Origin of the sequence: Latilactobacillus parasakei (assembly GCF_049674265.1) — a bacterium.
Lineage (GTDB): Bacteria > Bacillota > Bacilli > Lactobacillales > Lactobacillaceae > Latilactobacillus > Latilactobacillus sakei.
In genome coordinates this window covers 516,607-747,292 of the sequence record NZ_CP186861.1, presented here as the reverse complement: position 1 = coordinate 747,292, position 230,686 = coordinate 516,607, and the positions used below count along the sequence as shown (strand labels likewise).

General features: G+C 40.4%; 244 protein-coding genes, 2 tRNA genes and 2 other annotated features (1 of these 248 cut by a window edge). Of the genes, 201 read left to right on the top strand and 45 right to left on the bottom strand.

Going from position 1 to position 230,686, the window contains the following annotated elements:
* From ACPBEH_RS03875 to ACPBEH_RS03795, 17 genes are all read left to right on the top strand, one after another.
* Positions 1-1,006 carry the 3' portion of a serine hydrolase domain-containing protein gene (locus ACPBEH_RS03875; protein ID WP_424349790.1) on the top strand. Its footprint begins 176 nt before the window's first position, so 1,006 of the gene's 1,182 nt are visible here — the last part of the coding sequence; its start codon lies beyond the left edge, outside the window; the stop codon is at positions 1,004-1,006.
* A gap of 172 nt (positions 1,007-1,178) precedes the next feature.
* Positions 1,179-2,696 carry a glycerol kinase GlpK gene (gene glpK, locus ACPBEH_RS03870; protein ID WP_104963696.1) on the top strand — a complete coding sequence of 506 codons (1,518 nt, stop codon included), beginning with the start codon at positions 1,179-1,181 and terminating at the stop codon, positions 2,694-2,696.
* Between the two features lie 11 nt (positions 2,697-2,707).
* A complete protein-coding gene (gene glpO / locus ACPBEH_RS03865; RefSeq protein ID WP_424349789.1) occupies positions 2,708-4,534 on the top strand; it encodes a type 1 glycerol-3-phosphate oxidase in 1,827 nt (608 codons plus the stop codon).
* A 24-nt stretch (positions 4,535-4,558) separates the two neighbouring features.
* Positions 4,559-5,278 (top strand): MIP/aquaporin family protein, encoded by a 720-nt coding sequence (locus tag ACPBEH_RS03860; RefSeq protein WP_011374360.1) that lies wholly within the window; start codon positions 4,559-4,561, stop codon positions 5,276-5,278.
* Positions 5,279-5,499: 221 nt separating this feature from the next.
* A complete protein-coding gene (gene purE, locus ACPBEH_RS03855; protein ID WP_424349788.1) occupies positions 5,500-5,985 on the top strand; it encodes a 5-(carboxyamino)imidazole ribonucleotide mutase in 486 nt (161 codons plus the stop codon).
* Positions 5,969-7,120: a 5-(carboxyamino)imidazole ribonucleotide synthase gene (purK, locus tag ACPBEH_RS03850; RefSeq protein ID WP_424349787.1), complete on the top strand. Its 1,152-nt coding sequence runs from the start codon at positions 5,969-5,971 to the stop codon at positions 7,118-7,120. Before purE ends, purK begins: the two co-directional genes overlap by 17 nt.
* Positions 7,117-8,412, top strand: coding sequence for an adenylosuccinate lyase (gene purB / locus ACPBEH_RS03845; RefSeq protein ID WP_424349786.1), 1,296 nt, complete (start codon positions 7,117-7,119; stop codon positions 8,410-8,412). Before purK ends, purB begins: the two co-directional genes overlap by 4 nt.
* A 112-nt stretch (positions 8,413-8,524) precedes the next feature.
* Positions 8,525-9,250 (top strand): phosphoribosylaminoimidazolesuccinocarboxamide synthase, encoded by a 726-nt coding sequence (gene purC / locus ACPBEH_RS03840; RefSeq protein WP_424350048.1) that lies wholly within the window; start codon positions 8,525-8,527, stop codon positions 9,248-9,250.
* The gene (purS, locus tag ACPBEH_RS03835; RefSeq protein ID WP_025015883.1) at positions 9,243-9,503 is read left to right on the top strand and encodes a phosphoribosylformylglycinamidine synthase subunit PurS; all 261 of its coding nucleotides are present in this window, start codon (positions 9,243-9,245) and stop codon (positions 9,501-9,503) included. The genes purC and purS overlap by 8 nt, the downstream gene beginning before the upstream one ends.
* Positions 9,500-10,186 carry a phosphoribosylformylglycinamidine synthase subunit PurQ gene (purQ, locus tag ACPBEH_RS03830; RefSeq protein ID WP_424349785.1) on the top strand — a complete coding sequence of 229 codons (687 nt, stop codon included), beginning with the start codon at positions 9,500-9,502 and terminating at the stop codon, positions 10,184-10,186. The genes purS and purQ overlap by 4 nt, the downstream gene beginning before the upstream one ends.
* A complete protein-coding gene (gene purL, locus ACPBEH_RS03825) occupies positions 10,176-12,401 on the top strand; it encodes a phosphoribosylformylglycinamidine synthase subunit PurL (RefSeq protein ID WP_424349784.1) in 2,226 nt (741 codons plus the stop codon). The genes purQ and purL overlap by 11 nt, the downstream gene beginning before the upstream one ends.
* Positions 12,377-13,810 carry an amidophosphoribosyltransferase gene (purF, locus tag ACPBEH_RS03820; protein WP_424349783.1) on the top strand — a complete coding sequence of 478 codons (1,434 nt, stop codon included), beginning with the start codon at positions 12,377-12,379 and terminating at the stop codon, positions 13,808-13,810. The genes purL and purF overlap by 25 nt, the downstream gene beginning before the upstream one ends.
* A 5-nt stretch (positions 13,811-13,815) precedes the next feature.
* Entirely contained in the window at positions 13,816-14,844 is a 1,029-nt protein-coding gene (gene purM, locus ACPBEH_RS03815) for a phosphoribosylformylglycinamidine cyclo-ligase (RefSeq protein ID WP_424349782.1), read from the top strand.
* Positions 14,841-15,410, top strand: a complete 570-nt coding sequence (purN, locus tag ACPBEH_RS03810) for a phosphoribosylglycinamide formyltransferase (protein ID WP_424349781.1) — start codon at positions 14,841-14,843, stop codon at positions 15,408-15,410. Before purM ends, purN begins: the two co-directional genes overlap by 4 nt.
* Positions 15,411-15,426: 16 nt before the next feature.
* A complete protein-coding gene (gene purH / locus ACPBEH_RS03805) occupies positions 15,427-16,959 on the top strand; it encodes a bifunctional phosphoribosylaminoimidazolecarboxamide formyltransferase/IMP cyclohydrolase (protein WP_424349780.1) in 1,533 nt (510 codons plus the stop codon).
* A gap of 14 nt (positions 16,960-16,973) precedes the next feature.
* Positions 16,974-18,224 (top strand): phosphoribosylamine--glycine ligase, encoded by a 1,251-nt coding sequence (gene purD / locus ACPBEH_RS03800; protein WP_424349779.1) that lies wholly within the window; start codon positions 16,974-16,976, stop codon positions 18,222-18,224.
* Between the two features lie 80 nt (positions 18,225-18,304).
* The gene (locus tag ACPBEH_RS03795; RefSeq protein ID WP_424349778.1) at positions 18,305-19,393 is read left to right on the top strand and encodes a lactate oxidase; all 1,089 of its coding nucleotides are present in this window, start codon (positions 18,305-18,307) and stop codon (positions 19,391-19,393) included.
* 227 nt (positions 19,394-19,620) lie between these two features.
* Here ACPBEH_RS03795 and ACPBEH_RS03790 read toward each other — a convergent pair whose 3' ends face one another.
* Positions 19,621-19,863, bottom strand: a complete 243-nt coding sequence (locus ACPBEH_RS03790; RefSeq protein ID WP_011374377.1) for a hypothetical protein — start codon at positions 19,861-19,863, stop codon at positions 19,621-19,623.
* 205 nt (positions 19,864-20,068) lie between these two features.
* Here ACPBEH_RS03790 and ACPBEH_RS03785 point away from each other — a divergent pair, with 205 nt between their 5' ends.
* The 14 genes from ACPBEH_RS03785 to recN all read left to right on the top strand — a co-directional run bounded on the left by ACPBEH_RS03785 (position 20,069) and on the right by recN (position 30,208).
* Entirely contained in the window at positions 20,069-20,689 is a 621-nt protein-coding gene (locus tag ACPBEH_RS03785) for a TetR/AcrR family transcriptional regulator C-terminal domain-containing protein (RefSeq protein WP_424349777.1), read from the top strand.
* A 58-nt stretch (positions 20,690-20,747) separates the two neighbouring features.
* Positions 20,748-20,823 (top strand) — a sequence feature (ribosomal protein L21 leader region).
* A 13-nt stretch (positions 20,824-20,836) separates the two neighbouring features.
* The gene (gene rplU, locus ACPBEH_RS03780; RefSeq protein WP_004265609.1) at positions 20,837-21,145 is read left to right on the top strand and encodes a 50S ribosomal protein L21; all 309 of its coding nucleotides are present in this window, start codon (positions 20,837-20,839) and stop codon (positions 21,143-21,145) included.
* A gap of 14 nt (positions 21,146-21,159) precedes the next feature.
* Positions 21,160-21,501 (top strand): ribosomal-processing cysteine protease Prp, encoded by a 342-nt coding sequence (locus ACPBEH_RS03775; RefSeq protein ID WP_011374380.1) that lies wholly within the window; start codon positions 21,160-21,162, stop codon positions 21,499-21,501.
* 28 nt (positions 21,502-21,529) lie between these two features.
* The gene (gene rpmA, locus ACPBEH_RS03770; RefSeq protein WP_011374381.1) at positions 21,530-21,817 is read left to right on the top strand and encodes a 50S ribosomal protein L27; all 288 of its coding nucleotides are present in this window, start codon (positions 21,530-21,532) and stop codon (positions 21,815-21,817) included.
* Positions 21,818-22,118: 301 nt separating this feature from the next.
* A complete protein-coding gene (gene efp / locus ACPBEH_RS03765) occupies positions 22,119-22,676 on the top strand; it encodes an elongation factor P (RefSeq protein WP_424349776.1) in 558 nt (185 codons plus the stop codon).
* Between the two features lie 45 nt (positions 22,677-22,721).
* On the top strand, positions 22,722-23,165 hold the full coding sequence (locus tag ACPBEH_RS03760; RefSeq protein ID WP_011374383.1) for an Asp23/Gls24 family envelope stress response protein: 444 nt from the start codon (positions 22,722-22,724) through the stop codon (positions 23,163-23,165).
* Complete coding sequence (gene nusB / locus ACPBEH_RS03755; RefSeq protein ID WP_011374384.1) at positions 23,165-23,593, top strand: transcription antitermination factor NusB; 429 nt, start codon at positions 23,165-23,167, stop codon at positions 23,591-23,593. Before ACPBEH_RS03760 ends, nusB begins: the two co-directional genes overlap by 1 nt.
* A 193-nt stretch (positions 23,594-23,786) precedes the next feature.
* A complete protein-coding gene (folD, locus tag ACPBEH_RS03750; protein WP_424349775.1) occupies positions 23,787-24,638 on the top strand; it encodes a bifunctional methylenetetrahydrofolate dehydrogenase/methenyltetrahydrofolate cyclohydrolase FolD in 852 nt (283 codons plus the stop codon).
* Entirely contained in the window at positions 24,631-25,980 is a 1,350-nt protein-coding gene (gene xseA / locus ACPBEH_RS03745) for an exodeoxyribonuclease VII large subunit (protein WP_424349774.1), read from the top strand. The genes folD and xseA overlap by 8 nt, the downstream gene beginning before the upstream one ends.
* Before the next feature lies 1 nt (position 25,981).
* Positions 25,982-26,212 carry an exodeoxyribonuclease VII small subunit gene (locus ACPBEH_RS03740; RefSeq protein WP_011374387.1) on the top strand — a complete coding sequence of 77 codons (231 nt, stop codon included), beginning with the start codon at positions 25,982-25,984 and terminating at the stop codon, positions 26,210-26,212.
* Positions 26,212-27,084 (top strand): polyprenyl synthetase family protein, encoded by an 873-nt coding sequence (locus ACPBEH_RS03735; protein ID WP_424349773.1) that lies wholly within the window; start codon positions 26,212-26,214, stop codon positions 27,082-27,084. Before ACPBEH_RS03740 ends, ACPBEH_RS03735 begins: the two co-directional genes overlap by 1 nt.
* Before the next feature lie 8 nt (positions 27,085-27,092).
* Complete coding sequence (locus ACPBEH_RS03730; RefSeq protein ID WP_424349772.1) at positions 27,093-27,923, top strand: TlyA family RNA methyltransferase; 831 nt, start codon at positions 27,093-27,095, stop codon at positions 27,921-27,923.
* A gap of 79 nt (positions 27,924-28,002) precedes the next feature.
* Positions 28,003-28,455 carry an arginine repressor gene (gene argR / locus ACPBEH_RS03725; RefSeq protein WP_424349771.1) on the top strand — a complete coding sequence of 151 codons (453 nt, stop codon included), beginning with the start codon at positions 28,003-28,005 and terminating at the stop codon, positions 28,453-28,455.
* A gap of 49 nt (positions 28,456-28,504) precedes the next feature.
* Complete coding sequence (gene recN, locus ACPBEH_RS03720) at positions 28,505-30,208, top strand: DNA repair protein RecN (RefSeq protein ID WP_424349770.1); 1,704 nt, start codon at positions 28,505-28,507, stop codon at positions 30,206-30,208.
* A 58-nt stretch (positions 30,209-30,266) separates the two neighbouring features.
* Here the strand turns inward: recN and ACPBEH_RS03715 are convergent, their stop codons facing one another.
* Entirely contained in the window at positions 30,267-30,590 is a 324-nt protein-coding gene (locus tag ACPBEH_RS03715; RefSeq protein ID WP_424349769.1) for a hypothetical protein, read from the bottom strand.
* 122 nt (positions 30,591-30,712) lie between these two features.
* Here ACPBEH_RS03715 and ACPBEH_RS03710 point away from each other — a divergent pair, with 122 nt between their 5' ends.
* The 12 genes from ACPBEH_RS03710 (at position 30,713) to ACPBEH_RS03655 (ending at position 42,887) form a co-directional block, all read left to right on the top strand.
* On the top strand, positions 30,713-30,937 hold the full coding sequence (locus tag ACPBEH_RS03710) for a YdbC family protein (protein ID WP_016264859.1): 225 nt from the start codon (positions 30,713-30,715) through the stop codon (positions 30,935-30,937).
* Between the two features lie 72 nt (positions 30,938-31,009).
* Positions 31,010-31,621: a guanylate kinase gene (gmk, locus tag ACPBEH_RS03705; protein ID WP_011374394.1), complete on the top strand. Its 612-nt coding sequence runs from the start codon at positions 31,010-31,012 to the stop codon at positions 31,619-31,621.
* A gap of 4 nt (positions 31,622-31,625) precedes the next feature.
* Complete coding sequence (gene rpoZ, locus ACPBEH_RS03700; RefSeq protein WP_011374395.1) at positions 31,626-31,883, top strand: DNA-directed RNA polymerase subunit omega; 258 nt, start codon at positions 31,626-31,628, stop codon at positions 31,881-31,883.
* 88 nt (positions 31,884-31,971) lie between these two features.
* Entirely contained in the window at positions 31,972-33,189 is a 1,218-nt protein-coding gene (coaBC, locus tag ACPBEH_RS03695) for a bifunctional phosphopantothenoylcysteine decarboxylase/phosphopantothenate--cysteine ligase CoaBC (RefSeq protein WP_424349768.1), read from the top strand.
* 1 nt (position 33,190) lies between these two features.
* Positions 33,191-35,608 (top strand): primosomal protein N', encoded by a 2,418-nt coding sequence (priA, locus tag ACPBEH_RS03690; protein ID WP_424349767.1) that lies wholly within the window; start codon positions 33,191-33,193, stop codon positions 35,606-35,608.
* A 19-nt stretch (positions 35,609-35,627) separates the two neighbouring features.
* Positions 35,628-36,584 carry a methionyl-tRNA formyltransferase gene (fmt, locus tag ACPBEH_RS03685; protein ID WP_424349766.1) on the top strand — a complete coding sequence of 319 codons (957 nt, stop codon included), beginning with the start codon at positions 35,628-35,630 and terminating at the stop codon, positions 36,582-36,584.
* The gene (rsmB, locus tag ACPBEH_RS03680) at positions 36,574-37,917 is read left to right on the top strand and encodes a 16S rRNA (cytosine(967)-C(5))-methyltransferase RsmB (RefSeq protein ID WP_424349765.1); all 1,344 of its coding nucleotides are present in this window, start codon (positions 36,574-36,576) and stop codon (positions 37,915-37,917) included. The genes fmt and rsmB overlap by 11 nt, the downstream gene beginning before the upstream one ends.
* 21 nt (positions 37,918-37,938) lie before the next feature.
* A complete protein-coding gene (locus ACPBEH_RS03675) occupies positions 37,939-38,685 on the top strand; it encodes a Stp1/IreP family PP2C-type Ser/Thr phosphatase (protein ID WP_025015868.1) in 747 nt (248 codons plus the stop codon).
* Positions 38,682-40,565, top strand: coding sequence for a Stk1 family PASTA domain-containing Ser/Thr kinase (pknB, locus tag ACPBEH_RS03670; protein WP_424349764.1), 1,884 nt, complete (start codon positions 38,682-38,684; stop codon positions 40,563-40,565). Before ACPBEH_RS03675 ends, pknB begins: the two co-directional genes overlap by 4 nt.
* Positions 40,566-40,664: 99 nt before the next feature.
* Positions 40,665-41,564 carry a ribosome small subunit-dependent GTPase A gene (rsgA, locus tag ACPBEH_RS03665; RefSeq protein ID WP_424349763.1) on the top strand — a complete coding sequence of 300 codons (900 nt, stop codon included), beginning with the start codon at positions 40,665-40,667 and terminating at the stop codon, positions 41,562-41,564.
* Positions 41,565-41,587: 23 nt separating this feature from the next.
* A complete protein-coding gene (gene rpe / locus ACPBEH_RS03660) occupies positions 41,588-42,250 on the top strand; it encodes a ribulose-phosphate 3-epimerase (protein ID WP_011374403.1) in 663 nt (220 codons plus the stop codon).
* Positions 42,237-42,887, top strand: coding sequence for a thiamine diphosphokinase (locus ACPBEH_RS03655; protein WP_424349762.1), 651 nt, complete (start codon positions 42,237-42,239; stop codon positions 42,885-42,887). Before rpe ends, ACPBEH_RS03655 begins: the two co-directional genes overlap by 14 nt.
* Positions 42,888-43,235: 348 nt before the next feature.
* On the opposite strand, the gene rpmB is transcribed toward ACPBEH_RS03655, so the two are convergent.
* A complete protein-coding gene (gene rpmB, locus ACPBEH_RS03650; protein ID WP_004265581.1) occupies positions 43,236-43,421 on the bottom strand; it encodes a 50S ribosomal protein L28 in 186 nt (61 codons plus the stop codon).
* 302 nt (positions 43,422-43,723) lie between these two features.
* Here rpmB and ACPBEH_RS03645 point away from each other — a divergent pair, with 302 nt between their 5' ends.
* From ACPBEH_RS03645 to ACPBEH_RS03580, 14 genes are all read left to right on the top strand, one after another.
* Positions 43,724-44,086 (top strand): Asp23/Gls24 family envelope stress response protein, encoded by a 363-nt coding sequence (locus ACPBEH_RS03645; RefSeq protein WP_016264868.1) that lies wholly within the window; start codon positions 43,724-43,726, stop codon positions 44,084-44,086.
* A gap of 63 nt (positions 44,087-44,149) precedes the next feature.
* Positions 44,150-45,820, top strand: coding sequence for a DAK2 domain-containing protein (locus ACPBEH_RS03640; RefSeq protein WP_424349761.1), 1,671 nt, complete (start codon positions 44,150-44,152; stop codon positions 45,818-45,820).
* 281 nt (positions 45,821-46,101) lie between these two features.
* Positions 46,102-48,144 carry an ATP-dependent DNA helicase RecG gene (gene recG, locus ACPBEH_RS03635; RefSeq protein WP_424349760.1) on the top strand — a complete coding sequence of 681 codons (2,043 nt, stop codon included), beginning with the start codon at positions 46,102-46,104 and terminating at the stop codon, positions 48,142-48,144.
* Positions 48,145-48,163: 19 nt separating this feature from the next.
* A complete protein-coding gene (plsX, locus tag ACPBEH_RS03630) occupies positions 48,164-49,177 on the top strand; it encodes a phosphate acyltransferase PlsX (protein ID WP_424349759.1) in 1,014 nt (337 codons plus the stop codon).
* 146 nt (positions 49,178-49,323) lie between these two features.
* Positions 49,324-49,566, top strand: a complete 243-nt coding sequence (acpP, locus tag ACPBEH_RS03625; RefSeq protein ID WP_011374409.1) for an acyl carrier protein — start codon at positions 49,324-49,326, stop codon at positions 49,564-49,566.
* A 302-nt stretch (positions 49,567-49,868) separates the two neighbouring features.
* Positions 49,869-51,515: a peptide ABC transporter substrate-binding protein gene (locus tag ACPBEH_RS03620; RefSeq protein WP_424349758.1), complete on the top strand. Its 1,647-nt coding sequence runs from the start codon at positions 49,869-49,871 to the stop codon at positions 51,513-51,515.
* Positions 51,516-51,584: 69 nt separating this feature from the next.
* Positions 51,585-52,520: an oligopeptide ABC transporter permease gene (gene opp3b, locus ACPBEH_RS03615; protein WP_011374411.1), complete on the top strand. Its 936-nt coding sequence runs from the start codon at positions 51,585-51,587 to the stop codon at positions 52,518-52,520.
* Positions 52,521-53,534 (top strand): ABC transporter permease, encoded by a 1,014-nt coding sequence (locus ACPBEH_RS03610; protein ID WP_056936396.1) that lies wholly within the window; start codon positions 52,521-52,523, stop codon positions 53,532-53,534.
* Between the two features lie 164 nt (positions 53,535-53,698).
* Positions 53,699-54,724 (top strand): ABC transporter ATP-binding protein, encoded by a 1,026-nt coding sequence (locus ACPBEH_RS03605; protein WP_016264874.1) that lies wholly within the window; start codon positions 53,699-53,701, stop codon positions 54,722-54,724.
* Positions 54,725-54,752: 28 nt separating this feature from the next.
* A complete protein-coding gene (locus ACPBEH_RS03600; RefSeq protein WP_251933728.1) occupies positions 54,753-55,715 on the top strand; it encodes an ABC transporter ATP-binding protein in 963 nt (320 codons plus the stop codon).
* 155 nt (positions 55,716-55,870) lie between these two features.
* Complete coding sequence (gene rnc / locus ACPBEH_RS03595; protein WP_016264875.1) at positions 55,871-56,578, top strand: ribonuclease III; 708 nt, start codon at positions 55,871-55,873, stop codon at positions 56,576-56,578.
* Between the two features lie 35 nt (positions 56,579-56,613).
* Positions 56,614-60,174, top strand: coding sequence for a chromosome segregation protein SMC (gene smc / locus ACPBEH_RS03590; RefSeq protein ID WP_424349757.1), 3,561 nt, complete (start codon positions 56,614-56,616; stop codon positions 60,172-60,174).
* Between the two features lie 10 nt (positions 60,175-60,184).
* The gene (gene ftsY / locus ACPBEH_RS03585; RefSeq protein ID WP_424349756.1) at positions 60,185-61,711 is read left to right on the top strand and encodes a signal recognition particle-docking protein FtsY; all 1,527 of its coding nucleotides are present in this window, start codon (positions 60,185-60,187) and stop codon (positions 61,709-61,711) included.
* Positions 61,708-62,487, top strand: coding sequence for an alpha/beta fold hydrolase (locus ACPBEH_RS03580; RefSeq protein ID WP_424349755.1), 780 nt, complete (start codon positions 61,708-61,710; stop codon positions 62,485-62,487). Before ftsY ends, ACPBEH_RS03580 begins: the two co-directional genes overlap by 4 nt.
* 51 nt (positions 62,488-62,538) lie before the next feature.
* On the opposite strand, the gene ACPBEH_RS03575 is transcribed toward ACPBEH_RS03580, so the two are convergent.
* On the bottom strand, positions 62,539-63,486 hold the full coding sequence (locus ACPBEH_RS03575; RefSeq protein ID WP_424349754.1) for a sugar-binding transcriptional regulator: 948 nt from the start codon (positions 63,484-63,486) through the stop codon (positions 62,539-62,541).
* Between the two features lie 164 nt (positions 63,487-63,650).
* Between ACPBEH_RS03575 and ACPBEH_RS03570 the strand changes: the two genes are divergently transcribed.
* From ACPBEH_RS03570 to ACPBEH_RS03490, 17 genes are all read left to right on the top strand, one after another.
* A complete protein-coding gene (locus ACPBEH_RS03570) occupies positions 63,651-64,790 on the top strand; it encodes an NAD(P)-dependent malic enzyme (protein ID WP_424349753.1) in 1,140 nt (379 codons plus the stop codon).
* 24 nt (positions 64,791-64,814) lie between these two features.
* Positions 64,815-66,134, top strand: coding sequence for a 2-hydroxycarboxylate transporter family protein (locus ACPBEH_RS03565; RefSeq protein WP_069468301.1), 1,320 nt, complete (start codon positions 64,815-64,817; stop codon positions 66,132-66,134).
* 12 nt (positions 66,135-66,146) lie between these two features.
* Positions 66,147-67,199 carry a [citrate (pro-3S)-lyase] ligase gene (gene citC, locus ACPBEH_RS03560; protein ID WP_424349752.1) on the top strand — a complete coding sequence of 351 codons (1,053 nt, stop codon included), beginning with the start codon at positions 66,147-66,149 and terminating at the stop codon, positions 67,197-67,199.
* The gene (citD, locus tag ACPBEH_RS03555) at positions 67,189-67,485 is read left to right on the top strand and encodes a citrate lyase acyl carrier protein (protein WP_234057608.1); all 297 of its coding nucleotides are present in this window, start codon (positions 67,189-67,191) and stop codon (positions 67,483-67,485) included. Before citC ends, citD begins: the two co-directional genes overlap by 11 nt.
* Positions 67,485-68,387, top strand: a complete 903-nt coding sequence (gene citE / locus ACPBEH_RS03550) for a citrate (pro-3S)-lyase subunit beta (RefSeq protein WP_016264884.1) — start codon at positions 67,485-67,487, stop codon at positions 68,385-68,387. The genes citD and citE overlap by 1 nt, the downstream gene beginning before the upstream one ends.
* Positions 68,377-69,918, top strand: a complete 1,542-nt coding sequence (gene citF / locus ACPBEH_RS03545) for a citrate lyase subunit alpha (RefSeq protein WP_424349751.1) — start codon at positions 68,377-68,379, stop codon at positions 69,916-69,918. Before citE ends, citF begins: the two co-directional genes overlap by 11 nt.
* A gap of 4 nt (positions 69,919-69,922) precedes the next feature.
* Positions 69,923-70,468 carry a citrate lyase holo-[acyl-carrier protein] synthase gene (citX, locus tag ACPBEH_RS03540; protein WP_424349750.1) on the top strand — a complete coding sequence of 182 codons (546 nt, stop codon included), beginning with the start codon at positions 69,923-69,925 and terminating at the stop codon, positions 70,466-70,468.
* The gene (gene citG, locus ACPBEH_RS03535) at positions 70,469-71,314 is read left to right on the top strand and encodes a triphosphoribosyl-dephospho-CoA synthase CitG (RefSeq protein WP_424349749.1); all 846 of its coding nucleotides are present in this window, start codon (positions 70,469-70,471) and stop codon (positions 71,312-71,314) included. It abuts the gene before it with no gap.
* 93 nt (positions 71,315-71,407) lie between these two features.
* On the top strand, positions 71,408-72,553 hold the full coding sequence (locus tag ACPBEH_RS03530; RefSeq protein WP_424349748.1) for a glycerate kinase: 1,146 nt from the start codon (positions 71,408-71,410) through the stop codon (positions 72,551-72,553).
* Positions 72,554-72,677: 124 nt separating this feature from the next.
* Positions 72,678-73,019, top strand: a complete 342-nt coding sequence (locus tag ACPBEH_RS03525; RefSeq protein ID WP_011374421.1) for a putative DNA-binding protein — start codon at positions 72,678-72,680, stop codon at positions 73,017-73,019.
* Positions 73,020-73,043: 24 nt separating this feature from the next.
* Entirely contained in the window at positions 73,044-74,480 is a 1,437-nt protein-coding gene (gene ffh / locus ACPBEH_RS03520) for a signal recognition particle protein (RefSeq protein WP_016264889.1), read from the top strand.
* 92 nt (positions 74,481-74,572) lie between these two features.
* Complete coding sequence (gene rpsP, locus ACPBEH_RS03515; RefSeq protein ID WP_011374423.1) at positions 74,573-74,848, top strand: 30S ribosomal protein S16; 276 nt, start codon at positions 74,573-74,575, stop codon at positions 74,846-74,848.
* A 9-nt stretch (positions 74,849-74,857) separates the two neighbouring features.
* Positions 74,858-75,100, top strand: a complete 243-nt coding sequence (locus tag ACPBEH_RS03510) for a KH domain-containing protein (RefSeq protein ID WP_011374424.1) — start codon at positions 74,858-74,860, stop codon at positions 75,098-75,100.
* A gap of 65 nt (positions 75,101-75,165) precedes the next feature.
* The gene (gene rimM, locus ACPBEH_RS03505) at positions 75,166-75,696 is read left to right on the top strand and encodes a ribosome maturation factor RimM (RefSeq protein WP_104963746.1); all 531 of its coding nucleotides are present in this window, start codon (positions 75,166-75,168) and stop codon (positions 75,694-75,696) included.
* A complete protein-coding gene (gene trmD / locus ACPBEH_RS03500; RefSeq protein WP_016264890.1) occupies positions 75,686-76,426 on the top strand; it encodes a tRNA (guanosine(37)-N1)-methyltransferase TrmD in 741 nt (246 codons plus the stop codon). The genes rimM and trmD overlap by 11 nt, the downstream gene beginning before the upstream one ends.
* A gap of 118 nt (positions 76,427-76,544) precedes the next feature.
* Complete coding sequence (gene rplS / locus ACPBEH_RS03495; protein WP_011374427.1) at positions 76,545-76,892, top strand: 50S ribosomal protein L19; 348 nt, start codon at positions 76,545-76,547, stop codon at positions 76,890-76,892.
* Between the two features lie 77 nt (positions 76,893-76,969).
* Positions 76,970-77,158, top strand: a complete 189-nt coding sequence (locus ACPBEH_RS03490) for a hypothetical protein (RefSeq protein WP_011374428.1) — start codon at positions 76,970-76,972, stop codon at positions 77,156-77,158.
* Here the strand turns inward: ACPBEH_RS03490 and ACPBEH_RS03485 are convergent.
* Complete coding sequence (locus tag ACPBEH_RS03485; protein ID WP_424349747.1) at positions 77,155-77,559, bottom strand: hypothetical protein; 405 nt, start codon at positions 77,557-77,559, stop codon at positions 77,155-77,157. The two genes, ACPBEH_RS03490 and ACPBEH_RS03485, sit on opposite strands and share 4 nt — an antisense overlap.
* 144 nt (positions 77,560-77,703) lie before the next feature.
* Complete coding sequence (locus ACPBEH_RS03480) at positions 77,704-78,051, bottom strand: hypothetical protein (protein ID WP_424349746.1); 348 nt, start codon at positions 78,049-78,051, stop codon at positions 77,704-77,706.
* Positions 78,052-78,239: 188 nt separating this feature from the next.
* On the opposite strand from ACPBEH_RS03480, the gene ACPBEH_RS03475 reads away from it, so the two are divergent.
* Positions 78,240-78,440 (top strand): hypothetical protein, encoded by a 201-nt coding sequence (locus ACPBEH_RS03475; RefSeq protein WP_424349745.1) that lies wholly within the window; start codon positions 78,240-78,242, stop codon positions 78,438-78,440.
* A gap of 156 nt (positions 78,441-78,596) precedes the next feature.
* Positions 78,597-78,684 (top strand) — tRNA-Ser (locus tag ACPBEH_RS03470).
* Positions 78,685-79,128: 444 nt separating this feature from the next.
* Here the strand turns inward: ACPBEH_RS03470 and ACPBEH_RS03465 are convergent.
* The 8 genes from ACPBEH_RS03465 to ACPBEH_RS03430 all read right to left on the bottom strand — a co-directional run bounded on the left by ACPBEH_RS03465 (position 79,129) and on the right by ACPBEH_RS03430 (position 85,336).
* Positions 79,129-80,427 (bottom strand): hypothetical protein, encoded by a 1,299-nt coding sequence (locus ACPBEH_RS03465; protein WP_424349744.1) that lies wholly within the window; start codon positions 80,425-80,427, stop codon positions 79,129-79,131.
* Positions 80,428-80,442: 15 nt separating this feature from the next.
* Positions 80,443-80,970 (bottom strand): hypothetical protein, encoded by a 528-nt coding sequence (locus ACPBEH_RS03460; RefSeq protein WP_424349743.1) that lies wholly within the window; start codon positions 80,968-80,970, stop codon positions 80,443-80,445.
* A 397-nt stretch (positions 80,971-81,367) separates the two neighbouring features.
* The gene (locus ACPBEH_RS03455; protein ID WP_424349742.1) at positions 81,368-81,877 is read right to left on the bottom strand and encodes a helix-turn-helix domain-containing protein; all 510 of its coding nucleotides are present in this window, start codon (positions 81,875-81,877) and stop codon (positions 81,368-81,370) included.
* Positions 81,878-81,946: 69 nt separating this feature from the next.
* A complete protein-coding gene (locus ACPBEH_RS03450) occupies positions 81,947-82,774 on the bottom strand; it encodes a hypothetical protein (RefSeq protein WP_424349741.1) in 828 nt (275 codons plus the stop codon).
* A 108-nt stretch (positions 82,775-82,882) separates the two neighbouring features.
* A complete protein-coding gene (locus tag ACPBEH_RS03445) occupies positions 82,883-83,305 on the bottom strand; it encodes a hypothetical protein (protein WP_424349740.1) in 423 nt (140 codons plus the stop codon).
* Between the two features lie 98 nt (positions 83,306-83,403).
* Complete coding sequence (locus tag ACPBEH_RS03440) at positions 83,404-83,817, bottom strand: hypothetical protein (protein WP_424349739.1); 414 nt, start codon at positions 83,815-83,817, stop codon at positions 83,404-83,406.
* Between the two features lie 186 nt (positions 83,818-84,003).
* Positions 84,004-84,687 (bottom strand): hypothetical protein, encoded by a 684-nt coding sequence (locus tag ACPBEH_RS03435; RefSeq protein WP_424349738.1) that lies wholly within the window; start codon positions 84,685-84,687, stop codon positions 84,004-84,006.
* Positions 84,688-84,754: 67 nt separating this feature from the next.
* Positions 84,755-85,336, bottom strand: a complete 582-nt coding sequence (locus tag ACPBEH_RS03430) for an SHOCT domain-containing protein (RefSeq protein WP_424349737.1) — start codon at positions 85,334-85,336, stop codon at positions 84,755-84,757.
* Positions 85,337-85,619: 283 nt separating this feature from the next.
* Between ACPBEH_RS03430 and ACPBEH_RS03425 the strand changes: the two genes are divergently transcribed.
* Positions 85,620-85,862 carry a hypothetical protein gene (locus tag ACPBEH_RS03425; RefSeq protein WP_096585122.1) on the top strand — a complete coding sequence of 81 codons (243 nt, stop codon included), beginning with the start codon at positions 85,620-85,622 and terminating at the stop codon, positions 85,860-85,862.
* A gap of 77 nt (positions 85,863-85,939) precedes the next feature.
* Here ACPBEH_RS03425 and ybaK read toward each other — a convergent pair whose 3' ends face one another.
* Positions 85,940-86,446 (bottom strand): Cys-tRNA(Pro) deacylase, encoded by a 507-nt coding sequence (ybaK, locus tag ACPBEH_RS03420; RefSeq protein WP_424349736.1) that lies wholly within the window; start codon positions 86,444-86,446, stop codon positions 85,940-85,942.
* Between the two features lie 122 nt (positions 86,447-86,568).
* Between ybaK and ACPBEH_RS03415 the strand changes: the two genes are divergently transcribed.
* From ACPBEH_RS03415 to ACPBEH_RS03370, 10 genes are all read left to right on the top strand, one after another.
* Positions 86,569-86,733 (top strand): hypothetical protein, encoded by a 165-nt coding sequence (locus ACPBEH_RS03415; RefSeq protein WP_424349735.1) that lies wholly within the window; start codon positions 86,569-86,571, stop codon positions 86,731-86,733.
* A gap of 100 nt (positions 86,734-86,833) precedes the next feature.
* Positions 86,834-87,280 (top strand): hypothetical protein, encoded by a 447-nt coding sequence (locus ACPBEH_RS03410; protein ID WP_096585117.1) that lies wholly within the window; start codon positions 86,834-86,836, stop codon positions 87,278-87,280.
* A 32-nt stretch (positions 87,281-87,312) separates the two neighbouring features.
* A complete protein-coding gene (locus tag ACPBEH_RS03405) occupies positions 87,313-87,699 on the top strand; it encodes a hypothetical protein (RefSeq protein WP_011374439.1) in 387 nt (128 codons plus the stop codon).
* Positions 87,700-87,842: 143 nt separating this feature from the next.
* Positions 87,843-88,367, top strand: a complete 525-nt coding sequence (locus ACPBEH_RS03400; RefSeq protein WP_011374440.1) for a DUF3013 family protein — start codon at positions 87,843-87,845, stop codon at positions 88,365-88,367.
* Positions 88,368-88,430: 63 nt separating this feature from the next.
* Positions 88,431-89,333, top strand: coding sequence for a 50S ribosomal protein L11 methyltransferase (prmA, locus tag ACPBEH_RS03395; protein ID WP_112206430.1), 903 nt, complete (start codon positions 88,431-88,433; stop codon positions 89,331-89,333).
* Positions 89,334-89,344: 11 nt separating this feature from the next.
* Positions 89,345-90,100 carry a 16S rRNA (uracil(1498)-N(3))-methyltransferase gene (locus ACPBEH_RS03390; protein ID WP_424349734.1) on the top strand — a complete coding sequence of 252 codons (756 nt, stop codon included), beginning with the start codon at positions 89,345-89,347 and terminating at the stop codon, positions 90,098-90,100.
* A gap of 39 nt (positions 90,101-90,139) precedes the next feature.
* Complete coding sequence (locus ACPBEH_RS03385) at positions 90,140-90,484, top strand: hypothetical protein (protein WP_011374443.1); 345 nt, start codon at positions 90,140-90,142, stop codon at positions 90,482-90,484.
* A gap of 80 nt (positions 90,485-90,564) precedes the next feature.
* Positions 90,565-92,796 (top strand): RelA/SpoT family protein, encoded by a 2,232-nt coding sequence (locus ACPBEH_RS03380; protein WP_011374444.1) that lies wholly within the window; start codon positions 90,565-90,567, stop codon positions 92,794-92,796.
* Between the two features lie 12 nt (positions 92,797-92,808).
* Entirely contained in the window at positions 92,809-93,255 is a 447-nt protein-coding gene (gene dtd, locus ACPBEH_RS03375) for a D-aminoacyl-tRNA deacylase (protein ID WP_424349733.1), read from the top strand.
* Positions 93,255-93,881 carry an HAD-IA family hydrolase gene (locus tag ACPBEH_RS03370; RefSeq protein ID WP_424349732.1) on the top strand — a complete coding sequence of 209 codons (627 nt, stop codon included), beginning with the start codon at positions 93,255-93,257 and terminating at the stop codon, positions 93,879-93,881. The genes dtd and ACPBEH_RS03370 overlap by 1 nt, the downstream gene beginning before the upstream one ends.
* A 37-nt stretch (positions 93,882-93,918) precedes the next feature.
* Here the strand turns inward: ACPBEH_RS03370 and ACPBEH_RS03365 are convergent, their stop codons facing one another.
* Positions 93,919-94,275 carry a DUF3397 domain-containing protein gene (locus ACPBEH_RS03365; protein WP_424349731.1) on the bottom strand — a complete coding sequence of 119 codons (357 nt, stop codon included), beginning with the start codon at positions 94,273-94,275 and terminating at the stop codon, positions 93,919-93,921.
* Positions 94,276-94,402: 127 nt separating this feature from the next.
* Here ACPBEH_RS03365 and ACPBEH_RS03360 point away from each other — a divergent pair, with 127 nt between their 5' ends.
* From ACPBEH_RS03360 to ACPBEH_RS03275, 18 genes are all read left to right on the top strand, one after another.
* Positions 94,403-94,525, top strand: coding sequence for a DUF4044 domain-containing protein (locus ACPBEH_RS03360; protein WP_011374448.1), 123 nt, complete (start codon positions 94,403-94,405; stop codon positions 94,523-94,525).
* A gap of 252 nt (positions 94,526-94,777) precedes the next feature.
* Positions 94,778-95,209: a division/cell wall cluster transcriptional repressor MraZ gene (mraZ, locus tag ACPBEH_RS03355; RefSeq protein ID WP_011374449.1), complete on the top strand. Its 432-nt coding sequence runs from the start codon at positions 94,778-94,780 to the stop codon at positions 95,207-95,209.
* A gap of 14 nt (positions 95,210-95,223) precedes the next feature.
* The gene (gene rsmH, locus ACPBEH_RS03350) at positions 95,224-96,180 is read left to right on the top strand and encodes a 16S rRNA (cytosine(1402)-N(4))-methyltransferase RsmH (RefSeq protein ID WP_424349730.1); all 957 of its coding nucleotides are present in this window, start codon (positions 95,224-95,226) and stop codon (positions 96,178-96,180) included.
* An 11-nt stretch (positions 96,181-96,191) separates the two neighbouring features.
* Complete coding sequence (gene ftsL, locus ACPBEH_RS03345) at positions 96,192-96,566, top strand: cell division protein FtsL (RefSeq protein ID WP_424349729.1); 375 nt, start codon at positions 96,192-96,194, stop codon at positions 96,564-96,566.
* Positions 96,563-98,701, top strand: coding sequence for a penicillin-binding transpeptidase domain-containing protein (locus ACPBEH_RS03340; RefSeq protein ID WP_424349728.1), 2,139 nt, complete (start codon positions 96,563-96,565; stop codon positions 98,699-98,701). Before ftsL ends, ACPBEH_RS03340 begins: the two co-directional genes overlap by 4 nt.
* A 32-nt stretch (positions 98,702-98,733) precedes the next feature.
* The gene (gene mraY / locus ACPBEH_RS03335) at positions 98,734-99,696 is read left to right on the top strand and encodes a phospho-N-acetylmuramoyl-pentapeptide-transferase (protein ID WP_424349727.1); all 963 of its coding nucleotides are present in this window, start codon (positions 98,734-98,736) and stop codon (positions 99,694-99,696) included.
* 15 nt (positions 99,697-99,711) lie between these two features.
* Positions 99,712-101,076 (top strand): UDP-N-acetylmuramoyl-L-alanine--D-glutamate ligase, encoded by a 1,365-nt coding sequence (gene murD, locus ACPBEH_RS03330; protein WP_424349726.1) that lies wholly within the window; start codon positions 99,712-99,714, stop codon positions 101,074-101,076.
* A gap of 15 nt (positions 101,077-101,091) precedes the next feature.
* Positions 101,092-102,192, top strand: coding sequence for an undecaprenyldiphospho-muramoylpentapeptide beta-N-acetylglucosaminyltransferase (gene murG / locus ACPBEH_RS03325; RefSeq protein ID WP_016264912.1), 1,101 nt, complete (start codon positions 101,092-101,094; stop codon positions 102,190-102,192).
* A 21-nt stretch (positions 102,193-102,213) separates the two neighbouring features.
* Positions 102,214-103,074: a cell division protein FtsQ/DivIB gene (locus ACPBEH_RS03320; protein ID WP_424349725.1), complete on the top strand. Its 861-nt coding sequence runs from the start codon at positions 102,214-102,216 to the stop codon at positions 103,072-103,074.
* 129 nt (positions 103,075-103,203) lie between these two features.
* Positions 103,204-104,514, top strand: coding sequence for a cell division protein FtsA (gene ftsA, locus ACPBEH_RS03315; protein ID WP_424349724.1), 1,311 nt, complete (start codon positions 103,204-103,206; stop codon positions 104,512-104,514).
* Between the two features lie 27 nt (positions 104,515-104,541).
* Entirely contained in the window at positions 104,542-105,783 is a 1,242-nt protein-coding gene (ftsZ, locus tag ACPBEH_RS03310) for a cell division protein FtsZ (protein ID WP_424349723.1), read from the top strand.
* Positions 105,784-105,798: 15 nt separating this feature from the next.
* Positions 105,799-106,233, top strand: a complete 435-nt coding sequence (locus ACPBEH_RS03305) for a cell division protein SepF (protein WP_424349722.1) — start codon at positions 105,799-105,801, stop codon at positions 106,231-106,233.
* Positions 106,234-106,518 (top strand): YggT family protein, encoded by a 285-nt coding sequence (locus tag ACPBEH_RS03300; RefSeq protein WP_233993430.1) that lies wholly within the window; start codon positions 106,234-106,236, stop codon positions 106,516-106,518.
* 1 nt (position 106,519) lies between these two features.
* Positions 106,520-107,308: an RNA-binding protein gene (locus ACPBEH_RS03295; protein WP_424349721.1), complete on the top strand. Its 789-nt coding sequence runs from the start codon at positions 106,520-106,522 to the stop codon at positions 107,306-107,308.
* Between the two features lie 33 nt (positions 107,309-107,341).
* A complete protein-coding gene (locus tag ACPBEH_RS03290; RefSeq protein WP_424349720.1) occupies positions 107,342-108,166 on the top strand; it encodes a DivIVA domain-containing protein in 825 nt (274 codons plus the stop codon).
* Positions 108,144-108,354 (top strand) — a binding site (T-box leader). (Overlaps the previous gene by 23 nt.)
* A gap of 44 nt (positions 108,355-108,398) precedes the next feature.
* Positions 108,399-111,185, top strand: coding sequence for an isoleucine--tRNA ligase (ileS, locus tag ACPBEH_RS03285; protein ID WP_424349719.1), 2,787 nt, complete (start codon positions 108,399-108,401; stop codon positions 111,183-111,185).
* A 170-nt stretch (positions 111,186-111,355) separates the two neighbouring features.
* Complete coding sequence (locus ACPBEH_RS03280; protein ID WP_424349718.1) at positions 111,356-111,898, top strand: TetR/AcrR family transcriptional regulator; 543 nt, start codon at positions 111,356-111,358, stop codon at positions 111,896-111,898.
* Positions 111,899-112,218: 320 nt separating this feature from the next.
* Positions 112,219-114,279 carry a MucBP domain-containing protein gene (locus tag ACPBEH_RS03275; protein ID WP_424349717.1) on the top strand — a complete coding sequence of 687 codons (2,061 nt, stop codon included), beginning with the start codon at positions 112,219-112,221 and terminating at the stop codon, positions 114,277-114,279.
* Positions 114,280-114,324: 45 nt separating this feature from the next.
* On the opposite strand, the gene ACPBEH_RS03270 is transcribed toward ACPBEH_RS03275, so the two are convergent.
* Complete coding sequence (locus tag ACPBEH_RS03270) at positions 114,325-115,005, bottom strand: GntR family transcriptional regulator (protein WP_424349716.1); 681 nt, start codon at positions 115,003-115,005, stop codon at positions 114,325-114,327.
* A 194-nt stretch (positions 115,006-115,199) separates the two neighbouring features.
* On the opposite strand from ACPBEH_RS03270, the gene ACPBEH_RS03265 reads away from it, so the two are divergent.
* The 16 genes from ACPBEH_RS03265 (at position 115,200) to ACPBEH_RS03190 (ending at position 130,567) form a co-directional block, all read left to right on the top strand.
* Positions 115,200-116,711: an MFS transporter gene (locus ACPBEH_RS03265; protein WP_424349715.1), complete on the top strand. Its 1,512-nt coding sequence runs from the start codon at positions 115,200-115,202 to the stop codon at positions 116,709-116,711.
* A 21-nt stretch (positions 116,712-116,732) separates the two neighbouring features.
* Positions 116,733-118,361, top strand: a complete 1,629-nt coding sequence (locus tag ACPBEH_RS03260) for a mannitol dehydrogenase family protein (RefSeq protein WP_424349714.1) — start codon at positions 116,733-116,735, stop codon at positions 118,359-118,361.
* Position 118,362: 1 nt separating this feature from the next.
* A complete protein-coding gene (gene uxuA, locus ACPBEH_RS03255; RefSeq protein WP_202922246.1) occupies positions 118,363-119,436 on the top strand; it encodes a mannonate dehydratase in 1,074 nt (357 codons plus the stop codon).
* A 16-nt stretch (positions 119,437-119,452) separates the two neighbouring features.
* Positions 119,453-120,874 carry a glucuronate isomerase gene (gene uxaC / locus ACPBEH_RS03250; protein ID WP_424349713.1) on the top strand — a complete coding sequence of 474 codons (1,422 nt, stop codon included), beginning with the start codon at positions 119,453-119,455 and terminating at the stop codon, positions 120,872-120,874.
* 136 nt (positions 120,875-121,010) lie between these two features.
* Positions 121,011-121,889: an aldose 1-epimerase family protein gene (locus tag ACPBEH_RS03245; protein WP_424349712.1), complete on the top strand. Its 879-nt coding sequence runs from the start codon at positions 121,011-121,013 to the stop codon at positions 121,887-121,889.
* A gap of 205 nt (positions 121,890-122,094) precedes the next feature.
* Entirely contained in the window at positions 122,095-123,444 is a 1,350-nt protein-coding gene (locus ACPBEH_RS03240; protein WP_424349711.1) for a PTS galactitol transporter subunit IIC, read from the top strand.
* Positions 123,445-123,583: 139 nt separating this feature from the next.
* Entirely contained in the window at positions 123,584-124,288 is a 705-nt protein-coding gene (locus ACPBEH_RS03235) for a GntR family transcriptional regulator (protein WP_424349710.1), read from the top strand.
* 67 nt (positions 124,289-124,355) lie between these two features.
* A complete protein-coding gene (locus ACPBEH_RS03230; protein ID WP_424349709.1) occupies positions 124,356-125,498 on the top strand; it encodes an amidohydrolase/deacetylase family metallohydrolase in 1,143 nt (380 codons plus the stop codon).
* A complete protein-coding gene (locus ACPBEH_RS03225; protein WP_424349708.1) occupies positions 125,482-126,582 on the top strand; it encodes a DgaE family pyridoxal phosphate-dependent ammonia lyase in 1,101 nt (366 codons plus the stop codon). The genes ACPBEH_RS03230 and ACPBEH_RS03225 overlap by 17 nt, the downstream gene beginning before the upstream one ends.
* A 9-nt stretch (positions 126,583-126,591) precedes the next feature.
* A complete protein-coding gene (locus ACPBEH_RS03220; protein WP_424349707.1) occupies positions 126,592-126,936 on the top strand; it encodes a transcriptional regulator in 345 nt (114 codons plus the stop codon).
* On the top strand, positions 126,929-127,282 hold the full coding sequence (locus ACPBEH_RS03215) for an SFCGS family glycine-rich protein (RefSeq protein ID WP_424349706.1): 354 nt from the start codon (positions 126,929-126,931) through the stop codon (positions 127,280-127,282). Before ACPBEH_RS03220 ends, ACPBEH_RS03215 begins: the two co-directional genes overlap by 8 nt.
* Before the next feature lie 12 nt (positions 127,283-127,294).
* Entirely contained in the window at positions 127,295-127,651 is a 357-nt protein-coding gene (locus tag ACPBEH_RS03210; protein WP_424349705.1) for a DUF4312 family protein, read from the top strand.
* A gap of 11 nt (positions 127,652-127,662) precedes the next feature.
* Positions 127,663-128,442 (top strand): DUF4311 domain-containing protein, encoded by a 780-nt coding sequence (locus tag ACPBEH_RS03205; protein ID WP_424349704.1) that lies wholly within the window; start codon positions 127,663-127,665, stop codon positions 128,440-128,442.
* Between the two features lie 10 nt (positions 128,443-128,452).
* On the top strand, positions 128,453-129,109 hold the full coding sequence (locus tag ACPBEH_RS03200) for a DUF4310 family protein (RefSeq protein WP_424349703.1): 657 nt from the start codon (positions 128,453-128,455) through the stop codon (positions 129,107-129,109).
* A gap of 18 nt (positions 129,110-129,127) precedes the next feature.
* Entirely contained in the window at positions 129,128-129,871 is a 744-nt protein-coding gene (gene dagF, locus ACPBEH_RS03195) for a 2-dehydro-3-deoxy-phosphogluconate aldolase (protein WP_424349702.1), read from the top strand.
* 54 nt (positions 129,872-129,925) lie between these two features.
* The gene (locus tag ACPBEH_RS03190) at positions 129,926-130,567 is read left to right on the top strand and encodes a histidine phosphatase family protein (RefSeq protein ID WP_424349701.1); all 642 of its coding nucleotides are present in this window, start codon (positions 129,926-129,928) and stop codon (positions 130,565-130,567) included.
* A 61-nt stretch (positions 130,568-130,628) separates the two neighbouring features.
* Here the strand turns inward: ACPBEH_RS03190 and ACPBEH_RS03185 are convergent, their stop codons facing one another.
* Positions 130,629-131,276: a bifunctional 4-hydroxy-2-oxoglutarate aldolase/2-dehydro-3-deoxy-phosphogluconate aldolase gene (locus ACPBEH_RS03185; protein ID WP_016264925.1), complete on the bottom strand. Its 648-nt coding sequence runs from the start codon at positions 131,274-131,276 to the stop codon at positions 130,629-130,631.
* Positions 131,277-131,384: 108 nt separating this feature from the next.
* On the opposite strand from ACPBEH_RS03185, the gene ACPBEH_RS03180 reads away from it, so the two are divergent.
* From ACPBEH_RS03180 to ACPBEH_RS03165, 4 genes are all read left to right on the top strand, one after another.
* Positions 131,385-132,140, top strand: a complete 756-nt coding sequence (locus ACPBEH_RS03180) for an IclR family transcriptional regulator (protein ID WP_424349700.1) — start codon at positions 131,385-131,387, stop codon at positions 132,138-132,140.
* A 175-nt stretch (positions 132,141-132,315) separates the two neighbouring features.
* Positions 132,316-133,740 carry a tagaturonate reductase gene (locus ACPBEH_RS03175; protein WP_424349699.1) on the top strand — a complete coding sequence of 475 codons (1,425 nt, stop codon included), beginning with the start codon at positions 132,316-132,318 and terminating at the stop codon, positions 133,738-133,740.
* A complete protein-coding gene (locus tag ACPBEH_RS03170) occupies positions 133,737-135,236 on the top strand; it encodes a UxaA family hydrolase (protein ID WP_424349698.1) in 1,500 nt (499 codons plus the stop codon). Before ACPBEH_RS03175 ends, ACPBEH_RS03170 begins: the two co-directional genes overlap by 4 nt.
* A gap of 92 nt (positions 135,237-135,328) precedes the next feature.
* A complete protein-coding gene (locus tag ACPBEH_RS03165; RefSeq protein WP_424349697.1) occupies positions 135,329-136,759 on the top strand; it encodes a glycoside-pentoside-hexuronide (GPH):cation symporter in 1,431 nt (476 codons plus the stop codon).
* Positions 136,760-136,809: 50 nt separating this feature from the next.
* On the opposite strand, the gene ACPBEH_RS03160 is transcribed toward ACPBEH_RS03165, so the two are convergent.
* A complete protein-coding gene (locus tag ACPBEH_RS03160; protein WP_424349696.1) occupies positions 136,810-137,793 on the bottom strand; it encodes an AraC family transcriptional regulator in 984 nt (327 codons plus the stop codon).
* 115 nt (positions 137,794-137,908) lie between these two features.
* Entirely contained in the window at positions 137,909-139,357 is a 1,449-nt protein-coding gene (locus ACPBEH_RS03155) for an MFS transporter (protein ID WP_424349695.1), read from the bottom strand.
* 206 nt (positions 139,358-139,563) lie between these two features.
* On the opposite strand from ACPBEH_RS03155, the gene ACPBEH_RS03150 reads away from it, so the two are divergent.
* The 34 genes from ACPBEH_RS03150 to ACPBEH_RS02985 all read left to right on the top strand — a co-directional run bounded on the left by ACPBEH_RS03150 (position 139,564) and on the right by ACPBEH_RS02985 (position 171,016).
* Positions 139,564-140,238 (top strand): hypothetical protein, encoded by a 675-nt coding sequence (locus tag ACPBEH_RS03150; protein WP_424349694.1) that lies wholly within the window; start codon positions 139,564-139,566, stop codon positions 140,236-140,238.
* A gap of 115 nt (positions 140,239-140,353) precedes the next feature.
* Complete coding sequence (locus ACPBEH_RS03145; RefSeq protein ID WP_016264933.1) at positions 140,354-141,451, top strand: glycoside hydrolase family 88/105 protein; 1,098 nt, start codon at positions 140,354-140,356, stop codon at positions 141,449-141,451.
* 22 nt (positions 141,452-141,473) lie between these two features.
* Positions 141,474-142,772 (top strand): glycoside hydrolase family 28 protein, encoded by a 1,299-nt coding sequence (locus ACPBEH_RS03140; protein WP_424349693.1) that lies wholly within the window; start codon positions 141,474-141,476, stop codon positions 142,770-142,772.
* 79 nt (positions 142,773-142,851) lie between these two features.
* On the top strand, positions 142,852-143,694 hold the full coding sequence (locus ACPBEH_RS03135; RefSeq protein ID WP_424349692.1) for a sugar phosphate isomerase/epimerase family protein: 843 nt from the start codon (positions 142,852-142,854) through the stop codon (positions 143,692-143,694).
* 901 nt (positions 143,695-144,595) lie between these two features.
* Complete coding sequence (rhaB, locus tag ACPBEH_RS03130; protein WP_424349691.1) at positions 144,596-146,065, top strand: rhamnulokinase; 1,470 nt, start codon at positions 144,596-144,598, stop codon at positions 146,063-146,065.
* On the top strand, positions 146,062-146,391 hold the full coding sequence (rhaM, locus tag ACPBEH_RS03125) for an L-rhamnose mutarotase (RefSeq protein ID WP_424349690.1): 330 nt from the start codon (positions 146,062-146,064) through the stop codon (positions 146,389-146,391). The genes rhaB and rhaM overlap by 4 nt, the downstream gene beginning before the upstream one ends.
* Positions 146,384-147,637, top strand: coding sequence for an L-rhamnose isomerase (locus ACPBEH_RS03120; protein WP_424349689.1), 1,254 nt, complete (start codon positions 146,384-146,386; stop codon positions 147,635-147,637). Before rhaM ends, ACPBEH_RS03120 begins: the two co-directional genes overlap by 8 nt.
* 20 nt (positions 147,638-147,657) lie before the next feature.
* Entirely contained in the window at positions 147,658-148,473 is an 816-nt protein-coding gene (rhaD, locus tag ACPBEH_RS03115) for a rhamnulose-1-phosphate aldolase (protein WP_104963824.1), read from the top strand.
* A 108-nt stretch (positions 148,474-148,581) separates the two neighbouring features.
* Positions 148,582-149,427, top strand: coding sequence for a 5-dehydro-4-deoxy-D-glucuronate isomerase (kduI, locus tag ACPBEH_RS03110; RefSeq protein WP_104963825.1), 846 nt, complete (start codon positions 148,582-148,584; stop codon positions 149,425-149,427).
* A gap of 33 nt (positions 149,428-149,460) precedes the next feature.
* A complete protein-coding gene (gene kduD, locus ACPBEH_RS03105; RefSeq protein ID WP_016264944.1) occupies positions 149,461-150,276 on the top strand; it encodes a 2-dehydro-3-deoxy-D-gluconate 5-dehydrogenase KduD in 816 nt (271 codons plus the stop codon).
* 51 nt (positions 150,277-150,327) lie between these two features.
* Entirely contained in the window at positions 150,328-151,284 is a 957-nt protein-coding gene (locus ACPBEH_RS03100) for a sugar kinase (RefSeq protein WP_424349688.1), read from the top strand.
* A complete protein-coding gene (locus ACPBEH_RS03095; protein WP_424349687.1) occupies positions 151,281-152,078 on the top strand; it encodes a hypothetical protein in 798 nt (265 codons plus the stop codon). Before ACPBEH_RS03100 ends, ACPBEH_RS03095 begins: the two co-directional genes overlap by 4 nt.
* A gap of 101 nt (positions 152,079-152,179) precedes the next feature.
* On the top strand, positions 152,180-152,413 hold the full coding sequence (locus tag ACPBEH_RS03090; protein ID WP_016264947.1) for a hypothetical protein: 234 nt from the start codon (positions 152,180-152,182) through the stop codon (positions 152,411-152,413).
* A 192-nt stretch (positions 152,414-152,605) separates the two neighbouring features.
* Positions 152,606-152,842: a hypothetical protein gene (locus ACPBEH_RS03085; RefSeq protein ID WP_016264948.1), complete on the top strand. Its 237-nt coding sequence runs from the start codon at positions 152,606-152,608 to the stop codon at positions 152,840-152,842.
* A 211-nt stretch (positions 152,843-153,053) separates the two neighbouring features.
* Entirely contained in the window at positions 153,054-153,806 is a 753-nt protein-coding gene (locus tag ACPBEH_RS03080; RefSeq protein ID WP_424349686.1) for an IclR family transcriptional regulator, read from the top strand.
* A gap of 230 nt (positions 153,807-154,036) precedes the next feature.
* Positions 154,037-155,215 carry a glycoside hydrolase family 88 protein gene (locus ACPBEH_RS03075; RefSeq protein ID WP_424349685.1) on the top strand — a complete coding sequence of 393 codons (1,179 nt, stop codon included), beginning with the start codon at positions 154,037-154,039 and terminating at the stop codon, positions 155,213-155,215.
* Between the two features lie 12 nt (positions 155,216-155,227).
* Positions 155,228-155,737: a PTS sugar transporter subunit IIB gene (locus tag ACPBEH_RS03070; RefSeq protein WP_424349684.1), complete on the top strand. Its 510-nt coding sequence runs from the start codon at positions 155,228-155,230 to the stop codon at positions 155,735-155,737.
* Position 155,738: 1 nt separating this feature from the next.
* Entirely contained in the window at positions 155,739-156,524 is a 786-nt protein-coding gene (locus tag ACPBEH_RS03065) for a PTS mannose/fructose/sorbose/N-acetylgalactosamine transporter subunit IIC (protein ID WP_280103261.1), read from the top strand.
* Positions 156,514-157,323: a PTS system mannose/fructose/sorbose family transporter subunit IID gene (locus ACPBEH_RS03060; protein ID WP_280103262.1), complete on the top strand. Its 810-nt coding sequence runs from the start codon at positions 156,514-156,516 to the stop codon at positions 157,321-157,323. Before ACPBEH_RS03065 ends, ACPBEH_RS03060 begins: the two co-directional genes overlap by 11 nt.
* 11 nt (positions 157,324-157,334) lie before the next feature.
* The gene (locus ACPBEH_RS03055) at positions 157,335-157,787 is read left to right on the top strand and encodes a PTS fructose transporter subunit IIA (protein WP_424349683.1); all 453 of its coding nucleotides are present in this window, start codon (positions 157,335-157,337) and stop codon (positions 157,785-157,787) included.
* On the top strand, positions 157,787-158,050 hold the full coding sequence (locus tag ACPBEH_RS03050; protein ID WP_424349682.1) for a preprotein translocase subunit YajC: 264 nt from the start codon (positions 157,787-157,789) through the stop codon (positions 158,048-158,050). The genes ACPBEH_RS03055 and ACPBEH_RS03050 overlap by 1 nt, the downstream gene beginning before the upstream one ends.
* A 15-nt stretch (positions 158,051-158,065) precedes the next feature.
* Positions 158,066-159,952: a heparinase II/III domain-containing protein gene (locus ACPBEH_RS03045; protein WP_424349681.1), complete on the top strand. Its 1,887-nt coding sequence runs from the start codon at positions 158,066-158,068 to the stop codon at positions 159,950-159,952.
* Between the two features lie 28 nt (positions 159,953-159,980).
* A complete protein-coding gene (gene lacA, locus ACPBEH_RS03040; RefSeq protein ID WP_424349680.1) occupies positions 159,981-160,409 on the top strand; it encodes a galactose-6-phosphate isomerase subunit LacA in 429 nt (142 codons plus the stop codon).
* A gap of 16 nt (positions 160,410-160,425) precedes the next feature.
* Complete coding sequence (gene lacB, locus ACPBEH_RS03035) at positions 160,426-160,944, top strand: galactose-6-phosphate isomerase subunit LacB (protein ID WP_424349679.1); 519 nt, start codon at positions 160,426-160,428, stop codon at positions 160,942-160,944.
* Between the two features lie 233 nt (positions 160,945-161,177).
* Complete coding sequence (locus tag ACPBEH_RS03030) at positions 161,178-162,185, top strand: 2-keto-3-deoxygluconate permease (RefSeq protein ID WP_035144787.1); 1,008 nt, start codon at positions 161,178-161,180, stop codon at positions 162,183-162,185.
* Positions 162,186-162,201: 16 nt separating this feature from the next.
* Positions 162,202-162,462: a hypothetical protein gene (locus ACPBEH_RS03025; protein ID WP_016264950.1), complete on the top strand. Its 261-nt coding sequence runs from the start codon at positions 162,202-162,204 to the stop codon at positions 162,460-162,462.
* A 171-nt stretch (positions 162,463-162,633) separates the two neighbouring features.
* Complete coding sequence (locus tag ACPBEH_RS03020) at positions 162,634-163,338, top strand: GntR family transcriptional regulator (protein WP_424349678.1); 705 nt, start codon at positions 162,634-162,636, stop codon at positions 163,336-163,338.
* A gap of 11 nt (positions 163,339-163,349) precedes the next feature.
* Entirely contained in the window at positions 163,350-164,138 is a 789-nt protein-coding gene (locus tag ACPBEH_RS03015; RefSeq protein WP_105299958.1) for a PTS mannose/fructose/sorbose/N-acetylgalactosamine transporter subunit IIC, read from the top strand.
* Complete coding sequence (locus ACPBEH_RS03010; protein WP_424349677.1) at positions 164,131-164,931, top strand: PTS system mannose/fructose/sorbose family transporter subunit IID; 801 nt, start codon at positions 164,131-164,133, stop codon at positions 164,929-164,931. The genes ACPBEH_RS03015 and ACPBEH_RS03010 overlap by 8 nt, the downstream gene beginning before the upstream one ends.
* A gap of 12 nt (positions 164,932-164,943) precedes the next feature.
* Entirely contained in the window at positions 164,944-165,423 is a 480-nt protein-coding gene (locus ACPBEH_RS03005) for a PTS sugar transporter subunit IIB (protein ID WP_424349676.1), read from the top strand.
* A gap of 19 nt (positions 165,424-165,442) precedes the next feature.
* Positions 165,443-166,585, top strand: coding sequence for a glycoside hydrolase family 88 protein (locus tag ACPBEH_RS03000; RefSeq protein WP_424349675.1), 1,143 nt, complete (start codon positions 165,443-165,445; stop codon positions 166,583-166,585).
* A gap of 12 nt (positions 166,586-166,597) precedes the next feature.
* Complete coding sequence (locus tag ACPBEH_RS02995; protein WP_424349674.1) at positions 166,598-168,364, top strand: glycoside hydrolase family 35 protein; 1,767 nt, start codon at positions 166,598-166,600, stop codon at positions 168,362-168,364.
* A complete protein-coding gene (locus ACPBEH_RS02990; protein WP_424349673.1) occupies positions 168,361-168,768 on the top strand; it encodes a PTS sugar transporter subunit IIA in 408 nt (135 codons plus the stop codon). The genes ACPBEH_RS02995 and ACPBEH_RS02990 overlap by 4 nt, the downstream gene beginning before the upstream one ends.
* 175 nt (positions 168,769-168,943) lie before the next feature.
* Positions 168,944-171,016: a DNA topoisomerase 3 gene (locus ACPBEH_RS02985; protein WP_424349672.1), complete on the top strand. Its 2,073-nt coding sequence runs from the start codon at positions 168,944-168,946 to the stop codon at positions 171,014-171,016.
* A gap of 126 nt (positions 171,017-171,142) precedes the next feature.
* Here ACPBEH_RS02985 and ACPBEH_RS02980 read toward each other — a convergent pair whose 3' ends face one another.
* Complete coding sequence (locus ACPBEH_RS02980) at positions 171,143-171,997, bottom strand: DNA/RNA non-specific endonuclease (protein ID WP_424349671.1); 855 nt, start codon at positions 171,995-171,997, stop codon at positions 171,143-171,145.
* A 109-nt stretch (positions 171,998-172,106) separates the two neighbouring features.
* Positions 172,107-173,099 (bottom strand): LacI family DNA-binding transcriptional regulator, encoded by a 993-nt coding sequence (locus ACPBEH_RS02975; protein ID WP_424349670.1) that lies wholly within the window; start codon positions 173,097-173,099, stop codon positions 172,107-172,109.
* A gap of 138 nt (positions 173,100-173,237) precedes the next feature.
* On the opposite strand from ACPBEH_RS02975, the gene ACPBEH_RS02970 reads away from it, so the two are divergent.
* From ACPBEH_RS02970 to ACPBEH_RS02930, 9 genes are all read left to right on the top strand, one after another.
* Positions 173,238-174,404 carry a galactokinase gene (locus ACPBEH_RS02970; RefSeq protein WP_016264959.1) on the top strand — a complete coding sequence of 389 codons (1,167 nt, stop codon included), beginning with the start codon at positions 173,238-173,240 and terminating at the stop codon, positions 174,402-174,404.
* A gap of 25 nt (positions 174,405-174,429) precedes the next feature.
* A complete protein-coding gene (gene galE, locus ACPBEH_RS02965) occupies positions 174,430-175,422 on the top strand; it encodes a UDP-glucose 4-epimerase GalE (protein ID WP_424349669.1) in 993 nt (330 codons plus the stop codon).
* A 10-nt stretch (positions 175,423-175,432) separates the two neighbouring features.
* Complete coding sequence (gene galT / locus ACPBEH_RS02960; RefSeq protein WP_424349668.1) at positions 175,433-176,929, top strand: UDP-glucose--hexose-1-phosphate uridylyltransferase; 1,497 nt, start codon at positions 175,433-175,435, stop codon at positions 176,927-176,929.
* A gap of 45 nt (positions 176,930-176,974) precedes the next feature.
* Complete coding sequence (locus ACPBEH_RS02955) at positions 176,975-178,015, top strand: aldose epimerase family protein (RefSeq protein WP_424349667.1); 1,041 nt, start codon at positions 176,975-176,977, stop codon at positions 178,013-178,015.
* Positions 178,016-178,121: 106 nt separating this feature from the next.
* Positions 178,122-178,322: a cold-shock protein gene (locus ACPBEH_RS02950; protein WP_011374475.1), complete on the top strand. Its 201-nt coding sequence runs from the start codon at positions 178,122-178,124 to the stop codon at positions 178,320-178,322.
* A 448-nt stretch (positions 178,323-178,770) separates the two neighbouring features.
* Positions 178,771-181,350, top strand: coding sequence for an isopeptide-forming domain-containing fimbrial protein (locus tag ACPBEH_RS02945; protein WP_424349666.1), 2,580 nt, complete (start codon positions 178,771-178,773; stop codon positions 181,348-181,350).
* An 84-nt stretch (positions 181,351-181,434) separates the two neighbouring features.
* Positions 181,435-181,680, top strand: coding sequence for a WxL domain-containing protein (locus ACPBEH_RS02940; RefSeq protein WP_424349665.1), 246 nt, complete (start codon positions 181,435-181,437; stop codon positions 181,678-181,680).
* Between the two features lie 305 nt (positions 181,681-181,985).
* Entirely contained in the window at positions 181,986-183,245 is a 1,260-nt protein-coding gene (tyrS, locus tag ACPBEH_RS02935) for a tyrosine--tRNA ligase (RefSeq protein WP_424349664.1), read from the top strand.
* A gap of 359 nt (positions 183,246-183,604) precedes the next feature.
* A complete protein-coding gene (locus ACPBEH_RS02930) occupies positions 183,605-185,032 on the top strand; it encodes an MFS transporter (protein WP_424349663.1) in 1,428 nt (475 codons plus the stop codon).
* A gap of 20 nt (positions 185,033-185,052) precedes the next feature.
* Here ACPBEH_RS02930 and ACPBEH_RS02925 read toward each other — a convergent pair whose 3' ends face one another.
* The 4 genes from ACPBEH_RS02925 to ACPBEH_RS02910 all read right to left on the bottom strand — a co-directional run bounded on the left by ACPBEH_RS02925 (position 185,053) and on the right by ACPBEH_RS02910 (position 188,612).
* The gene (locus ACPBEH_RS02925; protein ID WP_424349662.1) at positions 185,053-185,925 is read right to left on the bottom strand and encodes a hypothetical protein; all 873 of its coding nucleotides are present in this window, start codon (positions 185,923-185,925) and stop codon (positions 185,053-185,055) included.
* Between the two features lie 187 nt (positions 185,926-186,112).
* Positions 186,113-186,580, bottom strand: coding sequence for a hypothetical protein (locus tag ACPBEH_RS02920; RefSeq protein ID WP_424349661.1), 468 nt, complete (start codon positions 186,578-186,580; stop codon positions 186,113-186,115).
* Positions 186,581-186,735: 155 nt separating this feature from the next.
* Positions 186,736-187,932 (bottom strand): toxic anion resistance protein, encoded by a 1,197-nt coding sequence (locus tag ACPBEH_RS02915; RefSeq protein WP_424349660.1) that lies wholly within the window; start codon positions 187,930-187,932, stop codon positions 186,736-186,738.
* Positions 187,932-188,612 (bottom strand): 5-bromo-4-chloroindolyl phosphate hydrolysis family protein, encoded by a 681-nt coding sequence (locus ACPBEH_RS02910; RefSeq protein WP_061827303.1) that lies wholly within the window; start codon positions 188,610-188,612, stop codon positions 187,932-187,934. Before ACPBEH_RS02910 ends, ACPBEH_RS02915 begins: the two co-directional genes overlap by 1 nt.
* A 190-nt stretch (positions 188,613-188,802) precedes the next feature.
* Here ACPBEH_RS02910 and ACPBEH_RS02905 point away from each other — a divergent pair, with 190 nt between their 5' ends.
* The 6 genes from ACPBEH_RS02905 to ACPBEH_RS02880 all read left to right on the top strand — a co-directional run bounded on the left by ACPBEH_RS02905 (position 188,803) and on the right by ACPBEH_RS02880 (position 192,264).
* The gene (locus ACPBEH_RS02905; protein WP_424349659.1) at positions 188,803-189,345 is read left to right on the top strand and encodes an NUDIX hydrolase; all 543 of its coding nucleotides are present in this window, start codon (positions 188,803-188,805) and stop codon (positions 189,343-189,345) included.
* 11 nt (positions 189,346-189,356) lie between these two features.
* Entirely contained in the window at positions 189,357-189,647 is a 291-nt protein-coding gene (locus ACPBEH_RS02900; RefSeq protein WP_011374482.1) for a hypothetical protein, read from the top strand.
* Between the two features lie 42 nt (positions 189,648-189,689).
* Positions 189,690-190,382 (top strand): 5'-methylthioadenosine/adenosylhomocysteine nucleosidase, encoded by a 693-nt coding sequence (locus ACPBEH_RS02895; protein ID WP_112206371.1) that lies wholly within the window; start codon positions 189,690-189,692, stop codon positions 190,380-190,382.
* An 82-nt stretch (positions 190,383-190,464) separates the two neighbouring features.
* Complete coding sequence (locus tag ACPBEH_RS02890) at positions 190,465-190,725, top strand: zinc ribbon domain-containing protein (protein ID WP_424349658.1); 261 nt, start codon at positions 190,465-190,467, stop codon at positions 190,723-190,725.
* A 105-nt stretch (positions 190,726-190,830) separates the two neighbouring features.
* Positions 190,831-191,286 (top strand): ASCH domain-containing protein, encoded by a 456-nt coding sequence (locus ACPBEH_RS02885; protein ID WP_061827299.1) that lies wholly within the window; start codon positions 190,831-190,833, stop codon positions 191,284-191,286.
* A gap of 15 nt (positions 191,287-191,301) precedes the next feature.
* Complete coding sequence (locus ACPBEH_RS02880; protein ID WP_424349657.1) at positions 191,302-192,264, top strand: S66 family peptidase; 963 nt, start codon at positions 191,302-191,304, stop codon at positions 192,262-192,264.
* Between the two features lie 798 nt (positions 192,265-193,062).
* Here the strand turns inward: ACPBEH_RS02880 and ACPBEH_RS02875 are convergent.
* A complete protein-coding gene (locus tag ACPBEH_RS02875) occupies positions 193,063-193,932 on the bottom strand; it encodes a helix-turn-helix domain-containing protein (RefSeq protein WP_424349656.1) in 870 nt (289 codons plus the stop codon).
* A 118-nt stretch (positions 193,933-194,050) separates the two neighbouring features.
* Here ACPBEH_RS02875 and ACPBEH_RS02870 point away from each other — a divergent pair, with 118 nt between their 5' ends.
* Together ACPBEH_RS02870 and ACPBEH_RS02865 are read left to right on the top strand one after the other, a co-directional pair.
* Positions 194,051-195,247: an MFS transporter gene (locus ACPBEH_RS02870; RefSeq protein WP_424349655.1), complete on the top strand. Its 1,197-nt coding sequence runs from the start codon at positions 194,051-194,053 to the stop codon at positions 195,245-195,247.
* A gap of 2 nt (positions 195,248-195,249) precedes the next feature.
* Positions 195,250-196,476: an ATP-grasp domain-containing protein gene (locus ACPBEH_RS02865; protein WP_424349654.1), complete on the top strand. Its 1,227-nt coding sequence runs from the start codon at positions 195,250-195,252 to the stop codon at positions 196,474-196,476.
* A 233-nt stretch (positions 196,477-196,709) separates the two neighbouring features.
* Here ACPBEH_RS02865 and ACPBEH_RS02860 read toward each other — a convergent pair whose 3' ends face one another.
* The 4 genes from ACPBEH_RS02860 to ACPBEH_RS02845 all read right to left on the bottom strand — a co-directional run bounded on the left by ACPBEH_RS02860 (position 196,710) and on the right by ACPBEH_RS02845 (position 200,011).
* Complete coding sequence (locus ACPBEH_RS02860) at positions 196,710-197,435, bottom strand: energy-coupling factor ABC transporter ATP-binding protein (RefSeq protein ID WP_424349653.1); 726 nt, start codon at positions 197,433-197,435, stop codon at positions 196,710-196,712.
* Positions 197,436-197,440: 5 nt separating this feature from the next.
* Entirely contained in the window at positions 197,441-198,256 is an 816-nt protein-coding gene (locus ACPBEH_RS02855) for an energy-coupling factor transporter transmembrane component T (RefSeq protein WP_104963871.1), read from the bottom strand.
* A complete protein-coding gene (gene cbiM, locus ACPBEH_RS02850) occupies positions 198,240-199,247 on the bottom strand; it encodes a cobalt transporter CbiM (RefSeq protein ID WP_424349652.1) in 1,008 nt (335 codons plus the stop codon). The genes ACPBEH_RS02855 and cbiM overlap by 17 nt, the downstream gene beginning before the upstream one ends.
* Before the next feature lie 98 nt (positions 199,248-199,345).
* Entirely contained in the window at positions 199,346-200,011 is a 666-nt protein-coding gene (locus ACPBEH_RS02845; RefSeq protein WP_011374490.1) for a Crp/Fnr family transcriptional regulator, read from the bottom strand.
* Between the two features lie 233 nt (positions 200,012-200,244).
* Here ACPBEH_RS02845 and larA point away from each other — a divergent pair, with 233 nt between their 5' ends.
* The 22 genes from larA (at position 200,245) to ACPBEH_RS02735 (ending at position 223,073) form a co-directional block, all read left to right on the top strand.
* On the top strand, positions 200,245-201,519 hold the full coding sequence (gene larA, locus ACPBEH_RS02840; protein ID WP_424349651.1) for a nickel-dependent lactate racemase: 1,275 nt from the start codon (positions 200,245-200,247) through the stop codon (positions 201,517-201,519).
* Between the two features lie 11 nt (positions 201,520-201,530).
* Positions 201,531-202,313 (top strand): nickel pincer cofactor biosynthesis protein LarB, encoded by a 783-nt coding sequence (gene larB, locus ACPBEH_RS02835; RefSeq protein ID WP_424349650.1) that lies wholly within the window; start codon positions 201,531-201,533, stop codon positions 202,311-202,313.
* Positions 202,310-203,149 carry a LarC family nickel insertion protein gene (locus ACPBEH_RS02830; protein WP_424349649.1) on the top strand — a complete coding sequence of 280 codons (840 nt, stop codon included), beginning with the start codon at positions 202,310-202,312 and terminating at the stop codon, positions 203,147-203,149. Before larB ends, ACPBEH_RS02830 begins: the two co-directional genes overlap by 4 nt.
* Positions 203,150-203,171: 22 nt before the next feature.
* Positions 203,172-203,585 (top strand): nickel insertion protein, encoded by a 414-nt coding sequence (larC, locus tag ACPBEH_RS02825; protein ID WP_424349648.1) that lies wholly within the window; start codon positions 203,172-203,174, stop codon positions 203,583-203,585.
* A gap of 146 nt (positions 203,586-203,731) precedes the next feature.
* The gene (gene larD, locus ACPBEH_RS02820) at positions 203,732-204,445 is read left to right on the top strand and encodes a D/L-lactic acid transporter LarD (RefSeq protein WP_016264975.1); all 714 of its coding nucleotides are present in this window, start codon (positions 203,732-203,734) and stop codon (positions 204,443-204,445) included.
* A gap of 20 nt (positions 204,446-204,465) precedes the next feature.
* A complete protein-coding gene (locus ACPBEH_RS02815; RefSeq protein WP_011374496.1) occupies positions 204,466-204,771 on the top strand; it encodes a hypothetical protein in 306 nt (101 codons plus the stop codon).
* 24 nt (positions 204,772-204,795) lie between these two features.
* Positions 204,796-205,632, top strand: coding sequence for an ATP-dependent sacrificial sulfur transferase LarE (gene larE, locus ACPBEH_RS02810; RefSeq protein ID WP_424349647.1), 837 nt, complete (start codon positions 204,796-204,798; stop codon positions 205,630-205,632).
* Positions 205,633-205,759: 127 nt separating this feature from the next.
* A complete protein-coding gene (locus ACPBEH_RS02805) occupies positions 205,760-206,926 on the top strand; it encodes a cysteine desulfurase family protein (RefSeq protein WP_424349646.1) in 1,167 nt (388 codons plus the stop codon).
* A gap of 59 nt (positions 206,927-206,985) precedes the next feature.
* Positions 206,986-207,333: a DUF1831 domain-containing protein gene (locus tag ACPBEH_RS02800; protein WP_011374499.1), complete on the top strand. Its 348-nt coding sequence runs from the start codon at positions 206,986-206,988 to the stop codon at positions 207,331-207,333.
* 186 nt (positions 207,334-207,519) lie between these two features.
* Positions 207,520-208,659 (top strand): tRNA 2-thiouridine(34) synthase MnmA, encoded by a 1,140-nt coding sequence (mnmA, locus tag ACPBEH_RS02795; protein ID WP_076631886.1) that lies wholly within the window; start codon positions 207,520-207,522, stop codon positions 208,657-208,659.
* Positions 208,660-208,818: 159 nt separating this feature from the next.
* Positions 208,819-209,469 carry a deoxyribose-phosphate aldolase gene (deoC, locus tag ACPBEH_RS02790; RefSeq protein WP_424349645.1) on the top strand — a complete coding sequence of 217 codons (651 nt, stop codon included), beginning with the start codon at positions 208,819-208,821 and terminating at the stop codon, positions 209,467-209,469.
* A 15-nt stretch (positions 209,470-209,484) separates the two neighbouring features.
* Entirely contained in the window at positions 209,485-210,675 is a 1,191-nt protein-coding gene (locus tag ACPBEH_RS02785; RefSeq protein ID WP_424349644.1) for a phosphopentomutase, read from the top strand.
* Positions 210,676-210,691: 16 nt separating this feature from the next.
* Positions 210,692-211,396, top strand: a complete 705-nt coding sequence (gene deoD, locus ACPBEH_RS02780) for a purine-nucleoside phosphorylase (protein ID WP_424349643.1) — start codon at positions 210,692-210,694, stop codon at positions 211,394-211,396.
* A 21-nt stretch (positions 211,397-211,417) separates the two neighbouring features.
* A complete protein-coding gene (locus tag ACPBEH_RS02775) occupies positions 211,418-212,647 on the top strand; it encodes a NupC/NupG family nucleoside CNT transporter (protein WP_016264983.1) in 1,230 nt (409 codons plus the stop codon).
* A gap of 23 nt (positions 212,648-212,670) precedes the next feature.
* Complete coding sequence (locus tag ACPBEH_RS02770; RefSeq protein ID WP_076787359.1) at positions 212,671-213,945, top strand: NCS2 family permease; 1,275 nt, start codon at positions 212,671-212,673, stop codon at positions 213,943-213,945.
* A 27-nt stretch (positions 213,946-213,972) separates the two neighbouring features.
* On the top strand, positions 213,973-214,926 hold the full coding sequence (locus ACPBEH_RS02765) for a sugar-binding transcriptional regulator (RefSeq protein ID WP_424349642.1): 954 nt from the start codon (positions 213,973-213,975) through the stop codon (positions 214,924-214,926).
* Positions 214,927-214,944: 18 nt separating this feature from the next.
* Entirely contained in the window at positions 214,945-216,243 is a 1,299-nt protein-coding gene (locus ACPBEH_RS02760; protein WP_424349641.1) for a pyrimidine-nucleoside phosphorylase, read from the top strand.
* A gap of 236 nt (positions 216,244-216,479) precedes the next feature.
* Positions 216,480-217,814 (top strand): FAD-dependent oxidoreductase, encoded by a 1,335-nt coding sequence (locus tag ACPBEH_RS02755; protein WP_025015827.1) that lies wholly within the window; start codon positions 216,480-216,482, stop codon positions 217,812-217,814.
* A gap of 152 nt (positions 217,815-217,966) precedes the next feature.
* Positions 217,967-218,626, top strand: a complete 660-nt coding sequence (locus ACPBEH_RS02750) for a histidine phosphatase family protein (RefSeq protein ID WP_141265918.1) — start codon at positions 217,967-217,969, stop codon at positions 218,624-218,626.
* A gap of 11 nt (positions 218,627-218,637) precedes the next feature.
* Positions 218,638-219,297 (top strand): tetratricopeptide repeat protein, encoded by a 660-nt coding sequence (locus ACPBEH_RS02745; RefSeq protein WP_424349640.1) that lies wholly within the window; start codon positions 218,638-218,640, stop codon positions 219,295-219,297.
* 5 nt (positions 219,298-219,302) lie between these two features.
* Complete coding sequence (locus ACPBEH_RS02740) at positions 219,303-221,819, top strand: ATP-dependent RecD-like DNA helicase (RefSeq protein ID WP_424349639.1); 2,517 nt, start codon at positions 219,303-219,305, stop codon at positions 221,817-221,819.
* 42 nt (positions 221,820-221,861) lie between these two features.
* On the top strand, positions 221,862-223,073 hold the full coding sequence (locus tag ACPBEH_RS02735; RefSeq protein ID WP_424349638.1) for a GNAT family N-acetyltransferase: 1,212 nt from the start codon (positions 221,862-221,864) through the stop codon (positions 223,071-223,073).
* A gap of 60 nt (positions 223,074-223,133) precedes the next feature.
* Here the strand turns inward: ACPBEH_RS02735 and ACPBEH_RS02730 are convergent, their stop codons facing one another.
* From ACPBEH_RS02730 to ACPBEH_RS02670, 13 genes are all read right to left on the bottom strand, one after another.
* Complete coding sequence (locus tag ACPBEH_RS02730; protein WP_011374513.1) at positions 223,134-223,373, bottom strand: hypothetical protein; 240 nt, start codon at positions 223,371-223,373, stop codon at positions 223,134-223,136.
* 2 nt (positions 223,374-223,375) lie between these two features.
* Positions 223,376-224,470 carry a site-specific integrase gene (locus ACPBEH_RS02725; protein ID WP_424349637.1) on the bottom strand — a complete coding sequence of 365 codons (1,095 nt, stop codon included), beginning with the start codon at positions 224,468-224,470 and terminating at the stop codon, positions 223,376-223,378.
* A gap of 148 nt (positions 224,471-224,618) precedes the next feature.
* On the bottom strand, positions 224,619-224,774 hold the full coding sequence (locus ACPBEH_RS02720) for a hypothetical protein (RefSeq protein ID WP_424349636.1): 156 nt from the start codon (positions 224,772-224,774) through the stop codon (positions 224,619-224,621).
* An 81-nt stretch (positions 224,775-224,855) separates the two neighbouring features.
* A complete protein-coding gene (locus ACPBEH_RS02715) occupies positions 224,856-225,140 on the bottom strand; it encodes a putative quinol monooxygenase (protein ID WP_424349635.1) in 285 nt (94 codons plus the stop codon).
* 116 nt (positions 225,141-225,256) lie between these two features.
* Entirely contained in the window at positions 225,257-225,469 is a 213-nt protein-coding gene (locus tag ACPBEH_RS02710; protein WP_424349634.1) for a hypothetical protein, read from the bottom strand.
* 30 nt (positions 225,470-225,499) lie between these two features.
* Positions 225,500-225,573: transfer RNA gene (locus ACPBEH_RS02705), tRNA-Ile, on the bottom strand.
* A gap of 137 nt (positions 225,574-225,710) precedes the next feature.
* Positions 225,711-226,400, bottom strand: a complete 690-nt coding sequence (locus ACPBEH_RS02700) for a type II toxin-antitoxin system PemK/MazF family toxin (RefSeq protein WP_424349633.1) — start codon at positions 226,398-226,400, stop codon at positions 225,711-225,713.
* A 103-nt stretch (positions 226,401-226,503) separates the two neighbouring features.
* Positions 226,504-226,746, bottom strand: a complete 243-nt coding sequence (locus tag ACPBEH_RS02695) for a hypothetical protein (RefSeq protein WP_424349632.1) — start codon at positions 226,744-226,746, stop codon at positions 226,504-226,506.
* Between the two features lie 82 nt (positions 226,747-226,828).
* Positions 226,829-227,296: a TM2 domain-containing protein gene (locus ACPBEH_RS02690; protein ID WP_424349631.1), complete on the bottom strand. Its 468-nt coding sequence runs from the start codon at positions 227,294-227,296 to the stop codon at positions 226,829-226,831.
* A 122-nt stretch (positions 227,297-227,418) separates the two neighbouring features.
* Positions 227,419-228,135 carry a hypothetical protein gene (locus ACPBEH_RS02685; protein WP_424349630.1) on the bottom strand — a complete coding sequence of 239 codons (717 nt, stop codon included), beginning with the start codon at positions 228,133-228,135 and terminating at the stop codon, positions 227,419-227,421.
* Between the two features lie 18 nt (positions 228,136-228,153).
* Complete coding sequence (locus ACPBEH_RS02680; RefSeq protein ID WP_424349629.1) at positions 228,154-228,546, bottom strand: DUF4064 domain-containing protein; 393 nt, start codon at positions 228,544-228,546, stop codon at positions 228,154-228,156.
* Positions 228,547-228,627: 81 nt separating this feature from the next.
* The gene (locus ACPBEH_RS02675) at positions 228,628-229,038 is read right to left on the bottom strand and encodes an ImmA/IrrE family metallo-endopeptidase (RefSeq protein WP_424349628.1); all 411 of its coding nucleotides are present in this window, start codon (positions 229,036-229,038) and stop codon (positions 228,628-228,630) included.
* A complete protein-coding gene (locus ACPBEH_RS02670; protein ID WP_424349627.1) occupies positions 229,025-229,363 on the bottom strand; it encodes a helix-turn-helix domain-containing protein in 339 nt (112 codons plus the stop codon). Before ACPBEH_RS02670 ends, ACPBEH_RS02675 begins: the two co-directional genes overlap by 14 nt.
* A gap of 243 nt (positions 229,364-229,606) precedes the next feature.
* Here ACPBEH_RS02670 and ACPBEH_RS02665 point away from each other — a divergent pair, with 243 nt between their 5' ends.
* Entirely contained in the window at positions 229,607-229,795 is a 189-nt protein-coding gene (locus ACPBEH_RS02665) for a hypothetical protein (protein ID WP_424349626.1), read from the top strand.
* Here ACPBEH_RS02665 and ACPBEH_RS02660 read toward each other — a convergent pair.
* Positions 229,780-230,025, bottom strand: a complete 246-nt coding sequence (locus tag ACPBEH_RS02660) for a DUF1883 domain-containing protein (RefSeq protein WP_424349625.1) — start codon at positions 230,023-230,025, stop codon at positions 229,780-229,782. The genes ACPBEH_RS02665 and ACPBEH_RS02660 overlap by 16 nt on opposite strands.
* Positions 230,026-230,086: 61 nt before the next feature.
* Here ACPBEH_RS02660 and ACPBEH_RS02655 point away from each other — a divergent pair, with 61 nt between their 5' ends.
* Positions 230,087-230,296 carry a transcriptional regulator gene (locus ACPBEH_RS02655; protein ID WP_424349624.1) on the top strand — a complete coding sequence of 70 codons (210 nt, stop codon included), beginning with the start codon at positions 230,087-230,089 and terminating at the stop codon, positions 230,294-230,296.
* 12 nt (positions 230,297-230,308) lie between these two features.
* Positions 230,309-230,668: a hypothetical protein gene (locus ACPBEH_RS02650; RefSeq protein WP_424349623.1), complete on the top strand. Its 360-nt coding sequence runs from the start codon at positions 230,309-230,311 to the stop codon at positions 230,666-230,668.
* Positions 230,669-230,686: the final 18 nt, after the last annotated feature.

Genomic DNA, 230,686 nt, shown 5'->3' with positions numbered 1-230,686 from the left:
TGAAAGTATTCAAAAACAAAAAGCGCGTGAAAAAGAAGCGACTAAGCCGATACCAACGGTGGTTGCTGATAATGCATTAGATCAATATTTTAAGCAAGTTAACTTCTCGGGAACGGCATTGATCGTTAAAGATAACAAGATTATGCTTAATAAAGGGTATGGCACTGCTAATGAAGCGGCAAAACGGGTGAATACACCAGATACACTGTACCCAATCGCGTCAACTGAAAAGGCGTTGATTGCTACTGGTATTTTACAATTAAATCAGCAAGGTAAATTGAAAGTGACTGATCCAGTGGCGAAATATTTACCAAAATTTCCTAACGGTCAGCGGATCAAATTGACTGATTTACTGCATCATACTTCCGGTATTGTGGGGCGTGATCAGGATAATCAGGAAAAGTCGAGTGACCAATTATTAACTGAAATTATTGAAAACGGGACTAAAGGGCAACCAGGAACATGGCATTACTTGGATGCTAACTATATTGTGCTTGTTAAGATTCTAGAAAAAGTCAGTCATCAAAATTACCAAGATTATTTGCAAAATAAGATTATCAAACCAAGTAAGATGGCGCATACGGGCTTTATGTCAGCGCAATATTCGCAATTAGCCAATGCATCTGTGGGGTATCAAATCAAAGGCGGTGTGAAAAAAGCCGAGATGTTACCGAACTTTAGTCAACTTTATGGTGTTGGCGATATGTATATGACGGCCATGGACATGTATCGTTTTGATAAGGCGCTCTGGACGCATAAATTAATTAACCAACAACAGACTGATTTGATGTTTAAGCCAGGGAGTGATTCTCATTATGGGATGGGCATGTATAACGATCCGGCGTTAATTGTCAATCGTGGCTATCTTTCAGGCTGGAGTGTTTCAAACGGTTTCAGTCATGGTGGTCGAATTTATATCGTATTATTTTCAAATGTTAAGAACGATAAAACATCATTAAGCAAGATGAATAGTGATTTATACAGTCAGTTAGTGGCCAATATATGAGAAGAAAGACGGTGAGCAAAGGGCTTGACCGTCTTTTTTTGCAATTTTTAACCCCCTAGAAAGATTGTGCGAAATTTAATTTAGGCAAAACGCTTCCATTTTGGATACCGATAATCTATAATAAAAAACAAGGAAACGTTTTCCAAAGAAATTTTGTTAAAGGAGGATTAAAATGACTGAAAAATACATTCTTGCGATTGATGAGGGGACGACGAGTACTCGCTCAATCATTTTTAACCACGATGGTCAAAAAGTCGCGGATGCGCAACGTGAGTTTCCACAGTACTTTCCGGAACCCGGTTGGGTAGAGCATAACGCGAATGAAATTTGGAACGCCGTTTTATCGACTATTGCAAACGCTTTTATCAAATCTGGCATTCAACCAAACCAAATTGCGGGGATTGGGATTACCAATCAACGTGAAACAACGGTTATCTGGGATAAGGCAACCGGCCTACCAATTTACAATGCGGTGGTTTGGCAATCGCGGCAAACTAACGACATTGCTGAAAAACTTAAGACAGATGGCTACGAAGATTTAATCCATAAAAAGACAGGCTTGATTGTTGATGCTTACTTTTCAGCAACTAAGATTCGTTGGATCTTAGATCAAGTGCCAGGTGCACAAGAACGTGCTGAAAAGGGCGAATTGCTCTTTGGGACAATTGATACTTGGATTACTTGGAAATTAACCGGGGGCGCAACACACGTCACTGATTACACTAATGCCAGTCGGACAATGATTTTTAACATTCACGATTTGGATTGGGATGATGATATTTTAAATATCCTCAATATTCCGCGGGCAATGTTACCTGATGTACGGCCAAATTCTGAAGTTTATGGCGAAACGGCGCCTTATCATTTTTATGGTAGTAGCGTGCCAATTTCAGGGATGGCTGGCGATCAACAAGCAGCCTTGTTTGGTCAATTAGCCTTACAACCTGGGATGGTTAAGAACACCTATGGGACAGGCTCATTTATCGTGATGAATACGGGCGAAAAACCAACGATGTCTGAAAATAACTTATTGACGACAATCGGGTATTCAATCAACGGTAAAGTGAACTATGCGTTGGAAGGCTCAGTCTTTGTTGCTGGATCAGCCATTCAATGGTTAAGAGATAGCATGCAATTAGTTGAGAAGTCTTCAGATTCTGAAGCTGCTGCTAAAGCTTCAACGAGTTTAAATGAAGTTTACGTTGTACCAGCCTTTACTGGCTTAGGCGCACCATATTGGGACGCTGAAGCACGTGGATCAATTCTTGGTATCACGCGTGGGACGAACCGTCAGGATATTATTAAAGCAACACTGCAATCATTAGCTTATCAAACACGTGACGTTGTTCAAACCATGCAAAGAGATACTGGCATTGATATCAAGATGCTTCGGGTTGACGGTGGTGCCGCAAACAACAACTACCTCATGCAATTCCAAGCTGACATTTTAAATAGTGCTATTGAAAAAGCCGCTAACCTAGAAACAACGGCTATGGGTGCTGCCTTCTTGGCTGGTTTAGCTGTTGGTTTCTGGCAAGATACAGACGAATTAGCACAAATCTTCTCTGTCGGGCAACGTTTTGAACCTAACATGCCAGAAGAAGAACGTGAAGATCTATATGCTGGTTGGCAACAAGCAATTGAAGCAACAAAAATTTTCAAACATCGTCCATATAAGATGAACGAATAAGGAGGATTATTATGACATTTTCATTAGATAGCCGTCAACAAACCATTCAAAACTTAAAGAACGAACAACTTGATCTATTAATCATTGGTGGTGGGATCACTGGGGCAGGGGTTGCCATTCAATCTGCTGCATCGGGTATTAAAACCGGTTTAATTGAAATGCAAGATTTTGCTGAAGGGACATCATCACGTTCAACGAAATTAGTGCATGGTGGGATTCGTTACTTGAAGACTTTCGACGTAGGGGTCGTTGCCGATACTGTTAGCGAACGTGCGGTTGTTCAAGGCATCGCACCTCACATTCCACGGCCTACGCCAATGCTTTTACCAATCTATGATGAACCAGAAGCAACTTATGATATGTTTAGTGTTAAAATTGCGATGGATTTATACGATAAATTGGCAGGGGTGACAGGGACACAATATGCCAACTACACAATTGATCGTAAAGAAGTCCTTCAACGCGAACCTGGTTTGAAATCAGATCGTTTGATGGGTGCCGGTGTCTATTTGGACTTTGTGAATAACGATGCCCGTTTAGTAATCGAAAACATCAAAGAAGCTGACGAATTGGGTGCATTAGTTGCTAGCCACGTTAAGGCTGTGGGCATGACTTATGATGCTAATGGCCGCGTTAATGGCTTGAAAGCACATGATGAATTGACAGATGAAACATTCGATATTCATGCCAAATTAGTTATCAATACAGCTGGTCCTTGGGTTGATAAAGTTAACGCTTTGAATACTGAAGTGAAAGCCCAAGAAACACTTCGTCCAACTAAAGGGATTCATTTAGTTGTTGATAGCAGCCGCTTATCAGTGCCACAACCCACTTATTTTGACTCAGGTCTCCATGATGGGCGCATGATTTTCGTTGTGCCACGCGAAGGTAAGACGTACTTCGGGACAACTGATACAGACTACACAGGTGATTACAAACATCCACGTGTTGAACAAGCAGATGTTGACTATCTATTGAAAGCCGTCAATAACCGTTATCCTAGCGTTGATATCGCATTAAACGATATTGAAGCAAGCTGGGCAGGTTTACGACCATTAATCTCTAACAATGGTAGTTCTGATTATAATGGTGGTGGCGCTAATAGCGGTAAGGTTTCAGAAGAATCATTCAATAACTTAATTAAGACTGTTGATGATTATGAAAACAAAACTGCTGCCCGTGCTGATGTTGAAAAAGCAATCAGCCAATTAAGAACAGCCCATGCAGAAGAAACAGTTAACCCTTCACAAGTCTCACGTGGGAGTTCACTTAAAGTGGCTGAAAACGGCTTGATGACTTTATCAGGTGGTAAGATTACGGATTATCGTAAGATGGCTGCTGGCGCATTAGAAATGATTCGTGATATCTTGAAGAAAGACTTCAATGAAACCGTTCGTGAAATCGATTCTAAGAAGTTACAAGTATCAGGTGGTCATTTTGACCCTAATAACGTTGAAGATACATTGAAATTCTACGCAAAAGTGGCAATGAGTAAAGGTATCTCAGAAGATGATGCCACTGACTTAGCTAACCGCTTTGGTTCAAACGTTAGCCGTGTTGTTTCATATGCAGATCAAGGGACAGCTGAAGGTTTGAATTTGAAAGAAACAATTAGTTTAAGATACTCAGTTAACGAAGAAATGACCTTAACACCAGTTGATTACTTATTACGTCGGACAAACTTCGTCTTATTCCACAATGATCAATTGGCAGCCATCAAACAACCAGTTATCAATGAAATGGCACGTCTTTTGAACTGGGATGCTGCTGAAAAAGAACGTCAAACAGCACAATTAGATGCCGCAATCGCTGAAGCACAACTCGACTATTTAAAATAGTGAGTTGAATAAGGAGGAAACCTTATGGATAATTCAATCATGGTCCAAGCGCTCGGCGAATTGGTCGGGACATTCATCTTAGTCCTCTTAGGGGACGGGGTCGTTGCTGGTGTTAGTTTGGCAAAGACTAAAGCCAATGGTGCTGGTTGGATTGCAATTACGTTAGGTTGGGGGTTTGCCGTAACGCTAGGTGTTTACGCATCAGCATTTATGGGCCCCGCACACTTAAACCCGGCGGTCACACTCGCCTTTGCAATCATTGGTAAAGTATCATGGTCTGTTGTACTACCATTTATCATCGCTCAAATGATCGGGGCTTTCTTGGGGGCAGTCGTTGTTTGGATTCAGTACTACCCACATTGGCAAGCGACAGATGATCAATCGGCAATTTTAGGAACTTTTGCAACTGGTCCTGCAATTAGAAGCCCATTTGCCAACTTAATGAGTGAAATTATTGGGACATTTGTCTTGGTATTCGCATTATTAGCATTGACACGGGGCCAATTTACCGAAGGGTTAAATCCACTTGTAGTAGGTGTTATTATCACTGCAATCGGGTTATCACTCGGTGGGACAACTGGTTATGCCATTAATCCGGCCCGGGATTTAGGCCCACGGATTGCGCATGCGGTATTACCAATTGCCAATAAAGGTGATTCTGACTGGCAATACAGTTGGATTCCAGTTATCGGCCCGTTCGTTGGTGGGATTTTAGGGGCATTATTGTTTGTCCTTTTACCATAATAAACGTCTTTAAAAAGAGTGATTCATTATTTAATGAATCACTCTTTTTTTGTTCGTCTTTTTAAATAACTAATATTCGATTAAAGCTGTTAGTTAATTATTTTGTTCATAACACGTATAATTTATAAATATATAATAAAATAATACGGATTTGCCTTTGACTTATGCCGTTGTGGTTGTTAAAATCAAACCATAATCAATTAAGAAAGTAGGCTAATTGAATGACTGATGTAGCGATTGTGATGGGATCGATTTCTGATTGGGAAACAATGCAGGAAACGGCTCAGGTTTTAACGGATTTGAATGTGAGTTATACCAAAAAAGTCATTTCGGCACACCGGATGCCAATTGAAATGATTGCTTTTGCGCAAAGTGCGGCAGAAGAAGGTTATCAAGTCGTAATTGCAGGAGCCGGTGGTGCGGCACATCTACCGGGAATGCTGGCAGCCAATACTGTTTTGCCAGTCATCGGAGTGCCAATTCAAAGTAAAGCACTCAATGGGATGGATTCGCTGCTGTCGATTGTCCAGATGCCAAGTGGTGTACCGGTGGCAACGGTAGCGATTGGTAAGGCGGGGGCGATTAACGCTGGTTTGTTGGCGACCCAAATCTGTGGACTTAAAACGCCAACTTATCAAAAAGCATTAGAACAATATCGACAAGCGCTCCATCAAAAGGCGGTGGCAAGTAATGATCAACTTAACTAAGCAAATTCTTCCAGGTCAGGTCATCGGGATTATTGGGGGCGGGCAATTAGGGCAGATGATGACCTTGGCAGCTAAGTCGATGGGGTTTAAAGTCATTGTTCTTGATCCACAAGTTGATTGTCCGGCCGGTCAAGTGGCTGATGACCAAATTATTGCGGCTTACGACGATGAGGAGCAAATCATTGAATTGGCGAAACGTTCGGATGTTGTGACTTATGAATTTGAAAACGTTGATGCAACGACGATTGAAAAAGCGCAACAATTAACACAAATTCCGCAAGGGACCAAGGCGTTACGAATTGCCCAAGACCGGGTTTTGGAAAAACAATTTTTAGCAACCGAGAAATTACCGCACGCCGCTTTTAAAGTGGTGACTTCGATTAGTGACTTAACTAAGGCAGTCGCTGAGATTGGCTTACCCTGTCTCTTGAAAACGGCCCGAGGTGGGTACGATGGTAAAGGGCAGTTCGTCTTAAGACGGGCCAGTGATATTGAAGCCGCTAGAGCGCTCTTGGATTTTGGCATCTGCGTGCTAGAAGAAATGGTGACTTTTGCTCGAGAGGTTTCAGTCATGATTAGCCAAAACTGGGCAGGGCAGCAGGCACTTTTTCCAGTAATTGAAAACCAACACCGGCATAACATATTACATATTAGTATTTGCCCAGCGCGGGTCCCGGCGGCGGTTGCACAAGAAGCTCAGAAAATTGCCCAGAAAATTGCGACGGAAATAGAATTGGTGGGGACGCTTGGTGTGGAGTTCTTCGTAACGCCAGCTGGCCAGCTGTTTGTGAACGAAATCGCACCAAGACCGCATAATTCGGGTCATTTAACGATTGAAGCCTGTGATATATCGCAATTTATGGCGCATATCCGCGGGGTTTGCAATTGGCCACTCCAAACGCCGCGCCTTTGGCAATCGGCGATAATGGTCAATGTCTTGGGCCAAGATGTGCCAGGTGCACTGGCCAAGAGTCGCCAATCAACTGATTGGTCTTATCACGATTATGGCAAGGCTGAGCGCAAAGAAAATCGGAAGATGGGGCATATCACCTTGTTGACTGATGCTTTAAGTAAAACACTCACTGAAATTGAAGCAACACAAATTTGGGCATTACCAAAGGAGCAGACAAAATGATTGAACGTTATACAAATCCTGAAATGGGTGCCATTTGGACCGATCACAACAAGTATGAAGCATGGTTGGCAGTTGAAATTTTAGCGGATGAGGCGTGGTCTAAATTAGGGCATATTCCGGAAGAAGATGTCGCTAAGATTAAAGCTAACGCGCAATTTTCAATTCCTCGCATTCTAGAAATTGAACAGGAAACAAGACATGATGTGGTGGCGTTCACCCGGGCCGTTTCGGAATCACTAGGTGCTGAACGGAAATGGGTTCATTATGGATTAACGTCTACTGACGTCGTTGACACGGCTTACGGCTATTTATTGAAACAAGCGAACGCCATTTTACGAGCTGATATCGACGCTTTGTTAGAAGTGATTGGTAAGCAAGCCAAACGTTATCAAGACACGGTTATGATGGGGCGGACGCATGGTGTACACGCTGAACCAACAACTTTTGGCTTGAAACTGGCACTTTGGTATTCCGAATTAAAACGCCATAAAGAACGTTTTGAAGCAGCAGCTGAAGGTGTTGAAGCAGGTAAAATTAGTGGAGCAGTGGGAACTTTTGCGAATATTCCACCGTTTGTTGAAAGTTATGTTTGTGATCAATTGGGGATTCGGGCCCAAGAAATTTCAACCCAAGTGCTCCCGAGAGATTTACACGCAGCTTACGTTGCTGAAATGGCGTTATTAGCGACATCTATCGAGAAATTCGCGACTGAAATTCGTGGTTTACAAAAATCAGAAACGCGTGAAGTGGAAGAATACTTTGCTAAAGGGCAAAAGGGGTCTTCAGCAATGCCCCATAAACGCAATCCGATTGGTTCTGAAAATATCACTGGTTTAACACGGGTTATTCGGGGGCATATGGTGACGGCTTATGAAGATGTGGCACTGTGGCATGAACGCGATATTTCACATAGCTCTGCTGAACGGATTATTTTACCGGATACAACTATTTTATTAGATTATATTCTCAAACGGTTTACAAAAATTATGACGAACTTGACGGTCTTCCCAGAAAACATGAAACGCAATATGGGCCGGACTTTTGGTTTGATTTACAGTCAACGTGTGTTATTGAAGTTGATTGATCACGGGCTTTCAAGAGAAGCAGCCTATGATTTGATTCAACCGAAGACGGCCCGTTCTTGGGATGAACAAATTGATTTCAGACCATTATTAGAAGCTGACGAACAGGTAATGAGTATTCTAACACTAGCCGATTTGGATGATGCGTTTGACTATCATTATCATATTCGCCATGTGGCCGAAATTTTTGAGCGTGTCGGTTTGGCTTAAAAATAAACGAACTTTGAAATAGTAATCATTTCAAAGTTTTTTTATGGCAAAACCAAAAACGAACGATAATAAATTATTTTATAAAATAATATGTCTATTGGAGGAAGAAATGATGAGTGAAACGTTACTTTATTCAGGGAAAGCCAAGGACTTATTTTCAACTGACGACCCCGAAGTCTTAAAAATGATTTATAAGGATCAGGCAACTGCCTTAAACGGTAAGCGTAAAGAACAGATTGCTGGTAAGGGGGCCGTTAATTATGAAATTTCAAAATTAATTTTTGCCTACTTAGATCAACAAGGCATCGAAACCCATTCAATTAAAAATGTCTCTGAAACCGAACAATTAGTCAAAAAAGTCACCATTATCCCATTGGAAGTAGTCTTGAGAAATGTGGTCGCCGGAAGCTTTGCACGGAAGTTTGGTCAACCGTTGGGACAACGATTAGAACAACCGATTATTGAATATTATTACAAAAATGATGCTTTGGACGATCCGGCTATTAATATCTCGCAAGCAACGGCTTTGAAACTGGTGACACCTACGGAAGTGGCTACGATTGAAGCGATGACGAAACAGATTAATACTTTGTTGATTAAGTTATTCAATGAAATTGGTATTGATTTAATTGATTTTAAGTTGGAATTTGGTCGCTATCAAGGACGCTTAATTTTAGCGGATGAATTTTCACCAGATAATTGTCGACTTTGGGATCAGCAAACACATTCGTCATTAGATAAGGATGTGTTCCGCCAGAATAAGGGCGACTTAGTCACGGTCTACGAGACGGTTTTACAACGCTTAACAAAAACGATTGGGGGGTTTGCAAATGTATAACGTGCAAGTTTATGTCACCTATAAAGATTCAGTTCTAGATCCACAAGGTCAAGCGGTTCAAGGTGCGATTCAACGCTTAGGTTTTGAAGGGATCAGTCAAATGCGAATTGGTAAGTTTTTCGAAATGCAAGTGACTGGTACGGATCAAGCCGCTGTGATTGATAAAGTTGAAGCGATTTGCGATCGACTATTGGCTAATCCGAATATGGAACAATACCGCTACGACTTACAATTGGTGGAGGACGCAAAATGAAATTCGCAGTGCTTGTTTTCCCAGGATCGAATTGTGATGCCGATTTATACCACGCAATTGTCGATGTCTGCCATGAAGAAGCGGCTTATGTCTCTTACACAGCAACCAGCTTAGCCGGTTTTGATGCGGTGCTAATTCCAGGTGGCTTTTCATACGGTGATTATTTACGCAGCGGCGCGATTGCTAAATTGGCACCGATTATGACGGCGGTGGTGGCTTTTGCTAAAGCGGGCAAACCGGTTTTAGGAATCTGCAACGGTTTCCAGATTTTGACGGAAGCGGGCTTATTACCAGGGGCGCTGTTGCCCAATCGCCAAACGCATTTCATTTGCGAAACGGTAACTTTGCAGGTTGAAAATAGCGACACACGTTTTACAAATCAATATACAAAAGGGGCCACAATTGCGCTACCGATTGCCCATGGTGAAGGTAATTATTATTGTGATCCAGAAACATTGGCCCAATTGCACGCTAAACATCAAATCGCATTTACTTATACAACCGATGTTAATGGTAGTTTAGACAATATCGCGGGTATTACGAATGAAGCGGGGAATGTTTTAGGGATGATGCCACACCCTGAACGTGCAGTCGAAGCCTTATTGGGCAGTGCGGATGGGCTGGGTGTCTTCCAATCGATTTTGACAACTTTGAAAAGCGGGGTAGTAACTCATGGTGAATAATCCAACGGCAACTGAGATTCAACAAACCAAGTTGTACCAACAATGGGGCTTAACCGATAGTGAATACGAATTGATTTGCACTAAAATTTTAAAACGATTGCCAAATTACACAGAGACGGGTCTTTTCTCGGTTATGTGGAGTGAACATTGTTCGTATAAAAACTCCAAACCGATCCTTAAAAAATTTCCAACGAATGGCCCCCACGTGCTACAAGGACCAGGTGAGGGGGCCGGTATTTTAGATATTGGTGATGGTCAAGCTGTTGTTTTCAAGGCTGAAAGTCATAATCATCCCTCTGCTGTTGAACCCTATGAGGGGGCAGCTACTGGTGTCGGTGGGATTATCCGCGATATTTTTTCAATGGGTGCAACGCCGATTGCGATTTTAGACAGCTTGCGGTTTGGGGAACTCAATGATAACCAAACCAAGTATTTGGTCCAGGAAGTGGTCGCTGGGATTGGCGGTTATGGTAATTGTATTGGGATTCCAACAGTTGGCGGTGAAATCAGTTTTGATCCGTGCTATCAAGCCAATCCATTGGTGAATGCGATGTGTGTCGGTTTGATTGAACAAAAGGATATTCAACAAGGTAAAGCACGAGGGGCTGGCAACAGCGTGTTGTATGTTGGCGCCAAAACGGGACGTGATGGGATTCACGGGGCCACCTTTGCATCTGACGAATTTGCAGAAGGTAAAGCAACCCAACGCTCAGCCGTTCAAGTCGGCGATCCATTCATGGAAAAATTATTGATGGATGCTTGCTTAGAATTAATTTTGCAACATTCAGATTGGTTGGTCGGGATTCAAGATATGGGGGCAGCTGGATTGGTTTCATCAACTGCTGAAATGGCGGCTAAAGCGGGAACCGGGATGATTTTAGACCTTGATCAAGTGCCGCAACGCGAAACCGACATGTCCGCTTATGAAATCATGTTATCCGAATCACAAGAACGAATGGCTTTATGTGTTAAGGCGGGTTATGAAGACCAAGTGATTACCTTATTTAAAGGCTACGACTTAGATGCCGTTCGGATTGGCGAAGTGACAGCCGAAGAACAATACCAACTATGGCACCAAGGCCAATTGGTTGCTGATTTACCAGTGGCGGCCTTAACGGATGCCGCACCGGTTTATCATAAGGAACAAGCAAAACCAGAACGCCTAGCAACCTTTGCCGCTCAAGCGCCTTATGTGCCTACCGTGACGGACACTCAGGCAACTTGGTTGGCACTATTAAAACAACCAACAATCGCGGATAAAAGTTCGTTCTACCGCCACTACGATGCCCAAGTGAAAACCAATACCGTCGTTTTACCTGGTAGTGATGCAGCCGTAGTGCGTATTCGCGGTACTCAAAAGGCCCTTGCGATGACGACCGACTGTAACGGTCGCTATCTTTATCTAGATCCCCACGTGGGTGGCCAAATTGCAGTCGCTGAAGCAGCTCGAAATATTGTCGCTGCTGGTGGGCAACCATTAGGGATTACGGATTGTTTAAACTACGGTAATCCGGAAAAACCAGCTGTTTTCTGGGAATTTGATCAGAGCGCGCAGGGAATTGCCGCTGCTTGCGAGACTTTTGGGACCCCAGTGATTTCGGGAAACGTCTCACTGTACAACGAATTTAACGGAGAAGCGATTTACCCCACACCAATGATTGGGATGGTTGGTTTAATTCGAGATATCAAAGACATTACCACGCAAGACTTCAAACAAGCCGATGATTTAATTTATTTGATTGGTGAAACTGACGATAACTATGCTGGTAGTGAATTACAAAAGATGCAACAAGGCACTATTTCAGGTCAACTGGGCCATTTCTCATTAGCAACGGAAAAGGCTAATCAAGATCTTGTTTTAAAAGCCATTCAACAAGGCTTGATTGCTAGTGCGCATGATCTATCAGAAGGGGGCTTAGCCGTCGCGCTTTCTGAAGCAACCTTCAAACAAGGTTTGGGGTATCACGTACAAGTAGATCTGGCTAGTCGCCAATTATTTGCCGAAACACAATCGCGGTTTATTGTGACGGTTAAAGCGGCCGACCAAGTTGCTTTTGAACAGATTAGCCACCAATCAGCCCAATTGATTGGTCGGGTAACGGCTGAACCAGTAATGCATATTCAAACGAAAGATGAAACGATTGACTTGACCATTGAAGCGGCCAAGGATGCTTGGGAGGCGGCTTTACCATGCTTAATGAAATCAGAAGCTTAAATGAAGAATGTGGTGTCTTTGGGGTTTGGGGTCATCCAGATGCCAATCAATTAGCTTATTTTGGTCTTCATAGTCTCCAACACCGGGGGCAAGAAGGGGCGGGAATCGTCACCAATGACCATGGTCAGTTACTGGGGTATCGCGATCGAGGCCTACTAGCGGATGTTTTTCGGAAACAGGAAAATTTAGCCCAATTAACAAGTGAAGCGGCTATCGGTCATGTTCGATACGCAACAGCCGGCAGTCATGGCCTCGAAAATATTCAACCCTTCTTGTTTGATTTTGCCGATGGTCAATTTGCGTTAGCGCATAACGGCAATTTAACGAACGCGGTCACGTTACGGCGTCAATTGGAAGATGATGGCGCCATTTTAAAATCTAGTTCTGATTCAGAAATTTTAATGCATCTGATTCGGCGAGCGGCTGGTCCGGATTTACACACTAAAATTAAAACGGCCCTCAACCATATTCACGGGGGTTTTGCTTACGTTTTATTAACACAGGATTCCTTGATTGCGATGCTTGATCCTAATGGTTTCCGGCCATTATCGATTGGGCAAATGGCCAATGGGGCGTATGTCGTTGCCAGTGAAACGTGTGCGCTGAATGCGGTCGAAGCGACTTTTATTCGGGACGTGCAGCCTGGTGAAATCGTGACAATTGATCGCGATGGCTTGCATTCGGATTTCTTCACGACCGAAACGACCCATTCGATTTGTTCGATGGAATATATCTATTTTGCCCGACCAGATTCTGATATATGCGGGATTAACGTCCACGCGGCGCGAAAGCGAATGGGTAAACGATTGGCGGCGGAAACGGGCGTTGAGGCTGATATGGTGATTGGGGTACCTAACTCATCACTCTCCGCGGCGAGTGGGTACGCGGAAGCTAGCGGCCTACCATATGAAATGGGTTTGGTTAAAAATCAATACGTCGGCCGAACCTTTATTCAACCGACACAAGCACTGCGTGAGCAAGGTGTTAACCGTAAGTTAGCAGTTGTTAAAAGTGTTGTAGCAGGTAAACGAATTGTGTTAGTTGATGATTCAATTGTTCGCGGCACCACTAGCAAGCATATTGTTAAACGTTTAAAAGAGGCTGGGGCGCTAGAAGTACATTTACGAGTTGCTTCACCGCCGTTGAAATACCCGTGTTTTTACGGCATTGACATTCAAACCCGCGAAGAATTAATCGCTGCGCGCCAAAGTGTCGCTCAAATGTGTGAAACAATCGGTGCCGATTCGTTGGCCTTTTTGAGTCAAGAGGGTTTGATTGATGCGATTGGTTTACACCAAGATGCACCGTATTCGGGGTTATGTATGGCGTATTTTAATGGCGATTATCCAACACCGCTATACGATTATGAAGCAGATTATCAAGCGAGTTTAAAACAAGATAAGGAGTAATCGAGATGACAGATGCTTACCAAAAAGCGGGCGTTGATGTGACGGCTGGTTACGAAGTCGTTGCCCGCATCCAAAAAAAAGTAGGGGCTGATAATCACAATATTGGCAGCTTTGGCGGACAATACGCGCTAGAAATGGCCCAGTATCAAAAGCCAGTATTGGTCTCGAGTACGGATGGTGTCGGTACGAAATTGATGGTTGCTTTTGCAGCTGATCAACATGCGACTATCGGGATTGATTGTGTGGCGATGTGTGTCAACGACATTGTTGCGCAAGGTGCGCAACCGTTATACTTCTTAGACTATTTAGCAACTGGTAAAACTGATCCGGATAAGATTGAAGACATCGTCGCTGGTGTGCTTGAAGGTTGCAAGCAAGCCAATATGGCTTTAATTGGCGGTGAAACGGCCGAAATGCCTGGTATGTATGCGGCTAAGCATTATGACGTTGCCGGTTTTGCGGTGGGGATTGCTGAACAAGATGCGCTTGTGACCGGTAAAACGATTCAGGCCGGTGACGTTTTGATTGGGGTGGCGTCTAGTGGCATTCACTCTAATGGTTATTCATTGGTTCGCAAAATCTTTTTTGAACAAAATGATTTGACGGTCGCCAGCCAATTACCTGAGTTACCGGGTAAGCCACTGGGTGATTGGTTATTAACGCCGACTAAGATTTACGTTGAAGATTTACAGCCGCTACTGCAACAACGGGTGATTAAAGGCGCTGCGCATATTACAGGTGGCGGTTTTATTGAAAACGTCCCGCGGATGTTACCGACTGATTTGGCTGCCTACTTAACGTTAGGCAGCTGGCCAATCTTACCGATTTTTAAGGCCTTACAACAATATGGTCAACTTGCTGAGATGGAAATGTATAACATCTTTAATATGGGGATTGGAATGGTCTTGGCGGTTGCGCCAGAAGCAGCACCAGCTGTTTTAGCGCAATTGAATGCCAAGCAGGAACAAGCTTATCAGATTGGGACCGTTCAAAAACGTCAACAAGCGACGGTTGAATTGGTGACAGCCAAATGAGAGTGGCAATTTTTGCATCTGGCACAGGCAGTAACTTCGAAGCAATTGCTGATAATCAACGCTTACAACAAGCGGGTCTTGAAATTGTCCAACTGGTTTGCGATCGCCCGCAAGCAGCTGTGATTGAAAAGGCGCACCGGCGGGAGGTGCCGGTGACGGTGTTGGCACCACGTCAGTTTGAAAATCGTCAAGCTTACGAGCAAGCAGTCGTTGCCCAGTTGGCACCTTTGGCAATCGATTATATTATCTTGGCGGGGTATATGCGAATTATCACGCCCGTTTTACTGGGGGCTTATCCTCAGCGGATTATCAATATCCACCCGGCACTGCTACCGGCTTTTCCAGGGATTCACGGGATTGAAGAGGCGTATCACGCTAAGGTGACTGAAACCGGCGTGACGGTCCACTATATCGATGAAGGGGTGGACACAGGCCCAATCATCGCCCAAGCAACCGTTCCGGTGAAACCAAATGATACGTTAGCAATGCTAGAAGCCCGCGTTCACACGGTCGAACATCAATTGTATCCAGCTGTGATTTATGATTTGATTCAAAAAAATAATTAAAGGGAGCTTTTAACACATGAAAAGAGCATTGATTAGCGTTTCAGACAAAACGGGTATTGTGGCATTTGCCCAAGGATTAGTAGCGGCAGATTTTGAAATTATTTCAACCGGTGGCACTTTTAGCGCCTTGGAAAAAGCGGGTGTGCCAGTGACACCCATTGATGAAGTGACTCATTTTCCTGAAATGCTGGACGGACGGGTTAAAACCCTCCATCCCAATATTCACGGTGGCTTATTGGCTAAGCGCGATGAACCAACGCATATGGCAGCACTTGCTGAACACGAGATTACACCGATTGATCTTGTCTGTGTTAACCTCTATCCCTTTAAAGAAACGATTCAAAAACCAGCGATTACCCAAGCGCAAGCGATTGAACAAATTGATATTGGTGGCCCATCAATGTTACGTTCAGCCGCTAAAAACTTTAAGTCAGTGTACGTCGTGGTGGATCAAGCCGACTATGACGAAACATTGACACAATTGCAACAAGATGATGTCACTTACCGCCGTCATTTAGCCGCTAAAGCATTCCGGCATACGGCTGCCTATGATAGCTTGATTGCCGGGTATCTATCAGATGCCGATGCGGTTGAATTCCCTGAAAAACTTTCCTTAACATACGACTTCAAACAAGCGTTACGTTACGGCGAAAACGCCCATCAAAAAGCTGCCTTTTACCAAAGTGCTTTACCAAGCGACTTTTCGATTGCCTCTGCCCACCAATTACACGGGAAAGAATTGTCTTACAACAATATTAAGGATGCGGATGCAGCGATTAAAGTCGCCGCAGAATTCAGCGAACCATGCGTAGTGGCGATGAAACACATGAATCCTTGTGGCGTTGGTTTGGGGACAACTATCTACGATGCTTGGCAAAAAGCTTTTGCAGCTGATTCCGTCTCAATTTTTGGCGGTATCATTGCCTTGAATCGCGAAGTAGACGTCCAAACAGCCAATGCTTTACATGAATTATTCTTGGAAATTGTTATTGCCCCCAGTTTTGCACCAGAAGCATTGGCGATTCTTGAAAAGAAAAAGAATATCCGGTTGATGACGCTTGATTTTGAACAAGCCGCTAAAGCGGACCGGTTCGAAACAGTTTCGGTCTTAGGTGGTCTATTGGTTCAAGAAAGAGATTGCTTAACGGATCAAGCATCCGAATTGAAGACAGTCACCACTAAAGCCCCAACTAAGGATGAAAAAGAAGCGCTCCTATTTGCACAACGCGTGGTGAAACACGTCAAGAGTAACGCGATTGTTGTTGCAACCAAAGATCAAACGTTGGGCGTTGGCGCCGGTCAGATGAACCGGGTTGGCTCCGTTAAAATTGCGTTGGAACAAGCATTAGCTAACGGCATGCAAGCGCCATTCGTGTTAGCGTCAGATGCCTTTTTCCCAATGGACGATAGTGTGGCCTACGCTGCTGAACATGGTATTACAGCGATTATTCAACCTGGTGGATCAATTAAAGATCAAGATTCAATCGACATGGCGAACCAAAAAGGGGTCAGCATGGTCTTTACAAATCGACGTCATTTTAAACATTAAGAGGTGGCAATTAAATGGATATCTTGGTGATTGGCAGTGGTGCGCGTGAGCATACACTGGCACGTGAACTACTAAAAAGTGAACAAGTTGAACAGGTTTATTGCTTACCTGGGAATCCGGGGATGCAATTGGACCAGATAAAAACGGCTGCAATTGACGTCGATGATTTTGAGCAGTTAATTGCGTTTGCTAAAAAACAGGCGGTGGCTTACACCGTCGTTGGCCCAGAACAACCGTTAGTCGCTGGGATTGTGGATGCTTTTCAAGCCGCGGGTTTAGCAATTTTTGGCCCGACGAAGCAGGCTGCGGCATTGGAGGGCTCAAAAACATTTGCCAAAGAAATGATGGCTCAGGCCCAAGTGCCCACCGCACAATATCAAACGGTGACTAACGAATCAGAGGCGTTATCCGCGTTGCAAGGGCGTTCGTTGCCGATAGTGATTAAGGCCGATGGTTTAGCGGCTGGTAAAGGGGTGGTCATCGCTGAAACATTGGCGGATGGCTTAGCGGCCGTTCGGCGGTTCTTTAAACAAGGGCGCCACCAGATCCTGATTGAGGATTACCTAGTTGGTGAAGAATTCTCGTTAATGGCATTAGTGGCTGATAATCAAGTTTATCCGTTGCCGATTGCCCAAGATCATAAGCGGGCTTTTGAAGGTGACCGGGGGCCGAATACCGGTGGGATGGGTGCTTATTGCCCAGTCCCGCAAATTAGTGACCAAATGGTGCAAAAAGCGGTTGAAACGATTATTAAACCGATGGTCGCGACGATGGCCGCTAACGGCACACCGTTTACTGGTGTTTTATACGCAGGGCTAATTGCGACCGCGACGGGCATCAGAGTGATTGAATTCAACGTGCGCTTTGGCGATCCGGAAACTCAAGTGGTGCTACCGCGTTTGCAGGGTGATTTAGCGCAAGTCTTTCAGCAATTATTAACCCACCAGCAACCGACTTTGGATTGGCAAACAGGCGGTGTGACACTGGGGGTTGTGGTAGCCGCTAAAGGTTATCCAAATCAAGCGCCAGCCGTTTTTCAGCTGGCACCCAGCGCTCGTTTTAAAGCGGCTAATAGTCAGTTTAGCTTTGCCGGTGTGGCAGCGACCACTGGGGGCTTAATGAGTAGTGGGGGTCGTTTATATACAGCAGTTTATACGGCGCCCACTATGGCACAGGCGCGGGTTCAGATCGAAGCGGACTTACAATCGGTGGCCAATCCGCAAAGTTTTTTTCGGCGGGATATTGGTTTCAAAAGTCAAAAGTAGGAAGCGAGTACAAATGTTTGCTAATCACTATGTAAGTGCTATATCATGATCATATTGACAAAAAGAAAGAGGCAATTATTATGACATATCATACAAGTGACGCAGAAACACCAATTGATGTTTTAAACTTAGCATCGTTAGAAGGTCGTGTGAAAGAACGAATGGAAGCCGGCGCTTTTGGCTATATTCGTGGCGGTTCAGAAGATGAATGGACAATGGCTGAAAATACCAGTGCCTTCAATCAAAAGAAGATTATGCCCCGCGTTTTACAAGGGGTTGAACATGCTGATTTGCACACAAAATTGTGGGATATTGATTTGAAGACGCCGATTATTCAAGCCCCTTCAGCCGCACAAGGCTTAGCCCACGAAAAGGGTGAAGTGGATACCGCTAAAGGGATGGCCGCAGCTGGTTCAATTTTCTCAATTAGTACGTATGCGAATACACTCGTTGAAGATGCAGCCGCAGCTGCGCCTGATGCACCACAATTCTTCCAACTTTATATGAGCAAAGATGATCAATTTAATGAATTCTTACTACAAAAGGCCGTTAAAGCCGGGGTTAAAGGCATTATTTTGACGGTTGATTCAACGTTAGGTGGTTATCGTGAAACGGATATCGAAACAAAATTCCAATTCCCACTACCAATGCCTAACTTAGCAGCTTATAGCAACTCAGATGGTGCTGGCAAAGGCATTTCAGAAATCTATGCGGCTGCTAAACAAGGGATTGTTCCAGAAGATATTCAAAAGATTAAAGAAATCACGCACTTACCCGTCATTGTCAAAGGGATTCAATCACCCGTTGATGCTGAATTAGCCATCCAAGCAGGTGCTGATGGTATTTGGGTGTCAAATCATGGCGGCCGTCAATTAGACGGTGGGCCTGCTTCTTTTGAAGTGTTACCATTAGTGGCACAACAAGTTGCCAAACGGGTACCAATCATCTTTGATAGCGGCGTTCGTCGTGGTGAGCACGTCTTTAAGGCGCTTGCTAGTGGTGCTGATTTGGTCGCAATTGGTCGCCCAATTATTTACGGGTTAAACTTAGGGGGCGCACAAGGCGTTACCTCTGTGATTGATCATTTGAACCATGAATTGTCAATCACAATGCAATTGGCAGGCACCAAGACAATCGATGCCGTCAAAGAAACCACACTACTTGATTAATTTGGATTCAAAAGCGCTAGGACTTTTGTCTGGGCGCTTTTTTTGTCAGGAAATCTTCTCTTTTCTTTTGAAAAACTGTCAATCAACGGCGGATGCAACAACGGTTTAATCCAGTGGTCATTAATGATATACTAAAAGTCCTTGGCAGGGGCACAAACAGCACAAAAAGAGGCGGACTTCAGGACAAATGTAAATTTGCCTGAAAGTCCGCCTTTTGTTGTTTAAAATTAATGCCGGTTGACAGTCGGTAAGTCCGCTAAGAATAGTTCGCTTGCGACTAAGCCGATTAAACTTAAAATAAAGTAAATCCAGTGGGCACCGCTCCCCCAACCAAAGAGGCTAGCGTCAATGCCGACTAAAATAATGAAAATAAGACAATTAAGCACTAGTCCGATTCGAAATGTTAATTGGCTAGCAACTACAGCGAATAATACGATTGAAAGAAAAATAGTAAAGAATGCAGAAATCAAAATAACGACCACCTAACACTGTCCGATTTAAGATACTTGTTTCATTCTACTATAAGAAATAGCCGACGACAATTAAATTTAGGTGTGAGTTATTGAATCTAAAGAGGTCCGATTAAAAAAACGGACTTTAAAAGCAAATGCTAGACAGTTATCGAAAAAACAGGCTATACTAGACGCGAAGTAGCCAAAGAATGGGGGAACCAAAATGGTTCGTGAAAGCAATCCTGAAACGACCGACCCACGTGTTCAGCGAACAAAGCAACAGTTACGCCGAGCACTAGTTGAACTATTAAAAACAGCAACCACTAAAGAAATTTCAATTCAAGCGATTACCAAACAAGCACAGATTACTAGGGGCACGTTTTACCTTCATTATGAAGATAAAACGGATTTTATTCAAAAAGCAGTCCAGGATTTAGTTCAGGATTTATACCAAACCGTAACGATTCAAAAAGATAAATTGGCGCAACCTTATCAGCAAATCAATTTATTAGCGTTATTTGAGTACGTTGAACGGCGTCAAGATGCCTTTAAAGTATTCCATAAAAATGATACGAGTCTGGCCTTTAAACAGCAACTAACGACCGAAATGCGACGGCTAATTGAAAACTATCTCACTAATTTGTTTCAAGAAGCAACCCAAGCTGATCAGATTGAATTGAGTATCACAGCCGATTATCTTGCTGGCGCAAGTTTAGTGCTCGTATTCAAGTGGATTGAAGATGGGTTAGTCTATTCACCACGCTATATGGCCAAGATGCTTTATCAACTTGTTCAGATGCCAAACATGGCTTTTAATGTCGCTGGCTTCTTCGTTGAAGCGTAAATAGCTATTGACTCGGTCGCGAATATTTGATATCATATGAACGTTGTAATTGTGAGCTCCACAGCTGCAACCGCGCATACTAAGGCATTAAGTACTATTATTAGTCACCTTAGTTGGCGAGTCTAAGAAAAAATAGGAGGTGCACACATGTACGCAATTATCAAAACAGGTGGCAAACAATATAAGGTAGAAGCTGGTCAAGCAATCTACGTTGAAAAGTTAGCCGCAGAAGCTGGCGAAAAAGTAACTTTTGATCAAGTTATTTTAGTTGGTGGTGAAACAACTAAGGTTGGTACACCAAACATTGATGGTGTTACTGTTGATGGTACTGTTGAAAAACAAGGGCGCGAAAAGAAAGTTGTTACTTTCAAATACAAACCTAAGAAACACAGTCATCAAAAGAAGGGTCATCGTCAACCATATACTAAAGTGATGATCGACGCTATCAACGCTTAATTGAGGGAAATAAGATGATTAAGGCTGACTTTATCGTCAATGCGGATTCGCAAATTATTTCTTTTCAAATTACGGGTCATGCTGACTCGGGTCCTTACGGGAGTGATATCGTTTGTGCAGCTGTTTCAGCCGTCTCAATTGGGACGATTAACAGTTTGCAAAAGCTCGCTGGTTTTGAACCAGAGGTAGAAGCAGATAACCTAAATGGTGGTTTGTTAACCTGTCAAGTGCCGGCAACGGTTACGGGACAAGCTTTGGCAACGGCGCAAATTCTCTTGCAGAATTTGCAACTGACGCTCGAAGATATTACGCAACAATACGGGCAGTACATTCAAGTACAAACAAAACGTAAATAGACAGTTAATAAACAGGAGGTGCATTTAGATGTTACAAATGAATTTACAATTCTTCTCTCACCATAAGGGTGGCGGTTCAACAACTAACGGCCGTAACTCTGCAGGTCGTCGTTTAGGTTCTAAACGTGCTGATGGCCAAACTGTTACAGCTGGTTCAATCCTTTACCGTCAACGCGGTACAAAGATTCACCCAGGTGAAAATGTTGGTCGCGGTGGCGATGACACATTATTTGCTCTTGTCGAAGGTGTCGTTCGTTTCGAACGTTTCGGTAAAAACAAGAAGAAAGTTTCTGTTTATACAGCAGAAGCTAAATAATGCTTTAAAAACACTCACGTTTCGTGGGTGTTTTTTATTTGCTTAAGATTTACCAGGCTGATTTGTATAAATCGGTGATAACTGGTATACTTGTAACTCAAGCAACAAACCATTGACAATCTAACTGTGAGTGCGAATCGCTATTAAAAAGCGATCTTGCATAACTAAAGGGATTGGCTTTGGCCAATCCCTTTTTTACATACAATCAGTTTAAACGACTGGAAAGACTTGCTTTTAAACCTGATTTCTTGCTATGATTAAGGCAATGGCATACTTTTAAAAAAGTACGGAGGAAATATTAATGTTATCAGTTAATGATTTTAAAAACGGCTTAACAATCGAATTTGACAACAACCTATGGCGAGTGGTTGAATTCCAACATGTTAAACCAGGTAAGGGTGGCGCTTTTGTCCGCTCAAAACTTAAGAATTTAAGAACCGGCGCTAACCAAGAAAAAACATTCCGTTCAACTGAAAAAGTTGAAAAGGCAATTATTGATACAAAATCAATGCAATATCTTTATGCAGATGGCGACAACCATGTCTTTATGGATACAGATACTTATGAACAATTAGAATTACCAGCAGCACAAATTCAAGATGAATTAAAATTCTTGAAGGAAAACATGCAAGTTTCAATCATGATGTTTGGAAGCGAAACCTTAGGGGTTGAACTACCTAAGACAGTTGATTTAGCAGTTGCCGCAACAGAACCTGGTGTGCGTGGCGATACTTCTTCGGGTGGTACCAAACCAGCAACACTAGAAACAGGCTTAGTGGTTCAAGTACCATTCTTCATTAACGAAGGCGATGTATTGACAATTAATACATCAGATAGTACTTACATTTCGCGTGCCTAACAGCAGCGTTTAACTGCTGGTAAGAATTTGTTAGGAGGGTTATTGATGGCTGAAGAAACAAATATTGTACTAGATACGCAAGAAAATTCATTGGGTAAGATCCAAATGGCACCTGAAGTGGTGGAAGTCATTTTAGGCATTGCCGCAAGCCAAATTGAAGGCGTTCATCAGATGCGTGGGACAATCTCATCATCGATTAATGAATTATTTGGTCGTTCAAATCATGGTAAGGGCGTTACTTTAAAAGTGATTGATGGCAAAGTTAATGCGGACGTTTATGTCTACCTTAATTATGGCGTTTCTGTCCCTAAGGTGGCCCTTGCCATGCAAGAAGCCTTGAAGGAACAGTTATTATTTATGACTGACTTAGAATTAGCGGAAGTCAACGTACATGTTGTTGGCGTCGTAACCGAAAAAACACAAAATATTATTGATCCAGATGATTTATTTAACGATGAAACACCTGATCTAAATGGAGACCAATCTTAATGCCTAATTTTAATCGACACCAAATTCGACAAGCAGCTTTCCAAGTGCTATTTACACTCAATGCGAATCAATCTTTAGAATTAGAGGACGCTTATCAAGCCGTCTTAACGATGGATCAGTTTGATGCTGAAGAAGTCACACCAGTTGAAGTACCTGCTTATTTGGCTTTCTTAGTGTCAGGTGTAACTGAAAATCAAGCCGCGCTTGATGCAGCATTAACCCCTTATTTGAAAAAAGGTTGGCAACTTTCTCGGTTGGCAAAACCAGACCTTATTATTTTGCGATTAGGTTTGTTTGAAATGCAAAACTCAACCGAAGCACCTGCCAAAGTCGCTTTGAATGAAGCGCTTGAACTTGCAAAACAATTTACAGATGATCAAGCAAAAGGATTTATCAACGGCGTGTTATCTAAATTCGTTGAAGCTTAGTCATAAAATGACAAAATAAAAGTAAATTGATTAACTAGTAAAATACGAACGAAATTCCTTAAAACACGTTAAAAGTATTTTTTTAGCGTGTTTTTTTAGGTTTAATGATAATTTATCAACCCGAAACGCTAAAAAAATGACTGCTTATGTTAAAATGGAATCATCAAATATCGATATATAGGGGTTGTTAATTTTGGAATTACTAGATGGGCGAGCACTTGCCAATGAACTGACACAAGCGCAACAATTAGCAGTTGAAACACTTAAACAACAAGGGGTAACACCTAAATTGGTGGTCATCATGGTCGGCGATGATCCAGCAAGTGCGATTTATACGCAAAGTAAACAAAAAAGAGCCACTAAGATTGGTATGGCATCAGAGTTAAAACGTCTCCCAGCTGAAACGACCGAAGCTGAATTGTTGGCCTTGGTAAAAACGCTGAATGACGATCGCACCGTTGATGGTATTTTGGTGCAATTGCCATTGCCAAAACAAATTAATGAAGATCATGTCATCCAAGCAATCGATGCCAAAAAAGACGTTGATGGGTTTAGTCCCGTTAATATTGGACAATTATGGCTTAACCAACCAGGCTTAGTGGCCTGCACCCCTAATGGGATTATGCGCTTATTGGCGGCCCATAAGATTGATGTGGCTGGTAAAAACGTTGTGATTGTCGGTCGGAGTAATATTGTCGGCCGTCCTTTAGCAGCGTTGATGCTCAATGCCAATGCGACCGTGACAATTGCGCACAGTCGGACAGCGGATTTAAAAACCCTCACTAAAACAGCCGATATTTTGGTAGCCGCCATTGGTAAACCGCACTTTTTCGGTGTTGATGCGGTCAAAGAAGGGGCAGTGGTCATCGACGTCGGTATTAACCGCCTTGAAGACGGTTCAGTCACTGGCGATGTTGATTTTGAAGCCCTTCAAACGCACGTCAGCGCGATGACCCCAGTGCCACGAGGTGTTGGGCCAATGACGATTACAATGTTAATGGAACAAACGATTGAAATTGCAAAGGAACGTGTCAAACGTGGTTAAACCAACTGATTATTTAACAGTCACCGCTTTAACGCAATATTTGAAAGCTAAATTTGAACGTGATCCGTATTTGGATCGGGTTTATTTGACTGGTGAAATTTCCAACTTCCGCTTGCGGCCTAATGCGCATCAATATTTTAGCTTGAAGGATAATAAGGCTAAAATTAGTGCCATTATGTTTAAGTCCGCCTTTGAAAAGGTGAAGTTTACGCCGGAAGAAGGGATGAAAGTCCTTATTGTTGGCCGAATCTCGCTATACGAAGCTTCCGGTAACTATCAAATTTACGTTGAACGTATGGAACCCGATGGCCTAGGTGCGCTGTATCAAGCCTATGAGCAATTAAAGGCGAAATTAGCAACGGAGGGTTTGTTTGATGCGCCTAAGCAACCCCTAGTCCGTTTCCCTAAACGAATTGCGGTGATTACGAGTCCTTCTGGGGCAGTGATTCGCGACATTATTACGACTACCCAACGGCGCTATCCAATTGCACAGTTAGTGTTGTTCCCAGCAGTTGTTCAAGGTGACGGTGCGGCTGATGTTTTAGTTGAGCGACTCAAACAGGTCAATGAATGTGGCGACTTCGATACGATTATTATCGGTCGGGGTGGTGGCTCAATTGAAGATTTGTGGCCGTTTAATGAAGAACGCGTTGCACGGGCGATTGTGGCCAGTCAGATTCCGGTCATTTCATCAGTGGGTCATGAAACCGATACGACGATTGCTGATTTGGTTGCGGATGTTCGAGCGGCAACGCCGACAGCGGCGGCCGAATTAGCAACGCCCGTTTTAACGGATGAAATTTTAAAATTACAACAACAGCGTTTGCGGTTATACCAAGCCTTTTCAAAAACCGTTGCGCTTAATAAAAAACAACTCGATCATTTACAAAATAGTTATGTTCTGAAACAACCTAAACGCTTGTATGATGGCTATCTCCAAAATGTTGATCAACTGCAACGGCGCTTATTGACCGCACAACAGCAATTGTTAAAAGACCGGCGCCAGCAGGTTCAATTGTTGCAACAACGGTTAACAGCACAATCACCACTAATGGCGGTCCAACAAGCGCAAAAAGACGTTACTGAACAACAACGGCGTTTAAACCAAGCGATGAACCGGTTAATGGCTGATCGCCGGCAAAAGGCCGCACAAGCCATTGCAGCACTCGATTTAGTTAGTCCGTTGAAGATTTTAGGCCGCGGTTTCGCCTATGTGACGGATGATCAGCAACAAATGTTGAAAAAAGTGGCTGATTTTAAGGCCCAACAACCGATTGAATTACACGTTCAAGATGGGTTAGTAACAGCTGAAGTTGTCGCAACCCATAAAGGAGAAGAATAAAATGGCAGAAAAAAAATTAACGTTTGAAGAAAATTTAGCGCAATTAGAAGTGATCGTCAATGAATTGGAAACGGGCGATGTGCCACTTGAAAAAGCAATGACGGCCTTTCAAGAAGGTGTTAAGCTCAGTCAAACGCTCGAAGAAACATTGAGCCAAGCTGAAAAGACAATGGCTAAAGTAATGGCCGACAACGGTGAAGAAGTGCCATTAGATGCTGAGGAGCAACAGTAATGGCTAATTTTAAACAATTAGCAGCACGTGAATTGCCGCAGTTTGATGCTTATTTAAAAAATGAATTGTCCAAAATTCAAGAACCAACGCTGCAAAAAGCGATGACGTATTCGGTCATGGCAGGTGGTAAACGATTGCGGCCACTCTTATTATTTGCGGTCTTAGAAAGTGCCGGTCAAAGCATTGATGAGACAGCTTTTAGAGCTGCTGGTGCGCTTGAATTAATCCATAGTTACTCGTTAATTCACGATGACTTACCTGCAATGGACAATGACGATTTACGGCGTGGTCAACCGACGAACCATAAGGTCTTTGGTGAAGCTGAGGCTATTTTGGCTGGTGATGGGTTATTAACACTTGCGTTTGAATGGTTAGCGACATTAAACGTGACCGCAGAACAACGCATCACACTTATTCGGTTGTTGGCACAAGCAGCCGGTGCTAATGGCATGGTTGCTGGTCAAATCGAAGATATCGAAGGCGAGCAAAAAACGTTGACGTTAGCCCAATTACAACAGGTTCATCGTCTTAAAACGGGCTGTTTGATTGAGGTTGCGGTGACCATGGGCGCTGTCTTAGCCCAACTTAATGCCGCTGAAACAGATGCTTTATGCGGTTTTGCGCAACAATTTGGGTTGGCCTTTCAAATTCAAGATGATATCTTAGATGTTACCAGTACCACTGCGGAAATGGGCAAGGCTGTCCATAAAGATGCCGCAGAACAAAAAAATACCTTCCCCATTTTATTGGGGTTGCCCGGTGCTCAAGCAGCGCTTCAAACGACTTGTCAACAAGCACAACAACAACTAGCGCAAGTCACGACTTTTGACCGGACTTTATTAAATAGTTTTTTGGACTATTTCAACGAATAGGAGAACAGATGAAAAAAGAACGGGTAGACGTACTATTAGTACAACAAGGTTTATTTGAATCACGGGAACAAGGTAAGCGGGCAATTATGGCTGGTGAAGTTTATGGGAAAAATGATGAACGAATTGACAAGCCCGGCGAAAAAATCGACGCCGAAACCGTATTAAGAGTTAAAGGCCATAAAATCCCATACGTTGGTCGGGGTGCTTTGAAATTGGCGAAGGCCATCGACGTTTTTGATATCGATCTGAAAGATAAATTGACGTTGGATATCGGGTCATCAACAGGTGGGTTCACCGATGTTGCGTTGCGCAATGGCGCACGGCGCTGTTACGCACTTGATGTGGGTTATAACCAATTGGCTTGGAAGTTGCGTGAAGATCCCCGCGTGGTGGTCATGGAACGGGTTAATTTCCGTTACAGCCAACCAGAGGACTTTACCGATGGCTTACCAGACTTTGCGATGACCGATGTTTCTTTTATTTCGTTGCACAAGATTTTGATACCTTTAAAGCCAATTCTTAAACCTAATTGTGATGCGGTTGCTTTGATTAAGCCCCAATTTGAAGCGGGTCCAGCCAACGTTGGTAAAAACGGCATTGTCCGCGATCCTAAGGTTCATAAAAATGTTGTGACTGATATCGTCAACTTTAGTTTAGCAACAGGCTACGATGTTTTAGGTCTTGATTTTTCACCGATTAAAGGCGGCGAAGGGAACATTGAGTTCTTGATTCATCTACGGAATACAGAAGCAGAAACGGGTACACTTGCTGAAACCGTGAATATTGATGCGGTTTTAGAACGAGCTTATGCAGAATTAAAACGACCTTCCGGAAAATAATGCATAAATCTTTGTGTTTTATGTATAAATACGCTATCATGTGAGTTAGAATTGTTATTCACAAGAAGAGGTGTTTTTGATGCGTAAAGTAGACCGACAACGACTGTTGAGAAATTTAATTCAAACTCATGAAATTGAACGCCAAGAGGATTTTGTTAAACTCTTGCAGGCGGAACAAATTGAGGTCACGCAGGCCACGATTTCGCGTGATATCAAAGAAATGCAGCTGGTAAAAGTCCCTAATGCGGATGAAGGTTATCACTATAGCTTACCGCTTGAAAAAAAATTAGACGTTAAAGAAAAATTGCGACGGACATTACGAGATGCCTATGTAACCCATAATCAACAGGATTATTTTGTGGTGATTAAGGCGCATCCTGGTAATGCACCAGCAATTGCAAGTTTATTAGATCAATTACAATCCGAAGATGTTTTTGGGACAATTGGTGGCGATGACACGGTCCTGATTATTTGTAAATCTGAGGAACAAGCAAAACAGTTCAGATTATTTATCGAAGACTTGCTAAAGTAATTTAGCAAGTTTTTTTAAGATTAGGACCAGATGAAAGGGGCATTTTCAAATGCTACAAGAATTAGTCATTCACGACTTTGCAATTATAGATCAATTAGCCATTAGTTTCGATGAAGGGATGACGGTTCTTTCTGGTGAAACAGGGGCCGGGAAATCGATTATTATCGATGCGGTTGGCTTGTTAGCCGGGGGTCGAGGGTCACAGGATTTCATCCGAACCGGTGCGAAAAAAGCGACGTTAGAGGGCTTGTTTACATTACCCGAAAACGGCACGACTGCCGCGCTTTTAGCTGAATATGGGATTGAACATGATGATCAAACCGTTTTATTACAACGTGATCTGGCGTTAAACGGGCATAACGTTTGCCGCGTTAATGGTCATCTGGTCAATACCACGACGCTTAAAAAAATTGGGGAAACGTTAGTTGATATTCACGGTCAAAATGAACATCAAGAATTAATGTATCCTGATCGCCACCTAGGCCTGTTGGATGAGTTTGCCCATACAACCTTGGCGAGCGCTAAAGCGGCCTATCAAGAAACGTATCAGGCTTACCGGCAAACGGAAAAAGCGTTGAAAAAGAAACAACAAAATGAGCAAGAATGGGCCCAACGCCTCGATATGCTTAAGTTTCAAACTAACGAAATCGATGCGGCGCAATTACAACCTGATGAAGAAAGTAAGCTAATCGAAGAACGTGCGAAACTCAGCAATTTCCAACGGATTAATCAGGCCTTGCAAGCTAGTCGGGCCATTTTATCTGGGGAAGAGGGTAACGCGCTAGATCAAATTGCGATTGCAATGAATCAGATGCAAGAAATTGCGGAATTAGATCCTGAATTCAAAAGAATTGCCGATAATCTACAAACAGGCTACTATACACTACAAGATAGTGGTAGTGATATTAGTCGGGAAGTTGATAATCTTGAATGGGACGAAGCGCGCTTGGATGAAATTGAACAGCGCTTGGAAACAATCAATAATCTCGAACATAAATATGGCGATTCAATTCCTGAAATTTTGGCTTATGGGGCGCAAATTACCAAAGAATTGCAAGATATGCAGGCCACTGAAGCCAACGCAAGCGAATTAGAGCAACAATTTGAACAACAACAGGCCCAATTGCTGCAAGAAGCAGCCGTTCTTTCTGAGAAACGACAAGCAGCCGCTCAACAATTGGAAAAGGCTGTTCATCAACAACTCAAAGCGCTCTACATGGCTAAAACGGTCTTCAAAGTTGAATTTGCAACGGTTGATGACCAACAATTTATGCGTAGTGGTCGGGATAAAGTTGAGTTTTATATTCAACCTAATCCGGGTGAGAAGCTACGACCGCTTGCCAAGACTGCTTCTGGTGGGGAATTATCACGATTAATGTTGGCCCTTAAAACGATTTTTTCAGAATCGCAAGGCGTCACCAGCATCATTTTCGATGAAGTTGATACCGGGGTCAGTGGGCGTGTTGCACAGGCAATCGCCAATAAGATTAGCGAAATAGCCCAACACTCACAAGTCCTCTGTATTACGCATTTGCCACAAGTAGCGGCAATGAGTGATCATCAATACCAAATTCAAAAACAAATTAAACAAAACCGCACAGAAACATCAATTCAAAAGGTAACCGGTAAAAAACGCGTTGCTGAATTGGCCCGCATGTTGGCGGGGACAGAAGTGACAGAATTAACGCTTGAACATGCCCAAGAATTAGTGGACCTCGCAGAAACTGCTAAAGCACAGATTAGACAAGCTTAATAAAGAAGGGGTTAGGACTTGTTGTCCTAACCCCTTCTTTGACGGTCATCGTTTATTATTAGTTATTCTTTGAGATGTAGCGGATTTGATTTAAAGTAACGATTTTATAAAGATTAGAGTGATTTTCCTTTAACAGGTAAGTTTGTTCGTCGAGTTGTTTAATTAAGTGCCCATTGACTTGTTCGATGTGCTCGGCCACGTTAAATTGGATAGCCAAACGGTAATGGCGATCAAAAGCTTGCATCATATAAAGTTGAATTTGGCTAGGTTGCATCTGGGGTTGTTCGATTAATTCTTGGGCATCATCGAGTTCGAAAAAACGTTGATACCGTTTCACCAATTCATGACTAAAGCCGACTACTGCTGATTGTTTGATTTCCATAACGTGTTGTCCTCCGAACGTTCGTTTGTATTTCTATTATACGAACAAACGTTCTAATCTGCAAGCGCAAATTTAAATTTTTTTCGTGTATAATAGATTAAACGATGAGAAAGGGTGATTTGATGAGTGATATCAACTACGAAATTATGGCCGAAATTGGGGTCATTAGTGAAAATAAGGCGGGCTGGAAAAAGGAATTGAACTTAATCGCTTGGAACGGTCGCGCACCTAAGTTTGATTTACGGGATTGGGCACCTGATCATGCGAAGATGGGTAAGGGCATCACCCTCACTAACGAAGAAGTTGCACAATTACAAACAATATTAAATGAGATGAACCTAAAGTAGACTTGTAATTGGCAGTCATCTAGTGATAAAATAGGACTTAACTATTTTATAAAAGAAGAGGGAATTACGTAGATGTCCAATCGAGGAATGTTGATCGTTTTATCTGGCCCATCAGGGGTTGGTAAAGGAACTGTCCGTCAAGCAATGTTAGAAGATGAATTTCGTGATTTTCACTATTCAGTTTCGATGACGACTAGAAAGCCAAGACCAGGCGAACAAGATGGTGTTGACTACTATTTTGTGAGCAAAGAAGAATTCGAGCAAGAAATTGCAAATGATGGTATGCTAGAGTATGCACAGTATGTTGATAATTATTACGGCACACCGATGAAGTATGTCAATCAAACCTTAGAATCAGGTCGCGATGTCTTATTAGAAATCGAAGTCCAAGGTGCTATGCAGGTTCGTGAGAAGTGTCCAGATGGCGTGTTTATCTTTTTAACACCGCCTGATTTATTGGAATTACGCAATCGAATCCAAAAACGTGGTACTGACGATCAAGCAACGATTGATAAGCGCATGCAAAAAGCAGCCGATGAAATTCGGATGATGGAAAATTATGATTACGCTGTTGTTAATGATGAAATTCCAAACGCCGTTCAACGGATTGAAAAGATTATTGAGAGTGAACACTTACGAGTACCACGTGTGATTGATCAATATAAGAAAATGATAGGGGAATAATAAAATGATTGTATATCCTTCAATTGATAAGTTACTAGAAAATGTTAACTCACGCTATTCATTAGCCGTTTTAGCAAGCAAGCGAGCACATCAAATCGAAGCTGGCGATTTGAAAATGTTATCAGAATACAAATCACCTAAAACCGTAGGGATGGCAATGGAAGAAATTGCTGCTGGCAATGTAACCATTGATCCTGATTCATTGATGCTTGAAAAAGATGCTGAAAAAATGGATAAGCTTTCTCAAAAAGATGGCGAATAAGAATAATTAGCGAACCGCATTTTTAGTTTATTCATCGTGGGATGTCTAAATTAAGAGGCGGTTTTTTTATTTAAAGGAGGTTTTTAAAATGGTGAGTTTAGAAAACAAACACGTTACGGTTTACGTAACCGGTGGGATTGCGGTGTATAAGGTCGCCAGTTTAGTGCGCCAGCTGATTAAAAATGGGGCAATTGTCCGCGTGGCAATGACGCAGGCTGCCACCGAATTTGTGACACCATTGACCTTTGCGACATTAACACGCCAAGAAGTGTTAACCGATTTAATGACAATGAATCATCCAGAACAAGTCGCCCACATTCACTTAGCTGACTGGACCGAATTGGCAATTGTTGCACCTGCGACGGCCAATATTGTTGGCAAGTTAGCGAACGGGATTGCGGACGATTTTGTGACGACGGCACTTTTGGCAACCACGGCGCCTAAATTATTGGTGCCCGCTATGAATGAACATATGTGGTTAAATCCTGCAACGCAACGTAATTTAACGCAATTAAAAGCAGATGGGATTGCGATTGTGCAACCCGCTACTGGTTTTTTAGCGGAAGGCTATGAAGGTCAAGGACGTTTCCCTGAAGAAGACGTGATTATGAGCAATGTTTATCGGCAGCTAACACCTAATCGGTTGCAGGATAAGGTGGTTTTAGTGACTGCTGGTGGCACGCAGGAACCTTTGGATCCGGTCCGCTATATTGGTAACCGGTCATCTGGTAAAATGGGGTATGCGATTGCTGAAATGGCGGCTCAAATGGGTGCGAAGGTCACTTTGATTAGTACACGGCCAGAATTGGCTGTCCCTGCTAATCTAGCACAAGTTATCTATGTCCGAACGGCAGCCGAACTGCAAGGGGCCGTTGCTAGTTTATACAATGAAGCGGATGTCGTGATTATGGCAGCCGCTGTCGCTGATTTTAAACCGGCGCAATATGTTTCACAAAAAATTAAAAAACAAGTGGGTCAAACTGATATGATGCTTGAACTCAATCGGACGCCGGATATTTTAGCAACATTGGGTCAAGAAAAGAAAAAGCAATATTTAGTGGGCTTTGCAGCTGAAACCAATGATTTGATGGCGCATGCGCAAGTTAAGTTAACGGCTAAACAGGTCGATTTATTAGTGGCCAATGATGTCAGTCAAACTGACCGGGGGTTTGGCGCTGACCAAAATGCGGTCACCCTTTTACGACCTAATCAGGCACCAGAAGCATTACCATTGGCTTCTAAAAAAGTGATTGCCACTCAAATTTTAGAACGGATTAGTACAGCGCTTAGCTCAAAGGAGGAATAGCATGCCACAGATTGCTAAAGTAATCGTTGATGTGCCGACAATGCAAACTAATCGGCCGTACGATTATCAGGTACCGGCCACTTTAGTTGATGTCATTCAACCTGGAATGCGGGTTATTATTCCGTTTGGAAATGGCGATCGTAAGATTCAGGGCTTTGTCTTGCAAGTTTTAGACCAGCCAAGCTTTACGGGCCAATTAAAGGCAATCGAAGCAGTTGTTGATTTAACGCCAGCGGTTAACCCTGAATTGCTATCACTTTCGGATTGGTTAGCACAACAGACGTATGCTTTTCAGATCACGTGTCTGCAGACGATGTTACCCAGTGTGATGCGGGCTAAATATACGAAAACTGCGACGTTAACTGATGAAATTCCAGCGGACTTACAGGCCAGTCTGTTCAATGGCAATGACGAGTTGACTTTTGATCAGAATCTGGCGCCTGATAAGTTAAAACAACTCATGCAATTGCAACGCCAAGGTAAAATTAGCGTCACTTATCACGTTGACAACCGGGCACAAGTTAAGCAATTAACGGCGATTGAGCCGGCACTGAGTTTTGAACAATTGGAAGAAGCACGGATGGGCTTGCGAAAATCAGCCCAGAAGCAAAGCCAATTAATCAGTTATCTGCAAACGCTGATTGATCAAGAGGCACCAACTTTATTAAAGACGATTTTAGAAAAAACAACCTTCACGCGGGAAAATATTCGAATCGGTGCAGAAAAAGGCTGGCTACGTCAAGTGAAGGTCGAAGCTTACCGAAATCCATACACTAATACTGTTCAACCAACTCACAAAATGACGCTAACGAGTGAACAAGAAACCGCAGTTGATGCGGTCGTTCAATCCGCATCAACGGATGCCTCAGAAGTATTCTTAATTGAAGGTGTCACTGGCAGTGGGAAGACCGAAGTTTATTTACAAACGATTGATGCCGTCTTGCAACAAGAGAAGACGGCACTGATGCTAGTCCCTGAAATTGCTTTGACCCCGCAGATGGTGCAACGTGTGAAGGGGCGCTTTGGTGATTTAGTCGCTGTGTTACATAGTGGCTTGTCTGAAGGCGAGAAGTACGACGAATGGCGGCGCATTGAACGCAAAGAAGCACGCGTGGTCGTCGGTGCCCGGTCAGCCGTTTTTGCACCACTTGAAAATATCGGTGTGATTATTATGGATGAAGAACACGAAGCCAGTTATAAACAAGACGAAAGTCCGCGGTATCATGCCCGCGATGTTGCGATTTGGCGGAGTCAGTATCATCACTGCCCGGTCATTTTAGGCAGCGCCACACCATCGTTAGAATCCCGGGCTCGGGCGCAAAAAGATGTCTACCATCTGATTCGCCTGACGCAACGGGTGAACCAACAAGCCTTACCAGCTGTTGAACTAGTTGATATGCGCGAAGCGATGAAGGTTCAAAAAGCTAGCAATTTTTCGCCAGCATTATTGGCCGGCATTAAAGAGCGGATGCAAAAAGGCGAACAAAGTGTGTTACTCCTAAATCGCCGTGGTTTTTCATCATTTATCATGTGTCGCGATTGCGGGTTTGTCTTGCAGTGTCCTAACTGTGATATTTCGTTAACGCTGCATATGGATACACACTCAATGAAATGCCATTATTGTGGGCACGAAGAAGCGATTCCTAAGATTTGTCCTAGCTGTCAGAGTCGTCAAATTCGTTATTTTGGGACCGGCACGCAAAAAGTCGAAGCTGAATTACAAGAATTAATGCCTGAAGCACGGATCTTGCGGATGGATGTTGATACGACTCGCAAAAAGGGCGCACATGCTAAATTATTGAAAAAATTCGGTGATCACGAAGCTGATATTCTATTAGGGACGCAGATGATTGCCAAAGGCTTAGATTTCCCGGACGTAACGTTAGTCGGGGTGATCAACGCTGATACGGCTTTGGGCTTGCCAGATTTTCGGGCGAGTGAACGGACTTTCCAATTATTAACGCAGGTTAGTGGTCGTGCGGGTCGTGCGGATAAGGTGGGGCAAGTGATTGTTCAATCTTATAATCCCGAGAATTACGCGATTCAATTTGCTAAACAGCACGATTATGAAGGCTTTTATCAATATGAAATGGCGGTGCGCCACCGTGGCGGCTATCCGCCTTATTACTTTACGGTGAAGGTGACGGTTAGCCACCCTGAAGAAGCACTTGCCGCAAAGAAGAGTTTTCAAATTGCCAAACAGATGCGACCGATTTTATCCGACCAAGCACTGATTCTCGGGCCCACCCCGAAATCAATTGCTCGGATTAATAATCGTTATTTTTACCAAATTGTGATTAAATATAAACAGGAACCACAACTTCAGGCTAAATTAGCCGAAATACTAGAGACCACCCAAATCGATACTCGTCACGGGTTTAAGATTGGGCTGGATAATGAACCTCTACAATTTACTTAAAAGTGAGCGTGATTGATTAATGACATCCATCGTATTTATGGGAACACCCCAATTTTCAGTACCAATTTTAGAAGCCCTTGTGGCAAACGACTACCAAATCTTGGCAGTTGTGACGCAACCGGATCGGAAAGTCGGTCGTAAACAAGTGTTGCAACAAACACCTGTTAAAGAAGCAGCGGTTCGACTAGACTTGCCAGTATTCCAACCAGAAAAATTGAGCGGCAGTCCTGAACTTGCTGACGTAATTGCCTTACAACCGGATTTAATTGTGACGGCAGCTTACGGTCAATTTTTACCAACGAAATTATTAGAAGCCGCTAAAATCGCTGCGATTAATGTCCATGGCTCATTATTGCCTAAGTATCGTGGTGGCGCCCCAATTCAATACGCCGTTTTAAATGGCGATTCAGAAATCGGGATTACCATCATGCACATGGCTAAGAAAATGGATGCCGGCGATATGATTGAGCAAGCAAGCATTCCAATTGAAGCCTCAGACGACACAGGTAGTTTATTCGATAAGTTAAGCTATGTCGGTCGGGATCTCTTATTGAAGACCTTACCAGGGATTATTGCACAAACAGCACCCCGGACACCGCAAGATGAAGCGCAAGTTACCTTTGCTTATAACATTACCAAGGAACAAGAACAATTAGACATCAACCAACCTGCTGAACAGTTGGTTAACCAAATTCGCGCTTTACGGCCACAACCAGGGGCTTGGCTAGCGGTTAATGGGCAACGGACTAAGATTTGGCAAGCAACAGTTGCAGAAACAACAACTGATCAAGCAGCTGGTGTAGTTGTCGCATTAAATAAAAAAGATTTCGAATTAGCTGCCGGTAACGGAACTGTTTTAAAAATTACTGAAATTCAACCGGCTGGTAAAGCTAAGATGCCAGTGCAATCTTATTTAAATGGGGTTGGCAAGCAATTAGCAGTCGGTCAACAAGTGGTGGTGCAAGATGCCGAATAAGACACCGCGCTACTTAGCTGTTGAAATATTGACGGCAATTGCCAAACAAAATAGTTATTCAAACTTGGCATTAGACCAAGTGATCAATAAGAACCGATTAAACCCACAAGATGCGGGCTTTTTAACGCAGCTTGTTTATGGTGTTATTCAGCATGAATACACATTGGATTACTATTTAGCACCTTTTATTCAAAAACCAAAGAAAATGGATAACTGGGTTCGCCAAGTTCTTAGAACAGCGGTTTATCAACAAGTTTATTTGGATCGCGTGCCAGAACATGCTATTTTTTACGAAGCAACTGAAATTGCTAAAAAAATGGGGCATGCGGGGGTCGCTAAGCTCGTGACCGCGATTTTGCGGCAGTTACAACGCAGTGGTTTACCAGACCTCAATGCGATTGCTGATCCAATTGAACGTCTTAGCATGCAATACAGCGTGCCGCAATGGTTGGTGGCAAAACTGCAAGCTGATTTAGGGGATGATAAACTCGAATCATTGCTCGCAACAATTAATCAACCAGCCAACGCTTCATTGCGTGTTAACACTCGAGTCAATACGGTTGATGCCGTATTGGCTGAATTACAACCGCAGTTTAATGACCTCCAACCAAGTCAGATTGCCAAGGTTGGCTTAGTCGCACAAGGCGGTCATTTGGCCAGTGGTGCGTTATTTGAAGCGGGCGATTATACGATTCAAGATGAAAGTTCAATGTTAGTCGCACCTAGTTTAGACATTCAACCAGGCGATCAAGTGTTGGATGCTTGTGCTGCACCTGGTGGCAAGACAACGCATATGGCAACTTATTTGGACGCGCAACAAGGCGGTCAAATCACGGCCTTAGATATTCATGATCATAAAGTGCGCTTGATTGAACAAAATGCGAAGCGGCTTCATGTTGAAGATGTTGTTAGCGCCCAAGCACTAGACGCACGTAAAGTCGGCGAACAATTTGGTGAGGCGCATTTCGATAAAATTTTAGTCGATGCTCCTTGTTCTGGTTTAGGGTTAATGCGCCGGAAACCAGAAATTAAATATAGCCGCCAACCAGCGGACTTATTGAATCTACAACGAATCCAATTAGCAATTCTAGAAGCTGTTGCGCCTACTTTGAAAGTCGGCGGACGCCTAACTTATAGTACGTGCACCATCGTTCCAGAAGAAAATCAACAAGTGGTAGCAGCCTTTATCGCTAACCATCCTGAATTTGAAATTGAACCAGTCCCACTTGAATTACCATTAGCGCAAAATCAAGCAAGTCCTTTTGTCCAAATCTATCCAGATGATTACCAAACAGACGGCTTTTTCATCGCTTGTTTGAAACGACGGGCATAACTACAATTGAGGTGATTTTTTATGGAAGTTGCATATCAAACAGATGTCGGCCAACAGCGACAGAATAATCAAGATTACGTTGGATTTTATACTAATCAACGCGGTGTTCAATTTGCAATTGTCGCCGACGGTATGGGCGGTCATTTAGGGGGCGATGTGGCCTCTGAAATGGCAGTTTCCCATATCGGACATGAATTTGAAAAAACAGATGATACTGATATTGAAGCGATGGTTAAATGGTTGATTTTTGAATTACAAAGAGAAAATCAACATATCTTAGCCAAAGCGAATCAATATGACGATTTATCGGGGATGGGCACGACCTTAGTGGCAGTCTTAATTTCCGGGACGCACTATTTAGTCGCTAATATCGGCGATAGCCGCGTTTACCGTCTCAGACGCAATACATTACGTCAATTAACGGAAGACCACTCATTGGTCAATGAACTCGTTAAACAAGGGGAGCTAACGGCAGAAGCCGCTAAGCATCATCCTCAAAAAAATATCATTACGCGCACACTGGGTGTTTCTCAAGAAGTTGATGCAGATGTGACGATTTATGAATTCGAACCAGATGACTACTTACTTTTATGTACAGATGGGCTGACCAATATGGTTGATGACGATCAATTGCAACAAACCTTGATGGCAGAGATGACGCTGGAAGAAAAATGTGCCGCCTTAATCCAAAAAGCAAACGAAGCTGGCGGCATGGACAATATTACGGCACTCATCTTACATCACGAAGGTGAGGTGCCTACGCCATGATGGAAACAGGGTACGCTGTAGCGGGGCGTTATAAGATTATTCGTCCCATCGGTGAAGGCGGCATGGCTAATGTTTATTTGGCACAGGATTTAATTTTAGATCGGCAAGTGGCGGTTAAAGTTTTACGATTGGATCTCCGAAATGATCCGGATACAGTTCGGCGCTTTACGCGAGAAGCATTGGCAACGACGGAATTGAATCATCCGAATATTGTTAGTATTTACGATGTTGGTGAAGAAAACAGTATGCAATACATCATCATGGAATATATTAAGGGCACCGATCTTAAGAAATATATCGTAGAACACTTTCCAATTCCTTATCAACGGGTGATTGATATTATGACGCAGATTTTATCTGCGGTTCAAAACGCGCATGCGCATAATATTATTCATCGGGATTTAAAACCGCAAAATATTTTGGTTGATGAAGACGGCAACGTTAAGATTAGTGATTTTGGGATTGCGATTGCACTCAGTGAAACAGCGATGACTCAAACGAACACCTTATTAGGTTCTGTACACTACTTATCGCCCGAACAAGCTAGAGGCGCAATGGCTACGAAGCGTTCCGATATTTATTCATTGGGGATTGTTTTATACGAATTATTGACGGGGATGGTACCTTTTGAAGGTGAGTCCGCGGTTTCAATTGCGATTAAGCATTTCCAAGATGAAGTCCCACCAGTGCGCAACTACGATCCGCGTATTCCGCAAGCCTTGGAAAATGTCGTCTTAAAAGCGACTGCCAAGGATCCGGATGAACGCTATAGCGGTGTTGATGCAATGATGGCTGACTTAGCAACTTCGTTATCAGCTAGTCGTGCGCATGAACCTAAATTTGTACCGTCAAAAGCGGATGATTTGAGCGAGACTAAGGTGATTCCCGCGCTAGATCCAGAAGGCATTACGCAAACCAACAACGATGAGCAACAAGTTAAGGCGGCAGAACCAACTCAGAAAAAGGCGAAAAAGCCAGTTAACCCTAAACGTAAGTGGTGGCTACTAGGTGGCGGTGTTGTTTTATTGATGTTGTTAGGAACGATGGTTGCTTTTGCAGTTCAGGGAAGTGAAGTAACTGTCCCTGATTTAACGGACATGACGCAACAAAATGCGGAATCTGCTTTGACCGATAAAAAACTAAAGGTCGGCACGGTCCAAAAAACGACGAGTCAAAAATATAGCAAGGGCCATGTCATTCGAACGACCCCTAAAGCAGGTTTGAGCGTTAAATCAAGAAGTACAGTTAATTTAATTGTTAGCTCTGGCCGTCAGAAGTTTGAGATTAAAGATTATACAAATCAAGGGTATAGCGAAGTTCGGGATGCCCTGAAGGATAAGGGCTTGACCGTTAAAAGGAAATACCAAAGCTCAACTGAAGTCAGTCCTGGCCTAATTATCGATCAAAGTATTGCGGCTGGTAAAAAGGTAGTGCCAAGCAAAACGACAATTACCTTGACAGTCAGCAGCGGCAAACCAGGTTTTGCGTTGCATAATCTAAGCAATTATACAAAACAAGGGATTCAAGAATATGCTGCTCAAAACGGATTAACAGTTATCTTTTCTGAAGAATATTCATCCAGTATTTCTGAAGGAATGGTAATCAGTCAGTCGCCTGCAAGTGGTACAATGGTTCAAGAAGGTGATAGCGTAAGCGTTATCCTTTCAAAAGGTGAAAGGCCTGTCGAACACAACTCTAACGAGATGTCGAGTTCAAATTCGGTTGTCGAATCGAGTGCGCCTGAATCAAGTCAATCGAGTGAAAGCAGTGCGAGTGAGTCGGAGAGCGAGTCAGAGAGCGAATCGGCAAGCGAATCAGCAAGTGAGTCGATCGGTAGTTCAGCTAGTCAAAGTAGTCAATCGAGCGTTCAATCAAAGTAACAGTTAGTTATAATAGCTTGTGACCGTTGTTTACGGGATGATTAAGTAATTTTAGTGGATAACCACAGAACAGGTTAAAAAATAATGGGAGGTGACCTATTGCAGACCGGACAGATTATTCGTGCCCTCAGTGGGTTTTATGATGTACAAAGTGAACACAAAATTTATCGAACACGGGCTCGAGGTAATTTTAGAAAACGTAAAATTACGCCATTGGTCGGCGATTTCGTTGAATTTGAAAGTGAAAGTCAAACGGAAAGTGGCTATATCTTAGAGATTTTAGAACGTAAAAATGAAATGATTCGGCCACCAGTAGCAAATATCGATCAGGCCGTCGTCATTGTTTCGGCAGTCGAACCTGATTTTTCGTTAAACTTATTAGATCGGTTCTTGATTTATTTAGAAAGTTTGAATATTCAAGGGCTCGTTTATTTGACGAAAACCGATATGATCTCTGACGAAAAATATCAAGCAATTAAGCAATCTTTGGATTACTATGAAAAAGTGGGTTACCCAATTTTTGCACCCAGAACGGCGTTTACACCAGAGATTATTCAAGCGATTGAAGACACATTCCCTGATAAAACGACCGTCTTTACGGGGCAAACAGGGGCTGGTAAATCAACGCTGCTTAATCACATTGATCCTAAATTGAACTTAGCAACGGCTGAAATTTCGCAAAGTTTAAACCGTGGGAAGCATACGACGCGTCATATCGAACTAATTCCATTGAACGATGGGTTGGTTGGTGATACACCGGGCTTTTCATCACTGGGCATTTTAAATGTGACGAGTGAAACTTTAGTGAGTCGCTATCCTGAATTTAGAGAAATCGGACAAGATTGTAAGTTTAGAACCTGCCAACATGTGATGGAACCTAAGTGTGCTGTTAAAGCGGCCGTTGATGCTGGTGAAATTATGCAAAGTCGCTATACGAACTATTTGCAATTCCGGGCTGAATTAAAGGATATCCGGCCTGTTTATAAGAAATCAAAATAATAAATTGGATGGGAGTTTTTAAAATGACACAAATCGCACCTTCGATTTTAAGCGCAGATTTTATGAATTTACAACGGGATGTTCAAAACCTTGAGGCAGCAGGTGCCGACCTATTGCATATCGATATTATGGATGGCATGTTTGTGCCTAACATGTCTTTTGGCGCCCAAGTGGTCAGCGGTATTCGTCCGCTAACACAACTAGGATTAGATGTTCATTTGATGGTTGAACAACCAGAACGCTACATTGAACAATTCATAACAGCTGGTTCAGATTTGATCATGATTCACGCAGAAGCAACAGAACATCTTTATCGTGGTCTTCAAATGATTAAAGATGCTGGTGTTAAAGCCGGGGTTGTTATCAACCCAGGGACACCAGTGAGCTACATCGAATCCGTTTTACCATTGGTTGATCAAGTTTTAGTAATGACGGTCAATCCCGGTTTTGGTGGTCAAAAATTCATTCCAGCAATGTTAACGAAGGTTGCTGAATTAGCGGCTTATCGTGAAGCACACGCTGATGCTGATTTTACAATCGAAGTTGACGGTGGTGTTAACGACCAAACAATCGCAGCCTGTGCCAAAGCGGGCGCTGATGTTTTTGTAGCGGGTTCATACACATTTGCTGGTGATTTAGCAACACGGATTGAAACCCTTAAGAAGGCTGCTAATGAAGCGCGTTAATTTATTGGCGGGTGGTCCAGTTGATCAGTGGGCATCGGAATTAGCGACAATCACAACGGTCCCAGGACAATGGATTACGGCCGATCGTGGGACGTTACGCTTATTACAACAAGGTGTGACACCTACGATTGCGGTCGGTGATTTTGATTCCATTACCCCGGCTGAAAAAAAACAGGTGCTAGCGGCAGTCAGAGATATTCGTTCGGTTCAGGCCGAAAAAGACGAAACAGATACACAATTAGCGTTATCGATTGCCTTTGAAGAACTACAGGCTGACCGTGTGGTGGTCTACGGTGCGACTGGGGGCCGAATTGACCATTTCTTAGCCAATCTCTTTATGCCGGTTGAGGAACGCTTTAGAACGGTCCTCAATCGCATTGAGATGCGTGATCGGCAAAATACGATTCAATTCTATGCGCCGGGGACGTACGAGCTGACAAAAGAGGCTGATAAAAAGTACCTCGCGTTTATCCCACTCGTGCCAACGACGGATTTGAATTTAGTAGATGAGAAATATCCACTCACCCATTTTGATACGACGGTTCCAATTTCGTGGGCAAGCAACGAATTCATCGGCGAAAAAGCGCATTTTAATTTTAAAACGGGTATCGTAGCGGTGATTCAAAGTAAGGATTAAAAGAGTGTGTTTGAAACGGTTTGACTTTGAGCATTAGCACAGCTCGGCGAATAACTGCTGCAAGCAGTTATTTGACGAGTGACGCTAAGCACAGAAGTCAGTTTCAAAAAGCACGTTTAAGCCATTAAAATTCGAATATAAAAAGGCTCGACAAATTTATTTTGTCGAGCCTTTTTTGATGGAAACGTGCTTTTGCCAGTAACTTTCTGCGCTTTGCTACACTTGTCAAACCGGCGATTTCGTCGCCAATTCGCCAAGTTAGGCAAATGCTCAAAAGCTAATCACTGGCAACGCACTCTGTTTTTGCGCAAAAAAATAGATTGTCCGAAGACAATCTAAGAAACGAAATTAAACACGAGTAACTTTGCCTGATTTCAAAGCACGAGCAGAAACCCAAACACGTTTAGGTTTGCCATCAACTAAGATACGTACTTTTTGTAAATTTGGCTTCCAAGAACGACGAGATGCGTTCAAAGCGTGTGAACGCTTGTTGCCAAATGATGTTTTACGGCCGGTAATAACGTCTTTTGCCATGGTCTATTCCTCCTTTTAGTAAAGCCGGTAGAAGAATTAACGAGAAACATAATATGATTCAGTTAGTCTTAATAGTTGCATGCATGCACACCGGCTTACACAATTCACTTAAACAATTTACCATAATAGTTGAGCTAATGCAAGAACTCTTACAAGGAAAATTACTTGACAGGTCATTTTTTAAGGGTAGTATCTAATAAAAGCATGCGTTATACTAAGCAATACAGGTTCGTTAAAGTACTTTGAAAGTTATCGGAGCTATGCTAAAATAACATTAAGTATGTCACAAGGAGGCTATTTTAATGGCTGTTAAAATTAAGACCCAATACGGCGATATCGATATTACGAATAATGTGATTGCCACTGTCGTTGGCGGTGCTGCAACTGATATTTATGGCATCGTTGGTATGGCAAGCAAGAATCAAATTCGTGACAATTTAAATGAAATTTTAAATCGTGAAAATTACAATCGGGGCGTTGTTGTTCGTCAAGAAGAAAATGGCGTGGCAATCGACGTTTATATTATTTGTGGTTATGGCATTAAGATCTCAGAAGTTTGCCGTAATGTTCAAAGTAAAGTGAAATATAATCTTGAAACAATGTTGGGTGTTAGTGCAAACTCAGTTAATGTTTATGTTCAAGGTGTACGTGTATTAGAAGACTAAAATAATGAGCGGAGCTGGTGGTTAAAGCCAGTTCTATTTGTTTTCGTTCGAGGAGGAACATTCGTGAAAGTTACTGAAATTACAGCAACCGAGTTTCAAGCAATGATGCGGGTTGCTGCACATCGCTTAACTAAAAATGCAGAATTTGTGAATTCATTAAACGTTTTCCCAGTACCTGATGGGGATACAGGAACTAATATGAGTTTAACTTTTCAAAGTGGTGCTAAGGCGGTTAATGAAAATAATGCGCAAGCAGTTGGTGAATTATCAAAGAGTTTAGCAAAGGGCCTATTAATGGGTGCCCGCGGTAATTCTGGTGTGATTAGTTCACAAATCTTCCGTGGCTTTTCAAAGAGTATGGAAGAAAAAACAAGTTTAACGGCCCAAGATTTAGCAGATGCTTTTACAAGTGGCGTTCAAACAGCGTACAAAGCGGTTATGAAACCCGTTGAAGGGACGATTTTAACAGTTGCGCGTGAAGGTGCTAAAGCGGGTGCCAAAGTTGCTGCACAAACAGATGATATTGGTGCAGTTGTTGAAGCGGTCGTTGAAGGTTCTAAGAAGGCTTTATTGAAGACCCCTGAACTATTGCCCGTCTTAAAAGAAGTCGGCGTTGTCGATTCTGGTGGTCAAGGCTTAGTTTTCATTTATGAAGGTTTCTTAGAAGGCTTAACAGGTCAAGCACCTGCCAAGGACCTTTACACACCCGATGAAGCTGAAATGGATGAAATGGTTAACGCTAACCATCACCAAACAGCACAAATGGGAACTGAAGAAATCGAAAATGGTTACTGTACAGAAATCATGGTCGCACTTGGCGACGGCACCACTGTTGATCGCGAATTTGACTATGATGAATTCAGAAACCATTTAGACGGTATTGGCGACTCATTATTAGTCGTTGCCGACGATGAAGTGGTTAAAGTCCATGTCCATACAGAACATCCAGGAACAGTGATGGCTTATGGCCAACATTTTGGTTCATTGATGAAGATTAAAGTGGATAACATGCGTTTGCAACATGATACAATTGTTGAAAATGATCAACAAGCAGCAGCCCCCGTTCAAGCAGAACCAGTTGATACTGGGATTATTGCGATTTCAGCTGGTGCTGGTGTGGCAGAACTCTTTAGAAGTTTAGGGGCTACTTATATTCTAAGTGGTGGTCAAACAATGAATCCAAGTACACAAGATATTTTGGATGCCATTCAAGCAGCTAACGCGAAGAAAGTTATTTTATTACCAAATAATAAAAACATCTTCTTAGCGGCTGAACAAGCTGCCGAAGTTGCTGAAATTCCGGTTGAAATTGTTCAAAGTCGGACAATCGCACAAGGGATGACAGCTCTCTTGTCATTTGACCCTTCTGCAGAATTGCAAGCTAACCAAGCAGCAATGACTGAAGCACTTGATACGGTGATTAGTGGTCAAGTGACACAAGCCATTCGCGATACAACGCTTGATGGTCTTGAAATTAAAAAAGACGATTACATGGGGATTATCGACGGTAAGATTAAGGTCTCAACTGCTGATCGTCAAACGGCTGCTATCGAAATGGTTCAAACTATGTTGGATGAAGACAGTGAAATTGTCACAATTATCGTTGGTGAAGACGGTGATATGACAGAAGCTGAAGCCATTAGTGATGCCATTATGGCCCAAGACGATGAATTGGAAGTTGAAATTCACGAAGGTGACCAACCTGTTTATCCATATTTAATTTCAGTTGAATAATTAATCAAATAAAACAGGAATGGGGCTATTAAAAATACCTGATTCCTGTTTTTTAGTAGAAGTGTGTTTGAAACGGTTTGACTCTGAGCATTAACTTAATTTGGCGAATTGGCGATGCAATCGCTGATTTGAAAAATGTTGTTAAGCGCAAGAGTCAGTTTCAAAAAGCACGTTAAAAAAGAAGTGCGTTCAAACCGGTTATTCTTTGAGGACTAGCTACGTCCCGCAAAAGGATGGTTTGAAAAGCACGTTAAATTCATCAAAAAAAGGAGGTGCTGTCAGTGTTAAGTTTAACGGATTCTGTGACTGTTTTAACGGGTGTTGGCCCGAAGCGTTTGACAGCCCTCAATCAATTAGGAATCGCAACAATCAGTGATCTATTGTATTATTTTCCGTTTCGTTACGAGGATTTGAAGGTTAAGGATCTCTCGGAAGCGGTCGATCAGGAAAAGGTCACCTTAAAAGGAACAGTCGTTGCTGATCCAGTCGTCAGTCGTTGGGGACCGGGTAAGACACGGCTAAACGTCCGGTTATTGATTAATCATGATGTCATTATGGTGACTTTTTTTAATCAACCCTACTTGAAGGATAAATTTGAAGCCGGTGTTGATATTGCTGTTTATGGTAAATGGGATGCTAGACGGAATAGTTTAACGGGGATGAAGGTTTTAGCGGTTCAATCGGCTGATAATCCTTCGTTTGCGGCGATTTATTCAACCAATAAAAACGTGCGTCAAGGCACGCTCGTGAAATTAATCCGCGAAGCATTTGATAATTATCGCAATGTCATTCCGGATTTGATTCCGACTGATATCCGCGAGCGGTATAAATTAGTTTCTGAAGTGGAACTGATTGCTGGCATGCATTTTCCGGAAAGCTATCCAGAAGCAAAGCAGGCGCGACGCACCGCTATTTTCCATGAATTCTTCTTGTACCAGCTGCAGTTGCAGGCGATTAAACAAGCAGATCGGCATGTTGAAAATGGGTTAGCATTACCTTATCAAAACGCAGCCCTCAAGGAATTTATCAAGACGTTACCGTTTGATTTAACGGATGCCCAAAAGCGGGTGGTCAACGAAATTTGTTTAGACCTCAAGGCACCGGCGCATATGAACCGTCTTTTACAAGGGGATGTTGGGTCTGGGAAAACGATTGTCGCGGCGATTGCAATGTTTGCTGCAGTGACGGCCGGTTTCCAAGCGGCCTTGATGGTCCCCACTGAAATTTTGGCGGAACAACATTATCAGAGCCTACAAAAGCTTTATGCACCAATGAATGTGACGGTTGGGTTACTAACTGGTTCGACAACGGCCAAGGAGAGACGGACGTTGTTGGCGGATATTGAATCCGGTCGGATCAATATCATTGTCGGCACGCACGCACTTATTCAAGATGCCGTGGTTTACCACAAGTTAGGCTTTGCCGTCATCGATGAACAACATCGATTTGGGGTCAATCAACGGCGCGTGCTACGTGAAAAAGGTTTGCAGCCTGATATGCTGGCAATGACAGCGACACCGATTCCGCGGACCTTGGCAATTACCGCCTATGGTGAAATGGACGTTTCGACTATCGATGAATTACCTAAAGGTCGGATTCCGATTGAAACCAGTTGGGTGCGTAGTAATCAAGTTGAACAAGCGCTCTCGTTTGTCCAAAAACAATTGGCTGACAACTCGCAAGTTTTTGCGATTACGCCGTTAATTGCAGAATCGGAACAAATGGATCTCAAAAATGCGGAAGAAATCTACGCAACTTTGGCGGAGCGGTTTGAGCCGCAGTACCATGTGGCGCTATTACACGGTAAGTTGAAGGATGACGAGAAAAACCGGATTATGACGGCTTTTTCAAATAACGAGATTCAACTACTGGTTTCAACGACCGTTGTTGAAGTCGGGGTCGATGTGCCTAATGCGACCGTGATGATGATTTTTGATGCTGACCGGTTTGGGTTAGCCCAACTTCATCAATTGCGTGGTCGAGTTGGTCGGGGCAAGAAAAAGGCCTATTGTCTATTGATTGCTGATCCTAAGAATCAACAAGGTGTAGATCGAATGACGATCATGACCGAAACGACCAATGGCTTTGTCGTCGCGCAAAAAGATTTAGAATTACGAGGCCCTGGTGAGGTCTTTGGCGATCGGCAATCGGGATTGCCAGTCTTCAAGGTGGGTGATCCAGTTGCTGATTTTGCCAGTTTACAGGTCGCACAGCAAGAAGTACAAAAAATCTTCACGGTTGATCCTACTTTTAGCCAACCGTTATATGCGCCTTTAAAAGCGTATCTCGCACAACAAAAACAAAACTATCAAACATTAGATTAACGAAAGAAGAGGAAATAGCATGAAAGTAGCAGTTGATGCAATGGGCGGCGATTTCGCGCCTCAATCAGTAATCGAAGGGGTTTTACAAGCCCGTTCAGAATTTACGGACTTAGATTTTATTCTATACGGTGATCGAGCACAGATTGAACCCTTAATCGATGATATGACGCGTTTAACAATCGTGCATACCACAGAAAAAATTGCGAGTGATGATGAACCAGTCCGCGCTATTCGCCGTAAGAAGCAGGCCTCAATGGTTTTAGCGGCTCAAGCAGTTAAAGATGGCCAAGCAGATGCACTCTTCTCATTAGGGAATACAGGGGCCTTGTTAGCAGCCGGTTTATTTATTATTGGTCGGGTAAAAGGAATTGATCGCCCAGGTTTAATGCCAACTTTACCATCGATTAATTCTGATGAAGGGTTCAATATGTTAGACGTTGGCGCTAATGCCGAAGCTAAGCCAGAACACTTGCATCAATACGGTTTAATGGGTAATTTCTATGCGAAAGACGTTCGAGGCATTGAAAATCCACGAATTGCTTTGTTAAATAATGGGACAGAAGCGACCAAGGGTGATGAATTGCATAAGGCAACGTATCAACTCTTAGCGGATGATGCAGATTTGAACTTTGTCGGGAACGTTGAAGCTAATGATTTGTTAAAAGGTGTTGCCGACGTTGTTGTGACGGATGGCTTTACTGGCAATGCAACGTTAAAAGCAATCGAAGGCACTGCCACAATCGTCATGTCACAAGTGAAACATGCGATTATGGATGCTGGGGTTAAAGAAAAAATTGGTGGGCTATTATTAAAAAGTAGTGTCGGTGGTATCAAGGAAAAATTTGATACATCTGTTTATGGCGGTGCTGTTTTACTTGGCTTAAAAGCACCAGTTATCAAGGCACACGGGGCTGCCGATGCACGCACGGTTTACTATACGGTTAAACAAATTCATGCGATGTTAGCTAATCAAACGGTTCAAAAAGTCATTGATTATTTTAGTGACCAAGCTGCGCAAAAGAATTCTAATTAAATAGCTAGACAATGTCTTTCAAAGGCGTTACAATGACTTTCGCAGGCATAAAATCGATTGCTTGAAAGAAACGTGGAAGTTATGTATAATCACTGGATACCCAAAATAATTAGGTGCGAAAGTGTTTCAATTTGGAGGTTTTTAACATGAGTGAACAAGAAATCTTTGATAAGATTGCAGCAATTATTGCTGACCGATTTGAATTGACCCAAGACCAGGTCACAAATGAATTGAACTTTAAGGCAGATCTTGATGCTGATTCAATTGATATTGTTGAGTTCGTCTTAGAATTGGAAGACACGTTTGGTGCCGAGATTCCAGATGAAGAAGCTGAAAAAATCGCAACAGTGGCAGATGCCGTTGCATACATTAAAGCGAAGACCAAATAAAGTAGTCAATTGGACCGTGATAATTCACGGTCTATTTTTTTATCCAAAAATAAGGCGGATAACTTTTCGAAGCTCCAAAAGAGCGCTATGATTAAAGGCGTGAATTCTTTAGGTGTTAAAAATGGCTGGTTAAAAATGAGTGTTTTCACATAATAATCGTTATTATTTATGAGAGATTCTAATTTTATAATCACGGACGTTGATAATTCAACTAAATTAAATTAGAATATTTTAATCTTTATTATTTACTTTTCATTTTCAATCAGGTATGATTATTTTTAACAACTGAAGGGAGTGTCCACATGAGACGAGAAAAGGGTTTAGTATTAGGTGTAACGACGGTGGCGATAACATTATTATTGGCAGCGTGTGGTTCCTCAGGTAGCAAGAATGCAGGTTCAACAGATACGGTTAGTTTTTCAACAACCGATGTGATTTCAACGATGGATCCTGCATTGAACACCGACGTGATTGGGGCGCAGGCGTTAACGGACACAATGGAAGGTCTTTACCGTTATGAAGGTAAGACTATTAAACCAGCGATTGCGACGAAAGTGGTTAAACCAACTAATAATGGGTTAACATATACTTTCCCATTACGTAAAGATGCAAAATGGAGTAACGGCAAGGCCGTGACAGCGGAAGATTTCGTCTATGCATGGCGCCGAGTTGTCGATCCAAAAGTTGGCTCACAATATGCTTACATTTATGAAGGTATTGAAAATGCAGCAGCCATCACTTCAGGTAAACAACCCGTTAGTTCATTAGGGGTAGTTGCCAAAGATAAACACACATTACAAGTTACTTTAGAAAAACCAATTCCATACTTCAGTCAATTAATGACCAGTTCAACATTCTTCCCAGTTTATCCAGATGCTGTTAAGAAAGCCGGTAAGAGTTATGGGACAAATGCTAAGACATTAGTCTTCAACGGCCCTTACAAGTTATCTGGTTGGAACGGCCCAGATAGTGCTTGGAAAGAAGTTAAAAATACTAACTACTGGAATGCTAAAGCTGTTAAAGTGAAAACTTTGAAATACCAAGTGGTTAAAGATCCTTCAACTGCTTTGAACTTATTCCAAAGTAATAAGCTTGATCGCACAAATATCAGTGGCGATACTGCTAAACAAATGAAGAATGATTCTCATTATTCAACACAACAACAAGCTGCTACATTCTATATGCAAGTTAACCAAGCTAAGAACCCAATCTTCAAGAATGCCAAGATCAGACAGGCAATCTCAATGACGATTAACCGTAAAGAGTTGGTTAACCAAGTGTTAGGTGACGGTTCTGCACCAGTAGCTTCATTAACGCCAAAAGGCATGAGTTTTGACCCAACGACTAAAAAAGATTTCACGAGTGAATTAAGCGCTGAGGGTAAAAAACATGCAACATATAATCCTAAAGAAGCAACGAAGCTTTGGAAGGAAGGATTAGCTGAAACCGGTCAAACGGGTAAGACGTTTAACTACACATTATTAGGTGATGATACGGATACTGCTAAGAAACAAGCAGAATATCTTCAAGATACGCTTGAAAAGAACTTACCTGGTTTGAAGGTGACACTTGCCAACGTACCATTTAAGACACGTTTAACACGTTCGGATAACGGTGATTTCGACATGGTTGTCAGTGCTTGGAATGCTGATTTCCCAGACCCAATTACATTCTTAGACTTATTCGTGACTGGTGGTGACAACAATAACGGTAAGTGGAGTAATCCTGAATTCGATGCTCAAATCAAAGCAAGTAAAACAGAAAATGCCAATAACGACAAAGCAAGATGGCAAAATCTCATCAAAGCCCAAGATATTATGAATAAAGAATCTGGTGTCATTCCATTGTATCAAGCAGGACGTGCGTACCTCACTAACTCAAGCGTCAAAGGGTTAGATTACGGCCCTTCTGGAAGTTACAATAATGTCTCACTTTATTTAAAAAAATAAACTGACTTTATAAAAGATGGGTTTCGGCGTTGAAAAACAATGAAGCCCGTTTTTGTTAGGAGCGAACTTATGAGTAAATATTTGATTAAACGGATTTTTTACCTAGTATTAACGCTATTCATTGTCGCTTCTGTGACGTTCTTCATGATGAAACTGATGCCTGGGACGCCATATACGAATCAACAAAAGATGAGCGCTGATCAATTAAGAATTATGAACGAACAATACGGTTTGAATAAGCCGCTGTTCCAGCAATATATTATTTATCTAGGTGGTTTGTTGCACGGTGATTTTGGGACGTCTTTCCAATTTAATAATCAACCGGTTGCCAACCTCATCATGACGCGTTTAGGACCCTCACTTCAAATCGGGGCCCAAGCCATGCTTTTAGGGTCCGTTTTAGGGGTCTTATTAGGGGCAGTCGCGGCAATTCGCAAGAATACTTGGGTGGATGGCGTGGCGACGTTCTTTTCAATCCTAGGAATTTCGATTCCCAACTTCGTCTTAGCCGTTTTACTCCAATTCTTCTTAGCCTTCAAATTACAAATGTTCCCAATCGCCTTATGGGATGGCTGGTCATCTAGTATCCTACCGTCGTTAGCGCTAGCAGTAGCGCCATTAGCTAATACAGCCCGCTTCATGCGGACTGAAATGGTCGATGTCTTAAGTAGTGATTACATCGAATTGGCTAAGGCCAAGGGGAACTCTAAATGGCAAACGGTTGCCAAACATGCGCTTCGTAATTCGATGATTCCGGTTGTGACAATCATCGGTCCAATGGCGGTCAACTTAATGACTGGTTCATTGGTTGTTGAAAATATCTTCTCAATTCCCGGTATTGGGGAACAATTTGTTAAATCAATCATGACCAATGATTATCCAACCATCATGGGCTTGACGATTTTCTACTCATTCTTATTAACCGTTATTATTTTAGTCGTTGATATTTTATACGGGATTATCGATCCTCGTATTCGATTAAGCGACGGTCAGGGGGCACGTTAAATGGCAGATGCGAAGCTAACAGCAGGATCTTTTAAACCACTTAATAAAGATACACATGAAGAACAAGAAAAAATTAGTGCACCCTCATTAACGTTTATGCAAGACGCAATTCGGCGCTTGAAGCAAAATAAGGTGGCGGTGGTCTCACTATTCGTATTGTTGATCATCATCATCGCGGCTGCATTGGCGCCCGTGATTGCACCGCACAATCCCAATACGCAAAACGTAGCGTATGCCAACCTCCCACCTAAAATTGGTGACGGTCAAATCCCGGGATTTAAGGGTGAGATGGACGTTTCCGGTGTTAAAGTTGATAAATATCAACAAGCTGGTGTTCCTAAAGGCAAGTATTTCATTTTAGGGACTGATTACCTCGGCCGGGATTTATTCTCACGAATTCTTTATGGGACCCGTTTATCATTATTAATCGGGGTCCTAGCGACGCTCGTTGATTTGTTGATCGGGATTCCATACGGGATTATTTCCGGTTGGCGGGGCGGTCGGATTGATACGTTCATGCAACGGTTTATTGAAATTATCTCATCAATTCCCAACTTAATTGTTGTGGTGCTGATGATGTTAATTCTACGACCAGGACTTTTATCAATCGTCATTGCGATCGGTTTTACTGGCTGGATTACGATGGCCCGACTGATTCGGGCGCAGACCTTCCAACTAAAGGAGCAAGAATTTGTGCTCGCTGCTAGAACGTTAGGGGAGACACCGTTCAAGATTGCGATGAAACATTTAGTACCTAACTTATCGTCAACGATTATTATTCAAACGATGTTTACCATTCCGAGTGCGATCTTCTTCGAAGCATTCTTAAGTTTTATTGGGATTGGGATTCCCGCACCTAATGCATCGCTAGGGACTTTATTATCTGATGGGCAAAAAGCCTTCCGGTTCTTACCCTATCAAATGTGGTACCCAGCAGCAGTCTTATGTGTCATCATGATTGCCGTCAACTTACTAGCAGATGGCCTAAGAGACGCATTTGATCCAAAATCATAAAGTGTGTCAAAAGCGATTATATTCTGAGAATCAGCATAGCGAGACGAATGATTGCTGCAAGCAATCGTTTGACTTGTGTCGCTAACCGCAGGAATATGCTTTTGAAAGCACGTTTCAAATTACGAAAAAAGACCGTTCGCGGTCTCATAGTTGGAGGTCGTCAAATGGCAAATATTTTAGAAGTTAATCATTTAAGTATTGATTTTAAGACCTATGCAGGTGACGTCCACGCAATTCGGGATGTTAGTTTTAACCTTAAAAAAGGGGAAACGCTAGCGATTGTTGGCGAATCTGGTTCAGGTAAATCGGTAACCGTGCGCAGTGTTATGGGGTTGCTGGCCAGTAACGCCCACGTTAAAGCCGGGACCGTCATGTATCATGGCGATGATTTATTGAAAAAACCAGAACGTGAAATGGATGCGATTCGCGGGAGCGATATCTCGATGATCTTCCAAGATCCGATGACGTCGCTTGACCCAACCATGACAATCGGCAAGCAAGTGGCGGAACCCTTATTGGTTCACAAAACGATGAACAAAGAAGATGCGATGAAACGGGCACAAACCGTGTTAGAATTAGTCGGTATTCCGAACGCCAAAGAACGGATGAAAGATTATCCGCACCAATTTTCTGGTGGGCAGCGGCAACGGATTGTGATTGCGATTGCGATTGTTGATTATCCGCAAATTTTGATTGCGGATGAACCAACAACTGCCTTAGATGTAACGGTGCAAGCGCAAATCATCGACTTGATGAAGGAACTACAACGCAAAATTGAAACGTCAATCATCTTTATCACCCATGATTTAGGCGTTGTGGCCGGGATTGCGGATCGAGTAGCGGTGATGTATGCCGGCAAGATTATCGAATACGGTTTGGTGGACGAAGTCTTTTATGAACCCAAACATCCATATACTTGGGGCTTATTAAATTCGATGCCCACACTCGAAACGGCGGGCAAGTTAGAGGCGATTCCGGGGACACCACCAGATTTGTTGGACCCACCTAAAGGTGATGCTTTTGCACCTCGGAATCCGTACGCACTGCAAATCGATGTGGAAGAAGAACCGCCATTCTTTGAAGTTTCCAAAACGCATTTTGCGGCAACTTGGTTATTGCATCCAGATGCACCAGCGGTTGAACCGCCAGCAGCAATCCAAGCTTTGATGAAAAAACATAACGTTCTTTAAATTATAAACAAGAAAGTAGGCCTGTCAGATGGATAAACAGCAACGTAAAGTCTTAGTTGAAGTCAAACATTTAAAACAATACTTTAACCCGGGCAAAAAATCCGAAGTGAAGGCCATCGATGATATTTCCTTCGAGATTTACGAAGGTGAAACATTCGGGTTAGTTGGCGAGTCTGGTTCGGGTAAAAGTACGACTGGTCGCAGTATTATCCGGCTTTACAGCCCAACTAGTGGTGAAATTAATTTTGATGGGCAAGATATCAGTAAAATCAAGGAACACAGTCGCCAGATGAAGGAATTCCGCAAAGAAATTCAAATGATTTTCCAAGATCCATACGCGTCACTTAATCCGCGGATGAAGGTCAAAGATATCATTGCTGAAGGATTGCACATTCATCATTTGGTCAAAAATGAAGCCGAAAGTGATGCGCGCGTCAATGAATTGCTCGATTTAGTCGGACTCAATAAGGATCACGCAACGCGTTACCCACATGAATTCTCTGGTGGGCAACGGCAACGGATTGGAATTGCCCGCGCTTTAGCCGTTAAACCCAAATTTATCATTGCTGATGAACCAATCTCAGCTTTGGATGTGTCGATTCAGGCGCAAGTTGTCAACTTGATGAAAGAGATTCAGGAACAACAAAACCTCACGTATCTCTTTATCGCCCATGATTTATCGATGGTGAAATACATTAGTGATCGCATCGCAGTCATGCATAACGGTAAGATTATGGAATTGGCATCAGCGGACGATATTTATGATCGCCCACTCCATCCGTATACGCAAAGCCTATTATCGGCTGTGCCGTTGCCTGATCCTAAGGTTGAACGCCAACGTCGCCGGATGCCTTACGATAGTTCAATTGAAAGTGACGATGGTGATCGCCAATTACGAGAAGTCGCTCCTGAACACTATGTTTATGCGACTGAAGCAGAAGTTGCGTCTTACCAATCAGCTTTAGCGACACTTGTGCAACAAGCTAATTAAATGAGAAACGTCTATTTTGAAATATTTGTTTGCGTGTTAAAATAAATATTTCAGAACAGACGTTTTTTTATGCGCCTTTAATTCGGAATACCGGCGTTCGGCGCTGTTTTTTTAGCCGTATAAACGGTATAATAGTGAAAGATTAATCAGTTGAAATGGGGTATTTAATTTTGGATGCAGCACTAGTCAGCGAGCTTCGCGCCCGTTATGGTATTGAATTTAATAATTTAGCACTTTTGGACGAAGCGTTCACACATTCGTCTTACGTTAATGAACATCGCGAGTTAGGCTTGCGGGACAATGAACGATTGGAATTTCTTGGCGATGCCGTTATGGAAATTACGGTCTCAGAATACCTCTACAAAAAGTATCCTGACTGGCCAGAAGGTAAGTTAACACGTTTACGAGCAGCAATTGTCTGCACGAAGAGTTTCAGTAGCTTTTCAAAAGAAGCTCATTTTGACCGTTATATTCGCTTAGGGAAAGGTGAAGAGAAAAATGGGGCCCGCGCCCGGGCAACGCTTTTGGAAGATTTATTTGAAGCCTTCAATGGCGCTTTGTTCTTAGACCAAGGTCGCGGCGCTGTCGTTGATTTTGTTTCACAAGTCATTTTTCCCAAGATTGAAGCCGGTGAATTCTCAGATCAAACAGATTACAAAACGAACTTACAAGAATTCTTACAACAAGATGGCGAAATCGAAATCGACTATCAATTGTTAGCGGAAGTTGGCCCTTCACATGACCGTCAATTTGAAGTGGATGTGTTAGTTGGCGATCGGGTATTAGGCTCTGGTGTGGGTCGCAATAAGAAAGCTGCCGAACAAGCAGCGGCTAAAAAAGCGTTAGAACAACTTAAAGCATAATTGCGATTATCAAGTTAGTGTAGGGAGTTTAGTGCATGCAGTTAAAATCATTAGTCTTATCAGGCTTTAAATCATTTGCTGATAAGACAGAAATTAATTTTTCAGACGGCTTAACCGGCATTGTCGGCCCGAACGGGAGCGGTAAGAGTAATATCACAGAAGCAATTCGTTGGGCGATGGGCGAACAATCGGCCAAGAGCTTGCGTGGCGAAAAGATGCCCGATATTATTTTTGCCGGTACTGATTTACGGCCTCAGATGAACCGCGCCGAAGTCACGTTGAATTTCGATAATAGTGACCACTATTTAAATCAAGAACTAGATAATGTGACGTTAACGCGTCGCCTATTTCGTAACGGTGATAGTGAGTTTTATTTAAATCAAAAAAGTTGTCGATTAAAGGATATCGTCAACTTATTTATGGATTCTGGCTTAGGGCGAGAATCTTTTTCAATTATTTCGCAAGGTCGGGTTGAAGCCATCTTTAACAGTAAACCTGAGGATCGGCGCAATATTATTGAAGAAGCTGCCGGTGTTTTAAAATATAAACAACAAAAGAAAAAGGCCCAAGCAGAATTAGATCAAACCGATGAAAATTTAAGTCGGATTGCCGATATTGTTTACGAATTAAAGGGGCAAGTTGAACCGCTTAAAGAACAAAGCAGTATCGCGCAAGATTATTTGGAACAAAAAGCGCAATTTAACGCCTTACATCAGCAATTGTTGGTCGTTGAAATTGATCAATTAGCAGCAGATCAAACCCAATATCAAGCGCAAGCTAAGACACTCGCTAAGGCACTAGGCGAGATTGAAAGTGAGATTCAAGAAACTAATACGGCGTTGGCCGATAACCAACAGGAAGTCGCAACGTTAGATCAAGAAATTGAAACGGCCAATGAAACCTTGTTGGTTAAGAGTCGCTTGGCTGAAAATTTACAGGGTCAAGAAAATGTTTCTAAGGAACGGGCTAGCTATACTGACGCTAATCGCCAAAACTTGGTTGATCGAATCGCGCAGTTAGAAACGCAGTCGACAACGGCTAAGCAGCAACAAATTGCACTCAAGGCAACATACACAGAAAAAGTGGCGACATTAACTGACTTGAAAAATGAGTTAGCAACCTTGAAACGACAAGCATCAGGGAGTGAGGCCGAATTAAAGGCGAAGATTGAACAAATCCGCCAAGACTATATCGACCAGATGCAAGCCCAAACAACCAACCGCAACGAACAACAATATCTAGAAAAAGCGTTGCTCCAAACGAAGACGCAATTGACACGTCAAGATAGCTCAATCAGTGAAACGAGTGCGCAATTGGCACAAATGCAAGCTGACAAAGCGGCTAAAGAAGCACAAGTTGCCCAATTAGCAACAGACTACGCGGCTTTAGAAACGCAACTAAGTCAATTACAACAACAAATCAGTGCGACACAAAAGCAATATCAAACGGAACAAAATAATTGGTTCCAAGCCTCAGGTATTTTACAAAAGGCAAAAGCTAAACAAGCCAGTTTAGCTGAATTAAACGATGATTACGCCGGCTTTTACCAAGGCGTCAAAGCAGTCTTGAAGCAAAAACAACAATTGCCCGGTTTACTGGGTGCGGTTGCTGAATTAATGACAGTGCCTAACGACTATCAACAAGCGATTGAATTAGCATTAGGGGCCCAATTGCAACAAATCGTTACGACAGATGAAAAGACGGCGCAACAAGCAATCGATTATTTGAAACGTAATCGACTAGGTCGGGCCACCTTTTTACCAAATAATGTCGTGAAACCCCGGACTTTACCAAGCAGTTTGGTGAACCAACTGCAAACAGAACCCGGTTTTATCGGGATCGCGAGCGATTTAATTCAGTTCGACGATGCTGTTAGCCCGGTCATGATGCATTTGATGGGGAATTTAATTATCGCCACTGAATTGACAGAAGCAATTAAGATTGGCCGCCTGACAGGGCATCGGTACCGAATCGTCACTTTAGCGGGTGATATTTTAAGTCCAGGGGGCTCAATGACTGGTGGCCATAATAATCGCCAAAATAATGGTGGTTTATTGGCACGGAAGCAAACATTAACAGATTTGGAACAACAAATTAGTAAAATGCAATTGGCCTTGGATCAAAAGCAAACCAAGGTACAAGCTTTACACCAAGATTTGGCAGAGCAACAGGCGCAACTTGAACAACAACAAGGTGCCTTTGAAACAGCTAAGACGCATTACCAAACACAAAAAAATGAGTTGACGTTATTAAACGAACGTCTTACGCAATTCGAACGCCAACAACAAGCGACTGATTATCAAGTCCAACAACAACAACAAAGTTACGACGCAGATTTGAAACGCCAAGGCGAATTACAGGTAGCAGCTACCGAGATTGAAGCACAACTCACGCAGTTAAAAGCGGACTTGGATGCGGCCAACGAACAATTGCAACATTTTGACCAGAGCCAAGAACAGATTCGCCAACAACAAACCGCTTTGGAAACGAAGTTGGCAGTCGCGCAATCTGAACAAAAAAATGTACAAGAAAAACTTACTGATGCCACGCAATTGGCTAACGATTTAACGCAACAACTTGAAACGAGTCAACAAGCACTCGCAGCGTTAAAACAGGCTGATTCTGAAGATGCGATGACGCAAAAAGAACGGCGGACGCAACTGAAGACTACTAAAGCACTGATCCAAAAACTTACTGCAGAATTGGCAACAAAACGGACGGCACGAGAAATGCTTAAGGCCACGCAACAAACGTTACAAGCTAACGCAACGCGTGTTTATCAATTGCAGCGGAATTCTTTAGCTGAGCAAGAACAAAACGCGGTTGCTTTAAACCGTGTTAAGATTAATATTGACCAACGCTTAACGACATTGCGCGAAGATTATCAGTTGAGTTATGAAGCGGCTAAATCGGCTTTACAAGCTTCCGATTTAACGAATGACCAATTGAAATCAAAACTCAAACTTTTGAAATTAGGCTTAGCTGATTTAGGGACTGTCAATTTAGCGGCTATTGAGGATTATCAACGGGTTAAGGAACGTTACGATTTCTTAATGCAACAAGATGCCGATTTATTGGATGCCAAGTCACAATTATTAGCGTCAATGGCTGAAATGGATGCGGAAGTTGAAAAGCGTTTCAAGCAAACGTTCGACCAAACTGCAGCGGCCTTTGAAGAAATCTTCCCAATGATGTTTGGTGGTGGGCACGCGTCATTAACCTTGACGGACCCATCCGCTTTATTAACCAGTGGGATTGATATCATTGCACAACCACCTGGCAAAAAACTACAACGCCTTAGCCTGTTATCAGGTGGCGAGCGCGCATTAACGGCGATTACGTTGTTATTTGCCATTTTAAAAGTGCGGCCCGTACCGTTTTGTATTTTGGACGAAGTGGAAGCGTCATTGGATGAAGCCAATGTCGATCGCTTCGGTCGTTTTATGAAGCGTTATGAGAGTGAGACGCAGTTTATCGTTATTACGCATCGTAAGGGCACCATGACCCAAGCCAACCGGTTATACGGGGTAACAATGGCAGAATCAGGCATCTCGAAGATCGTATCCGTCTCGTTAGAAGAACACGAAACCGCCTAGGAGGTAAGACATGGGATTATTTGATCGCATTAAAAAAGCATTCACGCTAGAACCAGAAAAAGAACCGGAAAAAGTCGACGAACAAGCAACGACTGCTGAAAAGGAAGCTGACGATCCAGCTGAAAAATCGACAGAAAAGCTTGACGATTCAACCGGCGAGGCCGATTCTGGAGAAACACCAGAAACACCAGAAACACCAGAAACACCAGAAACACCAGAAACACCAGAAACACCAGAAACACCAGAAACACCAGAAACACCAGAAACACCAGAAACACCAGAAACACCAGAAACACCAGAAACACCAGAAACACCAGAAACACCAGAAACACCAGAAACACCAGAAACACCAGAAGTGCCAGTCGAAGAAGAACCAACTGAACCAGTGATCGCAGAGACACCAACACCAGTTGAAGCAGAGCCAGAACCGGAAGTTGTTGAACATGAAGTAACAGCTGCGCCTGAAGAGGCAGTTGTTGCTACTGATGAATCAACAGCTATGGAAGAAACAACGGTGGCAGATGATGTAGAAGCTGAACCCGTTCAAGCAGCTCAAACTGAAAAATATGATCAAGGTTTAGAAAAATCACGGAAGACTTTTGGACAACGGTTGAACGCCTTGTTCGCTAACTTCAGAAGTGTCGATGAATCTTTCTTTGACGACGTTGAAGAAATGTTAATCGAAGCCGATGTTGGTTATGAAACAGCAATGAAAATTGCAGACGAATTACGTGAAGAAGTGAAGTTACGCAACGTTAAGAAACCAGAAGCCGTTTCACAAGCGATTGTTGAAAAATTAGTCGATCTATACGGTCAAGAAGGACAACAAGAAGATAATGAATTACATTTTGCCCCAGAAGGTGAATTGACAGTCTTTCTTTTCGTTGGCGTCAATGGTGCCGGCAAGACAACTTCAATCGGGAAGTTTGCTCACCAACTAGAAAAAGCCGGTAAGAAGGTCTTGCTTGCCGCTGGTGATACATTTAGAGCGGGTGCAATCGAACAATTACAAGAATGGGGCCGCCGCGTTTCTGTACCAGTGGTCGCTAATAAAGCAGGCAGTGATCCAGCCGCCGTTGCTTTTGATGCCGTTAAGCGGGCTAAAGAAGAAAACTTCGACGTCTTATTAGTTGATACTGCTGGTCGTTTGCAAAATAACGTCAACTTGATGAAGGAACTTGAAAAGGTGAAACGCGTGATTACGCGTGAAATCCCAAGCGCCCCTCAAGAGGTCTTGTTAGTATTAGATGCAACGACTGGGCAAAATGCCTTGGTTCAAGCTAAACAATTTAAATCAACCACTGACGTCACCGGAATTGTGTTAACCAAACTGGACGGCTCCGCTAAAGGTGGGATTGTCCTTGCTGTTCGGACCGAGTTACACTTACCAGTTAAGATGGTTGGTCTAGGTGAACAAATGAATGACTTACAATTATTCGATCCTAACCGCTTTGTTTACGGTTTATTCAAAGACATTATTGTCGGGGATGGCCCACAAAGTGAGATTGATACGGATGTTAGTCAGGCGATTAAATGAAATTTATGACTTCTGATAAAGTATCACTTGATTATTCAGATGTTGGTGTAGGGCAACCAATCGTTTTCCTAGCGGGTTTTGGCGCTTCCAAAGAAATTTGGCATGCACAAGCAAATTTTTTTGAAGCTCGTCAATTTCGAGTTATTCAGCTAGACGTCCGTAATCAAGGTTTAGCACAGCATACGGTAAAGGGATTAAGAATGTCACGAATGGCAAAAGATATTGCCGAATTAATTGCAACGCTTGGGTTAGACAAACCAATTTTAGTGGGTAATTCAATGGGGGCTGCTTGTATCTGGGCTTATATGTCACTTTATTCTGATCAGCAACTGGCTAAAGTGGTTGTTGTCGATCAGTCACCTAAGATGATTGCTGATGAAACTTGGCATTATGGTTTTAAGGACTTAGATTGGTCTAATTTTCCAATACAACTCAGATTAGACTTTGGTCGTGCAACCTATCGGAGGATTGATACAGCGACTAATGAATTAGTAACTGCCGTTAAACAGCAACAACCATTTGATAGAGAACTTGATTTACCGTTATTAGTGGATCATGCGTTTCAGGATTGGCGAGATGTTATTCGACAGAGTACGCGGCCATATTTGGTAATCGCAGGTAAAAAAAGTCCTTATTTTAATCCAGAATTTGCCGAAGCAGTGGCTCAAATGGGTGCCGATGGTCACTTTGAGATAATCGAAGAAGCCGGACATATTGTGATGGCTGAACAATCTGGCTTGTTTAATCAGGTACTATTAACGTTTATTAAAGCTTAAAAAAGGCATCAGGACAAGGATTAACTTGTCTTGATGCCTTTTTGGTTATCATTAAACGTTTGACGCTAAAATTTTAGTTGCTGTAGGTTCATCGAGAATAACATCTGTTAAGAAATTACCACGTAATGCGGCAGCAACAGCGTAGCTCTTGAACTTATTATTAACAACGGCAATTCGGATAGGGACTTGGAGAATATCATCGGTTGAAATACCGAAAGTTTTATCAGCACTAGAATCGATTAAGAAGTGACCATATTGATCGAATGGTCGGCCATAAAGTAACCCGACAACCTGTTTTGCATTGATATTAGGGAATAAAGCGGCTAGACTATCATGCCAACTAGGAATCGATTCTAAGGACTCCATTGTTCCTAAAGTAGTTAGAATGAGGTCCATTTGATGTGCTGTTGTTAAGGTTGGTTGGATTGCAGGTTCAAGTGCTAGTAATTGGCGAACTTGATCATTAAGAATGTAGAGGGGGGCGTTTAATGTTGAGTATTGACTATTATATTTATTGGCCGCTTTTTGAACCATCCGCATTGAGCCGGCAAGTGAGTTGTATTTACCGTTTTCACCCATGAATTGCGTGAAAATAAGTTGTTCCTTGGTTGTTGGTTTAAACCGTTCGATAACGTTATAAACAGTGTCTCCCCAACTTAGCCCAATAATTTTTAAGGGTTCGATGAGACTTTGGACATTTTGGGCTGCGAAGGCGTAAAAGCGGTCGGCATCATTGCTATTTTTTTCAGTGTTGGCAAGTACGTAAAAGTGGTGGCCGGGATAGCTAACCCCAAGTTGTTTTTCAAGCTCCTGATTGCGAGCAAAAGGTGACCTAATTGTAATTGAAACAATGTTTTTAGTTAATGCTTCATCTAAATATTTTGAAATTTTGTAACGACTAACTTGATATTTAGTTGAAATGTCAGCAATTGTTAATTGATTGATGTAGAAATCTTGCGCAATATTGATCAATAAATCAGTATTTGTTTGTTCAGCCATAGTAATCTCCTTGAATTAGTTTGTTAAAAAAGATAGATGAAAAATATTACATATTAAATATAACGCTTTCTATTTACAAAATGAACAAATAGAAGTATTATTAATTTAAAATATTTTAAAAATATATTATTTTTTTAAAATATTTTAAATTGGAGGTTATGCAAATGGCTCTTGATGAGATAAAAGCGTTGCACGAGAAGCATACAGGCGTTTTAAGTATTCATGGTGAACTGCCTGTGAAAAACAGAACAGATTTAGGCAAAGCATATACACCAGGTGTCGCTGGATTGAGTAAATTAATTCAACAAGATACCTCACTTGCCCGCCAATATACGGTTAGTGGCAAATTAATTGCAATTATTACGGATGGTTCCGCTGTACTTGGATTGGGCGATATTGGTCCCCAAGGTGGGCTTCCAGTTGTTGAAGGAAAAGCACTATTATATAAGGAATTAGCGGGTGTCGATGCGATTCCACTTGCATTGGATCAAACATCGGTTCCAGAATTCGTTCAAACGATTAAGAATATCAGTAAAAGTTTCGCTGGTATTCATTTGGAAGATATCAAGGCACCTAGATGTTTTGATATTGAGGATCAATTGAATCAAGTGCTCGATATTCCAGTATATCATGATGATCAAGAGGGAACAGCGATTGTTGTATTGGCAGGCTTAATTAACGCTGCTAAAGTTGTAGGTAAATCATTGACTGATTTAAAGGTCGTTGTTAATGGCGCGGGTGCTTCAGGATTAGCAACAGCGAAGTTATTGGCTAATGTAGGCATTCAAAACATTACACTAGTTGATCAAAAAGGTGTGGTTCGTGACCAAAGTACTAGTCTAAATGATTATCAATTGAAGTTTGTTCAATCAGTTCAACCGAACACAGATGCGCATACGCTAGCAGAAGCGTTAGTTGATCAAGATGCATTGATTGGGTTATCAGTTGGGGAAATCGTAACTGAAACAATGGTTAAATCAATGGCGACTGCCCCCATTATTTTTGCATTAGCTAATCCAATTCCTGAAATTGATCCGGCATTAGCTCAAAAAGCGGGCGCTGCAGTGATTGCAACCGGGAGCTCAGCCTATCCAAATCAAGTTAATAATATTCTAGCATTCCCAGGACTCTTTAGGGGCTTACTTGAGAACCATGTAACCCACTTTGAAACTGGTATGGAAGCCGAGATTGCAAAAGCATTAGCCAATATGATTAAAGCACCAACTAATGAAAAGATAGTGCCTGGTGTCTTTGATGATGGTGTCGTTGAAACGGTAGTTGAAGCAGTAAAGCAGTATAAATAATGATTTTAGAATGGAGTCTTTGATATGGAAGCAAAGAAAACTGTAAACAATCAGAATTTATTTCAAAAATTTATTGCATTACACATTGGTATTATTCCGATGCCACTCTATTTAATCTTAACACTTGGCTACGTCCTATTAACAATGGGGAATCAAATGCCAGATGATATGTTAGGTGCTTTAGGCATCATGACTTTATTTTCATTTATTCTGGAAGAAGTTGGTAAACATATTCCGGTCTTGAAATCATTAGGCGGTAAAGTGTTGGTGGTTACCTTCTTACCATCATATTTAGTTTATCAGAATTGGTTACCTAAGAGTACTGTTCATGTTGTAACGAATTTTATGACGCGTAATAATTTCTTAGCATTTTTTATTGCTTTATTAATTGTCGGTAGTATCAGTGCGATGAACCGTAAGACTTTGATTAAGGCCAGTACCAGAATTATTGTCGTTTTATTAATTTGTGAACTTGTAGGTCCGATTTTGGGAATCGCCGTTGGAACATTATTGGGCCTTTCTGCATGGAAGAGTTATTTCTATGTTGTTGCACCAATTATGGCCGGTGGCGTTGGTGAAGGTGCCTTGCCATTATCATTAGGTTATGCAGCCATTATTTCAATGACGCAACCTAAGATTTTTGCCATGATTTTACCTTGTGTCATGTTGGGGAGTTTAGTAGCAGTTATCTTAGCTGGTATTTTGAAAAAAATCGGTGATGTGCACCCAGAATTAACTGGGAATGGCCGTCTTGTTGAATCGGATGAAGCTGAATCAGGGCTTGATAATTTAACACAAAAATCAAACGGTGCTGATATTGAAAAAATGTTAGTATCAGGTATTTTAGCAATTGCACTCTATTTGCTAGGGGTTTGGGTCAATAGTGTTATTCATTTACCAGCACCAATTGTTTTATTAATTGTTGTGATGGCTGCTAAAATGTTGGGGTGGATTCCAGAAAGCTTACAAGCTGGTGGGAGTTCATTGTACAGTTTAACGGTTAAAGGCATCACACCACCATTACTATTTGGTGTCGGGGTTGCAATGACACCTTGGAAATCATTGATTACGGTTTTTACGAACGTACCGATGTTGATCACAATTGTTGTAACAGTTACGGGAATTGTCGCTGCTGCTTTCTTTAGCGCTAAGTTCTTGGGAATGTACCCTGTTGATACAGCAATCGCGGTATCATGTTGTAGTGGACAAGGCGGAACCGGTGCTTTAGCGATTTTGGCAGCTGGTGATCGGATGGTCTTAATGCCATTTGCACAAGTAGCTGTTCGTTTAGGCGGTGCCATTACCGTAACATTATCAATATTCTTGATGCGATTATTTGCTTAAAAGGAGCTTTTAATGAATTACTCTCAACAACTTAAACAATTGAACTTGAAAGAGCCGCATTACTATAAACAATGGGCCGCGTTACTCACACAAGAGGGTATCGAAGGCTTACCACAAGCACCTGTTGATGTCGACGGCTGCCTTGGTATTTTTGAAGACCAACGACTGATTGCTACTGGTGCGTATCAAAAAAATGTTTTAAAATATATTGCTGTTGATGCGAACTATCAAGACGGTAAGTTGTTCAATGACATTATTTCGGCGCTGATCAATTTATTAACACAGCAAGGGATTTTTCATTTCTTTGTTTTTACGAAGCCAATTTATCGACAAAGCTTTGAATTTGTGGGCTTTAAACTTTTGGCTCAAACTTCCTTAGCTGTATTATTGGAAGCTGGGGATGCCTCTTTACAACAATTTATTGCACAGGTACCGCGTCTTGAAAACCAATCTACTGCAACCATTAGTGCGATTGTGATGAATGCCAATCCATTTACGTTGGGGCATCGCTATTTGGTTACACAGGCCGCTCAAAAGAGTGATTTCGTCTACGTTTTCGTCGTTAGTCAGGATGTGTCACTTTTTACAACTGAAGAACGGTTTAAATTGGTTCAACAGGGTCTCTCCGATTTACCAAATGTTATCGTAGTACCAAGTAGTGATTATATGGTTAGTTACGCGACATTCCCCTCATATTTTTTACCAGAGTCACAAGATGTAATTGAATATCAAACTGCTTTGGATGCGCAGTTGTTTAAAAAAATTGCCACACAGCTGAATATTCAACAACGGTTTTTAGGGGAGGAACCATTCTCTAAAACAACGGCACTTTACAATCAGGCGTTGCAAGTTAATTTACCGCCAGAGGTAACGGTTGAAGTAATTTCAAGACTGAAAATAGCAACACAAACTATTTCAGCAACGCAAGTTAGAAAAGCCATTCAAAATGGCACAATTGAAACAATCCATACGTTTGTACCAGAAACGACGTATCAATTCATTAAACAAAATCAGGCTATTTTACAAGCCAGAATTCAGAAAGGGATGCAAGTTGATGGAAATTAAACATACAGCAATTGCAGGCACACTAGAATCAAGCGATATTCAAATCATGCTTTCTAAAATTGAAGGACCCACTGAAATTGAATTAGAAAGTGCTGTTGAAAAACAATTTGGAGCACAAATTCGAACTTTAATGCAAACAATCCTAGATCAATATGGACTTACAAACGTTAAGATTAAAGCAGTCGATAAAGGGGCTTTAGATTGTACGATTAAAGCGCGCTTAATCACAGTTATTCAACGAGCAACCGACAAACAAAATGATCCAGATTGGGAGGTATTAGGCTAATGGAACGTTTACGACGGACAATGATGTTTGTACCGGGTAATAACCCTGGTATGTTGAAGGATGCAGGGATTTATGGCGCCGATTCAGTCATGTTTGATTTAGAAGACTCAGTATCGCTTGCTGAAAAAGACGCCGCTAGAATGCTAGTGATGCAAGCTTTGCAAACAGTTGATTATGGTGATACAGAATTAGTTGTCAGAATTAATGGCTTGGAAACACCATTTGGCCGACCTGATATCTTCGCAATGGTTAAAGCTGGCGTGAACGTTATTCGTTTACCAAAAACTGAAACAGTGGATGATGTCTTGGAAACAGAAGCAGTGATTGCAGAAGCTGAAGCTTATTTTAATATCCCAATTAAAACAACTAAGATGATGGCAGCCATTGAAAGTGCTGAAGGTGTTTTAAATGCACCCGCAATTGCGAAAGCCTCAGATCGTTTAATCGGTATTGCGATTGGTGCTGAAGATTATGTTACAAATATGAAGACACACCGTTATCCTGATGGGGCAGAATTATCATTTGCTCGGAATATGATTTTACATGGCGCTAGAGCTGCCGGTATTGCCGCTTTTGATACTGTTTATTCAGATGTCGACAACGAAGCCGGTTTTAATCACGAAGTTGAGTTAATTCATGAACTTGGTTTTGATGGTAAGTCAGTTATTAATCCGCGCCAAATTCCATTAGTTAATGCAATTTATGCACCAACTGAAAAAGATGTCCAAAATGCAAAAGATGTTTTAAATGCTATTGAAGAAGCACGGATTAAGGGGTCAGGTGTTATCGCCTTGAACGGTAAGATGGTTGATAAACCGGTTGTTGCTCGCGCACAACGGACGATGATGTTAGCAGAAGCATCACACTTAGTTGATCAGGAGGGAAATTGGCATGCTGAATAATGTACAACGAGAATTACCAGATGAATTAATGAAGAAAACGGGTTATCAACCATTTGAAACTGTTGAAATTGGGCATCCCGAAATTCAACGTGTGGCGCCTAAAGTAACGGTTGATCAAGGTCACGCTAAATTAGTGTCGTCAATTGAAGACGTCATTAAAAAGGTTGGTCTCAAAGATGGTATGACTATTTCATTCCATCATCATTTCCGTGAAGGGGACTATGTCTTTAATGCAGTTATGCAAATCTTGATTGATCAAGGGTTTAAAGACTTAACTCTAGCACCAAGTTCATTGACAAATGTGATGAATAAGATGGTCGTTAAAGCGATTAAGTCGGGTGTTGTAACACATATTACATCATCTGGGATGCGTGGCGAATTAGGTGACTTAGTCTCACATGGTGGCTTAGAAAATCCTGTTATTTTACGTTCACATGGTAACCGTGCACGAGCCATCGAAAGTGGTGATATCAAAATCGATGTTGCTTTCTTAGGTGTTCCTAATTCTGATGAAGTCGGTAATGCAAATGCGATTAAAGGCGATGCTGTTTTTGGTTCATTAGGTTATGCTTTAATGGATGCACAGTATGCAGATAAGGTCATTTTATTAACTGACACGATTATGCCATATCCCAACACACCAGCTAGCATCAAACAAACGCAAGTTGATTACGTGGTAAAAGTCGACAAGGTTGGCGATCCGGAGAAAATTGGTTCAGGCGCAACACGCTTTACTAAAGATCCTAAGGAATTAAAAATCGCTGAAATGGTAAATGCTGTTATTACACATTCACCTTATTTCAAACAAGGTTTCTCATTCCAAACAGGTTCAGGCGGTGCTGCATTAGCTGTTACACGTTATTTACGTGAATCAATGTTGAAAAAATCAATCACAGCTTCATTTGCTTTAGGTGGCATTACCAAACCTACTGTTGATTTATTAAACGAAGGCCTAGTTGACAAAATTTTAGATGTTCAAGATTTTGATAAGGGTGCTGCTGATAGTATGGCTACTACCGAAAATCAACAAGAAATTGATGCTTCTTGGTATGCAGATCCTAACAACAAGGGTGCAGCGGTGAACCAACTAGATGTCTGCATTTTATCAGCGCTTGAAATCGATACGAAATATAACGTTAATGTTATGACTGGCTCAGACGGTGTTTTACGTGGGGCAATCGGTGGTCATCAAGATGCTGCTAATGCTAAGTTAACGATTATTTCAGCGCCAATTGTCAGAGGTCGGATAGCAACAGTTGTTGATGATGTGACGACAGTTGTTACACCAGGTGATTCAATTGATGTTTTAGTGACAGAATTGGGGATTGCGATTAATCCTAAACGGAAGGATTTACTTGAAGCGCTAGCTAACATTCCTGGTGTACCAGTATTTACGATTGAAGAACTTCGTCAAAAAGCTGCTAAAATTGTCGGTCAAGCGGCGCCATTAGCATTCACAGATAAGCCAGTTGCTTTGATTGAATATCGTGATGGCACTTTAATGGATGTCGTTTACCAAGTGAAGGACTAGTAAAATGCTTAATCTATTTGCAACAGGAATCCCGCAAGAGATTACCGCAGTATTAAATAATCGAGATCAACGAGTTGAATTACAAAATCAATTAGTTGCAGATGCTAGTCAAACGCAGAGTGTTGTTGCTTTAAAACTCAATATTCCAGGACCTATTAAGAATAATGCTGACTTAACACGTTTATTCTTGGCAGGACTAGCTGCTTTTAAACAAAAGCTAGTTGTTGTTCGACAAATAGATTGGTCGAAATCAACTGGCCCAGAGACCTTTTTGATTGTAGAAGGGTCGTCCTTGGACATTAAAAAGCACGCTACAATGTTTGAAGATCAACATGCTTTAGGGCGATTGTTTGATGTCGATGTTTTGATTTGGCAATCAGATTTACAACAAGTGCAGCCGATAAGTCGACAAGCATTAGGACAGCCAACAAGGCGCTGTTTATTATGTGAACAACCTGCTAAGGTTTGTGCTAGAAGTCGCCGTCATTCGGTGGCGGAATTGCAAGCCGCGATTAACCAACAATATCAATTATTTATGGAGACTAATTAGATGAAAACACCCCAAGAAATCGCGCAACTTGCGCAACGCGCTCTTTTATACGAAGTGAGTTGTTATCCTAAACCAGGGTTGGTAGATCCAATCGATCATAAAACACATATGGATATGGATTTCTTTACGTTCATTGATAGTAGCGTCGTATTATTACCTTTTTTTGAACAATTTGTTCGCGTAGGCGCAACATTTAATCAGGCTGATTTAACTTCCTTGATGACACAAATTCGACCATTAGGGATTCAGGCTGAAGAAGAGATGCGCCAAGCGACTAAAGGGGTTAACACGCATAAAGGCGCGATTTTCTCACTGGGGATTTTATTGAGTGCAACAGGCTATCTGCAACAAAAGGACGCATTATCCGCAACAGCACTCAGCCAAACGGTTCAAAAGATGTTGGCTGGATTAGTGAAGAATGATTTCAAAACACTTCACCAAAAATCGCCAGCACAACTTACCAATGGTGAAAAAATGTATCTTAAGTACGGTCTAGTTGGCATTCGTGGTGAAGCACAAGCTGGCTATCCAACGATTTTTGAAGCAGCCTACCCTTATTTGCGAAAACAAACTGGTGATTGGAATACACGCTTATTGAATACATTGATGAAAATCATCAGTGTTTCGGAAGATTCCAACTTAGTGAAGCGAAGTGGTCGTTTACAGACGCTAAAAGATGTTCAGGCACAAGCAGCTGCGATTGTTGCAGTTGGGGGTGTCAAAACATCAATAGGGCAAGAAGGTCTGCTAAAGTTGGATCAGGAGGCGACTCAAGGGCATTATAGCCTTGGTGGCAGTGCTGATTTACTAATTATTACGGTTTACGTTACATTGTTATTACAATAAATATTAAGAATAGCGATTATCGTCAGGCAACTGAGGGTAGTCGCTATTTTTTGAACGTTATTGTAAAATGGCGTTACTGACGAGGTGAATAAAATGAAAATTGTATTAGCACCAGATTCATTCAAAAATTCAGTGACGGCGATCGAAGCGAGTCATGCGCTGCGGGCCGGGTTTGAAAAAGTTTTTCCAAAAGCGACTTATGTTGAAGTCCCCATGGCAGATGGCGGTGAAGGAACTGTTCAATCGATGGTTGATGCCACAGGCGGTCGTTTTCTGACGGCTGAAGTTCTGAATCCTTTAGGGCAAAAAGTCACTGCGCAATATGGGATTCTAGGCGATCAAGAAACAGCGGTCATTGAAATGGCCGCTGCCAGTGGGATTCAATTCATCAATGAACAAACACGTAATCCGTTAGTAACGACGACATATGGCACGGGTCAGTTGATTGAAGCGGCCGTTAAACAAGGTGTTAAAACGATTATTATCGGTCTTGGCGGTAGTGCCACCAATGATGGTGGTGCCGGAATGGCGCAAGCACTCGGCGTTCAATTGTTGAATGCCGACCAGCAAGCCTTAGCGTTTGGTGGCGGTGCTTTGGCTGACTTAGCAAGTATCGATTTGTCTGGGATGTTACCAGCCTTAGAGGACGTTGAAATTGCCATTGCATCGGATGTTACTAATCCCTTAGTCGGCGAAAGAGGCGCTTCAGCCGTCTTTGGTCCGCAAAAAGGGGCGACACCTGAAATGGTCGCGCAGTTGGATCAAAACTTAGCGCACTATGCGGCCATTATCGAACGTGATTTAGGCATCGGTGTTGCGCAAACACCAGGTGCCGGTGCGGCTGGTGGCTTAGGGGCTGGCTTGTTGGCCTTTACGAAGGCGCAATTACAGCCAGGCGTTGAAATTGTGATTGAAAAAACGCAACTCAAAACGGCCGTCGCAGACGCCGATATCGTCGTCACTGGCGAAGGCGGAATTGATTTCCAAACGCAATACGGCAAAACCCCGATTGGTGTTGCAAAAGCGGTCAAAGCGGTTAATCAGCAAGCGATCGTGATTGCGATTGCCGGTAATATAGGTGAAGGAACTGATGTCCTCTATGATTTAGGGATTGATAGTATCTTTTGTTCAACACCGGGGGTCATGTCGTTGGAAAAGGCATTGGCCAATACCAAGGCTAATTTAACCCAAACAAGTATGAATATCGCACGCTTAATTCAAAAAACAAAGACGCGCTAGATTAATTTAAAACACACTCAATTTAGAGTGTGTTTTTTAGTGCGCTAATCCGAATAAAAGTTGACTAACCCCGTTAAAATCGGTACTCTAGTACTTAGGTCAATCTACTATTTGGAGGCGTCAAATGGAACTCGCACAAAACGCACGAATGAATTCACTATTTGAATTTTATGGCGCACTTTTAACGGCGAAACAACATAGTTATCTCTCATTATATTATGGCGATGATTTCTCATTAGGCGAAATTGCCGAAGAGTATCAAGTCAGTCGACAAGCAGTCTACGATAATATCCGCCGGACTGAAAAAATTCTTGAGGGCTATGAAGCTAAGTTGCATCTGTTTCAAAACTACGAACAGCAAAACGCTAGTGCAGACGCGCTCCAGAAGTATATTCAAGCTCAGTATCCAAATGATCAGCAATTAGCCAAACTCTTGGCAGACTTGTTGAATCTCACTGAACAATAAATCAATTTAAAGGAATGATCATTAATGGCATTTGAAGGACTAACAGAAAGATTACAAGGTGCATTAAGTAAATTACGTCGTAAAGGGAAGGTTACTGAAGCTGACGTCAACCAAGCAATGCGTGAAATTCGCTTAGCTTTGTTAGAAGCCGATGTTAACTTTAAAGTGGTTAAAGACTTCATTAAAGTCGTTAAAGAAAAGGCCATCGGAACGGAAGTGTTGGAGAGTCTCTCACCAGCACAACAAATCGTTAAGATTGTTGATGAAGAATTAACCAAGATGATGGGTGAAACGGCCGTGCCGTTGAACAAATCACCAAAAATTCCAACGATTATTATGATGGTCGGGCTTCAAGGGGCCGGGAAAACCACAACTGCTGGGAAATTAGCCACTTATTTAATTAAGAATGAAAAAGCACGGCCGTTGATGATTGCGGCCGATATTTATCGTCCAGCCGCTATCGATCAATTGAAGACGGTTGGGGAACAAGTTGGGGCCCCAGTCTTTGAAATGGGTACGGATGTTAATCCGGTTGAAATCGTACGTCAAGGATTAGCGCAAGCTGCTTTACAAAAGAACGACTACGTCTTAATTGATACGGCTGGTCGTTTACAAATTGACGAAGCCTTAATGCAAGAATTGGCTGATATCAACGATTTAGCTCATCCTAATGAAATCCTGTTAACAGTTGATGCGATGACTGGGCAAGCTGCGGTCGACGTTGCTGAAGGCTTTAACAGCCGCTTAGACATCACAGGGGTTGTCTTAACTAAATTAGACGGTGACACTCGTGGTGGGGCTGCCCTTTCAATTCGTGCAGTAACTGGTAAGCCAATTAAATTCACTGGTCAAGGTGAAAAATTAAACCAATTAGATGTGTTCTATCCTGATCGGATGAGTAGCCGAATCTTAGGGATGGGCGACATGTTGAGCTTGATTGAAAAGGCTCAAGAAGATTACGATGAACAAAAAGCGGTTGATATGGCCGAAAAAATCAAAGAAAATAGCTTTGATTTTAACGATTTCCTCGATCAAATGGATCAATTGCAAAATATGGGACCATTGGAAGATATCATGAAGATGATTCCAGGGATGGCTAATAACCCCCAACTTAAAAATATCAAGATGGATCCTAAGGATATGACCCACATGAAGGCGATTGTGCAATCAATGACACCGCAAGAACGGGAAAATCCAGACTTATTGAACCCAAGTCGTCGTCGTCGTTTAGCCGCTGGTGCTGGCCGGCCAATCGTTGAAGTTAATCGGATGATCAAACAGTTTAATCAATCCAAGAAGATGATGAACCAAATGTCAAAAGGCAACTTTAACGGCATGGAAGGCTTAATGGGCAACGGCATCAAGGGTAAGATGGGTAAGATGGCCATGAACTCAATGATGAAGAAGCAAAAGAAGAACAAGAAAAAACGGCTTAAGAACGCACGTCGCTTTAAATCTTAAAAAAATTCGCCCTGTAAAGAAAAAACACTTTACACGGCCTTTAAAATTTGGTATATTATGACATGTTAAAGAATTAATAGGAGGTGGCATTAATGTCAGTTAAAATTCGTATGAAACGTATGGGTTCTAAAAAACGCCCATTCTACCGTATCGTTGTTGCAGATTCACGTTCACCACGTGATGGTCGCTTTATCCAACAAGTAGGTTACTACAATCCATTAACAGAACCTGTTGACTTGAAGTTAGAAGAAGAAGTTATCATGGACTGGTTACAAAAAGGCGCACAACCTTCTGATACAGTACGTAATCTTTTATCAAAACAAGGGATTATGCAAAAATATCACGAAGCTCGCTTCGCTAAAAAGTAGGGATTTGTTATGACAGACGTGAAAGAACTAATTATTGCAATTGTTCAGCCACTTGTCGAACATCCCGATGATGTCAAATTGACTGAACATGAGACGGAACGTTTTATGGAATTTGACTTACAGGTTAATCCATCAGATATCGGACGTATTATTGGTAAGCAAGGCCGGGTAGCGCAGTCAATCCGGACCATTGTCTATAGTGTGAAAACACCTTATCAAAAACGCGTTCGCTTAAATATTGTAGATGCCTAATCAAACGTTTAAATGAAGCAGAGATGTTTTGTTTAAGCGTTTTTTGTTGAATAAGGAGAAATTAAATGCCAGAAAAATACTATCAAGTCGGTAAAATTGTGAATACGCATGGTATTCGTGGTGAAGTTCGCGTCATTGCGACAACCGATTTTACAGAAGAACGGTTTAAAAAGGGAACGCACTTGGCGGTTGAAATGCCAAATGGCTTAACACCAGTGACGGTTTCTGCAATGCGTCAACACAAGCAATTTTACCTATTACAATTCGAAGGCTTAGGAAACATTAACGACGTCGAATTATTTAAGGGACACAACCTCAAAATTGCGGCAAGTGAACGTGATGATCAACTTGAAGACGATGAATATTACTACGGTGATATCATTGGTTTAGAAGTGGTCGAAGAATCTGATGGGACAAGCTATGGTAAGGTCTCAGAAATCATCGATCCCGGTCCTAATGACGTGTGGGTCATCAAACGTCGCGGGCGTTCTGATTTATTACTACCATTTTTGAAGTCAGTCATTAAAAAAATTGATATTGAAGCGGGTAAGGCCTACGTCGAAGTACCAGAAGGATTGATTGATAATGAAGATTGATGTTTTAAGTTTATTCCCAGATATGGTTCAAAATGGTTTATCGCAATCAATTATCGGTAAGGCCATCGATCGAGATTTAATTGACCTAGAAGTCACCGACTTCCGTGATTTTTCAGTCAATAAACATAATTCGGTTGATGATGCGCCTTATGGTGGTGGTGCGGGGATGTTACTCCGGCCACAACCTATTTTTGAAGCGATGGACCAAGTGAACGCTAAAAATCCCGGCCATAAACGCGTTATTTTATTAGATCCCGCTGGTGTTACTTTTAATCAGAAGGTTGCCGAAGAATTTGCACAAGAAGACCACCTCGTATTCATTTGTGGCCATTATGAGGGCTATGATGAACGTATTCGGACTTTGGTGACCGATGAAGTCTCATTAGGCGATTTCGTTGTCACAGGGGGCGAATTAGGCGCTATGGTGATGATTGATGCCATTTCACGACTAGTGCCTGGTGTTTTAGGTAACGAACAATCAGCCGTCACCGATTCGTTCTCAACTGGTCTATTGGAACACCCACAATACACACGACCACCAGAATATCGCGGCTTAAAAGTACCAGAAGTATTGATGAACGGTAACCATAAACTCATCAATGAATGGCGGGACAAAATGTCTTTGAAACGGACTTATGAACGCCGGCCGGATTTATTAGAAAACTTTGATCTAACCGCAGACCAACAAAAATGGTTACGTGAAATTAAACAAGAGGCTGATGAAAAATAAGCCTTTTAATTAAGTTTGATTTATGCTAAAATTGATAGCTGTGATGATAAGTCACAAAACAACGGTATTCCGCTGGCGCAAGACGTTAATGAATATCTGTGAAAAAGGAGAGATTCAGATGAATCCATTAATTCAAGAAATTACTAAGTCACAATTACGTTCAGATATTCCTAGCTTCCGTCCTGGTGACAGCGTACGTGTTCACGTGCGTGTTGTTGAAGGTACTCGCGAACGTATCCAATTATTCGAAGGTGTTGTTATCAAACGTCACGGTGTTGGCGTTAGTGAAACTTATACTGTTCGTAAGATCAGTAGCGGTGTTGGTGTGGAAAGAACTTTCCCATTACACTCACCTCGTGTTGCTAAATTAGAAGTTACTCGTCATGGCCGTGTACGTCGTGCTAAGTTATACTACTTACGCGCATTACGTGGTAAGGCAGCTCGTATCAAAGAAGCTCGTCGTTAAGATGACATTTAAAAAGGCCGACTCATTACGAGGCGGCCTTTCTTTATGTGGTTATTTTGTAAGTTAGGTGATGAAAAATGAACCATTGGATTTATATTGTCATGTATCAAGCAAACCCACTCTATTATGAGAAGAGTAAGATGATCCGCGCGTTTAGCTCGGAACAACGGGCTAAGGAATACGTTTCACTATTAAATGAAACGCCCTATGCCAACCAATCTTTAAAAGAAGGCCATTACACCTATCAGAAATTGAGTCTCAATTAACTTAATAAATGGCGCTTATAAGACGCAATCTGTGGTTTCTTCGGAACTGCTGGTTGCGTTTTTTTGATGGGCTCTGGTTTAGAGGTTGCCATCAAAGCGATTATTGGCTGACACAGTAGGGTGATAATTGAAAGTCCAAGGATGATGAGTAATGCATGCAGCGCACCAGGTGATTGTTTTAATTTGTCGAAGTAGGCCTCGAAACGGTTGTTGAAGTTGTTGAGCTTTTGTTCGGCATTATCGCTAGGAGTCGCATGATGAGCCTTAGGACTACGGTGTGTTTCAAAACTAACCCGGCTTTGAGTCTGATTACTCGCGACGCCTCTATCGAATAAGTAAGGGCTTACAAACGGGAGCGCAAATAAACAAATGAGATTTAAAATAACAAAATACCGTTTCATGATGAGACCTCCCAATAGTTTTATATTCAAACTAATTATATCACAAAATAATGTTTAATAGGGTTTTGATTTGGGGAATGACACGTTTATAACGATAAAAAAGGGGTTGAGACAAAAGTATCTTTTGCCTCAACCCCTTTCTGGTTAATTACGAGCGATATATGATTTGAGTGCCAGTACTAAACCGGCGAATAAGAAAATAATAGCGAGTAATAAATAATTAGGAATGATAATTAACGTTAAATAACCTAAGATCGCCAGTAAGTTAGTGAAAAGCGCGATATTTTGTTCTAGTGACAACAAGTAGGCGATGACATGCAAAACAATCGCCACCAAGGCTAACCACCAAACTTTACCGATAGCGTCCATATAAGTCGGTAAGAAATTAGAAAGTGGTGGATTCAGGATCAAAATTAAAGCCGATTGGACCAGCGTCACGACTAAAAAAATAAAATCAAAGAAGAAAGGAAACTTGTAAGGTGATATTTTCATCTGAGAGAACCTCTATCGTCAAAGTATAGTATTAGTATAGCGGAGTTGAAGGGAAAAGGGAATAGGGGAACCAGGCAACTTTAATAGAAGATAAAATGTTGCTTATTTTTAGTAAGTGATGTATCATGAATTTGTCAAAGATGAGTAAATCATCTTTGGTTTTAAAAGTTGAAATGGAGATGAAGGCAATGTTAGTCATTAAATACGTAAATGGTCAAAATAGTGCCGAAAAAATTTATCAAAAAGCCGCTGAGTTTGTGGCAAATCAACAACTAGAAGTGCCAGATTTTGAAGACTACGTTCAAATTACGGAAGTCACATTGGATGGTAAACCATTGACGCTAGCCGATGCAACCATGCGGGGGCTATATAATTATTTAAACCAATAAAATGAGAGAATAAAAAACGTCGCTTGGAAAAAGCGGCGTTTTTGGGTGTTTGTTAGACGATCAGAGAGTGAGTGGCATAAATATGTTCTAGTGAATGATAGGTTCGAATAATGCCTTTTCAGTTTGGTATAAATCTGGTATAATAAGGACTGTTATGGAGAGTTGGCAGAGTGGTAATGCAACGGACTCGAAATCCGTCGAACCGGCTTATACCGGCGCGCAGGTTCAAATCCTGTACTCTCCTTTTAGCACCAATTCTAGAGTAGTTTAAAATCTTACAGTAAGTCGGATAAACGTTGATTTAATAACGTTTATCCGACTTTTTTAGTTAATCAAAAAAGTTAAAACGTCTAAGAAAATGATACTTCATCACACAGAAATCACACAAACGTACACTCTGGAACGCTTGGTACGAAAGGGCTAGGGAATTATTTCTAAAATCAATCACAATTCTACTAATGCTTTTAAGGTTTTGTCCGCTTCATTTTCAGCCTCACGTTTTAAATCAAATTCTGAACGACTAATTGATTTACGATTACCATGCATATCAAGATAATTAACCCGATACTACCATTTATTGCGTTTATAAATTTGTGCCATTGTTAAAACCTCTATTTTGCGTTATTTCTGTTGAAGCACATCCACTAGCTTACCGGCGGGGGATGTGCTTTTTTATATAAAAGATAAATTACCCCGTAAAATTATATTGCATAAATTCTTGATTACGTTTTTCAACATCAATTTTTTCTTTTTGAGAATCTATGAAGTATAGTTTAGGGAAAATTATTGTATCAGTATTCTTAGAATTTATAATTCTAGAACCAATCAGTGGTGTAAAAGAATTTTTAAGAGTATCTGTGCTTGATTCATATTGAGGGAATCTTTGTTGTTTAGTAGCATCACTAGGTACAAGATAGTAATTTTTATAATAATTGAAATCAAAATCTGGAAAATTTTTCATATCTAAGGAATTATATTTGATAAAATCAAGAGCTTGTTTTCTTTTTAAATATGATTTCCGATATATTGAAGTTATTTTATAAGTTGAATAAGGGATATTTCCGGTTGGTGTGGTTGGGGAAAATTTTTTGATTTCATTGTATATTCTGTTGATTTGGTTAAAATTATTGTTCAATTCCTGTTTGTTAAACTTATAGAATTTTTTATTCTTATATTCTTTGTTGGAAGAAATTTCATATTTTTCAGGAAATTTCGAATTATTGAAATATTCAGCATCAAATTTGTTGTTGTATTCATCAGCAACTTCATAATTACTCAATGCTAAATCTCTAAACGAAACATAGTGATAGTTTGCTGTTCTTGCGGGGCTATCAATATTCCAAAACCAAACACCAGTACCGGTACAAGATAGAACAATTAACGTCCATAGGGTTAAATATTTTTGATAATCTACTTTCGAAGATTCAATTATACGAAGACTAACAATTAACTTAGTAATGATTACTAGAGCCGAAATGACAGCTAAGCTGAATAGAAAAAAGGATATTGAGAAAGATATTCTTTTAAAATTATAAAAAAAGGCAATTAAATACCCCAATCCTCTAGGGTGCAGTAAACAAAAATTAGTAACAAAGTTAACACTCATGAATGTAACGAATAAAATTAAATATATAATACAAGTGGTAATAATTACTATGTCCTTAGACTTATCCCTAAGTTGCTGCAAAAACGTATAGTAATTTAAGATAAAGAACACTATAAAGATTCGCGCTATAATTATTGATGCGAATAAAAGGGGAATGTACGAGAAAGGTAATTTAGAGTTTACCCTGTAAAGCATTGTATAGTAGTAAACAGCTACTACTAAAAAAAGAATTAATAAAATAATTTTTTTAGATTTTGTTAAACCATTTCTGCGACTATACTGTGATAAAAAGTAAAGAAGTGCAGTGCTTATTACGGGAAACATGATTAGTAACCCGCCGAAACCTAAAAGCCAATTATTGATACTTTGAAAGAATGCCATAGTAGTATCTTCTCCTTATTCATTTGAGCTGTTTTTAAGCAAAATTACTTTATTATTAATATATTTTCCGTCAATTCTAACATTAATCTGGGTCTGATTAACAGCACGGTAGCCAGTAATTGTACCTTTTATCGAAATCGTTGATTCGACTCTTATCTTTTGTTTAGCTTCTCCAACAGCGAGAAACTCGTGTTGTGAATTCTCGGTAGGCGTTAATAGTAGGTGGTATTCTCCCATCTTATCCGCACCGATATCTTTAACGTAAAAATTAGGTAAGATGACGTTAGAAGCAAATAGATCATCATCAGAATACTTGGACATGTCATTTACATCAAAAAGTGAATTTATATCTTTATATTGATTATCATTTGATGACTCAGAGTGACTAGTAGAATTTACTGATTTCGTTTCTTTTTTTGAATTCGATGATTCAATTCTTTTAGAAAGAGCGGCAGATTCTTTAATTGATTCTGAGTGATCCTTCTTTGACTCGATACTTTCTGAATGTTCTTTTTCAGCTGTAATTTCATGCTTTGATTGCATATTGGAAAGTGGACTACCAACAGCAGTGCCGATAAGAATTATATCTTCTACGAATCTTATAAATGAGGTATACCCCAAAAGTTAAAGTAAATATTTAGTTGTCTTTTCTAGGCGGCATGTTATCGATATTTTATCGGCGATGTGCCGCCTAGTTTCATTTGGATTCGTTTTGTATTGTCGTAAATCGTCTATTTCAACCTTCAGCTTAGTAAAGAAGCTTTCAATCCAGACATTATCTAGGCAAGTGCTCGATGAGACATACTTGGTGTTATGTGGGCTTTTTTAAGTTTGAATTGCCAAGCATTATGTCGATATTGCCAACCTTGATCAGTATGCAGGAATTGCTTATAAGTTGTTTAAAAATCGGCTAATTTGAATCGGGCCTCGAGTTGGCAAATTACTTGGGCGATTTCTTTGTTTGTTGCTTCATCGAGGCCAATAATTTTAACGATTCGTTTTTAATACGTAATTCAAGATTCTCAGCTTCTAACTGCTTTAGTCGATTTTCTGTGGGAGATAGTACTTTTTTATTATTAGTTTTATTTTTATTCGTCACGGTCGATTTCCGCCCTTTTTGTATTAAGCATAAACCATTCGGACCCTCAGTACGATATATTTCTTTCCATTGTTGGATTTGACGTTTATTGATATAGCCAAATTTTTTAGCAACTTGCACATATGACGCATTATTTTGAATCGCCCAACTGGCGATTTTGATTCTAAAGGTACCCGTAATTTTAGGTGGTTTTAGTAGGAAGTCAGTCCCAAATGACTCGTACGCTGCACACATTACTCGAAATGGAAATTGATTTAATCCATATTTTTTACTAATTTGATTCTTGCTCAATTCGCCCTGATTATATTCAAGCAATGCCTTTATTTTGGTCTGTTTCGAATGTTTAGTCATAAAAAATACCCCAATCATTAAAGTTTTTACTTTAACAATTGGGGTATAGGTCACTTACCAGAGTGGGGGTTAGTTCTTTTTAAATACATTGCCGCAATCCAAACAATGGTATTGCTTAGATTTATTACTTTTTAAACCGCCAGTGACTGCCATAGAAGTACCACCGGTCATAACGGCAGCAGCTATCTTTGCGCCAGATTTCTTTTTCTTAACTTTGGTTTTCGTTTTCACATTAGCCATTGTGAGAGGGTGGAGAGGGTTTAAATTAGTTGTTAATTTTGTTGTTACTTTAGTTGACTTAATATTTGCATGATCATCAAGCAATTGGACGCTAGAAGATTTACAACGTGGACAATATAAGTCACCCAGATGATGTTTTACTTTAGGTTCAGAACTGTACTGCTTTGAAGATACTGCTGTGTGTCTTTTTTCGCGCGTGCTGGATTTCGAATCAGTGCTAAGCCATTTTGACATAGCAGCTCCAGCGCTGGAATTGGTACCGACGAAAAGCCAAATACATATAAAGAGTATGCTACCCATAAAGGGGATGTGAATAAAAATCATATTAACCAAACCAACAATTACACCGACAAAAAGGCCAAGTGTAAAACCGGAAGTGGAATCACCTTTCCAAAATTTATTTGGGGCCTTTTGGTATTTGAATTCAGCTAGGTCATCTTGTTCATTCTCTGGATAACGCATAAATATATTTGAATTATTTTCTTTATATTTATTCTTTAGGTAGAGAAAAGCAAGGTCATTTATTTCATTTCTTTTTATGTTTAAGTCATTAGAAATGTCCTGAGTGCAATTTTGGCAAATTAAAATATCATCGACCAATCTTGTTTTATCTTTTGGTGTTAAGTCGTTACGGCAGATGGCGCATTTGTTAATCACTTTGAGAACTCCTTTATGTACATCTACGGCTTTTAAAGTCATCAGTATTTGGACATTAATCCCCAGACACGAGTTAAACGCGGCTAGCTCACCAGAGTGGGGAGATGTTTATATTTTATCGCTGATAGGACCCTGGACAGATGCGTAGGTTTCTTGAGACGATAGCTCGTTTTCAGTACTGTCGGAAAGTATCATTTTGATTCTATATGTTCCAGGTCCTACAATAGTGAAATTAGGGGTCTTGATGGCGATAAGAGAACTTGCTTGAGTGTGTTCAGGATTAGTAAATTTATCAGAACTTAGCTGAGTTGGATCAAGCGTGAAAGGATTACTGGTCCTAACAATAGCTTCATCTCTATCATTGTAGGCAAGAGTTGTTATAGTATATTCTTTTTCAATTTTAAGATTAAAGAAGAGTGATTGTAATGTGAATGCGTAGGGAAGTGGAAATTCATCAAAATCAAATGACGAAACCGGGCTACCATTATTACTACAATATAAAAAATTAATTTTTTCGATATATTCTGTCAAGATTAATACCAACTTTCTTATTTAGAAGTGCTACTCTTACAGCAATAAAAGTATATTTACTTATAGTAGGCTTAACTTAATATTTAAAAGGTGTTGCTCTAGGTAACTTGATTTAAATTGGGAGTTTGAGGAAGCTCTTGAATTTGGGATTTACTTTTATTTTTAGCTAAAGTACTAGATTTATTTAAATTGTCATTTTTTTCAATTGATACATTTTGTGAAATATTATCAGGGACCAGTTTGAAGTCACCGGACAACTGCGTTACCCAAGAATCAAATTTGTTAGCCTTAGTAGTAGTTTGAGCTTGTAGGCTAGATCTTAAATCTGTAATTACATCTTCGTGTTTACTAAGCTTACTTTTATAATCTTGTAAATCATCGTTGAGTCTTTTATTTTCTCTTTCTAGGTTATCCGTATGATTACGAAGACGATAACAAACATAAAACGTATTTGCATAGCAAGCTATTGCCCAAAATAAAAATGCTACAAGCACGAATATAATATTTTCCAAGAGATTAAGTTCTAGTTTTATTATAATTGGAACGAAACAGGCGATGGTAGGAACTATTATTCCTACTAAAGACCACGGCTTTTCATTGATAAAAATCACCTCGTAGTTAGAGTGGCTTATTGAATATAATAATTAAAATCCCCAGCCACGAATCGAACGCGACTAGCTCACCAGAGTGGGGGAGGATTAGTTATCCGTTAAATTGCTATATTCATCAGACATAGATTGATCGAGCTCTTGGAAAGTTGATCCAAAAGAGTTGTAGCTGCCACTTAATGATGTTACAAAATCAGTAGTTTTTCTTGCTGATTTATAAGCTTTTTCGTAGGCTGCGTAATCGTATGTGCCAGTATCGCTTTCTTCCATCTTGTTTAAGTCATTTTTCAAAGATGATAAATGTGATAATAGGCCATCTATTGTTGACTTATTATCATTTTCTATTTTTTCTAATGCACCGTCGATATCAAAGTCATCGCCGCTATTGTCGATTGCATCGGACCAAGCGGATTGTTCTTTCTGAGCTAAGTTTTCTGCTGATGACCACAGCACAAGGTATTCACTTGTAAATTCGGTGCTAGCTTTATCGAAGCTTTTGTCCATTTGGCTAGCTTCTATGGCTTTTTTCTTTTGTTCAGCCTTAGCAATACGCGCTTTATTAGCTGCTGTATTTTTTACATATGAATTAGTACCCAACACACATACTAGGCTGATAAAGAGTAGAGGTGCTGAGACGATAATGCCTAGTTTACCAACTTTCTTTGTACTAATTGATTTTGTACTCAATCCAACAATTAAAACGATTAAAAAACCAAGTACAACAAATGCCAAGATCCCCGAAATAATGGCAAATATCATTAAAAATAAATTCATGAAGCTCCTCCAAAGTGCAGACAGCTTTTAGTGTCATCAGTGTTTGGACATTTTTAATAATCAAATGTTACAGATTTAGAATTTGTTTCTTTTTAGCATCGAATTCTTCTTGAGTTAAAACACCGTCATCCAACAAAGCTTTAAGTTCACGTAAATCCTGAATGGAATTAGTGTTGTTACCACTAGAGGATGTATTCTTTTGAGCTAATTTAGGATAAGATGCTGCAATTTCATGTACTTTATCCTTAGCTCCTTTTATCCAATCTGTTCCTGCGTAGTAGAAGGAATAGATATAATCAGACGTGGTGCCATGAGTATCAGTAATGGACATTTTTTCAGCGTTGAACAAGAGACGTCCTGCAATTAGTTTACTTTTTTTGAAAGTTACAGTTGAGAAATCGCTGATAGGGAGGAGATAATCATTCCCTGTAAAGTTTCCTGAAACTGAGTTGTACCCCATGAACAAAATCCCATTAGGTTCAAAGCTACTCAAAAGATACTTATCTTTGGATATCATAGAAGCCATTGGACCAAATAATGTACTTGAAGTTGATATTTTTTCAAGAAGAGCTAGATTGTCAACACGGTCTGAAAAACCTAAAGAACGTTTATGTTCAGCAATAGATGCTGCTTTATATACTTCACGCATACCTGATTACTTCCTTTAATATGTACGGCTTTTAGAGTCATCAGTATTTGGACCTAACAATAATGGTTGATAAAGTTACTTTTTCACATTGTTAATTAGTATATCAAAACTTGTTATAAAAATCATTTAATCATACAGAAGAAATATTGTGATTAAAAATAGAATCCAAATATAGGGTTGTATGTAATCGTTCTCCTTTCACATAGCTCCACCTTATTGTACAATTAGTAATTTGTATAAAATGATTAATTATGTTATCCTTTTTACAAGGAGATGAGTGACCGTGAATAAACATTTTTATGGGAAATACGAGATTACCGAAGCGCAAGATGAAGGACAATATGTCGCAACGATCAAACTACGTCAGTCGATTAAGAAGGTAGTGGTAAAATCCGATGCACTAACAACTTTAGCGCAAGCGGGTGTGACCCCACAAACGGTCATTCACAATATTGTGAAGACGCCAAGCTTAATGAAGGACAAGGTGATTGTTTCTAATCACAATTTGGCAGGCTATTTAGATTAAGATAACTAAAAAAAGACATCGTTTCGCAATGTTAAACCACTACTACTAGTGATTGCATTGGCGAATCGATGTCTTTTTTAGTCTTCGCTAATATCTGCGAAAGTGCCTGAGACCACCCGGCCTAAATCTTGGGGGTTAATCTGGATTGAGCGACCAATTTTACCTGATGAAACAAAGATTAAAGGTTCTTTTTCGGCTTGTTGGTCAATATAGATTGGAAAATGTGCTTTTTCCCAAATACCAACGGGCGTATTGGCGCCATGTTCGTACCCGGTTGTTGCCACGAGGTCCTTTAAAGGGACCATCGCGATTTTTTTGTTGCCGGAAATTTTACTGAGTTTCTTTTCGTCTAAATGACAATCGATTGGAACGACACCGACAATCGGACCGGTTTGTTTGCCCGAAAGTACGAGTGTTTTATAGATGAGGTGTTCATCGATATCCAAGTGATCGACTTGCATTTGTGCGACATGATGTTCTTCGTGTGTTGGAAACTCAAATTGTGTATAGGCGACCTTTTGTTTGTCTAATATTTTTTCGACAAGGGTCTTTGCGAGTTGTCCTTGTTTTTTCTTTTTACCCAAAATAGATGCCACTCCTTTAGTGATTATAGTTAGTTTACGGCAATTTGTTAAAAATGTAAATTTAAGGACCGCCATTAATGTTGAATAGGGGTATAATGACTTTAAATAAGGAGTTGATTGTGATGAAATGGTTTAGAAAACGGCAAGAAACAGTAAGAGGCGTTCAAGCACATGATTTTACGCAATTAGTTAGTCAAGCAAGGGATGACGATGCGCATTATCAGAAGATTCGGGTGGCCTTTTCGGGGCTAACCAAACCATATCAGCAGCCAATTCACAAAAAATAGTGATTCGTATGAGCTTATTCTTTAATAAATTTCAATTATTTTGATAATCTATACTTAAGTCAATTATTGACTAATTGAAAAATTAAAGGAGCGAATATCGATGACAACCAAGACAATACCGGCTGTAAGCTATGTGGTTCAGGTGAACCAACTGCTCGAAAGATTCGTTGTATTCGAAACGGTGTTTTTCGAATGTACGCAAACTTGTAGGAATATTATTTTAGGAAGATGCACAGTCGGTGAAACGCTAGCGACCCTGGATCATTATGTTGACCAGAATTTAACGGTCCTGCGGGCATTTGTTACCCAAGTCGCTGCGGTGCAACCACCAACTGCGTTTGTCACGATTAATCAGCAATTAATTACGGCACTTGAACACTACGTTGATGCGACAGAAACAATGGTGCATTCTTTTGAAGGACCCTCTAAAGAAGTTTATGCGCAAGTTTTAGCGGCACGCCATGATCAAGAAGCACAACGTGAAGAAATTAACACAGTTTTACATGCGATTTCTAAGGTTAGTTTTTCAACCGCTGATATGGCATAATAAAGGTAATTTAAATTTGAGCAGGTGACATTATGAATAGACAGACTTGGCATTTTCTTTTTTATAAATCAGGCTTTACCAAAGAACAGATTGATCAGTTACTAGCCTATTTAGGACAGCGGCAGAATTTCGGCGGGTTTCCACTTGTTTCACTCACACAAGATGGTGATAGCAACGAGATTCGGTTTGTAACGATGGTCTTTGATCCGTTGTCAGAAATCATCCCATCGGTTCAAGAAGAAATGGCGAAGTTTATTTTAATGCACGCGATTCGACCAGCAGATAATACGGAAGAAGCTGATATGCGTTTATACGGGCGGGTTATGAGTCACTCGCTTGAAGATTTAGGCATTGAATTTCACCGCTATGATGCTAATACAATGGATATTAATTATTGGGGCCAAAAAAAGGCCGACTAAAATATAGTGTTTCAATCAGAAATTGATTAAGCCGAAGACAATTGTCACGGCTTTTTTTGTATTTCAGATGATAAGTGCTTTAGATTCATTGCGTAATCAGGTATGATATTAGCAGGTGTTCGGCTGTTATGGATAGCCGATGAATGAACAAATTAAAGGATACGGTGACAATAATGGTCGAAAAAAACATGTTAGAATTTTTTGAAGCAGAATTAGATGATTTACAATTTAGCGGTGATATCAACATCAACTGGGATAAACAATCACGGGCGATTGAATTAGAATTCACGTTAAATGTGACGAAGAGCCAAGAATTGGCTGTTGAAGATCAAAACGGTGAATTAAACGAATCAGACGAAATTAGTTATGAAGATGCAATTTTATTCTTCGATGAAAGCAAAATCGACGGTTTTGAATATGCTGATAACTATTTAGCTGTCATTCCGTTTTCTGGCCGCCAAGGTTTGAATGCCCAAGTCGGGCGTGGTGTTTTCAATTATCTCCAAGATCTATTAGATGACGGCGAAGACCGCTTAGCTGCCTTTGTAAACGATGAATCAGATGACGAGACATTTATCTTGGACTGGGATGACACGGTTTTCCAAGCAACCGTTGCCCAAGCCAGTGATGACTTAGCTAAAAAATACTACACTTACCCTAAATACTAAGAATAGATTTCAACGACAGGTCAAATTCTTTTGGCCTGTTTTAATCATTAAGGAGCAGAATACATGGAATGGACGAAAGTCACAGTTGCAACTGTTAATGAAGCAGTTGAAGCAATCGCAAATATTTTAACCGAAGCTGGCGCCGAGGGTATCCAAATCGAAGACGCCTCAATTAACGATACTTTAGTCGGAGATGTGGCAGCAGTTAGTGCCTTTTTCCCAGAAACGGTTTTTGTCCCTGAAAAGTTACCGTTGATTCGTCAACGCGTGTTACAACTCACGGAATTTGGCTTAGCAATTGGTGAAGGCAGTGTTAATCTACAGCAAGTGGCCGATGATGATTGGGCAACTGCATGGAAAAAGTATTACCAACCAACCCGTTTAACGCGTTTCTTAACGGTTGTGCCCAGTTGGACGGATTATCAACCAACAGATGAACGAGAAGCTTTAATTCGAATGGACCCAGGGATGGCTTTTGGTACTGGGACGCATCCTACGACGCATCTTTCAGTACAAATGTTAGAAATGGTTTTACGCGGCGGTGAACAATTGATCGACGTTGGGACAGGTTCTGGTGTTTTGAGTATTGCGGCAGCTCATTTAGGTGTTCAAGATATTCGCGCGTACGATGTAGATCAAGTCGCAGTGGACGCTGCGGTGGCTAATTTCGATTTGAACCCCGTTACAAAAGGCATTATTGCAAAGCCAAACGATTTATTACACGGGATTACTGGGGCGGCTGACGTAATTGTCGCTAACATGTTACCAGTGGTCTTAGTGCCCCTGATTCCACAAGTGCCGGCCTTATTAAAAGAAGGCGGACACTTATTATTGGCTGGGATTATCACTGAAAAAGAAGCGGTCATTCGCGAAACATTGAGCGCTAACGGTTTAATGGTTGAAGAAAGCCTTCATATGGGTGATTGGGTCGGTTTAATTACGCGGCTAAAGACGGACGAAGATTAGAGGTCAAATGAATGCAACGGTATTTTATTGAAGAAACAGTGACGGTTGGTCAATCATTGCAATTAACCGGTGAGACGGCGCACCATATGCTCAAGGTGATGCGGATGCAAGTTGGCGATCAGATTGAAATCGTAACGCCAGAGGAATTAGCTTTTATCGCACAACTACAAGCGGCGGATGCAACGCAAAAGCAAGCGACTGTGACAGTTGAATCAGCTTTGGAAACGAATGTTGAGCTGCCGATTGAAACGACGGTTGTTTGTGGCCTGTCTAAAGGTGATAAGACCGATTGGATCGTTCAAAAGGGGACGCAATTAGGCGCACATCGCTTTATCTTTTGTAATAGTCAATTTTCAGTAGCGCGTTGGGATGCTAAAAAGCAAGCGAAGAAACTAGCACGTCTGCAAAAGATTGCCCAAGAAGCGGCTGAACAAGCGCACAGAACCCATGTGCCGGTGATTGAATGGCGTGCGAGTTTAACGGCAATTGCTGAAGAATCAGCGGACATTAAATTAGTGGCGTACGAAGAATCAGCCAAGGCTGGTGAACACGGCCAATTGGTTCAAAGTTTACAAGCGGCGCAATCAGGACAAAGTTTAATCTGTGTTTTTGGGCCAGAAGGTGGCATTGCACCAAAGGAAATTGAAGCCTTACAAGCAGCGGGTTTCTTGTTGGCTGGTTTAGGACCACGAATTTTACGGGCCGAAACAGCACCGCTATATCTGCTAAGCGCAATTTCATATGTGACAGAATTGAGTACTTTATAGTATGATAGGTAATAATAATTTTTATAGAGGGGCTTCACAATGGATAAAATTAAAAATAATCGCTTTTTAAAGCAAGTTTGGGTCCGTTACTTCTTAGTAGCGCTACTCCTTGCCGTTGTATTGCCACTCGTTTTCGGTTGGTTATCAATTAGTAAAACGTGGCGCATTGGGTTGTTGTTTATGGCAATTAATGGCTGCGCGGCCTTTTTCATCGGCTATCGCATTCAGAAAACACACGCCCCTTGGTATAATATTTTTTATCTGCCAGTTTTATTTGCCTTAATGGTTGTTGTCCGCTTCGCAGATTATAATTATTGGTTTGTCCCAATCTACTTCCTATTAAGTTACTTGGGTATTAATACTGCGTACGAACGTCGCAAATAGAACTGACTCGACAAACTGTTGAGTCAGTTTTGTTGTTTAAAAAACAAATTTTAGTAGAGTCGGAATTGGAGTTGGGCAAGATGTCAGAAGAAAAAGTAATTTCACAGCAAGAAGTGATCCAGCTATGTCAGAAATACATGAATGCTGAGCATCTTGCTTTCGTGCAAAAGGCATATGATTTTGCGGCGTATGTGCATAAGGAACAGGCGCGGCAATCAGGTGAACCGTACATTATTCATCCGATTCAAGTCGCAGGTATTTTAGCAGAATTGAAGATGGATCCGGCGACAGTTGCGTCGGGCTATTTGCATGACGTCGTTGAAGATACCAATATTACCTTAGGTGATGTGCAAGAGATGTTTGGCCAAGATGTGGCAGTCATCGTTGATGGTGTGACGAAATTAGGGAAAATTAAGTATAAATCGCATCAAGAACAACTCGCTGAAAATCATCGGAAGATGTTGTTAGCGATGGCCAAGGATTTACGGGTCATTATGGTAAAACTAGCCGATCGTCTGCATAATATGCGCACGTTAAAGCATTTGAAACCCGAAAAACAACGGCGAATTGCTAATGAAACGTTGGAAATTTATGCGCCATTAGCTGATCGTTTAGGGATTAGTAAGATTAAGTGGGAACTAGAAGATATTTCGCTACGCTATCTTAACCCACAACAATACTATCGGATTGTTCATTTGATGAATTCTAAGCGGACACAACGTGAAGCTTATATTCAAGAAGCGATTGAAGACATTAAGGATTCGGTTGCCGATTTGGACATGAACTATGAAATTTACGGTCGCCCTAAACATTTATATTCGATTTACCGCAAGATGCGCGATCAACACAAGCAATTCGAAGAACTCTATGACTTACTCGCAATTCGGGTGGTAGTTGACTCGATTAAGGATTGTTACGCTGTTTTAGGCGCCATCCATACTAAATGGAAACCAATGCCAGGTCGTTTTAAAGACTATATTGCAATGCCTAAAGCGAATATGTATCAATCGATTCATACCACGGTGATTGGTCCTAAAGGCAAACCGCTTGAAGTGCAAATCCGGACCCAAGAAATGCATAACGTTGCTGAATATGGGGTTGCAGCACATTGGGCTTATAAAGAAGGCGTTAAGGAACAAATTAAGATTGATGAATCAGGTCGTAAGTTAGATTTATTCCGTGAAATTCTAGAAATTCAAGATGCCTCAGATGATGCCTCGGAATTTATGGAAAGTGTCAAAGGTGATATCTTTAGCGACCGCGTCTACGTCTTTACCCCTCGAGGCGATGTTTACGAGTTACCAAAAGGCTCGGTGCCAATTGATTTTGCTTACCTCGTGCATACGGAAGTGGGTAATCACGCAGTCGGTGCCAAAATTAACGGCAAAATCGTCCCCTTAAATTACCAGTTGCGTAACGGTGATATTGTCGAAATGCTAACATCAACCAGTGCGACACCAAGTCGAGATTGGATTAAGCTAGCTTTCACAGCCCGTGCTCGTAATAAAGTGAAACGGTACTTTAAAAAAGAAGATCGTGACGAAAATGTTGAAAAAGGCCGGACGGCAATTGAACATTTATTGTTGGAACAAGGTCATACTGTGAAGACCCATCTGAATAAGGACAGCTTGGCGGTCATTTTGCCACACTTTAACTTTAATTCAGAAGAAGAATTATTCGCAGCCGTTGGTTTTGGTGAAATCTCAGCACAAGCGGTCTTGAACCGATTAACGCTCAAGGAACGTCGTGAAAAAGAAGAGAATGAACAAAAAGCATTAGAAGCTGAGATTTTATCGGCTAAGGATTCTCAAAAACCAGGTCAAAAGGCCGCTGGCAGTCACATTACGATTAAACACGAAGATGGTGTTATTATCGAAGGTGTCGATAATGTGTTGGTGCGCTTAAGTAAGTGCTGTAATCCAGTGCCTGGCGATGATATTGTTGGTTACGTAACAAAAGGGCGTGGTGTTTCAGTCCATCGTCGTGATTGTCCAAATATCGTCGATCGTGCCGATATGAACAGTCGACTAACGGAAGTCAGCTGGGAAAATACGTCCGCTAAACACGATCAACTCTACGATGCCAACTTAGAAGTTTACGGTTACAATCGTGGCGGGTTATTAAACGATGTCTTACAAGTGTTGAATGCGCATAGCAAACAGCTCAACAATGTCATGGGGCGGATTGACCATGATAAAATGGCCGATATTCATGTCACTGTTGGGATTCGCAATATTGACCATCTTGAGCGGATTATGGATGCGGTAAAGAACATTCCAGATGTTTACGAAGTTAAACGAGTGCAAGGATAGGAGTCGTTAATCATGAAAGTAGTTTTACAACGTGTCAGCCAAGCAAGTGTCACAATTGAAGAACAAGTCGTCGGTCAAATTAACAGGGGCTTTTTATTATTAGTTGGGATTTGTGATGACGATACAGAGGCCGATTTAGATTACCTCGTCAAAAAAATTAGCCAATTGCGGGTTTTTGAAGATGAAGCAGGGAAAATGAATTTAGCATTGGGTCAAGTTAATGGCGCTATTTTATCAGTGTCACAATTTACGTTATATGCCTCAACCAAGAAGGGGAACCGGCCTAGTTTTACAGACGCGGGGCAACCGGACTATGCGCAAAAAATGTACAACTTATTTAATCAAAAATTAGCGGCTACCGGCATCGCTGTTGAAACAGGCGAATTTGGTGCGGATATGCAAGTTGCTCTCGTCAACGACGGACCGGTGACGATTTTATTCGATACGAGGGATAATTAATGGCCTATCAAAATGCGATTTGGGACTTTGATGGGACACTCTATGATACCTATCCAGTAATGTTAAAAGCGCTCGTTGCGGTTTATCAGCAACAACGAGTACCAGTTGATCAGGATGCTTTGTACAAGGCGATTAAACAAACGTCGATAAAAAAAGTATTACAAGCATTAGCCAATCAAACAGGGACTGCATTTGCGACATTAGACCAACAATATCATCAACTCGAAGCGAAAACGCAAATTGCACCGCAACCTTATCCGGGTGCAGCGGCTATTTTAGAACGGGTTAGTCAGACTGGACGTAACTTTTTGATGACGCATCGTGATACGGCGGCTCAAAAATATTTAGCTGAACATCATCTTGACCAGTATTTTACGGAGATTGTCACCAGCCAAAATGGGTTTGCACGTAAACCGGCACCAGATAGTTTGAATTATCTCTGTGATCGTTATCAACTAGATAAAGCAAAGACGGTCATGATTGGTGATCGGGCATTGGACATTGAAGCGGGGATTAACGCTGGGCTTCAAACGGTCTATTTTGATGTCGACCGCTTGCCAATTGCGGTCCAACCAACAGTCACGATTACTGATTTATCGATGCTGATTGATTATTTTAATAAATGATATCAAAAAAGTCGCATGCCAATTTGGCGTGCGACTTTTATTTTACAATTAATGCGATAACGAGAAAGGCGAGGTACCAAGCGCCTGACATTAATAAGACGTAACGCCACCAGCTTTTGAAAAATTTGCGGGGATAAAGGGCATGGTCGTAATAAAACCGCGTTAGACTCCAAATGATGCCCCATACGCAGATGACCAAGCAGAAATACCAACCAGCTTTGTTAAAGAATGGTTGGCTAAGCGCGATGGCACTTATTAAAAATGGCACGGGTAGCCAGTCGATAACGTGAAGTTGTTTTTTGAAAAAGCGTTGCAATGCAAGATTTAAGCCGTAACCGATGGCTAGGCAAATTAGCGGTAGTAGGATAAAAAATAACGTAGCCGTAAATGGCATTTAAATCACCTCGAAAGTTAATATCCCCATTGTACCGTCTTTCTGAAAAGATAAAAAGGACTAAGTTGCACTTTGCATTGATTCGGTGTAAACTGCTGATAAGAAAAAAGACTAGGTGGTGGAATCGTTGAAGAAACAAACAAGTACTTTTAGTCGGATAACCAAGATTTTTGTTTGGGTTATGTTAATCGCCACAGTAGGCTCTGTTATTTTTGGCTCATTGGCAGCAACTGGCGTCTTAAACTTCTAAAATTAATTAAATGATTGGTCTAGGGTATTTTGCCCTAGGCCTTTTTTGTTGTACCGGATTAATGATTGTTCATTAATGAGCGAAAGGTCGTTAATGGCCGGTGCCATTAAGGTGCAAAATGGTTATGGCTAGTGGGTTAGTGGGAATAAATCCTAAAAGATAAGATTTTGGTTTTTTTTAGTCAAAATGTGGTAGAAAGTGGGGGATTATGGTAGACTAAAATGAGTTGAGGTGGGTAAAGGGGTGAAGTATATGTTCATGGGTGAATTTCATCACACAATCGACACGAAGAACCGATTGATTGTACCAGCCAAGTTCCGCGAAGCATTAGGAACCGAATTCGTGTTGACCCGTGGTATGGACAATTGTATCTTCGGTTACCCACTCAGCGAATGGGAACAGTTGGAAGAGAAATTAAAACAACTGCCACTCGCTAAAAAAGATGCACGTGCTTTTGTGCGTTTTTTCTACTCAGCTGCGGTGCAATGTACCCCGGATAAACAGGGCCGCATTATGATTCCCCAAGCATTATCAACCCACGCTTCTTTAGAAAAGGAATGTGTGCTGATTGGGGTTTCCAATCGAATCGAAATTTGGAGCCAAGAAAAATGGGCGAGCTTTAGTGAAGAAGCTGAAGAAAATTTTGATGACATTGCTGAAAATATGTTAGATTTTGATTTTTAAAGGATGGTAACAATATGACAGAAACATTTAAACATCAAAGTGTTTTATTAAAAGAAACGGTTGATGCCTTAAATGTTCAGCCAGATGGGATTTACGTTGATGCAACACTAGGTGGTGGTGGTCATAGTGAATACTTATTGTCACAATTAACAACCGGACATCTTTATTCATTTGACCAAGACGACCACGCACTTGAAAGTAGTCGTCAACGGTTAGCGAAGTATGCGGATGCAGGCCAAGTGACATTTATTAAGAGTAATTTTCGATTTCTGAAAACGGCACTCGCTGAACAAGGTATTACTAAGATTGATGGTATTTTATATGATTTGGGTGTTTCATCACCACAGTTTGACGATGCTCAACGCGGCTTCAGTTATAAAAAAGAAGCGCCACTCGATATGCGCATGGATCAAGGCGCCGAGTTAACAGCGTATACAGTCGTTAACGAATGGTCTTACCAACAATTAATTAAGATTTTCTTCAGATATGGCGAAGAAAAATTTTCAAAACAAGTCGCACGTAAAATTGAACAACAAAGAGAAATTGCACCGATTGAAACAACAATCCAATTAGCAGATTTAATTAAAGAAGCAATCCCGGCACCGGCAAGACGGACGGGGGGCCATCCAGCTAAACGGATTTTCCAAGCGATCCGAATTGCGGTTAATGATGAATTAGGCGCCATTGAAGATTCAGTCGAACAAGCCATTCCATTGGTTAAAGTGGGTGGTCGAATTAGCATCATTACGTTCCAATCATTGGAAGACCGCTTAGTCAAAACAATGTTTAAGGAACAAGCGACATTACCAGATATTCCTAAGGGATTACCGATTATGCCGGGCACTGAAAAAACCGTTTTAAAACTGGTTAATCGTAAACCAATCCTACCAACAGAAGACGAGTTAGAGGTTAACCACCGGGCACACAGTGCTAAGTTAAGAGTAGCTGAAAAACAAAAAGAAATAGACTAGAAGGAATGATTATGATGGCAACCAATGCAGCTCGCCAACTAACGACCCCAGAAAGTATTCCGAGCCAGGTTCAAGAACCTGCTCGTCAATCAGCGCAACAAACAACTCAAAAAGTAGCTTATTCAACACTTGAAAAATTAGCCGTCACCGTAATCGGGATTGCTTTTTTTGTAATGTTAGTGAGCTTACTCTCGACTAAAATCGCGGTAGTTAATGCGCAACGCACATTAGAAAACACTACCCAAGATATGAGTCAAACACGTGCTAAAAATAATGATTTAAAACAAGAAATCGGGGAATTAACAAGCTCCGACCGTTTAGATGCCTTTGCTAAGAAAAATAATCTGAAATTAAACGAAAACAATATTCGGAATGTGGCTAAATGAGAAATTTATTTAGGACACATAGGAGTCCACGACAGAATCGACGCATATTTGGCGAAGTTTTATTGCTGATTATCGCGGCGATTTTTCTGATTTTCATGGGTCGTTTTGCTTACATCGCCGCAACCGGGCATATTGCGGGTGTCGATTTAACCAAACGATCGAACAAGAAATACGAAGGCGACTCCGTGATTCGGGCACAACGCGGTACAATCTATGATTCATCGGGCAATGTTTTAGCACAAGATACCAACGCCTATTCTGTTTACGCCGTTTTGAGTCATGATTATGTGACTGCGGACAAAAAACCGTTATACGTAGCAGATAAGAAGAAGACAGCAAAGGCGCTCAGCAAGTATCTCCCAATGAGTGAAGCTAATATTTATAAGCAATTGACGCCTAAGAATAAGGCAGTCTATCAAGTTGAATTTGGGAGTGCTGGGCAGAATCTATCACTCAGCATTAAACGGAAAATTGAAAAACAAAATTTAACGGGGATTTACTTTAAAGAATCACCAACACGCTTGTATCCTAATGGGACTTTTGCATCGCACGTTGTAGGGATTGCACAAACCCCTAAGGGCTCAGAAGATAGTGGTAGTCAAGATTTAGTGGGCGTCATGGGGGTTGAGAAGTATTTCAACGAACAATTAACGGGTCAAGATGGCTATAAGAATTTGACGAAGGATTCGTATGGCTATTCGATTAATCAGAACAAAAACAAAGTCAAAGCCGCTAAGAACGGCCAAGATGTGTATTTAACACTAGATTCACGGATGCAATCCTATCTAGAAAGTCTGTTGAGTAAAGTTAATAAGAAATATCAACCAGCTAGCATGAACGCCGTTTTAATGAACGCTAAGACCGGTGAAATTTTAGCGGCTTCACAACGACCAACTTTTAATGCAAGTACTAAAAAAGGCATCGGCGATGTTTGGCGCGATACCTTAGTTGAAGATGGTTATGAACCGGGTTCTGTTTTGAAGATTGCGACACTGTCAGCTGCGATTGATTCAGGTCACTATAATCCAGATCAATACTATAAATCTGGTTCTGTGTTGGTCAGTGGTAAGAAGATTAGTGATTGGGAAACAGCTGGTTGGGGGATGATTCCGCTCAACCAAGCGTTTGCCCGCTCAAGTAATGTTGGGATGGTCAAATTAGAACAGGAAATGGGTGCCAAGACTTGGAAGTCCTATATTGAAAAGTTTGGTTTCCTCAAAAAAACGGGTATCGAATTACCAGGTGAGACGGCCGGAACCTTGCAATACGAACGACCACTTGATCAGGCGACGACTTCGTTTGGGCAAGGGATTAACGTCAATGTCATGCAGATGTTGCAGATGACAAGTGCCATTGCCAACAACGGGACCATGATTAAACCGCAAATTTTGGCAGGCGTTGGTCAGGAACACCAAATCACACCGATTAAAGCCGGTAAACCAATCAAAGCTAGCACGGCTAAGAAAGTCATGCAAAATATGGAAGACGTGGTTTATAAAGACTATGGGACAGGTCAGGTTTACCAGATTCCGGGCTATAAAATCGCGGCTAAAACCGGGACGGCGCAAATTACGGATCCTAACGGTGGCTATTTAACCGGTGCAAGCAACTATATCTTCTCAGTATCGGGGATTGCACCGGCAGATGATCCTAAATATATTTTATATATTACAATGAAGCAACCGGGCAATATGACGGATAGTGCGGAAACCATTTTATCGCAAGTCTTTAATCCAATGATGAAACGGGCGCTAGAGTATACGAAGGAAGCCGAAAAAGATAAACAACAACAAGTTAAAGTGGCTTCGGTCTTGAGTCAATCAACAAAAGATGCGCAAAAGAAATTAGAAGCGCAAAACCTAAAGACAACATTGGTAGGTAGTGGGAACCTTGTCGTGCAACAATTACCAAAAGCCGGTAGTGTCATTTTACCGAACCAACGGGTCTTATTGATGACCAACGGGGCCATGACGATGCCAGATGTTAATGGCTGGTCAAAAAACGATTTATTAAAACTAGCACAGTTAACGGGGATCGATGTTGATATCAAGGGCAGTGGTTATGCTTATCATCAGAGTCTAGCGGTTAATAGTTTGTTAGACGGCGTCAAGCAAATTAAGGTACAATTAAAATAGTCAAATAAGAGTGGATTAAAGGAGTTTATATCATGTTAACGGGACAATTTTTAATACCCCTAATGAGTGGGTTTGTGATCACGGTGATTTTTATGCCGTTGTTCATCGGTTATTTACGGTTTAAAAAAGAGGGACAAACAATTCGTGATGAAGGTCCTAAGTGGCACGCTAAGAAAAACGGTACACCAACGATGGGTGGGTTGGTGTTCATCGTTGCAGCAGTAATTTCTAGTATCTGGGTCGCTATTTGGTTGAAACAATTGACTAATAGCTTATGGATTGCGTTATTCATCCTAGTACTATATGGCTTACTTGGTTTTTCAGATGACTTTATCAAAGTTTTCAAAAAACAAAACCTTGGTTTGCGGGCTTGGCAAAAATTAGCTGGTCAAATCTTGGGTGGCGCGGTTTTCTTAGCGGTTTATTTCCACGAAGGTTTCAGTCATGCACTGAACATACCGTTAATCGGTACAATTTCTAGCAGTTGGTTCTTTAGTTTATTCGTCATCGTGTGGTTGGTTGGATTTTCAAACGCAGTTAATTTAGCGGATGGGATTGATGGCCTGGTTGCTGGTTTGGCAATCGTGTCATTTGCAACTTATACGATTATTGCTTTTAGACAAAATCAAATCGATGTTGCGATTTTTGGCTTAACAATTATTGGGGGCTTGATTGGCTTCTTAATCTTTAATCATAAGCCAGCTCAAATTTTCATGGGTGATGTTGGTTCATTAGCCCTTGGAGGGGCGTTGGCAGCCATGTCAATTCTCTTACACCGTGAATTCTCACTATTATTAATTGGCCTTGTTTATGTCATTGAAACGGCCAGTGTGATGCTCCAAGTTGCTTCATTCAAACTATTCCATAAACGTATCTTTAAAATGAGTCCCATCCACCATCACTTTGAAATGTCTGGTTGGAGCGAATGGCGTATTGATATTAGTTTCTGGGTATTCAGCATTATCTGTTCAGCAATTTATCTGTTAATTTTTTAGAAGAGGGCGAATTCGATGAGAACCATCGCAACATATCAAAATCAATCTGTTTTAGTATTAGGACTAGGTAAAAGTGGCGTCAACGCTGCTAAACTATTATTACAATTAGGCGCAAAAGTTACTGTTAACGACGGCCAAGATCAAGAGGGGACACCAGCAGTCGCTGAATTACGGGCGCTTGGTGCAACTGTTATTACGGGGAGTCATCCAGTTGCTTTATTTGAAGAAGGGTTCCATTACCTCTTTAAAAACCCAGGGATTCGTTATGATAATCCAATGGTAGCAGAAGCGATTAAACGTGAAATTCCGGTCTTAACGGAACCTGAATTGGCTTATGAAGTTTCTGAAGCTGACTGGGTGAGTGTGACTGGCTCAAACGGTAAAACAACCACGACGACTTTAATCGCCTTAATGTTGAATTATCAACGCGCACAAGGACATGCTTATGCTGCTGGCAACATTGGGATTCCGTTGAGTGAGGTCGCTCAAAAAGCAACGGCTCAAGATACAATGGTGACTGAGTTATCAAGTTTTCAATTGATGGGTACAACAACGGTTAAACCCAAGGTAGCGGTCTTAACCAATATCTACGAGGCACATCTCGATTATCACGGTTCACGTGAAAATTACGTGCAAGCCAAGATGCGAATTGTCCAAAACCAAACAGCTACTGATTACTTTGTTGTGAACTGGGACTTACCAGAATTAAGAACTTTAAGCCAACAAACTAAAGCGCAAGTGGTGCCATTTTCTAGATTAGGCGCTTCTGAAGAAGGGGCTTACGTCAAAGATGGTCAACTATGTTTTAAAGGTGAAGTCATCATGCCGGTCGCAGATATTAATGTACCTGGCGATCACAATGTTGAAAATGCCTTAGCAGCACTTGCAGCAGCTAAGTTAATGGGCCAATCAAACGAAGCGATTATTGAAGTTCTAACGACCTTTACAGGTGTTAAACACCGGATGCAATTCGTTAAAGAATTCGCAGGCCGTCGTTTCTATAACGATTCAAAAGCCACAAATATGGAAGCGACAGAGGTTGCCTTGAAGAGTTTCAAACAACCCATCGTTCTCATTGCTGGGGGCCTTGATCGCGGCTTTACGTTTGAACCATTAACTGCTTTATTGAAAGCCCATGTCAAGGCGATTATCCTTTATGGTGAAACAAAGCAATTGTTGGCACAAACGGCCAAAGAAGCCGGAATTGAAACGATTGAAATTGTCGATCAACTAACCGAAGCGGTACCCGCAGCTTATGCGGCAAGTCAAGAGGGTGATGTGATTTTATTATCACCTGCTTGTGCCAGTTGGGATCAATTCAAAACGTTTGAAGAACGCGGCGATGTCTACATTGATGCGGTTGAACAAATTACAGAATAAATTGGAGATTTAATAATGAGAGTAATGATATCTGGCGGTGGCACAGGTGGCCACATTTACCCAGCACTAGCCTTAATTGAACGTCTAAAACAACGTGGTTTGTTAGATGCCGTATTATATGTCGGAACAGAACGTGGTTTAGAAAGTAAAATCGTGCCTGATCAGGGCATTGATTTTAAAACACTTGAGATTCAAGGGTTTAAACGCTCAATGAATCTTAATGGGATTAAAACTAACCTTAAAACAATCGAATTATTCATGAGCAGTATTAAGTCCGCTAAAAAAATGATTAAAGAATTCAAACCAGATGTTGTCATTGGGACCGGTGGTTATGTATCAGGGTCACTTTTATACGCCGCAAGTCGTTTAAAAGTACCAACGATTATTCATGAACAAAATTCAGCAGCCGGTGTGACGAATAAATTCTTAGCGCGGTTTGTTGATAAAGTGGCGATTTCTTTTGAATCTGTTAGCGACCAATTTCCAATGCACAAAGTCGTTTTAACAGGGAATCCTCGGGCCCAACAAGTGGCCGGAATGGTCCCAAATGAACGTCTAAGCGAATTTGGTTTAAAAACGGATAGTCCAACTGTTATGATTTTTGGTGGTAGCCGGGGCGCTCCAAGTATCAATAAGGCGTTTATTGATGCGGTGCCACTTTTAAACGAACGTGACTATCAAGTCCTATTCGTTTCTGGTCAAGTCCATTACGAAAATGTACAAGCAGCTTTAGCCAATACTACTTTAAATAGTAATTTGGCGTTCGTGCCTTACATTAGCAATATGCCAGAAGTTTTACCTGACTTGAAGGCAATTGTCGGCCGGGCTGGTGCCACTAGTCTTGCTGAAATTACGGCATTAGGGATTCCATCTATTTTAATTCCTAGTCCATACGTGACAAATGACCATCAAACTAAAAATGCGCAAAGTTTAGTGAAAGAAGACGCCGCTATTTTAATTCCGGAATCAGAATTGACGGGTGATAGTCTTGTCAAAGCACTAGATACATTATTTGAAACACCAGAAAAACAACATGCAATGGCTAAAGCCGCTAAGAAGAGTGGTATTCCGGATGCATCAGACCGGATTATTGAGGTCATTGAAACGATTATTTAATTGTAGAAAGAAGCGTGTGACTTGAAAAATAATAAAAAGCAGCTCGGGTCACATGATCCGCTACAGTTATTAAAGGTGTGGCGCGCCTATCAGATTAAGCGGTGGAAACGACAGCGTCGACAACGTTTAAAACCAGGGCGCCCAACAATTACCAATCAACTACCACAGCTCAAAAAACAACGTGGTAAAAAGATTAGATGGCAACTAGTAGTCATTCTAGGGATTTTTACTTTAGGGAGTTTGACTGCAACTTATTTCATTTCAACAAAAAGTGATATTCAACAGTTAGCCGTTAACGGCACAAAGTCGGTACCCGATCAACAGGTCATTAATGCAAGTGGGATTCAGCTTGGCGATAATGTGTTGTGGCAATTAATGCACCACACGAAAGCTAAGAATAATATTCAAACGAAATTACCTAAGATTAAACAGGTTAGCTTGCAAGTGAGCCAAATGAATCACGTTGCAATCAATGTTTCAGAGTATAAGACAGTGGGGTATATGTTTAAGCATAAGCAGTATTACCCAATTTTAGAAAACGGCACTATTTTGAAAACGAAAATGACTCAGTCATTAGGGAATAGTCCGGTTTATAGCCATTTTAAAAATGATCGTTATTTGAAACTGGGTCTTAAACTCTATAATGATATTCCTGATAGCATTCAAAGTGCGGTTTCCGAGATTCGTTTAACGGCACAAAACGATAATCCTTATCAAGTTCACTTATATATGAATGATGGTAACGAAGTAATTGGCGATTTAAGAACGTTAGCCAAAAAGATTAAATATTATCCTGTATTGGTGAAACAAATGGATGGCAAGGGTAAAATTGACCTTGAAGTGGGTGCGTATTCAAAATTATTTAAGCAATCGAAGTCGTAATCGCTTAAATAATTAGTTAACGGGCTTCAAATAACATTCTAAGGCTTTCTAAACCTAGTCGAAATGTGGTACTATTTAGCATAGGAATCATTTTATTCTAATTGAATGCAAGGAGGTTCCACATATTTAATGGAGAATTCAAAAATATATGTTGGGCTTGATGTTGGAACTACTTCAATTAAAGTTATTGTTGCAGAATCAATGAATAAACAATTAAACGTGATCGGTGTTGGGTCGGCAAGATCTAATGGGTTGAGTCGCGGCACAATTGTCGATATTGATCAAGCAGTTTCCGCTATTCAACAAGCCGTTCAACAAGCAGAGCAAAAAGCAAATATTGAAATTACACAAGTTGTCGCAGGCATTCCAGCCAATTTATTACAGATTGAAGAATGTCAAGGCATGATTGCCGTTTCTGACCAATCAAAAGAAATAACAAGTCAAGATGTGCAAGATGTTGCCAGTGCCGCTTTAGTGCGGAACTTACCCCCAGAACGTGAAATCTTAACAGTGCTACCAATGCAATTTACGGTAGATGGTTTTGACGGGATTAAAGATCCTCGCGGGATGATGGGTGTCCGTCTTGAAATGTCAGGGATTTTATTCACAGCGCCTAAGACGATGATTCATAACTTAAAGAAATGTATTGAAAAAGCAGGACTTGAACTCTCACAACTGGTCGTTAATCCATTAGCATTAGGTAAATTAGCGTTATCAGATGGGGAACAAGATTTTGGCGCAATTATTGTTGATCTAGGTGGTGGTCAAAGTACCGCTGCAGTTATTCATGATCATCAATTAAAATTTACTGCAATTGACCAAGAAGGTGGCGACCACATCACCAAAGATATTTCAGTGGTCTTAAATACATCAATTGAGAATGCAGAAAAAGCCAAACGTGATTATGGGAATGCTGATTCACTAGTCGCTTCAGAGGAAGAACAAATTCCAATCGAAGTCGTGGGTCAAACAGCGCCCATTCAAATCACTGAGAAGAAACTAGCTGAAATTATCGAAGCACGCATGATGCAAATCTTTGATCGTCTTAAGACGGCCTTGGATAAAGTCAATGCGTTCGATATGCCGGGCGGAATTGTCATGACCGGCGGTGTGACAGCTTTACCTGGAATTGTTGATTTAGCACAGGAAGTTTTCAATTGTCCTGTTAAACTCTACATTCCAGATCAAATGGGATTACGTCATCCTTCGTTTGCGCAAGGGTTAAGTTTAATTAACTACATAGCTAACTTGACGGAAGTGGATTGGCTGGTTCAAAGTGCGCTTGGCAATGTCGAGCAATTTGAAGCACGTCAAACAGTAACGAAGTCAACTGCTAAGACTCAAGCGACACCTAAAGAAGCACCACAAAAGAAACATAAAACTGAATCAAAGCATACATTCGAAGGCCTAAAAAGTTTCTTTAGTAACTTTTTTGAATAGGGCTAGTCGTTACAGGAGGAAAAGCATATGGAATATTCATTAGATGCGGAACAAGAAAACAATGGCGCAGTGATTAAAGTAATTGGTGTCGGCGGTGCTGGTGGCAATGCCGTTAACCGAATGATCGATGAAGGCGTAAAAGGCGTTCATTTTATCGCGGCTAATACTGATGTACAAGCGCTTGAAGATTCAAAAGCAGAAACAAAAATCCAATTAGGACCTAAATTAACACGCGGTTTAGGGGCAGGTTCAACACCTGATATTGGTCAAAAAGCTGCCGAAGAAAGTGAAGAAGTTTTGGCAGAAGCCTTAAAAGGCGCTGATTTAATCTTCGTTACTGGCGGTATGGGTGGCGGTACTGGTACCGGTGCAGCCCCAGTTGTTGCTAAAGTCGCTAAAGACTTAGGCGCATTAACGGTTGGTGTTGTGACACGTCCGTTTACATTCGAAGGTCCTAAACGTGGCAAAAATGCTGCTTCAGGGATTGCTGAATTAAAACAACACGTTGATACATTAGTCATTATTGCTAATAACCGTTTACTTGAAATTGTTGATAAGAAGACACCAATGTTAGAAGCTTTCCATGAAGCTGATAATGTTTTACGTCAAGGGGTTCAAGGGATTTCAGACTTAATCACATCACCTGGTTATGTCAACTTGGATTTTGCTGATGTTAAAACAGTAATGGCAAACCAAGGTTCTGCCTTGATGGGGATTGGTTCAGCTACTGGTGAAAACCGGACAGCAGAAGCAACGAAGAAGGCTATTTCATCACCATTATTGGAAGTTTCAATCGATGGCGCAGAACAAGTCCTCTTAAACATCACTGGTGGCCCAGACTTGTCATTATTTGAAGCACAAGATGCTGCTGGTATCGTTCAACAAGCTGCAACAAGTGAAGTCAACTTAATCTTTGGGACATCAATCAATGAAAACCTTGGGGACGAAGTTGTCGTAACTGTCATTGCAACCGGGATTGATAACGATGGTAAAACACCAAAACGTCCAGAAGCTGCTCAAACAACAACTAGTCAACCTGCACAACCTAGTACACCTAAACAAACGACTAATGACGATCCTTTCGGCAATTGGGACATGCGTCGGGAACCTAATCCACGCGAACAAGCGAAAGCAACTGAAAAATTTGATGAAGTTGAAAAGAAAGATTTCGACATCTTCAAACGGACAGCGCAAGTAGACAACGATGCTGTGGATACAAAACAAGATAACAATGATGTACCCCCATTTTTTAAACGACGTCGTAAATAATTAGGAGGATGACTGATGGCTGGTAAATTTAGTTTCAGTAATTTTTTCGGCATGACAGAAGATGATGATTATTCGACTGATCTGCAAGGAACCAATACAACTGATGAAGTCAGTCCAACATCACGTCCGGATAATATTATTTCAATGACCGCCGCAGGCAATGCTAAGATGAATAAAATCGTACTTTGCGAACCACGTATTTACTCCGATGCTAAAAAAGTCGGTAAGCATTTACTCGAAAATAAGGCTGTTATCGTTAATTTTACGAGAATTGAGGGTGCACAAGCGTCACGCATAATCGACTTTCTGACCGGGACCGTTTTCGCAATTAATGGCGAAATCCAACGGGTCGGTGAACAAATCTTTTTATGCACACCACCAAACTATGAAATTGATGGTAACTTATCGGATATTATCGATCAAAATGATTTTGATTCTGAGGTGAACTAAGTGCAATTTGTAATCTATTTATTAATGTTCTTAATGCAAGCGACAAGGATTTATGTGGGCATCATCTTTATTTATTGTCTATTAACTTGGATTCCAGGTGCGATGGACTCTAAATTAGGTCAGTTACTCGCGAGATTAGTTGAGCCTTTCTTAGGCGTTTTTGATCGGATCATACCAGCAATTGGTGGTATTGGTTTTTCTGCCATCATTGCTGGCTTTGTCTTGTATTTAGTTGAACGCGGCTTAGGAACGATTATTCAATTGTTAGTCACGGGGTATTACTAAGATGGCTGATAGCGAAGCTGTTTATCAGCATTTTAGAAAAAGTGAAGCCCCATTTGTTGCACAAGTCCTTGATTGGATTGAACAAGCAACAACTGAATACCGTGCAATATTAACGGATTTTTTAGACCCTAGACAGGCTTACATCTTGCAAACCTTAATTGGCGAAAAGGGTGAGCTTAAATACCATTTTAACGGTGGCTACAATGCTGCTGAACGACAACGTGCCTTGATTGCACCAACTTATTTTGAACCTGAGGAAGCCGATTTTGAAATCCAACTCTTTGAAATTCGTTACCCAATTAAATTTGCACAGCTCTCGCATGGTAAAATTTTAGGGACATTGGTCAACGCTGGTATTGATCGGAACGTGTTTGGCGATATCATGACGGATGGTCAACGGTGGCAATTTTTTGTCACAACTAAGATGGCTGACTATGTGGTAAGCCAGATTACGAAAATCGGGAAGGTCACTGTTCATCTTGAAGAACAGGCTTATACTGAGTTGATTATCCCTAAGGATGCTTGGCAGTTTGAACAACTTTTAGTTAGTTCATTCCGATTAGATACGATTATTGCGGCGGTCTATAACATGTCGCGACAACGTGCTAAGGAACTGGTTCAAGGCAATAAAGTGAAATTGAATTGGCAAGCCTTTGATAAGCCTGATTTTGAATTGGACTTATTAGACATTATCTCTGTACGCGGCTATGGTCGGATTCAGCTTAAATCAATTGATGGTCAAACACGTAAAGAAAAGTACCGTGTCACACTAGGTATTCTGAGAAAATAATAGAAATGTTGAAAATGACGGAGGGATTTCAGAATGGTTTTAACACCTTTAGATATTCATAACAAAGAGTTCGGCAATAAGATGCGGGGTTACAATCCTGATCAAGTTAATGACTTTTTAGATCAAGTGATTAAGGATTACGAATCAGTTTTAAATGAAAATGATGCTTTAAAAGCAGAACTAAAATCAAGTGATGAAAAGGTCACTTACTTTAACGAATTAAAAGATGCCTTGAACCAATCAATCATTGTGGCCCAAGAAGCAGCCGATAAAGTTAAAGAAAATGCTAAAAGAGAAGCAGAAATTATTCAAACTGAAACAGAAAAGAATTCTAAATCAATCTTGAATGATGCGACTGAAAAAGCCAACCACATTATTGAAGATGCAACGGAACGTGCTAAACAAATCGCCATCGAAACTGATGATTTGAAGAAACAAACACGTATTTTCCGTCAAAGATTACAAGTGATGCTTGAATCACAATTGGAAGTTGTTAAGAGCCCTGAATGGACAGATCTATTATCTAAAGATGATTTAGCTGGTCATGAAACATTATCTGCAGAAATTGACCTCACAGACCTTGACAGCAAGAAGCATAATCTAGTAGACTCAGAGACAGTAGTTAAACCATGGGATGATATTACGACGGATGACTTTTCTGATCAAACAACCCACACGATTGTTTTCCCTGATGACAAGTTACCAGAAGTAGCTGAAGAAGAAACACCCGAAGCACCAGAAGTTAAAGCTGATACTTTGGATGATGAAATTCATTCAGAAGAAACTCATAATGACTATGGCTATAATCCAATTGAACAAGATGATAGCGAACCATTAACAGACAATAACAAGAATTAACAAATTAAATAACATTTAAGCGAGCCAACGACTGGTGGAAGGTTGGTAATGCTCTATTTAGTGTGTATCACCTTGTTGTTTTTCAGATGAAATCAAGTAGTTTGAAACGGTCAATGCCCGTTAACGCATCTTAAGGAGGGTCTTGGACTCTCAAAATTAGGTGGTACCACGAAGATTTCGTCCTATAGCGGGCGGGGTCTTTTTTTGTTTTAAAAAATTGAGGAGTGATTTAATGCGTATCAAAGAAACATTAAACTTGGGTAAGACAGCTTTCCCAATGCGAGCAGGTTTGCCTAATCGTGAAATCGACTGGCAAAAGGGTTGGGCCGATAATAACCTTTATCAACAACGGCAAAAATTAAATGAAGGCAAACCATCATTCGTGCTTCATGATGGTCCTCCATTTGCGAATGGCAATATCCACATGGGTCACGCCTTAAATAAAACAAGTAAAGATATCATCGTTCGTTACAAATCAATGAACGGTTTTCGCGCACCTTTTGTCCCTGGTTGGGATACACATGGCTTACCAATCGAACAAGCCTTGGCCAAAAAAGGTATCAAGCGAAAGGAAATGAGCCTTGTTGACTATCGTAAACTTTGTTATGACTATGCTATGGAACAAGTCAACAAGCAACGCCAAGATTTCAAACGCCTTGGCATTTCTGCTGATTGGGATAACCCATACATCACTTTAACAGCTGATTTCGAAGCTGAAGAAATTCGCGTCTTCGGTGAAATGGCTAAAAAAGGCTATATCTATAAAGGTAAGAAGCCAGTTTACTGGTCACCTTCATCAGAATCAACATTAGCTGAAGCTGAAATTGAATACAAAGACATCAAGTCACCATCAATGTATGTTGCGTTTAACGTTGTTGATGGTAAAGATTTATTAGATGCTGACACAAAATTTATCATCTGGACAACAACACCATGGACAATTCCTGCTAACTTAGGGATTGCTGTTAACCCAGCTTTCGATTACGTACAAGTATTAGCTGACGGTCAAAAATACGTGGTTGCTGCAGAACGCTTGAACAAGATGACTGATCTTCTTGGTTGGGAATCAGTTGAAATCTTGAAGACTTTCAAGGGTGCTGACATGGAATTAATGACAGCTCGCCACCCATTATATGACCGTGAATCATTGGTGATCTTAGGGAACCACGTGACATTAGAAACTGGGACTGGTTTAGTGCATACGGCACCAGGTCACGGTGAAGATGATTACAACGCTGGGACCAAATACAAGTTACCAGTGCTTTCAGTCGTTGACAGCAAAGGGATCATGACTGAAGACGCTCCTGGCTTTGAGGGTGTTTATTACGATAAAGCCAACCCAATGGTGACAGAAGCGCTTGAAAAGAACGGTTCATTATTGAAACTCGACTTCTTCACGCATAGTTACCCACATGACTGGCGGACAAAGAAACCAGTTATCTTCCGGGCAACAGCACAATGGTTCGCTTCAATCGATGCATTCAGAGATCAAATCTTAGCACAAATCGAAAAAGTTGAATTCATGCCAGAATGGGGTAAGACGCGTCTTTACAACATGATCCGTGATCGTGGCGATTGGGTTATCTCTCGTCAACGGGCATGGGGTGTGCCATTACCAATCTTCTACGCTGAAGACGGTACGGAAATCATCACACCAGAAACAATCGAACGTGTAGCACAACTCTTTGCAGAACACGGTTCAAACGTTTGGTTTGAATGGGATGCTAAAGACTTATTACCAGCTGGCTTTACACATCCTGGTAGCCCAAATGGTGAATTTACAAAAGAAAAAGATATTATGGATGTTTGGTTTGATTCAGGTTCATCACATCAAGCTGTTTTAGCTGCTCGTGATGAATTAACTTATCCAGCAGACTTAATCTTAGAAGGTTCAGATCAATATCGTGGTTGGTTTAACTCAAGTTTAATCACGAGTGTTGCGGTTGGCGAAGTGAGCCCTTATAAAGCTGTTATCTCACAAGGCTTCGTCTTAGACGGTAATGGTCGTAAGATGAGTAAATCACTTGGGAACACAATCCTACCTGAAAAGATCATCAAACAAATGGGTGCAGATATTGTCCGCCTCTGGGTAGCCTCAGTCGATGCTAGTTCAGATGTGAAAGTGACAATAGAAAACTTCCAACAAGTCAGTGAAGCTTACCGGAAGATCCGGAACACAATGCGCTTTATGATTGCTAACACAACCGACTTTGATCCTGCCAAAGATACAGTTGATTACGCAGAATTAGGCTCAGTTGATAAGTTCATGTTGGTCCGCTTAAACGCAATCATTGCAAGTTGTAAAGCAGCTTACGATGCTTACGATTTTGCCACAGTTTATAAGACAATCAATATGTTCTTAACGAACGAATTATCAGCCTTCTACTTAGACTTCGCTAAAGACGTTGTTTATATTGATGGCCAAAATGATGCACCTCGTCGTAACATGCAAACTGTTTTCTATGCAGTAGCCGTTGCCTTGACGAAGTTATTGACACCAATCTTGCCACATACAGCTGAAGAAATCTGGAGCTACTTACATGAACCAGAAGAATTCGTTCAATTAGCTGAAATGCCAGAAGTTGAACACTTTGCCGGTGAAGAAGACTTAGTCGCAACATGGAACGCCTTCATGGGGATTCGCGACGATGTCTTAAAAGCCCTTGAAACAGCCCGGATGGACAAGGTCATCGGTAAGTCATTAGAAGCTGCTGTAACACTTTATCCAAACGAAGCCAATGCTGCTTTATTAGCTTCATTGGATGCTGATGTTAAACAATTATTGATTGTCTCACAATTAACGATTGCAGATCAAAACTCAGAAGTCCCAGCAGAAGCCACACAATTTGACGGCGTTGCTGTTAGTGTTGCGCATGCTGAGGGTGACGTTTGTGATCGTTGTCGGATGATTAAAACCGACGTCGGTTCAGACGACAAGTTCCCAATGCTTTGTGCGCGTTGTGCTGCGATTGTCACAGCCAACTACCCAGAAGCAGTTGCTGAAGGTTTAGAAAAATAAACATAATGCTTAAAAAAGCTCAGATATACCGCGTTATTGCGGCAATCTGAGCTTTTTTGTGCGAAAAATTTGATAACGATTACATTAATCTTAGTCTTTGTTAATGTTTAAACATGACTTATCATTTTTTTGATAAACTAGAAGAGGAAAAATTAAGAAGGGGTGGGTAAATGGGGCAAGGACAAGTTATGAAGCAACATATGGCATTAATTTTAATGCAATTATTATCAAAGAAACGGCAACGAAAATTAACCGTCGCTGAGTTTTTAGAACAGGCAGAGGTCTCACGAACGACCTTTTATTATCATTTTCCAAATGGGATGTGTGGTCTGTTTAGATGGACATTAGAGCAAGAGGTACTAGCGCTGGTGAGGCAGGCGATTTGCGCCGGCCACTGGGAAGAGGGCTGTCATGAGATGGTCCAATTCATTATGCGTTATCCTGAATTTTGTTTAAATCTCTATCGTTTCTCGGATGAAATGCTGCGTTGTGCTTTCTTTGAATCCTTCACAACGACTGTCTTTAAACAAGTACTTGAAAAATATCGACCACACTATACTGATTCGGAGTTGAAAGACTTTGAGATCTTTTACAGTGGGGCACTCATTAACCAAATTGATCGTTGGTTTGAAGGTAATTTAAAAGAATCTGGCGAGGCCGTTGATGTGCGCGTCTGTTTTAATTTACGTCAAATCGAACGGCTGATGAAATAACAACTGTACAAATGAAGCGTTTTGTTCGGGATTAGAACAAGACGGCGTGTTTGTCAGTGGTGATGAAATCATGATTTGGTAAACTAAGAGTGTACCAAAATAAAGGGAAACGCAACAACCATTATGGAAAGCTCGACCAATTGGTCGGGCTTTTTATGATAGTTACGTTGCAATATGATTGAACGAAAAATCGATTTATAGTCGTTTGATTGACTGTTATTAGGCTGACTCTTTTACCTATGTAACGGCCTCTGTTAAGCATTTTTGAATGCTATAATAAAAAAATCTTGAGTATTGAGATAACAATGGAGGAGTAAATTATGAAAGCCTATCAGACAATTTTATTATCGAGTATAGTTTTAAGCACACTAAACACGGGGACCGTATTAGCCGATACAGCGAATCAAAAAACAACTACGGATCAAACAGAACAGACCAAGGCCGTTGCCAATAGTAGTCGTGTCACTTCAACGAGTCAATCTAATGGCGCTACTACAAGCTCAGCAACATCAGTGAGCGCTGTTGCACCCAAAACAGCAGTTCAACAACCAACCAGTCAAACAATAAGTGCTAAAGAAGTCACACCTGTTGCCACACAACAAACGCAACAATCAGTTAGTCAAACAAAAGCAACACCAACTGCAACACAACAAGCTGGCAGTGTTGTCTTGACGGCTGCCAATTTTCCAGACGCTGGATTGCGAAAAAAGGTCAGTCAATTTGATTCAGACAAAGACGGTGTTTTATCACCGACTGAATTAACAAAGATAACATCACTTAACTTGTATAATACCGGTGTGAAAGATATAACGGGAATTAAATTATTGACCCATCTATCAAACTTAGATGCTAGTTTTTCGGAGCTCACCAAATTAGATCTACGGGGAATGACGTCATTAACTAAGCTCGATTATAGTGAAAGCCCCAATTTGACAGAAATTGATATTAGAGAGTGTCCTAATTTAATTTCAGCCTTTCATTCAGTGAAAAACGAAACGGTTTATATCTCAGCGGGAATGACGCAATACATTGGTTGTCCGTACGTTGATGAGCATACTGGACACATCGTCATTGATTTGGGCGGGGTTGCTCAAACCCAACCAAATGGTTCAAAAACGGTTGATTTAAGTCGTGTGATTTCACCTGATTTATTGGCAGTATTTAAAAAACACCAACAACCTGGTTTTGATGTTAATACGAATATTCTGACAATTCCAGCTAATCAGACAAGTTCAACCTATATTGCGGGTAAAGATCATATGTATAAAGATACAAACTGGTTATTCTACACCAATTATGATAAACAAGCCTTACCTGTAACAGCGAAATATGTTGACGAACAGGGGCAAGAATTAGCAAAATCAGAAACCTTTAAAGGCGATTTAGGCGAACAATATAAGACTGTCCAAAAAGATATTGCTGGTTATACATTAAAAGAAGTCCAAGGCCAAGCGACTGGAACGTATGCTAAGCAAGCTCAAACGGTGACGTATGTCTATGTGAAAAAGACAGCGGTCGTTACTGAAAAAGGGACGGTCACAGCGAAATACGTTGACGAAAAAGGGCAAGAGATTGCGAAGTCAGAAATCTTGAGTGGCAAAGTGGGTGACCAATATACCACTAATCAAAAAGCTATCGACGGCTATACATTCAAAAAGGTAGAAGGTACGACAACTGGCAAGTACACAAAGGCTAGCCAAACGGTAACCTATGTTTATACGAAAAAAGCCGCAGTCGTTACTGAAAAAGGAACGGTCACAGCGAAATACGTTGACGAAAAAGGGCAAGAGATTGCGAAGTCAGAAATCTTGAGTGGCAAAGTGGGTGACCAATATACCACTAATCAAAAAGCTATCGACGGCTATACATTCAAAAAGGTAGAAGGTACGACAACTGGCAAGTACACAAAGGCTAGCCAAACGGTAACCTATGTTTATACGAAAAAAGCCGCAGTCGTTACTGAAAAAGGAACGGTCACAGCGAAATACGTTGACGAAAAAGGCCAAGAGATTGCGAAATCAGAAATTTTGAGTGGTAAAGTGGGTGACCAATACACCACTAATCAAAAAGCTATCGACGGCTATACATTCAAAAAGGTAGAAGGTACGACAACTGGCAAGTACACAAAAGCCAGCCAAATGGTAACCTATGTCTATGCTAAGAAGACTGTTGTAACAGAAACGCGCCCAACAACACCTAATAAACCAAATAATCACGTTAACAAGACGCCAAATATCAATCAACAAACAACCATTAAAGAGACAGGTAAAAAGAAACTACCACAAACTGGCACTAATAATGTTTTAGGTGTAACAGTTGCTGGTTTACTATTAACCGCAGCAGCTGGCTTCAAATTGATTTTAGGACGTAAACAAAATTAGACTAATTAAAAAGGTGACCTTATAAAGGTCACCTTTTTGTGTGTGCTAATCAATATTAATAAAGTAATCGGGAAAGGCATCGATCAAGGTTTGCTGTTCTTCAAGCATCAAGTGTAAGTGATTGACCACTAGTTTAGTAGCTAGCGGTGTATCGTTGGCCTTGACCGCTTTGAGAATCGCTAGATGTTGATCAATCAATTTCTGCCATTTAAGATTTGTAATCTTTAAGCGGAGCCAACGGAAACGTGTCAGTTGGCTGTTGAGAATTTGAAGCCACTCCCAGATTTGCGCCTTATCAGCAGCAATGTAAAAAGCTTTATGGAATTCATCATCCATTGCAAAAAAGCCCTGCGCATCGTTTTGTTGATAGTAATATTCTTGTAATTTAATGATTCGTTCTAGTTCTGGTGTGATAGTATCAGTACTCTTAGCAATCGCTTCTTTAACAATTTCCTTTTCGATATTTTCACGAACAAAACGTGCATTTTTAGCACTCTCTAAATCAATTTTAGCGACATAGGAACCACTTTGGGGGACAACATCAATTAAGTTATCTTTTTTTAGATGGATTAACGCTTCTCTAACTGGTGTTCGACCTAAATCGATATCGCTGGTAATCATGTTTTCTGAAATCTTTTGGCCCGGAATGTAATCGGCTAATAAGATTTTTTGTTTAATCAGTTCATAAGCGGTCCGTTGCATGTTGGTTGTATTCATCGTTAACATTTTCAAGCCTCACTCTCGTAATCATTTTACTTGTTTTTTGATAGCATGGCAATGAAAGCGATTCAAAAAACTATTGACACATGTCCTCCTTTGGATTATATTGTAAGCGTAAACAAACATACTAGTATATCAGTTTATTAATTTTTTTTTAGCGGTTAATGTGTGCTATTGAGCAAACAACTAGGAGGATTCCGATGGAAAAGAAAAAAAGAATTTATACGCCTAAAGAAGTGACGATTGGTCGGTCACTTGCGTATGGTTTAACGGATGTCATGGGCGGTGCCGCGTTTACGATTGTAGGTGCCTTTTTACTTTATTTCTTTACCACTTTTGCCGGCTTAACTGCGGTTGAAGGGGCTGCTATTATTGGGATTGCAAGAATTGTAGACGCTATCACAAGTTTAGTGATGGGAAGTTTGACCGATAACTTTTATAAAACAAAATTGGGGAAGCGCTTTGGGCGTCGCCATTTCTGGCTTTTAATCGGTTCACCATTGATGTTGGAATATGTTTTGATGTGGGTTACAGGGATGAACTTCTGGTATTATCTAATTGTTTATCTATTATTTGAAATTATTGCTGCTTCAGTTTTAATTCCTTGGGAAACCTTACCAACTGAAATGACGACCGACTATAAGGCACGGACAAAGATGTCAACTTGTCGGATGTTCATTTCAGCAACAGGGACCTTTTTAGCAACGTTTGTGCCAGGACAAATTATTAATATGATGGGGCAACATAATGCGTATGCGTACTTTGTTAATGCCTTAGTTTTTGCTTTGATCTTTGCTGCTTGTATCATGGCCGCTAACTTAGCAACTTGGGAACGTGAAATTACCCCTGAGATGGAAGCAGAATTTGCTAAGGCACCTAAATTAGGCCTCTGGGGCGGTTTGAAAAAACAAGTTAAAGATTATTTCTCAACACTCAAAATTAAGAGTTTTAGAAAGCATTTATTGATCTACCTGTTCTCATTCACTGGTAAAGATGTCTATAACACGATTTTCGTTTACTTCGGTGTTTCTTGTTTAGGTATTTCCGCAACTAATTCAGCTAACATCCTATCATTATCATTTGTTGGGATTTTGGTAACAGTTATTGCTGGTTTCTTAATGGTTAAAAAGGGTCCCCGGTTCTTATTCTTATCAGGTTATTCAATCATGTTCCTGATGTTGGGTGCCTTTTACATGATCTATCGGGTTAAACCAGACAACATTATGATGTGGTTGATAATTGTCGGCTTAATTTACCAAGTCGGCCGGGCAACATTAGAGTTTACGCCATGGAACGTCTTTCCATTTATTCCGGACTTAGATGAAATTGTTACTAAACAACATCGTGAAGGGATTTATGCAGCTGTGATGACTTTTGTACGTAAATCAACAGTTGCGATTGCGACTTTCGTTGTTGGGTTAGTCTTACAATCAGGTGGCTATAAAGAAGGCCAAACCGTTCAAAGTGTTGGGACGCAAGATACAATCGTCAGCATCTTAATCATCGGAACGGGTGGTTTAATCTTAATTGCTTTTTGTGTGGCTTTAACCTTTAAGTTAAATCGGGATACGCATGATATTTTAGTTGACGAAATGAATCGTCTAAAAGAAGGTGGTTCAAAAGCTGATGTCACACCTGAAGCTAAAGAAGTTGTCGAAGAATTAACCGGCTTTAAGTACGATCAAGTTTGGAATGAAGACAATGCTAAATAAGAGATTGAGAGGGGATTTACAATGGTTCATTTAACAGATGATTATCGGTTCCACAAAGAAGCTTTTGAAGCAGGTGCGATTAACGTACCGCAATATTCACAAATGGCAATCGATGAAGAAACGAATAACGCACCGGTTTGGGTTCATTTTGGTGGTGGGAATCTCTTCAGATGTTTCCACGCTGCGATTGCGCAATCCTTATTAAATCAAAGCGAATTGAAAAGCGGTGTAGTCGTTGCGGAAACTTATGATGACGAAGTGGTCAGCCGTATTTATCGGCCATATAACAATCGTATTTTACAAGTGATTACCAAAGCGGATGGTCAATTTGAAAAGCATTTATTGGCAAGTGTCGCGGAAAGTTATTTCTTTAACCAAAGTAATCAAACGGATTGGCAAGCAATGATGGCCATTTTTGCAAAACCAAGTCTCCAATTTGCCACTTTCTCAATCACTGAAAAAGGGTATAACTTATGGCAAAGTAACGGCGACTTATTAGAGATGGTCGCCCAAGATATTGAAAATGGCCCCAAAGCGCCATTAAATAATATGGCCGGTGTGACGGCACTGCTTTACCATCGCTATCAAAATGGCGCAACACCAATTGCGATGATCAGTACGGATAACTTCTCCCAAAATGGCGATCGTTTAAAGAAGAGTGTTTTGACGATTGCTAAAGGTTGGGTGGCTAAAGGGCACGTACCAGCTGAATTTATCGATTATTTAACGGATACCAAGCAAGTTAGCTTCCCATTATCGATGATTGATCGAATTACGCCGAACCCTTCACAAACGGTTGCTGATCAATTGGCTGCAGCGGTGTTTGAAGATACGACCATTTTGCATACAACCAAAGGGACGAATATCGCACCATTTGGGAATACTGAAGAAACCCATTATTTGGTGATTGAAGATGCCTTTCCAAACGGCCGACCAGATTTAACCAAGGCTGGTGTTTACTTAGTCTCACGGGATGTTGTGAACGATGTCGATGAGATGAAAGTAACCACTTGTTTGAACCCGTTACACACATCACTAGCAGTCTTTGGTTGCCTGTTAGGTTATCAATCAATTTCAGCAGAAATGCAAAATCCAGATTTAGTCCAATTAATTAAGCAAATTGGTTATCACGAAGGCCTACCAGTTGTGAAGGATCCGGGCATCATTAATCCTAAACAATTTATTGATGAAGTCGTTAATAAGCGGTTGCCAAATCCATTTATTCCGGATACCCCACAACGAATTGCCAGCGATACGTCACAAAAGATGGCGATTCGCTACGGTGTTACCTTGCAACATTACGTTGACCGTTCCGATTTAACACCAACACAACTTCATTTTATTCCGTTGACGATTGCTGCTTGGTGTCGTTACTTAGTTGGTCTAGATGACAATGGGGCTGCTTTTGACCTGAGTCCTGATCCATTGCTAAGTGAACTACAAGCTGATTTGAAGGATCTCCAATTAGGACAAGTAATTGATGCACATGCATTGTTACAACCAATCTTAAGTAATAAAACAATCTTTGGCCTTGATTTATATCAAATCGAACTTGGGACACGGATTGAAACACTCTTCAGTCAAATGATGGCTGAAAAAGGCGCAATTGCAGCCACATTACACACTTTAATTGAAAAGGAAGCTGAATAATATGCAAAACATGGGTTTTAGATGGTATGGCTCAAATGATGATCCAATTAAACTACAAGCGATCAAACAAATTCCAGGCACAACACAAGTCGTTGGGGCACTCTTTGATATTCCAGTTGGAGAAGTTTGGCCTAAAGAAAAAATTGCGGCTTTAAAAGCAGAAGTCGAAGCTGCCGGATTAAAATTAGAAGTCATCGAATCTGTTAATATTCATGACGATATTAAAATCGGCTTACCAAGTCGAGATCAATATATCGAAAACTATAAGACAACTATTCGTAATTTAGCAGAATACGGGATTAAAGTAATTTGTTACAATTTCATGCCAATTTTCGACTGGGTACGGACAAACTTGGCTTATGAATTACCTGATGGGTCAACTGATTTGGCCTTCGAACATCGTTTTGTTGAAGGTGATCCAGAAGACATTATCAAATCAGTTGAAAAAGATTCAAATGGCTATGTTTTACCAGGTTGGGAACCAGAACGTTTGGCCGAAGTAAAACACCTATTCAAGGCTTATCAATCAGTCGATGAACAAAAGCTAGCTGAAAACTTAGATTATTTCTTAAATGCCATCTTACCAACTTGTGAAGAGGTCGGAATTAAAATGGCGATTCATCCCGATGATCCACCACGCCCATTATTCGGCTTACCACGGATTATGAAAAACAGAGATGATATGTTACGGATTGAAAAAATGTACGAAAGCCCTAATAACGGCTTTACCCTATGTACAGGTTCGTTAGGTGAAAACCCAGATAATGATGTGCCAGCGATTATCCGCGAATTTGTCGGGCGTAATAAGGTGCCATTCGTTCACGCACGGAACATTAAGTTCATGACAGACGGTGATTTCCACGAATCAGCTCACTTATCATCAGAAGGTTCATTGGATATGTTTGAAATCATGAAGGCTTTACACGACAGTCATTTTGATGGCTATATTCGTCCTGATCACGGGCGAATGATCTGGGGTGAAGTCGGTCGTCCTGGTTACGGGTTATACGATCGTGCGCTAGGCATCACTTATTTAAACGGCTTATGGGAAGCAATTGATAAAATGGATCGTTAAAAAAGGGGACGGCACAATGACACTTTTAAATGAATATTTTCTCTTAACTAATGAGATGGGTAAGAAACTTTATCACGATCACGCAGCAAAGATGCCAATTATTGATTTTCACTGCCATCTCAATCCAAAAGAAATCTATGAGAATCATAATTATCCAAATCTAACACGGATTTGGTTGAACGATGGCTTGTTCGGTGATCACTATAAGTGGCGCTTAATGCGGACTAACGGGGTGCCAGAAAACTTAATTACAGGCGACGGCGATGAATATCAAAAATTCATGGCGTGGACCAAAACCATTGAAAAAGCAATTGGCAATCCACTATATGAATGGGCTCATTTGGAACTCAAACGCTACTTTGGGATTGATGAACCTTTAACGAGTGAATCAGCTCCTCGTATTTGGGAAAAAGCTAATGCCTTACTAGCAACGGATGACTTTTCACCCCGCGGTTTAATCAAAAATTCAAATGTCAAAGTCGTATGCACAACGGACGATCCTGCTTCTGATTTGCAGTATCACAAATTATTGCAAGCACAAGAAGCTGAAAATGGCTTTAAGGTATTACCAGCGATGCGTCCAGACAAAGCATTCAATATTGCTGCAACAGATTTTAACGACTATTTAGCTGAATTGGGGCAGGCTGCAGGGATTACAATTAACAACTTCACAGATTTGATTCAGGCATTCGAACAACGCTTTGATTATTTTGAAGCCTTAGGCGGGCGCCTTTCTGATCACGGGTTGAATACATTCCATTATGTACCTGTTTCAAAAGAACAAGTGGACCAAATCTTGCAAAAAGGTCGGGACAACGCACCATTAACGGAAACGGATATTGATGCTTACTTAACCGCATTATTAACGCAATTAATGCGAATCAATCAAGCACACGATTGGACAATGCAATTCCATATGAATGCAATCCGTAATGCTAATAAACCGATGTTTGCTAAGATTGGTGCTGATACAGGTTTTGATTCAATGGGAACCCAAGCAGATATTGCAGCCGAATTTATGAAGCTCTTAACGGCCGTTCAAATTGATGACCATCTTCCTAAGATGATTTTATATTCATTAAATCCTAATGACTGGTTACAATTGGCAACCGGAATGGGTTCTTTCCAAGAAGGCCCTGTTCAAAAGATTCAATTGGGCTGTGCTTGGTGGTTTAACGATACACGGGAAGGGATGCAAGAGCAATTGACGATTATGGCGCACCAAAGCTTAATCGCTAACTTTGTTGGTATGTTGACCGATTCACGGAGCTTCCTCTCTTATCCACGTCATGAGTACTTTAGACGAGTGCTATGCAACTTAGTGGGTGAATGGGCTGCTCGCGGTCAGGTCCCTGACGATGAGGACTTCTTAGGCAAGATTGTCGAAGACATTGCCTATAATAACGCACACGAATATTTTGGTTTCTTTAAAAATTAGGCAAACAGTAGTGTACAGTAACTAACGACGAAAAGGGCGCCACTACAAAACATTGTTTTGGAAGTGGCGTCTTTTTTTAGTTTTAAGATTGAAATGGATTTAAATAGTGTACTTTAATTCAAGGAGGAGAAAAGTTATGTATCGTATTGAAAATGAACAATTAAGTGTCACGATTAATCCAGTGGGGGCTGAAATCACTAGTATTTATAATAAACAAGCAGATTTTGAGTATATTTGGCAAGGTGTTCAATGGCCTAAGCATGCGCCCGTTTTATTTCCAGCTATTGGGCGTTCCAATGAAGACGCTTACTTAATTGATGGTAAGATGTATGAAATGCCGCAACATGGTTTTGTAGCGGATCAGCATTTCACACTAGAGGCGCAAACAACAACTAGTTTAAGCCTGAAGTTAGTTGCTAATGAGACGACTTTACAGTATTATCCATATCACTTTGAGTTAATAATTGGCCTACAATTGGCGGCTGATCAAGTGCACTTCACAGCGACGGTCAATAATCTTGAGAATCAAGACTTGTCATTTTCATTTGGGTCTCATCCAGCTTTTAATGTGCCCATCAACGATGAGGGGTATTTTGATGACTATCAAATCACTTTTGAAACGCCAGAAGATGAAGTTCGTTATTTTGAGATTGTTAAAACACCTAATCCTTATCGTTCAGGGAAGCTATGCACCTTGAAGCACGTTGAAAATAAAACGGTTCCCCTAACACATAAAATATTTGAAAAAGGATTATTGATTATTGAAAACCAGTTAGCAGGGATTAAACTCACCTCAGAAAAGAGTGCACATAGTATTGGGCTTGATTTAGGCGATTTCAAGTATCTAACGTTGTGGACGAAAGAGGGAGCAGATGCGCCATTTTTATGCTTAGAACCATTCTATGGGCTACCAGATGTTGCTGGCGACAAACGGGAACTGTCGACTAAGGAAGCTAACTATCATTTAGCAGCAAAAGAAACAGCGTCAATTGGCTATACAATGACATTTAAATAACAAATTTCATGAGGACTAGCTCGGTGAATAACTGGGGCTAGTCCTTTTTAATGCATCTACAATAACTAATAATTGCATAATAAATTTAAGAAAACGATTGCAAGATAACGTTTGCAGTGCTATTATTTCTTTATAAAGAAAACGGTTTCTGAATTAGAAACTTCATTACTAATCAGTCAACCGGGTAAAGAAGGGCGTTTGAGAAATGGGATTTATTAATTATATTTTATCGTTGGGTGCGAGTGTCATGATGCCGATTATTTTCTTAATTGTCGGTTTGATTTTGGGAATGGGTTTGGGGAAATCATTAAAATCCGGCCTTTCTGTCGGGGTTGGTTTTGTAGGGCTTAGTACATTGACGCAACTATTGGCTGATAATTTAGGGCCCGCAGTGACGCGAATGGTTAAAATTTACAGTTTGCATTTACATACACTGGATATTGGTTGGCCAGCAGCTTCCGCAGTCGCATTTGGGACGCAAGTTGGCGCGATTATTATTCCTTTAGGGTTAGTTGTTAATATTTTGATGTTATTGACTAAGACAACGAAAACGTTGAACATTGATTTATGGAATTACTGGCATTTTGCTTTTATCGGTTCAATCGTTTCAATTGCGACCAAGAGTTTCTTATGGGGAAGTTTTGCTGCCATTATCGTCTTTATTATCACAATGGTTGGTGCTGATTTATCGCAAGAACGTGTCGCGCGCTTTTACGGTAAGAAACTAGACGGGATTTCTTTGCCACACGCATTTTGTGTCAGCTTCATTCCGTTAGCAGTTGTCGTTAATTGGTTAATCGATAAAATACCAGGTCTAAACAAAATTGATTTTGATGCCGAAAAATTACAAAAGCGCTTTGGGATTTTAGGCGATCCGATTTTCTTAGGGGTGATTATCGGGATTTTAATCGGTGTCTTAGCTAAATATAGCCTGGCCAAAACACTTCAATTGGGGATAATTTTAAGCGCTGTCATGGTCTTAATTCCACGAATTACGTCACTCTTTATTGAAGGATTAGCACCAATTTCTAAACGTTCACAAGCTTTGATTAGCCGTAAGTTTGAAGGTCGCTCATTCAATATTGGGATGACACCAGCATTAGTGATCGGTCATCCTACAACATTAGTGGTTTCATTGGTATTAGTGCCTACAATTTTATTCTTATCAATTGTCATTCCAGGTAACGAATTTTTACCACTTGCGAGCTTGTCAGGCTTGATTTATATCTTCCCAATGGTTTTGCCATATACGAATGGGAACGTGTTCAGGACCTTTATCACGGGCTTATTGGCATTAATTATTGGTGTCTTATCAGCCACGAGCTTAGCCCACATCTTCACCTATGCCGTTAGAATGGTCCAAGCGAGCTTGATTCCTGCCGGTACACCATCCGTGGCCAGCATCGACTTTGCAGCTAGCCCGTTAGCATGGTTAGCCTACGAACTAGTCGCTAAGATCAGCATTATCGGTCCTGCTATTTTGATCATCTTCACATTATGGTTAATGATCTATAATCGCCGTCAAATTCAAAAAGAAGAACAAGCAGCACGCTAACGAATAGGCAGCTAATCCCGGAAGAGAGATTAGCTGCCTATTATTGTGCTATTAAATAATTATTTGGCAATAAGCTTGTTTAAAAGCTTCAGCGTCGTATATACTCTAATTAATGAATAAAATGAACGGAGAAAAAGTTATGAGTAGAAAAATATTGTATCAAGATATTTCAGACGATTTAAAAAAGAAAATTTTTCAAAACCAGTATCCTGTAGGAACATTGATGCCAACTGAAAATGAATTGGAAGCGCTGTATAACGTCAGTAAAATTACAATCCGCAACGCTATTAATTTATTAGTCAGTGAGGGTTATGTCGAAAAACAAAGTGGTAAAGGTACGACCGTTATCAGTAATCGACTGTTTAATAAGTTGTCACGTGCGGAATCATTTTCGAGCATCTTGGAAAAACGTGGTTTAAAATTAGAAAAAAAAATCATCGACATTACGGAGATTCCAGCTGATGAAGCTGAAATTAAATTTGAAATTGGTAAATTGACTAATCGTGTTTCCAAAATTTCAAAACAATATCTGTTAGACGGTGCACCCTATATTTTATTTACACATTACTTACCATTTCAAATGAATGCTCACTTGCGTAATGAACTTAATGTTTCTTCTTTATATCAAGTTTTAAAAGAAGTTGGTGAGATTGCAAGTTCGTTTGACGATACTTTTGAAGGGCATTTGTTAACAAATGCAGAGCAAGCAACCTTAAATACGAATCAGGCAGTTGGTATTAAACGCATTAGAAAAGCCTACAATGAAAAAAATCAATTAATTGAATATTCAATCGCTATCTATAATACAACGATGAATCCTTACGAAATTAAATATGAATTGTGAGGTTCTGTATTTACAGTTAAACATTATAATGTTATGATGAATTCATAATCTTGAGGGAGGCATCGTGATGATTGATTTATACGTAAAGAACGGTCGGTCTATTTCCGGCGAGCCAATTGAGATTCTAATTGAGTGCGGTAAAATAAAAGCGGTTTCAAAAAAATTCGATAATATCACGGCACGTAAAATATTGGATTTAAAGCATTCTGCTTATGTTAGTGCTGGTTGGATTGATGATCATGTTCATTGTTATGAGAAGTTAGCGTTGTATTCTGATCAACCTGATTTAGATGGTGTGACTGCAGGGGTTACAACAGTGATTGATGCCGGTTCAACAGGCGCCGATAATCTAGCTGATTTTTATCAGTTAGCGTCCAAGGCTAAAACTAATGTCTATGCAATGTGCAATATTTCGAAAACAGGGATTATTGCTCAAGACGAATTAGGTGATTTAAATCGGATCCAGCCACAATTAGTCAGTGAAACATTAGCGCAATATCAAAAACAATTTGTCGTTGGTATCAAAGCTCGTATGAGCAAATCGGTAGTTGCGGGGAATGGCATTATACCTCTTGAACGTGCTAAAGCGATTCAAAGACAGAATGCTGGCATTCCACTAATGGTTCATATTGGAACAAACCCACCTGAACTTTCGGAAATTATGGCAATGCTTGATCCTGGTGATATTATTACGCACTGCTATAACGGTAAACCCAATGGTATTTTGGACCATGAGCTTGGACAGATTAAGCAATTTGCAATTGAAGCTTATCAACGTGGTATTATCTTCGACGTTGGACACGGAACTGAAAGCTTTAGTTTTGAAGTTGCTCAAAAAGCAAAAGAAATCGGATTAGCACCACAAACGATTAGTAGTGATCTATATCACCGTAATCGGGAGAATGGGCCAGTTTATAATTTAGCAACTTGTCTGGATAAAATGCATTATTTAGGTTATTCATTAGCCGAATTGATGCCGATGGTCACTAGTCATCCAGCTGCTAATTTTAAGTTGATGCACAAAGGTCAGCTAGCGACCGGATTTGATGGGGATTTAACTATTTTTAGTATTGAAAATCAGGAAAAAAAATTAACTGATTCAAATGGGTATCAAGTCACCACACACCGCGTCTTTACCCCACATTATTCAGTGGTCGGCGGAACGGTTTATCAAACAAATATGGAGGTGCAACATGGCGAATTTGTATGAAAAATATGATTTAAAGCAGGTTGTTAATGCTAGTGGTAAGATGACCATCTTAGGAGTTTCTAAAGTAGGTGCTAATAGTATCCAAGCACAGCAGTTTGGTGATGAAAATTTCTTTGAGATGAGCGATTTGGTAACAAAAACAGGTCAATATTTAGCACAGTTATTAGATGCTGAAGCTGCAGTAATTGTCTCATCAGCATCCGCAGCAATCGCACAGGCAATCGCAGGGATTATTGGAGAAGGCAGTCAATACCATCTTTATCATCCGTATACCGATAAGATTAGCAAACGAGAAATTATCATTCCAAAAGGTCAAAACGTCGATTATGGGACACCTGAAGAAGTTATGATTGAACTAGGTGGTGGTCGGATGGTGGAAGCCGGCTACGCTAATATGTGTTCAGCGGATCATGTTGAGATGATGATTAACGATCAAACCGCCGCCATTTTATATGTTAAGAGCCACCACGCTGTTCAAAAGAGTATGCTGACGATTGAAAGTGCCATTGAAGTGGCCCATCGGCATAATCTACCCCTTATCTTGGATGCTGCTGCCGAAGAAGATTTAAAGAAGTATATTAAAATGGGTGCCGATATTGTGATTTATAGTGGTGCTAAGGCATTTTCAGGACCATCATCATGTTTAGTATTAGGTAACAAACAGTATATTGATTGGTTGGGATTGCAGTCTAAAGGTATCGGCCGAGCAATGAAAATTGGTAAGGATAACATTCTTGGTTTGACTCAAGCGATTGAAGATTATGTTCAATTTGGACCAGAAACTGGACAAAGTATGATTGAACGGTTAACACCTTTTGTAGCACAAATTAATCAGATTGAAGGTCTTGAATGTGAAATCGTGCAAGACTCTGCCGGGCGCGATATTTACCGGGCTAGCGTCAAAGTTGCTAAAACGGCTCGGATGAATGCGCAACAATTGATTACGGCATTAAAAAAGGATAGTCCAGCTATCTATACACGGGAATATCGGGCAAACATGGGAATTATCGAATTTGATATTCGGGCAGTTTTTGAACCAGAAATGAAACTTATTCTAGATAAGCTCAATAAAATAATGAAGTAGGTGATCATAATGAACACAGCAACCCAAGCAATGATTGTGGCAAGTATTAATCCTATTAAATGTGAGGCCATATTGAAAAGTGCATTGGCTAAAATGAAAGCGGTTAATGCCACCCCAGATGAGACCCAGATTGAGGTATTAGCCAATCATTTAATCGAGATGGTTACGCGTTCAGAAAATAATGAACCACTAATGACGATTGATCCAACTGTTTTTAGTGAATTATCAGAAGATAGTTTAGCAGCAGCTGCACAAATTGTTGAGGAAATTGGTCATCTGAACATTGATGAAAAGTATGTTTTAGCAGTGCATTTTGAAGTTGCCAAAAATAAGGAGGAAATTAATCATGGTTAAAATTATAATTGCGGATCGAATGGGTAAAGGACAAAAAATTGCAGAAGGGATTAAAAAGGCAGGTGGTGAGGCAGTGGTGGTGCCTGGTATGGGTGCCGATATGCGTTTGGGTGATATCATGCAAAAAGAAAATGCAGACTTAGGACTCTCATTTTGTGGGAGTGGTGGTGCTGGCGCAATCACTGCCAAAAATAAGTATGGTTATACAGAACGTCACGGTATGCGTTCGGTTCAAGAAGGAATCACAGCAATTCAAGATGGTATCCAAGCACTTGGGTTTGGGTTTATGGATACGGAAGAATTAGGCCAAGGCCTTACGGAAGCTTATTTAAAACTACACAGTTAAAAGGAGAACGCGATGGCTAATTATCAGGTGCAGCAACAGATGACAGTAACGGTCAGTGGTAGTGGTGAAAGTGTAGAAGCAGCGACAGCCGCTGCTTTAGCTCAGATTTCCAAGCAAGTTGGTCAACCCGACGAACTTGTCTTTCAGATTACACCGCAATCAATTACAGTGACTAAGGCTAAAAAGCAAGTATATACTGAACGATTCTTATGGGTTTTCTTGCCACGAGAACGAACAATTTATCAGATGACATTAGCAGTAGATGTTGCAGTCAAGTTACTCGATCTTCAAGCAATTCCATTTCATGAGCAACGTGTGCAGGCGCCCGATAATATGCCACTGCCAAAACTTAAATTTAAAAGGGAATAGGAGGCCGTAAAATGACAATCATCATAATTTTAATGAAATCTATTCTAATTGGTGGCTTGGTTGGTTTTGCTGCCGGAATGGGTGCCGCACGAATGTTCAATGCACCAACAGTACAAGCCTTGGGTGCTTTTAGAACGTTAGGCGAAATGAATGCTTGTGAAGGTGATCCTGCGTCACATTTCTCATTTGGACTAGGTTTTTTCTTCAATGCTTGGGCGTCAACGGTTGGCGCTGGGGCATTCACGCAAGATGTGACGCATCGGGTTATTCCCAATTGGGCGGCTGCTTCATTATTGATTAGGAATAAGAAACTAGAAGAAACGGTGCATAATCCACGGAAAATGGCCATTTCAGGTGGTTTGATTGGGATTGTTGTCGTATCCTTCTTAAATACAACTGCTTCGGCAATTCCTAAGTCATTGCAAGTGACTGCTGTGAAAGTTTTAGTGCCGGCGGCTGATTTATTGATTAATATCGTCATGCCGATTATTTTCTTATTGGCAGCAATTGATGCGGGTAAACGTTCTGGCCTTTGGTCAATCATTTTTGGTGGTTTATCAGCGATGATTATGGGAAATGCCGTACCAGGAATTGTTTTAGGTATTTTAATTGGTAAAGGTGTTGATGAATTAGGTTGGACTAAAACAACCAAAATGATGTTAGGCGCTATTATTTTACTGTTTATCCTTAGTGGTTTCTTTAGAGGATTTGATGTTGAAATGATCCAGAGTTTTAAACTATCAGTACCAGATTGGTTAACAAATATGCATGGTGTATTCAAAGTTAAATAGGAGGTTGGCAATGGACACAATTGAGATTAATAAAAAAAGCTTTTGGTATTCCGAATGGTCATTCCCAATTCTAGTTGGCTTAATGTCCGCCGGTGTTTTCGCCGGAACACATATGTATTACCAATATGGTGTTGGGGCGTTTAATGAAGTTGCTATTGTTGCGATGTTAAAAGCGGGGATGGATGGTGGTTCTTACGGTGCTGCCGCAGCGTTTGGGGCTAGTTTCTTATTCGCGAGAATTCTAGAAGGGTCACTTGTTGGGATCTTAGATTTAGGTGGTTCAATTCTGACGGGTGTCGGAATTGGGATTCCTGCAATTTTATTGAGTATTGGTTGGAAGGCACCGATTGAGAATTTTGCTTTTGCAATTGTTATGGGCCTTTTCTTGGGGATTGTGATTGGGATCATCATTACAACCGTACGTAAATACACAATTAATCAATCGAATGCCACTTTTGGTGCTGATGTGATGATGGGGGCTGGGAATTCATCAGGACGATTTTTAGGGCCATTAATTATCTTGAGTGCAGCCGGTGCTTCAATTCCGATTGGGATTGGGGCCACAATCGGAGCGGTGATCTTCTATCTATGGAAGAAACCAATTGCAGGTGGCGCAATTTTAGGGGCGATGATCCTAGGCGCGTTTTTCCCAATTGCTTTAAAATAGATGAAAAGAGGAAAAATAATGACTTTACAACCACAATTTTACAAGGACCGCGTTTGTTTAAACGTATTAGCTAATTCTGTTGAGAATGCACAAGATTGTTATGAAGCAGCAAAAGAGAATATTGTTTTAGGGGTACTCTCTAAAAATTATGAAACAGATGAAGCTGCCATTACGGATATGAAACGTTATCAGGCAGCAACCAATAATGCGCTATCGGTTGGTTTGGGGGCAGGAGATCCTAATCAAAGTACGATGGTCACGCGCTTAGTCGGTACGTTACAACCACAACATGTTAATCAAGTTTTTACAGGTGTTGGGGCTTCAAGACAAGCACTAGGTCAGACAGAAACGTTCATTAACGGTTTGGTATCACCAACTGGTCGGGTTGGTTTCGTCAATATTGCAACGGGTCCTTTAAGTAGTCGCAGCACACAGGCAGTAGTTCCAATTGAAACGGCAATCGCACTTCTGAAAGATATGGGCGGGAGTTCAATTAAATTTTTCCCTATGAAAGGCTTAGCTTGCAAGGCAGAATATAAAGCAGTTGCTAAAGCATGTGCTGATAATGATTTTAGTCTAGAACCTACTGGTGGAATTGATTTAGATAACTTTGAAGAAATTCTACAGATTGCGTTAGACGCAGGCGTGAAAAAGGTGATTCCACACATTTACAGTTCGATCATCGATCAAACGACAGGGGATACACGACCATCTGATGTGGCACGCTTATTTGAAATCGTTCAACGCTTAGTAACAGCATAAAAAAGAAGTACGCCTAAAATTTTTTAGGCGTACTTTATTCATAGTGGAGGGAAAATGAAAACAGTAGATGTTTATTTTGTACGACATGGGCAAACATACTTTAATTTAATGCATAAAATGCAAGGTTGGTCAGATTCACCCTTAACGGCAGAAGGAGTTGATTGTGTAATCACTACAGGGCAGTCTTTAAAAACGATTGATTTTGATGCTGTATATAGTTCAGATTTGAAACGGGCTCTGGATACAGCAACTATTATTTGTCAGCAAAGTCAGTATGCATTACCTAAGATTCAGCAGTTATCAACTCTTCGGGAAGTATTTTTCGGCGGCTTTGAGGGTTTAAATAACTTAGAAACTTGGGCGATTGTTGGAAAATCACTGGGATGTCAAACTCAGGCTGAGATTATTCACCGTTATTCAATCGATATTGCCCGAGATGCAATGCATCAAGCAGATCCGTTTGGTTATGCAGAAGATGCAATCGCATTTTGGTTACGTTTTGAAAGTGCTCGGCAAACATTACTGAGTGAAAATAGGAATCATGCTAAAATATTAGTGGTCACGCACGGTACATTTTTAAAAATGCTGCTATTGAAATATTTTGGCGATATTATTTCAAGCGAATCGGCTTTTCCAGAAAATGGCAGTGTGACGAAAATCAGAATTAGTTATGAAAAGATGGTATTATTAAAATAACCCAAAAAAGGCGCTACAGACAAAGATTCATTTGTCCGTAGCGCCTCATGTTGTTTAATTTTTAAGCATTCATAATTCTTTCGAATTCTGCGTGGTAAGCTTTGGCATTTTCAGTTACTTTGGCAAAATCACCTTTTTCAGCAGGGCCGACAAGGTTACCACCAGCACCAACGACGACAACGCCCTTAGCAAACCAGTCTTTCATATTTTCTAAGTTAACACCGCCAGTTGGCATGATGTTGACATATGGGAATGGGGCTTTAACAGCTGAGATGAAGCCTTGGCCAACAACACTACCAGGGAAGACTTTCACGATATCAGAACCAAATGACATTGCTGTTTGGATTTCAGTAATTGTCATGCAGCCTGGCATATAAGGAATTTGGTAGAGATTACACATCTTAGCAACTTCTTCGTTGAAGGAAGGGCTTACAATGAATTCCGCACCAGCCATGATTGCGATCCGAGCTGTGATTGGTTCTAAAACAGTACCGGCACCGATACAAACTTCAGGATCATCCTTGAATTCTTGTTTCAATTCAGCGATAATTTTATCAGCTTCTGGGGCAGTGAATGTTAATTCGATACCTTTAACGCCACCGACGATACATGCCTTGGCTGCTTGATAGGCTTCGTCCTTAGAAGCACCACGAACAACAGCTACCACACCAGTGTTTTTAACCTTTTGAAGAATATCCATTTTTTGCAAAAAAATCAGCTCCATTTCCATATAATAAATTTACTTTTTGATAAAGAAACTATATAATAGTTATATTATAACGCTTTCATTCTAGAAAACAAGTAGGAGATTGTAAAAATGACAGAAACAAAATCGTATGGCACCGTCTTAATTAAGGCCAAACAAATTCTAGATTATTTAATGGATCAGCCGGCAGGGCAGACATTAAAAGAAATTAGTGATGGCTTACAAAGTACTAAATCAACCACTTTAAAAGTGCTCGCAACAATGTGTGAGTTGAATTTGTTGTGGCGTTCAGAAAATGATAAACGTTATTTTTTGGGATCGGAATTGATTGGTTACGGGCAAAAAGCATTGTCTGAGTTTGATATTAAGAATGTTGCGGTCCCATACCTACAAGAATTGCGGGATGAAACAGGTGAAACAGTCCATCTGGGCATTCATGCCGGTGATTTTGTTGTTTTCTTGGAAAAACTAGAAAGCCCCCGCAGCGTTAACTTGAAATCAAAAGTTGGTGGGAAGCTAAACCTCTTTAGTTCGGCCATGGGCAAGGCTTTCTTAGCGACAATGCCTGATGAACAAGTAACGGCCTATTTGAACCGGGTGGCGTTAACCGCACTCACAACGCATACGATTACCGATCCAAACGAGCTCCAAAAGCAGATTAACCAGGTTAGAGAACGCCATTATTCAATTGACGATCGTGAAAATGAAGAAGAAGTTTTCTGTGTGGGTGCCGTTTTAGAAAAGCACAACCGCGTTTTTGGGGCATTTAGTGTCAGTACACCAGATTATCGGTTGGATGCCAAACGGAAGAAGGCGATTACCGCAGCGGTTTTGAAAACAAAAGAAATGATTGAAAGACATCTTTAAAATAGTGAACGGAGATTATTCGTAATGGGAATAGTCTCTTTTTTTTGAAAAAAATTAAAAAAGGGATTGCTAAAAATCGTAGTTGTGATAACATGAACTTGAAAATGTTAACGATACCATTTTTATTTTTACATATTTTGTTACCGGTATCATAAAATTGAAAGGATTGATTGTCATGCAAAATATTAAAGCGGTTATTAAACGTAAAAAAGAATTACCAACTAAAGTGCTTCAATTTGGTGAAGGTAACTTTCTAAGAGCCTTCGTTGATTGGCAAATTCAACAGATGAACAATCAAGGTTTATTTAACGGTGGGGTGAAGGTCATTCAACCGATCGAACATGGCATGGTTGATCGACTAGCGGATCAAGATAATCTCTATACGGTTTTACTAGAAGGTTTGTTAGCAGGGGAAAAAATTCAATCTTCGGAAGTTATCACTGCTATTAATGGGACCGTTAATCCGTATGCTGATTTTGCAGCTTATCTCGATTTGGCACAAGATGATAATCTTGCGTTTATTTTCTCAAATACGACTGAAGCCGGTATTCAATTTGATCCAACAGACCAATTGACGACTAGCACACCAAATACTTATCCGGGCAAATTGACAGCGCTATTATACGAACGCTTTAAGTTACAAAAGCCCGGGTTTGACATCATCCCTTGCGAATTGATTAACCATAATGGTGATCAATTGAAAGATTGTGTTTTGAAATACGCCGATCTTTGGGCACTCGGAGCTGCTTTCAAGCAATGGGTCAACACGGAAAATCGGTTCTATTCAACATTGGTCGACCGGATTGTACCCGGTTATCCTAAGGAACGGGCTGCTGAATTATGTGAACAATTTGGTTATCAAGATGATTTAATCGTTAAGGCTGAACCATTTTTAATTTTTGTCATTGAAGGGGACGCCAGCCTAGCAGAACGATTACCATTAAAAGCGGCCGGCATTAATGTTGTGATCACAGACAATATGCAACCTTATCGTGAACGCAAAGTACGCTTGCTAAACGGCCCGCATAGTACGATGGCCCCTATTGCGCGCTTAGCTGGCTTAGAAACGGTGGGTCAGGTGATGGCTGATCCCGATTTTAGCCAATTTATTAACGATGAAATGTATACCGAAATTATGCCAGTCATCGACTTGCCACATCAAGAATTGGCTGATTATGCGGAAGGCATTAAGGAACGTTTTGCTAATCCATATGTTAAACACGAGTTGGCATCAATCGCTTTAAATAGTATTTCTAAATTCAAAGCGCGCCTATTACCTAGCTTACAACAAAATATTGAACAACAGCATCAAGTTCCCGTTCGAATGGCACTTGCCTTAGCCGCATTATTAGTCATTTATGGTGACTATCCTGATATTGCAATTGAACCTAACGATACACCGGAAACAATCGCGTTTTTCAAAACCATTCAACAGCAACCAGATTATATCGAAAAGGCATTGGCTACTGAAGCCTTATGGGGAATGGATTTAACGCAATTACCTGGCTTAGAGGCAACTGTTAAAGCAGATATGGCACAAATTTTGAATCAACAAACACGACAATTGGTACGTGCGATTAATAAAGGAGAAACACTATGAATCAATACGTCATTTTAAACGCGAATGATAATGTTGCAGTGGCGTTGCAAGATCTAACGGCTGGAACAGTCATATCAGATCTTGAAACACCGGTTACACTAAATGAGGACGTCAAACGTGGGCATAAATTCACATTACAAGCACTTTCAAAAAACGCCGATGTCATTAAATACGGTTATCCAATTGGCCATGTAACTGAAGATGTCGTGGCAGGGCAATGGGTGCATACGCATAATCTCGCCACTAACTTGAAGGACCAACTGGCTTATGATTATCAACCAATGACAATTCCCAACCACTATCAAAAAGAACCAGAACGGTATTTTATGGGGTATAAGCGGGATAATGGGAAAGTTGGGATTCGAAATAACCTCTACATTATTCCTACGGTAGGCTGTATTAATCCGTTATTAGACATTTTTGTTCAACAATTCAAGGCGCTCCATCCAGATAATGGCTCATTTGATAATATCATCGTTTTGAAACACCCTTATGGTTGTTCACAATTGGGGGACGATTTTGAAATGACACGCCGAATTTTAGTAGATGCTGCGCTTCAACCAAATGCAGGCGGGGTCCTAGTCTTTGGCCTTGGTTGTGAAAATAACCAGATGGACGGTATGAAGGCGGCAATTGAAGTCTACGAACCGATTAATCCTGATCGTATGAAATTTATCATTTCGCAAGAAGTGAAGGATGAATTAGGCGATGCACTAGATTTATTGGAAGAACTAAATGAAGCCGCTAAGGACGATCATCGCGTGAAATGTCCACTAAGTGATTTAAAGATTGGTTTGAAATGTGGCGGTTCAGATGGGTTATCAGGGGTCACTGCCAACCCATTATTAGGACGCTTATCAGATTATATTGTGGCCCAAGGTGGCTCAACGGTTTTAACGGAAGTCCCAGAAATGTTTGGTGCTGAACAAATCTTAATGTCACGGGCTAAGGATCAACCGACTTTTGAAAAAATTGTCGCATTGATTAATGAGTTTAAAGCTTACTTCGAATCTTATCATCAACCGATTTATGAAAATCCATCACCAGGTAACAAAGAAGGTGGTATTTCAACTTTAGAGGATAAGTCGCTCGGCTGTACGCAAAAATCAGGGACTTCACCAGTATGTGATGTTTTACAATACGGTGATAAATTGAAGACTAACGGTTTGTCACTATTACAAGCACCTGGGAATGATTTAGTCTCATCATCAGCATTAGCTTCTGCTGATTGTCAGATGGTGCTCTTTACAACTGGTCGGGGAACACCATTTGCCACTTATGTCCCAACTGTTAAAGTGGCGTCAAATTCCTACATTGCAGATAAGAAACCACGTTGGATTGACTTTGATGCTGGGCAATTAATGAACAAATCAATGGACGATTTAGCGGATCAATTTATCGATTTTATTATTGAAACAGCGAGTGGCCGTCCAACGAATAACGAACAATTTGGGATTCACGGGATTGCTATCTTTAAAAATGGTGTCACGGAATAAAATGATTTTGAGTTAGTAAAATAAGTCTGTCGAAAAGGCAGACTTATTTAATGATGTTATTTGTGAATATAATCACTCTTGGAGGAGATCGTATGGCTGATATACATGTTAATGCAAACCTAGTACCGCATAAAGCACCACGTAAGGACCACAGAACACTATCTTGGCAGGAAAAGGGGGCCTACGGGTTCGGCGATTTTGGTAATGGCTTCATGTTTGATTTAGGCCAAGCCTATCTGACCAAGTTCTTTATTGATACCTGTGGGATTGGGTCTGGCGTCGTTGCACTTATTTTTTCCGTAACTAAAATTTTTGATGCTTTTATGGATCCAATCGCGGGTTCTGTGATTGATGGTCGGACTAAAATTGGTAAAAATGGCAAATTTAGACCGGTGATGATGATTTCAGCTATTATTTTAGGTATTTTGACGGTTTTGACATTTACCATGCCAGACGTTGCGATGCCGATTAAAATTGTTTATGCTTACGCGACCTATATGGCTTGGGGCCTTTGTTATAGTTTTACCAACGTTCCTTATGGGTCACTTGCCTCAGTAATGACCCGAGATGTTGAAGAAAGAACGCAACTGGCAACAACGCGCCAAGCAGGTTCGTTGGGCGCACAATTGATTACTGGTGTCGCATTTATTCCAATTGTAACGATGTTCAGTAGTCAAAAGCACGGGTATGCGGTTGCCGCAGCTGTCATGGCCGTGATTGGTGTCGCTGGCTTTTATATTTGTTATAAGGGCACGCGCGAAAATATTGCGGTTCATCGTGATCCAAATGCAAAACGGGAAAACTTTAAAGATTATGCCAAAGTTGTGTTTACCAATAAACCATTGGCTTGTTTAATTCTCATGACAATTTTTACAATTTCAGCAATGAATACAAATAATCAAATGATGGTTTTCTTCTGTGAATATAACTTAGGTAATATTGGCTTACAACCAATTGTAAACGGTATCATGATTGGCTGTTCCGTCGTTGCTATTTTATTAATTCCTAAGTTAGTAAAACTATTCGGTAAGAAACAAACTGTTATCTGGAGTTTTACGATTGGTGCGATTGCGAACGGTTTAAACTTTGTGTTACCAACTAATATCTACACCTTTATTGGATTAGTCACAATCGGCTACGTTGCTTTAGCAATTCCTAACGGGATTACTTGGGCCTTTGTTTCAGATGTGATTGATTATGGGGAATGGCATACTGGCATTCGTAAAGAAGGGATTACCTATGCAGCCTTCAACTTCTCACGAAAATTAGCGCAATCATTAGCAGCACTTGTTAGTTCTGGTATCTTAGCGTTAACCGGTTATGTGGCAAATGCGCATCAAACAGAACGGACATTACTTGGGATTAAAGGTGCTATGACCCTTTATCCAGCAATTGCCTTATTATCAGCAGCGGTTATCATTGGTCTTTTATACCAATTATCAGACGATCACTATCGTGAAATTGCAGCTGACCTTGAAGCAGGCAAATGGGAAAAAGGAACAATTGGGGATCAAGATAATTAAAAAAAGGAAGCTGAGACAAAAGTATATTTTGTCCCAGCTTCCTTTTTTATTTACAGTAAAGTGTCGTCTGCCTTATGTTTACGTGTTTCCGAGGGTAATTCATGGTAGGCCTTCTTATATTCCTTGTAGAAGTAGTTCTTGTTCGTATAGCCGATTTCAGCGATGATATCGTCGATTGTCCGCTGCGTCGAGCTGATCAAAAGGTGAGCCTTCAGTAGTTTTTGCTTGTTGAGTAGCTCTGTAAAGGTAACGTGTGTTTCGGCCTTAATGAAGTTACTGAGGTAGTTCTTGGTGTAGCTTAGCTTCTCTGCTAAGGCAGTGAGGGTTAGTGTTGTGTAGTCCTTTTCAATAATCGCAAAAATCCGGTTTAAGAGGTCGTTGGGAATCTGATTGGTGTCACGGACCATACTAGGATCGTAGTTGCGCATTAATTCAGTCAGCAAAATGATTAAATAATGGCTGATAATCACATCCGAAAAGTCGGCTGGAAAATAATATTCTGTCAGCAGTTGTTCAATGACATTACTAATTTTAGGGAGGTTATCTTGGAAGAGTAAGAAGTTCTTCTGTGCCTCGGTATGGTTGTTGATTAAGAAATCAAATAAAATACTGCGGTTTGATTTCATCTGTTCGAGCCAGTGGAGATTGATATTTTGATTTTGAAAAAGAATGTTGATTAAGATATCATTCTCGCCTAATGGTTCAATTGAATGTTCACTACCGATATCAATTAAGAGAATATCATGTTGCTTTAAATGCACTTTTTGCCCATCAATAATTTCGGTACACTCACCGGAATAGATATAGTTAAGTTCCATGAAATCGTGAGAGTGTTTTGGATAGGCAGCATAGCGGTTGTGTTTATTGATGTAAATATCTTTATTTTTGAAGAAGTACTGACTTTCTAATTTAAATTCGGCTGGCGATTCAGGGACTGTAGCCGTAGGGAAGTCGGGGACAAAGCGGTGGCTGGTTCGTTGTAGTGTCTCAATCGGTGTTTCTTGTTTTAAAAAAGTGGCTAAAGTTTGTTCCATTTAGAGGTCTCCTAAAACAAATTATCAGTAATGTAACTGATTACATCGTAGCATAAGATTAAAAAAAACGCTAAGTAAAATGAGATTTACTTAGCGTCTTAAAGATTATTCGAGATTAATCTTGGTTGTTAATTTCTTTAAGTTTAGCATCAACATCATCAATTGTTTTCTTGTTAAGTGGGTATAAGAAGGCAAGGATTAATGCAGCGATTAATAATAATGCGGCTGGTAATAAGTTCGCTAAACCATAAATCCGGTTTTCAACGGCGATACTTTGAACGGCACCACCATTTGTTGATGATTGGTAGCCGATTAATTGAAGCATGAAACCACCGATCCCACCAGCTAAGGCTTGGCCAACTTTACGAGCGAATGAGTTCACACCGTAAACGGTACCGTCTTCACGGTAGCCAGTCACGTATTGATGGTAATCAATAACGTCAGTGATGAAAGCCCAAACCATTAAGTTGAAAAGTGAAAAACCTAAAGTTGCGATGAACATGAATACAAGGTAAACCCAAGCGTTGTGAATGTGCATGAAGTACATGATGAAATATAAAGCAGATGAGAAAACTAAGGTCACAACACTGGCTTCTTTCTTACCAAACCGTTTGATAACCCAAGTTGCAAAAGGTGCAAGCAAGATAACTGTCCCGTAAGTGAAGAGAAGGGCGATTGACATCGCTTGTTTGTTGTGGAAATAGTCATTGAAAAGATAAGTAGTGGTTGTACCTGATAAGATTTGGTTGATAACGATGAATAAATCGACAGCAACAAGGGCAAGTAACGCCTTGTTTTTAGCCATCCCTTTTAATAAATCTTTAGCGCTTACTTTTTCATGTTTTTGAATTTGAACCCGTTCAGTTGTTAGCTTGTATGTCATATTGTATGACAAGAAGGCAAGTAATGAACAAACGATTGCGATAATGAAGAAACGCATGTTTGAAACAACTTGGCGACCATCAGCAGCTTGTGCGTACATGAAGATGGGGATTAAGAACCCAGTTGAAGCACCACCGATAGCTGAACCTAAACTTCTGAAAGTTGATAATGAGGCACGGTGATCGGGGTCAGCACTAATTGCTGAAGCCATTGAACCGTAAGGGATATTGATTGCTGATAAGAAAATCCCATAAACAAGATATGAAATGAAGATGTAGACAATCTTAAGACTCATTGGTAATGAGTGCATGAATGGTAAGAACATGATGATTGTGATTAAGCAGAAAGGATATTTCATCCGACGAATCCAAGGACGGAAACGACCTTCACTGGTTAATGCTGTTGTGTCGGCAATCCGGCCAACTGTGACATCAGCAAAAGCATCGATGATTCTAGCTGTTAAGAATAAGATCCCAACAACCCCACCGGCAATCCCAAGGACGTTCGTGTAATAAATCATTAGGAAACTATTCACAAGACCGAGTATAAAGCAATTCCCTAAATCCCCAAACATGTAGCCGATTTTGTCGCGAAGACCAAATGGTTTGGCGTTAGTTTTCACAGCTTGATGTTGTGCTGTGGTTGATTGAGTACCTGGATGAGTCGCTGTAGGTGCTTTCATATTATGCATCTCCTTAAAAAAATTATGAATGATTTCTGGTAAACGCTTACAGTCTTATTGAACAATATCCTTCGTTCCGTCGCAATATGTTTTTTTATGGTTGTTTGTATCACTTATACATATTAGGCGTTTTTAAGCAGAAAATAAAGCGCTAACATTGTACAATCAAGGCATAGCCAATTTTTAATTGTGAGGAGGAGAATATTGTGTACGCTGAAAATGGGGCATTAAGGAAACTAACTGTGTTTGAAACGTTATTTTATTTTATTATTTCGATCTTATTAAATGGATTGGCGAATGCCTTAACAGTTGCCACTAATCTAGGCAGTGCAATCTGGACAGCTTCGGCAGCTAATTTAGCGAGTTACTTACACAGCGGATTGGGATTGATTTTATTCTTATATGGGATTATTGTTATTTTTGTAAATATCATCTTGTTGCGACGAGTCGATATGCACCGGATTATTGGCAACTTGATTTTCATTATGCCGTTTAGTTATCTCGTTCAGCAATTTACTAAGATGTTTGTTGAACTTGGCGTAGGACGCTTGTCTTTTGGTCCCAGAATCGCCTTGGACTTAGTCGGTGTCGTATTGATTGGCGTTGCGGTGTCAATCTATCAACGTGTTCGGATTGTGTTACATCCCAATGATGACTTATCGTATATTCTGCGATTCAGTTTCTTCCATGGGAATGCAGCCATTGGGCAATATGTTAGCTACACATTACCGTTGTTAGTTGTTTTATTCTGTTGGCTGCAAACTAAAAGTCTAGTCGCAATCAATATTGGTACTGCGATTTCATTAGTTATTCAAGGACCAATTACCGGCTGGTCGGATAAGCACGTCTTTACACACTTGAAACACCGGCCAACGATTTAGTTATCTGTATATTTGTTAATGCCATCTTAATAATCTGTATTGTGGCTTCCTTGTGAAGTTTGTATGATAATCAGTGAAAGCGGTTGCTAAAGGCCGTAAGCTAGGAGGAAAAATTATGACACAATTAATTTCAAAAAAGAATCTTGAAGGTAAAATTGATTTATTAATCGACAACTTAGTTCATTTAAGCGATCCGACTGGTGAATTTTCAATCAAAGTCGCTGACGGGTCAATCATTGATAACAAGAGTTTTAACTACTGGGAATGGACATCAGGCATTGGTTTATACGGGATGACGAAATACTATGAATTAACCCGTAAACCAGAAATCTTAGCGCAAATGATCAAATGGTTTGATGATCAATTCGAAAAAGAACCAGTTGAAAAAAATATCAATACCATGGTTCAAATGCAAACACTCGCATTCTTATACGAAGAAACTGGCGACAAAAAATACCTACCCTATCTTAAATCATGGGGCAAATGGTTATACGAAGACCTTCCAAGAACAGAACGCGGTGGCTTCCAACACGTTACTTTCGGTGATTTAAACGAAAATGAAATGTGGGATGATACCTTAATGATGAGTGTCTTAACACTTGCTAAATTAGGGAAGCTTTTCAAAAATGATGATTATATCGAAGAAGCTAAGAAACAATTCTTATTACACATTCAATTCTTAGCAGACAAGAAAACAGGCCTTTGGTATCACGGTTGGAACTTCAACGAACGCAATAACTTCTCAGGTGCCTTCTGGGGCCGTGGTAACTCATGGATTACAATTGCAATTCCTGAATTCTTAGAATTAGTTGATTTCAAAGAAAACGATGCGGTTAAATCATTCTTAGAAATGAACCTCCAATATCAAATCGATACATTGGCAAAATACCAAGCTGATAATGGTTTCTGGCACACCTTAGTGGATGATCCAGATTCATACATTGAAGGTTCAGCAACTGCTGGCTTTGCGTATGGGATTTTGAAATCAATCCATAATCACTACATCAGCGAAGACTATCGTGAAATGGGCATAAAAGCTGTGAAAGCTGTGCTTGATAATATTGATGAAACGGGCGCTTTAGCTTATGTTTCAGCTGGGACACCAATGGGCGAAACCAAAGACTTCTATAAGAATATCAAGATTTCAGTAATGCCTTATGGTCAATCAATGGCGACCCTTTGCCTCTGCGAATACTTGAGTGAATTCTATTAATCATCATTAAGAAGGTGAGTCGATGCGCGTTCAACTGACAGATTATGAAACTTATGCGGATGGTCAAACATTGAGTACGGTTTTCTTGCAACAAGCTATTGATGCTTGTGAGCCATTTGATACGCTGGTCATTCCGGCAGGGCGTTACTTAGTGGGGTCACTCTTTTTAAAAAGCCATCTAACGCTTTATTTCGAAAAGGGTGCAACCTTAATTGGTTCAACTGACTTACAGGATTATCCTGAAATTCAGACGCGTGTCGCCGGCGTTGAAATGCAATGGCCCGCTGCGATTTTGAATTTAATCAACGTGACTGATGTAACACTCAAAGGACCTGGCTTGATCGACGGTCAAGGACCCGTTTGGTGGGACCATTATTGGGGTGCTGATCAAAAAGGTGGTGCCCGTGCCGATTATGATGCGCGTCAATTGCGCTGGATTGTCGATTACGAAGTGCGCCGGCCCCGCGAAATTTTGGTTTATGAATCACAGCGGATTAGTATCAATGATTTAACGCTGCGGCAGTCTGGTTTCTGGAACCTGCAGATTACCTATTCTCAGCATGTGCATGTGGCAGGTATTACTATTCGGGATAACAACGGTCCTAGTACGGATGGAATTGATATTGATTCATCGCAATTTATTTTGGTTGAAGATTGTCAACTGGCTTGTGGGGATGATTGTATTGTCATTAAGTCTGGTCGAGATGGTGACGGATTGCGCGTCAATCGTCCGTCTGAACATATCGAAATCAAGAACTGTCAAATCAACGGTGGTTATGGGATTGTGATTGGGAGCGAAATTTCAGCAGGTGTCCAACACGTCCACATTCATGATATTGTTTATCAAAACAGTGGTTGTGGATTTCGCATGAAATCATCGGCTGCTCGGGGTGGCTTCATCCGCGATGTCCGCGTCGAACGCCTAACAATGACTAATGTTCAATTCCCATTCTCATGGTTATTAAACTGGCACCCAAGTTATAATCAAAAAGAATTCGATCGACCAGTTAGCGAGATGCCGGTCGCCTGGCAGGCAGTCGCTGCTCAAATTCCAGAAAATCAGCAAAAAAGTTTGGTTGAAGACATCGTCGTTCAAGATGTGCAGGCGACTCTGACGCCAGATTATCAATTGCCATCACGGGCCTTTGATATTGGGGCTTATCCTGATAAACCGATGACCAATATCACTTTCCGGCACGTGGCAATTGAGGCCAAGGAATTTGGAAAAATCATTGCTGTTAAACAATTACAGTTTGATGATGTCGTTGTTTCGGTTGAAAATGCCAATAATGATGCCAATGATCACTACGATAATCGTTAAAAATAAACACAAATGAGGAGGTACTGAAATCTGCAGTTGGGTTTTAGTACCTTTTTTTATTGAAAAGGAGTTATAGAAGATGTTAACACTTGGATTAAGAGCACATGATTTTATGATTAGTGATGATTTAGAGCAATTAACACAAACAATTGCCGATAACGGCGTGCGCGTCGTCCAATTTGCCAATGGGATTTCATTACCCCACTTGAGTCAAAATGGGCGCGGTATTTCAGCAGGATTAGGATTGCAAGTTAATCAAATGATGCAAGCCAAAAAGATTCAAATTGGCGTTTTGAGTAGCTATATTAATCTCATTGATCCTGATGAAACCAAACAAGCAGCCAATATTGCGCAATTCAAACAATATTTAACGTTAGCTGGGACTTATGGGGCCCATTTAGTCGCCACTGAACCGGGCAGCTTAGATCCTGAATTTAAACCCACAACACGCAACTACACACCAGAAGTGGTTCAAAAGACAATCGCCAATGTCCAAACCTTAGTGACGACTGCCGAAAAGGTGGGCCAATTAGTCGGGATTGAAGCCGGCATTAATCATCCGATTCATTCTTTAGAGACAATCGACCAATTGTTAAAGACGGTTGATTCACCCAACCTGAAGATCATTTTAGATCCCGTCAATTTATTGAATGAAGATAATAAAGGCGATCTTTATCAAATTTTGGAAGAGGGCTTGGCCCGCTTTGGCGATGCGATTTATGCGGTTCATGTGAAGGATTATCAATTTGAAACGACTAAAGATATTATGGCACCTGGGACCGGCGTCATGGATTTTGAACGTTTCTTTAAAATCATGGCACACTATCAATCTGCAGGACTTGTTATTTTAGACGAAGCCCCAAGAGAAGGCTTGGAAGCAGGGATTCAATTGTTGCAACAAACGATTGAACGCATAGCTTAAGCTAATAAGGGAACTGAAAGAATGAAATACGAGTAGGTACAGTTTTAATAATATATAAAAGGCAATATTTACTTCTCTCATTGAGGTGTAAAATATTGCCTTTTTATAATAATATTAGTCTAGTTAAGAATTAAAATAAAACTGAGTCGTAAAAATTTGGTTCAACCAAATTTTTACGACTCAGAAATCTATGTAAAGCAGTATTTAATATGCTAAATTCGCTTTATTCAATTTTTTAATTCTCTTAGATGAATCTTATATCTACATCCACCCTGTGTGAGGAACCTGCCGAAACTAAAGAAACACCTAAAAGAATAATGATAGTTTGTAATGCGGTTAAGTTAATACTCATTGTACCTACCTTATTTAATTGATCGTAAAGATAATTTGAAATCAATGATAAAGTAATTGTAGTTAGTGCTGTAAGAAGCCCGTTTGAAATAGTATGGCAGGTATGGGGTTCGAACCCAATAAACGGGCTTCTTATAACAACATAATTATACAATGTATGGTGCATTTGTCAATTAGCCTGATTTATTAACCAAGTTCTGTAGGTTTAAGTATAACTTGTTCATACTTTCTCGATGATAGTTTGAAATATATTGGACTAGTAATAAGTAACATATCGTATTTCAAGATACTAATATATAAAAATGTCCTCATATCACCTAATATTAATGAGGATTAAAAGGTATTACGGAGACATAAATTTGGAACATAAACTTTATCAAGATTTTTTTACAAAAGTGTTTTGATTGATAATCCAGAGAACGATTTTAAAGCCAGAATTGCGATAATCTGTATATATGATATTTTTACGATTTTAAGTGTTATTGAAAGCGGTTGCCGTAAGCGGTTTAATAAGACTATGAGCTAAGCAATAAGATAGAAGGTGACGATTTTGGGAAAGAAATACATTGCGATTGATATCGGTGCTTCAAGTGGCCGATTAATGCTAGGTTACTTACAAAATGAACAATTAAAAATTCAAGAACTGCATCGCTTCAAAAATGATTTTCATAAAGAAAATGAACGTGATTGTTGGGATATTGATTATTTAGTCCAACAAATTCTATTAGGTTTAGAAAAAGCCAAAGCGCAAGGTATCGATTCAGCAACGCTTGGTATTGATACTTGGGGTGTTGATTATATCTTGGTCGGCGACGACGGTCAGAAACTGGCAGATCCAGTAAGCTATCGTGATCACCGGACACAAAGCGCCTTTAACGAGTTAACAGCGCAATATTCAAAAGATTATATTTACGAAAAAACAGGGATTCAATTCTTAAACTTTAATACGTTGTATCAACTCTATTCTGAAAACCAAAAGATGTTGCAAGCGACGGATAAAATTTTGATGGTACCAGATTACCTAGGTTATGTTTTAACCGGGAATTCGGTAACCGAGGTCACAAACGCATCAACGACGCAAATGTTGAACTTGCGAGAAGGGCTTTTCGATAATCATTTATTGGAAAAACTAAAGGTTTCGGCCCATCAATTCCCACATTTAGTTGAGGCTGGCACCTATCTGGGTAAGATTACGAATAAATGGCACCGCCAATATGCCATTCCAGAATGCGACGTGATTACAGTAGCGACGCACGACACAGCTTCGGCGGTTGTTGGGACACCAGGTGTTGGCGACAAATGGGCTTTTCTAAGCTCAGGCACTTGGTCGTTGATTGGCCGTGAATTGAACGTTCCGGAAAATGGGCAAGCGGCCTTTGAACAAAACTACACCAATGAATGGGGCGCATATGGCACTTACCGTTTCTTGAAGAACATCATGGGTTTGTGGATGGTCCAACGAATCAAAGCAGAGCTTAAGAATAAATACAGTTTTGCAGAGATGGCGGCATTAGCGGCTAAGGAGAAACCATTCCAGCAATTTATGGACGTCAACGACGACTGTTTTATTAACCCTGAGAGCATGATTCAAGCTATTCAAGACTATTGTCAAAGAACGGGGCAAAAGATTCCTCATTCAGTTGGCGAACTCGTCAACGCAGTTTATTCCAACTTAGCACTTGATTATGCGACCCAATTAGGGGTTCTAGCAGAGATCACCGCTAAACCCGTTGAGCAACTCAATATCGTCGGTGGTGGCAGCAATGTCGCTTACCTCAATCAATTAACCAGTGACTTGGCACAAATGCCAGTCGTCGCTGGACCGGGTGAAGCAACTGCCATCGGGAATTTAATCGTCCAGATGATTAGTACCCACGAACTCCAAGATGTCGCAGCGGGTCGAAAAGTTATTCAAGCCTCATTTGATCTGAAGACCTTCACGCCCCAAACCACTTACAGTGATGTCTTAACCAATTACCAACAATTTCTTAAAACACTTAAAGAGGTGGCCAGCAATTGAAACGAATCGCACAAATTATGTATTTAAAACCAGATCAGGCGGCCGAATATGAAAAACGGCACGCACAGTTATGGCCAGAAATGCAACAAGCACTTAACCAATATGGTGCCCGCAATTATTCAATCTTTTTAGAACATGCAACCGGCCATTTATTCGCCTATTTAGAAGTAAAAGACGAGACGCAATATCAAAAAATCGCCGATACCGACATCTGTCGAAAATGGTGGCACTATATGGCACCACTCATGAAAACCAACACCGACGAAAGTCCGGTAGCAGTTGACCTACAAGAAGTATTTCATTTAGAGGAGGAGCATCATGAATAAAGTCGCATCAGCATATGAAATCGCAAAAGAACGCTACGCAGCAATTGGCGTTGATACCGAAGCCGTTTTAAAGGCACTGGGACAAGTTAAATTATCAATCCATAGTTGGCAAGGGGATGACGTTCATGGGTTCCTATTCCCCAACCAAGAACTAACCGGTGGGATCGGTGTTAGTGGTAATTACCCTGGGGTTGCGACCACACCTGATCAATTGAGCAGTGATTTATCAAAAGCACTCTCATTGATTCCCGGCCAACATAAAGTCCAATTACACGCCATTTACGCGGTAACTGATCAAAAGAAAGATTTAGACGAATTAGAACCAGAAGATTTCAAATATTGGGTGGATTGGGCTAAAAAAGAAGGCGTAGGCCTTGATATGAACGGCACATTCTTCTCACATCCCATGTTAAAAGATGGCTTTACATTAGCTAGTCCTGACAAAGATGTTCGCGATTTCTGGATTGAACATGGTAAACGGAGCCGTAAAATTGCTAACTATTTTGGTAAAGAATTAGGCCAACAATCCGTTAATAATTTCTGGATTCCAGATGGTTACAAAGATAATCCAATTGATAAATTAACACCACGTTTACGTTTGATTGATTCATTGGATGAAATTATTAAAGACCCATTACCAGAACAAAATACGATTGAAACTTTCGAAGGTAAATTATTCGGAACAGGTGTCGAATCTTACACAGTTGGCTCACATGAATTCTATGCCAACTACGCCTTAACGCGTCAAAAACTCTGGACAATCGATGCTGGTCATTTCCACCCAACTGAAGATGTTTCTGATAAGTTCTCAGCCTTCTTGCCATTTGGTAAAGGCTTGATGCTTCACGTTTCACGCCCAGTACGTTGGGATAGTGATCACGTTGTTATTATGGATGATGCTTTGATTCGTATGATGCGCTCATTGGTCCGCGATGATTTATTAAGCAAAACAAATATCGGTTTAGATTTCTTCGATGCAACAATCAATCGAATTGCTGGTTGGGTAATCGGCGCGCGTGCAACACAAAAGGCCGTTCTAATGGGCATGTTAGCCCCAATCGACACGCTTAAAGCAATGGAAATTGATGGCGATTTAACGAAACGCCTTGCAATTACCGAAGAATTGAAATCATATCCATTTGGCGCTGTTTGGGATGAATTCTGTGCACGTCAAAACGTACCAGTTGGCACAGATTGGCTTGCTGATGTTGATCAATATGAAAAAGATGTTTTATTAAAACGCTAAGCGAAAGAGGAATGAGAGAAATGACAAAATTTATTAATTCACCACTTGTAAAAGAAGTTGCTAAAATTACCTTTAGATTATACGATCACGGTTGGGATGAACGAAATGGTGGTAACGTCAGCTACCGAATCCTCCCTGAAGAATTAACAGACTATGATGACATCCAAACGGTTAAAAGAACAATTCCAATTAACTTTGATGGCCGCGATTTGGCCGGTATGTACTTCCTAGTCTCAGCAACTGGTCGTTATTTCAAAAACATCATCGATTTCCCAGAACGTGATTTAGGCTTAGTACGTATTACAGAAGACGGTAAAGCAGTAGACTTGTTATGGGGCTATTCAGACGGTGCAGCACCTACTAGTGAATTCCCAACGCATTTGATGGGTCATCAAGCTCGTTTGGCAGAACACAGCGACCAACGAGTAGTCATGCATTGTCACCCAACAAACTTAATTGCCATGACATTTACGCAAAAATTAGACGAAAAAATCTTCAGCCGGATTTTATGGAAGATGCAAACTGAATCATTAGTGGTCTTCCCAGAAGGCATCGGCATCATTCCTTGGATGGTACCGGGTACGAACCAAATTGGTGAAGCAACAGCTGCTAAATTGAAAGATTTCCGGGCTGTTATCTGGCCACAGCACGGTTTATTCGGCACTGGTGCAACGATTGACGAAGCTTTTGGCTTAATCGAAACAATTGAAAAAGCAGCTCAAATCTGGACTGTCATTCAACAACAAGGTGGCAAGATTGAACAAACCATTACTGATCAAGATCTCTTAGACCTTGCTAAAGTCTTCAATGTTCAACCAAATCGCGCATTTATTTAATCCGACTGAAAACGCTTGTATTTTTCGAACAAATGCGTTATATTTACAATATAATTTATTTATAGAGAATTAGGTTTCTCTATAAGAAATATTTTGAGGAGGATTATCATGACTTTTTCAATGCAAACAAACTACTCACACAGCCCGGAAGATATTCGCCACTATTCAACAGAAAAACTACGGGAACAATTCTTAGTTGAAAAATTATTCAACGCAGGCGACATTCTCTTAACTTATACTTACAACGATCGGATGATCTTTGGTGGGGTAACACCTGCTGCTGAACCACTTGAAATCAAATTAGACAAAGACTTAGGTGTTGATTATTTCTTACAACGTCGTGAATTAGGCATTATCAACATTGGTGGTGCTGGTTCAATCACAATCGATGGTCAAAAAGAATCAATGGTTCAACACGATGGTTACTACGTCGGTATGGGGATCAAACATGTGGTCTTTGAATCAGACGACATTAACAACCCTGCTAAATTCTACGTGGTTTCAACACCAGCCCACAAAAACTATCCTAACAAGAAATTACCATTTGCCAATGCTTTAGCTAAACCAATTGGCGATCAAGCACATATGAACAAACGGACAATTTACAAGTATATTGATGCAACGCAAATGGATACTTGTCAATTACAAATGGGCTACACAGTCTTAGAACCAGGTTCATCATGGAATACAATGCCAGCGCACACCCATGCACGTCGGATGGAAACATACATGTACTTCGAATTCTCAGAACCTGATACAAAAGTTTTCCATTACATGGGTGCCCCTGAAGAATCAAAACATATCGTGATGGGCAATGAGCAAGCTGTTGTTAACCCAAGTTGGTCAATTCACTGTGGTGTTGGGACAACCAACTATTCATTCATCTGGGCAATGTGTGGCGAAAACCAAACATATGATGATATGGATGCCGTTTCAATGGACGACTTAAAATAAAAATTAACCATATATAAAGGAGTTTACCTAATCATGGCACAATCAATTGAAGAAATTAAAGCAAACGAAGCAGCATTAGACCAATTCAAAATGAACTTTTTCGACTTAACTGGTAAAGTTGCCGTTATTACTGGCGGTAACACTGGTTTAGGCCAAGGCTATGCCGTTGCATTAGCTGAAGCTGGCGCAGACATTTTTATCCCAACATTCGGGACTGCAGAATGGGATGAAACACGCGCAATGATCGAAAAACGTGGCCGCAAGGTTGAATTTATGGATGTTGATTTAACAAAAGAAGGCGTTGCTGAAGAAGTTGTTAAAACAGTTATCGAAAAATTCGGTCACATTGATATCTTAGTTAATAACGCTGGTATGATTCGTCGTAATCCATTACTTGAATCATCAGATAAAGATTGGGATATGGTGATTAACATCAACTTGAACGCTGTTTACCACATGTCAATGGCCGCTGCTAAAGAAATGGCTAAACAAAAATCAGGTAAGATTATCAACATTGGTTCAATGTTATCATTCCAAGGTGGGAAGTTCATTCCTTCATACACTGCTTCAAAACATGGTGTTGCTGGTTTAACAAAATCATTTGCAAGTGAACTTGGCGAATACAACATCCAAGTAAACGCGATTGCACCTGGTTACATCAAGACTGCTAACACAGCACCAATTCGTGCCGACAAAGCACGTAATAAAGAAATTCTTGATCGGATTCCTGCTGGACACTGGGCAGAACCACATGAATTAATGGGCGTTGCTGTCTTCTTAGCAAGCAAAGCATCAGATTACGTTACTGGACATATCTTAGCCGTAGATGGTGGCTACTTAGTACGTTAAAAACTTAGAAGGCGGCCAGTTGGTCGCCTTTTTTTATGGTGGGTGAGAACAATGACAAAAAGCTTTTTAACAATCGGTGAACCAATGGCGGTTTTTAGTGCAGACGAACCAGATGTTAGTTTAGAATCAGCCAAACATTTTACACGTTACATCGCTGGCGCAGAATTGAACGTTGCGATTGGTTTAGCACGTCTAAAACATCAAGCCACTTATCTAACCGCTTTAGGCGAAGATCCATTTGGGGTTTCAATTAAACAAGAAATTAAAGATAATCAAATCGATACGCAATATATCGAAACAATGACGGATTATTGGACGGGCTTTTATTTGAAACAACGTGTTACAACTGGCGATCCTGCGGTTTATTTCTACCGGAAGAATTCGGCCGCTGCTCATTTTAATCAACAGATTATTGAGCAGGTTGATTTCAGTCAGGTAGGATTAATTCATCTCTCAGGGATTATGGCTGGTATTTCGGAAAACGGCCTTGTGGCGGTTCAAAAACTTTTTGAAAAAGCACAAGCCAACCAGATTACCACAACTTTCGATCCGAATATCCGCAAACCACTTTGGTCTTCTGAAGAAAAAATGATTACCACTCTTAATGCGCTTGCTAAGGAAGCGACTATCATTTTGCCAGGCATCAATGAAGGTGAATTATTGATGGGCTCGCGCGATCCTAAAGCAATTGCTGATTTTTATTTGAACCAAAGTGACATCACACAGACCGTGATTGTCAAATTAGGCCCAGCCGGTGCTTACATTCAAACCAAAGCAGGCGAAGCAACAACGGTTAGTGGCTATCACGTTGCCCACGTCGTTGATACTGTCGGGGCCGGTGATGGCTTTGCAGTTGGTTTAATATCCGGACTATTGGAAGGGCTATCATTGCCTGATGCCGCCAAACGGGCTTGTGCGATTGGGGCGTTGGCCGTGCAAAGTGCGGGGGATAGCGAAGGCTACCCAACTAACGATCAATTAAAACAATTCATGGAGGCGCAAAAATGACAGTTACGCTACAATTATTAGATGCCAATCAAAAGGTAGTTAAAGAACGCAGCGGGCAAACCGAAACGTATCTTGATTATCATTCACAATATACTTTTGGGGATGCTTATCAAGTGATTTGTGACCAAGCACCTTGTCACTTAGTAGTGCAATTAGACCCTAGTTTGCAACCCGCATTAATCTATGTTGCTGGGGCACACTGGCGGTATCAAGTCCCTTTTAATTTGCAACGTGAATGGCCTTACCCTGACGGTGCCTTTTTAGGGAAGAACCACTACGCAACTGTCCGCCTAGCAACTGACGCCGAAATTCAGGCTGACAGAAATGTGGCGCAAAATAGTCATGATCAACACGATGATTCAGGTGCCTACCCACACGCGTCAGCAAACGCAGAAACACGCGGCGAAACAGTTTTTTACGCTAAAAATGCAGTTGATGGTCTTGTGGCTAATGAAAGTCATGGCAATTATCCATACCAATCATGGGGAATTGATCAACGAGATGATGCTGAATTAACACTTGAATTTGGCCGCCCAGTCGTGCTTAATCGTGTGGGCATCGTTTTACGAGCTGATTATCCGCACGATAGTTATTGGACCGCAATGACAATTGTCTTTTCGGATGGTAGCCAAGAAGTGCTCGCACCACAAAAAGTCAGTGAGATGCAAAACTTTAGCTTTCCTGAACGAACCGTTACAAGTCTTAAATTAACAAACTTACAAAAGGATCAAGACTCATCAACTTTCCCAGCCTTAACCGAAATTGCTTGTTTTGGTCACGACGTTTTAGATTAATAATCTGTATATCTGTTAAATCGTTCTTAAAATAGGGTATTGCTAAATCAATCGATAATCTGTAACATATTTCTTTATTCGGCAAAGTGGGGTAATGAATTGTGAATAAGAAGATGAAGATTGATCCAAACGAGTTTGCGCTTGCCGTGATTGGTGGCTCACCAATTACTGCTAGTGATGACACACGTGCCAGTAAAGACGCGTTGAAGCGCTACTTAACAGCCTATTATTTAATTGAACAGTTTAATGAATTGGAAGCAAATCAATTTACGCTTGCTAAAAATCCTGATTTTAAGTTATTGATGAAGGCTTTTGAGACGTTAAAATTTGACTAGCACGCACTAAAAAGCGCTGAGAATCGTAAAATGAATCGCAGCGCTTTTTGGTGTGACTACCGTGGTAAAAGTGAATAACAGTATATTTGATACTTAAATCATAAAATGGATGATTGGGAAAGTCGGTCAAAGGGGCTATATTAAACCTGTAAACGCTTACTTGAATTATCTTATTTAAAAGGGGATTACGTCATGATTGATAAAAAAATGAAGATTGATCCAAATGAATTTGCACTCGCTGTTGTTGGCGGAACAACATTACCAGAAGGTGACGATACAAGAGCTAGCAAAACAGCTTTGAAGCGTTATTTATCAGCTTATATGTTGATTGAAGAATTCAACGATTTAGAAGCAAGCCAATTCAGTATGCTAAAAAAAGCCGACAGAGAATTGTTGGCAAAAGCGTTGGATGGAATGAAGTTTGATTAATTAATGGATTGTACTGGCATTAATATTGGGACTGGCACAAAAGTAATTTTTTTGGGTCAGTCTTTTTTTGGTTTTATTTTATCACTTATTAGAAATGAATGACGATGGTGTTCACAATCTTCTTTACGAAGTATGATATTATATTGTAGTTTACTGCGGTTAGATAAAATGATAGGCTTCAAGTAGATGAGTAAATGAAGAGGTGAGAGGTATGCCCAATCAATTGTATGGGGGAGTTCTACTAAAAGTAAAAGCAATTATGGATCTTTTATCAGAAAAAAACGATGGTTTAACCCTTAAAGAAATTTGTGAAGGGGTAGACATATCTAAGTCGACCACCCTCAAAATCTTAACAACACTACAACATATTGGTTTTGTTAGAAGACTAGAAGAAGAAAAGAAATATTATTTAGGGACAGATTTAATTTCATATGGTCAAAATGCGTTAAGCGGTTTTGATATTACGGATGTTGCTGGTATTTATCTAAAGGAATTACGTAATGTCACTGGTGAAACTGTGAATTTAGGAATCGAGAGTAATGATAAAATTATTTTGTTACAAAAGTTTGAAAGCTTACAAAGTATCAAATTGAATTCAAAGGTCGGTAGTAAACTAGATTTGTACAGTTCTGCCATGGGTAAAGCGATGTTATCAACCATGAGTGATGAAATGATTGTAGATTATTTTTCTAGGGAACAGCTCATCCAATTAACGGAGCAAACAATCATCAATCCTCAAATACTGATGAAACAAGTTAAAGAAGTGCAACAGAATGGTTTTGCGATTGACTATAAAGAAAGTCAAGATGAGGTCGTCTGTGTCGGCGCTAATTTAGAAAAGTATAATCATGTATTTGGTGTATTCAGTGTTAGTATTCCGGAGTATCGTCTAGATAGCGAATTATTAGAAGACATCCGCAGACTTGTATTAACGACAAAACAACAAATAGAAGCAGTATTATAGTGAAGTCGATTCTCAGAAATGAGGTCGATTTTTTTTATTAGACAGTGTTGGTTCTTTTCCGCAAGCCAGTTGCAAAAAAGCGACAAGCTAAATCATGACTAACTGGTATTAACCTCTATTATAAAAATCCTAAAAAAAGACTTGATAAAGCGCTTACAATAATATATATTTAAATTGTTGATTAATTAAGAAATCTAGTTTCCTGACAGGAAACTTAAGAGGGGGATTTTATGGTTGTTACAAGCATGCAGCACTCTGATAGATTTAAAGATATTCAGCATTTATCACAACAGCAAGTGAAAGCCGCACTAGATCAGGCGATTATTCAAATTGACAGTAATATTGATTACTTTAATGAAACTTTTCCAACACCTGCTACTAAGCATAATATTTATGAAAAAATGTCTAATACAGAGTGGACAACCGGTTTTTGGACGGGAATTTTATGGTTAGCTTATGAATATACACATGATGAGAAGTACCAAAAACTTGCACTGAGACAAGTTGATTCCTTTTTAAAACGAATTGTTGCTAAAGATCATGTTGATCATCATGATTTAGGTTTTCTTTACACACCATCGTGTGTTAGTGCCTATAAGTTACTAGGTAGCCAGAAAGCATATGCGGCTTCAATATTAGCTGCTGAACAACTCGCAAGTCGCTTTCAAGAAAAAGGTGGTTTTATTCAAGCTTGGGGTGGTACGGGGGCAGAAGATAATTATCGCTTGATTATTGACGCACTTTTGAATATCCCATTGTTGTATTGGGCTGGGAATGAGCAGCATAACAAGACTTATCTTGAGATGGCTGATCGCCATTACAAAGCCGCTAAAGAAACGGTGATAAGAGCGGATGGTTCAACCTATCATACTTACTATTTTGACAAATTAACGGGTAACCCTGAAAAAGGTGTGACACGTCAGGGTTACTCAGACGATTCCAGCTGGGCAAGAGGACAGGCATGGGCTATCTATGGTGTGCCACTTCATTACAGATATAGTCATTCAGAAGATGATATCGCATTGTTTGAAAAAGTTACAAATTACTTTATTGACAAGCTGCCAGATGATTATGTACCATACTGGGATTTAATTTTTTCAGAACAAGACAAACAACCACGGGATTCATCGGCAGGCGCGATTGCAGTTTGTGGGCTTGCAGAGATGATGAAGCATTTACCGGAATCGAATGCTAACAAACAAACTTATACGAATGTCATGCACGCCTTATTATCAGAGTTGATAGCTAATTATGCAGCCGATGATAACGTCCCTGGTGAAACTTTGTTGAAACATGGTGTTTATTCATGGCATTCAGGGAAAGGCGTCGATGAAGGTAATTTATGGGGCGACTACTTTTACATGGAAGCATTGATGAGATTTTATAAAGATTGGCAATTATATTGGTAGGGGGAATTAACAATGACAGAACCAAATATTGTAGCAATTCGATTAGATGAAAGATTGATTCATGGACAGGGCCGATTATGGATTTCAAATTTGGGTGTTAACTTAGTGATTGTTGCTAACGATGAAGTCGCCAACAGTCAAATTCAACAAACTTTGATGAAGTCGCTTATGCCAAGTTCAATTGGTGTTCGCTTTTTCTCAATTGCTGAAACATGTGACAAAATCTTTAAGGCATCGCCTAAACAATCAATCTTTATTATCGTTAAAACAGCAGCAGATGTTTTACGATTAGCTGAAGGTGGCGTACCAATTAAAAAATTAAATGTTGGTAATGTTCACTTTAAAGAAGGTAAAACGAAACTAACGAACTTTATTTCGATCGATGATACTGATTTAAAAGCTTTATCAGATTTACAAACAAAATATCATGTAGATTTTAATACAAGAACCACACCTATCGGAAATGAAGTTGGCTCTGATTATGATCTGAATGGCTATATAGCGAAAAACGGAGGACAATAAAATGACTTTTACAATTTGGCAAGCATTATTAGTTGGTTTGTGGGCCGCATTTTGTTTTGCCGGTCAAATCTGGGGGAATTATACTAACCGAGCTTTATTTATTTCGTTTGGTGTTGGATTAATTTTAGGAGATTTGAAAACCGCTGTCATTTTTGGTGCAACAGCAGAATTAGCCTTTATGGGATTTGGTGTTGGCCCCGGCGGTTCAACACCACCTAACCCACTTGGCCCTGGGATTGTTGGGACAATTATGGCGGTTTCGATGGATAAGTTATCACCAAGCGCTGCTTTAACCCTGTCATATCCATTTGCGATTATTGTACCTTTTGTTATTACATTTATCTTTACGATTAACTCAAGTTCAATGGAAATGGCAAAAAAAGCTATTTTAGAAGGTAAATATCGAAAGTTTAATCTCTTATCAAACTTCACGTTATGGGGCTTTATGTTATTTGCCTTCATCTTTGGGATCGTTGCCACACTAAGTACGTCTGCTTTACAAGCATTTGTTAACGCAATTCCAGTTTGGTTAATGAACGGGTTAACTGTAGCGGGCGGCTTACTACCAGCTGTCGGATTTGCACTGATTTTAAGTACAATGATTAAAAAAGAATACATCCCAGCCATTATCTTAGGTTATGTCTGTGTTGCTTATCTCAAAATGCCAGTAATTGGCTTAGCTTTCGTGGGCGCTGTTTTAGCATTCAATAACTACTTCAATGGTGGCAAAAAAACAAGCGATGCAGATCAAAATAATGACGATGGAGGAATTGAAGATGGTATCTAAGAAGCTAACTAAACGAGATTATCAAAAATCAATTTTAAGATCTTATTACTTACAAAATGCACAGAATTACGGCAATATGCAAGGCACTGGGATGCTAAAAACAATATGGCCCCAGTTACGTAAGATTTATCAAGATGATGAAATGGAATTTAGACGGGTGGCTGTTTCCAACTTGGAATTTTACAATACTAATCCGCAACCGTATCCCTTTGTTTCTAGTTTGATGCTTGCAATGTATGATAGTGGGCAAAATGAAGACGATGTCCGAGCTGTCAAAATGGCTTTAATGGGCCCATTAGCGGGTATCGGGGATGCCTTATCGCAATTTGCGTTAGCACCGTTATTTTCAACTATTTTTGCATCTCTCGCATTACAGGGGATTGTGTCTGCACCAATTATGTTTATTGTTTGTCTGGTATCGATTACCTTCGGCGTGCGTTGTTTAATGGGGTATTTAGGCTGGAAAGTCGGGACCAGCATTATTGATACATTAAGTGATAAAATGGCAGCGCTATCAGACGTTGCTAGTAACATTGGATTAACGGTTATTGCTGGTTTATCCGTTTCGTTTGTGAAGGTCAACTTGGCTTGGCAATATTCAACAGAAGTTAAGGGGAAAACGCAGGTGGTTGCAATCCAAACGATTTTAGATAAAATTATGCCATTTATGTTACCAGTATTATTAGTCTATTTTGTTTATTGGCTAATTACGAAGAAGAAATGGACAGTTTATAAAATTATTTTATTATTACTAGTATTGGGAGTAGCACTCTCGGCATTAGGCGTATTAAAACCATAAAGGGACGATGAATGATGAAATATGATGTATGTATAGTAGGTCATGGAGAATTTCCTGACGGGGTCAAATCTGCAATAGATGTATTGGTTGGTAACAATGACGATGTGACTTGTTTTAATTTAAATGGTCAGATGACACATGCACAGTTTACAACTTATATGAAAGAATACTTGGCACAACATCCTCAAGCTTTGGTTTTTGCTGATATGACGGGAGGCGCACCTTATCAATTAGCAGCGGAAATTATTTTAGAATCGCAACATCCAAATCAATATATCGTTTCTAGCATCTCAATGAATGCGATTTTAGATTTGTATCTTAAAAATAGTATGGATCAGTTGAACCCAGATAATATCGAAGCTAATTTTAGTCATGTCTTACAAGAATCACGCAAATTGATGAAGGTGACACCAGATATGCAAGAAGTTGCACAAGAAGAAGTCATCTTAGAGGATGGTATTTAATGAATACGGTCATAGTCGTACTTTTAGTAGTGATTTGTTTGCTCTACTTTGTGGCATTACCAGTATTAAAACGACGCAATATGCAGAATAAACAAAAGGCATTGACTACATTTTTGGCGTCATTAAAAATTCATGACGCTGTTATGCTATCAGACGGTATTTTAGGAGAAATAATCGCTTTTGATAAGGATATCGTTCAATTAAAAATAGCGGATAATGTTGTGATTAAGGTGCATAAATATGCAATTGCTTCTAAAGACTAGTGAGGTAGCTGTGAAATGACAAATTTGAGACAGTTTATTGAAAACCATTCAATTGCAGATAGTGATCAGTATCGAAATAATGCTGAACGATTATTGTCACGAACATTTATTTTTGAACACGCACTGGATATGGAGCCATGTTCGACTTTATATTTGCTTGAAGATTGGTTTAAGTCACCGAATGGTGATCCTGAATGGCTTTATATGCTCAAGCGTCAGGAGTATTTACAAGACTTAATCTTAGGGTATTACGAAACTCAAAACAAGTTGTATTTGAAGATAATTAAGGCTTACATCATGGAATGGATTCAGATGAATTATATAGATGAACAGGCTCGGTATAGTTCTTGGCGAACAATTGATACGGGTATCCGGCTCTTAAACTGGGCGCCAGCAATCCAACTCTTGATGCAAGAAAAACAATTGTCTGATAGTGAGATTAATGATTTAGGTGGAATTATTAATGATCAGGTGAACTATTTAGAGCAACATTATATTTCGAAGTATGATTTAAGCAATTGGGGGATATTAATTACCACGGGCATACTTGTTTATGATGCGATTAACCCTAACACTATTGATCAAACACGAGTTGATTGGGCAATGACACGATTAGAACAGCAAATGAACTTACAGGTCGATTTGGAAGGTGTTCATTGGGAACAATCACCGTTATACTTTATCGAAGTTTTCCGAAGTGTCTTATGTGTTTGGACGGCCTATCAATCAAATGGTTTAATAATATCTACTGAAATTACAGAGGTATTGGAGCGGATGTTGAAGATATTACCGTATTATGTACGCCCCTCTGGTAAATTATTGCAACAAGGTGATACAGATGCCGTTAATATCTTGGGGTTCCAGCAGACAGCGCAGTGGCTTTTAGGAAAGCGCCGCGAAGATAAGGTTGAGCAATACGATTTATTATTATTGACAATGATGATTAATCATCCCATTGAGATTGCTTACCATGAGGACTTAAAAATACCAGACTATTTTGAAGCCGTTAGTTCTGGCAATTACTTTTATCAATTAAAAGGAGATTACTGGCACTTTTATAATGGCCGAATCGGTAGTGGTCACGGTCATGCTGCTTCGAATCATTTGGATTTAACAATTAACAATCAGGATATTCTAATTGATCCTGGTCGGTATACCTATGTGGATTCAAAGGAGCGGCGTCAATTGAAAGCGGCCGATTCACATAATACTGTCATTATAGATAATCAATTTCCAACGCAAATTAAGGATTCTTGGAAATTTGGACAAGCGCTTAAGTTAGGTGGTATCGTCAGTGTTCAACGAAATCGTGATGTGATTGTAAAAAGTCATTTTAGCGGACAGCAAAATGAACAATATACACGGTATTGTGTCTGGTTAGCGGAAATATCTGTAATGGTTATTTTCGATGTGGTTGAAGCCGCTGGAGAACATACTAAACAGACGAACTGGATTTTAGCCCCCAATTTAGAAGTAGCATTAAAAACAAAATATGTTCAGGTTGCAGAATTAAATACCACAGGCGCTATCTATACGTCTGAACCAGGCATTTCAGTTCAAGATCAGCTTTATTCTGAGAAGTATAATCAGCTAGCGCAGACTAAAAAAATAGTATGTGAGCAGTCTTTTGAAGATTATGTGGTCAGTTATACGGTTATTGGAGATAATGCGTTAATTGAAACGGTTCATTTAGCATCAATTAAACAATCTGGTTCGAATCAGTCTGTTGCACCGCAATATTGCTACGGCGTAACGATCCGGTTAAAAAATCAAACGACATATACAATTGCCATCCAACACGAAAATACAATTGTGGGGGATAAATTATATACAGTTGATGGGCACTTAATGTATGGTACAGTTTCGCTCGCCGAGAATAACCAAGTGATGACACTATTGTAACGCTAGTAGATAGAAGCGGAGGAGTACAATGAAAATAGCAATTGCTTCTGATAAGTTAGGTTTTGGGTTAAAAACACATCTCAAAACTTACTTAACAGAAAAAGGCGCTGAGATTATTGACTTAACGCCAGAACCCGCCATTGATTTTGTCGATTCAGCTGTTTTAGTGAGTGAATCGGTTTTATCAGGACAGGCAGATAGAGGGATTATGGTTGATCAATTCGGAGTAGGCTCAGCAATAGCCGGTAATAAAATCCATGGCATGGTGGTCGCTAATGTGACTGAAGAAAACACGGCCCATATGACAACTGAACATAATGGCGCTAAAGCTATTGCTATTGGTTCAGGCATAGTTGGTCATCAATTAGCGGAGGCGCTTGTTGACCACTATCTGAGTGTTAATTACGCTGCAGGGCGGCATCAAATACGATTAGATATGCTAGAGAAGCTTATTTAATCTTGGGGGTTAAAAGATGAAAATTGCGATAGGTAATGATCATATTGTGACAGCAGTTAAGATGCGGATTGCCGATTTTTTAAAAGCTAATGGTCATGAGGTCGTTGACGTAGGAACACACGATAATACAAGAACCCACTACCCAATATACGGGCTTAGAGTAGCTGACCTGGTGCGTGAGCATCAAGTTGACTTGGGAGTTGTTATTTGCGGGACAGGGGTTGGTATCTCAACTGCAGCTAATAAAAATCAAGGCATCCGGGCGGCATTAGTAGCCGATCCAATAGTTGCACGTTATGCCCGAGAACATCTAGATGCAAATGTTATTAGTTTTGGTGGTGCGGTTATAGGGGAACACTTGGCCGAAGAAATTGTTGAATCGTTCATTGATGCTCATTATTTAGAACAGCCGGAGGATAACGCAATTGTGGCTAAAATTGATGCATTAGAGCCAAGCAATCCAGAACAGTATGATAACCCGCACTTTTTTGATCATGAGATGGCGCTTTGGAAACAGGGACATTATCATGACTAAATAATTAGAAGATAAAATGGACCAAACTGACAGTGGTTTGGTCTATTTTTGTGTATTAAAAATCATTATTGAAAGCGTTTGCAAAACTGGTTTATGAGGTGTATATTAAAGATATAATTTTTATATCAGCAAATCAGTTTCTTATAAAGAAACTGATTTAGAAGGGTGGTGCCAACAATCAAATTAGTGTTTTTTGTTTTTGAAATTCAAAATAATATGTTGGGGGCATCATGATGGAGATTAAAAAAACGATTGAAAAGATACCTGGTGGGATGATGGTTGTACCACTATTTTTAGGAACCCTTGTTAATACAATTTGGCCGGGTGTTGATAAATTTTACGGTGGTTTTACTGGCAATTATTTAGTTGGCACTTCTGTTATTTTATTCATGTTTTTCTTCAGTGTCGGTACCACAATTGATCTTAAATCAACAGGTTATATCGCAAAAAAAGGCTTATCATTATTAATCTTTAAAGTATTGTTAGCGGGGTTACTAGGTGTTATTATTAATCATTTCCTACCGCGTTCAGGTGTCCAGGGGGGCCTCTTTGCCGGATTTTCAGTTTTAGCGGTGATTGCATCGTTTAATGAAACCAATGGAGGCCTTTATATGGCTTTGATGACGACGTTAGGGCGTGAGGAAGATGCTGCGGGGTTCCCATTCATCAGTATTGAATCTGGGCCATTTATGACGATGGTGACCATGGGGGTTGCCGGAATTGCAGCTTTCCCATGGCAATCATTAGTGTCGACGTTGATTCCATTTGTACTAGGGATTACATTAGGCTCACTCGATCATGAATTCAGAAAAATGTTTAAACCAATTGTTCCTGCGATGGTCCCATTTTTCGCATTCACATTGGGTTATAGCTTAAACTTTGGTATGATCTTCAAGTCAGGTTTCATGGGAATTTTCATGGGCTTTGCAGTCGTTTTAGTTTCAGGAACGGTTTTATCATTTGTCGATCGGGTCTTTACACATTCAGATGGTGTGGCTGGTTGGGCAGCTTCATCAACAGCTGGGGCAGCGGTTGCCGTTCCATATGCAATTGCTGAAACGAATCCAAGCTTTGCATCAACCGCAAGTTCAGCAACAGCGATTGTGGCAACCAGTGTATTGGTGACATCAATCTTAACACCAATCGTGACGATGTACTTTGAGAAACGGGCGCGTGCAAAAGGCTTGCCAATCGTACCTGAAAAGTACAAGAATCAGTTCCAAGAAGCTAAAAATAGATAATTAGAAAGTGGGGACGATGATGAATAATAAAAAGATAAATATTGATCCCGAAAAATTTGCTTATCATTTCATTGATTCAATCGCGGTACCAAATGAAAAGGATCAAATGGAAAAGAATGCTAAAAATAAACTCGTTGGTTTTTTAACCGCTTATTACTTAATCAATAATTTCAATCAAATGGAAAACGGCATGTTTGACCAGGTGAAGGCTAAGAAAGTTGAAAACATGAGTTATAAGGAACTATTGGAAGAAGTATCGAAGTTGACGTATTTCTAGGGAAGATGATTTATAAAACATATTCAGACTATAAAAGAGGTGTTAAGGCAAAATTAATTTTTGCCCTAACGCCTCTTTTTTTATTTTATTATAAATAAACCGTTTACAAAGTGGCTGGTATGCGTTATATTCTACTTATAAGGTTAACCGGTTAAGTGGAGGAGATTGATAATGAAACCTAAATATCAGCAAGTTGAACAGTTTTTATTGTATCAATTGAAAAATGGCGAATTTAAGGAAGGCGATAAGTTCTATTCCGAAGCGGAATTGAAAGAAAAATTTTCGGTTAGTTCTGCAACCGTTATCAAGGCGATTAACGAATTGGTGACAAAAGGCTTACTGGTTCGTCAACAGGGAAAAGGCACTTTTGTTTCAAAGGCTAGACAAGGTAAGCTTGTTAAATTCTTTGATCATGAAAAAGTAACCGATGCGGATGAAGAAGTTCAAGTTTATTCAATTGAAAAAGAGAATGACCCGCGAATTTTAAAGGAATTACATTTAGAAAATGGTCAGGATTATTATCATATCACGCGAATTAGGATGGCCAATCAGTTGCCGGTCTATGTCCAACACACATATCTGTTGAGCGAATATTTTAATGATTTAGCATTATTTGATAAGGACTATTATTCATCAATCTATGAACGGATTCGTGAAGATAGTGGGATTGATTTATTTAATATTGATATGGACGAAACAACCGAAATCGTCTTTCCAGTACCGGCGCTTGAACAAAAATTAATGGCGCTAGAAGACGAGCACCAGCCTGCAGCTTTTATTAAACGCCATAGTTATCTTTTTGATAATAAGGTGATTGAATATGTCGAAAGTTATAAACGTTGGGATTATTTTGAGTTTCAGATTAAAACAATCTAGGAGGAGACAACATGCATATTGAGTGGTGGCAAATTTTATTATTAACGCTTTATTCTGGTTTTGCAATTTACGATGGCAATAATACAACTTTTGGGGCCGTTAAACCGACAATGGCTGGCTTTTTCGCTGGTTTGATTTTAGGAGATGTTCAAACAGGCTTAATTGTTGGGGGAACATTGAATTTACTAGTTCTTGGTGTTGGGAATTTTGGGGGCTCATCCATGCCTGATTATATGACTGGTGCGTTATTAGGAACAGCTTTTGCGGTCATGAGTGGTAAAGGTGCAGAATTTGGGGCAACTTTAGCTGTGCCAATTGGCTTATTAATGATTCAACTCGATGTCTTGGCACGTTTTTGTAACACGTTCATTCAACATCGTGCCGAAACATTAGTGAGTGAAAAGCATTTGAAACGAGCGACTTATATGAATTTAATGGGGATTATTCCAACGTCGCTTTCTAGAATGCTACCTGTTTTCTTAGCATTAGTTTTCGGATCACAATTCGTTCAAGGGGTTGTTGACAGTTTACCAATGTGGTTAATGAATGGTTTGAAGACGGCCGGCGGTATTTTACCAGCTTTAGGGATTGCAATTTTGTTGCGCTACTTACCCGTTCAAAAAAACATGGCCTTTTTATTAGTTGGCTTTTTCTTAGCAGCTTTCCTAAAAGTACCTGTGATTGGCGCTGCAATGATCGGTTTAGCAATGGCTTTAGTAGCCTTTAACTTTGATTCACCACGTGCACAAGTCGCTACTGGCGAAAATTCAGTAAACGGAGATGACATGGAAGATGAATAATGAACAAATTAAATTAAGCTCAGAAATGAAAAAAGTCTTTTGGCGTTGGTATTTCTTTGGACAAGCGGGTTGGAACTACGAAAAAATGCAAGGGCTTGGCTATTATTACAGTATTTATCCATTGATTGATAAATTGTATGGCGCTAGTGATGAAGGTGCTCGAGTGGCAGTCAGTGAATTACAATTTTTTAACACGAACAACTCAATGGCCCCCATCATCTTAGGAGTCGATGGTGCTATTCAAGAAAGCCAAGGCGAGTCTTCTAAAGACGCAGTTGCGTCATTAAAAACCGGGATGATGGGGCCACTAGCCGGGATTGGCGATACGTTATTTGCGGTTATTCCCAATACAATTATCGGTTCAATTGCCTCTTATATGGCTCTAAAGGGGAATCCATTTGCGTTAATTCTATGGATTGCGTTTGGATTCTTACGCTTGGCTGTCATGCGTAGTTTCTTCTTTATGGGCTATAAAGAAGGTGTTAAGTTAATCAATTCATTGGGCGATCGGTTGAAGAAAATTACGAGTGCCGCTAATGTTTTAGGGATGACTGTTATTGGGGCCTTAATTCCATCGGTCATTACAGCTGGGTTTGTTTATCAATTCAAAAATGGTGGTGTTAAAATTTCGATTCAAAGTTTGGCAGATCAAATTATGCCAGGTTTAGCGCCAGCGTTGGTTGTTTTATTCACATATTGGTTACTTGGTCGGAAACATATGAATTCGACACGGGTGACATTAATTTTAATTCTAGCGGGCATTTTAGCCTATAACTTAAAAATTTTTGCTTAGGAGGCAGTTATGATGAAAGGTTTTGTAAATATTAGAATCGATGATCGGTTAATTCATGGGCAGGTCGCTACGCGCTGGTCAACCGGGTTGAGAGCAACGCGGATTATGGTCATTGATAATGATGTGGCAAATGATGATGTTCAAAAAAGTGTGCTTAGAATGGCAGCGCCTTCTGGTATCAGTACATCAATTATTACGGAAGAAAAAGCCATCACGAATATCAAGGCAGGTAAATATGAAAACCAACGCGTGTTATTAGTTGTGAGACGTCCCAAGGTACTCTTAAATTTAATCAATGCGGGCTTACCAATTGATAAAATTAATGTCGGTAACATGTCTAATCGCGATAATACAACTCAAGTTAAGAAGTCTGTTAGTTTAACTGCTGAAGAACGGGCTGATATTGAAGCAATTATGGATAAAGGCGTCTTAGTAACTGCCCAAATGGTCCCAGATGATCCTGAAACTGACTTTAAACAATTCTTGAAGTAGTCAACTGGGAGGATGATTGATGACTGATAAATTACTAATGAAAGGGCGACAGGTGACGGATGAATGGCTCGATAGTCACTTACAAAAGTGTGTTACTCAAATCAAACGGGAAATACCGAGATTTGCGGGCCATTTTCCATCCGCTTGTACGACCCAAATGCAATATCGGATTAAAAAAAATGATGATTGGACCAACGGCTTTTGGACGGCAATGGTCTGGCAAGCCTATGAATTAACGGGGGATGCTGTATTTAAAGCAACTGCGCAAGAACATTTACGTAGTTTTGACCAACGATTACGTGAACATTTTGTTTTGGACCATCATGATATTGGTTTTTTGTATTCATTGTCTGCCTTTGCTGGCTACCAGATTACACAACAACCATCAGCTAAACAGCAAGTCTTGCAAGCAGCGGATGTGTTGATGAGTCGCTATCAAGAAAAAGGTGGTTTCATTCAAGCTTGGGGCGCATTAGATGATCCTAAAGAATATCGGTTAATTATTGACTCCTTATTAAATTTACCGTTGCTGTTTGAAGCCAGTCGCATTTCGGGCGATGAACGGTATCAAAAAGTAGGGCAAGCACATTATCAAAAGGTATTAGCCAACATTGTGCGGTCAGATTACTCGACCTATCATACCTTTTATTTTGACCCTGAAACTGGGAAGCCGGTTAAGGGGATGACCCACCAAGGCTTTTCAGATGAATCGTGTTGGGCACGGGGCCAAGCCTGGATTTTACTAGGGATTCCTTTACATCATCGGTTCTTCCCTGAGAGCGACGACCAAGCATTGTATCAAAAACTATTAGCATATTATTTTAAGCAGTTACCAGAAGACGGGATACCTTATTGGGATTTAATTTTTACCGCTCAAGATGGTGAACCGCGGGATAGTTCGGCCGCTGCGATTGTTGCGTGTGGTTTAATTGAAGCACAGGAACAAGGCTATTTGAGTAACGGGATTGAACTGGCAAAGGGCATTCTTTATGAATTAGGAATGCATTATGAGACGCAAGGGACTGAAGAAGGGCTATTGCGCCACGGCGTATATGCCTATGCGGAACATAAAGGTGTTGATGAAGCTAACTTATGGGGCGATTATTTCTATATGGAAGCCCTGATGCGCTTGCGAAGAAGAGATTGGAAGACTTATTGGTGAGAAGGTAGGCTTATGACGACTTTTGAGATTGGAACAGATTTTTTATTGGATCAACAACCATTTAAGATTTATGCCGGCGCAATCCATTATTTCAGAATTGCACCAGGGCAGTGGCGCTATACGCTAAAAAAAGCAAAATCAGCCGGATTAAATACGATTGAAACCTATGTACCGTGGAATATGCACGAACCGGTTGAGCAGCAATTTGATTTTTCAGGTGCGCTCGATTTAAAACGCTTTATTAAAATGGCCGCTGAAGAAGGCCTTTACGTGATTGTCCGTCCCAGTCCATATATTTGTGCTGAATGGGAATTTGGTGGTTTCCCAGCGTGGCTACTGAAATATCCAGATATGATTGTGCGGTCCAACACGCCACTGTTTATTAGTAAAGTAGCTGCTTATTATCACCGTTTATTTCAAGAATTGGTACCACTGCAAGTGACGCACGGGGGACCGATTTTGATGATGCAAGTTGAAAATGAATATGGGTCTTTTGGTAATGACAAATCTTATTTGCGCCAGATTAAGCATCTAATGCTAAATAATGGTGTTGATGTGCCGTTATTTACTTCTGATGGCAGTTGGCTGCAAGCACTGGAAGCTGGTAGTCTGATTGAAGATGGTATATTAGCAACGGCTAATTTTGGCTCCCATGCTAAAGAAAATTTAACTGTTTTACAACAATTCTTTGAACAACATGATCAGAAATGGCCGTTAATGTGTATGGAATTTTGGGATGGCTGGTTTAGTCGTTGGCAGGAACCAGTTGTGCAAAGAGCAAGCGCTGATTTTGAACACGATTTACGAGAATTAGTTGATTTTGGTGCCAGTTTCAACCTTTATATGTTCCGCGGCGGTAGTAACTGGGGCTTTTGGAACGGATGCTCGTCTAGAAATAATGTTGATTTACCGCAAGTAACATCATATGATTACGACGCAATTTTACATGAAGATGGTACTGAAAATGATAAGTTTGCGGCGTTGCAACATGTGCTGGGTGTTACTGGCAAGATTGGGGTGGCTGAAGAACAAGCTATCCAACCGCGAAAATTGCCGACAATCGCCGTTCAAAAGACGGTCCGTTTAGTTGATGTGTTAGATGATTTAGCGCAACCAGTGACTTCATTAGCACCACAATTAATGCCGGCTATTGGCTCGGGTTATGGCTATATTTTCTATCGAACAACAGTCCACGGTCAGGGAAAACCTGAAACATTACGTTTAGTTGACGTATCTGATCGCGCCGATATTTATCTCAATCAACAGTTGCTAGATACGCAATACCAAGCTACTTTAGGTACAGATTTAACGCCAACTTTGGAAGCAGATAACCAGCTAGAAATATTAGTTGAAAACATGGGGCGGGTTAATTATGGCACGCGTTTATTATCCCCAACCCAGAAAAAGGGAATCCGGACCGGGGTCGTGATTGATCGCCACCTTCATTTTGGTTGGCAACAGTGGGCATTGGATTTTAAATCAATTACGCATATCGATTGGACCATGCAACTCTCTAATTATGGTCCCACTTTAAATCAATTTACTTTTGATTTAGACCAGACAGTGAATACGTATCTAAACTGTGCTGCTTTTGGGAAGGGAATCGTCTTGGTGAATGGGCATCATATTGGGCGTTACTGGTCAGTTGGACCAATTGAAACGCTCTATGTTCCTAGCGACTTTTTGAACGTTGGCCATAACGAAATCGTTGTTTTTGAAACAACGACGACCCCCATTACACAGTTAGAATTTACAGATAAGAGGATGATTAGCGAATGAGACAATTGATATTAGTCAGTCATGGTGATTTGGCTAAAAGTTATGTAACGAGCTTAGATATGATTGCCGGTGGGCATGATAATGTAACGGCCATCACCTTCGATGGTGAAATTAGTAAGACGTTATTGGGTGATCAAATTGAAGTCGCGCTTAACCCAGATGCACAAGAAGTGATTATTGTCGTTGATTTACCAGGCGGAACGCCATGTAATGTCGTACTAGAACGCTATTTAACGGATGAGCGCATCACAATTTTAGCCAGTTTGAACTTACCAATGATTTTAGAGCTTTATTTAAATCTTGGTCAGGCAGATTATCAAATGACAAAAGCGATTAAAACGGCTATTAGTAATACCTATGATGTGAAGCAACAACTCAGCAACCAAACTGAAGACGATGAATAAAACTAAAAAGAGCAAGCCAAACATCTGGAAAAGATGAGGGGCTTGCTCTTTTTAGGTCGTCAATATGGATTGAAACTTTAATCTGTTCTCATTAGCTTATAGTTCATTCCCCTTTCAATATGCGTTATACTATTAGTCAGTAACTAATCTGAGCAATTAATTAAGAGGAATTTAAATGCGTAAAAAACTAGTCATTACCGAAAAACCGAGCGTTGCTAAAGAGCTTGCCAAGGTTCTCGGTACTAATCAGAAAACTAAAACCTATTTTGAAGGCGATCAATACGTAATTACATGGGCGTTTGGTCATCTTTTATCATTGCAATTACCGGAAGATATAAAAAAAGAGTGGCAACAATGGCGTTTGGAAGATTTACCAATCATTCCTAAGCACATTGGGCTTAAACCACTTCCTAAAACGGGCGGGCAATTAAAGGCTATCAGCCATTTGGCACATCGTCAGGATATTTCAGGGGCAGTCATTGCGACTGATTCTGGTCGTGAAGGGGAAGCTGTTGCCCGTTATATTTTGGAATGGATTAAATTTGATAAGCCAGTCGAACGACTCTGGATTTCATCACAAACGACTAAGGCGATTAAAGAAGGTTTTGCCAATCTGAAACCAGCTAAGCAGTTTGATAACTTGTACGCTTCAGCGCTTGCGCGGGGCCATGCTGATTGGTTGATTGGCTTGAACGTCACGCGGGCATTAACGACGAAGTATGAAGATAATTTGTCAGCGGGTCGGGTCCAAACACCAACATTGGCTTTTGTGAACGAAACGGCGCAACAAATCAGTCGTTTTAAACCCGAAAAATACTATACAATTCAATTGAAAGTTGGCCAAGAAAAAGCCACGCTCCAAATGGCTAAACCCCAAGGATTAAAAGACCGTGCGCAAGCCGAAACGCTAGTCGCTAAATTAAAGCAGGCGCAAGGTAAAGTGGTTAGTGTCAAGACGAGCCAAAAATCACAGGCTGCACCACTGCCTTATGATTTAACGGAATTACAACAAGTTGCCAATGCGATGTACGGTTTGTCGGCTAAAAAGACGTTGTCATTGATTCAATCATTATATGAAATTCATAAAGTTGTTAGTTATCCGCGGACGGATTCCAAATATCTTTCAACAGATATTGAAGGTACATTGAAGGAACGTTTATCGGCCTTAGTGAAGTTTGATCCGCACGCCAAACAATACTTAGGGCAGGGCGCTAAAGTGAAACAACCGGCTGTTTTTAACGATCGAAAGGTCACTGATCACTACGCCTTAATTCCAACCGAAGAACCGGTCAGAGCTGAAAAATTATCAACCGATGAATTGCGGATGTACCGCTTAATTGTCGAACGCTTTATGGGCTTATTTGCGGATCAATATGTCACAGCCGTTACGAAAGCGACTGTTCAGTTTGGGGATCACACCTTTACCTTTAAACAAACCAAAGTCGTTCAACAAGGTTGGCATGCGGATTCCAAAGAGACTTCAACTACAAGTGTTGATTGGCAAGAAGGCGCAGTCGTGCCTGCTGACTTTTCAATTAAGGAACAATTAACATCTGCGCCGAAACCCTTAACTGAAGGGACCTTATTAGGTAAGATGGAACACTATGGCTTGGGGACACCAGCAACGCGGGCCGAAATTATCGAAAAATTAGTGCGCAGTGAACTCCTAGAACGCCGGGGCCATTCCTTAGCAGTGACACCTAAGGGACAACAACTGTTGAAATTGGTTAATAAAACATTGGTCTCACCAGAATTGACCGGTAAGTGGGAAAACTCATTAGAGGCGATTGCACATGGTCAAGAAAATCAAAAAGCGTTCATTACTGAAATCGAAGCGGCCACTAAGACCTTGGTTTCTGAGATTAAAAAGAGTGAAACTGAATATCACGATTTCGCGATTATCAACAAGAAATGTCCAGAATGTGACCATCCGTTGAAGGAACGTAATACGCGAGACGGCAAGGTTTACGTCTGCACAAACTGTCATTATCGGCGTCGTAAGGATCCCAAAGTTTCCAACCATCGGTGCCCACAATGTCATAAGAAAATGGTCATCATTGAAGGCCAAGCCGGTGCTTATTTCCGTTGCTTGAATGATGGGACGACGGAAAAAATGCTCGATAAAAAAGATCGCAAGAAGAAAATTTCAAAACATGAAGAACGCCGCTTAATTCAAAAAGTGAACCAAGAGGAAGAACCGGCTGAAAGTCCACTAGCAGCAGCATTGCGCAAGGCGATGGAGAAATAACGGATTTAAAAAAAGTGTGCTGTTAGTATTTGAATATAAAAATGACTCGTGTATAAATTAGTATTATTTCAATTTATGAAAAGAAGCAGTCACTGTTAGGAAAACCTAACAGTGACTGCTTCTTTTTTAGAATCGATTTTTGATATTATTGACGGTATTTTCTGTCCCTTTTACAATCGGATGATTATCTTTTACTTGAATGTTGGCATCTAAGTGAGAACGACCGGTTGCGTAGTCAAAGGCGACGCCGGGTTCGATGTTCCAGACATAATCGTTGAAATTAAGGGTGCCATCTGTTGAGATGGCTTGGACCCAGTAACCGCGGGGCATTAATTCATTGCCACGAAAGACGGTTGTCACTTTATAGATTACTTTTTTATTAGCGGCCAGTGCATTGCGGACCTTTTCTTCAAAAATCTGCATTGTCTTTTGATTACTATATTCGCTTTGAGTCGCCAGGTTTAACGGGTTATCTAAACTACCTGGCTGACCTGGTTGAAAGTGACCATTTTGATCAAAATTAAAACTAATGGTGTAAGCAATCAGGTGCCCACGATTTTGAGGTGTGATGCGGCGACCGTTGACGGTCAGTGGTTGATTATGCCAACCAGTCGGATTCCAAACTTGGCGTGAACGTCCTTCAGATTTTCCGAGGTTGCGGGAAGAAAGGTAAGCTGTGGCTGAAGTCGTTCGATTAAGTTGATCTAATTGGCCGTAATCGATTTTTTCGCTGGTCCAATCTGCACTAGTCAACTGGCTTTTGTCGTTGTTGATGGCAAGATAAGCGGCGCTGCCATTTTCAAAGTCGCGGTTAGCAATTGCCTGATAATCGGGACTGACTTGCGCCTGTTGTGTGGTGGATTGTGTAATGACGGGGATTTTCTGGGTGATATCTTGCAGGATATTATTGCGACCACCCAAATAACCAATCGCAAGGATAGCGACGGTTAATAGTAGCCGACGCATTTTTTTCGTTTTCAAAATAGTGACTCCTAACATTATCTGATTTTACTATTATACCGTGAAATGGGAATAAGATATGGTAAAAAAGGCTGGAACAAAATTTACTTTTGTCCCAGTCCCATACTCATTATTTTGAACTATTACGCAATGTTAGTGACGTCCCAATCGTAATGACTTGTGGAATGACTTGTTCCGCGTCGAGTTGTTTAATTAATAATTCAGCTGCTGATTGGCCCATTTGTTCGGTGTAGACCTTAACCGAGCTGAGCGTTGGGAACGTGTATTGGCAGATTGACGTGTCATTAAAGCTAATCAAACTGAGTTGCTCAGGTACTTTGATGGCTGATTCGTGAAGGGCGCGCAGTGCGCCAACCGCCATGGCGTCGTTAGCGATGAAGAGTGCTTCTGGTAAGTTATCGGCCTGTTCATGAAGTAACTGTGTAATGAGCTGGTAACCAGATTCCGGTGTGAAATCGCCGGTAAGTAGCCATTCGGGATGGAAGTTGTTTTGTTTTTTAAGATAATGTTTGAAGTGGGTTGAGCGGGGATCGGTGTCCAATTTAACATTATCGGACGTGCTTTCTTGGCCCGTTAACATCCCGATTTTGGTTAAACCACTCGCCATAAAATGATCGACAACTGCTTTGACCGGTGTTTTGAAATCGGTCATGACACAACTAATTTCGTAATCTAAGGTATTCATATCAACAAAGACGAGATTGCGGTTTAATTTCTTTAAACGGGTAATCTGACCTAAGCTGTATTTACCGATGACAATGACACCAGCAGCATCAAAAAGGGTATCGAAAGGATCGTTTTGAAAAAAACGAGTGACTTCAAAACCGAGTTCTTGCAGCTTCTTTTCAACGCCCAGGCGAATTGATAGGTAGTAGAGATCTTCCAATTCTTCTGTAGCGGTATACCATTCGACAATCGCGATGCGGCCCCGATGGTTATTATTTTTTTTAGTATTTTTAGTGTAGCTAAGGCTTTCAGCGGCTTCAAAAATGCGTTGGCGGGTTTCATCACTTACAGAAAGGGATTGATCGTAATTTAAAACCCGGGAGACAGTTGCGTTTGAAACTTTAGCTAATTGTGCGATATCTTTAATAGTTGCCAAGGTGCACCTCTCAATTCAGTGTTTACTACTATCTAGTTTAGCATACTACCCGAAAATAATGCGCGCGTTAAAAAAATAGTTTGATTTTTTAGTAAATGTTTAGTAAAATGAAAGCGATTAATAAAGGAGGAATTTACCATGAACATGACAGAATTGAATACCGCATTTAAAGCAGCCTACAACAAGGAACCTGAAGCAAGTTACTTTGCCCCTGGTCGGATCAACTTAATTGGTGAACATACAGATTATAACGGCGGACACGTTTTCCCAACAGCAATCACATTAGGGACATACGCAGTCGTTGCTAAACGTGAAGATCAAACAATCAATCTTTTATCAGGCAACTTCGAAGATGCTGGTGTCATTTCATTTGACCTTAGCGATTTATCATATCAAAAAGCACATAACTGGGCCAACTATCCTAAAGGCATGATTGTTTACTTACAAGAACAAGGTTATACAATCGATCATGGTTTGGATATTTATTTAAAAGGTAATATTCCCAATGGTGCTGGTTTATCATCATCAGCTTCAATCGAATTATTAATGGGTGTTATTTTAGAAGACCAATTTAACTTAGATATCGACCGTGTGGACCTTGTTAAAACAGGGATGATGGTTGAAAATAAATTTATCGGTGTTAACTCAGGTATCATGGATCAATTCGCAGTTGGGATGAGCAAGGCTAACCATGCCATTTTACTTGATACCAACACCTTGGATTATGATCTGGTCCCAATCGACTTACAAGACAACGTAATCATCATCATGAACACTAACAAACGTCGTGAATTAGCTGATTCTAAATATAACGAACGTCGTAGTGAATGTGAAAAAGCATTAGCGATTTTACAAACTAAGAATGATATCAACTCATTAGGTGATTTAGATAACGAAACATTTGATCTACAAACATACATGTTACAAGACGAAAACTTATTAAAACGCGCTCGTCATGCTGTATCTGAAAACCAACGGACAATGAAGGCTAGAGAAGCCCTCAAGAACAATGACCTTGAACGCTTCGGTAAGTTAGTGAACGCATCACACGTGTCATTACAATTTGATTATGAAGTCACCGGGATTGAATTAGATACATTAGTTCAATCAGCTTGGCAACAACCTGGCGTCTTAGGCGCTCGGATGACAGGTGCTGGCTTTGGCGGTTGTGCCATTGCGATTGTTGCAAAAGACCAAGTTGAAAACTTTGAAGAAAATGTTGCTAAAGCTTATACAGATAAAATTGGTTATGCCCCAAGCTTCTATGTCGCAGAAATCGCTGACGGTGCTAAGAAGTTAGGTTAATCATTAAATTAGGAGGGGTTTCAATATGTCAATTCTAGTATTAGGCGGTGCCGGGTATATCGGTTCCCATACAGTTGATCAATTAATTGAACGCGGTTATGACGTCGCAGTTGTCGATAATTTAGTTACGGGACACAAGGCAGCGATTAACGCCAATGCCCGTTTTTATAAGGGTGACGTACGCGATAAAGAATTTATGCGCAACGTTTTCCAACAAGAAGACGTTAGTGGTGTCATTCACTTTGCTGCCTTTTCAATCGTGCCAGAATCAATGCAATCACCATTAAAATATTTTGATAACAATACTTATGGGATGACGGCGTTACTTGAAGTGATGAACGAATTCGACGTTAAACGGATCGTCTTTTCATCAACGGCGGCGACTTATGGGGAACCTAAGGCAATTCCAATTAAGGAGTCCGACCCACAAGTGCCAACTAATCCTTACGGTGAAAGTAAGTTGATGATGGAAACGATGATGAAGTGGGCCGATAAAGCTTACGGCATCAAGTTTGTCGCCTTACGCTATTTCAACGTGGTTGGTGCCAAACCAGATGGTTCAATTGGTGAAGATCACCACCCAGAAACGCACTTGTTACCAATCGTGTTACAAGTCGCTGCTGGCAAACGTGATCAATTATCAATCTTTGGTGACGATTACGATACGCCAGATGGCACAAACGTCCGCGATTACGTACACGTATTAGATTTAGCGGATGCGCACATCTTGGCCTTTGAATATCTCAAAGATGGCCATGATAGCAACGCCTTTAACTTAGGCTCATCAACAGGCTTTTCAAATATGGAAATTGTCGAAGCTGCTCGTAAAGTGACTGGCAAGGCAATTCCTGTGACAATGGCCCCTCGTCGTGCCGGTGATCCAAGTACATTGATTGCCGCAAGTGAAAAAGCGCGTGAAACGCTTGGTTGGACCCCTAAATATGACAATATGGAAGCAATTATTGAAACCGCATGGAATTGGCACTTAAACCATCCTAATGGTTATGCAGATCGGTAGAGGAAAGAATATGCAAGCAAGAGAATTGATTCAAAAGTTTATTACAAAAGTCAGCACTTTTCCAGAAACAACTTATACGGCTGAAGATGAACAATATTTATTTAACGTTGTCCTCGACTTAGTTGGCGAAGGTGATGAGACACCAGTTGTTGCACAAGAGACAACAACTTTGATTGACTTGAAAGAAGCGTTGGTCCAATTGGCAGTTGACCATCAGCGTATTCAAGATTTAGCGGCTGAACGCGATATTTTGGGCGCTAAGTTGATGGATTTGGTGACACCATTGCCAAGTGCCGTTAACAAGCGTTTTTGGACGTTATACGAAAAGGACCCCGAAAAGGCGTTGGCTTATTTCTACGAATTAAGCCAAGCCAACGATTATATCAAGGTCGCCGCAATCGCGAAGAATATCGCTTATGATGTCTCCACTAAATATGGCGATTTAGAAATTACGATTAACCTTTCAAAACCTGAAAAAGATCCTAAACAAATTGCGTTAGCTAAAACAATGAAGCAAACGGGTTATCCTAAATGCCAACTTTGTTTAGAAAATGAAGGGTATGCGGGTCGGTTGGATTTCCCAGCGCGGCGTAATCATCGCATTGTGCGCTTTGATTTAGAACAACAAACATGGGGCTTCCAATATTCGCCATATGCTTATTTCAATGAACATTCAATCTTCTTGGATGGCAAACACGAACCAATGGTGATTGATCAAACCACGTTTAAAAACCTACTACAAATTGTTAAACAGTTCCCTGGCTACTTTGCCGGGAGTAATGCTGATTTGCCTATCGTAGGGGGCTCAATTTTAACGCATGAACATTATCAAGGTGGCCGGCATGATTTTCCAATGGCCAAAGCACCAATCAGCACACCACTTCAATTTGCGGGTTATGATGATATTCAAGCCGGAATTGTTGAATGGCCAATGTCGGTTATTCGCTTGACGGGTAGTGATGCTAAGCGCATTGAAACACTTGCTGCTGACATTTTGACTAAGTGGCAACACTACAGTGATCCAGAAGTCCAAGTCTTAGCGCAAGAAGCAGACGGGACACCGCATCACACCATTACACCGATTGCGAGAATGCGTGGGGATCAATATGAAATTGATTTGGTCTTACGTGACAATCAAACATCGCCAGAACATCCAGATGGTATTTATCATCCACACGCAGATGTTCAACATATTAAAAAAGAAAATATTGGTTTAATCGAAGTCATGGGCTTAGCGATTCTACCACCACGTTTGAAGTCTGAAATGGCAGAAGTTGAAAAATACCTCTGTGATCAACCAAATGAAATGGCCGCTTATCACAAAACATGGGCCGACCAAATCAAGGCTGATCATTCAGCAATCACACCAGCCAATGTTACAACATTGGTTCAAAATGAAGTCGGTAAAGTCTTCATGCGTGTTTTAGAAGATGCGGGTGTCTTCAAGCGCGATGCAAAAGGACAAGCAGCATTTATCAAATTTACAGAGCGTGTCAACAATGCCTAAAAAGTGTTGCTGACAACCTGTTAAAAATCAATTGGAGGTCAAGTCATGAAATATTGGCGTCAGGAATTTGGGACGATTAATGGTCAGACTGTTTGGCAACATTGGTTAGAAAATAGTCAGGGCTATCAATTAGCAGTTATCGATTATGGGGCAACCATCACGAATTTAGTGATGCCCGATAAGGCGGGACAATTTAAAAATGTGGTGATCGGTTACGATAATTTAGCGGATTATCTCAAACAAGAAGCTTATTTTGGCGCGACTGTTGGCCGGGTAGCCGGTCGAATTGGTAAAGGGGTCTTCACATTAGACGGCCACGATTATCAATTGCCACTTAATAACGGCGAAAACACCAATCATGGTGGACCTAATAGTTTTGAATCTCAAGTTTGGCAAGCAAGCATTGAAGAACAAGCCGACGCAATTAGCGTTACTTTCAAACTAACCAGTCCCGACGGTGCCAATGGCTTCCCAGGGAACTTATCAGTTGCGACGACTTATACCTTGAATGAAAAGAATGAATGGTTGGTTGATTATCAAGCAACATCCGATCAAACAACGCTTTTCAACCCAACTTGTCACGTTTATTTGAACTTAACAGGGGATTTCGATCAATTAGTTGACGGGCACCAATTGCAAATCGACAGTGATCGTTTCGGCGAAATTCAACCAGATGGTCTACCAACCGGGCAACTATTGCCAGTTGATCAAACTGTTTTCGATTTACGGCAACCACGCGCAATTGCCGATGCTTTTGCCAGCCAAGAAACACAAAATAAATTGGTAAATGGCTACGATCACCCATTCTTATTAAATAAAAATGCTAATCGAAATGACGCGGTTTTAACCGAACCAACTAGTGGTCGCTCACTAACGATTAATACACAAGGCAATGCAATTGTCATCTATACTGCCAATGGTTTCGGGAGCGAACCAAACTTGACTGATAAAGCGATTCAACCACACGAAGCGGTCGCAATTGAAGCCCAAATGATGCCAGATGCAATTCATCATGCGGACTTTGGTAATGTTATTTTAAAGGCTAACGAACAGTACCATCGGCAAACATGTTACAAGTTAAATTAATCATAGTTTCTGATTGCATGCGGTTACAAAATCACGTATAATAAACTTGTTTAGAAGACCAATACGGTTGGCTAGATAATATAGTGTATTTTAAAGGAGTAACATCATGGAAAAAGGAACAGTAAAATGGTTTAACAATGAAAAAGGTTTTGGTTTTATCTCAGTTGAAGGCCAAGACGATATATTCGTACATTTCAGTGCTATCCAAGACGAAGGCTTCAAATCATTAGAAGAAGGCCAAGCCGTAGAATTCGACATCGTTGAAGGTACACGTGGTGCACAAGCTGCTAATGTTAAAAAACTATAATCTTAAAAAAGATTAATGATATTAAAAAAAGCCCTAAATCGACTAGATTTAGGGCTTTTTTTAGTATTTATAAGTTATAAAATGGTATAACGATTAAAATTAGATGATAAAAATTATTTGAAATATTATTGATTATATCTTCACAACTTAGATGCAGAAGTAAATAATTGACGGACGGCTATGCGCTTTTTAGGTTAACTTGGAAAGGATTAAGGAAGGATAAATAATTAAGCTATTTGTGAAATAGCACGGATAATGTCAACGATAAAAAAAGAGACGGAAAGTTAATGCCGTGTATTTCTTTCCTTTATTAAAATATACATAACGGGCTTGTTTAAAGTCTAACGAAAGCGGTAAACTGATATATGAAATGCTGCTAACTATTAATAAGGTAAAAATAATAACGTTATTTAATTAGTGGATATTTGATTTGTAGGAGTGTGGCAGTGTGAAGAAGTTATGGATAACCTTATTATTTGGTTTGGGGATAGTTATTTCATTAACAAGAACTAGTTTGATAAGGGCAGAGGTAAGACAAGAATTAACTAAAGAATCAGTTTCGTTGAGTACAACTAGTAATATTGAGAAGAAGATTTCTAATAGCACAAGTGGCGTGGAGTCAGTTGATAAAGTCAAAAAATCTAAATTAAAAACAAATGAATCGAGTATTCGTGATTCAGAGTTAATCCCCATTGATGATGGTATTGATAATTGGGAACCAGTGGCACAAACAGAAGTGGGATCACTTTCAGTTGGTGTGAATCAAAGTTTGAAGTATACCTTTGCTAATTCAGATGGTTCTGTTCACCAACGAATTGGTGGTAAATTAGTTGATTACATGGCACCTAAGTATAATATTTATATAGACGACAATGGTAAAGTAATTGGCGCATTTATGAATCATCAAGGTGGCCTACGTTCGTCATACGACTACTCATTGATTATTAATAAAAGTGTCTCAACTCTCCCTATCTTGAAGGATACTTCGTTATCATTTAATATGATAGATTACAAGTTTTATAGAGGGTATGATCAAACCGGTCAAAAAGTATTGAAAGCAGTCGGAACGACAACCGTTTCGAACTGGCAAGTTCCGGAACAGCATTATCAAGTAGAATTTGTTCTCAGACCGATGATTGGTCGTGCGGTTATACAACAAGAAATGTATATCATTAATTCTGATAGTCAAGCACATGATGCGGCTGTTTTCTTTGCTAAGTATTTAGAATTAGATGATAATCAGTATGTCCACCACTATGCACAAGGGAATAATGCAGGGCTGTATATGCAAGAAGAAAAATATAAATTGTTTATGAATATGAAAGTACCACATGGACCAGCCCACTATTCATTACCTGTTTACTCATTTAATTATGGCGAGGATGGCGAGGGGCTCTCTACCTATGGCTATAATGGCTATACTGGACTATCAATCGATAGTGTGGGTCTTGAATCTAAGCATTTAGCAGAGGGCACTAAGTTGACGCCTAATGGTGGTGCTGGTGTCGGATTGGGTGGGTATAGTAATAAATGGCAGTGGGAGAACTTTCAACCGGGAGTGGTTAAACATTATCGAACTGATATCGGTATGACGCCTGCTAGCGTGGTTGTACCAGATGCAACATTAGATTATCAGAATAATACTAGCAAGGACGGTAAAAATTATGTTGGTAACCAATTAACCTTAACTTTAGCGGCTCATAATCTAGGTTTTAAGAGTACATGGAAAGATGTAACGATTACGCATACGGTACCGGGTGACCTTGATATCGACACCAGTGATATTCAAATTGAATTAAACGATGGGACAAAAGTAAAACCAGCAGAAACAAGTTATGACGAAAAGACACGTCTTTTAACGATTAAATTACCCAATGATTTAACAGATGGTCAATGGGGAAAGTTAATATACAATGCAACTATTAATCGCTCTGCTTCTGGTTCAGTTATTAAGCCTAGTTTTGTGGCACAAGGGGACAATCATGAAGCAACTGCAGCAGAGGATATCCCTGTTGAGTTGTCACCAGTAATGTTGGATAAAACGGTGCGAACAACTGCTAATCCCAACGCAGTTTATAAGAATTCTATTGAGACTTATCCTAAGGCCATTTTAGACTATAAAATTGAACTTAAACTTGATGATAAAAGCGCGACATTGACGAGTGGGACACTAAAAGACACATTACCTACGGGGTTAACCTTGGTCCCCAATTCAGCAAAAATTCAATATAGTTCGGATGATGCACCTGAATCAATAACAGATGTAAGTACAATTCAGTTAAAATCAATGATGCCTGGACAGACAACTATACTCACGTATCAAGCTCAGGTAAATGAAGGACTTCCCGAAGACACTGTTATCAAAAATAAAGTTGAATTCTCAGGAAAAACAGCAAATGGTGATTTAGATGCATTGACGTCAGAAGCATCTGCTAAAATAGTTGCGCCTAAAGTTGGTAAAGTGATGTTTAAGTATATTGATCGACAAACTGGCGAACCAATTGGTGCGAAACAGGCAATTGCTTCGGGGACAATTGGTAAGCATGTCTCAGAATTAACGTCAGCCGATATAAGCGATGGACAAGATCCCAATAAGATTCGTCCGGCTTATATTGATGGATATACACCAGTTGATTTAACTGATGATGATGATTTAACAACAGCGACGTTTAGTCCGGCTAAGGACATTGATCCAGAAATCCAAGCTGGCGAAATAACCTATACTATTCGCTACGAAAAACAACGGCTGGCAATTACGGCATTACCGATAAAGATGGATTTTGGAATGTTAAGTGATACCCAAAATGAGCGAACCTTTTATTTACCGGCACCAACGGCGATACCGCGTTCAGGCTATCAAAAAAATCCATATCATATTGAAATCTCAGATTATTGGGGGATTACGAACTGGTCTTTAGATGTCAAGCAACAACACCAATTTGAAGGACAATATATTTCACGTGACAAACAAGCGCAAGCTAAGTCTGAAACAGCTCAAAAAGTTATTTTAAATGGTGCTAGATTATAGTTTAATAATGCTAAATTAACGACTGTTCATGCTAATGGTCAGACTGGCGAAGAAAGTAAAATTGATGCACTAGACCATTTTAATTTGGATCCTAACGGTACACCACAGCGTTTAATAGTACAAAATAAGCGTGGCCACTTCTTAGAAAATTCAAGTGATAATCAAGGTAATTTAACTTACGATCATCCAGGGTATTCTGTATATCGTTATCAATTTGGCGATGAGCAGTCTGCTGATTATAGTATTGGCTTACACGTACCGGCGACAACTAAACGTTATGCTACGCATTATAATACTAAGCTACAATGGAATTTAACTGTAGCACCTTAATAATTAGATTGACATTAGCGTGAAAATCGATTAACGTATAATCATAGTTAAATATCAATGACCGCGTAATGAGTAGAGACTAAGCCACTATATCAGAGAGCTGGGATTGCTGGAAACCAGTATATGCTTAGAATCGAATTACAATACGCTAAGTGGTCAGACGTGTGATTGACGTACCAATCAATGAGTGATGCTAGGCAACTAGCATAATTCGGGTGGTACCGCGAACTTAAATTTTAAGTCGTCCCTATAATCTTCTCACGAGGATTATGGGGACTTTTTTTATTATATTAGGAGGGTTTCAAATGCAAAAGAATATTATTGATGAATTAACATGGCGCGACGCGATTAACCAACAAACAGATGCCGACGGGTTACGCGAATTAACTGAAAAGAAGAGTATCTCATTATACTGTGGGGTTGATCCTACTGGCGATAGTATGCATATTGGGCATTTAATTCCCTTCATGATGATGAAGCGTTTCCAATTGGCTGGTCATCACCCATATATCGTTATCGGTGGGGGAACAGGTTCAATCGGTGATCCAAGTGGTCGTAAATCAGAACGTCAACTCCAAACAATGGAAATGGTTCAACACAACGTTGAAGCTTTATCTGGCCAAATGAAACGTTTATTCGGCGAAGATGCCAACGTTTCAATGGTTAACAACTACGACTGGTTATCAAAAATTTCATTGTTAGATTTCTTACGTGATTACGGTAAGTTATTCAACATCAACACAATGTTGGCTAAAGACGTGGTTGCTAGTCGTTTAGACGTCGGGATTTCATTTACTGAATTCACATACCAAATCTTACAATCAGTCGATTTCATGCACCTTTACAAAGCACACGATGTGCAACTACAAATCGGTGGTGCTGATCAATGGGGTAATATTACTTCAGGGATTGATATGATTCATAAAATTGAAGGTAGCGAAACAGAAGTTTACGGCTTAACAATTCCATTGATGCTCAAGGCTGACGGGACGAAGTTTGGTAAGACAGCTGGCGGTGCCATCTGGCTAGATCCTGAAAAGACAACACCATACGAATTCTACCAATTCTGGTTAAACCAAGATGACCGCGATGTTGTTAAATACTTGAAATACTTCACTTTCTTAGATGAAGCTGAAATTAACGAACTCGCTAAAACAGTTGAAACAGCCCCTGAAAAACGTGAAGCACAACGTCGTTTAGCTGAAGAAGTGACACGTTTTGTTCACGGCCAAGCTGAGTTAGAAGGTGCTCAAAAGATTACGGAAGTGCTTTTCTCAGGTGATATCAAAGCCTTAGATGTTAAAGAAGCAGAACAAGCTTTCCAAAAAGCACCAACAGTTGAAATCACAGCTGAAAAGAAAAACATCGTTGATTTCTTAGTGGACGCTGAGATTGAATCATCAAAACGGCAAGCACGTGAAGATGTGCAAAACGGTGCCATCACAATTAACGGTGACCGTCTCCGCGAAACAACATTTGAAATTGACCCAAGCGAAAACTTCGAAGGTAAATTTGTCATTGTCCGTCGCGGTAAAAAGAAGTATTTCTTGGCAAGAGTAAAATAGAAGTGCGTTTGAAACGGTTTGACTCTGAGCATTAACATAATTTGGCGAATTAGTGATGAAATCGCTGATTTGACAAATGTCGTTAAGCACAGGAGTCAGTTTCAAAAAGCACGTTAAATAAAGTGAGTGCTGACTCGAGTTGGTTAGGCTTCGAGGATTAACGGTAAAATGGGTATTATGGCGGTTTTTGCCATAATACCCATTTTGCGGTTAACCGGAAAAGGCTACTCGAGAAGCACGTTAAAAATCACCCCCAACCCTCTTTTCGAGCGTTCAGGGGTGATTTTTTATATTTAATTTTCTGAAAGAAGGGTATACTTATTATTAAATAAATTGAAAAGAAAGAAAGTGACTTACAGATGGCGTTAAGTTATGCAGATAATCCGCAGGTTCAAAAGAATCGCTGGTGGATATTAACGGCGGTGGGGCTTTTTACCTTCATGGCCACCCTTGATGGGAGTATCGTCAATATTGCGTTACCTGTCATGAGTCGGGATTTGAAAATTCCGATGAATCAATCAGAATGGATCGTCTCGATTTATCTGATTATGATTTGTGCACTACTGCTATTATTTGGTAAAGTTGGCGATGCCTTCGGGAAAGTTAAAGTTTTCAAGATTGGGACTTTTCTTTTCGTATTAGGCTCATTGCTATGTGGTTTTAACGGTGGCCTACCATTGTTACTCGGTGCGCGGGTCGTTCAAGCGCTAGGAGCTTCAATGACAATGAGTAATAATAATGGGATTATCACCGAAGTTTTCCCATTAAAAGAACGGGGCCGAGCATTAGGATTAACTGGCTCATTTGTGGCTTTAGGCAGTATCGCGGGTCCCGGGATTGGTGGTTTGATCCTCGCACACTTTAGTTGGGGCTATATTTTCTGGATTAACGTACCAATCGGTATTTTAACGATTATTTTTGGGCATTTTATTTTACCAAAAGATATTATTAAAACGCATGAAAAAATTGATTATGCCGGATTTGTCAGTTTTGCGGCCTTGATTGTCAGCTTGTTCCTTGGCATTTTTATCGGCCAACAAATTGGCTTTACATCACCAATCATTTTAACGGCTTTTGTGGTAGCCTTGATCAGTGCTGGGATTTTTGTTTGGATCGAACAACATGTTGAACAGCCCTTATTATCATTTAGATTATTCAAGAATGTTGATTTTAGCTTAAGTTTATTATGTGCGTTCTTAATTTTTATCGTTAATTTCTTTTTCAATGTCATTTCACCATTCTATTTTGAAAATGCATTGGGCTTAGCGCCTAATTTAGCAGGTTATAGCTTAATGATTTTTCCAATTGTGCAAGTGGTTGTGGCACCGATTGCTGGTAGTATTTCAGATAAAATTGGCCCAGAGCTATTAACTTTTGTCGGTTTGATTTTAATCTCAATTAGCCAAGTCGGTTATATGTTGATGAATTTACAAACGCCAATTTGGTTATTCATGTTCTTTGTTGGTTTAGTCGGACTGGGCAATGGGATTTTCCAAGCACCCAATAACACGATTGTCATGAGTTCAGTAGGGGTTCAAGACTTAGGGGTCGCCGGTGGGATTAATGCCTTAGCGCGTAACTTAGGGATGGTCTTTGGGATTTCGCTATCGACAACGGTCTTGTATGCCGCAATGAGTCGTAATTACGGCCAGAAAGTAACGGGATATATTCCAGGTCACGCGGATGTCTTCATTGCGGGGATGCATGATGCTTTCATGGTGGCCTTGGTCATTTGTTTGATTGCGACAGCCTTAACGGGATGGCGAATGCTGAAACATCGTCATTAAAATAAAAGCCATCAATTCTTTTAGGAATTGATGGCTTTTTCGTTTGCTGAAATTTGGCGGCTCTTAATCAAATACTGTGCGAGCGTTATGATAATTAGGACGTTACTGAACTGAAAATGATAACGCTGGAGTGGCAATCCGACAAGAAGCACTAATAAGAGGATTAAGTAGCCTTTTTGCCGTACGGTTTGGGCAGGTTTGCGATTGATGAAAACCCCTATCATTAGGGCGAATTTGAAAAAGAGTGTGATGAAGTAAAATAGGTTAAATGCTGGTCCTGATTGTGTGCTAAGTTCTAAGTAGTTACTTAGGATTAAACCCCATAAATTAATGATTAAGTAAAGATGGCGTTTGGAAAAGGGGGTTGGCTTGAAGGTCATTTCTATTATAAATAATCGTGTGAAAAGCCAGATGCCCCAAATACCGATTAGGATTTGGCTAAGATAAACAAATATTAATATGAAAGTAATTTGAGGATTAAAAAAAGACGCTACTGCTGTTATACCAGCACTTAAGTTGGCGAACAAAGCAATTAGGGTGAGCGTGATATCAGGTAATCCAAGTATCAATAGACTTGCTAAAGCGAGTGACGTGTTAATTTGACATTTTATCTGATAAATTAAAATGGCTAATAATAAACATAATAGTACGGCTGTCATATTTGCTACCAATATGCCTTTTGTCCCCATAATACTTACGATTGAATAAGACCATTCAAAGAAAGGAAATCCCCAAAATAGATTTTCGTTACCGGTTAGATTAATCAGATTGGTGTATAGTTCGCTAGTCAGCCGAATGACACTCATACTGATCTGGCCTAGAAGAACGATCAATAAAAACCAATGACTGACTCGGGGATGACCAATAATTTTCCGATTTTTCTTTTTAAACATCTACAAGAACCCTACTTTCCAACATAAAAACTGATTATAACATAAAAAAAGCACTCAGATGAGTGCTTAGGTTGAGGAGGAGGGGGGATGGTTTGGCCTTTTTATGATTAATAGAGGAATATTAGCGATCATTGCCGCCTAAATTTGTTGTTCTCTTAGTAAATAAGAGCAAGCTTTTTATTTTCCACTAAATGGGTGCTATTTTTGTAATTTTGTATCTATTGTACATCGGATCGTTTAGATTGGCTGTTGCAATGATTGCGGATGTTGTGTAATCACGTGAAATACCAACTGTTATGACACCATAGCCAAATGATTCTTTAGGCTTGATTTTATTATCTGCAATAAAAGTAAAACCATCTTTGGATAATTCTTTGTAAGAAGGGTGGCCTAAATTTTGTGTTGTTTCAATAAGCAAGTAATTTTTGAGTTTCTTTTTAGAATTTATTTGTTCATTAATCTGGTTTGAGACCACAAAGAAAGTGTTGTTTTTGTATTTAAGCCAATAAGCTTTTGTATCTTGGTAATCGTATTTAGTGGATTCGACGTTCTTATGTACTTGCTTCTGTATAGCGCTGTGGTTGGTTTTAGTAGCGAATTTATGATTTTGCTGGCAAGCTGTAAGCGTCACGGCGGATATTAATGTAACTGCCATGATTAGAATTCTTTTAGGCTTCATATAACCATATCCTTTGATAGATAATCAATATTTTTGCGTAGTCAGTATAACATAATGTTGCTCATAAATCTCCGACAAGGTAAGCTTCCAAATAGATTTACGATATAAAAAAAGCACTCAGATGAGTGCTTTTAGTTTACGTTCTTAGGACCCGCGTTATTCGTTGTTTGGCCTTGTGTGTAGGCTAATAAATGATCACGTAAGTCATTTTCCATGTGGTTCAATTCTTTTTCAGCCATTTGCCGTTTTTCGTGACCTTCTTGTTGAATCTTCAAGGTTTCTTGAAGGGTTTCGACTAAGTCGTTTTGGGTCTTTTGAAGGGTCTCGATATCAACGACGCCACGTTCGTTTTCCTTAGCAGTTTCAATTGATGACATCTTCAACATCGCACTATTTTTCTTCAAGAGATCGTTAGTTGTTTCGGAAACTTGGCGTTGTGCAGTGACCGCATCTTTTTGACGGAGGAGGGTCAAGGCGATTGCGACTTGATTCTTCCAAAGCGGAATAGCGGTGTTAATTGAGGCTTGAATCTTTTCAGCAAGCGCTTGGTTCGTATTTTGAATTAAGCGAATTTGTGGCGCTTGTTGGAGCGTAATTTGACGGGCTAACTCTAAATCATAAGTCCGCTTTTCAAGCCGGTTCTTAAATTGATTGAGATCATTGACCTCTTGCACAGCCATTTGATTGTTGTCATTTTCGGCTTTCGCCATGGCAGCCGGAATCTCAGTTTGATCGAGCGCTTGCATCTTGAGTTGACCAGCGGCGATGTAGATATTAAGCGCGTCAAAGTAAGCTTTATTTTTAGCGTATAGACCTTCCAATGTTTCGTTGTCGCGCATTAAACCGTCTTTTTCTTTTTCCAGTTTGATTGCAATCCCGTCGATTTGAGCACCAATCTTTTGATACTTAGCAGTGACTTCGTAAACTGATTTTTTAATCTTACCAAACATCCGCTTGAAAACGTTGCTGTCTTCAGCCCGTAATTCGTCTGGGTTAGCTTCGTTTAGACGATACATCAATGAGGTTAATGCGTCGCCGATTTCACCAGTTTCTTGGCTTTGAACCTGATTCAACATTGTTTGCGAAAAAGCACCTAGTTTCTTTTGAGCCTGGGCGCCGTAATTGAGAACTGCTTGTTGATCGTTAACGTCTAATTGTTCAGCCAATTGTTGGGCTTGTTGTTGTTGTTCAGGTGAGAGTTGGTTTAGTAATTCTTCACCTGATTTTTTTGCAACCGTTTCTTCAGTAACGGTAGGGGCCGCTTGATCAAATGGGTCTTTTAATAAATCACTCATTAAATCATCTTGTTTTTCGGTAACGTCTGTCATTAGTTTTCCTCCTTGTGATCAGGGGTTGTTTGTTGTTTTGCAACTGAGATTTCAGTGTCGAGATCATCTAAATCATCGGCCACAAAAGTCGCATAGTCTTGCTTAATTTGTTGGCTCAAAGCATCGATTGCTTCGGCAGATTTATCCAAAACAGCGTAGGTATCAGCCGTTTTAACTTCATGATGACTAATCTCGATGAATTTACGTGTTAGTTCATTAATTGAAGGTAAGTGACGGTAGAGAAAATCGCTGGCTAAGTGCAAGCGTTTGGGTTCCTTGACGATCGCTTGGAACATGGCTTGACTGACACGCGTTGTTTCTTGGTTTAAATCAATTGCCTTTAATTTAGGAAGAGCTTGCATGTTAGTTGCCAAAGCTTGAACTTCAATTTCGGCTTGGTGCATTGTTTCTCTGAAGAAATCAATCTCATCATCACTCATGCCGGCATCTTGATAGTGTTTCAGCATTTTATCTGAAATTTTGTGATTTGTTTTGTATTGGGGTTGTTGCTTAAGGCGTTTAAAACTGATTAGCATGTAGATCGCAGCGAGTAAGACACCTAGACCGACCCACAAGAAGTTATCCCAATCGCCATAGAAATCAAAAAGAGTTGCGAACGTTGGAATTGAAACTGCCATAATTAGAAAGCCAATACACCATATTTTTATTTTTTTAAACATCATTGTCAGCTCCTAAATTTATATTGATGAGTTCATTTTAACAGTAATTTCATCAAAAAGGTATCAGCCTAAGGATGGATATTTAATCCCAACCAAATAATGAACTTTTACGTACTGATAGCGGACAATTTCAAAAGCGCGTATAATGATTGACAAGAATGCAAACTTAATTAAAGGTGGCTAATTTTAAATGTCTTATGAGGAAAAGGTATTATCTGAAGAAACACTTTTTAAAGGGCATGTCATTGATCTAGCGGTTCAACAAGTTGCCTTGCCAGATGGTCAAACCGCCAGCCGCGAAATTGTCTATCACCATGGTGCGGTTGGGATTATTCCAATCACAGCTGATGGTGAGTTATTATTGGTACGACAATGGCGCGCACCAATGCAACGTGAAACGCTTGAAATTCCAGCGGGAAAAATTGATCTAGGTGAAATGGATTTGGCAAAAGTTGCTTTACGAGAATTAAATGAAGAAACAGGCTTAACGACGGATAATTTGCAAGAAATTGCTGAATTCTTTACATCGCCAGGATTTTCTAATGAAAAAATGACGCTCTTTTATACGACGGCTTTAACACCGGTTGCTAATAAACGCCCGTTAGATGATGATGAGTTTTTGAATGTTGAACGTTTAACATTTGCACAAGCGCAAGCAGCCGTTAAGAGTGGGCTCATTTGTGATGCCAAAACGATTATGGCGCTATACTACTGGCAATTACAGAGCAAATAGGAGGGCTGACAATGGCTAATGAACCGAGTACGCGTGAAGCTTACCGCCAACAAAAAGAGGCGGAAGAAGCGGCTTTTAAACAACGCGATCAAGAACGGTTAAGAACCGAACGGGAATATGCCCGACAAAAGCAAAAGGCGGCTTTCAAGGCTGTGACCGATGACGCTCCGGAAAAGAAGCGTCGGCGTGAGAAAAAAGAAGATCTCCCAGCAGTTAAACGATTGAAGACTCGTTTGAACTGGGCGATTGGGATTACATTTGGATTAATTATAATCGTTTACTTGATCTTATTTTTCATATAAACTAGTAAAGTCGATTATTTTTAGGAAACGGAGAATATTAATATGAAAATTAGTGTCGTTTGTGCCATGGAAGAAGAAATTCGGACATTGTTAACGAAGTTAGAAGATGTTCAAGAACATACGGTGGCAGGCAATACCTTCTATAAAGGACATTTGTACGGTCATGAAGTAACATTAGTTGAATCAGGGATTGGTAAAGTGCAAGCTGGGATGACAACGGCGATTTTATTAGCCGAAGAAAAACCAGATGTTGTTATCAATACAGGTTCAGCTGGTGGGATTGGCGAAGGCTTACACATCGGTGACGTTGTGATTTCAAGTCAAGTCGCATATCATGATGCTGAAGCAACGGCCTTTGGTTATTTACCAGGACAATTACCCCAACAACCCCAACGTTTTGAAGGGGATGCTAACACAGTTAAACAAATTGAAGCGGCTGCCAAAGCAGTTGACTTACAACCACGTGTTGGTTTAATCGTCACGGGTGACCAATTTATCGCCAGCCAAGATAAAATCAAAGCGATTAAAGAAATCTATCCAGAAGCCCTCTCTTGTGAAATGGAAGGCGCAGCGATTGGCCAAGTGGCAACCCAATTTGGGATTCCATTCGTTGTTATCCGTGCTATGAGTGATGTTGGTGATGAGGATGCCGGTGTAACGTTTGACGAATTCATCGTAGAAGCAGGCCAAAAATCAGCAGCAATGCTCCTCAACTTCTTGAAGAATATTAAATAAGAATGAGTGCTTTTCAAGCTGATTAGCTTTTGAGCATTAGCACAGGAATATAGGTTGAAAAGCACATTAATCAGGAGTTTCTATGGAAAAATTTTGTCAAAGTTGTGGCATGCCACTTTCACCAGCCAACCAAGGTCGTGAACAAGATGGCATCAAGTCAACGCAGTATTGCCAACTTTGTTACATTGATGGTCAATGGACAGAACCGACAATTACTTTTGATCAGATGTTAGCTAAAGGTATCGCGGGTCTTCGTGCTGACCAAACAACCGGTCAATTAAAAAAATGGTTCTTAATTAAAAGCTATCCGATGATGCTCAAAAAAATGAGACGATGGCAATAAGTGACTAAGTAAGTCTAGCTTTGATGCTAGGCTTATTTTTTTGGACAAAATGGCAATTTCTGTTAAACTAACGTCAATATCATAACTGGATGCGGAGGGTTACCAATGACATCAGAGGTTGAGCAATATTGGCAAACGTTTATTAAAGAACAAAATTTATCACCTGAACGGCAACCAGCAGAAATTTATTCATTTGGAAATACAGTGCAAATGGCTAATGAATTAGCGGTACTAGTCATTAGTGGTCAAAAAACGGCAACTACTTCGGCCATTGACTTGTATGAACCTAATGAGCATGTACCTCAGGCTGGTGATTATAATATTATATTAGATGGACAAGGGAAACCCGCTGCGATTACTAAAACAATGAGCTGTAAAATTATTGCTTATAATAAGGTATCGGCTGATCATGCTTATTTAGAAGGTGAGGGTGATCGAACACTTGATTATTGGCGAGCGGTTCATGAACCTTTTTTTACGGCTGAATATGCCGAGTTAAACCGAACATTTGAGCCAACGATTCCTTGTTTATGTGAACAATTTATGGTGGTTAAGTCTTAGAGGAGTGTGAGGAAAATGATTCCCAAACGATTATCAAAAGGCGATGAAATTCGGGTCATCGCACCTAGCAATAGTTTACAAAGTGTGGGCGGGTTTACCGCCAATCAAGCGGCGCACAAACGCCTAAACGATCTCGGTTATCAGGTAACATTTGGTCAAAATGTGATGGTGATGGACTGTCTTAATTCAAGTCCAATTGAGGCGCGGGTTGCTGATTTACATGCCGCTTTTTTAGATGATAACGTCAAAGCAATTTTAGCGGTGACTGGTGGTTATAATGCCAACGAATTATTGCCGTACCTCGATTTTGAGATGATTGCCAAACGCCCTAAGATTGTTTGCGGCTACTCTGATTTTACATCGTTGGGCAATGCGATTACCGCTAAGACCGGATTAGTGACCTACTACGGCCCATCTTATATCGCATTTAAATTAGCGGATCAACTCGGGGATTATCAAGTTCAAAATTGGCAAAAAGTGATGACTCAGGGCACGGATCCGGTTCGGTTGACTGCATCTGCCGAATGGTCAAGTGATGCATGGTACTTGCCGGATGCTAAGCGCGACTACCACGATAATCAATGGCAGACATATACCAAAGGCCGCGTAACGGGTGAGTTAGTGGGTGGTAACTTAAACACGCTCTATACCTTACAAGGAACGCCTTATCAACCAAATTATGATCGTAAGATTTTATTGCTCGAGTGTTCAGATGATTCTGATCGTTACGATTTTTCACGTAATCTAGCGGCACTCTTACAAAGTGTTCGACATCCGCAGGCACTGATTATCGGGCGGGTCCCGACTGATGTTAATTTGGATGAAGAAATGCTTTTATATATTTTAGCGAAATTTCCAATTTTAAAAACGATACCAGTACTCTATAATGTCAATGTTGGGCATACGCAACCGATTCTGACATTACCAATTGGCCAGACAATTACAGTGGATGCGACGGAGAAATGGGTCCAGATTTAAAATGATAGATAAAAAAGGTGGTGGTGAGATGTATTCGTATGGCGTGTTAATCATAATAGTATTGATGATATTTTTACCGGAGCGTTATCGAGATTATGTTTATCTTAAACTAGGCTATTATCGGTACTTAATCCTTTTAGGGCTATTTTTAGCTTTAATAGCGACGCTCGTTAGCAACGAATTCTTCGTTTTTATTCCGATGGCGATTATTTTATCCTGTTTGGTTGCTTTTTTAGATTTTAGAAGTTTTAAAAAGTTTATGAATCGAAATGAATAATGACTTTTGAGGCTGACATAAATTTATTTTTGTGTCAGCCTTTTTTAATAAAAAAACGCACCTTCATCAGAAGATACGTTTTTAGACTTATATTTTTAAATTATTATAACTGTTTTAGATCTGCCATTAGGGCTGGTTGCCGCTGAATTTCCGTTAGCGGTAAATCATTGGTAATTCGATGGTCCTCATTAAAAATAACAATTCGCTTAGCGATTTGTTGGACCTGTTCGTAGTTGTGACTGGCAAGCAGAATACTTTTACCAGCCTGGTTCAGCTGTTGTAGTAGTTGGACTAATAGTATTTGATGGGCTTTTGAAGTGAAACTTAATATATCTTTAAAGTAGCTCTATCTCAATGTTCCTTTGAGATAGAGCTACTTCTTTATATTGAACAATTTATTGATAATTCTATATTAACTATAATCATATAAAAATCATTTCGTAGTTATTAGATGTGATTTTATTTAGTAAGCACTATTTTGTGAAAAGCGTAGATAATATCAAAATTTCATAGTTTAACCTTTATGCGATTGACGCCGTTTGTTTTCGCAGGACCCTCTCTCGTAAATCTTCAAGCATTTGAGCATGATCATTAAATCCCAGTTCTTTAAATTGGTCAATTATTTTTTGGGGATTTGATTTGTGTCCGGCAGCTTGCTTTATTAATTCGAGATAATACGAGCACATCATTCTATCATAAGCCTTTCGTGGTGTCTTACCGGAAACTTTGTAAAGTTCTCGAATATAAAATTGTACATTAGCATAGTTACCACGTTCAAGCGTTAAAACAATACAATTATTTAAAAAAATGGAAATGTCATTTTGATAAGTATCAATTTGACTTAAAATTATTGTTCGTTTTAAAAGTGTTTTAAAAGTAGCTTGAATAAATTCATCATCAAAAATGTATAAGCAATTAGCAAAAATTGACATTTCAAAATGTCCCCATTGCGTTACATTTTTTAAGTAAACCCTTATTATTTCTTTGTCTTCTTCTACATCAAAGATTTCACTAGCGTGTTTTCGATTTAGAAAGAGCTTTAATTCGATTGATAAACAGCAGTAATAAAAATCTTTAGAATTGTTATATCTATTTTGATAATCAAGAATCCGCTCTTTGACCTCAAAATCGCGTTTTTTGATAACATTGTCATAAAAATATTTTGACGCCACTTCTTTCTCTGTACTAGTACTATTATTGAAGTAAAACAAATACTCCTGAATAGAGACATTCATACGTTCTAAATACGCAAATAGGATGCTAGTAGTAATATCTGTTTTATTATTTTCAAGTGAAGAAAGAGTGGTTCGGCTAGAAATACCTTCGGCTAATTGTGATTGCGTTAATCCACGTTCTTTACGTAATTTTCTAACAAGTTGTCCATGTGTCAAAATAATCCCACCTTTATGACGATATGCTTTACATTACCATACATTTTTGGAGGTTGTCTGTAAAATAATGGTATGGAATCAAATATGTAGTGTTATGGAAGGATGAGATAAATTGAACATGTTGAAGCTATTAACAAAAAAAGAATTCCACAATTTCTTTCTAGCAGATATTATTTCAGGATTCGGAGTCGGGTTGACCACTGTTGGCGCGAATTGGTATGTTCTACAATCAACGCAGTCAAACAAATTAGTTGGTATGTATTTAACCGTTAATGTATTGGCCGGATTTTTGATGGCACCGTTCGCAGGAACTCTAACCGATAGGTTCTCCCGAAAAAAAGTTATTCTTTGGACGTTCTGGGGAAGAACAGTTCCAATGATATTGATTGCAATAGTTATATCGTACCTTGGTTTCTCCATGTGGGCTATGTATGGACTAGCGATTCTAACGGGGACAGGTTGGATAACCTATATGGCTGCATCGAGAAGTTACGTCCAGGCTATTTTACCTAAAGATTTATTAGGCGCTGCCAACGCCTTCATTGAAGTTTCATTACAAGTTGGTATGTTTGCTGCTGGTGCAATATCAGGGATTGTTTTGAATTATACGGGATTTTTGACGATTCTAATTGTTAATATTGTTATGTTTTTGATAGCCTCTATACTTGTAGCTTCTATAAAAGTGGACGATCGAGTAGCTAGTCAAGGTGAAAATACATCCGGATTTTTAGCCGGTGTCCGATATATTGTTAAACACAAAGTAATTCTTAGTATGGGAATTATTTCAATCTTACCATTAATCGTTACACAACTATTTAATGTTTCTTCTCCTGATTATGTCCTAACTATCCTAAAGGCTAACAGCGTTGTATATGGGATAGCCGACATGGGTTATGGTATTGGTGGACTTATTGCTGGGTTGATCACCGGTATACTAATCAACAAATTTACCGAGAAAAACATCGTTGTATTCTTTTTTAGCTTTGCTTCTGCAGCATTGTTAAGTTTATATTTCACACACATTGTTTCACTAACCATTGCTTGTACCTTTATATTAGGTTTAAGTAATTCGTCCTTAAGAGTGGTAATCAATACGGTTTTAATGGAACGAGTCGAGAAACAGTACATGGGGAGAGTAACCTCAATTTGGAATGGTACCGCACAGTTAGTGGTTGTGTTTGCATCAACCTTTATGGGAATGGCAAATGACGAATTTGGGGCGAATGTTGGTTTCTTATGGATGGCAATTATTATGATAATTGGCGCCTTTTGGAGCTTATTCATGCTAAGTACTGCGAAAATGAAAGGAAAGTAATTATGAAAAAAAAAGTCATTATAGTAGAACCTAGTTTTTATGGGGTACCATTTGTCACTGCTGCGAAAGAAATGAATTGCAAGGTGATTTGCGTCGTAAGCGATATAGATAATCCCAATAAATATGGCTATGCTGGCCAGTTTGACGATTTAATTGTTGCAGATATTAGAAACAGCGCCAGTATCCTAGACGCAATACTTAATAGTAAGTATCGCGAATTTGATGCAATTATTCCTGGAACTGACTATGTAACGGCAGTGACTGCCAAAGTCGCTGAACAATTAAATATGTTTGGCAACTCTTACTTTGCGGCAAAATGTGCCCGCAATAAGGATTTAGCGCGAGAACAATACTTGAAAAAGGGAGTCCCTTCGGCTAAATTCGCAGTCGTAAAATCAATAGAGGAAGCACGGGCCGCTAGTAAAAGAATTGGTTATCCATTAATCCTTAAGCCAACAAATACCGCGAGCAGCATTGATGTGTTTTATATTGATAGTGATGATGAGCTTCAAAAAAGGTTTATCCAAATTTCAAAACTAAAACAAAGTTACATGGATTTCAAAGTACGAAACGAATTTATTTTGGAGGAGTTTTTGGTAGGCCCTGAATTCAGTGTCGAGTTATTTTTAAATAACGATAAGATTGAATTTGTTGAAGTGACTGAAAAGCATACAACTGAGCCACCGTATTTTGTTGAATTGATGCATGTTTTTCCTACCACTATTGATACTGAACATAAAGAAGAAATTATTGATACAGCATACAAAGCAGCACAAGCATTGGATTTTCATAACGGGCCAACTCATATTGAAGTTAAAATGACTTCAAATGGTTCCAGGGTGATTGAAGTCAATGGGAGACCTGGTGGGGATCATATTACTTCTGACTTAATTTTTGATGCGTACGGGATAAATATTTTTGCAAAGACAATCGAATTATATTTAAATCACGATGTGACTATTGCACCAACAAAGAATCAGGCAGCGGCGATTAGCTTTTTGTTTACTGAGCAAGATGGAAAGCTTAAATCGGTAGACGGACTACAAGTCATTCGAACCAGCCAGGGATTTAAAAAATTGGTAGTAGATTCTTTACCTGGTCAGATTGTTCGAGTTCCAACCAATTCTGATGACAGAATTGGTTATTTTATAATTAGTGGTGATGATGCCACACAATTAAAAAATGAAATTATTGAACTAAACAAAAAAATTAAAGTACACGTTGATTAGTCTAAAGGCTAATATATTATATAAAAGCCTAACAACTATTACCAAGCTGCGAGATGAAATAATATAAAATTTAGTATATTTCTAAATGGTTTTATCGAGATACTCATCTAAGATAAAGCCATTTTTATATTTAGTAATATACATAAAAAGTGTCATAATTATTGAATAAAAATATAGCATGATTATTGTGAATTAAATTTAGATTTTTATATTTCTAATGAATGTGATGGTCGTTATAACTGTCTTAAATTTGCCATTAGGCCTGTTTGTCGCTGAATTTCCGTTAGCGGTAAATCGTGGGTAATACGATGGTCTTCATTAAAAATAACAATTCGCTTAGCGATTTGTTGGACCTGTTCGTAGTTGTGACTGGCAAGCAGAATACTTTTACCAGCCTGGTTCAGCTGTTGTAGTAGTTGGACTAATAGTGTCTGATAAGCTGCCGATAAGCCATTAAAGGGTTCATCCAAAATAATCATTTCAGGATTCATTGTTAAAACGCTTCCTAATGCGACTAATTTCTTTTCACCACCGGATAGTTGATAGGGGACTCGATCGGCGAGTTTTTCGATTTGAAGGAGTTTTAAGCAGTCTTGCACACGGGTTTGAACGGCTTCTTTAGAAAGACCCATCTGTTCAGGACCAAAGGCGAGTTCAGCGATCACCGTTTCGTTGAAAAGTTGTACATCACTGTTTTGAAAAACAAAGCCGACCGCACGATGTAAGGCGGTCGTTTGAGCCGCATTTTTTAAAAATTGATGATCAACCAACTGGTCCTTAAAGTAATATTGGCCGGCCGTTGGTTCGATTAAGCCATTGATTAATTTGAATAAGGTTGATTTACCAGAACCATTGGGCCCCATAAACGCGACTGCTTCACCAGGCTGAATAGTGAGCGAAATATCCGCCAAACTATCTGTTTGGGTGTAAGCGTAGTGAACGTGATTGAGTTGTAGCATATTAATTACCTCCGAATGAGACAGAATAGACCAATTAAAGCAAAATCCCAACCGATTAAGCGCCAATCATAACGAGTAATGGTCAGAGGGGGCCGTCGATTGCTTTGACCAGTGTAGCCACGCAGCACCATTGCGTGATATAAATCAGTCATATAGGCGCGCGCACTGAGATAAAGGCGCCCAATAAGTGAACCGACTAAATGTTGCCTTTTTTTCGCTTTGCCAGTGGCCCGTAAACGAATTGCCCAGAGTGATTCTTGTAAGAATTGGGCTAATAAATGACTGTATTTAAGGCTGATTTCTAACGTTAAAATCAACAGCGTCGGAAGTTTGAGCTGGCGTAAGGCTAAAATAAACGTGGGCCAGGTAATCGTTTGGACAAAAAAGCCAATATTAAATAAAATCACTTCAGTGCGAATGATGAAATACCAAGTCGTCTGAATTTGACCGAGCCAGAAATTCGGTAAAACTAAGGCGAGTGCGATCAAACTAATACTGGCGACGCGTTTTAGAAGTGGTCCAATTTGATAGCTTGGCAATCGGCAAATCCGGATTAAGGTTAGTAGGCCGATTAACCAGACGAGTAACGCGCTATGTGTGAGGACTAGGATGAAGAGTGTCACAAGAAAGCTGATAAGTTGAATGCCAGGTGTTTGATGACAAGTATGTTGGTTTGTGTGAGTAGCAGGTTGTGCTAGTCGATTTAAAACCGTTTCGAGTAACCGTAAATTTTGAATTAAAAAACGGTCGGGTTTAGCGACCGTTTGGGGGATTATTTCTGTTTTGTTGAGCCAATCAGGTAGTTTAGGCGTGGGTTGCATAATGGTTAATCACCAGTTTTCCAATGAGATAGAAGATAAGGACTGCTGTTAGTGCGGATAGCATGTAGCCAAGTGGTAGGGGAAGCCCTTGGATCGTGTAATCGCTAAAGAGGGCGTTAAAGTTTAAGCCATGGGCCATACCGGTCGGGAGGACTTGGCTAAGATGGGCTGCTTTCAATTGTTGCAAGAGTTCGCTTGCGTCCCATTCACCCCAAGCAGTGCCACTTGCTAATAAACCAATCGGTGACAAAATAATCAAACCAGCGATGAAAGTATAAAGGGCGTGATGTAGTTTTTTAGGAGTTGCTACCACAGTGCTTTTTTGAGGGGCGGCATAAAGTTCGTTAGGGGCGACTTTTTTGATAAATTGATAGACCGCAACCGTGAAACCAGCTTCAACCCAGCCGGCCACTAATAGGTGGGCGCATAACATTGCTGGAATCGCAATGTGTAGCGGGTAAGGGGCGTAAAGTGGTTGACCAGCTGCGTCATGAGCAATTAAGGGCTGTAAGCCAAGTTCAATGCCCGCCATTAAAGCAGCGGCGTTGATGCCTAGATAAGCACCAAGGATAACACCCAACTTTTCGTGATGCGATTTTTGGAAAAGTCGATAAATACCATAACCGACAAAAGGCATAACAACCGCCATATTGAAGATATTAGCACCGAGCGCGAGGATGCCACCATCGCCAAACAAGAAAGCTTGTGTCACTAAGGCCAGGGTTACCGATAAACTGGCGGCATACGGGCCAATCAGAATAGCGAGTAAAGTAGCACCAACGGCATGAGCGGTTGTCCCGCCAGGAATCGGTACGTTAAACATCATCATTAAAAATGAAAGAGAAGCGGAGATGCCTAGCATCGGTACCGTTTCTTTTTTTTCGGCAACTTGTAGCTTAACCTTCTTTAGTGCCAAGCCAACGATTGGTATAGTGGCAGCGAAGAAAAAAGTACAGGTTTGTGGACTTAAATAATTATCTGGAATATGCATGTGATGAAACCTCCATATGAGTCAATTGATGTTGTTCATGTTACGCGTCTCATAGGTGTTTTCAATGCCATTTCATGTATACAAATGGTAACAAATGACTAATTGGCAATGTTGTCCAATAGATAACTGACATCCTTAATTAAAAATTTGTGGCCGTTAGTTTGCAAGACACCATCTTTTTTAAGTTGATTGAGCATTCTATTAACACTACTCCTAGAACTAATGCCACAAAAACCAGCGATATCTTCATTAGTGACTACAAAATCAATCAGAATACCGTCTTTTTGTTTGATCCCAAATAGGTCGATTAGGTTGTATAAGAAGGCACAAAGCCCGCCTTTTTTACCATTCATCATCATTTTTTGCAGGCGATAAATATTTTCAGATAATTTTTTACGATAGTAATTTTTAATGTAGTTTTGCAATTCAGGGGTGGTGTTAACGTAGTGCCAGAAGGTGACCCGATCGATTTGATAGAAGGTTGCTTCTTCTGATTCAATCCGGACGTTAAAGGGTTGGTCGGTGTATTTAGAGACCTCATCGCGAAGGAGCGAAATAACGTCGGGTTGCGCGATATAAGATAAGTTAAATTCACGGCCATCTTGTAGGATAATCGAATTTTTGATAATGCCGTTTTTCAATATATAGGTATAACGTTCCTCTAGACCGTGATAGGTCAGATAAGTATGTCGTTTTTTGGTGATAATTGGGACTTGTCGATCCTCTAAAAAATTAATTAGAAATTCAATATCATTTAAAACCATAATGCGATAGCCTACCTTAATTGAGATTAATAATCATTTATACTTATTATTCGATAACTTAAGTCTTAAGTGTACGCTATTTTAATTGAACGTTTGTTAACATTTGTAGCCTTCCTTTTGTAACGTTTAATGTTGTCTATAAATTATACCGCATTGTTTTCAGAAAATCTGTATAACTGTAAACGTAGCTTTTTTAAGCGTTAATTTAGAACCGAGAAAGGAAGTCCTACAGTTTGGTAGCTATAAAATTACCTTACGATCAAAAAATTATTACGGCTAATATTGCAGATGCTAATTTCGCCGGCAAGCTGGTTTCTCAAGCAGCCACTTATCAAAATCCATTGAGTGAGGCCGAAACAGTTGAGCAGTCATTGGATAATCCTATTGATAGTCCGAAGTTGGAAGAATTGGCGAAGGGAAAGAAGAACATTGTCATCATCAGTTCTGATCACACCCGACCAGTACCTTCACATATTATGACGCCTATTTTGTTAAGACGGATTCGTTCAGTGGCACCTGATGCACGCATTCGCATTTTGGTGGCCACCGGATTTCATCGGCCTTCAACGCACGAAGAACTCGTTAATAAGTATGGCGAAGAAATCGTTGCTAATGAAGAAATCGTCATGCACATCTCAACAGATGATAGTTCAGTGGTTAAAATTGGCCAATTACCTTCAGGTGGCGATTGTATTATCAATAAAATTGCTGTTGAAGCTGACTTGTTAATTTCAGAAGGTTTCATTGAATCTCATTTCTTCGCCGGTTTTTCAGGCGGTCGGAAATCAATTCTACCGGGTGTTGCGTCATACAAAACAATTATGGCCAACCACTCAGGTGAATTTATCAATTCCCATTATTCAAGAACTGGTAATTTAATGCATAATCCAGTCCACAAGGATATGGTTTACGCCGCTAAAACAGCCGGTCTTAAATTTATTTTGAATGTTGTTTTGGATGAAGATAAACATATCATCGGTTCTTTTGCCGGTAATTTAGAAACGGCGCACAAAAAAGGCTGTGATTTCGTTGAAAGTTTATCAGAAGTCGACAAAATTGATTGTGACATCGCGATCTCAACCAATGGTGGTTATCCACTTGATCAAAATATCTACCAAGCGGTTAAAGGGATGACTGCTGCTGAGGCCACAAATAAACAAGGTGGCGTGATTATTATGGTCGCTGGTGCACGTGATGGTCATGGTGGCGATGGTTTCTACCATAATATTGCCGACGTTAAAGATCCAAAAGAATTCTTAGACCAAGCAATTAACACACCACGGCTTGAAACGGTGCCCGATCAATGGACGTCACAAATTTTAGCCCGGATTTTAGTGCAACATCACGTGATTTTCGTATCAGATTTAGTTGATCCTCAATTAATTACGGACATGCATATGGAACTGGCAACTAGTTTAGATGCCGCCTTAGAACGAGCCTATACAATTGAAGGTGCGGACGCAAAAGTGACTGTAATCCCTGATGGGTTAGGGGTTATTGTGAAATAACAATAGAAAGAATGAGTAGTTTGGACACAACAAATGAGCTACAACAGCTACTAGAAGCTGTTGCAAACCAAAAAGTCAGTGTGAAAGAGGCCACCAAGCAGCTAGCGCATGAACAGACTATCGATGATTTAGGCTTTGCCAAGGTCGATTTAAGTCGCAAAAAACGTAATGGCTATCCGGAAGTAATCTATGGTGCCGGTAAGACGGCCGACCAAATTATCGGCATTATCGGTTCTTTAAAACGGCATGCTGAAAATATTCTCTGTACGAGAGTATCCCCCAAAAAGTATGCGGTAATTAGAGTTGCCGAACCAACCGCCCATTATGATGAATTAGCCCAGTGCGTCACTTTAATGTTAAAGCCGGTAGAACAAACTAAGCATTATATTGCCGTTGTGACGGCTGGTACTTCTGACATGGCGGTTGCCGAAGAAGCAGCCGTTACCGCAGAGGTTTACGGTAACCAAGTGAAACGAATTTATGATGTCGGGGTTGCTGGCATTCATCGTCTTTTTGAACATTTAGATGAGATTCGTGAGGCCCAGGTCGTGATTGTGGTCGCTGGCATGGAAGGCGCCTTAGCCAGTGTTGTTGGTGGGTTGATTGAAAAACCACTGATTGCCGTCCCCACTAGCATCGGTTATGGGACGAACTTTGGTGGACTAACAGCGCTGATGACGATGCTCAATAGTTGTGCTTCAGGCATTACGGTCGTCAATGTTGATAATGGTTTTGGCGCCGGTTACTCAGCAAGTATGATCAATCATTTAAGTGAGACGGAGGATGACAAATGAGAACACTTTATTTAGACGCTTTTTCAGGGATTAGTGGTGACATGTTTATTGGCGCATTACTCGATTTAGGGGTTGATTTCAAGCAATTTGAGACCGAATTGGCCAAGTTAAATGTGACTGGTTACCACTTGCATGCCCAGCGGATCGCTAAAAGCAGTATCTATGGGACCGATTTTGATGTTCATTTGCCAGAAACCGTGCACAAGGATGAAGGCTTTATTGAAACCACATCAACTCATCATCATGATCATCCACACCAACATGCAGATGGGCACACACATAGCCATGGCGATGAAGTTCGGCATTTAAAGGACATCGAAGCCATCATTGATCACAGTGATTTAAGTGATTATGTTAAAACCAATGCTAAACAAGTCTTTACGGAAATTGCCAAATCAGAAGCGGTCGTTCACGAATTACCGTTAAGTGACGTCCATTTTCATGAAGTTGGTGCGCTTGATTCAATCGTTGATATTGTCGGCGCGTTTGTCGCACTCGAATTATTGGCAGTCGACCAGGTTTATTCATCCGAATTAACGGATGGCAGTGGCTTTATCAAAGTGGCCCATGGAATGATGCCTGTTCCGGTACCAGCTGTGATGCAAATGCGAGTGGGCAGTGCGATTCCGATTAAGCAAAACCCAGAGATTCATACGGAATTGATTACGCCAACGGGAATGGGGATTGTTAAGACGGTTGTCGATCAATTCTGTCCAATTCCAGACAACCAAACGATTACTAAAGTTGGTTATGGCTTTGGTAATCGGGAAACACCACAACTCAATGCGTTACGTGTGATGTTGTGCGAAAAAAAAACTAAGCCAACAGGTTGTTGAAGAAAAGGCAGATCAGATATTAGTGTTGGAGGCCAACATTGATGATCAGTCAGCGGAAAGTTTAGCACCGGTTTTAGATTTATTGATGGCTAATGGGGCGCTCGATGCCTTTTTCAGTCCTATTCAAATGAAGAAAAATCGGCCAGCTATCAAACTAACGGTCATGATTCATCCAGCCGATCAGCAAGCCATTACTTATCTGATCTTGAAACACACATCAACCGTTGGCGTGCGTTACCAGACAATGGGACGCACCATCATGCTACGTCATTTTATGACCGTCACAACGAGTTATGGTGATATTCGGGTCAAAGTGGTTAATTACGACGATATTGAAAAATATACGCCAGAATTTGACGACTGTTTAGCAGCCGCTAAGGCCTATGACGTGGCACTTAATCAAGTTTATCTCGCTGTTTATCAGCAATTAAAATAAAAGTGCGTTGCCAGTGATTAGCTTGTGAGCATTTGCCTAATCAGACGAATTGCCGACAAAGTCGGTGATCTGACTGATGTAGCAAAGCACAGCAAGCTATTGGCAAAAGCACGTTTAAAATAGTCATTATTTGGAGGAATTTATTCATGGTTCATCAGTTATTAGCAGAATTCATGGGCACAGCGCTCATGATCATTTTCGGGGTTGGGGTTCATAGTGATGAAGTCCTAAAAGGATCAAAATATCGTGGTTCAGGTCATTTATTTGCGATCACAACTTGGGGCTTCGGGATTACAGTAGCCTTATTCATCTTCGGGGATGTCTCAATTAATCCGGCGATGGTACTAGCACAATGCGTTTTAGGTAATATTTCATGGGCAATGTTTATTCCATATTCAGTCGCCGAAGTCTTAGGTGGGATTGTCGGTGCTATCATTGTCTACATTATGTACGCCGACGAATTCAAGGCTTCAGAAGGCAACGTCGATCCAGTCGCTGTTCGGAACATCTTCTCAACAGCCCCTGGTATCCGCAATTTACCCCGGAATTTTTTCGTTGAATTTTTCGCAACATTTGTTTTCATCTCATCAATTATCGCGATTACACAAATCAAGACACCAGGGATTGCCCCAATTGCTGTTGGGTTACTTGTTTGGGCAATTGGGATGGGGATGGGCGGTCCTACCGGATTTGCGATGAACCTTGCACGTGATATGGGTCCTAGAATTGCGCACGCTATTTTACCTATTAAAAATAAAGCTAACTCAGATTGGCAATACGGGATTATCGTACCTGGGATTGCCCCATTTGTTGGTGGCTTATGTGCCGCACTCTTCATGCGGAGCTTCTTTGGTATCTAATTTAATCGGAGGAATCAATTATGCGGGAACAAATTAAACAAACTCAAACAATGATGGTCAACTTATTTGAAGTCGCTGCACATGCGTCACAACCAGGGACAATTTCAACGAGTCTTATTGAAGCACAACAAGCCCTCTTAACAGCGGAACAACTATACGGCGATTTAGACGATGCACAACAAAGTGCGGGTCAATCAACATTCAAACACTTTGTTGATAGTGCCACAGATTTGAATTTAATGATTGTCAAAAGTTTAGATAACAATGATTTAGCTTATGCTGATCGGATTCAAAACGGTTTATCAGAATTAAAACAATTAATTTAATTATATAGAAAGAAGTCTTTAACAATGAATACATTATCTGAAAAAAAAGCAATGTTGGCTGCCAATTTACAACAAATGAAAAAAGTAATCGTAGCCTTTTCTGGTGGGATTGATAGCACATTAGTATTAAAAATGGCTTTAGAAACACTCGGTAAGGAAAATGTCTTAGCAGTCGTTGCTAACTCAGAATTATTCACAGACGAAGAATTTAACAAGGCAATCGACTTAGCACATGAAATGGGGGCTAACGTTGAAACAACCACTTTAAATTACTTATCAGATGAACATATTGCTAATAACACACCAGAAACGTGGTATTACAGCAAGAAGATGTTCTACACACAATTAAACCAAATTGCTGCTGAAAAAGGATTTGATCACGTCTTAGATGGTATGATTATGGATGACAACAGTGATTTCCGTCCCGGCTTACGGGCTCGTGATGAAGCTGGTGCAGAAAGTGTCCTTCAAACAGCTGGTTTCTACAAGATTGATGTCCGTCAATTAGCGAAAGCATTAAACTTGAATAACTGGAACAAAGTGGCTAGCTGTTCAGTTTCTTCACGCTTCCCATACAATACAGCCTTAACAGAAGACAAGATTGCGCAAGTCATGCAATCAGAAAAATTCTTGCGTGATTTAGGTTTTGCAACGGTCCGTGTTCGCTACCACGAATCAATTGCCCGGGTTGAAGTGCCAGAAGCACAAATTGCTGACTTTTTAACACACAGTGAACAAATTAACCAAGCACTACAACAAGTTGGGTTCGAATTTGTCACTGTTGATTTAGCCGGTTTCAAGAGTGGTCGAATGAATGAATCACTATCAGAACAACAAAAAGCAGCCTTGATGACTGCTTAATTGAAGTAATATTAAAAGATTAGGGGTTAACCCTAGTCTTTTTTTAGTTTTGAAGTGTTTCTACCGCTAATAAAGTGGCTTCTATGTTAAACTAACATAGATACTTTTTAAAACGAGGCGAAAAATTTTGGAACATATTTATTTAGACAACGCAGCAACGACCCCGATTGCCCCGGAGGTAATCGAGACGATGACCACGCAAATGGCCCAAGATTTTGGGAATGCGTCTAGCACCCATTTCTTTGGGCGCCAAGCACACACTGTTTTAGATACAAGTCGGCATATTCTAGCGCAAAGTATCAATGCGAAGGATAACGACATTATTTTAACCAGTGGTGCCACTGAAAGTAATAACATGGCGATTTTACAAACGGCTCAAAAACGGGCTAACGAAGGTAAACGGATTATTACGACGGCGATTGAACATCATTCTGTTTTAAAACCAATGGCCTATTTAGAAAGCCAAGGGTTTGATGTCGTTTATTTACCCGTTAACGCACAAGGCGTTATTGAATTGGCTGACCTAAAGGCTGCTTTAACACCGGAAACAATTTTAGTAACAATTATGATGGGCAATAATGAAATTGGCAGCCATATGCCAATTCATGAAATCGGCCAACTTGTTCACGAATCAAATGCCTGGTTCCATACGGATGCGACACAGGCTTATGGGTTATTGGATATCGACGTGCAAGAAGATCAGATTGATATGTTATCTGTTTCGGCACACAAGATTAACGGGCCTAAGCAAATTGGTTTCTTATACGTGAATGACGCGATTCATTTGCCATCATTTTTAATGGGTGGCGAACAAGAAAAGAAACGCCGTGCGGGGACAGAGAATATTCCAGCCGTCGCTGGTTTTGCCAAAGCGGTTGAATTGTTGACTCCAGCTGTTAAGGCTGAACATCGCGCTCGGTATGCTGGTTTCAAACAACAAGTCTTAGAAACCCTTCAAGCAAACGGGATTAATTTTGAAGTCAATGGCGCAGGTAGTGACGATATGGTAGGCCACGTATTAAATATGTGGGTTAAGGGTGTCTCAACCTATGTCTTGCAGATGAACCTTGATTTAGCAGGCTTTGCGATTTCAGGTGGGTCAGCATGTACTGCAGGTGATTTGGAACCCTCACACGTTTTAATCGCCATGTACGGTGAAAACAGCCCACGGGTTGCTGAAAGTATTCGAATTAGTTTCGGTGTTGAGACAACTGAAGCAGATGTGACTGCCTTTTGTGCCGCATTAACTAAAATTGTGCAAAAAAACTTGGCTAAGCAAGCCGGTAAAGCCTAGGCGCAACCGCTTCATCTATGCTAAAATGAAATTATCAATCAGTTGATGGAGGTAGCAAGATGGCTTTATTAAAAGAGACAGCAACGGTTTTAGGCAATACGACACAATATGGGTTAAGTGATGCCGTTAAGAAATATACATTACGGGATACTGGCTTCATGCCAACCAATAATGGTAATTTCCAATTGGAACGGCCACTTGATCCTAATTCACCCTTTAATACAGCGATTAAGCTTAAAATTACTGTTGGTAAAGAATTGAAGACGCTCAAAATGTCGGTCACTTCCGCTGATGGGTTACATCCAGTTAATATTTTTAAGGATGAAAAGAACGCTGAAAACGTTGAACAATTTAATTTCATTATTAATCACTTGATTGAACGGGATATTTTGGTAGCCCAAGCATAATCAAATGAGGATGGGAACGCTGCCAATGGTCAAAATTGGTTAGGGTTCCTTTTTTATTGACAATTACTTATGAAAAGTGAGTGTTTTGGTTTGAAATATGAGCGAGGATTGCTATAATGGTAGTACTGGAATTCACGACCTTCAAATCGTAGAAAACTAGAATCTATTTGAAATGATGGTGATATTGTGGTTGACCACAGTAATACACGAGTCGTCGTTGGTATGAGCGGCGGAGTGGACTCATCAGTAACAGCCTTATTGTTAAAGCAACAAGGTTATGATGTTATTGGTGTTTTCATGAAAAATTGGGACGATACGGATGAAAATGGTGTCTGTACCGCAACGGAAGATTATGAGGATGTTGCCAAGGTTGCTTCTAAAATTGGTATTCCTTATTATTCCGTTAACTTCGAAAAGGAATACTGGGACCGCGTGTTCGAATATTTCTTAGACGAATATAAGCACGGTAGAACACCTAATCCTGATGTTATGTGTAACAAAGAAGTGAAATTCAAGGCTTTCTTAGATTACGCAATGGAACTTGATGCTGACTTTATCGCAATGGGCCACTATGCTCAGATCGAACGCGATGAAAACGGCATTGCCCACATGTTGCGTGGCGGTGATAGCAATAAAGATCAAACATACTTCTTGAGTGCACTTTCTCAAGATCAATTACAAAAATCAATGTTCCCAATCGGTCACATGCAAAAATCAGAAGTCCGTCGTTTAGCTGAAGAGGCTGGCTTAGCAACTGCTAAGAAGAAGGACTCAACTGGGATTTGTTTCATCGGCGAACGGAACTTTAAGCAATTCTTAGGTGAATACTTACCAGCACAACCAGGTAAGATGATGACTGTCGACGGTCTTGAAAAAGGCACGCATGATGGTTTGATGTACTACACAATCGGTCAACGTTCTGGTCTTGGTATCGGTGGCGGTGGCGAATCAAACGACCCATGGTTTGTTGTCGGCAAAGACTTAGAGCAGAATATTCTGTATGTTGGCCAAGGCTACCATAACGAGTTACTCTATGCTGACCAATTGGATGCAAGTAAGATGACTTGGATCACACCAGTTGATCACGGCACAGATTTCCATTGCACAGCGAAGTTCCGTTATCGTCAACAAGATGTTGGCGTAACAGTTCACATGACTTCAGAGACAACTGCCACAGTTGTCTTCGATGCGCCAGTGCGCGCTATTACACCAGGACAAGCTGTTGTTTTCTACGACGGCGCAGAATGTTTAGGTGGCGGCACAATCGACGTGGCTTATAAAGTCGCTAACGATGATGCTGACAAGCAAGTTTTACAATACGTCTAATTAATAGCACTATGACACATTAAGAAGAAGCGATGCCAAAGATAATTCTGGCATCGCTTCTTTTTTATTGTGAATTTTACATAATTTCAAGATAGGTGTTTACAAATGTTCAAAACGGTGTTAAATTGAAAGCGTTAACAAAACGAGGAGGCGCTAGTTATGAACTTAGCAAAATATATCGATCATACATTATTAAAACCTGAGGCAACAATGGCTCAAGTAGACCAAATTATCGCAGAAGCAAAAACATATCAATTTGCATCTGTCTGTTTAAATCCATATTGGGTGAAACGTGCTAGTGAGGCACTTCAAGATAGCGATGTTAAAGTTGTGACTGTTATTGGCTTTCCTTTGGGTGCAACAACGACAGCTACTAAAGTTTTTGAAGCACAAAATGCCATTGAAAATGGCGCTGATGAATTAGACATGGTCATCAATGTTGGTGAATTGAAAGCAGGTCATGATGAACAAGTGTTAAGTGATATTCAAGCCGTTGTCAAAGCAGGCCATGCTGCTCAAAAACACGTGAAGGTTATTATTGAAACTTGTCTATTATCGGATGAAGAAAAACGACGCGCTTGTGAATTATCTGAAAAAGCGGGTGCTGATTTTGTTAAAACATCAACTGGTTTTTCAACTAGTGGTGCAACGGTTGCAGACGTTACTTTAATGCGTTCAGTTGTTGGCGATCGGTTAGGGGTTAAGGCATCTGGTGGTATTCATTCAAAAGAAGATGCTGAAGCAATGATTGCAGCTGGTGCAAATCGATTAGGCGCAAGTGCTGGTGTTAAAATCATGAACAGTAAATAAAAGGAGCGAACAAATATGCAATTCAAACGGGTTTTTACAGTTGTCTTAGATTCAGTTGGGATTGGTGAAGCAAGTGATGCTGCTAACTTTAATGATGTCGGTGCCGACACACTTGGGCATATCGGGGCGTTTTACGGTGAACAATTTAAGTTACCTAACTTACAAAAATTAGGATTAGGTAATATTCGTGCAACTGATCCGATTATGGGCATTCCTGCGGCGCAACCAGCTTTGGGTTATTTTGGTAAGATGCAAGAAACTTCAGTTGGTAAAGACAGTATGGATGGTCATTGGGAAATGATGGGTTTACCAGTTAAAGAACCACTTGGCTTTTTCCCCAATGGCTTCCCTAACGAATTAATTCAAAAACTAACTGCTTTTAGTGGTCGTTCTGTAATTGTTAATCGGCCCTATTCAGGCACCGATGTAATTCGCGATTATGGCGAAGAGCAACTCGCAACAGGCGCTTTAATTGTTTATACATCAGGCGATTCCGTCTTACAAATTGCCGCTAATGAAGCGGTCATTCCACTTGAGGAATTATACCGGATTTGCGAATATGCCCGGCAAATCACAATTGAAAAGCCATACCGAATCGGCCGCGTCATCGCACGTCCCTTTAAGGGGCAAGATAAAGATCATTTTGAACGGACCTCAGATCGGCATGATTATACATTAGAACCAACCGGGACAACTGATATGGATCGTTTGAAGGCAGCTGGCTGGGATGTCCTTGCGGTGGGGAAGATTAACGATATCTTTTCTGGCAAAGGGATTACAAGCGGTGTCCATACAGAAAGTAATCACGATGGGATGGTCCAAACCATCAAAAATGCACAAACTGATTTCACCGGGTTTAGTTTTACAAACTTAGTTGATTTTGATGCGATGTATGGTCATCGTCGTAATCCAGAAGGGTACGGGGCCGCTTTAATGGCATTTGATCAACAATTAGGCGAATTATTAGCCGTTTTAAAACCCGATGACTTGTTACTCATCACTGCTGATCATGGCAACGATCCTGGTTTCAGAGGGACTGATCATACGCGTGAATACGTCCCATTGTTAGCTTATTCATCTCGTTTAGCAGGGAATCAATCACTTGGCGTTCGTTCAACTTTTGCCGATTTAGGGGCGACGATTTTAGAAAACTTTGATTGTCCATCAGGGGAAGTTGGCACAAGTTTTTTAACACAACTAAAATAATGGAGGCGTTATTTCTATGAGTACACATATTGAAGCCCAACAAGGGGATATTGCGGAAACTGTTTTATTGCCTGGTGATCCATTGCGCGCTAAATATATCGCTGAAACGTTTTTAACAGATGTGCACCGCTATAATACAATTCGGAATGCATTTGGTTATACTGGTTACTACAAAGGACAAGCCGTTTCAGTCCAAGCTTCTGGCATGGGGATTCCATCCATTTCAATTTACGCTAATGAATTAATTCAATTTTATGGTGTTAAACGGTTAATCCGCGTTGGCACTTGTGGCGGCTTAGGGACTGATGTTCACGTCAGAGACGTTGTGATCGCCCAATCCGCAAGTACAGATTCTGCTATTATTCAAAATACATTTGGTGCCGGATTGTATTATGCACCGACGGCTGATTTTAAACTCTTAATGAAGGCTTACCAAGCAGCCCAACAAGCACGAATTGCGGTTAAGGTTGGTAATATCTTATCAGAGGATCGTTTTTACAACGATGAAATTGATCGACAAAAGCTAATCCAATATGGTGTTTTAGGTTCTGAAATGGAAGCTGCGGCACTTTATATGTTGGCAGCAAAGTTTAACGTCCAAGCATTAGCCGTGTTGACGATTAGTAATCACATCATTACAGGAGAAGAAACGTCAGCTGAAGAACGCGAAAAATCGTTCAATGAAATGATAACGGTTGCATTAGAAGCTGGTATTGCTTAAAACAGGGAAGTAGGGGACGAAATGTATCTTTTAGTGAATATTATCGGTTTAATTGTCTTTGTCGGCTTGGCCTTTTTATTCTCGAAAAAAAAGTCGCAGATTAAATGGCGTTCAATTGGCATTATGATGGCAATCAATCTTTTTCTAGCGTGGTTTTTAACCGGCTTTCCGATTGGGCGTAACATCGTTATGGGGGCGGCCAATGGCTTTAATTGGTTGGTTCAAGTCGCTTATACCGGGATTGCCTTTGCTTTACCAAGTTGGGTAGCTGTTAAGCAAATGGATTTTGTGACGAGTGTCTTGTTACCAATTCTAATGATTATCCCGTTATTCGATATTTTGACGTATATCGGTGTTTTACCATGGATCATTAAATGGTTAGGGCGCGGCTTATCAAAAGTAACGGGCCAACCAAAGTTCGAATCATTTTTTGCAGTTGAAATGATGTTTTTGGGGAATACGGAAGCCCTAGCCGTTTCGGCATTGCAACTCAAACAAATGAAAGGCGAACGGAACTTAACGTTAGCTATGATGTCAATGAGCTGTGTGACGGCATCCATTATTGGGGCTTATACACAAATGATGCCGGGGCAATTTATTTTAACCGCGATTCCAATTAATATTATTAACGCAATTATTGTTACTAATATTTTGAATCCAGTTGAAGTAACGCCTGAAGAAGATACGATTGCGACGATGAGTGGTAGTGGGTCTGACACTTCTGACGAACAAGTAGACGTACAAGGTAAAGAACCCTTCTTTTCATTTTTAGGGGATTCAATCTTGAACGCTGGTAAGTTAGTCTTGATTATTACGGCCAACGTTATTGCCTTTGTGGCATTAGCCGCTTTGATTGATAAAATCTTACAATTGATCAACCCTTGGATTACATTGGAACATCTTTTAGGGATTATCATGTTCCCATTTGCTTGGTTGATGGGCTTAGATGTTAGTCATGCTTTTGAATTCGCGCAATTTATGGGGACTAAGTTAGTGACAAATGAATTTGTTGTGATGGGTAAAGTGACAAATACGATTGGCGATTTTGCCCCACATTACAAGGCCATTCTAACGGTCTTCATGACCTCGTTTGCCAACTTCTCAACAGTCGGCATGATTATCGGCGCTTTCAAGGGCTTAGTCGATAAATCAAAGAATAATTTAATTGCTAAAAACGTTGGTTACATGTTGCTTTCTGGTATTTTAGTGTCATTATTATCAGCAGCGACTGTTGGCTTATTCGTTTGGTAATTTGAAAGGGAGTTTTTAGAAAAATGGCATTCCAGGTGGGACGTAAAAATCAAGTGCGAACAGAAATTTTAGCAGGCATCACAAGTTTCTTCGCGATTTCATACATCATTATTGTTAATCCAATGATTTTAAAGGATGCGGGGATTCCGGCTAATCTTAGTGTGTTCGCCACGATTTTTTCATCAGCAATTGGCTGTTTTATCATGGGAATTTGGGCTAAGGCCCCAATTGTTTTGACACCTGGAATGGGCGTTAATGCCTTTTTCACGTATACCCTAGTGGTTGGGATGCATTTGACTTGGCAACAAGCCGTGGCAATTTCTTTTTTCAGTAGTTTGATCTATGTCGGGATTGCCTTTACACCTCTTAGTGAGCGTTTATCCGCTTTAATCCCAGCATCGTTAAAAGCGGGGATTACGGTTGGCATTGGGCTATTCCTAGTTGTTTTAGGACTCGAAAAAGCCGAACTGATTCGCTCGGGCGGTACGCAGTCGTTGCTCGCGTTAGGTGATTTGAGTCAAGCAACACCACTGTTAGCCCTTTTAGGGTTGACCGTTACGCTCGTATTGTATTTAAGACAAACACCAGGGAGTTTTATCGTCGGTATTTTCTTAATCAGTGGGCTCGCGGGGATTTTTAAACTTGTCCCACAAGCAACAACCCAGATTACGATTAGTCAAATCCGTGACTATCCGCAACTTTTAATGCAAGGTGATTTTAGTTCTTTATGGACGCTAAAATTTGGACTGGCGGTTTTTTCAATGACCATGATCTTAGTTTTTGAATCGATGGGTTTATTGGAAGGTTTATTGACTGATCAGCAACAATTTAAACGCGCATTTCAAGCGAGTGCGGTAACGACTTTACTCTCTGGTTTCTTAGGGACCAGTCCCACCGTCGCAGCTGCTGAAAGTGCTTCGGGGATTGAAAGTGGTGGTCGAACCGGCATCACGGCCTTTACGGCGGGCACATTATTTTTAGGCGCACTTTTCTTTATTCCGTTGTTGCGCTTTGTGCCCCAAGCAGCCATTGCACCAGTCATTATTATTACCGGTGCTTTGATGATGATGCAGGTCCAAGCAATTGATTTGCAAGATTTTACAGAATGGTTTCCAGCCTTTTTAATGATTGTTTTGATTCCATTAACAGGTTCAATTTCAACAGGGTTAGCATTTGGCTTCGTCTTTTATCCAATTGTGAAGTGGGCGGGCCACAAAACACGGCAATTAAATTGGACTTTAGTTGGCTTAGCGATGCTTTTTCTATTAGAATTGATTTGTAATACTTTTTTGATGTAATGAATTTGATGAATAGAGGTTCAAATCATGGTAGAAATTGAGTCGCATAAAAAAACGCAACAAAGTTTAGCTGTTGCTAATTTATATTACAAAGCCAATATGAGTCAGGAAGAAATCGCTAAAAAACTAGCCATTTCTAGACCAACCGTTTCACGACTCTTACAATATGCTAAAGAAATTGGTATTGTCCGGATTGAAATCGTTGATCCTTATGCTAGTGCGCAGGCATTAGAAGCATTAATTCAACAAAAATATGATTTACCTGAGGTGCACGTCGTTTATACGGATGCCTCCGACTACCAACAAACAATTGTCCAACTCGGGCAGTATGCGGCTGATTATCTAACGTCGATTGTTAAAGACAACGATTTAATCGGTGTCAGTTGGGGCAAGACGTTAAATCAAGTAGCGCTAGCACTGAAAGAACAAACGGCTCAAAACGTTAATATTATTGAATTAAAGGGGAGTGTCACTTATACCCCCACACCGGTTTATGCCGAAGAAGTCCTGATGAAATTTGGGGCGGCTTTCCATACAGCGCCGCATGTTTTGCCGTTACCGGTTGTTTTTGGCAACCAAACGACGCACGATGTTGTCATGGAAGATCGCCATATTCGGCGGATGATTGAGATGGGCAAGCAAGCGAACATCGCGATTTATACGGTCGGTACGGTTCGGGATGAGGCCTTACTCTTTCAAACGGGTTATTTTAATAAAGAAGAACAAGCTGTGCTACAACAAAAAGCGGTCGGCGATATTTGCTCGCGCTTTTATAACACGAGTGGTCAAGTGACGTGTGCAGCGATTGATCAGCGAACCGTTGGGATTCAACTCGCGGATTTGAAGACAAAGGAACATAGTATTTTAGTAGCGGGTGGGCAACAAAAAATTGCGGCCATTAAAGGCGCATTAGCGGGGCACTATGCAAATTGTTTAATTATCGACGTGCATACAGCCCAAGCATTGATTGCCCCTGACTAATAAGAAGGAGTGATTAGCATGAGAATGGTCGATATCATTGATCATAAGCGACAAGGTGGCGCCTTAACGGCAGAAGAAATCCAGTTCTTTATTGATGGATATACAGATGGGACGATTCCAGACTATCAAGCAAGTGCGTTACTGATGGCGATTTATTTTAATGACATGACGGATGATGAACGGGCATTGTTAACGATGACAATGATGCGTTCGGGCGATCAATTAGATCTTTCGATGATTGACGGTATCAAAGTCGACAAGCATTCAACTGGTGGTGTCGGTGATAAGACCAGTATTCCACTCGCACCAATGATTGCGGCGTTGGGGATTCCCATTCCGATGATTTCGGGGCGCGGTTTAGGCCATACTGGTGGCACTTTGGATAAATTGGAAGCGATTCCAAATTTTAATATCTCGTTAACAGAAGAAGCTTTTAAAAAGCAAGTGGCAGAGATTAAACTTGCGATTATCGGCGCAACCGGTAATATTGCCCCCGCCGACAAGAAAATTTATGCTCTCAGAGATGTGACTGATACGGTTGATTCGATTCCGTTAATTGCAGGATCAATCATGAGTAAGAAAATTGCTTCAGGCACCGATGCGTTAGTATTGGATGTTAAGACTGGTTCCGGAGCCTTTATGAAGACTGAAGAAGATGCTAAGGAATTGGCACAAGCCCTCGTTAACATTGGGCGTAGTGTGGGGATGCAATGTATGGCCGTTATTTCTGATATGAATCAACCTTTGGGCAATGCGATTGGGAATGCGCTAGAAATCGAAGAGTCAATCGCCATCTTAAAAGGGGAAGGACCTGCTGATATTACAGAATTAATCTTAACATTAGGCAGTCAAATGGTTGTCTTGGCTGGAAAGGCAACCACTTTGGATGAAGCACGTCAATTACTACAAGGCGTGATCGACGATGGTCGGGCACTCGAAGCCTTTCGACAAATGATTATTTATCAAGGTGGTGATCCTGCCGTTATTGAAAATCCAAAATTAATGCCACAAGCACAATATCAAATCGAATTGCCTGCTAAAGAAAGTGGTTATGTAACTGAAATGACCGCTAATGAAATGGGGATCGCTAGCATGCTACTTGGTGGTGGCCGACAAGCGAAAACCGATGAGATTGATTACGCTGTCGGGCTAGTTTTGCATAAAAAAATCGGGGAACCCGTTCAAAAAGATGAGAGTCTATTGACGATTTATAGTAACCGGGAAGACATTGAAGCGATTAAGGACTTACTCTACGATAATATTAAGATTGGTTCAAAAGCGCAAAAAGTTACTTTGATTCATGGGTTAATTCAATAACAGAAAGGACGTTAATGGGCGAACTTAACCATTAACGTCCTTTTTTAGAATAAAATCACAATGTATCAATTAAATAACATATAAATAACCAGTTTTGTTTGTGAAATCAAATAAATAGCGGGTCAAAATTGACAATCAAGAACTAAGTAGCGTACAATATAATTACACGCTGATTGCGTGATGTTTCACAAAAACTGACGATGAAATCGTTTTTATATTATTTAGGAGGCAACACTATGAAAGTAGCAGTAATTGGTTGTACACACGCAGGAACCTTTGCAACACAAGCAACATTAACGGCACACCCTGATTGGGATGTCACTGTTTATGAAACACATGATAATTTATCATTTCTATCTTGTGGGATTGCGCTTTGGGTAGGTGGCCACGTCTCTGATCCTAAAAAAATGTTCTATTCAAGTCCAGAAATGTTAGCCCAATTGGGTGCACATATGAAGATGCAACACACTGTCTTGAAGGCAGACTTGAAGGAAAAAGTCTTACACGTTAAGAACTTAGTGACTTCTGAAGAAACAATTGAAAAATTTGATAAAATTATTGTCACAACTGGTTCATCACCAGTGATTCCACCGATCGAAGGTATCGATAATCCCAACGTTAAATTATGTAAAAACTGGGAACATGCTAACGAATTGAAGAAGAGTGCACCTGATGTGAAGAGCGTTATTGTCATTGGTTCTGGTTACATTGGTGCTGAATTGGCCGAAGCTTATGCGACAACTGATAAAAAAGTAACCTTGATTGATGCTTTACCACACGCACTTGGTAAAAACTTTGATCCTAATATCTCTGAGATTGTTGAACAAGATTACAGAGATCACGGTGTTCAATTAGCCTTAAGCGAAAAAGTAGTTAGCTTCTCAGGCACTGATCAAGTAACCGTTAAGACTGATAAGAACGAATATACAGCTGACCTTGCAATCTTATGTGTTGGTTTCAGACCAAATACTGGCCTCTTCAAGGATCAAGTTGAAATGCTAGGCAACGGTGCGATTACAACTGATGAATATATGCAAACATCTGTTAAAGGTGTCTATGCTGCCGGCGATTCAGCTGCCGTTTACTATAACCCAACACAAAAAGCAGATTACATTCCATTGGCAACCAACGCTGTTCGTCAAGGCTTGTTAATTGGCCGTAATATCGAAACACCAACTGAAAAATATATGGGCACACAAGCAACTTCTGCCGTTGAATTGTTCGGTCGGACATATTCTGGTAGTGGTTTGACCGTTGAAGGCGCTAAGGTTCGCGGGATGGCAGTTGCGACAACTACTTTGACTGAAGATTATCGTCCAGACTTCATGCCATCAACGACACCTGTTTTGATGAACTTAACATGGGATCCTAAGACACGCCAAGTTTTAGGGGGCTCATTTACAAGTCAATATGACATTGCACAAGCAGCTAACGTCATTTCAATGGCCATCCAAACGAAGATGACAATTGATCAATTAGCAATGGTTGATATGTTCTTCCAACCTAACTACGATCAACCATTGAACTACGTCAACGCAATTGCAATGAAAGCTGTCGCTGAAAGTCATTAATCAAAAAATGCGTGAGACGATTTTAAAGGTACTGGGAAAAATTTTCCCCGGTGCCTTTTTTGTTATAAAAAACGACCTTTTAATAGGATAGACTTGAATTTGGGCGATGACTCTTTCATAATGAAAAGTAAGTTATTTTGAGGAGAAAGTGTATGACAACCTTATATTTTGTACGTCACGGTAAAACTGAATGGAATTTGGCAGGGCGCTATCAAGGTGCGAATGGTGATTCACCACTACTGGCTTCTAGTTATACGGAAATTGGTGAATTAGCTGACTATTTAAAAGACATCCAGTTTGCCCATCTCTATACAAGTCCAATGAAGCGCACGCGCGTGACGTCAGCAACTCTTAAACAAGATTTACACCAAGATTTTCCAATCACGGTGGTCGATGGCCTCCACGAATTTGACCTTGGTTTAATGGAAGGCATGTATTTTACTGAAGTTAAGGAACGTTTCCCGGAAACGTTACGGACTTTCCGCGAAGCACCAGCTGAATATGATGCGAGCGTCATTAATGGTGAAAGCTTCCCGCAAGTAATCAAACGTACAACTGCGGCGATTGCGCAGATTATGGCCACGGCTAAGCCAGACGATCAGATTTTAATTGTGAGTCACGGAGCGGCATTAGTTGCTATGATTCAGGCGTTATTAAAAACACCCTTGGCAGATATTCGTGCCCACGGTGGTTTAACGAACTCATCTGTCACAACGTTAAAAACGACTGATCAAGGTCAGTCATTTGAACTATTGGATTGGAACGAAACGTCCTTTTTAAGCCGCACACTTTCTGCGTCAGATACCATTTAGGAGATGATTTGATGAAACCCGAAATTTTAAAAAAATGGGCAGCTGGCCAACACGAAGAAGCCGTTCAACAGCTAGTTAATTATTTAGAAAAAACACCCACTGATATCGAAGCATACGTCACATTAGCGACTTTTTTGACGACCCTCAAAGATTATGAACAAGCCGAAGTCCTTTTACAAAAAGCGTTAACGCAATTCCCAGAAAACGACGCGCTCAAATATGCACTCGGGACACTTTATTATCAAGCTGAAGCTTATCAACAAGCCGAAGCTATCTTCTCACAATTGGTGAAGGAGACCCAAGCATTAGATGCGCAATATATGTTGGCACAAACGTATCATCAATTGGAACAAAATGCGCGGGCAATGGCCTTTGCACTCACTGTTCAAGAAAAACAACCAGATCAATTAGATGCTAATATCCTAGTCGGTAATATTTTGATTAGTTTAGGCGATTTTGATCAAGCACAAACCTACTTTAAAAATGCACATCGCATTGACGCTCAAAACGGCGAAGCGGTCTTCAAATATGGGTTAACTCAGCTGGTTCTTGGGCGAGAAAGCCAGTCATATTTTGAACGGGCCAAAACATTAGATCCAGCATACTTTGAAAAAAATAAACAACAACTGATTGATATTGAAGGCTTTATGCGCGCCAAAGATCAGAAATAATAGGGATGGCGATTTTGGAAACAGAAAATACGGTCGATAATAAACCAACCGTTACCGGAACGGTCCAAAGTGTTTTTTACGAGAATCCCGGTAACTTTTTTAAGATTCTCTTGATTAAAATTGCCCATAAGACAATTGATTGGCACGAGCCAGAGATTGTCGTGACTGGTAGTTTTGGTGAGATTAAAGAAGACGAACGCTATACGTTTTATGGCAAAGTCATCACCCATCCTAAATATGGTCAACAATTTCAAGCTGACAACTATCAGGTTGACCAACCGACGACTAAGACTGGCTTAGTCGCCTATTTATCTGGCGAAAAATTTGCCGGCATCGGTCAAAAAACGGCAGAGAAGATTGTCGATACCTTAGGATTAGACGCAATTGATAAGATCTTAGCGGATTCAACCGTTTTAGCGCCGCTGGGTTTAAATGATAAGAAACAAGCGACGTTGGTTGAAACGCTGACGATTAATAATGGGATGGAACAAATTATCATTGGCCTCAATAACTATGGTTTTGGGAGCTCGATGGCCTATAACATCTACCAAACTTATCACGAAGATACCTTGAAGATTATTCAAGAAAATCCTTATCAACTAGTGGCCGATATTGCCGGTATTGGGTTTAAACGGGCGGATAATTTAGCCGAGAAAATTGGCTTTGCGGCCGATTCACCAGCGCGGATTCAAGGTGCACTGATGCAAGCCTTGAATGAACTGACCAATCAAGCGGGCGATACGTTTACCCAGGCGAAGCCGTTATTAGCAGCCAGCATTCAATTGATGGAACAGGCACGGAACGTGGCGATTGATCCGAATTTAGTGGCAGAGCAATTAATGGTCTTGGCACACGATGGCAAAGTCGTCGGCGATGAAAATCGGATTTATCCGAATGGTTTGTACAACGCGGAATGGCAGATTGCGAACCACTTGATGCGGATTGAAAATGAACGGGATAAAATTAGTTATCCTAAACATGATCTGGATAAAGAAATTCGCCGGCTCGAAAAATGCTTTAAGATGAGCTATGATGATGTCCAAAAAAATGCAATTAAATTAGCGATGACTCACAGAGCCTTTCTACTAACAGGGGGCCCTGGTACTGGGAAAACAACGATTATTAATGGGATTGTGACTTTATTTGCTGAGTTAAACGGTCTTTCGCTTGATATCAACGAATATAAAGACACACCATTCCCAATTTTATTGGCAGCACCTACTGGGCGGGCCGCTAAACGGATGAGCGAAACAACTGGCTTGCCAGCTAGCACGATTCATCGCTTATTAGGAATTACGGGACGTGAAAATAATCCTGATATCGATAGTAAGGAACTAGAAGGCGGCTTATTAATTGTCGATGAAATGTCGATGGTCGACACGTACCTCTTTAGATCATTGATTCGAGCAGTGCCTAGCAATATGCAGGTCGTTTTTGTTGGTGATAAAGATCAGTTGCCATCAGTTGGCGCGGGCCAAGTCTTTTTTGATTTATTACAGAGTCAGGCAATTCCGGCAATCGAACTGCAACAAATTTACCGTCAAGACGATGAGTCGACGATTATTCCGCTAGCCCATGAGATTAATCAGGGCCAACTACCAGCTGATCTACTCCAACCGCAAAAGGATCGGAGCTTTATTCAGTGCAGTCCTTATCAGATTGAATCGGTGATTAAGCAAGTGGTCACTAAGGCAAAAGAACGGGGCTTTGAGACGAAGGATATTCAGGTGCTAGCACCGATGTATCGGGGCGCAGCCGGAATTGATCAATTAAATCCAATGATCCAAAATATCATGAATCCGAAGGTCGATGATCGTAAGAAACAAGTCAGTTTAGGCAACGTTCATTACCGGATTGGCGATAAGATTTTACATCTGGTTAACAGTCCGGAACTAAACGTCTTTAACGGTGAAATCGGGCAAATTACCGGAATTACGTACGCTAAAGACAGTGATGATAAGATGGACGAGTTAACGATTGCCTTTGACAGTACCGAAATTACCTATAAACGGACGGAATGGCATAAAATTACGTTAGCTTATTGTACGTCGATTCATAAGGCCCAAGGTTCTGAATTTGAAATGGTAATTCTACCATTGGTTAACCAGTATCAACGGATGCTGAAACGGAACTTGTTGTATACGGCAGTGACACGGGCGCGGTCCTTATTGATTTTAATTGGGGAACCAAGTGCTTTTGATAAAGCAGCTAAGGAATTATCCGCAAACCGACAAACAACGCTTAAAGAACGGATTATCAGCGTCTTTAATGGTGAAAAGGTGAGCCAAGCGGTCAAAAGTTTAACGGAAGCTAAACCGGCTGTTGAAAAGCCAACGCCGGCTAAAGAAGTAGCGCCAGAACAATTAGCGTTAGTGGACGATACAGATGACAGCGAAGAGACAATTCAAGAAGCACCGGCTAATTATGAATTAACACCAGCCTTGGTGAGTGGTCATCAGATTGACCCGATGATTGGGATGGCGGATTTAACGCCGTACACATTCATGACAAGTGCTAAGTAGTGTATAATAAGAAAAACGATTAAATAAAAATGAGGCGAAACAATGGCTGACCAGCGAGCTAATTTAGAAATTAGACCCGTGACAATCGAGTATTTAGAACAATTTAATGACTTATTACGATATGTTTTCCAGGTAACCGATCAGGAAGTTTCTGATAGTGGTTATGAAGAAGGCGAACTAGAACGTGCTAAACGGCCGGTCTTAGAAAAATCAGATGTGATTGGTTGGTTTAATGGCGATGAATTAATTTCCCAACTCGCAATTTATCCTTGTGAAGTTAATATTCATGGAAAAATTTTTAAAATGGCTGGGTTAACCGGTGTGGGCACCTATCCAGAATATGCCGGCCACGGTTTAATGCATGATTTAGTAAAAGTTGGCTTAGACCAGATGCGGCAAAATAAACAATGGATTTCCTATCTTTATCCTTACAGCATTCCTTTTTACCGTAAAAAGGGCTGGGAGATTATGTCCGATCATCTGACTTATGATATTCGCGATAGTCAATTACCCAAGCAACAACCCGTTAACGGGCATGTTGAACGTTTGGACATTGACGATGCTGACGTCATTATGATGTATGATAAATTCGCGCTTCGCAATCATGGCGCTATGATTCGCAATGAGTTAAATTGGGATGAATATTGGCGTTGGGAAAATGAAGAAGAACGGATTGCCGGCGTTTATTATGATGAAAACGAAGAACCAACGGGCTACGTCCTTTATTGGATTGCTAACGAAGTCTTTCATATTAAAGAAATGATTTATTTGAATCAAGAAGCACGGATTGGTTTATGGAACTTTATCGGTGCGCATTATTCAATGGTCGACCACGTTAAGGGTAATCTCTATCAAGATGAACCAATTACGTTCCTATTGGATGACGGGGACATTGAGCAGACTATTAAACCTTATTTCATGGCGCGGATTGTTGATGCTAAGGAATTCTTGCAAGCTTATCCGTTTGAAACGGACGGACAAGCCTTCCATATTGAATTAACGGATCCATTAGCTGAATGGAATAACGGCACATTTGGGGTCTATTGGGATGAGCATGGGAAGGTCCATGTTACGAGTCGGCCGGTTGGCGAAAAGGTTGTTTGTGATATTCAAACGTTGACGACCATGTTGATGAGTTACCGACGCCCATCATATTTGGCTAAGATTGAACGGCTGCAAGCTACCAAACAAACGCTTAAAAACTTAGAGAATATTATTCCCGTTGAACAACCTTATTTCTCAGATTATTTCTAAAAAAAGAGCCCTCAGTATTGGCAGTTAGCCAGAACTGAGGGTTCTTTTTGAATAATTAGGTTATGAACGGATTGATATTTCAATAATATCCGCACTCGAATAAATAATATCAGGATTGCGCTTCGCAATAAATAAAGGCGTCTCTTTGATGAAATGCGTTATGAACGCGACAATATCTTGATGGGGAAAGTCCCTAATAGCAAGTTTATTAGTGCGCGGCGCATCCGCTGCTGTGCCGCATAGTACGTCATCATCTTTGAGGACGATCTTTGTGTTGTCGAATAACGTTAATTTGACCATAATTAATTACCCTTTGCTATATCAATGTTTATAGCGTTTTTGGGGACATTTGGGGACATGGACAAAACGTCCAACGCTTTATCAGTTTCTGAAATCCGTTCTTCTTTTAGCATATGTGCGTAAACTTCTTGAGTGATTGAAGTGTTGGCGTGACCTAATCTTTTTGAGATATAGTTGATTGAAACGCCTTTATATAATAAATATGATGCATGAGAATGCCTTAAACCATGAACACTAAGTTTACTGTAGATATTAAGCGATTTAGTAACTCGCTGTATTCTTTTTAGAGCCGCTTGGTGTGTATGATCAAATATTCTTCCAGAACTCCCAGAATTAAAGATAACTGCGGTTAATTCTTTAGTGATTCTAACATCACGATATGAGTTTTTGTTTTTTGGCGGCGTAATTTCACGACTAGCAGCTGTGAGAGATTTATCAACATGAATGTTATTAAACGGCGCACTAACATCTTCATAGTTTAGCGCTAAAACCTCGCCTATTCGCATGCCAGTCTCTAATGCGATAAGTAATGCCAAATTGATTTTGTCGCCGCTGTGCGCGTATAAATAGGCTTGCAGTATTTCGAACTCGTCTGCGGATAATGCTTTGATTTTTACATCGCTTTCTAAACCGTGAGGTTTAAGTCGAGAAAAGAAGTCGGAAGTTATATAGCCGTCATATAAAGCATCTTTAAGAGAGGCCTTTACTTTTGCAACCAGCAAAGTTAAATAACTCTTTTTGTGAGATTCTCCATATTCATCTAATCCGTGTTGGAGTATAGGGTAGTTCAAATTTTCTAGCCGTACATCATGAAATAATGTGTCGATAATATTCTCGGCTGTGACGTATGCTGTTAAAGTCGATGCTCTAATATCTTTCGATTTATAATTTTCTACCCACATCTTGAAGTAATCAGAAAAGAGCATATTTGATGCTATAATTTTTTTGTTCTGAAATTTGTCAGACTCCATCTGAACAGACCATTCTGTTGCTTCACGCTTGGTATTAAAAGTCTTGCTAACTTTGCGTCGTACACCTTTATCCATGACAGAGACAACTACACGCCATTTCTTGCCACGTTTTTCATAACTTGCCATAAAATAACCTCCTCGAAATTGCCTCTTGTCCAAATGCCACTTGATTGATAAAATAGAGTATACAAATAGCGCACCCGATTAGGGGCGTTGTGGTTAAAGACACATCTTACTTCTTGGCGGGAGAGGGGTGTGTCTTTTTTTATTGGCGTTAAGCCTTGTCAGAATGGTGCTTGATTAACTTTTCGGCTAGGCTATAGTAGCTATCTAACTCATTCTTGTGCTGATTCATAAAATCTTTAGCTTCGTCTAACTTACCTTCGCCAATTAAATCTGTTAATTTGATAATTATTTGATCTTTATTCATTGTAAAAACTCCTTTAAGATTTCAGCTTTTTAAGACAGTCAGTATTTGGTCTTACAAGCGTTTATCATTGAATTATGGTGCTTATTGTACGTTCATAACCATGATTTGCAATTCATAATCTAAATAAACATCGATATTATTAAAAAAGTTCTGGAAGTGTTCAGTCTCGTTGTGTTGATCAATTGCTTTTTCATTTTTCCAATGCTCGATGATTTCATAAACGTTCTCTGAACCAACCTCTTTAAAATGTTTATATTCGATATTGCCGGTTTCTTTACGAGATTTAATTACTAGGTCGTTAATAAAATTCTCATATTCGTTGATACAGTCCTTTTTAACAACTAATTTAACATTTACAACTTTCAAATTTTATACCTCCAATAGATTTAAATTAACTTGACTAATAGGTATCTAGGCCTTTGGTCAATCTTGTGGTGAGTGGGTTCATACATTAATTAGATTAACAGGGGACGGTTGAATAATTACTTGTGCCAATCCTGAATCCAAGCTAATGTAGCGAAAACGAAGATGCCTAATCCGATACAAGCGACACCTAGTTGTAATTCTTTGATAAAAGAAAGCGCAATCAGAATTAGTGCAACGAAAAGGCAGGATAAATCCCAAGCGTGCTTTGTCCACAAGAGCATAGAAATACTGACCAGTATTTCTATAATAATTAAAATTGTGATTTCCAAAATAGACACCCCACTTTCTAATTAAAACAATGGACCTTGTAGGACTCGAACCTACGACCGGACGGTTATGAGCCGTCTGCTCTGACCAACTGAGCTAAAGGTCCAAAAAAAACGCCACTAACAAAGTTAAAATAACCAAGTTAGTGACGTTTGGGGCTATTGCCCGCGTAAAATATAATAAATGGAGCCAAGCTCCCAGTAGGTTCATCATACTATACGTTTTTATTATTGTCAATAACCACTACTCTTTAATATAAAGTTCCATTAACTTATTACTTATTTCCGTCATTTGTACACTATTTAATTGAATTTTTCCAGAGGGATCATATTTATTTATACGTTTAATTCTAAATTTGCTGATAGTTGTAATATCGCTTGTTCGGACATATGACGCTTTGTCGAACTCTTTGTAAATGTCCACTACATATGCAAGCTGATCTAGTTCTTGATTTATTGAATCGTATTCAACTCTTGATTCGATAGGATTATCATTATTCTTTTTGAGTAGTTGCGTGGTTTTTTCCTTCAATTCTTTCACCCTGAGAGTAAGAATACTGATTGTTTGGTTAAAGACTTCTTTTCCGAGAGGAAATCTGCCGGCTTTTTCTTTTGACGTTAAAGGCACTACAGTCAAAGTACGTTTCCGAGCATTATCTTTTTTGTCAAGAACAATGGCAAAATGTATCCCGCAAAACTCGCTTCCCATGTTCACACCAAAATCTACACGGATGACGGTACCTCTTTTATAATGGTAGTATTTAGTTGGAAAATCATTATCAAATTCTTTCTCATAACGATAAGCTACTTTTTTAAGCCAGTAAGGTAATTTGTTAAACTTTCCTGTATCGGGTTCAGAAACTTTCTTGAATGTTTTACTAGAAGATTCAATATTTTTAACCTTTTGTTGGTAATTTGCTTCGTGATCAACCATGTTAGGGCTCCTTATTGTGAATAGCTAAAATAAAAATATGGGTTCTTTTTAAAACTTAATATCCCACCCACGAATCGAACGAGGCTAGCTCACCAGAGTGGGGTTAACCAAGCATAAATGGTTTTGAACGCTTCTTATTCCAGTCGTAATATCCGCTACGACTAACTCCAAGAATTTTACATAGGGAGGATACTTTATATTTAGGATTTGAAGATAGTTGACTGATAGCAGCGTATCGTTCTCGCTGGCTGTATTCTAAAAGTAGCTTTCTATAGATATCCGCTTGTTCTTTCAATAAAGCTGATTGTTCTTGTAATAATTTAAGATACATTGCTGTGGCTGGCATAATGCGTCCTCCTCAAATTGTTAAATCAACCAGCAAGGCTTGCACTCACAGTCAGCTTAATCTGATGGCTGAACAGAATAAATTAAACAATAATATTACCGTTAGAGTCAGCTGTTTTAAACATTGCAATAATAGCTTCTATAAGTCCAATAATTGATGGAATGCCCGTCCAACAGAAAATAATATAAAGAATCCCAGTCCCAATTTTACCTGCCAGGAATTTATGAACACCTAGTCCTCCCAAAAAAAGCGCTAATAGGATATAAACAAGCTTATTAACAACTTTCCCGGCGGCGTAAAGGGTATTTGTTCCAGAATTGTTATTATCATTTACGATGTTAATATTAATGCCATCAGCGTTTGAAGTTTCTTTGACGGGGGCTTCTTTCTTTGTAACGATCGTTTCGGTTTCAGAATTAAAAACATCAACTAAATCACCTATAGCGGGTTCGAAGTCTAAGCTATCTAAAGTAACTTCTGAAACACTGTTATCCTCGTTACCAATCATTACTTTTTGTTTTTCATTATCAATTTTGATAATCTTACTCATAATACAATCTCCTCCAAAGGAATAATTTCAGCTTTTAAAGTCATCAGTATTTGGACTTTAATTTAATACCCCAGCCGCGAATCGAACGCGGCTGTCTCACCAGAGTGGGGGACAGATCTAAATTAATTATTTAAATTAATTGTCATATCATAGTCATGATTATAATTTTCGTCATCGTAATTATCTGTAGCATAACTAGCGTTGAATTTATATCTTAACGACTTGATATCAGAAACGTTGCTAAGCTTTTCAATTGGGAAAACGACGTCACCAGATTTATCAACACCGTTGGCGATTTCACCACCCCAGTTAAGTGTTAGCCCTTTAATCGAAGACATAATTGCGTCTACTTGCTGACCGTCATTTGTAATTAGCGTACCTTGATCGGGGTAGGTTGAATCTAAATCCTGTGATGGTTTGACGGATACGTGTAAAATGACTAATCCTTGGGCCTTTTTACCAGACTGTGAGTCATATTCAAATGGCTCTACTTTGACAATTCTTGCATTAGAAACGGAGATAGCGGCTGAATTCCAAGAATTATCATTAACAGAAAGCTTATAATCTTTTTCAGAAATAATTGGGACTTTAGCGTAATCAATTGTTAAATAATTTGAACTAGAGTTATCATTCTTGGAATTTCCTTTTTCCACATCTGTTGTTGAATGTCCATTTGCAGTTGAATTTTTGTTTGAAGAAGTATCATCTTTTCCGCCAGATAGAGCAGCTATTGCAATAATAACAACTACAACTGCCAGTACCCAAATCCACCAGCGTTTATACCAAGGTTTAACTTCAACAAATGTATTTCCATTTTCATCTTGAATTTTTTTAGTCATAACATAGAACCCCCAAGTTTATTTTCTAACGAGTGCAAGAATACCGGCAATTATAATTAGTGCACCGCTTAAAATACCAAAAGCAGAAACGAAAATAATATTGAGTACACCACAGGCAATGATAATCCAGCCCATCACTACACGATTTTTGTTAATCATACATACTAGAATAATAGCAACAATACTCGCGATAATGCAGCCAATACCTAATCCAAATAAGCTACTTGATGATGTGCTATTCATAGCACTGTCAATTCCACCCATAAAGAATGAGAATACGCCTGCAATAATTCCAAATATACCACCCATGATTCCCAAAACCATTTCGGCTGTACGTGAACGTTGAGATTCGATTTCAGTGTTAACTTGTTTATAAATTTTACCATCAGCGCCTTTAACCTTGTTACTCATTTTGATTCCTCCAAGTATATTCAGCTTTTAAAGTCATCAGTATTTGGACGAATTGAATCCCCACGATTCGATAGGGCTTTTTTAGTAGTTTCTAATAGCTTCTGTAACGGCTTCTTCTAAATGACTAGGAATTGAAAAATAGTCCATGAAGTCGTAGATATTGACTTGCCCAGGTTCTTTTTCGTCCATATAAAAGGGTAAAAGTAAATTTATTGCATATTTATTGGCTTCAAACTCCATGCCAAATTTAGATGGTGTATAGTATAGCAACCCGGAATATTCTTGTTCCAGCATAATGTGCCCAATTTCGTGCGCAAATTGCATCGGCAATTCATCTTTATTATGCCAGTTATTATTCATTAAAATTCTTTTCGTGTGTACATTTGTAGCTGGTGGTGTGTAGGGATCGAGTTGCATAAACATCATACTGACCCCGTTATCAAAAGCGTAATTAAAAAGCCAATCCATAATCTCTGAATTATTTTTTATCATTACCCGTTCCCCCATTTAAAAATCTTTTCATGATTTCTAAATCCTCTGGGGGAATAGGTTTTCCTTCATACGTCATAATGACGTTTTTGTCTTCAATATCTACTTCTTTTGGCTTAGTAGTAGCTGATGGATTATCTGTATTACCGAGTAAGTAGTCTATGGATACACCTAAGACGTCTGCTACCTTTTGCAAATTTTCAATGCTCGGATTTTGAGTTTTCCACTTATAAATAGCATTTTTTCCTAAACCAGCCTTTTCGTTTAAACCTAGAAGGCTTATTTTTTTATTTTCAGCTAATTCCTTAACTCTCTCAAATAGCATCATATTAGTATTCTCCTAAAAGAGATAAATTAATTAAGATAATTGTCTTGACTTATTTAGCCAATTGTCTTATATTTAATTCATCAAGTAATTAAGCAACAAAAAAACAAACAACTTCTTGCTATACTTTGGCGGTAAACGGAAGATGAAGGGTATTTGTTAGCTTATTTCGTATGCACTCAGTATAGACGATTGTCTGGATAAATGCAACAACTTGATGAATAAATTACAAAAGGGGGGTAAAAAATGAATAGAGAAAACTTATCAACCGTTAAAACAATGAAACTGAGCATGGAAGAATCTATCGCTTCAGAGATAGTGGCTATATTAAAAAAGAACCAATGTACACTTACTAATTTTGAGGAAATTAGCAAAGAAGTACATCAATTCTTCAATGATAATGCGACGTTAACTGGTAGCTATGACCATGAATAACTATATTGTTCGCCAGAGCCATTATCCACAATTAAATACCAGCGGCCTGCTCCAGATACAGTTATTTTGACGGGCGTTCTCGTGTAATTACCGCCAAAATACTTAAAATCACGTCCTTGTTGGTACGCATTAAAGTTTGCTTGATCAACTAAAAATACATCTGCTGAATGTTGAAGTTGAACGGTTACTGTGAGGGTACCACTTGGGTTGTCGCAATAAGGGATTTCCATAATATAATCACCACCTTTCACAGTGATTATATCAAAAAGTAATGAGAAAGGAGGAAACCAAATGAACGAACAAGCCTTGTTAACATCAGCTAAAGAAGTTGAAAAGAGTATCAAAATCAATTTATTAACTCGTGGAATGAGTCAGCGTGATTTATCCGATTTAATCGGTGAAAGACCAACGCAAGTTAATCGAGCAATCAAAGGCGATATGAGTCCTAAGTCGATTCGTATTCGCGAAAAGATTTACACGGTATTAAATATTGAAGAATAGGGAGGTCTGAAAATGAATCAAAATAAAAAACAACAAATCGCCGAGGCTCTTGCAGGTATTTCATATTCTGATTGGCGAACAGTTTGCCAAATTGTAGAAAATAGCTATCACGTTACAAAAAAAGAACTAACTTCCGAAGAAGTCAGTTCTCGCATTAATGCTTTCCCAATGCCAAGTTACAGAGGAAAAGATAAAACGATAGATATCAATCTTGACGGGAAGCGCTTAGCGCCAGCTATTGCCGATGCCATTAATCATGAATCGACTCCGAACCAGTCTTTGAATGAATTAACGCTTCAAGCAATTCTTGATCGCTCATCTGAGATACGCGATTTCGCTGAGTCTTTTCTCGCGAAGGTAAAGAACGATTAATTTCTTCTTTATAGTTTA

Excerpts from the sequence above, each read along its gene's own strand:
- glpK (WP_104963696.1), top strand. The coding sequence starts at position 1,179 with ATGACTGAAAAATACATTCTTGCGATTGATGAGGGGACGACGAGTACT.
- ACPBEH_RS03270 (WP_424349716.1), bottom strand. The coding sequence starts at position 115,005 with ATGTTAACGATGAATACAACCAACATGCAACGGACCGCTTATGAACTG.
- ACPBEH_RS03015 (WP_105299958.1), top strand. The coding sequence starts at position 163,350 with ATGCATATTGAGTGGTGGCAAATTTTATTATTAACGCTTTATTCTGGT.
- rplS (WP_011374427.1), top strand. The coding sequence starts at position 76,545 with ATGAATCCATTAATTCAAGAAATTACTAAGTCACAATTACGTTCAGAT.
- ACPBEH_RS02675 (WP_424349628.1), bottom strand. The coding sequence starts at position 229,038 with ATGATAAAAAATAATTCAGAGATTATGGATTGGCTTTTTAATTACGCT.
- dagF (WP_424349702.1), top strand. The coding sequence starts at position 129,128 with ATGACTTTACAACCACAATTTTACAAGGACCGCGTTTGTTTAAACGTA.
- ACPBEH_RS03475 (WP_424349745.1), top strand. The coding sequence starts at position 78,240 with ATGTTAGTCATTAAATACGTAAATGGTCAAAATAGTGCCGAAAAAATT.
- ACPBEH_RS03080 (WP_424349686.1), top strand. The coding sequence starts at position 153,054 with ATGCCCAATCAATTGTATGGGGGAGTTCTACTAAAAGTAAAAGCAATT.
- ACPBEH_RS03245 (WP_424349712.1), top strand. The coding sequence starts at position 121,011 with ATGTATCGTATTGAAAATGAACAATTAAGTGTCACGATTAATCCAGTG.
- ACPBEH_RS03645 (WP_016264868.1), top strand. The coding sequence starts at position 43,724 with ATGGCTGTTAAAATTAAGACCCAATACGGCGATATCGATATTACGAAT.
- ACPBEH_RS02660 (WP_424349625.1), bottom strand. The coding sequence starts at position 230,025 with ATGGAAATCCCTTATTGCGACAACCCAAGTGGTACCCTCACAGTAACC.
- uxaC (WP_424349713.1), top strand. The coding sequence starts at position 119,453 with ATGACACTTTTAAATGAATATTTTCTCTTAACTAATGAGATGGGTAAG.
- ACPBEH_RS02955 (WP_424349667.1), top strand. The coding sequence starts at position 176,975 with ATGAAATATTGGCGTCAGGAATTTGGGACGATTAATGGTCAGACTGTT.
- purK (WP_424349787.1), top strand. The coding sequence starts at position 5,969 with ATGATCAACTTAACTAAGCAAATTCTTCCAGGTCAGGTCATCGGGATT.
- ACPBEH_RS03620 (WP_424349758.1), top strand. The coding sequence starts at position 49,869 with ATGAGACGAGAAAAGGGTTTAGTATTAGGTGTAACGACGGTGGCGATA.
- ACPBEH_RS03465 (WP_424349744.1), bottom strand. The coding sequence starts at position 80,427 with ATGGCATTCTTTCAAAGTATCAATAATTGGCTTTTAGGTTTCGGCGGG.
- ACPBEH_RS03735 (WP_424349773.1), top strand. The coding sequence starts at position 26,212 with ATGGCTAATTTTAAACAATTAGCAGCACGTGAATTGCCGCAGTTTGAT.
- ACPBEH_RS03605 (WP_016264874.1), top strand. The coding sequence starts at position 53,699 with ATGGCAAATATTTTAGAAGTTAATCATTTAAGTATTGATTTTAAGACC.
- ACPBEH_RS02690 (WP_424349631.1), bottom strand. The coding sequence starts at position 227,296 with ATGAGTAAGATTATCAAAATTGATAATGAAAAACAAAAAGTAATGATT.
- ACPBEH_RS03045 (WP_424349681.1), top strand. The coding sequence starts at position 158,066 with ATGACAAATTTGAGACAGTTTATTGAAAACCATTCAATTGCAGATAGT.
- purH (WP_424349780.1), top strand. The coding sequence starts at position 15,427 with ATGAAAAGAGCATTGATTAGCGTTTCAGACAAAACGGGTATTGTGGCA.
- ACPBEH_RS03265 (WP_424349715.1), top strand. The coding sequence starts at position 115,200 with ATGGAAAAGAAAAAAAGAATTTATACGCCTAAAGAAGTGACGATTGGT.
- ACPBEH_RS03405 (WP_011374439.1), top strand. The coding sequence starts at position 87,313 with ATGAATAGACAGACTTGGCATTTTCTTTTTTATAAATCAGGCTTTACC.
- ACPBEH_RS03180 (WP_424349700.1), top strand. The coding sequence starts at position 131,385 with ATGACAGAAACAAAATCGTATGGCACCGTCTTAATTAAGGCCAAACAA.
- ACPBEH_RS02730 (WP_011374513.1), bottom strand. The coding sequence starts at position 223,373 with ATGGTCAAATTAACGTTATTCGACAACACAAAGATCGTCCTCAAAGAT.
- larE (WP_424349647.1), top strand. The coding sequence starts at position 204,796 with ATGAATACATTATCTGAAAAAAAAGCAATGTTGGCTGCCAATTTACAA.
- ftsZ (WP_424349723.1), top strand. The coding sequence starts at position 104,542 with ATGGAATATTCATTAGATGCGGAACAAGAAAACAATGGCGCAGTGATT.
- ACPBEH_RS03435 (WP_424349738.1), bottom strand. The coding sequence starts at position 84,687 with ATGAATTTATTTTTAATGATATTTGCCATTATTTCGGGGATCTTGGCA.
- murG (WP_016264912.1), top strand. The coding sequence starts at position 101,092 with ATGAGAGTAATGATATCTGGCGGTGGCACAGGTGGCCACATTTACCCA.
- ACPBEH_RS03715 (WP_424349769.1), bottom strand. The coding sequence starts at position 30,590 with ATGGAAATCAAACAATCAGCAGTAGTCGGCTTTAGTCATGAATTGGTG.
- tyrS (WP_424349664.1), top strand. The coding sequence starts at position 181,986 with ATGCAAAAGAATATTATTGATGAATTAACATGGCGCGACGCGATTAAC.
- rpe (WP_011374403.1), top strand. The coding sequence starts at position 41,588 with ATGACACAAATCGCACCTTCGATTTTAAGCGCAGATTTTATGAATTTA.
- ACPBEH_RS03140 (WP_424349693.1), top strand. The coding sequence starts at position 141,474 with ATGCGCGTTCAACTGACAGATTATGAAACTTATGCGGATGGTCAAACA.
- ACPBEH_RS03305 (WP_424349722.1), top strand. The coding sequence starts at position 105,799 with ATGGCTGGTAAATTTAGTTTCAGTAATTTTTTCGGCATGACAGAAGAT.
- ftsA (WP_424349724.1), top strand. The coding sequence starts at position 103,204 with ATGGAGAATTCAAAAATATATGTTGGGCTTGATGTTGGAACTACTTCA.
- purM (WP_424349782.1), top strand. The coding sequence starts at position 13,816 with ATGACAGATGCTTACCAAAAAGCGGGCGTTGATGTGACGGCTGGTTAC.
- glpO (WP_424349789.1), top strand. The coding sequence starts at position 2,708 with ATGACATTTTCATTAGATAGCCGTCAACAAACCATTCAAAACTTAAAG.
- dtd (WP_424349733.1), top strand. The coding sequence starts at position 92,809 with ATGAAAGTAGTTTTACAACGTGTCAGCCAAGCAAGTGTCACAATTGAA.
- coaBC (WP_424349768.1), top strand. The coding sequence starts at position 31,972 with ATGGTGAGTTTAGAAAACAAACACGTTACGGTTTACGTAACCGGTGGG.
- ACPBEH_RS03415 (WP_424349735.1), top strand. The coding sequence starts at position 86,569 with ATGAAATGGTTTAGAAAACGGCAAGAAACAGTAAGAGGCGTTCAAGCA.
- ACPBEH_RS02665 (WP_424349626.1), top strand. The coding sequence starts at position 229,607 with ATGAATAGAGAAAACTTATCAACCGTTAAAACAATGAAACTGAGCATG.
- ACPBEH_RS03190 (WP_424349701.1), top strand. The coding sequence starts at position 129,926 with ATGAAAACAGTAGATGTTTATTTTGTACGACATGGGCAAACATACTTT.
- ACPBEH_RS03200 (WP_424349703.1), top strand. The coding sequence starts at position 128,453 with ATGGACACAATTGAGATTAATAAAAAAAGCTTTTGGTATTCCGAATGG.
- ACPBEH_RS03050 (WP_424349682.1), top strand. The coding sequence starts at position 157,787 with ATGAATACGGTCATAGTCGTACTTTTAGTAGTGATTTGTTTGCTCTAC.
- ACPBEH_RS03480 (WP_424349746.1), bottom strand. The coding sequence starts at position 78,051 with ATGAAAATATCACCTTACAAGTTTCCTTTCTTCTTTGATTTTATTTTT.
- ACPBEH_RS03170 (WP_424349698.1), top strand. The coding sequence starts at position 133,737 with ATGAATCAATACGTCATTTTAAACGCGAATGATAATGTTGCAGTGGCG.
- pknB (WP_424349764.1), top strand. The coding sequence starts at position 38,682 with ATGATGGAAACAGGGTACGCTGTAGCGGGGCGTTATAAGATTATTCGT.
- ACPBEH_RS02745 (WP_424349640.1), top strand. The coding sequence starts at position 218,638 with ATGAAACCCGAAATTTTAAAAAAATGGGCAGCTGGCCAACACGAAGAA.
- ACPBEH_RS02900 (WP_011374482.1), top strand. The coding sequence starts at position 189,357 with ATGGCTAATGAACCGAGTACGCGTGAAGCTTACCGCCAACAAAAAGAG.
- ACPBEH_RS02865 (WP_424349654.1), top strand. The coding sequence starts at position 195,250 with ATGAAAAAAAAAGTCATTATAGTAGAACCTAGTTTTTATGGGGTACCA.
- ffh (WP_016264889.1), top strand. The coding sequence starts at position 73,044 with ATGGCATTTGAAGGACTAACAGAAAGATTACAAGGTGCATTAAGTAAA.
- purS (WP_025015883.1), top strand. The coding sequence starts at position 9,243 with ATGTATAACGTGCAAGTTTATGTCACCTATAAAGATTCAGTTCTAGAT.
- purQ (WP_424349785.1), top strand. The coding sequence starts at position 9,500 with ATGAAATTCGCAGTGCTTGTTTTCCCAGGATCGAATTGTGATGCCGAT.
- ACPBEH_RS02740 (WP_424349639.1), top strand. The coding sequence starts at position 219,303 with ATGGCGATTTTGGAAACAGAAAATACGGTCGATAATAAACCAACCGTT.
- argR (WP_424349771.1), top strand. The coding sequence starts at position 28,003 with ATGCGTAAAGTAGACCGACAACGACTGTTGAGAAATTTAATTCAAACT.
- ACPBEH_RS02760 (WP_424349641.1), top strand. The coding sequence starts at position 214,945 with ATGAGAATGGTCGATATCATTGATCATAAGCGACAAGGTGGCGCCTTA.
- ACPBEH_RS03400 (WP_011374440.1), top strand. The coding sequence starts at position 87,843 with ATGAACAAATTAAAGGATACGGTGACAATAATGGTCGAAAAAAACATG.
- ACPBEH_RS03410 (WP_096585117.1), top strand. The coding sequence starts at position 86,834 with ATGACAACCAAGACAATACCGGCTGTAAGCTATGTGGTTCAGGTGAAC.
- ACPBEH_RS03095 (WP_424349687.1), top strand. The coding sequence starts at position 151,281 with ATGACAGTTACGCTACAATTATTAGATGCCAATCAAAAGGTAGTTAAA.
- efp (WP_424349776.1), top strand. The coding sequence starts at position 22,119 with ATGTTATCAGTTAATGATTTTAAAAACGGCTTAACAATCGAATTTGAC.
- ACPBEH_RS03785 (WP_424349777.1), top strand. The coding sequence starts at position 20,069 with ATGGTTCGTGAAAGCAATCCTGAAACGACCGACCCACGTGTTCAGCGA.
- ACPBEH_RS03220 (WP_424349707.1), top strand. The coding sequence starts at position 126,592 with ATGAACACAGCAACCCAAGCAATGATTGTGGCAAGTATTAATCCTATT.
- ACPBEH_RS02880 (WP_424349657.1), top strand. The coding sequence starts at position 191,302 with ATGATTCCCAAACGATTATCAAAAGGCGATGAAATTCGGGTCATCGCA.
- ACPBEH_RS02655 (WP_424349624.1), top strand. The coding sequence starts at position 230,087 with ATGAACGAACAAGCCTTGTTAACATCAGCTAAAGAAGTTGAAAAGAGT.
- deoC (WP_424349645.1), top strand. The coding sequence starts at position 208,819 with ATGAACTTAGCAAAATATATCGATCATACATTATTAAAACCTGAGGCA.
- rimM (WP_104963746.1), top strand. The coding sequence starts at position 75,166 with ATGCCAGAAAAATACTATCAAGTCGGTAAAATTGTGAATACGCATGGT.
- ACPBEH_RS03215 (WP_424349706.1), top strand. The coding sequence starts at position 126,929 with ATGGTTAAAATTATAATTGCGGATCGAATGGGTAAAGGACAAAAAATT.
- ACPBEH_RS03005 (WP_424349676.1), top strand. The coding sequence starts at position 164,944 with ATGAAAGGTTTTGTAAATATTAGAATCGATGATCGGTTAATTCATGGG.
- ACPBEH_RS03210 (WP_424349705.1), top strand. The coding sequence starts at position 127,295 with ATGGCTAATTATCAGGTGCAGCAACAGATGACAGTAACGGTCAGTGGT.
- ACPBEH_RS03485 (WP_424349747.1), bottom strand. The coding sequence starts at position 77,559 with ATGAAACGGTATTTTGTTATTTTAAATCTCATTTGTTTATTTGCGCTC.
- ACPBEH_RS02770 (WP_076787359.1), top strand. The coding sequence starts at position 212,671 with ATGGCATTCCAGGTGGGACGTAAAAATCAAGTGCGAACAGAAATTTTA.
- ACPBEH_RS03240 (WP_424349711.1), top strand. The coding sequence starts at position 122,095 with ATGGGATTTATTAATTATATTTTATCGTTGGGTGCGAGTGTCATGATG.
- mraZ (WP_011374449.1), top strand. The coding sequence starts at position 94,778 with ATGTTCATGGGTGAATTTCATCACACAATCGACACGAAGAACCGATTG.
- citD (WP_234057608.1), top strand. The coding sequence starts at position 67,189 with ATGGAAATTAAACATACAGCAATTGCAGGCACACTAGAATCAAGCGAT.
- ACPBEH_RS02870 (WP_424349655.1), top strand. The coding sequence starts at position 194,051 with ATGTTGAAGCTATTAACAAAAAAAGAATTCCACAATTTCTTTCTAGCA.
- ACPBEH_RS03060 (WP_280103262.1), top strand. The coding sequence starts at position 156,514 with ATGGTATCTAAGAAGCTAACTAAACGAGATTATCAAAAATCAATTTTA.
- lacB (WP_424349679.1), top strand. The coding sequence starts at position 160,426 with ATGAAAATTGCGATAGGTAATGATCATATTGTGACAGCAGTTAAGATG.
- ACPBEH_RS03030 (WP_035144787.1), top strand. The coding sequence starts at position 161,178 with ATGGAGATTAAAAAAACGATTGAAAAGATACCTGGTGGGATGATGGTT.
- rpoZ (WP_011374395.1), top strand. The coding sequence starts at position 31,626 with ATGATTGTATATCCTTCAATTGATAAGTTACTAGAAAATGTTAACTCA.
- ACPBEH_RS03795 (WP_424349778.1), top strand. The coding sequence starts at position 18,305 with ATGACATATCATACAAGTGACGCAGAAACACCAATTGATGTTTTAAAC.
- ACPBEH_RS02695 (WP_424349632.1), bottom strand. The coding sequence starts at position 226,746 with ATGCCAGCCACAGCAATGTATCTTAAATTATTACAAGAACAATCAGCT.
- ACPBEH_RS02915 (WP_424349660.1), bottom strand. The coding sequence starts at position 187,932 with ATGACAGACGTTACCGAAAAACAAGATGATTTAATGAGTGATTTATTA.
- ACPBEH_RS03120 (WP_424349689.1), top strand. The coding sequence starts at position 146,384 with ATGAATAAAGTCGCATCAGCATATGAAATCGCAAAAGAACGCTACGCA.
- ACPBEH_RS03065 (WP_280103261.1), top strand. The coding sequence starts at position 155,739 with ATGACTTTTACAATTTGGCAAGCATTATTAGTTGGTTTGTGGGCCGCA.
- rsmH (WP_424349730.1), top strand. The coding sequence starts at position 95,224 with ATGACAGAAACATTTAAACATCAAAGTGTTTTATTAAAAGAAACGGTT.
- purF (WP_424349783.1), top strand. The coding sequence starts at position 12,377 with ATGCTTAATGAAATCAGAAGCTTAAATGAAGAATGTGGTGTCTTTGGG.
- prmA (WP_112206430.1), top strand. The coding sequence starts at position 88,431 with ATGGAATGGACGAAAGTCACAGTTGCAACTGTTAATGAAGCAGTTGAA.
- kduI (WP_104963825.1), top strand. The coding sequence starts at position 148,582 with ATGACTTTTTCAATGCAAACAAACTACTCACACAGCCCGGAAGATATT.
- rpmB (WP_004265581.1), bottom strand. The coding sequence starts at position 43,421 with ATGGCAAAAGACGTTATTACCGGCCGTAAAACATCATTTGGCAACAAG.
- recN (WP_424349770.1), top strand. The coding sequence starts at position 28,505 with ATGCTACAAGAATTAGTCATTCACGACTTTGCAATTATAGATCAATTA.
- ACPBEH_RS03570 (WP_424349753.1), top strand. The coding sequence starts at position 63,651 with ATGGCTCTTGATGAGATAAAAGCGTTGCACGAGAAGCATACAGGCGTT.
- ACPBEH_RS03565 (WP_069468301.1), top strand. The coding sequence starts at position 64,815 with ATGGAAGCAAAGAAAACTGTAAACAATCAGAATTTATTTCAAAAATTT.
- plsX (WP_424349759.1), top strand. The coding sequence starts at position 48,164 with ATGAAAGTAGCAGTTGATGCAATGGGCGGCGATTTCGCGCCTCAATCA.
- opp3b (WP_011374411.1), top strand. The coding sequence starts at position 51,585 with ATGAGTAAATATTTGATTAAACGGATTTTTTACCTAGTATTAACGCTA.
- nusB (WP_011374384.1), top strand. The coding sequence starts at position 23,165 with ATGCCTAATTTTAATCGACACCAAATTCGACAAGCAGCTTTCCAAGTG.
- ftsL (WP_424349729.1), top strand. The coding sequence starts at position 96,192 with ATGATGGCAACCAATGCAGCTCGCCAACTAACGACCCCAGAAAGTATT.
- ACPBEH_RS03455 (WP_424349742.1), bottom strand. The coding sequence starts at position 81,877 with ATGACTAAACATTCGAAACAGACCAAAATAAAGGCATTGCTTGAATAT.
- ACPBEH_RS03530 (WP_424349748.1), top strand. The coding sequence starts at position 71,408 with ATGAAAATTGTATTAGCACCAGATTCATTCAAAAATTCAGTGACGGCG.
- ACPBEH_RS02685 (WP_424349630.1), bottom strand. The coding sequence starts at position 228,135 with ATGACTAAAAAAATTCAAGATGAAAATGGAAATACATTTGTTGAAGTT.
- larD (WP_016264975.1), top strand. The coding sequence starts at position 203,732 with ATGGTTCATCAGTTATTAGCAGAATTCATGGGCACAGCGCTCATGATC.
- ftsY (WP_424349756.1), top strand. The coding sequence starts at position 60,185 with ATGGGATTATTTGATCGCATTAAAAAAGCATTCACGCTAGAACCAGAA.
- ACPBEH_RS02855 (WP_104963871.1), bottom strand. The coding sequence starts at position 198,256 with ATGCAACCCACGCCTAAACTACCTGATTGGCTCAACAAAACAGAAATA.
- ACPBEH_RS02800 (WP_011374499.1), top strand. The coding sequence starts at position 206,986 with ATGGCTTTATTAAAAGAGACAGCAACGGTTTTAGGCAATACGACACAA.
- purC (WP_424350048.1), top strand. The coding sequence starts at position 8,525 with ATGAGTGAAACGTTACTTTATTCAGGGAAAGCCAAGGACTTATTTTCA.
- ACPBEH_RS03380 (WP_011374444.1), top strand. The coding sequence starts at position 90,565 with ATGTCAGAAGAAAAAGTAATTTCACAGCAAGAAGTGATCCAGCTATGT.
- ACPBEH_RS02755 (WP_025015827.1), top strand. The coding sequence starts at position 216,480 with ATGAAAGTAGCAGTAATTGGTTGTACACACGCAGGAACCTTTGCAACA.
- ACPBEH_RS02925 (WP_424349662.1), bottom strand. The coding sequence starts at position 185,925 with ATGTTTAAAAAGAAAAATCGGAAAATTATTGGTCATCCCCGAGTCAGT.
- ACPBEH_RS03525 (WP_011374421.1), top strand. The coding sequence starts at position 72,678 with ATGGAACTCGCACAAAACGCACGAATGAATTCACTATTTGAATTTTAT.
- ACPBEH_RS03000 (WP_424349675.1), top strand. The coding sequence starts at position 165,443 with ATGACTGATAAATTACTAATGAAAGGGCGACAGGTGACGGATGAATGG.
- citF (WP_424349751.1), top strand. The coding sequence starts at position 68,377 with ATGCTGAATAATGTACAACGAGAATTACCAGATGAATTAATGAAGAAA.
- larB (WP_424349650.1), top strand. The coding sequence starts at position 201,531 with ATGAGTAGTTTGGACACAACAAATGAGCTACAACAGCTACTAGAAGCT.
- ACPBEH_RS03365 (WP_424349731.1), bottom strand. The coding sequence starts at position 94,275 with ATGCCATTTACGGCTACGTTATTTTTTATCCTACTACCGCTAATTTGC.
- fmt (WP_424349766.1), top strand. The coding sequence starts at position 35,628 with ATGACATCCATCGTATTTATGGGAACACCCCAATTTTCAGTACCAATT.
- rpmA (WP_011374381.1), top strand. The coding sequence starts at position 21,530 with ATGTTACAAATGAATTTACAATTCTTCTCTCACCATAAGGGTGGCGGT.
- ACPBEH_RS03385 (WP_011374443.1), top strand. The coding sequence starts at position 90,140 with ATGGATAAAATTAAAAATAATCGCTTTTTAAAGCAAGTTTGGGTCCGT.
- ileS (WP_424349719.1), top strand. The coding sequence starts at position 108,399 with ATGCGTATCAAAGAAACATTAAACTTGGGTAAGACAGCTTTCCCAATG.
- ACPBEH_RS03165 (WP_424349697.1), top strand. The coding sequence starts at position 135,329 with ATGGCTGATATACATGTTAATGCAAACCTAGTACCGCATAAAGCACCA.
- galE (WP_424349669.1), top strand. The coding sequence starts at position 174,430 with ATGTCAATTCTAGTATTAGGCGGTGCCGGGTATATCGGTTCCCATACA.
- ACPBEH_RS02650 (WP_424349623.1), top strand. The coding sequence starts at position 230,309 with ATGAATCAAAATAAAAAACAACAAATCGCCGAGGCTCTTGCAGGTATT.
- ACPBEH_RS03070 (WP_424349684.1), top strand. The coding sequence starts at position 155,228 with ATGACAGAACCAAATATTGTAGCAATTCGATTAGATGAAAGATTGATT.
- citC (WP_424349752.1), top strand. The coding sequence starts at position 66,147 with ATGAATTACTCTCAACAACTTAAACAATTGAACTTGAAAGAGCCGCAT.
- galT (WP_424349668.1), top strand. The coding sequence starts at position 175,433 with ATGCAAGCAAGAGAATTGATTCAAAAGTTTATTACAAAAGTCAGCACT.
- ACPBEH_RS02785 (WP_424349644.1), top strand. The coding sequence starts at position 209,485 with ATGCAATTCAAACGGGTTTTTACAGTTGTCTTAGATTCAGTTGGGATT.
- ACPBEH_RS02920 (WP_424349661.1), bottom strand. The coding sequence starts at position 186,580 with ATGGCAGTTACATTAATATCCGCCGTGACGCTTACAGCTTGCCAGCAA.
- ACPBEH_RS03295 (WP_424349721.1), top strand. The coding sequence starts at position 106,520 with ATGGCTGATAGCGAAGCTGTTTATCAGCATTTTAGAAAAAGTGAAGCC.
- ACPBEH_RS03710 (WP_016264859.1), top strand. The coding sequence starts at position 30,713 with ATGAGTGATATCAACTACGAAATTATGGCCGAAATTGGGGTCATTAGT.
- ACPBEH_RS02910 (WP_061827303.1), bottom strand. The coding sequence starts at position 188,612 with ATGTTTAAAAAAATAAAAATATGGTGTATTGGCTTTCTAATTATGGCA.
- ACPBEH_RS02985 (WP_424349672.1), top strand. The coding sequence starts at position 168,944 with ATGCGTAAAAAACTAGTCATTACCGAAAAACCGAGCGTTGCTAAAGAG.
- ACPBEH_RS02950 (WP_011374475.1), top strand. The coding sequence starts at position 178,122 with ATGGAAAAAGGAACAGTAAAATGGTTTAACAATGAAAAAGGTTTTGGT.
- ACPBEH_RS03860 (WP_011374360.1), top strand. The coding sequence starts at position 4,559 with ATGGATAATTCAATCATGGTCCAAGCGCTCGGCGAATTGGTCGGGACA.
- ACPBEH_RS03235 (WP_424349710.1), top strand. The coding sequence starts at position 123,584 with ATGAGTAGAAAAATATTGTATCAAGATATTTCAGACGATTTAAAAAAG.
- ACPBEH_RS03175 (WP_424349699.1), top strand. The coding sequence starts at position 132,316 with ATGCAAAATATTAAAGCGGTTATTAAACGTAAAAAAGAATTACCAACT.
- mraY (WP_424349727.1), top strand. The coding sequence starts at position 98,734 with ATGTTAACGGGACAATTTTTAATACCCCTAATGAGTGGGTTTGTGATC.
- ACPBEH_RS03510 (WP_011374424.1), top strand. The coding sequence starts at position 74,858 with ATGACAGACGTGAAAGAACTAATTATTGCAATTGTTCAGCCACTTGTC.
- smc (WP_424349757.1), top strand. The coding sequence starts at position 56,614 with ATGCAGTTAAAATCATTAGTCTTATCAGGCTTTAAATCATTTGCTGAT.
- priA (WP_424349767.1), top strand. The coding sequence starts at position 33,191 with ATGCCACAGATTGCTAAAGTAATCGTTGATGTGCCGACAATGCAAACT.
- lacA (WP_424349680.1), top strand. The coding sequence starts at position 159,981 with ATGAAAATAGCAATTGCTTCTGATAAGTTAGGTTTTGGGTTAAAAACA.
- ACPBEH_RS02725 (WP_424349637.1), bottom strand. The coding sequence starts at position 224,470 with ATGGCAAGTTATGAAAAACGTGGCAAGAAATGGCGTGTAGTTGTCTCT.
- ACPBEH_RS03600 (WP_251933728.1), top strand. The coding sequence starts at position 54,753 with ATGGATAAACAGCAACGTAAAGTCTTAGTTGAAGTCAAACATTTAAAA.
- ACPBEH_RS02750 (WP_141265918.1), top strand. The coding sequence starts at position 217,967 with ATGACAACCTTATATTTTGTACGTCACGGTAAAACTGAATGGAATTTG.
- ACPBEH_RS03020 (WP_424349678.1), top strand. The coding sequence starts at position 162,634 with ATGAAACCTAAATATCAGCAAGTTGAACAGTTTTTATTGTATCAATTG.
- ACPBEH_RS02885 (WP_061827299.1), top strand. The coding sequence starts at position 190,831 with ATGACATCAGAGGTTGAGCAATATTGGCAAACGTTTATTAAAGAACAA.
- ACPBEH_RS03100 (WP_424349688.1), top strand. The coding sequence starts at position 150,328 with ATGACAAAAAGCTTTTTAACAATCGGTGAACCAATGGCGGTTTTTAGT.
- purB (WP_424349786.1), top strand. The coding sequence starts at position 7,117 with ATGATTGAACGTTATACAAATCCTGAAATGGGTGCCATTTGGACCGAT.
- rplU (WP_004265609.1), top strand. The coding sequence starts at position 20,837 with ATGTACGCAATTATCAAAACAGGTGGCAAACAATATAAGGTAGAAGCT.
- ACPBEH_RS03275 (WP_424349717.1), top strand. The coding sequence starts at position 112,219 with ATGAAAGCCTATCAGACAATTTTATTATCGAGTATAGTTTTAAGCACA.
- ACPBEH_RS02765 (WP_424349642.1), top strand. The coding sequence starts at position 213,973 with ATGGTAGAAATTGAGTCGCATAAAAAAACGCAACAAAGTTTAGCTGTT.
- ACPBEH_RS02700 (WP_424349633.1), bottom strand. The coding sequence starts at position 226,400 with ATGGTTGATCACGAAGCAAATTACCAACAAAAGGTTAAAAATATTGAA.
- gmk (WP_011374394.1), top strand. The coding sequence starts at position 31,010 with ATGTCCAATCGAGGAATGTTGATCGTTTTATCTGGCCCATCAGGGGTT.
- ACPBEH_RS02775 (WP_016264983.1), top strand. The coding sequence starts at position 211,418 with ATGTATCTTTTAGTGAATATTATCGGTTTAATTGTCTTTGTCGGCTTG.
- ACPBEH_RS03160 (WP_424349696.1), bottom strand. The coding sequence starts at position 137,793 with ATGGAACAAACTTTAGCCACTTTTTTAAAACAAGAAACACCGATTGAG.
- acpP (WP_011374409.1), top strand. The coding sequence starts at position 49,324 with ATGAGTGAACAAGAAATCTTTGATAAGATTGCAGCAATTATTGCTGAC.
- ACPBEH_RS03135 (WP_424349692.1), top strand. The coding sequence starts at position 142,852 with ATGTTAACACTTGGATTAAGAGCACATGATTTTATGATTAGTGATGAT.
- trmD (WP_016264890.1), top strand. The coding sequence starts at position 75,686 with ATGAAGATTGATGTTTTAAGTTTATTCCCAGATATGGTTCAAAATGGT.
- ACPBEH_RS03340 (WP_424349728.1), top strand. The coding sequence starts at position 96,563 with ATGAGAAATTTATTTAGGACACATAGGAGTCCACGACAGAATCGACGC.
- ACPBEH_RS03155 (WP_424349695.1), bottom strand. The coding sequence starts at position 139,357 with ATGAAAGCACCTACAGCGACTCATCCAGGTACTCAATCAACCACAGCA.
- ACPBEH_RS03655 (WP_424349762.1), top strand. The coding sequence starts at position 42,237 with ATGAAGCGCGTTAATTTATTGGCGGGTGGTCCAGTTGATCAGTGGGCA.
- citG (WP_424349749.1), top strand. The coding sequence starts at position 70,469 with ATGAAAACACCCCAAGAAATCGCGCAACTTGCGCAACGCGCTCTTTTA.
- ACPBEH_RS03430 (WP_424349737.1), bottom strand. The coding sequence starts at position 85,336 with ATGCGTGAAGTATATAAAGCAGCATCTATTGCTGAACATAAACGTTCT.
- deoD (WP_424349643.1), top strand. The coding sequence starts at position 210,692 with ATGAGTACACATATTGAAGCCCAACAAGGGGATATTGCGGAAACTGTT.
- ACPBEH_RS03575 (WP_424349754.1), bottom strand. The coding sequence starts at position 63,486 with ATGGCTGAACAAACAAATACTGATTTATTGATCAATATTGCGCAAGAT.
- ACPBEH_RS03025 (WP_016264950.1), top strand. The coding sequence starts at position 162,202 with ATGATGAATAATAAAAAGATAAATATTGATCCCGAAAAATTTGCTTAT.
- ACPBEH_RS02680 (WP_424349629.1), bottom strand. The coding sequence starts at position 228,546 with ATGAGTAACAAGGTTAAAGGCGCTGATGGTAAAATTTATAAACAAGTT.
- purN (WP_424349781.1), top strand. The coding sequence starts at position 14,841 with ATGAGAGTGGCAATTTTTGCATCTGGCACAGGCAGTAACTTCGAAGCA.
- citX (WP_424349750.1), top strand. The coding sequence starts at position 69,923 with ATGCTTAATCTATTTGCAACAGGAATCCCGCAAGAGATTACCGCAGTA.
- ACPBEH_RS03675 (WP_025015868.1), top strand. The coding sequence starts at position 37,939 with ATGGAAGTTGCATATCAAACAGATGTCGGCCAACAGCGACAGAATAAT.
- ACPBEH_RS02890 (WP_424349658.1), top strand. The coding sequence starts at position 190,465 with ATGGAAAAATTTTGTCAAAGTTGTGGCATGCCACTTTCACCAGCCAAC.
- murD (WP_424349726.1), top strand. The coding sequence starts at position 99,712 with ATGAGAACCATCGCAACATATCAAAATCAATCTGTTTTAGTATTAGGA.
- rhaD (WP_104963824.1), top strand. The coding sequence starts at position 147,658 with ATGACAAAATTTATTAATTCACCACTTGTAAAAGAAGTTGCTAAAATT.
- ACPBEH_RS03390 (WP_424349734.1), top strand. The coding sequence starts at position 89,345 with ATGCAACGGTATTTTATTGAAGAAACAGTGACGGTTGGTCAATCATTG.
- ACPBEH_RS02860 (WP_424349653.1), bottom strand. The coding sequence starts at position 197,435 with ATGCTACAACTCAATCACGTTCACTACGCTTACACCCAAACAGATAGT.
- ACPBEH_RS03205 (WP_424349704.1), top strand. The coding sequence starts at position 127,663 with ATGACAATCATCATAATTTTAATGAAATCTATTCTAATTGGTGGCTTG.
- ACPBEH_RS02720 (WP_424349636.1), bottom strand. The coding sequence starts at position 224,774 with ATGAATAAAGATCAAATAATTATCAAATTAACAGATTTAATTGGCGAA.
- ACPBEH_RS02990 (WP_424349673.1), top strand. The coding sequence starts at position 168,361 with ATGAGACAATTGATATTAGTCAGTCATGGTGATTTGGCTAAAAGTTAT.
- kduD (WP_016264944.1), top strand. The coding sequence starts at position 149,461 with ATGGCACAATCAATTGAAGAAATTAAAGCAAACGAAGCAGCATTAGAC.
- rnc (WP_016264875.1), top strand. The coding sequence starts at position 55,871 with ATGGGGTATTTAATTTTGGATGCAGCACTAGTCAGCGAGCTTCGCGCC.
- ACPBEH_RS02845 (WP_011374490.1), bottom strand. The coding sequence starts at position 200,011 with ATGGTTTTAAATGATATTGAATTTCTAATTAATTTTTTAGAGGATCGA.
- ACPBEH_RS03085 (WP_016264948.1), top strand. The coding sequence starts at position 152,606 with ATGATTGATAAAAAAATGAAGATTGATCCAAATGAATTTGCACTCGCT.
- rsmB (WP_424349765.1), top strand. The coding sequence starts at position 36,574 with ATGCCGAATAAGACACCGCGCTACTTAGCTGTTGAAATATTGACGGCA.
- ACPBEH_RS02970 (WP_016264959.1), top strand. The coding sequence starts at position 173,238 with ATGAACATGACAGAATTGAATACCGCATTTAAAGCAGCCTACAACAAG.
- ACPBEH_RS02830 (WP_424349649.1), top strand. The coding sequence starts at position 202,310 with ATGAGAACACTTTATTTAGACGCTTTTTCAGGGATTAGTGGTGACATG.
- ACPBEH_RS03225 (WP_424349708.1), top strand. The coding sequence starts at position 125,482 with ATGGCGAATTTGTATGAAAAATATGATTTAAAGCAGGTTGTTAATGCT.
- rpsP (WP_011374423.1), top strand. The coding sequence starts at position 74,573 with ATGTCAGTTAAAATTCGTATGAAACGTATGGGTTCTAAAAAACGCCCA.
- ACPBEH_RS03370 (WP_424349732.1), top strand. The coding sequence starts at position 93,255 with ATGGCCTATCAAAATGCGATTTGGGACTTTGATGGGACACTCTATGAT.
- ACPBEH_RS03730 (WP_424349772.1), top strand. The coding sequence starts at position 27,093 with ATGAAAAAAGAACGGGTAGACGTACTATTAGTACAACAAGGTTTATTT.
- ACPBEH_RS02815 (WP_011374496.1), top strand. The coding sequence starts at position 204,466 with ATGCGGGAACAAATTAAACAAACTCAAACAATGATGGTCAACTTATTT.
- ACPBEH_RS03260 (WP_424349714.1), top strand. The coding sequence starts at position 116,733 with ATGGTTCATTTAACAGATGATTATCGGTTCCACAAAGAAGCTTTTGAA.
- ACPBEH_RS03580 (WP_424349755.1), top strand. The coding sequence starts at position 61,708 with ATGAAATTTATGACTTCTGATAAAGTATCACTTGATTATTCAGATGTT.
- ACPBEH_RS02930 (WP_424349663.1), top strand. The coding sequence starts at position 183,605 with ATGGCGTTAAGTTATGCAGATAATCCGCAGGTTCAAAAGAATCGCTGG.
- ACPBEH_RS03280 (WP_424349718.1), top strand. The coding sequence starts at position 111,356 with ATGGGGCAAGGACAAGTTATGAAGCAACATATGGCATTAATTTTAATG.
- ACPBEH_RS03145 (WP_016264933.1), top strand. The coding sequence starts at position 140,354 with ATGACACAATTAATTTCAAAAAAGAATCTTGAAGGTAAAATTGATTTA.
- ACPBEH_RS03760 (WP_011374383.1), top strand. The coding sequence starts at position 22,722 with ATGGCTGAAGAAACAAATATTGTACTAGATACGCAAGAAAATTCATTG.
- ACPBEH_RS03775 (WP_011374380.1), top strand. The coding sequence starts at position 21,160 with ATGATTAAGGCTGACTTTATCGTCAATGCGGATTCGCAAATTATTTCT.
- ACPBEH_RS03460 (WP_424349743.1), bottom strand. The coding sequence starts at position 80,970 with ATGCAATCAAAGCATGAAATTACAGCTGAAAAAGAACATTCAGAAAGT.
- ACPBEH_RS03230 (WP_424349709.1), top strand. The coding sequence starts at position 124,356 with ATGATTGATTTATACGTAAAGAACGGTCGGTCTATTTCCGGCGAGCCA.
- ACPBEH_RS02895 (WP_112206371.1), top strand. The coding sequence starts at position 189,690 with ATGAAAATTAGTGTCGTTTGTGCCATGGAAGAAGAAATTCGGACATTG.
- ACPBEH_RS02670 (WP_424349627.1), bottom strand. The coding sequence starts at position 229,363 with ATGATGCTATTTGAGAGAGTTAAGGAATTAGCTGAAAATAAAAAAATA.
- ACPBEH_RS02995 (WP_424349674.1), top strand. The coding sequence starts at position 166,598 with ATGACGACTTTTGAGATTGGAACAGATTTTTTATTGGATCAACAACCA.
- ACPBEH_RS03010 (WP_424349677.1), top strand. The coding sequence starts at position 164,131 with ATGAATAATGAACAAATTAAATTAAGCTCAGAAATGAAAAAAGTCTTT.
- ACPBEH_RS02735 (WP_424349638.1), top strand. The coding sequence starts at position 221,862 with ATGGCTGACCAGCGAGCTAATTTAGAAATTAGACCCGTGACAATCGAG.
- ACPBEH_RS03490 (WP_011374428.1), top strand. The coding sequence starts at position 76,970 with ATGAACCATTGGATTTATATTGTCATGTATCAAGCAAACCCACTCTAT.
- uxuA (WP_202922246.1), top strand. The coding sequence starts at position 118,363 with ATGCAAAACATGGGTTTTAGATGGTATGGCTCAAATGATGATCCAATT.
- ACPBEH_RS02905 (WP_424349659.1), top strand. The coding sequence starts at position 188,803 with ATGTCTTATGAGGAAAAGGTATTATCTGAAGAAACACTTTTTAAAGGG.
- cbiM (WP_424349652.1), bottom strand. The coding sequence starts at position 199,247 with ATGCATATTCCAGATAATTATTTAAGTCCACAAACCTGTACTTTTTTC.
- ACPBEH_RS03075 (WP_424349685.1), top strand. The coding sequence starts at position 154,037 with ATGGTTGTTACAAGCATGCAGCACTCTGATAGATTTAAAGATATTCAG.
- citE (WP_016264884.1), top strand. The coding sequence starts at position 67,485 with ATGGAACGTTTACGACGGACAATGATGTTTGTACCGGGTAATAACCCT.
- ACPBEH_RS03610 (WP_056936396.1), top strand. The coding sequence starts at position 52,521 with ATGGCAGATGCGAAGCTAACAGCAGGATCTTTTAAACCACTTAATAAA.
- purD (WP_424349779.1), top strand. The coding sequence starts at position 16,974 with ATGGATATCTTGGTGATTGGCAGTGGTGCGCGTGAGCATACACTGGCA.
- ACPBEH_RS03055 (WP_424349683.1), top strand. The coding sequence starts at position 157,335 with ATGATGAAATATGATGTATGTATAGTAGGTCATGGAGAATTTCCTGAC.
- purL (WP_424349784.1), top strand. The coding sequence starts at position 10,176 with ATGGTGAATAATCCAACGGCAACTGAGATTCAACAAACCAAGTTGTAC.
- purE (WP_424349788.1), top strand. The coding sequence starts at position 5,500 with ATGACTGATGTAGCGATTGTGATGGGATCGATTTCTGATTGGGAAACA.
- ACPBEH_RS03290 (WP_424349720.1), top strand. The coding sequence starts at position 107,342 with ATGGTTTTAACACCTTTAGATATTCATAACAAAGAGTTCGGCAATAAG.
- ACPBEH_RS03740 (WP_011374387.1), top strand. The coding sequence starts at position 25,982 with ATGGCAGAAAAAAAATTAACGTTTGAAGAAAATTTAGCGCAATTAGAA.